The following is a 168220-nucleotide window of genomic DNA, read 5'->3' as shown; positions in this document are numbered from 1 at the left end:
AGACCATCACCTGACGCTGCTTCATCAGCGCCGCCATACGTACCGCGTTACGCGCGTACTCGACGAACATCAGGAAGGTGGAGGTGTACGGCAGGAAACCGCCGTGCAGGGCGATACCGTTGGCAATCGCGGTCATACCGAATTCACGCACGCCGTAGTGGATATAGTTACCAGCGGTATCTTCGTTGATAGCCTTAGAGCCGGACCACAGGGTCAGGTTACTTGGCGCCAGGTCAGCGGAGCCGCCGAGGAACTCAGGCAGCAGCGGGCCGAAGGCTTCAATGGCGTTCTGCGACGCTTTACGGCTGGCGATTTTCGCCGGGTTAGCCTGCAGCTTCGCGATGAATTCGTTCGCTTTCGCGTCGAAATCAGCCGGCATCTCGCCTTTCATACGGCGGGTGAATTCTGCTGCTTCCTGCGGGAAGGCTCTGGCGTAGGCGGCGAATTTCTCGTTCCACGCGGACTCTTTCGCCTGACCGGCTTCTTTCGCATCCCACTGGGCATAGATTTCAGACGGGATTTCAAACGCCGGGTGTTTCCAGCCGAGGGCTTGGCGAGTCAGCGCGATTTCCGCGTCGCCCAGCGGCGCGCCGTGGGAGTCATGGGTACCGGCTTTGTTCGGCGAACCGAAACCGATGATGGTTTTGCACATCAGCAGGGACGGTTTGTCGGTGACCGCACGCGCTTCTTCCACCGCGCGTTTAATCGAGTCAGCATCGTGACCGTCAACGCCGCGCACCACGTGCCAGCCGTAGGCTTCAAAACGCTTCGCGGTGTCATCGGTGAACCAGCCTTCGACGTGACCGTCGATGGAGATGCCGTTGTCGTCATAGAACGCCACCAGCTTGCCCAGTTTCAGGGTACCGGCCAGGGAGCATACCTCGTGAGAGATACCTTCCATCATGCAGCCGTCGCCCATGAACGCATAAGTGAAGTGGTCAACAATGTCGTGGCCCGGGCGGTTGAACTGCGCCGCCAGGGTTTTCTCCGCAATCGCCATACCCACCGCATTCGCAATGCCCTGCCCCAGCGGTCCGGTAGTGGTTTCCACGCCCGCGGTGTAGCCCACTTCCGGGTGGCCCGGGGTTCTGGAGTGCAGCTGACGGAAGTTCTTCAGCTCTTCGATTGGCAGATCGTAGCCGGTGAGGTGCAGCAGGCTGTAGATCAGCATCGAGCCGTGACCGTTGGACAGCACGAAGCGGTCGCGATCGGCCCAGGACGGGTTCTGCGGATTATGGTTCAGGAAATCACGCCACAGGACTTCGGCAATGTCAGCCATACCCATCGGGGCACCCGGGTGGCCGGATTTGGCTTTCTGTACTGCGTCCATGCTCAGCGCACGAATAGCGTTAGCAAGCTCTTTACGTGAGGACATTTTGACTCCAGATCGGATAATGAAGGCCATGCCCGCAGCGACTTGACGACAGCGCGTTTTGGGCTACGCCGGAAAAAAGTGTGAACAATGTAACCTAAGCGGCAAAGCATGTACATGGAGCATCCTTTTGCCGTTTAAGAAATCTCTGGAACACGTTGTGCTACGGCGTAATCCTCTCGCCCGCATTCTCATATAGTATTTATAATTTGCACAGGATACGGCAGGTCAGCTATCGCCGTTTTTTCGGATAAAGAACCATAAGATTGTGGATGATAAAAAAATGAAAATTCGCTCAGCTCTTCTTGCCTTTGGGATCGCAGCAACGCTTACCGGATGTCAGAACATGGACTCCAATGGTCTGCTTAGCTCCGGCGCAGAAGCTTTCCAGGCTTATTCACTCAGCGATGAGCAGGTCAAGGCCCTAAGCGACAAAGCCTGTCAGGAGATGGATGCGAAAGCGACTATCGCGCCTGCCAGCAGTGAATACAGCAAACGTCTGAGTAAAATCGCCGCCGCGCTGGGGGACAACATCAACGGCCAGCCGGTGAACTATAAAGTGTACCAGACCAAGGACGTTAACGCCTTCGCCATGGCTAACGGCTGTATCCGCGTTTACAGCGGACTGATGGATTTGATGAATGATAATGAAGTCGAAGCGGTTATCGGCCACGAAATGGGTCACGTCGCGCTGGGCCATGTGAAGAAAGGCATGCAGGTGGCATTAGGCACCAACGCGGTACGCGCGGCGGCGGCCTCCGCTGGCGGTATCGTCGGCAGCCTGTCGCAGTCGCAGCTGGGCGATCTTGGCGAGAAGCTGGTGAACTCACAGTTCTCCCAGCGTCAGGAGTCCGAGGCGGATGACTACTCGTACGATCTGCTGCGCAAACGCGGAATTAATCCTGCGGGCCTCGCGACCAGCTTCGAAAAACTGGCGAAGCTGGAAGCCGGACGCCAAAGCTCAATGTTTGATGACCACCCGGCATCGGAAGAACGCGCTCAGCATATCCGCGATCGCATGAAGGCCGACGGGATTAAGTAAGCCCCGGCGGACTCTCACTGTTTATAGTGAAGAGGAACGCCTTGCGGAGTCCCCCCTCTCCCGGTAAGGAGAGGGTTTGGGCCCTCTAGCCGGGCGTTTTCCCCGGAGGCGGCATGCGGGCTCGCCGGCAGATTAGTACAGCGTCTTTTGCGGCGGCCCGGCAAAACGCAGCGCGCCGATCTGGCCCATCTTCACTTCCACCACCGAGGGCCCCGGCATCGCCAGCGCTTCAGTCATCACCGCCTGGAAATCATCCGCCCGATCGACGCTCCACGCCTGCAGACCGATGGCCTGCGCCAGCAGCGTAAAGTCCGGCGTATGCAGCTCGTTATAATACTGGCGGCCGCCAAAGTACTTATCCTGAATACCGCGCATCACGCCGTAGCCGCCGTCATTCATAATCAGCAGCGTCACGTTAGCCTTCTCCTGTGCCAACGTCGCCAGCTCGCCGAGGTTCAGGCTCAGTCCGCCGTCGCCGACCAGCCCCACCACTTTACGCTGCGGATTAGCAATTGCGGTGCCGATCGCCATCGGCAGCCCCATACCGATAGCACCGGCCAGAGAATGAATATTCATCAGCGGACCGTGGGCGCGAAACAGGCGGCTCCCCCACAGGCTGCCGGACACGGTAATATCGCGAACCAGGATACCGTTCTCCGGCAGCGCCTGCGCGATAGCGTCATTTAATCTGGCGTAATCACCGCACTGTTCGCGCAGCCCCTGCTCCGCCATCGCCACCGCTTCTTTTATTTGGCTATCCCAGCGCGCGTCGCCCCATATTCGCCCCTGCGCTCGTTCCGCCAGCGCGTCTAAAAACGCGCGGCAGTCCGCCACCAGCGTATTGTCCATCAGATAGTTACGGCTGGCCGCCGCCGGGTCGATATCAATCTGCACCCGCGGCGCGGGCAGTTCCAGCGTCCATGAGCGCGTTTCGTTACTGCGCAGACGTGAACCAGCGACAAGTGTGAAATCACATTGTGAAATCAACGCTTCAACCGATGGGGAATTGTGAAATGCGCGCAGGCTGGCGCGGTGGCTATCCGGCAGAATACCGCGGCCATGGGTGCTGGAAATCACCGTCATCCCGGCATCGGCCAGCGTCTTCACCGCCTCGCCGCTTTCTAAAGCGCCGCCGCCGAGCCACAGCAGCGGCCGCTTCGCCTGCTTAAGCTGAACCCACAGCGCATCAACCATTGCCTCTTCAGCTTCCGCCACCGGTGGCGTTTTCAGCGGCGTGGTCAGCAGCGAAAGCGGAATTTTCACGCTTTGAATATCGATCGGAATTTCAACCGAGACCGGACCGCACGGCGGCGTCTGCGCATCCTGAATCGCTTTATGCAGGAGCGCTACCGCCTGATTGGCGTTACTGATACGGTATGCGCGCTTTGAGCTGGCTTTCAGGAAGGTCAGCTGATCGCGGGTTTCGTGAATAAACCCGGTGTCGGCATCCAGCCAGGCCTTTTCGACCTGACCGGTCAGGTGCAGCAGCGGTGTGCCGGCGTTCATTGCCTCAACCAACGCGCCGACGGCGTTGCCCGCCCCGGCGCCGGTGCTGGTCAGCGCCACGCCGAGCCCGGAAAAACGCCCGTGGGCGTCGGCCATGGTCACCGATCCCGCCTCCCCGCGCGCCGGGACGAAGCGGATTTTTTCCCGCTGGCCGACGGCATCGGCGATCGGCAGATTGTGAATAGAAATGACGCCATATATGGCTTCAACGTGATACTGCTCCAGCGTTCTGGCGATGGCGTCGCCGACGGTTATCATTTCACTCATTGCTCACCCTTCTCTCAATCACACCAGTGGTTGACGCTATTACCCGTCGCCAGATAAATACTCTTCTGCTGCATCCAGGCCTTCAGGCCCTGGATACCTTTTTCGCGGCCCAGACCGCTCTCTTTAAAACCCCCAAACGGGGACGAAATAGAGAAAACCTTGTAGGTGTTGATCCACACCGTACCGGCCTCCAGCTGTTCGCTCAGGCGCAGGGCGCGGCCGGTATCGCGCGTCCAGATCCCCGCGGCCAGCCCGAACACCGAATCATTGGCCTCGCGGATCAGCGCCGCTTCGTCGCGAAAGCGCATCGCCACCAGTACCGGCCCAAAGATCTCTTCCTGACAGACGCGAGCCCGGTTGTTGAGTCCCTCGACGATCGTCGGCAGGAAGTAGCTGCCCGCCGCCAGCGCCGGATCCGCCGGGATCTCGCCGCCGCACAGCACGCTACCGCCTTCGCGCTTCGCCAGCTCGACATACTCCAGCACGCTCTGACGATGCTTATCGTTAATCAGCGGTCCGACGTGGGTATCCGCGCTAAACGGGTGGCCCACCCGCAGCCCTCGGGTTAATTCCAGCAGGCGGGCCATTAATTGCGGATAGACTTTTTCATCAATGAACAGACGCGATCCGGCGATGCAGGCCTGGCCGCCGGAGCTGAATATGCCGTAGCAGATACCCCGCGCCGCCTGTTCGATGTCGGCATCTTCCAGCACAATAGTTGGCGATTTTCCGCCCAGCTCCAGCGACGCCGGGATCAGCTTTTCCGCCGCCACGTGCGCCAGATGCCGCCCGGTAGCGGTACCGCCGGTAAAGGAAATTTTGCGCACCTTAGGATGGCGAGCCAGCGCATCGCCAATGACCGAGCCTTTTCCGGGCAGAACGCTCAGCAGCCCGGGAGGTAATCCGGCCTGTGCAAAAATCTTCGCCAGCTCCAGCGCCATCAGCGGCGTCGCTTCCGCCGGCTTGAGGATCACCGCGTTACCGGCGGCGATGGCCGGAGCCACCTTCTGCATTTCGCTGGCGATGGGCGAGTTCCACGGCGTAATCGCCGCCACTACGCCCAGCGGTTCATAGCGGCTCAAGGTCAGCAGATCCGCCTGACGCGGCGTCGGCAGCTCGCCTTCCAGCAGTTCGCAGGCGGCGGCAAAATAGCGCGCGGTGCCCGCCGCGCTCATGACCAGGCCCCGCGCTTCCGCCAGCGGTTTACCGTTGTCGCGGCTCTGTTTACGGGTTAACTCGTCAATTTGCGCTTCAATCAGATCGGCGACGTTATGCAGGATCTTTGCCCGCTGATGCGGCAGCATGTTCCGCCACGTCGGTTCCCGCCATGCGCGATCGGCGCAGTCGATCGCCTCCTGCAGGTCGTCCAGGCTGGCCGCATATAATGAAGCGTTAAGCGATCCATCCGCCGGAAAGCGGCTGTGCATCAGGTTGCCGCCGCCGCGCCGCCACTGACCGCCGATAAAAATGTCTAACTCGTCCATCTCAGCCTCTCTGCGTTATGTCAGTTCGCAGCAGGCGCGTACCGCGCTCAGTGCCGCCAGGGTCGACGTTTTGGGATTGCTGGCGAGCGGCAGACCGCTCAGCTCCAGGTGAAACTCGCCGAACAGTCCTTCGGCGTGCAGCGTATGGGTGTTGCGTTGGGTCGTCGGATCCACCATCAGCTGCACCCGGGTGGCATCGAGACCAATACCGCCCAGCGCCACGGTCGCCGCCACGTTGGCATTCGCCGGAAACAGCCGCGCCGCTTCGCGGGCGCTGCCTTCAAAGAAAATGCGCGTTTCATGTACCGCGCTGAGATCGATAAGCTGCTCAGCGTAGCTGCCGCGCCAGCTGGCCGGACTTTTACGCGACTGATAGGTCACGCGCTCAAGGCCGCCCTCTTTCGCCGCCGCCAGGCCATCAATACCGGCTATCGCGCCCGCCAGCAGCGTGAGCTTGCCGCCCGCCTGGCGAAGGCGCTGTTCCAGTTCGCTATCCGCCAGCGCGCCGGTGGAGATCACCGCCAGATGCCAGCCGCGGGCCAGCACCGCCTCGGCGTACTGCGCTACCGCCTGCTGGCTGGCGCATTCAAGCACCAGATCCGGCGTCCGATCGCACTGCTGCGGATCGCTCAGCGGCGTAACCGCCCCGGCAAACTGCTGGCGGATCGCCGCATGATGCGGCTCGCGAGCCACGATCCAGCCCAGCGACACCTGCGGCGGTAACCGCTCAATGATCGCCTGCGCCATCGCGCCATAGCCGATTAACATCACCTTTTTCATCATCTTTCCTTACAGGTGACGGCAAAAGCCGCCGGACACATCCAGCGCCGCGCCGGTGGTAAACGAAGCCAGCGGCGAAGCGAGAAACAGCAGCGCCTGCGCCGGTTCCTGTGGTTTGCCAAGCCGCGCCATCGGGATCCCGCGCTTACGGGCGATGTCGGCGGTCCACTCTGGCCAGCTCTGGCTCTTATCGCTGCGGTCTGCAAAACGGCGCTGCCACTGCCCGGATTCGACCATGCCCAGCAGAATGGAATTGACGCGAATCCCTTTGCCAATCAGATCCTTCGACAGGGTCAGCGTCATATTAAGCAGCGCGGCGCGGGCGGCTGAGGTGGCGATCATGTGCTCTTCCGGCTGCAGCGCCAGCAGCGAGTTCACGCAGGTAATTGAAGCGATGTCCGACCGTTCAAGCTGCGGCTGGAACGCCCTGACCGGATTAATCACCCCGAACAGCTTCAGTTCGGCTTCGTGCAGCCAGGCCTCGCGCGGCGTATCGGCGAAATGGGCGACATAGCCCTGGCCAGCATTGTTTATCAGCATGTCAGCGCCGCCAAAGTGGGCCCCGACCGCATCTGCAAAGGCCTGAACCTCTTGTTCGTTCAGAACGTCGCAGCGCCAGGTAAACACGTCGCCTGCGGGATATTCGTTTAACAGCGCCGCGTGAGCGCTGGCCAGCCGGTCCGGGTTGCGGCCGCAAAAGGCGACTTTCGCCCCTTCGCCCAATAGCAGGCGCAGCGTTTCGAAGCCAATCCCTGACGAGCCGCCGGTGACCACCGCGACGCGTCCTTCAATTTGTGCATTCATCGCGCACCTCTTCCCCTATGCGTAAAAGCTGTTGGTTAAAAAACGTAGCGTTATCGAGATAGCTGGCGTGCCCGGCCTGCGGGATGGCGAGATACGGCATGCCGTAGCGTAGCGCCACCCCCTGCACCAGCTCGGGCTGGGTGATGGCATCCTGCTCGCCGCACCACACGGCGAAGCGGCCGCGATACCCGGCAAGCCAGCGGTGGATGTCGTCGTGCGCCAGCATCCAGGCGGCAGCGAGATAGCCTTCACTGCGCAGCCTGCGCATGCCTGCCGCGACCGTCGCCACATCGGCTTCGCGCGCGCCAGCGCGCAGCAGCTTCGCCGCCCGCCCCTCGGCCATCGCCTCGCCGCCCAGAGCCATTTGCTGCTGACGCCCCTGCCAGATTTTTTCCCGCTGCGCGGCCTCCGCCTGGCCGTAGCCCTGGGCGACGTCGGCCAGCACCAGATACCGCACGCGCTGGGGATATCTGGCGGCGAAAGCGGCGGCGACCAGCGCGCCCAGCGAATGGCCGAGCAGAACGGTTTTCTGCACCCCGGCGCGGTCAAGCATCCGCGCCAGCGCATCGGCGTAGGCGCCGGCATCCGCCCTCGCCGTCGCAAGCATCGGGCTTTCGCCATAACCGGGCATATCCCAGGCCAGCACGCGGTAGCCGGGAAGCGCCATCTGTTTATGCCAGGAGGCCGCGCCGGAACTGATGCCGTGCAGCAGCGTCAGCGGCGTACCGCTTCCTTGTTCACGAAAACCCGTCATCATCCCCCCTTAGCTACGCTTCACTTTCGACAGCGGATGATCTTCCGGGTAGGTCGGAATATGCGGCTTTGGCGTACCGAGCATCACGCACATCAGCGCTTCTTCCTCGCCGTGGTTGAATAGCCCGCGATAAATCCCGGCAGGAACAGAAATCAGATCGCGTTCGCGCAGAACGGTCTCGGTGTAGTTGTCGCCATCCTGAATCATCAGGGTGATCTGCCCTTTGAGCATGAAGAACACCTCTTCCACATCATCATGCAGGTGCAGCGGGCCTTCGCACCTGGACGGCAGTACCATGGTGGAGAAGGTAAAGTGTTCCGCCTGGACGGTATTGCTATCGCTGGCGACGCCGGTCGCGCCGGTGCCAATGTAGCGCATCTGCGCGCGACGATATTTCGGGTCAAAATCTGCCTGGAACTTCAGCGCATTCCAGTCGTATTTACGGCCTTCAAAGCGCGCGATACGCGACTCGACCCACTCCTCCATCGTCAGATGTTCAGGTTTGAGACTCGGTTTTGCAGTTACGGTTGAATCAGTCATCGTTTTATCCTCAGTAACGTCTTAGCAGCGGCAGTAACAGGACGCAGCCCACCGCCGCCATCACCGCCAGAAAAATCAGCCCGGAATCCATGCTGTGGGTGAAGGCGATCAGCGCGCCCATCACCGCCGGCGATAACGCCCCGGCAAAGTTTCCCAGCCCGTTGAAAATCCCGCCCGCCGTGGCGCTGACTCGCGGATGGGTTGCCTTGGCCAGCAGCGCAAAAATATTCGGTGCGCCGATCCCCCACATAAAGGTGCTAAAGCTCATCGCCGCAATCACCGGCAGCGGGGTGGTAAAATGCATCACCGCCGCCAGGCCAATGCCTGCGCCCGCCAGGGAAATAAAGCAGGCGGCGGCGCGCTTATCGACGCGGTCAGACAGCCAGGCGCCGATAATTTCGCCGAGCAGCATGGCGATAAACGGCATCGACGACAGCCAGCCGGCGTGTTCGAGATGAATGCCTTTACCCTTAATCAGGTAGCCGGGCAGCCAGCCGTTGATGCCCCACAGATAGGCGAGAAAGGCGATGTTGAAGATGCAGATCATCCAGAAGTGCGGGCTGACAAACAGCTCGCGGCGCGCGCTGCGGCGTGCCTCCTGCGACGTTTGCCCGCCGCTGGCTTTTGCCTCCAGCGTGATGCCGCGCAGCCCGATGCGCACAAAAATCAGTACCGGTACCGTCAGCATCGCCATCACAAAGAAGGTGCTCTGCCAGCCGAAGGTGTTAAGCAACCAAATCGACAGCGGGAAGCCAATCGCCGCGCCGACCGGCGTCCCGAGCAGCCAGAGCATGGTGGCGCGCGCCTGCAAATGCTGGGGAAAGGTATGGCGGACGATAGCGAACGCCAGCGGGAACAGCGGCCCTTCGGCGATACCCAGCAAAATTCGCAGCGTCACCATCAGCGTATAGTTATGGGTAAAGCCCATCACCAGCATCAAAACGCACCACACCGCCATCATTCCGGTAAGCAGGCGCAGCGGCGCAATACGGTCGCCCAGGCCGCTTAGCAGCACCGAAGAGAATCCATAGCTCAGCAGGAAAGCGCTCATCAGTATGCCCAGACGGGTGGTGTCGAAATCGATCCCCATCGCCTGCTGGAAGTAGCTATCGGAAAACAGCGCGGCGATGCTGATTTTGTCGAAGAACGCCAGCAGTACGCAGGCCAGCAGCGACAGCGGAATGGCCCAGCGAACCGCTTTTTCAGGCGTGCGGATGCCCTCGCCGCTCGCCTCAGCAGGCGCGGCGTTAGTCTCTAATGTGGTCATTTCTCCCCCTTAAGGGTGCGGGTTAGCTATCGCAATGACATCAGTGAAAAAGCCGGATCGGCGAGCGGTACAGCGGATAAATCTCGCCCCGCCGCCATCCAGCGCTTCGCCAGCTTGACGGTGCGCGCATCATTAAACGCCACCAGCTGCGTCAGCCGCCCGTTTTCGTCCAGCGAGAAGTACAGCGAATCTTCACGCGCTATCGTTCTGCTGCCCGGCTGCGGAATACCGAGGATCTGGATATTGTGCTGATATTGATCCGACCACAGCCACGGCGCGTCGTCGTAGCCTGGCGCATCGGGGTTGAGCATCGCTTTTGCCGTCGCCACCGCCTGATTCTGGGCGAAGGCCCAGGACTGGATGCACAGGCCGTAGTGATGATGCTGCGCCACATCCCCGGCAGCAAAGATGAACGGATCCGACGTTCGCCCCTGGCTATCCACAACGATCCCGCGCTCGGTTTTCAGCCCCGCGTCGCGCGCCAGTTCGAGATTAAGATCGACCCCGATCCCCACCACCACCGCATCGAAGGTTTCCCGCCGGCCGTCGCAGTGCAGCGTTGGCAGAGCGTTATCCTCTTCCAGCTCCAGCGCGCCGCAGCCGCAGCGAATATCGACACCCTGCTCGCGGTGCATCTGCGCCAGCGCCTGCGAAACTTCCGCGCTCACCGAACGCATGCACAATGCTGGCTGCTGCTCATAAAGGGTTACGGCCACGCCGCATTTGCGCGCCGAAGCGGCAATCTCAAGGCCAATCCAGCCGCCGCCGACTATCGCCAGTTTTTGACTTGCCGCCAGACGACTTTTCAGACGCTGCGCATCCTGCCAGTGACGCAGGGTATAAACCTGGGGATGCGCCGCCCACGACTCGTCCGGTAGACGCGCTCGCCCCCCGGTGGCGATTAAAAGGACGTTGTAACTCAGGCGTTCGCCGTTGCTTAAAATCACCGTTTTAGCTAGTCGGTCAATCCGCTCTGCACGCAGCGGACGGTACCAGGTCAGGTTCAGCGCCTGCTGCGCCTCGTGCGAAAACAAGCGCGGTAGCTGCGCATCGGTATCCAGCAATGCGGCTTTGGACAGCGGCGGCCGTTCATAGAAATCCCATTCCTCTTCCGCCACTACGCAAATCTCGCCCCCGAAGCCCTGGTCGCGCAGCGTTTTCGCCGCCCAGCCGCCCGCCTGGCCGCCGCCGACTATCACGATCCGCGCCGTCATACCGCCTCCGTTTTTTTCTGCTGGCGGCGGGTATCGTGGTCGATTCCGCCTTCCACCGCCCACTCGGTAAAGGAGACCAACGAGTGCTCCAGTTCGCGCGGCTGCCAGTTTTCCGTCAGATAATCATCGTTGGTGTAGTACTCGAAGGCGCCGCCGGTGGGGCTGTTGACGTACCAGAAGTAGGCCGAGGAGACCGGGTGGCGACCGGGGCCGATGAAAGTGCTCCAGGCATTTTTGTTCATCGCGATGCCGCCGCCGATCACCTCGTGAATATCGCGGACGGTGAAAGCAACATGATTCAGCCCGCGCTTACGGTTCGGCAGCTGCAGCAGGAAGAGGTTGTGATGGCCACCGCGCGCGCCGCAGCGCAGGAAGACCGCGCGGTTAATGTAGCGGTCTGACACCTGGAAGCCGAGCACCTCGCGATAGAAGCTTTCGACCGCCGCCAGCTCTTCAATGAAGAACACCACGTGGCCGACGTTGATCGGCTGCGCGTGGTCGTAAACCGGACTCGGCGTGTCGATACGACGAATATCGCCCCACTGATTAATTGGCTCGACGTTCAGCTCCACCGCCTTTTGCTGGCTGACCTGCACTCGCAGCGTCATGCCGTTCGGGTCGAGGCACTCCAGTGCGCCGTCGACCCTGCGGAAGCCAGGCTGACGTTCCAGCTTTGGACGCAGCGCTTCCAGCGCCGCCTGGTCCGCTACGCCCCAGGTCATACGGCGCAGCGTATTGCCGGTTTCAAAAGCCGGCGGCAGGTCGGCAGCCTCCAACGGGTTAAGCTCAATGCGCGCGCCGCTGAGGGTGGTGAACACGCGGCCGCTGGCGTCGCCAGCCAGGCCAAAATCGTGCATAAATTTGGCGCTATGGTTCAGGTCATCTACGCCAAATTCCAGCTTTTCAATTCCGGTAATACTCATTTTTCGTCGCCTCTTTACCGTTCAGTCGCCCGAATTTGGGCGTAAAACATGCCCGACGCACTCAAGCGCCTGCCGTTAAGTGTTTGATTTAACTTGCCTGGGACAAATATCCCAGGAAACCGGAAATTTTGTCCGCCGCCAGGCTGACGTCGTTCTGCAGCCGCTCGCGATCGCTTTGCGGGATCTCATCTGAGGGCACCAGGATACTGACGACTCCCGCCACCCGGCCGCTGCGGTCATACACCGGGTAGACAATCGACGAAATGCCGTGGCGAAAGAAAGACTCGCCAATCACATAGCCGCGGGCTTTATCCTGCTGCACCATCTGCCACAGCGCTTCGCGATCGTGCAGCTGGCCCGGGGTGTTGCCCGGCAGCCGCTCGTTGGGGAACAGCTGTTCAAACTCGCTGCGTGAAACATCGGTCAGCAGCATGCGGCCCAGCGAGGTGCAGTGCACCGGCAGCCGGGTGCCGACGCTGACCTGGTTTATCCGCGAACCGGCCGCGCTGACGCGAGCGATGTAGATGATGTCCCGGCCATCGCGGATTGCCAGATGGCTGCTGCACTGGCTGACATCACGCAACTGCTCGATAACCGGCTGACCTACCTGGGCGATATCCAGCGAGGCAATATATTCAAAGCCCAGCCGCAGCACGTTCATCCCCAGCGAAAAGGTATTGGTGCGCGCGTTGCGTTCGAGAAAGCCCATATACTCCAGCGTTTGCACCACGCGATAGGCGGTCGCTTTCGGCATATCCACCAGCCGGTGCAGCTCGGCGAAGGTCAGATCGCGATGCTGTTCGCCAAAAGCCAGCAGCAGCTGCAGGCCGCGCTCAAGCCCCGGCACCAGATACTTCACTTCCTGCTCGTTCGCCATACCGCCTCACTTATTAGTTAAAAACAAAACCGCCGTTGACCGGGATCAGCTGGCCGGTGATAAACCGCGACAGCTCGCTGAGCAGCCAGACTACGCTGCCGGTGACGTCTTCCGGCTGCTGAGCGCCGCTGAGCGCGCGACCGTTTTCATACAGCTGATGGCGTTCCGCGGGCACGTATTCCGTCGCCTCAACGCGGATCAGCCCCGGCGCGATGGCGTTTATGCGGATCCGTTTCTCCCCCAGTTCGCGGGCCATCGAGCGGGTCATCGCGATCACCGCACCTTTACTGGCCACGTAGGCCATCAGCCGCGGCGCTCCCCACAGAGCGGTATCCGAAGCGACATTGACGATCCCGGCCCCTTCACGCAGCAGCGGCACCGCCGCGCGGGTCACCAGCCAGGTGCCTTTGACGTTAACCGTCATCACCCGATCCCACAGATCCGGATCGTAATCGAGCATGTTTTTCCCGCCGACGCCGGTGGCCATCGCCGCATTATTCACTAACCCGTCGATCGCCCCCCGCTCGCCGATAGCGCTGAATACCCGGTCGATCGACTCGCTATCGGCGAGATCGATCTCATGGGATTCAATGCAGTAGCCCTTTTCCTGCAGACGATGAGCGCTTTCCGCCAGTTCGCCCCGCAGAATGTCGCACATCACTACCGCCGCTCCCTGCCCGGCACAGGCTTCGGCAAAGTGGTAGCCCAGGCCGCGCGCCGCGCCGGTGACGACGATACGTTTTCCGTTCAACAGACCGTTCATCAGGCGGCTCCCTGCTGCTCTTCCAGGGCCGCCAAGTGCTCTTTTGCCGCTTTCTGCATCATGCGGCGCAGGCGGGAAAGGCCGACGTCGTGCTGATAAAGATATTCGCGATCGCGGGCATTCGGCGCCAGGCTTTCCAGCACCACGCGATCCTGTTCGAGCACTTCCCAGTGCAGTTTTTCCAGGCGGTTGCGGTACATAAATCGCCATAGATCGCGCTGCCAGCCCTGTACGCCGCGGATGCGCCAGAAGAAGACGCGGCAGTTGTCGTTATCTTCCGGCACCACCATGCCGACAATCCAGAAGTGGCCGCCCGGCCCGAAGCGCTTTTTGTACGGAATAGAGAGGCGCATCCAGTAGGCCCCGCTGCTGCCCAGTTCGACCCAGTCGAAGTTAACGCCAACCTGCCCTTTCTTCTCAAAAATAAACCCGGTTTTCGTCGGCTGCAGCACCATGTCGGCTTTGCGATCGCCTTCCGCCATCGAGTGCGAGGAGGAGTGAAGATAGGTGCCGTGCATCGGGTCCATCACGTTTTCCAGCGCGTACTGGTAGTTGCATTTCCACGCTGCGGTACACAGGAAGTGGCTAAATTTGTCGCTATTGGCCAGCTCTTCCGGAAAGCTCAGCTCATCAGGCTGCTGGTCGGCGGTGACGCCAAACCACAGGAAAATGGCGCCATGCGCTTCCTGAACGCTGTAGCTGCGAACGCACTGCTGACCCACCAGCGGGCAGCGGTCAACCGCCGGGACGTCTTTCACTTCGCCGTTACCGGCCACTTCCACGCCGTGATACCAGCAGGCAATGCGATCGCCCAGGTTCCAGCCCATCGACAGGCGCGCGCCGCGGTGCGGGCAGCGGTCTTCCAGCGCCTGCACCTGGCCATCTTTATTGCGCCAGACCACAATCTGTTCGCCGAGGCGGGTGATTCCCACCGGCGCCGACTGCACTTCCCAGCTCGCCAGCACCGGATACCACAGGCCGCGTAATCCTTTATCAAGATAGTTCTGTACCGTTGTTGTCATCGCTGTGTCCTCAGTATCCGTTTACCTGCAGAAATGCCTGGAAGCTGCTCTCGCTCCACGGTTCCCCCTGCTGGTCGTGCATTCTGACGCCGTTCAGGCCGTTCACCAGCTCACCGAGGCTTTCTGCGCCCTGTTCAAAGAGCGTCTCGAGGGTGGCGATAAGCTGTAGCTCCCAGCTTTCCGGCACCCGGCTGCGGGTTTGCCAGATCAGATTGGTGTAGTCGCCGGGTTTGTGAATGTTGCCGTTTCCGCCTTCCGCCGGCGGCGTAAACTGACGGCTTTCCGGCAGCGCCGGGTTAAAGTCCAGGGTTTCGCTCATGCCACGTTCTCCTCGATAAAAGAAATCTGGATCTGCTTGTCGTATACCCGCACCGGGTAGCGATGCAGGTTGCGCCCGCCGGGGCCGTGCAGACACTGGCCGGTTTTGACGTCGAATACCGCTTCATGCAGCGGGCACTCCACCTTGCCATCTTCGACAAAGCCCTGGCTCAGCAGCGCATACGCATGGGGACAAACGTCTTCCAGCGCGTAATATTCGCCATCAATCAGATAGATACCGATTTCTTTACCGTCGATACTGCCGCTATAGGGGAAATCTTCCTGTACTTGCTCCGCGTCACACACGCCAATCCAGCTCATCGCATTCCTCCGGGCTTTGTTTCATATATGAAACTCTGTTTCTTATTTAATACGGTCAATATAAGAGCGATGAATCTTTCGTCAAGCAGCAATGTGACTAATTTGTTAATGAATGACTTTTTAATTAGCTAACTGTGGAATTGATCACGAAAAAAAGCAGCCAGATGAAATGATGATATTTAAAGCGCCCTTTCATTATAAAAAACGCTATCTCTTCAGAAACAAAATGCGCTATTGACTTCTTTTCATGAAGATCGTTAAAAATGAACAGGAAGGGAGCTTGCGGTGTTTCACATATGAAACAAAAAGAAAATTAAACCTTAATAAACAATGAGTTTCATAGGTGAACTATTTTAGTTAAGTGATTATTTCTGGCGTCAAAAAAAATAATAACCAAAATGTATTAAATTTAAAAAGAGGTAAATCATGGCGGCAAGATGGCAAGGTACTATCGCATTACTTTTGTTAATAATTATTTCTTACATCGATCGGATAAATATCTCGGTAATGATTCTGAACCCCGAATTTGCCGCTCACTTTCATTTAAATGAAAACAGAATGTTACAAGGCATGCTGATGACATGCTTTCTTCTTGGTTATGGTTTATCGGCTTTAATATTAACTCCCCTTATAGAAAGTAAGCTCAACTATCGCCAGGGGCTGTTAAGCAGCGTAGCGATATGGGCGCTGGTTTGCGCGGTTTCTCCGCTGCTGGGCTCCCTGCTGGGCATGTTAATCGCGCGCATCGTTCTCGGCGTTGCCGAGGGGCCGCTATTCTCGCTGAAAACCCGCTTTATCAGCGATAGCTTCGCCGCCGATGAGGTCGGTAAACCTAACGCCGTGACCGCTCTCGGCGTTTCACTCGGGCTGGCGGCTGGCTTTCCGCTGGTCACCTGGCTGATGGCGCACGTCGGCTGGATGGGATCGTTTTACGCCCTGGCGCTGCTCAACCTACTGCTCGGCGGCGGCTTAGTCTGGCGCTTTTTACCTGCTCCAGTCGTCAATGAACGCCGCGCCAGGCCCGGTATGATTACAACCTTGACCCTCGCCTGGCGCACGCCGCTGCTGGGCTGGATCCTGCTGGTGGAGATCGCCACCCTCAGCTATCTATGGGGCAGCAGCGCCTGGCTGCCGGCCTGGCTGCGCGACGAGCATCACTTCTCGCTACAGGCTACCGGCCTGCTGGCGGCGGTTCCGTTTCTGCTGAGCCTGGGTTCAAAATTTCTCGGAGGGGTACTTCTCGATAAAATGCGCCCGGAGCAGGCGCCGGTGCTGTTTATTATCGGCGGCCTGCTGACCGCCCTGTCGGTACTGGCGCTGATGCTCAGCCACCAGCAGGCGATGCTGGCGCTGTTTATGCTGGCGGCGAACGTTTTCTGGGGACTGCAGGGCGCGGCGATCCCGGCGGTCGTGCAGCATCATGCGCCGCGCGAAGCGGTAGGCAGCGCCTATGGCATTATTAATGGCATCGGTAATATCTGCGCGGCGTTTATCCCGCTGCTGATGGGAATGGTCATGAAATCGGCGGGATCGGTAAGCTCAGGATTCTCGGTACTGGTGGTATCGCAGCTGATAACGCTTTGCGCCGGAGGCATGCTGCTGCTGCGCATGCGTCGCGCAGCAGCAGTCAGCGTCTGAGGCTTATTCGCCTTTTTTCGCCGCCTGAATGTAGAGCATTTCCAGGGCCAGCGTCGCCGCCGCCAGGGCGGTGATTTCGGACTGGTCATAGGCCGGAGCGACTTCCACCACGTCCATACCGACGATGTTCAGATCCTTGAGGCCGCGCACCAGCTTGATCGCGCGATCGGAGGTCAGTCCGCCGATCACCGGTGTACCGGTGCCCGGCGCAAACGCCGGATCCAGGCAGTCGATATCAAAGGTCAGGTATACCGGCATATCGCCGACGATCTGTTTCACCTGAGCGATCACGTCGTCGACGCTGCGGTCGTTAACCTGACCCGCATCCAGCACGGTAAACCCGTTGTCCTTATCAAACTCGGTGCGAATGCCGATCTGCACTGAATGGTGCGGGTCGATCAGGCCTTCGTTCGGCGCGGTATAGAACATGGTGCCGTGGTCAAATTCGCAGCCGTTGGCGTAGGTATCGGTGTGGGCATCAAAATGCACCAGCGCCATTTTGCCGAAGTGCTTAGCATGAGCGCGCAGCAGCGGTAGCGTCACAAAGTGGTCGCCGCCGAATGAAAGCATGCGCTTACCTGCCGCCAGCAGTTTTTCCGCATGCGCCTGCAGCTTTTCACTCATTTCACGCGCATCGCCGAAAGCGTAAACCAGATCGCCGCAGTCCACGACGTTCAGCCGCTCGCGCATATCAAAGTTCCACGGGAAACGGTTATGCTCCCACGCAAGGTTAGTCGACACCTGACGGATCGCCGCCGGGCCATGACGCCCGCCCGCGCGTCCGGAGGTCGCCATATCAAACGGTACGCCGGTGATGACCCAGTCCGCATCGCTGTCGTACGGCATAAAATTCATCGGTAGACGCAGAAAGCCAAATGCGTTGGATACCAGGGAGTTATCGTATTGATGACCTAAGGTGCTCATGGGTATGACCTCTTTTACAGTCGTTGTATTGAAATACAAATATAAAAAAACCCCTCCGCGTCGTTAGGCCCGACGAGGAAGGGTTTGAATAAGTTTGCTGCTTAATTGGGCGAATTATCGCCGCAAATGCCTACGTGTTCAAGTGAGTCGGGCGAATGGCGTAATGAGCCTTCCCCTCTCTCTTCCCTCTCCGCTACGGAGAGGACGTATATCACTCGTCTTCCAGATAAGTGTAGCCGTATAAACCCGCTTCGAACTCTTCAAGGAACTGCTGCTGCAGGTCAGCGTCGAGATCGGTCTTTTTCACCTGATCGCGGAACTGCGTCAGCAGCGTGTTCGGATCCAGCTGGACGTACTGCAGCATATCCGCGACGGTGTCTCCCTCATCCGACAGCTCCACTTCGACGCTGCCGTCAGGGAAGACAAACACGTCTACGGCTTCCGTATCGCCGAACAGGTTGTGCATATTGCCAAGAATCTCCTGGTAGGCGCCTACCATGAAGAAGCCCAGCATCGGCGGATTTTCCGGATCGTATTCCGGCATCGGCATGGTGGTCGCAATGCCATCGCCATCGACGTAGTGGTCAATTGCGCCGTCGGAGTCGCAGGTGATATCCAGCAGCACCGCGCGGCGTTCCGGTACCTTGTTCAACCCTTCCAGCGGCATCACCGGGAATAGCTGATCGATACCCCATGCATCCGGCATCGACTGGAACAGAGAGAAGTTGACGTAAATCTTATCCGCCATACGCTCCTGCAGCTCATCGATTATCGGGCGATGCGCGCGGTTGCTGGGATCGAGCTGTTTCTGCACTTCATGACACATATTCAGATACAGCTGCTCGGCCCAGGCGCGTTCCTGAAGATTAAAGGTGCCGGAGGAGTAGCCGATATGAATATCGTGCAGATCCATCTGGCTATCGTGCAGCCATTCGCGCAGCGAGCGGCGGTTGCCGGTTTCCTGCATCTCCAGCCAGGTTTCCCACATGCTTTGCAGCGGACGCGCGGCATCTTCCGCGGGCGGGGTCGCCTCGGTATATTCGTTACGCTCAACGCCGATGATGTTGGATACCAGTACGGTGTGGTGCGCGGTGACCGCACGGCCGGATTCGGTAATCACCGTCGGATGCGGCAGACCGTTCTCTTCACAGGCATCGCCAATTGCCCAGATAATGTTGTTGGCGTATTCGTTCAGGCCATAGTTCACCGAGCAGTCGGACTGCGAACGGGTCCCTTCATAGTCAACGCCGAGACCGCCGCCAACGTCGAAGCACTGAATATTCACGCCCAGCTTATGCAGCTCGACGTAGAAACGCGCCGATTCACGCACGCCGGTGGCGATATCGCGAATATTGGCCATCTGCGAGCCAAGGTGGAAGTGCAGCAGCTGCAGGCTGTCGAGATGCCCTGCGGCGCGCAGAATTTCAACCAGCTGCAGAACCTGGGTCGCCGCGAGGCCGAATTTGGATTTTTCGCCGCCGGAGGACTGCCACTTGCCAGAGCCCTGCGAAGCCAGACGCGCACGCACGCCAAGACGCGGCACCACGTTCAGCCGCTCGGCTTCTTCCAGCACGATGGCGATTTCCGACATTTTCTCAATGACCAGATAGACCTTATGGCCCATCTTTTCACCCACCAGCGCCAGGCGGATATATTCACGGTCTTTATAACCGTTACAAACAATCACGCTGCGGGTCATACCGGCGTGCGCCAGTACCGCCATCAGCTCGGCCTTCGAGCCGGCTTCCAGACCCAGCGGTTCGCCGGAGTGGATCAGCGATTCAATCACGCGGCGATGCTGGTTAACCTTGATGGGATAAACCAGAAAGTAGTCACCGTTATAGCCATAAGACTCACGCGCCCGTTTAAAGGCGGCGTTAATCGAACGCAGGCGGTGCTGCAAAATCTGCGGGAAGCAGAACAGTGCAGGCAGGCGCTGCCCCTGAGCTTCACGCGCTTTCACCAGCTCGGCAAGGTCAACGCGCGCTTCCGGAACGTCAGGATCCGGGCAGACGCTGATATGGCCCAGTTCGTTAACGTCGTAGTAGTTATTACCCCACCAGGCAATATTGTAAGTACGTAGCATCTTGCTGGCTTCCTGGGAGCTCATCGCAACCTCCTGCATGGAACGTAGTACACCGTGATCGCCTGCTGACGAAGGCGAAGATAAAGACATGTCGTCAGACATAGCGAACCTCAAATTTTAGTAACAAGTGTAAAACAGTTGACTACTATCGCAATCCGAAGAAGCGATAACAACCCATAAACAGTCCGAAATCCCAGTAGATAGTGCTGGACTTGCGGCTGAGCGACCGGTTTCTTATTCATATCATCGTAAAACACGTACCCGAACGGAGTATGACAGTCCGGAGAAACCACGAGAAAACCCTTGCTATCGCAAGAGCGCCCTTGTTCAGTTTTCCTGTAGCCTGCCGGCCCTGGAATCCTGAGAAGCGCCGAGATGGGTAGAACATCGGCTGGTTTGCATGAGAGAGATGCGGATTGAGGAATAGTGACGCGCGACGGAACGACGCGACGAGTCAGGCGAAAAACGTGGGTTCATTATCTGGTATCACCTCCACACTGCCCCGGTACGGGCCAGCGACAAGCCAAAGCTATAGGTTCCGGACAGCCAACAAAAACGCCGCTGCGGGACTCTGTCAATACAGACTGCTTAACCCGGCTGGAAGTGGCGTCACGAGGTGAGTGCTCGTGCGCTGTTTTAATGAGCCGCGCGCGGCGTTTTATACCGATAAGCGGGGTAAAAAGCAAAATAAAAATATGCGCGTTGCCGGGCATTGTCAGGAAAAATTGCCACCGCCCTTTTTCTATAAATGCGACGAATATCAAAAAAGGCTGGAAATGGGGTCAAGAACTGCCCTAAAATAGCCGTCCAGAAGTTAATCCATCTATACTGATTAACACTCAGACTGCTCGTGTCACTACCTGCAAGCTTTGGTAGAGTCATCCGTCAAAGCCATTCTACACAACAGTATGAGCTACCCGAATCGTCCACAGGTGAAATAAAACATGGCAAAACACCTCTTTACGTCAGAGTCCGTATCCGAAGGGCATCCCGACAAAATTGCTGACCAAATCTCCGACGCCGTGCTGGATGCGATCCTTGAACAGGATCCAAAAGCGCGCGTAGCATGTGAAACCTACGTCAAAACCGGCATGGTTCTGGTGGGTGGCGAAATCACTACCAGCGCCTGGGTTGATATCGAAGAGATCACCCGCAATACGGTCCGTGAAATTGGCTACGTGCATTCCGATATGGGCTTTGACGCCAACTCCTGCGCGGTGCTGAGCGCTATCGGTAAACAGTCTCCGGACATCAACCAGGGCGTTGACCGCGCCGATCCGCTGGAGCAGGGCGCGGGCGACCAGGGCCTGATGTTTGGCTATGCGACTAACGAAACCGATGTGCTGATGCCTGCGCCGATCACCTACGCTCACCGTCTGGTGCAGCGTCAGGCTGAAGTACGCAAAAACGGCACCCTGCCGTGGCTGCGCCCGGACGCAAAAAGCCAGGTGACGTTCCAGTACGACGACGGCAAAGTTGTCGGTATTGATGCGGTCGTTCTCTCCACACAGCACGCCGAAAGCATCGATCAGAAATCGCTGCAGGAAGCGGTAATGGAAGAGATCATCAAACCGGTGCTGCCGACCGAGTGGCTGAACAGCGCGACCAAATTCTTTATCAACCCAACCGGCCGTTTTGTTATCGGCGGCCCGATGGGCGACTGCGGCCTGACCGGGCGTAAAATCATCGTTGATACCTACGGCGGCATGGCTCGCCACGGCGGCGGCGCGTTCTCCGGTAAAGATCCGTCTAAAGTCGACCGTTCTGCGGCCTACGCGGCGCGCTATGTGGCGAAAAACATCGTTGCCGCCGGTCTGGCCGATCGTTGCGAAATTCAGGTTTCCTACGCCATCGGCGTCGCAGAGCCGACCTCGATTATGGTTGAAACCTTCGGTACCGAAAAAGTATCGTCCGAGCAGCTGACGCTACTGGTTCGTGAGTTCTTCGACCTGCGTCCGTATGGCCTGATCCAGATGCTTGACCTGCTGCACCCGATCTACAAAGAGACGGCGGCTTACGGTCACTTTGGTCGCGAACATTTCCCTTGGGAAAAAACCGACAAAGCAGCTCAGCTGCGCGAAGCGGCCGGCCTGAAATAAGCCCCTGCTCTTCTCGCTCTTAAGGCCAGCCTCGCGCTGGCCTTTTTATTTTCAACCGTATAACCGCAGCCTCTGCATCCAGCCCTTTGCAAAGCTTCCTATGGAAGCGATTACATCCCATGTGCAACATCCTTTTCCTCGACGTGCGCGAAAAATGTAATAACCCTTGGCTTTGTTACACAATATTTCAGCAAACTCTGATTAGCGCTTTAAATTTCTTGAGCTAAACTTTATTAAAATGCTGATTTAAATAAATTAAATGTGATTACCTTTCTTTACGATAGTGTAACCGATTACACCAGCGTGATTATTATCACATTTTTTTACTACGCATTTACCTACCCTATGCCTCGACAGAATCAATAACTCAACCGGAGGGCGTTATGCCTGACAACAAAAAACAAGGGCGTTCAAACAAGACGATGACGTTCTTTGTCTGCTTCCTCGCCGCACTGGCAGGCCTGCTATTTGGCCTGGATATTGGTGTTATTGCGGGTGCCTTACCCTTTATTGCCAACGAGTTCCAGATAAGCGCTCATACGCAGGAATGGGTAGTAAGCTCCATGATGTTCGGCGCCGCGGTCGGCGCGGTCGGCAGCGGCTGGCTCTCCTTCAAACTCGGGCGTAAAAAAAGCCTGATGATTGGCGCCATCCTGTTCGTTGCCGGTTCCCTGTTCTCCGCCGCCGCCCCGAATGTGGAAGTCCTGCTCATTTCTCGCGTGCTGCTCGGCCTCGCCGTTGGCGTCGCTTCCTACACGGCTCCGCTGTATTTGTCGGAAATTGCGCCGGAAAAAATTCGCGGCAGCATGATTTCGATGTACCAGCTGATGATCACCATTGGTATTCTCGGGGCGTATCTTTCGGATACCGCTTTCAGCTACAGCGGCGCCTGGCGCTGGATGCTCGGGGTGATCATTATCCCGGCGGTGCTGCTGCTGATTGGCGTAGTTTTCCTGCCGGACAGCCCGCGCTGGTTTGCCGCTAAGCGCCGCTTTGTCGATGCCGAACGCGTTCTGCTGCGCCTGCGCGACACCAGCGCTGAAGCGAAACGCGAGCTGGATGAGATCCGCGAAAGCCTGAAGGTAAAACAGTCCGGCTGGTCGCTGTTCAAAGAAAACAGCAACTTCCGCCGCGCGGTGTTCCTCGGCGTCCTGCTGCAGGTGATGCAACAGTTCACCGGTATGAACGTCATCATGTACTACGCGCCGAAGATTTTTGAACTGGCGGGCTATGCCAACACCACCGAACAGATGTGGGGGACCGTCATCGTCGGTCTGACCAACGTTCTGGCGACCTTTATCGCCATCGGACTGGTTGACCGCTGGGGCCGTAAACCGACGCTGATCCTCGGCTTTATCGTCATGGCACTCGGCATGGGCGTGCTGGGCAGCATGATGCATATCGGCATCCACTCCGCCACGGCGCAGTACTTTGCCGTCCTGATGCTGCTGATGTTCATCGTGGGTTTTGCGATGAGCGCCGGCCCGCTGATTTGGGTGCTGTGCTCCGAAATCCAGCCGCTGAAAGGGCGTGATTTCGGTATCACCTGCTCAACGGCGACCAACTGGATTGCCAACATGATCGTCGGCGCGACCTTCCTGACGATGCTGAACTCGCTGGGCAGCGCCAACACCTTCTGGGTCTATGGCGGCCTTAACATCCTGTTCATCTTCCTGACTCTGTGGTTGATCCCGGAAACCAAAAACGTTTCGCTGGAACATATTGAACGTAATCTGATGAAAGGCCGTAAACTGCGCGAAATCGGCGCGCGCGACTAGTACGATACACGCTTCCTCCCCTCCGGGAGGAAGCTTCTTCTTGCTCTCCTCATCCCGCCGCACTATCCTCTGGCGCTATGAAAACACCCCGAATTCCCATTGCCCTTCAACAGGCCGTTATGCGCAGCCTGCGGGAAAATCTTGCCAAAGCGAACCTCAAGCTGGGACGACATTACCCTGAACCGGTGCTAGTTTATCAGCAGCGGGGAACCTCCGCCGGTACCGCCTGGCTGGAGAAAAACGAAATTCGCCTTAACCCGGTGCTGCTGCTGGAAAACCAGCAGGCTTTTATCGACGAAGTCGTGCCGCACGAGCTGGCCCATCTGCTGGTATGGAAACACTTTGGCCGCGTGGCGCCGCACGGAAAAGAGTGGAAATGGATGATGGAGAGCGTACTGGGCGTACCGGCGCTGCGTACTCATCGTTTCGAACTCGATTCTGTCCGTAAAAATACCTTCCCCTACCGCTGCCAGTGTCAGCAGCATCAGCTTACCGTTCGCCGCCACAATCGCGTGATGCGCGGTGAGGCCACCTATCGCTGCGTGCGCTGCGGCGACGTGCTGGTGGCGGAAAAGTAATCTCCGGAAATAACTGGAAATTTTCTGATCTGACTGATTGCATCAGGCAATCACATTCGTTACGTTGCGGGCTCGTTTTGACACGGAGTTAACGATGTCCCGTATTTATATTTTTGCTGCCGCGTTTCTTAGCGTGGCGGCGTGTGCCCCGCTTGCTGCGGAGGGAATCAACAGTTTTTCTCAGGCCAAAGCCGCTGGCGTCAAGGTCAACGCCGACGTCCCCGGCGATTTCTACTGCGGCTGTAAAATCAACTGGCAGGGGAAAAAGGGCGTTATCGATCTGGAATCATGCGGCTATAAAGTGCGTAAAAATGAGAACCGCGCCAGCCGGGTAGAGTGGGAACACGTGGTTCCGGCCTGGCTGTTTGGTCACCAGCTTCAATGCTGGCAGGACGGCGGGCGGAAAAACTGCGCCAAAGACCCGGTCTATCGCAAGATGGAAAGCGACATGCATAACCTGCAGCCGGCGGTTGGCGAGGTCAACGGCGATCGCGCCAACTTTATGTACAGCCAGTGGAACGGTGGCGAAGGCCAGTACGGCCAGTGCGCAATGAAGGTTGATTTTAAAGATAAAGTTGCCGAGCCGCCGGCTCGCGCCCGGGGCGCGATTGCCCGCACCTACTTCTATATGCGCGACCGCTACCAGCTTAATCTTTCCCGCCAGCAAACCCAGCTGTTTACCGCCTGGAATAAGCTGTACCCGGTAACACGCTGGGAATGCGAACGCGACGCGCGTATTGCAAAAGTTCAGGGCAACCATAATCCTTACGTCCTGCAGGCTTGCCAGGCGCAAAAGAGCTAACCTACACTAGCGGCAATTGTTAATTTGCAGCTTCACGCTTCCCTCTTTAATGAGGGAAGACAATATCTGCGCGAAGAACGGAATATCAAGCATGCGCATCCCTCGCATCCATCACCCGGAACGCATCACTACGGGTAGCCAGATAGCCCTCTCCGACGACGCGGCCAACCATGTCGGTCGCGTTTTACGGATGGGTAAAGGCCAGGCAATCGAGCTTTTTGACGGCAGCAATCAGGTCTTCGAGGCGGTCATTGTCGAGGCAGGTAAGAAACATGTGCTGGTTGAAGTACAGAGCGGCAAAATCGATAACCGCGAATCCCCTCTGCATATCCATTTAGGCCAGGTGATGTCACGCGGCGAAAAAATGGAATTCACCATCCAGAAATCGATCGAACTTGGCGTAAGCCTCATAACGCCACTGTTTTCCGAACGCTGTGGCGTTAAACTGGACGCCGAACGTTTGCACAAGAAGATTCAGCAGTGGCAGAAAATCGCCATTGCCGCCTGCGAGCAAAGCGGCCGCAACGTGGTGCCGGAGATCCGCCCGGCAATGCAGCTCGAAGCCTGGTGCGCGGAGCAGGACGAGGGCCTGAAGCTCAATTTACACCCTCGCGCCAGCGCCAGCATCAATACGCTGCCGCTGCCGGTCGAACGCGTCCGACTGCTGATCGGTCCGGAAGGCGGGCTTTCGGCAGAAGAGATAGCGATGACCGCTCGCTACCAGTTTACTGATATCCTGTTGGGACCGCGCGTTCTGCGTACAGAGACAACTGCGCTCACTGCCATTACCGCCCTGCAGGTGCGTTTTGGCGACTTAGGTTGAAGCGTTAACGGAGAAGAACAATGATTAAGCTCGGCATCGTGATGGACCCCATCGCAACCATCAACATCAAGAAAGACACCAGCTTCGCTATGTTGCTGGAAGGGCAGCGTCGCGGCTATGAACTCCACTATATGGAGATGAACGATCTGTACTTAATCAACGGTGAAGCCCGCGCCCGTACGCGCAAGCTGAGCGTCGAGCAGAACTACGACAAATGGTACGAGTTCAACGGCGAGCAGGATCTGCCTCTGGCGGACCTGGACGTCATTCTGATGCGTAAAGATCCGCCGTTTGATACCGAGTTTATCTATGCGACCTACATCCTCGAACGCGCCGAAGAGAAAGGCACGCTTATCGTCAATAAGCCGCAGAGCCTGCGCGACTGTAACGAAAAGCTGTTTACCGCCTGGTTCTCCGAGCTGACGCCGGAAACGCTGGTCACTCGCAATAAAGCTCAGCTGAAAGCCTTCTGGGAAAAGCACGGCGATGTCATCCTCAAGCCGCTGGACGGCATGGGCGGTACCTCCATTTTCCGCGTGAAAGAGGGTGACCCTAACCTCGGCGTGATTACCGAGACCCTGACCGAGCTGGGCAGCCGCTACTGCATGGCGCAGAACTATCTACCGGCCATTAAAGACGGCGATAAGCGCGTGCTGGTCGTGGACGGCGAGCCGGTTCCTTACTGCCTGGCCCGTATTCCGCAGGGTGGCGAAACTCGCGGCAACCTCGCCGCCGGCGGCCGTGGCGAAGCGCGCCCCCTGACCGAAAGCGACTGGGCTATCGCCCGCCGCGTAGGCCCGACGCTGAAGGCCAAAGGCTTAATCTTCGTCGGCCTGGATATCATCGGCGATCGCCTGACGGAAATTAACGTCACCAGCCCAACCTGCGTACGTGAAATCGAAGCCGCCTTCCCGATTTCCATCACCGGGATGCTGATGGACGCCATCGAAAAGCGCCTCAATAAATAACGCGCTCATTCAGGCTATGGGCCAACGCCTGTAGCCTGAAGCTCGCTTCAGAGATTCACTTTCAGGCTCAGACAGGCAATGGCCGTGACGCCTGCAAGATAAAGTGAATCGACACTCTCTTGCTTTACCCGCATACTGGGTGCTGCTTTTTTGAACCAGGAACAGAACCTCTGACAATGAATTTACAGCATCACTTTCTGATTGCCATGCCTGCTCTCCAGGACCCGATGTTCCGTCGCTCCGTAGTCTATATCTGCGAGTATAACGATGACGGCGCCATGGGCATCATCATCAATAAGCCGATGGAAAATCTGCAGGTTGAAGGGATCCTGGAGAAGTTAAAAATCACGCCTGAGCCGCGCAATCCCGAGATCCGCCTGGATAAACCGGTGATGGTTGGCGGCCCGCTGGCCGAGGACCGGGGTTTTATACTGCACTCGCCGCCCTCTGACTTTTCTTCCAGCATTCGTATTTCCGATAATACGGTGATCACCACCTCCCGCGACGTGCTCGAAACGCTGGGCACGGATAAACAGCCGGACAACGTGCTGGTTGCGCTGGGCTATGCCTCCTGGGAGAAAGGTCAGTTGGAGCAAGAGATACTGGATAACGCCTGGCTCACCGCACCGGCGGATCGGAACATTTTGTTCAATACGCCAATAGCCGACCGCTGGCGCGAGGCTGCGAAGCTGATCGGCATCGATATCGTCACCATGCCGGCCGCAGCGGGGCATGCCTGATGAGCGGAACGTTTTTAGGCTTTGATTTTGGTACCAAAAGCATCGGCGTCGCCGTAGGGCAGCGCATCACCGGCACTGCCCGCCCCCTGCCCGCATTGAAGGCGCAGGACGGCAAACCTGACTGGAATATTATCGAGAAGCTGCTCAAAGAGTGGCAGCCCGAAAAGGTGGTTGTCGGCCTGCCGCTGAATATGGACGGTACGGAGCAACCTCTGACCGCGCGCGCGCGCAACTTCGCGAATAAAATCCATGGCCGTTTCGGCGTGCAGATAATCCTGCACGATGAGCGTCTGAGCACGGTGGAAGCCAGAGCCGGGTTATTTGAACACGGTGGATTCCGTGCGCTCAATAAAGGCAGCATTGATTCAGCGTCCGCTGTCATTATTCTGGAAAGCTACTTCGAGCAGGGCTTCTGATCCTGAATGCTGGCGCCACATCGCAGCGACAGGCGCCATCATCCTGATTCAGTTTTTAGTGACGCAGATGCTCATTCGCCCAGCTGACCGCCTGGGTTCGGTTCTTCACGCTTAGCTTACGGAACACGTTGTACAGATGGGTACGCACCGTGTTTTCGCTGATAAACAGCGCGCGAGCAATATCCATATTGGTCGCCCCGCAGCGAAGTTCATTAAGGATTTCACATTCGCGCTCGGTCAGCGGCGAACTTTCCACAGGCGCCGATTGATGATCCGCTGCGTACATAGCCGGGTGCATTACGCTCAATTCAGCCGTCTGTTCGCCGTTAAGCACAGCTTTAACGCCCTCAATTAAGCGCAATTCATCATCGTCGTGACGGAAAACGCCATAAAGCGCTGGCCACTGTGCCATTTCGTAGAGCTCATACTTTTGTGCGCTGTTGATAATCAATAAACGGGGGTTATCTACCTGCAGGCGAATAATATCACGCCACACGCTATTCAACTTTTTATTTGAAACCGCAATATCAAATAATATTACAGAATCTTTCACAAGTCGTTGCGCGAGGGGTTTGTTAATATTTTGCAGGATCACTGTAGCAGATAACCTGTCAGCCAGCCAGGTTGCAAATGCCTTGCTTTGAATTGAGGGGTGAGTAATAAAGGTAACCTGATGAGAAAGAACTGAATCCTCAGAAAAATTAATCACTTAAAACTCTCCTTAGTTGATACCCGCCTTCATAGCGGTTAAATGAATTAACAAGAATACCATCGCCGGTGTATTTATAAATAAAAACCAAATTTACACTTTGAAACAATATTCCATGGGAATTTTCCTATCCCTGTAAACAGCATAAATCGAATACCTTGAGAGAGTCAAAAGATTATCAAACTTTTTTCCTGGTTATGGGAGGTTTATGTCAATTCGTTTTTCATAGCCTACATTATTCGGCTTAATTCCATATGGTTCTTTGTAATATAAAATAATAATACCGAACATTAATAAAACATTATCATAACAAGCCATTGGTAAGATGTCTGAATATAAAAAATGCAGCTATAAAAGACCCGCTGCCGTACGTTGCTGAAAGCTTTGCGTAAATGTTTGCATGCCAGATTGCTGCCCGGTTTGCATCACGCCGGGCAGCTGATGCGTTTTTCCCTCCCGGATCAAATTCGCCACTGCTGGGGTATTAACTAAAAGCTCGTATAGCGCAACTCTGCCGCCTGCAGCATCCGGAAACAATTTTTGTGCCAGTACCGCGCACAAACTTCCCGCCAGCTGGCTGCGAACCTGCTCTTTCTCCTGGGCGGGAAAAACATCCACCAGCCTTTCAACCGCCTGCGCCGCGCCGCGCGTATGCAGCGTCGCCATAACCAGATGTCCGGTCTCCGCTGCCGTAAGTGCCAGGCGGATAGTTTCGCTATCGCGCAGTTCCCCTAACAGAATGACGTCCGGATCCTGACGCAGCGCAGCGCGTAACGCCGCGGCAAAGGAGGGGCAGTGGCGGCCGATTTCCCGCTGCTGGATCAGGCAACGCTCGCTGTGGTGAATAAATTCGACCGGATCTTCCAGCGTCAGGATATGACCATTGAGGCGCTGATTAAGATAGCCCACCATCGCCGCCAGGGTAGTTGATTTCCCGCTGCCGGTGGCGCCCGTGACGAGGATAAGCCCGCTCTCCTCATTGAGCAGCTCGCTTAAGGCGGCTGGTACACCGAGCGCCTCCAGCTGCGGGCAGGTTTCCGCCAGCAGACGCAGCGCCAGCGACAGGCCGCGGCTGTGGGCAAATGCGCTGGCGCGAAGGCGTGGCCCGCCAGCCGGCGCTAAAGCGAAATCGACCTGCCCGCTGGCCTGCCACTGCGCGAGCTGCTCGGCGTTGAGCCAGTCATGGAGTATTTTGCTGATATCAGGGGAGGTAAAAGGCGCAGGCTCCAGCTTTCCCTGGCGACGCCAGCGCGGCGCTGAAGCATTGCACAGGTGTAGATCGGAGACGTTATGCTTTACACTAAGGGCCACTATTTCTTCCAGTTCCATAACTCATCCTCGGTATATGAACGATATTGCGCATAACCTGGCACAGGTCCGGGACAAAATCTCAGCCGCTGCCGCACGCTGCGGCCGTGCTCCAGAAGAAGTTACGCTGCTTGCAGTCAGTAAAACGAAACCTGCGAGCGCTATCGAAGAAGCGATGGCCGCAGGCCAGGTCGCGTTTGGCGAAAACTATGTTCAGGAAGGGGTGGAGAAAATCCGCTACTTTCAGGAGACCGGGGCAAGCGGGCTGCAGTGGCACTTTATTGGTCCGCTGCAGTCCAACAAAAGCCGCCTCGTGGCCGAACATTTTGACTGGTGTCATACCGTCGATCGACTCAAAATCGCCGCTCGCCTCAGTGAACAGCGCCCTGCCCACATGCCGCCGCTCAACGTGCTGATTCAAATCAACATTAGCGATGAGCAGAGCAAGTCGGGTATTCCGCCTGCAGAGCTGGACGCGCTGGCGGCAGAGATCGCTAAATTGCCGAATCTGCAGCTGCGCGGTTTAATGGCCATCCCCGCGCCTGAGTCAGAATATGTAAGGCAGTTTGCCGTCGCCCAACAAATGGCGGTAGCATTTGCGCGGCTAAAAACGCACTACCCTACCGTCGATACGTTGTCGCTGGGAATGTCGGATGATATGGAAGCCGCCATCGCGGCGGGAAGCACTATGGTGCGCATCGGAACCGCAATTTTCGGCGCGCGCGACTACAGCAAAAAATAAGGAATCTGAGGAACGCCATGAAGACGTTGACTTTCCTGCTCTCAACGGTCATTGAGCTTTATACAATGGTCGTGTTGTTACGCGTCTGGATGCAGTGGGCGCGCTGCGACTTTTATAACCCGTTTTCGCAGTTCGTGGTCAAGGCTACGCAGCCTGTCGTTGGGCCGCTGCGCCGCATTATCCCGGCGATGGGGCCGCTCGACAGCGCCTCCCTGCTGGTCGCCTTTATTCTCTGCGTCGTGAAAGCTATCGTCCTGTTTATGGTCGTCACCTTCCAGCCGATTATCTGGATCTCCGCGCTGCTGATCCTTATCAAAACCGTCGGCTCGCTGATCTTCTGGGTTCTTCTGTTAATGGCGATCATGAGCTGGGTAAGCCAGGGCCGTAGCCCGGTGGAATATGTTCTGATGCAGCTGGCAGACCCGCTGCTGCGCCCTATCCGCAGGCTGCTGCCCTCAATGGGCGGAATTGATTTCTCGCCGATGGTGCTGGTTCTGCTGCTGTACGTGATCAATATGGGTATCGCCGAACTGTTGCAGGCTACCGGTAACGTTCTGCTTCCAGGGCTGTGGATGGCGCTATGAGTGCTGTCCAGGCCTGCGCTGACGGTCTGGTCTTAAGGCTGTATATTCAGCCTAAGGCCAGCCGCGACAGCATCGTTGGTTTACATGGCGACGAACTCAAAGTCGCCATTACCGCGCCACCCGTTGACGGCCAGGCCAACGCCCATCTGGTAAAATTTCTCGCCAAACAGTTTCGCGTAGCAAAAAGCCAGGTGCTTATTGAGAAGGGCGAACTGGGCCGCCACAAACAGATAAAAATCATTCATCCGCAGCAGATCCCCGACGGGGTCGCTGCGCTGACAGAATAGACAGGATCTCTTATGCAAAAAGTTGTTCTCGCCACCGGCAATCCCGGCAAAGTGCGCGAGCTGGCCTCGCTGCTGGCAGATTTTGGCCTCGATATCGTGGCGCAAACCGAACTGGGCGTGGATTCCGCAGAGGAAACCGGCCTCACGTTTATCGAAAACGCCATTCTTAAAGCGCGCCACGCCGCGCAGATTACCGGCCTTCCGGCTATCGCCGATGACTCAGGTCTGGCCGTCGATGCGTTAGGCGGCGCGCCTGGCATCTATTCTGCCCGCTATTCCGGTGAAGATGCGACCGACCAGCGCAATCTGGAAAAACTGCTCGACGCGCTACGCGACGTGCCGGACGATAAGCGCCAGGCGCAGTTCCACTGCGTGCTGGTCTATCTGCGCCATGCGGAAGATCCCACGCCGCTGGTGTGCCACGGCAGTTGGCCAGGCATCATCGCTCGCCAGGCCGCCGGCAGCGGCGGCTTTGGTTACGATCCGATTTTCTTTGTTCCGACGGAAGGTAAAACCGCAGCGGAGCTGAGCCGTGAAGAGAAGAGCGCCATTTCCCACCGCGGACGAGCGCTGAAACTGTTACTGGAAGCCTTACGTAATGGCTAATTTGCCGCCCCTGAGCCTCTACATTCACATCCCGTGGTGCGTGCAGAAATGCCCGTACTGCGATTTCAACTCGCATGCGTTGAAGGGCGAAGTGCCGCATGATGACTATGTCCAGCATCTGCTGAACGATCTGCGCGCCGACGCCCACTATGCGCAGGGACGTGAAATCGGGACGATTTTTATTGGCGGCGGTACGCCGAGCCTGCTCTCCGGCCCGGCGATGCAAACCCTACTCGATGGCGTACGCGCGGCTCTTCCGCTGGCGGCCGGAGCCGAAATCACGATGGAAGCCAACCCCGGCACCGTGGAAGCGGATCGCTTCGTGGAGTATCAGCGCGCCGGCATTAATCGCATCTCCATCGGCGTACAGAGCTTTAGCGAGCAAAAGCTGCAGCGTCTGGGGCGCATTCATGGGCCACAGGAAGCCAAACGCGCGGCAAACCTGGCAAGCGGTCTGGGACTGCGCAGCTTTAACCTCGATTTAATGCATGGTCTGCCGGACCAGTCTCTGGAAGAGGCGCTGGACGACCTGCGCCAGGCGATTGCGCTCAATCCGCCGCATCTCTCCTGGTATCAGTTGACCATTGAACCAAATACCCTGTTTGGTTCGCGACCGCCGGTCCTGCCTGACGACGATGCGCTGTGGGATATTTATGAGCAGGGGCATAGCCTGCTTAGCGCCGCGGGCTACCGGCAATATGAAACTTCCGCCTATGCAAAACCGGGATATCAGTGCCAGCATAATCTGAACTACTGGCGCTTTGGCGACTACCTGGGCATTGGCTGCGGCGCGCACGGTAAAGTGACGTTTGCGGACGGACGCATTCTGCGGACGGCGAAAACCCGCCACCCGCGCGGTTATATGGAAGGCCGTTACCTGGAGCGCCAGCATGATGTTGAGAACGCAGATAAACCGTTTGAGTTCTTTATGAACCGTTTCCGCCTGCTCGAAGCGGCGCCACGGGATGAATTCAGCCGCTTTACCGGCCTCGACGAGCGGACGATCCGCCCGCAAATCGATGCCGCTATTGCCCAGGGCTACCTGACGGAAGATGAAGGCTGCTGGCAGATTACCGAGCACGGCAAGCTATTTTTGAACTCCCTTCTCGAATTATTCCTCAGCGAATAAACCTCTCCCTGATTATCCCGTTATATAAATAGCGGGATAATTAATTATTCGTTTTTCCCGAAATATTAATATCGTAATTCCCGAAGAATCTCAGTTCAGAATTCTTAATAAAAATTAATTCACATTCATTTATAGAAAATAAATATAACCTAACGCACAAAAATACGCATTTCATCGTCTCATTGGGAAAAAGTGTGAGTCAGACAGCTTAAAGATGTACGACAACCAGGATAATATGTCATACAGAAACAAAGAATGACTCTTTAGATATTGACCAATTAACCTAAGTGCATGGAGCCGACTCATGAAAAAACTCTCGTTTTCTCGTTCTCTGGTGTGTGTTTCTTTGCTTGCCCTGCTCTCAGCGGGCGCCAGCGCAGCTGAAAAAGTTACGTTAAAACTGGCACATAACCTTGAACGCAGCCACGTTGTTCATCAGGCGTTTGAGCAGATGGCGAAAGAGGTTAACCAACTTTCCAACGGCAATATGAAAATCCGCATTTACCCCAGTAGCCAGATGGGCAGCGCGCGTGAAACGATGGAGTTATTACAAAACGGCGCACTGGATATGACGAAAGGTTCCGCCAGCGACCTGGAGTCATTTGATAACGTCTACGCGATATATAATTTACCGTTCCTGTTCAAGGATCAGAATCACTTCAATAAAGTCGTCTTCGGTGAAGTGGGTAAAGAAATAATGGAGTCCACGAAAGATAAAGGATTCTTTGCCCTTTCCGCTTATGTTGCCGGGACCCGAAGTTTTTATGCTAAAAAACCCATTACTAAACCGGAAGATTTAAAAGGGCTGAAAATCCGCGTCCAGGCCAGTCCGACAACGTTGAAAATGATCGAATTAATGGGCGGTTCGCCAACGCCAATTTCGTTTGGTGAAGTCTATACCGCGATGCAGCAGGGCGTAGTGGACGGCGCGGAAAATAACGTACCTTCCTGGGTGCAAACGCGCCATATCGAAATCGCTAAGGTTTTCTCAGAAGATGAACATGCCTCCATCCCGGACTTCCTCGTTATCTCCAGCAAAACCTGGGACAAGCTGACGCCGGAGCAGCAGCAAATCCTGAACGAGGCGGCGAAAGCCTCAAGGGCCTATCAGCAAAAACTGTGGGACAAAATTGACGCCGACACCCGCGCGCAGGCCAAAGCCATGGGCGGCGAAATTATCAAAGTTGATAAAGCACCGTTCCGCGCCGCCGTTCAACCGCTCTTTGATGACTTCAAAAAAGATCCGAAGCAGGCGGCTCTGCTGGCCAAATTTGAAGCTGCTGCTGAATAACACTTAGCGGGCCAGCCGCTGGCCCCTTTCACCGGGAACTCAAAGATGATACTTAACCGCATAAAGCTGGCGGTGGACCGCACGATCGCCGCATTCTCCGTCGCCGTTATGATTGCGCTGGTGGTCTGCGTCGTCTGGCAGGTATTTAGCCGCTACGTGCTAAACCAGCCAAGCACCCTGACCGACGAACTGGCGCGCTTTTTAATGATTTGGGTCGGGCTGCTGGGTGCGGCATATACCGTCGGCGCCCAGCGTCATCTGGCTATCGATTTACTGGCGATGACGCTCCCTCCTCGCAGGCAGGCGCTTCTCAGCGTCATTATTAATCTGCTGATCTTTATTTTTGCTGGTTCAGTAATTGTGACCGGCGGCGTGAAGCTGATTGAGAAAACGCTATCGACGTCCCAGGTCTCAGCGGCGATGCAAATCCCCATGGGCTACGTGTATCTGATCCTGCCGCTAACCGGGATCATTATGATGTTCTACGCGTTGTGTTTTATCAGCACCGGACTGAAAAACATGAAGCACTCTGCAGCGGGGGCAAATTGATGGACAGCTATATCGCACTGATGCTATTTGGCTCTTTCTTTATTCTGGTTTTTATTGGCGTACCTATCTCCTTCTCCATTGGCATCGCTACCGTCGGTTCGATGCTGCTGATGTTCCCCTGGGATATCGCAGTGATTACCGTTTCTCAGCGCCTGGCAAACGGCCTCGATAACTTCGCGCTGCTGGCGATTCCATTCTTTATCTTTGCGGGAACCCTGATGAACAGCGGCGGGATTGCCATACGTTTAATCAATCTGGCCCAGGTGATGGTCGGACGCGTGCCGGGCTCTCTGGGCCACGTCAACGTGCTGGCCAATATGATGTTCGGCTCGATTTCAGGCTCAGCGGTCGCCGCCGCCGCCGCGGTCGGCGGCACGCTCAACCCCATACAGACGCAGAAAGGCTACGATCCGGCCTTCTCTACGGCGGTGAACGTCTCATCCTGCATCACGGGTCTGCTTATTCCGCCGTCAAACGTACTGATCGTCTTTTCCCTGACCGCAGGCGGCGTCTCGGTGGCCTCGCTGTTTATGGCCGGCTATTTGCCGGGCATCCTGATGGGCCTGGCTATTATGGTGGTCTGTGCCGTCATTGCTAAACGTCGCGGCTATCCGGTTTCCGAGCGTCCGACCTGCGCCCAGGCGGCAAAAGCGTTTTTCGATGCTCTGCCCAGCCTGCTGCTGGTCATCATTGTGATGGGCGGGATCCTTGGCGGCATTTTTACCGCGACGGAAGCCTCTGCCATCGCCGTGGTCTACACCTTTATCCTGTCGGTACTGATATATCGGGAAGTGAAGTGGCGCGATCTGCCGAAGCTGATTCTGGAATCGGTAGTCATGACCTCTATTGTGCTGCTGCTGATTGGCTTTTCCGTGGGCATGTCGTGGGCGATGACCAACGCCGACATTCCCTACATGATAAGCGACGCGCTAATGGGCGTTTCTGAAAACCCGGTGGTGATTCTGCTGCTGATAAATATCGTGCTGTTAATCGTCGGGATCTTTATGGATATGACCCCAGCGGTGCTGATTTTCACTCCAATATTCCTGCCAATCGCGCAGGACCTGGGGATGGATCCGGTGCACTTCGGTATTATGATGGTCGCCAATCTGTGTATCGGGCTGCTCACCCCACCAGTTGGCAGCGCGTTGTTCGTTGGCTGTTCTATTTCTGGCGTCAAAATTCAGCAGTTGATCAAACCGCTGCTGCCGTTCTACGCCGCCCTGCTGATCGCGCTGATGATGATTGTCTATATCCCGCAGATTTCGCTGTTTATTCCGCAGCTGCTGGGGCTGATGTAGCGTTATTGCCCTGGAAAGGAGGGGACGCATTCCTGAGGAAGAATGGGCGTTAGACCTTGAGCTAACGCTTCTGCCGGGCGACGGCTCTAGCGCCGTGCCCGGCCGACAAAAGCTTCAATAGCAAAATATTCTGTCATCCGACAAGCTCATACGCGCCAGGCGCAGCCGGGCTATTCCGAACCTGACCCGGCTACTTTAGAACCCCGTTGCGGCGCATCTTCTCCAGCCCCTCCTGCCAGTATTTTTCGTCGCGAGCCAACTCCCGGTAGCGGATCTCCAGCGCCATCAGCTGCGCGTTCAGTTCGCCTTTTTGCTTCTGCAGCGGCGCTATCTTTTTATCGCGCGCGGCCATCTCCGCTTTGATATTTTCACTCATCTCTTTATGCTGGCGATAATAGTTACGCTTCTGCTCATTCAGCACGGCATCGCGCTCGGCGCGCAGCGGCGCGGCATCGCAAACCGCTTTTTTCTGACAGGCGGCCAGTGCGGGTTCATAGAGAGTTTTGTAGTAATGATTCTCGAACTTCAGCGGATCGTTTTGCCGGTCTACTTCATACATTTTTTCCAGCATCGCCTGCTGCACGTCGCTGCGATCGAGCGGCTTGCCGTTCGCATCCGTACCCCATGAACGGTTAATCCGCTCCTCTAACGCGGCGATCTCGGTTTTCAGCGCATCCTGTTGCCCTTGCAGCGTCTTCATCGTGGCTTTGCTGGCGGCAAAGATGGCGTCAATTTTGGCAAATTGCGCCATAAATTTGTGGTCATTGACGATCAGGGTTTTACTTTCATCCCCTCCGATTTCCTTAAAGGTTCTCCCGCCCCTCTTCGCCGCCATCTGCAGCGAAAAGAATTCGGTCTGCCAGCCGGAGTCTTTGGTCCCTACCGCGGTCATCATGGCGGAGAACTTTACCGGCCGCCCCCTGGTCCAGACTCGCTCATAAAAAAAGTAATCTCCCGCGACGCCGACGCGAATATAGAGATCTTCCGCGGCGGCCATATCGCCTTCCAGCATATAGGTCGCCTGATTTCCCCTGGCGTCGAGCTGCTTCAGCGTCACGTTTTGCAAGCGCATAATCCCGCCAGTCTGTTCAGCAAACTGCTGTTTTACCACGTCGTCTGTTGGCGTGTTGGCATCCGCCAGCACGTGACAAGGGGAAGCGATCATCAGGACGGTGAGCGTTTTCCATGCATATTTCATCAGCAAATTCCTTTTATGAATACAGCAGACATCATAAGGAGTTCGCCACCGCAGGCAGGATAAATGAAATCTGATTTTGCTACCTGCGGACGCAGGTAGCGGAATAAAGCTTACTTTAAGGACCCCACCAGCGCTTTGCGGCTATCCTCAAGGGAAACCACGCGGCTGCAGACATCCTTACCAAACTGCTGGAAATCGGCTTCCTGATTTTTCCATTCATCCTGAATGGCGGTTTGCAGGCCGCCAAGGCTGCCGAGGATCCCCTGCAGCGGGTTACCGCCGCCTTTGAGAACCGCCTTCGCGCCCATCTCATTGATGCTGTCCTGCAGGATGCCGCCCATCGCCTGGTTTACCAGCTGCTGGCCGTCGGCGCGCACCTGATCGATAGCTTTATAGTGGAACGTCAGGCCATCGTTACGATGTTCAATTATGCGGCTCATTTGCGCTTTCAGCTGCGCATCAAGCTTGGTCAGGCGGCTATGCATGCTGCTGCTGGCCCCTACCTGTTCGGTAATAATTTTATCCAGCGCGGCGCGGCCTTTTTCTACCCGCGAGCGTGCGCCTTCATCAATCCACGGCAGACTGCTGCGCAGGCTGGCCTGATAGTCCTGAGCCTGTTCGCGCTGAGCGGCGCTCAGAGAATACGCTTTCCCGTTAAAGCTCAGGCTGCCGTCCGGCTTAATCACCAGATCGCCATTTTCGCCTTTCACCTGCACCTGCTGCGGGCTGAGGATGACATCGTCACGCGGCGTGACGCTACACTGGTAGTCCGCATGCGCGGACAAAGCGGTGACGGAAAGCGCCACAGCTAACAGCGTTTTGCGCATCATTTAACTCCCTTCAGACAAAACGGGCCGGCAGTTGCCGACCCTTGTCAAACTTAGTCCCACCAGATATCAAAAAGTTCGCTGGTGCGTACATCGGCCAGCCCGCGGTCTTCCAGCCATTTACGCACAATGGCCTGGTGCTCCTCGGTGCATTTACCGATTTCCTGCAGGCAGATCAGGCCTTCCCAGGAGAGATAGCCGCTGCCGTCAAAGGCCAGCTTATTAGGCTCAATCACCTCATCAATCAGATCGTTAACGGTCTGGTCGATCTGCTCTTCGCTGGTTCCTTCCGCAAAACGCCACGCGACGGAAAAACCCACTTCCTGAAATTCGTCGATATGCATTTTTTTACGCAGACGACGGCTACGATTCGTTGCCATTATTTCACCCTCTCGAACATTAAGTCCCATACGCCGTGGCCAAGACGATGGCCACGCTGTTCAAATTTGGTTACCGGGCGCGATTCCGGGCGCGGCACATAGTCGTTGCTTTCTGACCGGTTGCGATATCCTTCAAGCGAGGACATCACTTCCAGCATATGCTCGGCATAGGGCTCCCAGTCGGTCGCCATATGGAAAACGCCGCCCAGCTTCAGTTTACTTTTCACCAGTTCGGCAAAAGGCGGCTGAACGATCCGGCGCTTATTATGACGCGCTTTGTGCCACGGGTCAGGGAAAAACAGCTGCACCATGCTCAGGGAGTTATCGGGGATCATCGCGTGCAGCACTTCTACCGCATCGTGGCACATAACGCGCAGATTTTGCACGCCCTCTTCTTCAGCAGACGCCAGACAGGCGCCGACGCCAGGAGAGTGCACTTCAATGCCGAGGAAATTCTGCTGCGGCTTCTCTTTCGCCATCGCCACCAGCGAAGCGCCCATACCAAAACCAATCTCCAGCGTGATGGGCGCTTCACGGCCAAACAGCGCGGCAAAATCGAGCGGCGCATCGTTAAATTCAACGCCCATCACCGGCCAAATGGTGTCCAGCGCGTGCTGCTGACCTTTAGTCAGGCGGCCCTGACGACGGACGAAGCTGCGAATACGGCGCAGCGGACGGCCGTTTTCATCGAATTCCGGAGATATGACGTCGTTTTTCATAAAAGTTAAGTCTGCTTGTGAGAGTGTTCGGAAAACGGGCATTATCCAAAGTTACCCGGCGGATGCAAGGGTTTACAGCCTCTCGCCCTTGTGCTGCAATCTGCCACCTTATAATCGCTATCCCGGAGCCGTAGCTTTGACTTTTCTCGCCGCGCAATTTTCAGCCCAGGTACTGGACTGGTACGACAAATACGGACGTAAAACCCTGCCCTGGCAAATCGGCAAGACGCCCTACAAAGTATGGCTCTCCGAGGTGATGTTGCAACAAACGCAGGTGGCGACGGTCATCCCCTATTTTGAGCGCTTTATGGCGCGTTTCCCAACAATTACCGATCTGGCCAATGCGCCACTCGATGAAGTCCTCCATCTGTGGACCGGGCTGGGCTATTACGCCCGCGCGCGCAATCTGCATAAAGCGGCGCAGCAGGTGGCCACCCTGCACGGCGGAAACTTCCCGCAAACTTTTGATGAAGTCGCCGCGCTGCCGGGCGTGGGTCGTTCCACCGCCGGGGCGATTTTATCCCTTTCTCTCGGTCAGCATTATCCGATTCTCGACGGCAACGTGAAGCGCGTGCTCGCGCGCTGCTATGCTGTCAGCGGTTGGCCGGGGAAAAAAGAGGTTGAGAAACGCCTGTGGGATATTAGTGAGGACGTGACGCCAGCAAAAGGGGTTGAGCGTTTTAACCAGGCCATGATGGACCTCGGGGCGATGGTGTGTACCCGCTCTAAGCCCAAATGCGAGCTCTGTCCGCTGAATAACGGCTGCGTGGCCTACGCCAGTCATTCATGGGCTCAATATCCAGGCAAAAAACCGAAACAGACGATCCCGGAACGTACCGGCTATTTCCTGCTGATGCAGCACGGCGATGAGGTATTTCTCTGCCAGCGCCCGCCGGTGGGTTTATGGGGCGGATTGTTCTGCTTCCCGCAGTTTGAAGATGAAGATGCGCTGCGGCAGTGGCTGGCGCAGCGCCAGATTAAGGCCGATAATCTGACGCAATTAACCGCGTTTCGCCACACTTTCAGCCATTTCCATCTGGATATTGTGCCGATGTGGCTTACAGTGCACTCATCCGGCGCATGCATGGATGAAGGGGGCGCACTCTGGTATAACTTAGCGCAGCCGCCGTCCGTCGGTCTGGCGGCCCCCGTGGAGCGCTTGTTGCAACAGTTAAAAGCCGGAGCACCGGTTTAGCTTTCTGGCGATTAAAGAGGATTAAGAATGAGCAGAACGATTTTTTGTACTTTCCTGCAGCGTGAAGCCGATGGCCAGGATTTTCAGCTGTATCCGGGCGAACTGGGCAAACGTATCTATAACGAAATCTCTAAAGAAGCCTGGGCCCAGTGGCAGCACAAACAGACGATGCTGATCAACGAGAAAAAACTCAGCATGATGAACCCCGAGCATCGCAAACTGCTGGAGCAGGAGATGGTTCAGTTCCTGTTTGAAGGTAAAGACGTACACATCGAAGGCTATACGCCGCCAGAAAAACAGTAAGGGCCTGACGGCCCTTTACCACAACAAACACAACACGCACTCCCGGAATGATGAAAAAATACTTAGCGCTAGCGCTGATTGCGCCTTTGCTCGTTTCGTGTTCCAGCTCAACCAAAAAAGGCGCCGAGTATAACGAGGCGTGGGTGAAGGACACTAACGGCTTTGATATTCTGATGGGCCAGTTCGCCCATAACATCGAGAACATTTGGGGTTATAACGAAGTTCTGCTCGCCGGGCCGAAGGACTACGTCAAATATACCGACCAGTATCAAACCCGCAGCCACATCAACTTTGACGCCGGGACGATTACCGTCGAAACCATCGCCGGCACTGACCCGGCCGGGCGTCTGCGCCAGGCGATTATTAAAACCCTGCTGATGGGCGACGACCCTAACTCCATCGACCTCTATTCCGACGTCGATGACATTCAGATCTCAAAAGAACCGTTCCTGTATGGTCAGGTCGTGGATAACACCGGTGAGTCGATTCGCTGGGAGTGGCGCGCCTCACGCTTTGCGGACTACCTGCTGCAAACGCGTCTGAAAAGCCGCAGCAACGGTCCGCGCATGATCTACAGCATCACCATCAACCTGGTGCCGAACCATCTCGACAAACGTGCGCATAAATACATTGGCATGGTCCGTCAGGCGTCGCGCAAATATGGCGTTGATGAGTCGCTGATCCTGGCGATTATGCAAACCGAATCGTCCTTTAACCCCTATGCAGTCAGCCATGCCGACGCGCTGGGGCTGATGCAGGTGGTGCAGCACAGTGCCGGGAAGGATGTGTTCCGCTCGCAGGGGAAATCCGGCCTGCCGAGCCGCAGCTATCTGTTCGATCCGGCCAATAATATCGATACCGGGACCGCCTATCTGGCCATGCTGAACAACGTCTATCTGGCCGGTATTGCTAACCCCACCTCGCGTCGCTATGCGGTGATTACCGCCTATAACGGCGGCGCGGGCAGCGTGCTGCGGGTCTTCTCCAGCGATAAGATTCAGGCCGCGAATATCATCAATAATATGACGCCGGGCGACGTTTATCAGACCATCACCAGCCGTCACCCGTCCGCCGAATCGCGCCGTTATCTCTACAAGGTAAACACCGCGCAAAAAGGCTACCGCCGCAAGTAATCCTCTGCCAACGCCCTTGTTTCCTCAAGGGCGCCTTCCTTCTGCTATACACAATAGAGTTGCGCAACTGTTTTGCGATTTTCTGCGGCAGTTAACAAAAGTATCCACCCCATGAATGATAGAATCCAACCAAAATAACGCTACAAATGTTATTTAAAACACAAAACAATTCTATATCCGTGAGGATCAAAACATGAATCTTAAGCTGCAGCTCAAAATACTGTCGTTCCTGCAGTTCTGCCTCTGGGGAAGCTGGCTGACCACGCTCGGCTCATATATGTTCGTTACCCTGAAGTTTGACGGTGCGGCCATCGGAGCGGTTTATAGCTCGCTCGGTATCGCTGCGGTATTTATGCCGACGCTGCTTGGTATCGTTGCCGATAAATGGATCAGCGCCAAATGGGTTTACACCATTTGCCATCTGGTCGGCGCGCTGACGCTGTGGCTCGCCGCCCAGGTCACTACGCCGGGCGAGATGTTCCTCGTCATCCTGCTTAACTCGCTGGCCTATATGCCGACGCTGGGGCTGATTAACACCATTTCCTACTACCGCCTGCAGTCTGCGAACATGGATATCGTGACCGATTTCCCGCCGATTCGTATCTGGGGCACCATCGGTTTTATCCTCGCCATGTGGGGCGTCAGCTTCTCCGGCTTTGAGCTGAGCCATATGCAGCTCTATATCGGCGCGGCGCTCTCCTTGCTGCTGGTGCTCTTCACTCTGACGCTGCCGCATATTCCGGTGGCCAATCAGCAGAAAAACCAGAGCTGGACCGCCATGCTGGGCCTTGATGCCTTCGCGCTGTTTAAAAACAAACGTATGGCGATCTTCTTTATTTTCTCGATGATGCTGGGCGCCGAACTGCAAATCACCAATATGTTCGGCAACACCTTCCTGCACAGCTTTGATAAAGATCCGCTGTTCGCCAGCAGCTTTATCGTGCAGCACGCCTCGGTGATGATGTCGATTTCGCAGATCTCGGAAACCCTGTTCATTCTGACCATCCCGTTCTTCCTCAGCCGCTACGGCATCAAGAACGTGATGCTGATTAGTATCGTGGCGTGGATGCTGCGCTTCGGCCTGTTCGCTTACGGCGACCCGACTCCGTTCGGCACCGTGCTGCTGGTACTGTCGATGATCGTTTATGGCTGCGCCTTCGACTTCTTCAATATCTCGGGGTCGGTGTTTGTGGAAAAAGAGGTTCGCCCGGAAATCCGCGCCAGCGCCCAGGGAATGTTCCTGATGATGACCAACGGTTTCGGCTGCATACTTGGCGGGATGGTGAGCGGCAAAGTGGTGGAGCACTTTACCGTCGAAGGGATTACCGACTGGCAAACCGTATGGCTGATTTTCGCCGGCTATTCGCTGGTTCTGGCGTTTGCTTTCGTCGCGCTGTTTAAATACAAGCACGTTCGCGTACCAGCCGGTGCGCAGACCGTCGTACATTAAATAAACGGCTTCACCCGAGATGTACGAATAAAAAAAAGCGCCCCGGTGATATCAACGGGGCGTTTTTTTTATGCTTTCAGCACATAACCATACAGACGCTTAATGCCGTCAGAGTCCGTTTCGCTATAGACCCCCTGGAGCTCCGGCGAGAAGCCCGGCAGCATATTGACGCCCTCCTCCAGCGCCAGAAAATAGCGCAGCACCGCCCCGCCCCAGATTTCGCCAGGCACGACGCACAGCACGCCCGGTGGATACGGTAGCGCGCCCTCCGCCGCAATGCGCCCTTCCGCTTCGCTTAAGCGCACCAGTTCGACGTTACCGCGAATAAACTCGCGGTTGGCGTCCTGCGGGCTCATGACCGCCCGCGGGAAGCTCTGCTTGCGGAACATCTCTTTTTGCAGATCCTTCACCTCAAAGCTAACGTACAGGTTGTGCATCTCCTGACACAGCTCGCGGATGGTGTAGTCCCGATAGCGCACCGGGTATTTGTTAACGATGCTCGGTAGAACCTCGGCCAGCGGCGTATCCGATTCGATATGCTGCTCAAACTGGGCAAGCATCGCCACCAGCTGCGCCAGCTTCTCCTCGCTTTCGGCGGGGGTCAGCAGAAACAGAATAGAGTTCAGATCGCACTTCTCCGGCACGATGCCGTTTTCGCGCAGATAGTGGGCCAGAATGGTCGCCGGGATGCCAAAATCAGTATATTCCCCGCTCTGCGCATCGATTCCTGGCGTCGTCAGCAGCAGCTTACAGGGGTCAACGAAGTACTGTTCGCTGGCATAGCCCTCAAAGCCGTGCCAGCGCGCGCCCGGTTCAAAGCTAAAGAAGCGCCGCTCGCGGGCGATGGTTTCGGTGGGGTGATCCTGCCACGGGCGTCCCGCGACCATTGGCGGAATAAACGGCAGGATCATTTTGCAGTTAGCGATAATCGCTTTGCGCGCTTCAATACCCAGCGCCACGCATTCGGCCCACAGGCGGCGCCCGCTTTCCCCTTCATGGATTTTGGCATTCACATCGAGAGCCGCGAACAGCGGATAAAACGGGCTGGTCGAGGCATGCAGCATAAAGGCGTTATTCAACCGCTTATGCGGGCAAAAACGCGCCTGCCCTCGCAGATGGTTATCCTTTTTATGGATCTGCGAAGTTTGCGAAAAACCGGCCTGCTGTTTATGCACCGACTGAGTAACAAAAATGCCCGGGTCATCCGGCGTCAGGTCCAGCAGCAGCGGCGAACAGTCGGCCATCATCGGGATAAACTGCTCGTAGCCGACCCAGGCCGAGTCAAACAGGATGTAGTCGCACAGGCTGCCGATTTTATCGACCACCTGGCGGGCGTTGTATACCGTCCCGTCATAGGTTCCGAGCTGGATCACCGCAAGGCGGAACGGGCGCGGCATATCAGCTTTTTCCGGCGCCGTCTCGCGAATCAGATCGCGCAGGTATTTTTCATCGAAGCAGCGCTCGTCAATCCCGCCGATAAAACCGAACGGGTTGCGCGATGCTTCGAGATAGACCGGCGTCGCGCCTGCCTGAATCAGCGCCCCATGATGATTGGATTTATGGTTATTGCGATCAAACAGCACCAGATCGCCGCGGGTCAGCAGCGCGTTAGTCACCACTTTGTTCGCCGCCGAGGTACCGTTAAGGACAAAATAGGTTTTATCGGCGTTGAAGACCTTCGCCGCGAACTTCTGCGCGTGTTTGGCCGATCCTTCATGAATCAACAGATCGCCAAGCTTAACGTCGGCGTTGCACATGTCGGCGCGAAAGACGTTCTCACCAAAGAAGTCGAAGAACTGCCTCCCCGCTGGATGCTTCTTAAAGAAGGCGCCGTGCTGATGGCCGGGGCACGCGAAGGTGCTGTTATCCATCTCTACGTACTGAGTCAGCGTATCGAAGAACGGCGGCAGCAGGTTCTCTTCATAGTCGCAGGCGGCGGCTTCCAGTTCGAGCCACTCCTGCTCTTTGCCGCTAACGATGGCCGTCACGCCTTCTGGTTTTTCGTGCTCAGCTTCGCTGAACAGATAGACCGGCAGGTTAAAGCCCGTGCGTTTCAGCAACGCAAGGATGCCGCTGCGGCTGTCCGCCACGGTAATGACGACTGCCGCCACATCGGTAAAATCAGTACTGTCCAGGGCCACCACGCGACGGTGGGTGGACAGGTGGGATACCAGCTCGCGGCTGGCGGCAATGTGCATTGATTTCATGAGCGCGGATACCCGTTTCCGGAGAGTAAAAGGCTTAGGCCAGGGCATCTCTGCTCTGGCCAACGAACCGTCAGGGTCTGGCTGGATCCCAGCTCCGACCGCCAGACATCAGTAAAAGCAGACCGCGTCCGATCTTACTGTTGTCCTGCAGTGAGCCTGCGTTACGCTCACCGCATGACGGGCAGAAGTTGCAGAGTAAGGGTAGCAAGACGAGGCAGCCTGCGCATCTGTACGCAGCGGCACTGGTGATGTAGTGGCGATGTCGTCATCCCGGCGGCCTCATTCAGGGGAGGAGAAAATTCGCGCAATCATGTCACCTTTAAATGTACCGTGCAAGATGAATTACGTATGCAGCGACCCCACGGATGCGCAAGCCTTTTGGCCAGCTTCGCGCCATAATAATGCAGTCGTTAGGGATAATTAACAGGAGTCATACTTTGGTTACAGGGCCATTTATTAACGCCGGTGCGGTCCTTCTGGGCGGCGTACTTGGCGCACTCTTAAGTCAAAGATTGCCGGAACGGATTCGGACATCAATGACCTCTATTTTTGGACTGGCGTCGCTGGGCATCGGTATTCTACTGGTGATCAAATGCGCCAACCTGCCGGTGATGGTGCTTTCAACGCTGGTGGGCGCGCTGTTCGGCGAAGTATGTAATATGGAGAAAGGCATTAATACGCTGGTGAGTAAGCTTCAGCAGCTGCTTTCGCCAAAAAAGGGCCAGATAAAGAGTTCGGCGCATGAGTCGTATATTCAAAGCTACGTCGCGATTATCGTCCTGTTCTGCGCCAGCGGAACCGGGATTTTCGGCGCGATGCGCGAAGGAATGACCGGTGACGCCAGCATTTTGATCGCCAAGGCATTTCTCGACTTCTTTACCGCCACCATTTTCGCCTGCACCCTGGGGCTGGCGGTCTCGGCCATTTGCGTGCCGATGCTGGCTATCCAGCTGGCGCTGGCGGCCTGCGCATCGTTGATTATGCCGTTGACCACGCCGATGATGATGGCGGATTTCAGCGCTGTCGGCGGGATGCTGCTGGTTGCCACCGGTTTGCGCATCTGCGGAATTAAAATGTTCGCCGTGGTGAATATGCTGCCGGCCCTGGTGCTGGCGATGCCGATTTCGGTAGCCTGGACGGCGTTTTTCGCCTGAAGATGCGTGCTTTTGACGCAATGTGGTGATAGATTGTTCAGTCTGCTGCGAAACAGATAAATTTCGTTGACGAGGTGCGGCGAATCAGGTTTAATGCGCCCCGTTGCCCGGATAGCTCAGTCGGTAGAGCAGGGGATTGAAAATCCCCGTGTCCTTGGTTCGATTCCGAGTCCGGGCACCACTATTTAAAGAACCCAGCCTATGGCTGGGTTTTTGCTTTTCTGCGAGCGGACTCTCCATCGAACTCCGTTCGATTATTCGCCGCACCGCGGCTCACCCCTTCGGGGCCAGCGCGACAAGCGCGCTGTTCAACGCCTGCGGCGTTAGTCCGAGTCCGGGCACCAACCATTCAGAGAACCCAGCCTATGGCTGGGTTTTTGCTTTTCTGCGAGCGGACTTCCATCGAACTTCGTTCGATTATTCGCCGCACCGCGGCTCACCCCTTCGGGGCCAGCGCGACAAGCGCGCTGTTCAACGCCTGCGGCGTTAGTCCGAGTCCGGGCACCACTATTTAAAGAACCTGCCCACAAGGCGGTTTTTTGCTTTTGGGGAGCCAGCACTAGCTTCCCTTCAAAGTCCCCTCCCCCTCTCTGCCAGAAAAAATTCATTGCCAGGGATTTTGCCTGCCCCACGCTCTCTCGCATCAATTGCCTGAGCGTAGGTCCGCTTGTTTTGCGGGAAAAGCCTTATCACCAGCGTCGTTGAAAAAATAAGCTATTTGTCGGTTAGTAGGGAAAGATAAAAAAAAGCCGAAGAATTTTAATAAACTTATAATGTGGCGTATTTCTCAGATTGTTTATGAATGAGTAAATAAATTAATGCCTATTAAAATGCAAAAAAAGCACTACCGACAATTATTATTTCTGGCGTAAGCAGCAAAAGGAATGAAGATGCTGAGTAACGGAGCAAAAGATTATAAAGCTAAGCTATTTGAAAATCATGATGAAAATATTCATTTTCTTTTGAATACCCCACTCTCCCTTCAGCGCCAGGTCTGGGAGTCTGCAGCCATAAAGGCAACACTACCTGCGGGTGTATGCATCGAAACGGTTAACGATACAGAGATAACTGCGGAATGGATTTCATATCCCGATTCGATAAATACCAGGATTATTCTCTATTTCCACGGCGGTGGAAATTCTCAGGGATCGTGTCTGACTCACAGAAAACTCGCTGCCTGTCTCGCACAATATTCTGGTTGTCGAACTCTGGTACTGGAATATCCTCTGGCGCCAGAAAATCGATTTCCTGCGGCCTTATTAAATTGTCATCAGGCCTATTTATGGCTGCTTGCTAATGGTTATTCAGCAGAGGACATTATCCTCGCGGGAGACTCCAGCGGTGGTGGACTGGTCATGTCGCTTTTACTCCTGTTAAAACAGCATCAAGATCCTTTGCCGGACTCGTCTGTTCTGCTGTCTCCCATGTTAGATTTCACACTTTCTGGTAAGAGCATAACGCTGTGTAAGGATCTCGATCCGCTGCTTTGCATAGAAGACCTGATAATGACTGTGAAATACTACTGTTCGGACAGTGAACGAAGCGATCCTCTTGTCTCTCCCCTGTTTGGTGATTTGTCTGGACTTCCTCCCGTATTTATTCAGGTGGGAAGCGAGGAGTTATTGCGCGATGATGCATTACGCCTCTCCCGATATGCTAAAAAGGCTGGGATGCAAGTTGAGCTTGAGATATGGGACGGGCTCTGGCATGTATTTCAGTCATCGGTGGGAAAGGTACCTGAAGCGGATGAGGCGTTACAAGCCGTAGCTAAATTTATCCGAAGGAGAGAGTCATTGCCGTGAAACGTGGCTCTCAACAAAACTATGCGCCCCCATAAAATATACGCGATTTTGTGACTCTCTATTTAGAGGCATAACGAAAGTGGTCCATCTCTTTCTCTGACTGACGGCAGATACCTCTTCCTGTGCCTCTTTTCCTGCCCGATAATACCTATACACAAAATCTTTTGTCCTTGTTATTTAATAACTCGCCCACAGCCGGTAGGTTTCAAGCGTCAATAAAGATCAACCTGCTCGAGGATTTCCAGGGTTTTCGGTAGCGCGTCACGCCATGGTCTACAGTCGCCAGGCTTAATATTGGGTTTGTTTTTACCATGAAAGTCACTGCCGCAGGTCGCCAGCAGCGATTTATCCAGCGTGTAGTGATAAAGTTCGCGACATAGCTCCTCATCATGATAGCTGGAGAACACTTCCACGCCGCGTACGCCAAGTGGCAACATCTGTTCAATCACCGCCAGCGGCTTTTCCTTCACGTTAGCGCCGATATGCGCAATGACCGGAATGCCGCCGTTGTCGATTATCAGCGCCGCCATCTCCGCCATCGGCGGCAATTCCACCGTCACCTGGCAGGGTTTGCCTCGGCCAAAAAAGTCCCAAAAAAAGTTAATTAACGGCATATCGCTGCGCGCATTCCCCGCGCGGTAAGGCAGCAGCAGATCATGATTCAGGTTGCGCGCATCCTCTAAAATAAGTTCTGCCATCTCCTCTTCCTGCGGGACTCGATCGCCGGCCATGGCATACAGGCGATCTTCATCAAGCTGGAACCCCAGCGCCCGCAGTTTCTCCAGCTTTAGCGGCGTCGCGGCAGTTTCCAGACGATGGAAGTTGTGTTCGACGGCATCAAAATCCCGGCTGTCTCGACGAAAACCGTAGCCCAGCAGATGATAATTATTGCCCGCAAACGCGCAGTCGATTTCAATCCCGGTCATCACGCTTACGCTATTTGCTCTGCCATAGCGAATAGACTCCTCAACGGATCGCGCCGAGTTGTGATCGGTTATCGCCAGGGCCGCAAGATTCGCCGCTTTAGCCATGGTAAGCAGATCGCTGACCGGGAAATCGGCATCGTTGCTATATGCCGAATGCATGTGCAAGTCGATTAATTTCATGACTTCTCCTTTAAAAGTTTTAACATTACGCCGCTGATCGCCTGCTTTGCCCTGTTAAATCGCCGATGGTTAACGGATAGCTTTGTTTTTCAGGAAGCTAAAGTCCGTTAACGGCCCCTGGAACAATCAGGCACATCGCTTATGGCAACACACGTTCAATCCTCAATAGAAATAGATTCTTCGCAGAAAGAGGAATATGGTCTGAGGTTATTATAATTTCGAGAGAAGCGAAGTCGGCTATCTATCTTTTTCACTAACATATCGGTGGACTCTTCATTCAGGAGTTTGCAAACGTGCCGGGTATCAAGGCGCAGAATTCTGCATGCCTCAAGCGTTGGGCAGAAATTCATAGAGTGGAAAGTAATTTGCTTCTCAGTTCTGTTCACCACGGGCATTTCAACCTCTGCAGCGTGGAATCGCGTTATAAGTAAGCGGTGTGCGGTGTCTAATAAATGGCTATCGCCAATATTCAACCCGGCTTTATTTTGGCAGAACCATGCAGTACGCCGGGCAATGGAATCCGCGTTCAGCGCCTTAAGGTCTTCATCGGTTGCGTTGCGCAGATGATTAATTTCGCTGCGAACGTCAGCACGATAGAGAATTGCGCATTCCCGCCGCAGAATACCTTTATGAACAATGACCTCTGTGCCCGCCTTATCAAAAGCCTCGACGCACTGAAATGCAATCCGCCGCCGCCCTTGAGCAAGTGCATCCTGAATAGAAAAACCAAAAGCTATTTCGCTTATCCCGGACCAGGCGATGGCAAATGCGCACATAGGACAAGGCTCACTGGTGGATATCAGTATGCACCCGTTTAAATTTTTGCCAATTTTTTGGCTGGCAATTTTAATCGCGTTGATTTCAGCATGTGAGGTTGCGTCTCCCTCTGTTTCCTCATAGTCATGCGCCGCCGCAACCATCTCACCATCCTTGATGATAACGGCGCCAAAACCTTTATTCCCCTCACGCAAACTCTCTTCAGCTTCACCAATGGCAACACGCATCCAGAATTCTAGTTCCATAACCCCATTCATAAAACCACATCCCACAAGTGAATTTATTTATGGCACCTGGTGACAAGTGCTATACGCTGCGTAAAAAGATAAGATGATTAATACGCATGAGATTAGTAAAGCACCAATCACAACCACGATATAATGACGCAAATCAACGTTAAGATTATTCCAAGCACATTAAAAGACGATTATTATTTAATAAGGAATTTTCTAAATGTTATTTATATCTTATCAGACACCTCAAGAAAATCATACAACTCCTTGTTTACTCTAAGTTTTACCATTTAACATGAGAAAATAAGAAAATTTAAGACGAGATAAGTTTGAATTTCTGAACAATCAGATATAGTCATTTAATACGACACATCATGAGTGAAATGCTTACGGGAGTTATCATGGCTATCTTCATCATCAGCAATAACCAGTATCTTCGAGATGGCATTATCTGTGTCGGACAATATAACGCGATGGAAATCAAAAGCTGTCAGTGTGACGACCCGCAACTCGATCGTTTAAACTATGAAGATATTGTTATCCTGCATCTGAGTTTAGAAAACAAATGCAACGCCAGCAAACTTTCCTCGTTAAACCAGCGATGCAAAGTATTACTGATTCTGAGTTCGTCGCAGCATGCACTCATCTGTGATGCAGATACCGTGATAAATGCTAAAGCGCCGCCGGAAGTCATAATGAAAGCGCTCCGCTGCCTGATCAGACGGGTTAAGTGTAAACCGACCAAAAACCAGCGCTTAAGCAAAATTGAAAAAATCATTCTCAACAAAAGCCTTGAAGGTAAAGATACGCATGTTATCGCTGAATCTCTATCGCTCACCAGTAAGATCGTCAGCAATTACAGATATGTGGCCTGTCGAAAAATTGGCGCAGGGAAGCTAACTGATTTACTCATTATAAAAGACCATTTAAAGGACGATTATGCCAGATAATTGTGGATGATAAGCAAGCCTGACTCATCATCCGTACCGTTAATTAGCACAATACAGTAGCGGTCGTGACCCAATTTTTATCAGAAAGCTATGCTCATTTTGCTTTGAAATAATATAGCTTATTTTTTCATTTGGATAAACGTAAAAGTCAGGCAGGATGCTGGCCAGGAACTCATCCGACACGGAGTCAATGTTACCGTATCGGTTTATTTCTCTGGAGTGGAAATGGTGAGTTTCATGATTTTTGACCATATCATAGATGACATCTCTTCTGATATGGCCCTGCAGTTTCCCGCCATCCAGATAGCTACCGCTGACCGCAACGGTACCCTTACCTTCAGCAAGTGAATACATGAAATTTAAGGTCAAATTAGTTTGTGTATTATCCTTGAAGACCACGAGCGATGCCGTACACTCTTCCTTATGATGTATTTTATCGTTCACAAAATTATAGATCCCCCCTGCCAGAGCGCCAGAAATAAAAAAGCCAATCACAATTTTTATTCTATTCATGTACAATTCCACGAAAAGAGAGCGTAACACATCCGGCAGAAGCCTTCGCGGTGTAACTTTTCCTGCAAATAAACACTATAAAACCAGGAGTCATCTGCGACATGGAAAAATAAACAAAGGGATACTTCTTGCAGTCCAGTCCGGATTTGAAAATCAATGACTTATAACTATTAAATTTATCAATGCTGGCATGATTATCATCTATGGTATAAAAATGACATCCGCGATCGCTTTCAACTAATGTATAGCTGCTAAAAAAGGGCTTTTCATCATTAAAGTGCCAGAGGTAATGCAGAGAAAAAAAGCCCGCCAGTAAACTCAATGCCATAATCAAGAGTGTGACAGCCTTTGAGCGGGCGTTTTTCTTATCAGCCGTATGCACGGTAGCCACAGATTCAGTGGTTGCTTTTTTTCCCGCAACGCTATCCTGCACCGCGAGAGATGCATCAGCAGAACCTACTGAATCTAAAGATATTTTTTCACGTTTTTCAATGTTAACGTTGGCATTGATATGAAAACCTTTACGCGGCACCGTCACGACTAATGAGTTATCCGTTTCTCCGACATCGCGCAGTCCGCGCCTGACAATCGATATGTTTTGATACAAGGTATTTGCAGGAACCAGGATCCCCTCATCTTCCCAAACTTTTTTAAAAAAAGTCTGCTGGCTGACCAGCTCCGGTGAGGCTTCCAGTAAAAGAACAAGACAGTGGCTTGCCGGAGCCGTCAATGTGACGCTCAGCGCCGGGTTTTTCAACGAGATTAACCGCTTATTTTCAGGCCAAAATTCTATATTTTTGTTTATGATCCAATACATATGCTATTCGCGGCTGATATGTTAAAAGAGGTTAAAAGGGTAAGGAGGTGATCAGTGTAGCTGGAATTACATGCATTATAGCTAATTATATGATTGAAAAAACATATGTGACGTTTTAATTTTTAATGCTGAGTCTTTTCGGCTGTCAAACTTCACCAAAAACGTCCGCGCCCATAAACGTATTAGCCGGTTAATGGTTAAAAATTTACGAAACGTCGTGATTAAAAATGTAGGTTTAAAACGAATAAACCCTGAAACTACAATCAGTTATTGCCCAACGAAGGTGTTTTTATCAGTCCCGTCGGCGTGTTAGCGCTAATGGTCAACGCTATCCTTAGCGTCAAAAGAACATAGCGCCCGGGCGTCGATCTTTTTTATCCCCGTTAAGTCTATTGTTTTTTACTGTCGGGAGCCTGTGGTTCCCTTCTGACTGGATATAACAAATATTTATCATTCCAGCCTGCCACGCTGAGGGGAAGCGTCAGCACAGCATAAGTTAAGCACGATCCTTACCTCTTCTTTATTCATTATCGCCAACCTTATCCGGGAATTTTTCATGTAATATCTGAATTCACACCCGGTAAATATTCGTTATATCTTAGCTATGTTATGCTCTATTTTTAAAAAGGAGATGCTATGTTTTCTTATATTATGCTGGGAACCAATGACCCTCAAGCTTCCTATAAATTTTATGCGCCTTTGATGCGCGTGCTTGGCCATCCTCTCGATGGGCGTAGCGAAAAAGGCGCCGCATGGGGAACGTTCAAAGATAATCATACTACCGGATTATGCGTTGGAATGCCGTTTGATAATCTCCCCGCCACCCGAGGTAATGGCGTCATGGTTGCATTGAATGCGGTATCCGTTGAAATGATCCAGGAACTTTATAGATTAGCGATTGAGAATGGTGGCGAAGATGAAGGCCCACCGGCTTTTCGTCCGCACTACGGCGCTGATTTTTACAGTGCCTACGTTCGCGATCCTGACAAAAACAAAATTGCTTTTGTTTTTTACGACCCGGCAAAAAAAGCGATGGTTTAAAATCAGTTCATCCGAATAAAATGCCTATTCGTGTGATAGCGATTTATTTTAGCGGGTCAGCAAGCCGGGAGGTCGATGCAATGGCTTCCCGGTTGAACAGCGAAACGGCGCGCCCCTGTCAATTACAGAAGAGGCGACATCGATTAACGACAGGCAATCGCATCAAGCTGAAAGAGCATACCTGTGGCCCCGCCAGCATGGGCAAACTCGGTTTGAATTGATTTTCTGGCGGGATAATGGCCGTTGAATCGCTGACGCATGACTTTTTCCATTAATGGGATATTCCATACGTCGCGAAACAGAGCATCAATTTTTACGACTGACTCCAGCGTCAGGCCGATAGTGTTAAGCCTTTCGCTCAAATTATCGAAAGCGCCATTTATCTGTTCCTCGATGGGCTTCCCGATGTTACCAATACAGTAACTCACAAAGACCAAACCACAGGATTCGACCACTCCGGATATTGCCCAGCTTTCATTAATTTCGTGCCTTATAATCTTACTCATCATTGATCCTTTTAAATTTTATATGACTGAAAGCCAAAATCAGGTCACGATTTGTGAGTGCATGGCAAAAACGCGCGTCCCGTGACGTATCATAAAAAAGCCATAGCGTAATATCCTGGTTTCCCTGTGTCAGGGATAAACCCGTGACGTGAAGGTAAAATACAGTTTTCTCAAGGAAATCATCTCATTTAATGCTAAAAACTGTCACGTGCTGCCACATGAAATGCCCTTAAAAAACCTTAAAGGTTCTTAAATACATTTAAAGCCCCAAAATAGAACATCACAACCGATTGATTATAAATAACATTATCGATTTCATCCCTCGCTATTAAAATAATAACAACAGGTATTATGAAATATTAATAAACAGTCAAGGCAAGGCACCTTGTTAATATCTATTTAAATTAAGCGAGATTTTTAAACAAAATTACAACATAAAACCCAGGACATTAACCTGTAATAAAGCCCGCCCTCAACCGCCCCCCCTGTGGTTCGATAATAAAAAACCAGATAAATGAAGAGGTAATGTTATTAAGCATTTTGATAAGTACGCTTTGTGCCGTTTTTAGCCGGCAGCAAAAAGTCATGCTGCAACTTTTATATGCCAGGAGAGGGATTTTTCCAGGCGTAAATTATGAACGATCAAACATTCTTAATAAGACGTTTTCAGGTGCATAGAAATAACGGGATCGTTATGTTGTTACCCAAGGCCATTCATGTGATATGGCTCTGTGAAACTTTATAGCAATATGCGCCGAATGACTTCGGTTGCTTATATTAAGGATAATGATGTATGAAAAAATTATCAGCAGTTGCGTTTGCATTTGGTCTGTTATCTGTGTCTGCATCTCAGGCACTGGCTGCAGATGCCACCGTTAACTTCAGCGGAACCATTCTTCAGGAAGCCTGTAGCGTAGCTACCTCGAATAATACTGTAAACGTTCAGCTCGGCACATTCGGTATCGCGCAATTCCCGACTGTGGGAACGACGACCCTCCCGGTTCCTTTTTCCATTAACTTAACGGGTTGTCCGGCATCAGGTGGTCCGACTGCCGCGCTGGTTACCTTTTCAGGCGCAGCGGATGCGGCAGGCGACCTGGCACTGACCGGCGGTGGCGCAACCGGTGTATCGATTAATATCAAAAAGGCTGACGGCACCAATATCGATATTAACTCCGCCGATTCTGGTATTGCGTTGACATCTGCCGCTACGCAGCAGCTCAACTTTACGGCTAATTATATCAGTACCTCAGCCGCTGTCACCGCGGGCCAGGCTAACGCCGTAGCCCAGGTAAATATCTCTTATATGTAAATATGTAATATGGCGGGGGTGCCAGCGCCCCCGTTAGTGGAGTATTCATGAAAGCGTTCCTTTTTTTATCTTTATTTTTGGCTTCAGTCTCAGTTAGCACTAGCAGCGTTGCAGCTGTTTCTGTCGGGGGCACTCGTCTGGTTTTTAACGGCAATGAAAAAGAGGCTTCCATTACTGTCAGTAACTCAAACAAAGGGATTCCGGTACTTATTCAGTCCTGGGTAGACCGGGGGGAGCATGACAAATCTAAAGCTCCATTTACGATCACGCCACCATTGTTTCGCCTGGAACCAGGGCAGGATAATACCTTACGCGCTATTTACAGCGGCGAACGACTCCCGGATGATCGCGAATCTTTATTCTGGCTCAATATTAAAAGCATCCCGTCAATTAAAAAAGAGGACATGCGCGAAAACACTTTACAGCTGGCGATTAAAAAAAGGCTGAAATTTATTTACCGCCCCGCATCAATTAAGAGTATACCGGAAGAAAGCGCCAGCCTGCTTAGCTGGAAAAGAGTAGGTAATCAGATTCAGGTTACTAACCCAACGCCGTTTTATATGAACTTTGGGATGATCAAGGTAGGAGGTCAGATGTTTAAGCCTGTGCTCCCTGAACAAACCTATGTAGCGCCCAAATCAGAGCTGTTAATTACTATTCCATCCGGTGCGGCCAGCAATAGTGTTGACTGGAAAATAATTAATGACTACGGAACGAGTGGCAAAGAGTTTCACGCCACATATTAATTCTCACCGATGTTTTTGTATAACAGGTATGGAATTTTGCGACAGATAAATTTCACTGCGAAATATACATCCCTTTTGATTATCATTACGCTTCTGAATGTTCCTGATAAATCTTTTGCGGATGAGTATTTTAATCCTGCCTTGCTTGAGGTTCGGGATGGTGTTTCAGAGCGTACAACCGACCTCTCGGTCTTTGAAGTCGCCAATGGTCAGCCTGCGGGAAAATACCGGGTCGATATCTCAGTGAATAATGAGATGGTGACCGCCGAGGCCCGTGACGTGATGTTCTCGAAAACTGCTGATGGCAAGCTGGAACCCTGCGTTACCCTGGAGGAACTCACCCAGTGGGGGATTAATACCGCCCCGTTTCCAGAGCTGCAGGACAGTAACAGCGAATGCATTAAGCTGGACGCTATTCCAGACGCGTTTACTGACTTTCAGTTTAACCGACAGCGGCTAAACCTGAGCATTCCCCACGCGGCATTAAAGGCACGCAGTCAGGATGAAGTGCCCGTCGAGCTTTGGGATGAGGGGATTCCTGCCGTGTTACTCAATTACAGCATGAACAGTTATCAGAGCCAGTATAACGGTGCTGATACCTATAAAAGTACGTACCTCAACCTGCGGCCGGGAATAAACATCGGGCCGTGGCGTCTGCGCAACTACACCACCTTTGAGCATAGTAATCAGAGTGGAAGTAAATGGGACAACGTCTACAGCTATCTTCAGCGGAATATTATCTCTTTGCGAAGCCAACTGACGTTAGGTGACAGTTCCGCCCCTTCTGATGTCTTCGATAGCGTACCGTTCCGCGGTGTTCAACTAGCCTCAGATGATGACATGCTGCCTTCCAGCGTACGCAACTATGCGCCTGTAGTGCGGGGGATTGCCCGCAGTAATGCCCTTGTCACCATACGCCAGAACGGATACGTGGTTTATGAAACCAAAGTGGCGCCGGGAGCATTTGAAATAACGGATCTCGCCTCTACAGGCGGGGCAGGCGATCTTGACGTCACGATTAAAGAAGCGGATGGAAGCGAACAACATTTGATTATCCCCTATGCCTCTTTGCCTGTGCTGCAGCGCGAAGGGAAATTTCGTTATAGCGTAACGGGCGGTCAGTTTCGCGCCTATGATCCGCAAACGGAAAAAAATCTGTTTGTGCAGGGAACCGGTATTTATGGTCTCCCGCTCGGTTTTACGCTGTACGGTGGGGTGCAAAACGCAGGCAGCAAATACCAGTCTTACGCTCTGGGCGTGGGCAAGAACATCGGCGCATGGGGCGCTTTTTCAGCCGATGTCATCCACTCGGTGTCAGCGCCGACGGATACGGGCAGGCAACAGGGTCAGTCGCTACGGGTGCGCTATAGCAAAAATTTCCTGCAAACGGGAACAAACTTCACCATCGCCGGTTATCGCTATTCAACCTCCGGATTTCGCTCGCTGGAGGAGACGCTCGGCACCTACAGAAGCGATAGTAACATTCCATCATATGTTACTGACCGCCGTCGTAACCGGGCTGAGCTGTCGTTGAATCAGGATCTTGGCGCCAATTTTGGCGCGTTTAATGCCTCCTTGATCAGTGAGGATTACTGGCATAACAAACGTAACAGCCTGTCGGCGAACCTGGGGTACTACAAAAACTTCAACGCCATTGGCATCAGTTTGAACTACTCCTGGAACCGCAACACCGGCCTGTATGGCCATGCCGATCAGGATAATGTTGTCTCTTTTGAAATTAATGTGCCTCTGGATAAGTTCCTGCCCCAGACTTACGCCTCCTATGGCACAACCCGGACGAGTGGAAACGGGACCAGCCATAACCTGAGGCTCAACGGCTCGGCATTTGATGATGGCAGCCTTGACTGGGGCATCAACGCCACTCACTCCAGCCATAACGAACAACTGGTAGGAGCAAATGCCAACTGGCAGACAAGCTATGGAACGGTAAATGGTTCTTACAGCCACAGCCGTGATACCCGGCAATTGGGGTACGGCATCGCCGGCGGGCTCGTCGTTCATGAAAATGGTATCACCCTGTCACAACCCTTAGGTGAAACCATTGGCTTGGTAAAAGCACCGGATGCCGAAGGCGTCGGTATCAATAACTATAGCGGCATCACTACGGACAGCCGCGGCTATGCGGTTGTTCCTTACCTGACCCCGTACCGCCGCAATGATATTAGCCTGAATAGCAAGACCCTGCGGGACGATACCGATATCACCTATATGACCAGTAAAGTTGTCCCCACCCGCGGGGCACTCGTCAGAGCAGAGTATAAAACGGCCATTGGCCACCGCGTCCTGATGACGTTAACGCTGCCCGGCGGCAAACCAATCCCCTTTGGGGCGGTGGTATCGCTGCTTAAAACAGAGGGAAACACCTCTATTGTCGGTGACGGTGGGGAAGTATTCCTGAGCGGTTTACCGCAAAAAGGAACTCTGCTTGTGCAGTGGGGCAACGGTCAGGGGCAGGAAACAACCTGTCAGGCTGATTATATCGCCCGTAAACCCGCTGGCGCATCCGGTCTCTGGAGCGCGACGAGCGTCTGTCAATAATTCTGCGCCCTTGGTCGAAGTAAATAGCACGCCTTACGAGGAAGAATAGAATGAAGTGGTTTGTTTTTATGTTCGTTACTACCGTAACGGCACTCACCGTCACCCCCGAGGTTAAAAGCGGATCGTTTGATCCAGTAACCGGCGCTTATACTACCGATCCGATAACCGTCACGCTGACGCCAAAGACCGTTACGGCCAGCGCGTCGGTAATCCCTGACGGTGAAAAAGTTTTTTGGGCACCCGCCATCGGTAGTGGTAATTATGTTCAAGAAAATGGGCTGATTTACTGGGGATCGCATACTTATAGCATGACAAGTAACACTGTCGCCACAGCTGCCGCCGCCTCAATTAATGCCAGGGGAACCTGTACTGCAACCGCCAGCGGTGCATCTCTTACCATAAACGGCTGCTTCACCTTTAAGGTCAATTACGATATACGCATGGGCAAAGGTGCCACATGTAAATCTTTTTTCGGTTCGGGGAATGAACCATACGTTATAAGTTCGTTTGGTACTTTCGTTCAATTGAAATCTAATAATAATGGGTCACAAAGCACTCGATCCTTGACCCGTCCAGATTCAGCAAATGTCGGTGTAACAACGCTTACTTACCCACGTCAGACTTTCACGACAATGCCATCATCATCCTCCTACGATACAAATCTGCAGGCTACACTTTCTGCCGCAACGCCACCAAGTGTCTTTCTTTACTGCACTGTAACGCAAGGCGCCCTTACATCTTTGGCCAGTGGATCGACAATCAGCCATTCTTTTATACTGGTGCCTTCAGGCAAACGACCCGCCTACGCCCCGACGATCAGTTATTCACCGGCCTTACCTATCACCAATACTATCGCCGTTAATATACGCAATATTGCTGCGATAGAAATTCTCCCCAGCACGGTATTCAACACCGGAACTATCTCCGCGTGGCGCACCACCTATATGGAACAGCCGCTTACCGTAACCGGACAGGGCAATTTAACCCGCAAGTTTGGCGCATCAGAAAACTTTAACGTTATTGAATCCTGGAGCTGTGCGGCAACAGGGCAAATCGATTTTCGAATAATGCGCGACAATACCAACACCAATGTCTGTTCAGGGGCAACCTATACCCATACCGTGCAAACGCCACAGTCGTTGACGGCACAGTGGAAAGCGTTAAATCAGACCTCATCAGGCGCATGGAGCGCGGCGGCAACGGTCACCTTTACGCTGCCCTAGATTATTGGCTTAATCGTTAATGCCCGGCATCGCTTTATACTGGCGATGTCGCCGATGACAAAAGCGCGCCCCGCCTGTCGCTCAAAGAGAGTCACCCCGACACGGCGGCCTGCAATGACCGCCGCGCTGCGTTTAAGTTATAACCAAAACAACATGCTAAAACCGGTCAAAACGACGATACAGGCGATATTCAAAAACAGGCCGGCGCGCATCATCTCCTGCTGCTTGATATGGCCGGTGGCGAAAACGATAGCGTTTGGCGGCGTCGCCACGGGCAGCATAAAAGCGCATGAAGCCGCAATGGCAATCAATACCGACAGAATCACAGGCGACATGCCGAACGCTTCGGCCACTGAGGCAAATACGGGAATAAGCAAAGCGGCGCTGGCCGTATTACTGGCAAACTCGGTCAGAAACACCACGAATGTTGCAATCACCAGGATAATAATAAATATCCCCATATGAGCCACCATCCCGCTAATCTGGTTTGCCAGGAACAGACTGGTGCCCGTCTCTTTCAACACATTACTTAAGCAGATACCGCCGCCGAATAATAACAGCACGCCCCAGTCAGCCGTTTTTTCTATATCCTTCCAGTGAACCACCCGGGCGAAATTGACTAATATAATGGCGCCTAATGCCACAATGGTATCAAAGGATTTAAAACCGCCCAGCAGGTCGTTAATGGGTCCGCTGAAAATCCAGAAGAATACGGTAAGGCCAAAAATAGCCAGGGTGACAACTTTGCCTTTATCCCAATCGACCTGCTCAGTATTCGTTTCAAAGGTTCCCTTAAGTTCCGGCCTGAACACGAGGTAAAGAATCGCAATAGCGACAGGCAGTAAGACGATCATTGCCGGGAAACCGAACTTCATCCAGTCAAAGAAGGAGAGCCCCACCTCGGCGGCGGCAATCGCATTCGGTGGACTGCCGACGATCGTCGCCATCCCGCCAATGCTGGCGCTATAGGCAATCCCCAGGAGCACAAACACATAGGTCGAATGGCTGTTTTTGCCATCGACTTTACTCAGGATCCCCAATACCAGCGGCATCATCATTGCGGCCGTCGCCGTATTACTGATCCACATTGACAGCAGCGCCGTCACGCCAAACAGCATAAAGACCGCGAGGCTCATTTTGCCCCTCGCCATCGCTAATACTTTATCGGCAATGACTTTATCCAGCCCCTGCACATGCATCGCCGCCGCCAGAGCAAAGCCGCCGAGGAAAAGGAATATCGTAGAGTTAGCGAAACTGTTTAGCGCCGCCTGGGTATTAAATACTCCCAACAGCACAGCCATAACGGGAACCATTATTGCCGTAACGGTCACGTGCAGCGCTTCCGTTAACCATAATACGGCGATAAAAGCGAGCATACTCAGTCCCATGACCACCTTCGGCTCATAGGGTAGCGTGTTGTAGAGAACGATAAACAGAACAATATCGAGCAAAATGATGATGCTGTTACGATTAAAAAACCACTCGTGGGTATTGGTAGGTAAAGGACTCATGTCGTTTTTATTCATAGTAGCTTCCTTGTAACTGGTTACGACTGAATCATTACATGTATATGTCTTTCAGGTATAAATTATGTTCCTGTTCTGTTAACTGGATCGTACCAGACAATTTCCTGGCTGATTAACCTGCAGGGCAGGATATTTTTGGAAAAAGGGTTCCTGATATATATTTTTTATTGAAACGAGAAGGAGCATCTTATCAGGAATAATTCATCCATCTGAATTTGTTCCGTTGAACAATGTCCCGGTATACCGGCGCTGATATTTTCGCTGGCACCTGAAAATTGCCGCTGGAAACTATCGAATATTTTTGGCAATCCTTTTCCGAAATAGAGATAAAGCAGCGCGTAAAAACGGATAATTCGGCGAAAAACCGGGCAAAAGCGCGCTATTCTGGAAATCGACACGCCCAGGCGGCTAACAACCTTTCCCTCCGGACGGCTAAAAAGCATCTTATATTCCTTTTTGCTCTTAGCGGCAGACAAAAGTTCTTTAAAATGCCAATTTTGCAGCCCTACCATTCAAATCATCTCGATACGAATGGGCAAAATGTTATGACAGTTTTTCATTCCGTTAGCGACCTGATTGGTCATACTCCCCTGCTGCAGCTTCATAAGCTGGATACCGGCCCCTGCAGCCTGTTTCTGAAACTGGAAAATCAAAATCCCGGCGGCTCGATAAAAGACCGCGTCGCGCTATCCATGATTACGCAGGCAGAGCGCGAAGGAAAATTAAAACCCGGCGGCACGATTATCGAAGCCACCGCCGGCAATACCGGCCTCGGGCTGGCGCTGATCGCCGCGCAGAAAAATTATCGCCTGATCCTGGTGGTGCCGGACAAAATGAGCCGCGAGAAGATTTTCCACCTGCGCGCGCTGGGAGCGCAGGTACAGCTTACCCGCTCGGACGTTAACAAAGGCCATCCCGCCTACTATCAGGACTACGCCCGGCGTCTTGCCGACGAAACGCCAGGCGCCTTTTATATCGACCAGTTTAATAACGAGGCTAACCCGCTGGCGCATGCCACCACCACTGCCCCGGAAATCTTCCGGCAGCTGGAGGGCGATATCGACGCGATTGTCGTCGGCGTCGGCTCCGGCGGAACCCTCGGTGGGCTACAGGCCTGGTTTGCTGAACACTCCCCGAAAACGGAATTTATCCTCGCCGATCCGGCGGGCTCCATTCTGGCGGACCAGGTCGAAACCGGGCGCTACGGTGAAACCGGCTCCTGGCTGGTTGAAGGGATCGGCGAAGACTTTATTCCGCCGCTGGCCCATCTTGAGAGCGTCCGCAGCGCATACCGCGTCACCGATAGCGAAGCTTTCGCCACTGCCCGCCAGCTGCTGCAGGTTGAAGGCATTCTGGCAGGCTCCTCTACCGGAACGCTGCTCACCGCCGCCCTGCGCTACTGCCGGTCGCAGACATCCCCTAAACGCGTGGTGACTTTCGCCTGCGACAGCGGCAATAAATATTTATCAAAGATGTTTAACGATGACTGGATGCGCCAGCAGGGCTTTTTAAGCCGCCCTTCGCGCGGCGATCTCAGCGATTTTATCGCTCTGCGCCACGACGAAGGGGCAACCGTTACCGCCGCGCCGGACGATACCCTGGCGGCCATCCTCGCGCGTATGCGTCTCTACGACATCTCACAACTACCGGTGCTGGAAAACGGCCGCGTCGTCGGCATCGTCGACGAATGGGATCTGATTAGCCACGTCCAGGGTGACAGTCAGCGCTTTTCTCTGCCGGTCAGGGAAGCGATGACCCGTAACGTGGAGACCCTGGATAAGCACGCGCCGGAAAGCGCGCTGAAGGCCATTTTCGATCGCGGTCTGGTGGCCGTTATCGCCGACAACGATCGTTTTCTTGGCCTCATTACCCGCAGCGATGTGCTGACCACCTGGCGTAACCGACTCGAACAGTAAGGACTTCTCAATGACAAATTTGCATACTCTGAGCGTACATAGCGGCACATTTACCGATGAACACGGCGCGGTGATGCCGCCTATTTATGCCACCTCCACCTTTGCCCAGCCCGCGCCGGGCCAGCATACCGGGTACGAATATTCGCGCAGCGGCAACCCGACGCGCCACGCGCTGGAGACGGCGATTGCCGACCTGGAAAGCGGCACGCGCGGCTACGCCTTTGCTTCCGGCCTTGCGGCCATCTCAACCGTGCTGGAGCTGCTGGATAAAGACAGCCACCTGGTCGCCGTCGACGATGTTTACGGCGGCACATACCGGCTGATTGAAAACGTTCGTCGCCGCAGCGCCGGCCTGCGGGTGAGCTGGGTGAAGCCCGACGATCTGGCGGCCATCGAAGCGGCTATTCAACCCGATACGCGCATGATTTGGGTTGAAACGCCGACCAACCCGCTGCTTAAGCTGGCCGACCTTAGCGCCATCGCCGCCATTGCGCGGCGGCACAATATTATCAGCGTTACCGACAACACCTTCGCCTCGCCGGCCATCCATCGTCCGCTTGAGCTGGGCTTTGATATCGTGGTGCATTCGGCGACCAAGTACCTTAACGGCCACTCCGATGTCGTCGCCGGACTGGCGGTGGTCGGCGACAACGCTGCGCTGGCGGAAAAGCTGGGCTATCTACAAAACGCGGTTGGCGGCGTGCTCGATCCGTTCAGCAGTTTCCTGACGCTGCGCGGTATTCGTACCCTGGCGCTGCGTATGGAGCGCCACAGCAGCAATGCGCTGCTGCTTGCCGAGTGGCTGGAGCAGCAGCCGCAGGTCGAAAGGGTCTGGTTCCCGTGGCTGGCCTCGCATCCGCATCATCAGCTGGCGCGCAGGCAGATGGCGCTTCCCGGCGGGATGATTTCCGTGGTGGTCAAAGGCGACGATGGCTACGCCGAGCGGATCATACGCAAGCTGAAGCTGTTTACGCTCGCAGAGAGCCTCGGCGGCGTGGAAAGCCTGGTGAGCCAGCCGTTTAGCATGACCCACGTATCGATCCCGCTGGAGCAGCGTTTAGCCAACGGCATTACTCCCCAGCTGATTCGTCTGTCGGTAGGGATAGAAGATCCGCAGGATCTGATCGCCGACTGGCGCCACGCGCTGCGCGACTAAGCAGATTGCCCGGCGGTGCCTGACGCCTTGCCGGGCCAACAAGACCCCCATAGCGTCAGGCCGCCGCCCGGCAGAAAATTAAGCGGTCCGCCCGTTCTGGCGTTGCCCCTGCAGAAGATGCTCAACAAAGCGCGTCAGCTTCGGCAGCGGCCGCAGATCCTGCCGCCAGAGCAGGTGAACCGGCCTCGGCTGCGGGGTATACGCCTCCAGCACGCGCACCAGTTTACCGCTCTCCAGCGCATCGGCCAGCAGGACTTCCGGCTGCAACACCAGTCCGGCCCCGGCGATCGCCGCCGTTCGCAGGGCATAGCCGTCATTGCAGCGCAGGACGGCATCGCGCTTCCAGCGGACGCCCTCCTCCGCGCCAGGCAGCTTCCACTCATTGCGCGCGGTCCACACCGTATGCGACAAACAGAGGTGATCGGCCAGGTCAGCAGGCGTCGTCGGCGTACCGTAGCGGGCTAAATACCCGGGCGCGGCGCAGATCGTCATCCGGTAGGGCGCGAGATATTTTGCCACCAGATCGCTATTGCGGATCTCGCCGATGCGGATCGCCAAATCGAACCCCTCATCCACCAGATCGACCATCCGGTTAGTCAGATCCAGCTCCACGCGCACGTCGGGCCATGCCTGCAGAAACGTGGCGGTCAGCGGAGCAATGACGCAGGCGCCAAACGACGTCGGCGCGCTTACCCGCAGCGTGCCCGCGGGCGCGATCCGCAGCCTCTCCACCGCGCTCTCGGCGATTGAAACCTGCTCCAGGACGCGTTTCGCCTCGTCAAAATAGACCCGCCCGGCGTCGGTGAGGCTCTGGCGGCGGGTATTGCGCTCAAGAAGACGGGTATTAAGCTGCCGTTCGATCAGCGCGATATATTTCCCGACCATCACCGCCGACATCTCGAGCCGCGCCGCGGCGTCGGTAAAGCTGCCGCACTCCACGACCGCAATAAAGGTCTCCATCGCCCGTAGCTTATCCATATTACAAACCTCAGGTTAGTAATCATTTAACTTTCAGCCAGTTTATCCGCTATCTGTTTTATTAAAGAATAGCCTCTCATCCGAGAGAGGAACCTGCTATGAAAATCATCGTTATTGGCGCCAGCGGTACCGTTGGCCGCGCGGTTGCGCAAGAATTAAACCAGCGTCATGAAGTTATTCGCGTCGGCCGCACTCAGGGCGACTATCAGGTTGATATCACCTCACAGCAGAGCGTGCAGAGCCTGTTTGAGAAAATCGGTCAGGTAGACGCGATTGTTTCCGCCACCGGTAATCTGTTCTTTGGCCCGCTGGCGACCATGACCGATCGCGATTTCAACCAGGGCTTACAGGATAAGCTCCTGGGGCAGATTCGCCTGGCGCTGACCGGCCAGCATTATCTTAACGATGGCGGCTCGATTACGCTGATTAGCGGGATCGTGGCGCATGAGCCTATCGCTCAGGGCGTCAATGCCACCACCGTGAACGCCGGGCTGGAGGGGTTTGTTCGCGCCGCCGCTTGTGAACTGCCGCGCGGGATCCGTATTAACCTGATTAGCCCCACTGTATTAACGGAATCGGCGGCAGCCTACGACGGTTTCTTCCCCGGCTTTGCCAGCGTCCCTGCCGCCAGCGTGGCTCAGGCCTACCGTCGCAGCGTGGAAGGCGTTCAGAGCGGGCGGATCTATCGGGTCGGCTATTGACCGACACCGCAGCGGGCTGGAGTCAGGCTGCCGGCCCGCGACGGCGCTTACATCCTGTGCCTGCAGCGGTTACACTGGTTCTTCAATTTGCTTTTTTGAATCACTCATGCTGAAGAAACTCGCTTTTATTATCCCGCTTATCGCGCTTATCGCCCTGCTTATCTGGTGGTTCACGCCGCGCTACTCCGCAGAGGACGAAGCGTACTACCGCTCCGTTTTCTGCGTGATCGACCACCAGGATAGCCAGACATTTCTCCGCGATATGGAAAATATCATTGAAGGCGGCAATTCAGATTATGCGCTGCATAAAGCCCATTACGTTCCCGCGCTGGGCCAGCGGATGCTGGACACCTGGCAGCAGCTCACTCCGGAAGAGCAGAAAAGCCTCGGCCAGGATCAGCAGCGCTGCCGCCAGCTGATGAGCGAAAAACAGCGTTCACGCTAAACAGGCGCGCGGCGTAAAACGCAGCGCTGAAAGGAAAGGTAAAACAGAAATGATGTTTCACAAGGTGATGGACAGCCGCAGCCCTCATGACGACTGCGGTTGCCTTTACCAGAAAAAGTAGTTGATCTGGTAGCGACTAGCTCTTATTTTGCTTCTCAGTTTTTAAACGAGATGAAACTGATGCCTACTATTACCGCCAGTAGTATGAAAGAAGCAAAAGAGTTAATGAACTGTGGCAAATACAGAGAAATCGTTCTCAATTTCGATATTGATGCTGACGATTTCTTCACCCTCGCCACCTCACAATCAGCCACAAAAGTGACCATTACGGACAGAAACAATCGCTCATCGGTAAAAGCAGAAAAATAATAAAAACCCCTGAGGCTTCTTATGTTGTTAGCTATTGGTACCATCGCTGTCGCTTTTCTCTCCTCATTGATGCTGATCTGGCTTGACGATCGCATTGCCGACCAGGATTAAACCCCGGGCTGGCGATAAGCCGCCAGAACCCCAGCACTACGTTTCTCTCGCCCGTCGTCAGCGATGACGGGCGATGCCAAAACCGCTCACGCCATTCAACTTCAGCTCCCCTCATTGCGCTCGCCGGACAGGCAAGGATTAGCCTGAATTCAGGCCGTTAATAGAAGAAACGTGGGCGGAGAGCGCTCCGCGCCGACCAGCGGCGCGAAGCAAGGCGATTACAGCGATTTCGCCAGGCGCTCGACGGCGGTCATCAGACCGTCAGCCGATACCGTAGAGTAGGAGAGACGCAGCGTGCGGGTATCCGGGTTGTCGTTATAGAACGCTTCCCCAGGCACGTAGACCACGCCGTTTTCCAGCGTTTTCTTCATCCATTCCATGGTATCGAACGGATAGCGGAAGCGAGCCCACAGGAACATACCGCCTTTAGGACGGCTGAACTCCAGATGCTCGCCAAGCTGCGATTCCAGCGCGTCGGCCAGCGCCACGCACTTCTTGCGGTAATCTTCGCGGATCAGGGCAATCTGCTTTTCCAGACGGTTCATGCTCAGGTATTCCGCAGTGATGACCTGCGATAGCATGTTGGTGTGCAGATCCGCCGCCTGCTTGACGATCACCGTCTGCTGCGCCAGCCAGTCCGGCATCACGATCCAGCCAATACGCATCCCCGGCGCGAGGATCTTGGAGAAGGTGGAGGTATACACCACCTGATCGACACAGCCCAGTTCAACCGCGTGCTGATACAGCGGACGGCGCACTTCATCGGTGAAGCTGATTTCACCGTACGGATCGTCTTCAATGATCACGAAGTCGTGCTTTTTCGCCAGCTCAACCAGGCGACGACGGCGCGCTTCGCTGAGGGTCTTCCCGCCTGGGTTGCCAAACGTCGGCACCAGGTAAACGGCTTTCACGCGCGTGGTTTCCAGCAGATCGGCCAGCTGTTCCACCAGCATGCCGTCATCATCGGTATCCACGCTGAGAATATTGGCCTGCGCCAGCTGGAAGACCTGCAGCGCCGCCAGATAGGTCGGGCGCTCAACGACAATCGCATCGCCCGGATCGAGGAGCGTGCGGGCGACGATATCCAGCGACTGCTGCGAACCGGAAGTGATATAAACGTGGCTTGCCGGGCAGTCCACGCCGCGCGCCTGACACAGTTCGCTGACGGCCTGACGCAGCGGCGGATAACCTTCGGTCAAACCGTACTGGAACGCATCGTTAAAGCGCCCGTTCATCACCTGCTGCACCGCCAGGTTCAGGCCTTCGGTATCAAAAAGCTCCGGAGCCGGAATGCCGCCGCCCAGGGAGATCACGCCGGGCAGTTTACTGTGCTTGAGGAGTTCGCGGACGGCGGAGGGCTTAAGTTCACCCGCGCGGGCGGCGAGTCGCCGATCGTGCATACTATTTTCCTTTTCTGTCTTGTTGTTGTGATGTTTTATCTGTTTTTTACCGATAACTCCCCCGGTCGCACTATGCTCACTGGGGCTACGGGTTCGTATGTTCGGTAGCCCGGACAGATGCGCAGCATCGCCTCCGGGATATTCTTCAGCATCCTGCGGCCTTCCCCCGGGAGCGGCGCGATGCGCCTTGCCCGGGCTACAAATGCCGCAGGTGACGAGAACCGCAGCCCGGATAAGGCGCTCACCGCCGTAATCCGGGATAAAATTTAACGGCTATCGTTGTCTTTTAGCACGATTAGCGGCTCAATATCGCTCTCTTTTTTGACCACCAGAGAATCGTCTCCGCGCAGGCAGGTACCGCCATAGTTACCGCCAACCGTAAAGGTGCAAACCTGGATGTATTTGCCATCCACCTTCGGCAGGCACCACAGCTGCTGGTAAATATTTTTGCGATCGAAAAACTGGCCGCTGGTTTTATCCAGCACTTCATCCTGCGGGCCAATCAGATCGATATTGCTGCCGCAGCGGCCTGAGATTGGCTTAACCGCATAGCCGCTTTCCGCCAGCTGCTCGTTGACCACAAAATCGGTATCCAGGAGATAGCGATGATTAGGGAACAGCGACCAAAGCACTGGCAAAATCGCCTTGTTGCCGGGGATAACCGTCCACAGCGGCTCGAAGACTAACACTTCCGGGCGCAGCAGGACGTCAATCAGACGCACTTCATTATCAGGGTGCCCGGTACGGATCGGCACCGCCGCGTACTCGTCGGCGCTGACTTCGCGCACCTGCTCAATGGCGGTCTCCCATGCCCAGGTTTTCCAGACGCAGTTAACCAGGCGTCCATCGGCATCAATTAACTGCCCGGCGGCATCCCAGCGTAGCTCATCAAGGCCGTAAAGAATTTTGCTCTCGAAACCGGCCTGCGTCAGCGAACGCTGGATAAACTGCGCGTGGTAGTTCTCCTCCAGATCCTTATCCTGCATGATGTGCACGAATGGGCGCGCCCGGCTGTGCTTCCACGCTCCGGCAAGCTCATCGAGCAAGTTTTCCGCCGGGTTATGGCCGGTGCCGCAGTAGCCCTGCTTCAGCCACTGTTCGAGGATCAGCCCGCCTTCGGTATGACAGGACGCGGAGTCGGCGTTGTACTCATACACCTTGAGCCCGCGCTCATCCATACAGAAATCCATACGACCGGTAATCATATGATGGCGTCGGCGCTGCCACGAGAGGCGCAGGCGCGGCCAGAGAATTTTCGGAATATCAAACAGGGCCAGCAGGCTATCGTCCTTCATCACCTTGTCGGTAGCGTGCAGGTACATCAGATGCAGCTCGTTGGTGGCTTTGATGAGCTCCTGCTCGGCGCTTTCGGTAATAGTGAAATACTGGTAAGGGTCTTTATTGATGACGTGGCCGTTGGCTTCGACATAGGCTTTTTGCAGGGAATCTTTCTCGTTGAGCCAGTTGCCGCGAAACTGGCCTTTGTTCGGCAACCGCGCGCCTTTAATCGCCATCGCCTCACCCGGCAGCACTGGCTGCGGCAGGCTGTGTTCGGTATCGGCGGTTTGGATCATCCAGCCGAGGATTTCGGTATCGGCAAAGGTGTCTTTAATCGTGTAGAGGCCATTTTTCACTTCCAGCGTCAGCTCGCGGGTCCACTGCTGCCCCTGCGGTAGCGGCGAGTGAATCACGTTCTGTTCGGCGATCCTCACCTTGTTCCCTACCAGCTGAGTAATGACCGCCACGTGGCCCGTGTGCTTGAACTCGCCGCCTTTCTGCCAGATCAGCAGCGAGCCGGCGATCGGCGGACGACGAGAGCCGTTGGCGAACGCCTGCAGCGGCAGAATATTGTCGTTGACCACCTCGCGTAAAAAACGCAGGGAGAAAATCTCGTAGGCCATGCCGACATCGGTGAAAACAAAACCGTAGGTGAGGAACAGAAAGCGGCGCGCGAACTCCACGCACTGCCATTTATGCCCCATATACTCATTACCGATATAGCTGCGGAACGTGGCGTCATCCGGATAATCTTGCGGATTTAAGCTACTGTAATTAGATGAATAAATCGCCACGCCGCCCGGTGCGTAGCCTAATAGTGTACCAAACGGGGCGTCACTGCTTGTCGAACCTTTGCTCATTTAGCCTGACCTCAAATTAATGCAGCCCGGGCAGTTGGCGAAACAAAACTCCCTCTTCTTATCCTGCCGCAGGCACTTACCAGACAGAGGTGAAGTGATGATACCACTCATTCGATTCGCTAATCGTGCCCTTAAGGAAAATAAGCCTGCGCCCCCGGGCAAAAGTGATATCGTTATTTGAGATAAAAAAATTATCAGGAGCCGACAATGAGCACACCTTCGCATCTGACCGCCCAACCGCTGGTCTGGGGTCATGGGCCACGCACCTTTGAGGTGTTCCTTGAACCCACATGCCCCTATTCCGTTCGCGCCTTTAATAAGCTTGATGACCTGCTGGATGAAGTTGGCGCAGATAACGTGACGATCAAAATACGTTTGCAGTCTCAACCGTGGCATCTGTTTTCCGGCGTCATCGTCCGCTGTATTCTCGCCGCGTCAACTCTCCCGCACGGCCGCGAGCAGGCGCATAAGGTGCTTAAAGCCGTCGCCGACCACCGCGAAGAGTTTGAGTTTACCGACCACTGTAGCGGGCCGAATATGGACGCCACGCCGCAGCAGATTATTGAGCGTCTTGAACGCTATAGCCGCGTCTCGCTGGCCGCGGCGTTTGCCCGCCCCGAGCTACAAAACGAGATCAAATGGCATAGCAAATACGCCCGCCAGAACGGCATCCACGTGTCGCCGACCTTTATGATTAATGGCCTGGTGCAGGCGGATCTCGGCAGCGGCGACGACGTCAGCGTATGGGCCGCGCGGATTCTGGCTTAGACCGGCGCTCCGGCACGGTAACGTCACGACTTCAACACCTCACTAAAAAGGCAGATCAGCATGTCAGAGAATAACTACCAGCCACCTAAAGTGTGGGAATGGAAGCAAAACAACGGCGGCGCATTCGCCAATATCAACCGCCCGGTCTCCGGCGCAACGCACGAGCGGGAGCTGCCGGTGGGCGCGCATCCGCTTCAGCTCTATTCGCTGGGGACGCCCAACGGCCAGAAGGTGACCATCATGCTGGAAGAGCTGCTGGCGTTAGGCGTTAGCGGCGCGGAATATGACGCCTGGCTGATTCGCATCGGTGAAGGCGATCAGTTCTCCAGCGGCTTTGTCGAGGTTAATCCAAACTCAAAAATCCCGGCGCTCCGCGACCATTCCACCACTCCGCCGACCCGCGTTTTTGAATCCGGCAGCATCCTGCTCTATCTGGCGGAAAAGTTCGGTTTCTTCCTGCCAAAAGATCCGGCAGGACGCACTGAAACCCTCAACTGGCTGTTCTGGCTGCAGGGCGCGGCCCCGTTCCTCGGCGGCGGCTTTGGCCACTTCTTTAGCTATGCGCCGGTGAAAATCGAATACGCGATAGACCGCTTTACGATGGAAGCCAAACGCCAGCTTGACGTGCTGGACAAGCAGCTTGCCCGCGGTCGTTTTGTGGCGGGAGAAGAGTACACCATCGCCGATATGGCCATCTGGCCGTGGTACGGCAACGTGGTGCTGGGGAATGTCTATAATGCCGCCGAATTCCTTGATGCCGGAAGCTATAAAAACGTGCTGCGTTGGGCGCAGGATGTTGGCAATCGCCCCGCCGTACAGCGTGGACGCATGGTTAACCGTACCTCTGGCCCGCTCAATGAGCAGCTTCATGAGCGCCATGCCGCCAGCGACTTCGAAACGCAAACCGAAGATAAGCGCCAGGCGTAACGCTCTGGCCCACCGGAGGCGCCCGCCTCCGGTTTTTAGCTTTCCAGCCGATAGCCCGCCATAAAGTAGCGCATCGCGGTCGAAGAACCGCCCTCTTTGAAGAAGTCCATCACCATGTCTCTTTCCAGGCCATAGCGACGAGTGAGGATCCCCGCTTCCCAGGCGCTGAGCTGGCGGTCGCCGGTTTTTTCAAACATGCGGTGCGAGTAGCCGAGCACAAACCCGCGTTTATAGTCGGTGCAAAAATTCGCCGCATGCGCGGCGGTGTCAGCATGGGATGCCTGTAGCCCCGCCATTAAGCCTTTTCCAAAATGATTTTCCATCGCGCTCTCCCAATCGTTATATAATAAATTATATAGCGATTTTTTGAGCGAGCGGTAGCGCTATTTATGGCGTTTGCGCTAGCGTAAATACTTTTCAAACCACGCCAGCGTACGTTGCCAGGCCAGGCCAGCCGCAGCCCGATCGTAGCGCGGCGTGGAATCATTATGAAAGCCGTGATTCACGCCCTGATAGAGATAGGCCTCGTAGACTTTATTATGCGCCTTCAGCGCCTGTTCATAGGCGGGCCAGCCTTCATTAATGCCGCTATCAAGGCCGGCATAGTGCAGCAGCAGCGGCGCTTTTATTTTATCGACCTCCTTCAACGGCGGCTGGCGGCCGTAAAACGGCACCGCGCAGGCCAGCTCCGGGATCGCCACCGCCGCCGCGTTGCTGACGCCGCCGCCGTAGCAAAAACCGGTGATACCGACCTTCCCCGTCGCCTGCGGATGCTTCGCCATAAATTCGACCGCCGCAAAAAAGTCATTCATCAGCTTCACGGGATCGACTTTCTGCTGTAGCGCGCGGCCTTCATCATCATTCCCCGGATAGCCGCCGACGGAGCTCAGGCCATCCGGCGCCAGCGCGATATACCCCGCTTTCGCTACCCGCCGGGCTACGTCTTCAATATAGGGGTTCAGGCCGCGGTTCTCATGAACCACCACCACGGCGGGCGCTTTGTCGGCTATTTTCGTCGGCGTCACCAGGTAAGCCCGCACTTCGCCGTGGCCATCAGGAGAGGGATAATGAATATACTCCGGGCGGATATCCGGGTCGGTGAACGGTACCTGCTCTGCCAGGGCATAGTCGGGCTTCAGCAGATTAAACAGCGCCAGCGCGGTCATCCCGCCGACGGTATATTTCCCCGCCAGCTGGAGAAACTCGCGTTTGCTGATTTTGCCGTGGGCATAGTAGTCATAATACTCGAGCAGCTGCTGCGGGAAATCTTTGGCCGTTAATCGCGTCATCACCCTGCCTCCGTTGTTAAGCGCCCTTTAAGCAAAGCAGAAGCCCGGACATACGCCAGCGCAGAAAAGCAGAAACGGGGAGAAAAAAGCCCAGCGGCTAACGCCGCCGGGAGAGAAGGGATCAGTGTTTCACTTTGGTCAGACGATCGAGGTAGCCCATAACAAAGGCCGAGAGCACAAAGGTCAGGTGGATGATGACGTACCACATCAGCTTATTGTCCGGGACGTTTTTCGCATCCATAAACACCCGCAGCAGGTGAATAGAGGAGATCGCCACGATGGAGGCGGCAACCTTATTTTTCAGCGACGTCGCGTCCATTTTGCCCAGCCAGCTGAGTTTTTCTTTACCCTCGTTAATATCCAGCTGCGAGACAAAATTTTCATACCCGGAGAACATCACCATCACCAGCAAACCGCCCACCAGGGTCATATCCACCAGCGACAGCAGGGTCAGAATCATATCCGACTCACTGACGCTAAAAATATGCGGCAGTATGTGGAAGATCTCCTGAAAAAATTTGATGGTCAGCGCAATCAGACCGAGCGAGAGGCCAAAATAAACCGGCGCCAGCAGCCAGCGCGAGGCGTACATAGCATTTTCCAGAAAGCGTTCCATAAGATCCTGTCAGTTAACATAAACGGCCGCCATTATATCGCAACAGGGTAACGTTTATGCAACATCCAGCCGCCCGCATTATCTGCAGACGGCCAGAAACGGTTTCTTTATAGGATGACCTCAAAGTCCTGCAAAGAGCAGTAGCCCTCGCTTTGCAGGCCATCCATTGAAGCAGCCAGCAGGCCAAATTTCGCACCGACCCATTTCCCCTTCCCGGCAGCAAAACAAAGGGGAACCCCCTGCCACTCCTCCTCCTCAGCTCGCCAGGAAAATTGACACAAGCCGCCTTCGCCTACGGCAACCTGCAGCTGACACTTGCCGCGCTTAAGCTCAGCAAGAACCTGACGAGTTTCGCGCACAACGCCCGCATCGCTCATCCAACCGTGTCGCCACACGAGCCGGCAACTCCCTTGCCCAAACTCCACCAGCAAAGCGGCGTAGCGTTCGCCGTATACGATCAGGCCTCCGGCATCACCGTCCTGAGCGGCATATAACGTTACGCTTGTTTTCGCGCTAAAAGTTAGCGCCGGGAATTTCTGCAGCAACAGCTGCGGCGCCCAGTATAACGCTCTCTGTCCATCGACTTGGGATAATGGGGTGCAGCGTAATCGGAGTTCGCCTTCCGCCGGCAGCAGCCACTCAGGGCTGGGGTTAGCCTGCCACTGCCACTGTATTCCCGGTTGGCCTTGCGCAAAATAGTCGCTGGTTTGCGGCGCCAACGCCGGTGAAGGCGTTAACCCTTTCGGACGCGGCCAACGTAAAACCGGCTGTCCGACGCCGCAACTGCCAATCTGCTCACCGATACGCGGCCAGCCGTCGTCACCCCAGAACATCGGCTGGAGGTGAACCACGCGGCCATAGAGATGTAAGTCCTGGAAATGAACAAACCAGCATTCGCCCTTCTCGCCCTCCACCCAGCCGCCCTGATGTGGTCCATTTATCGATGTGTTTCCCTGGAAAAGCACGTTTTTGGCTTCCCAGGGCCCCGTCATCTGGCGCGCGCGCAGCACCGTCTGCCAGCCATTTTCTACCCCGCCCGCAGGAGCAAAGATGTAGTACCAACCGGCGCGTTGATAAACCTTTGGCCCCTCAAGGGTGGGTAAATCGCAGCAGCCGTCATAGATAATCTGCCCTTCGCCCAGTAATTCGCTGGCGTCCGGCGCCATCGCAAACAACTGCAGTTTATGCTTAATGCCGCTGCGGCTATGGGCGAAAGCATGTACCAACCAGGCCTGACCATTGTCGTCCCAGAACGGGCAGGGATCTATCCACCCTCTGGCCTGACGCAGGCAGTGCGGAGCGCTCCATTTCCCCCACGGGTCCTCGGTATGGCAGATAAAAATACCTTCATCTGGGGTGCTGAAGCAGACCCACAGCTTGCCATCGTGCCAGCGAATCGATGGCGCCCATACGCCCTTACCCGGCTGATACCGGTCATAACCCGGTAGCGGCAGTTCATCCAGAACGTGGTTGATAATAGTCCAGTTAACCAGGTCCGTTGAATGCAGGATCGGTAAAGCGGGCACATGGTTAAAACTGGAAGAGACCATAAAGAAATCATCCCTTACGCGCACGATATCCGGGTCGGAATAATCGGCGCATAAAATAGGATTCTGGTATTCAGAAGGAGTCATATTTCGCATCTCCTCAGGCCTTTTCCGGAACGGCGTTTAGCGGCAATTGCGTCTCTGAATGCGCCTGTTGCTGGCGCATGGACAGCTCTCGCTGAATTGTCTGCATCATTTTGTCATCCAGCTTATAGAAACGCGCCAGCCACCACAGAAGCAGGTAAGATAGTGATGGACCGAGCGTTAACAGCCCAACAATTCCCATTGTCGCCAGCGGAGTCTGCGCCGTTACGCCCGCCTGATAGCCAAATAGCCCAAGCGAAAAACCTACGGCGGCACCAGCAACCGCCATGCCCATTTTCAAAGCAAACAGATTACCGGAATAAGATAATCCCGTGATGCGACGACCAAACTTCCATTCGCCATAATCGGCGGCGTTGGCCATCATGTTCCATTTAAACGGCTGGTACATCTGATGGAAGAAGCCGACCAGAAAGTATAAAGGGAACACCACCGGCAGCCAGGTCGGCGGCACAAAGAACATTACGACGCCAACCAGAACCAGCAGGAGGTTGATATTTTTAAACAGCGAGACCGCGCGATAGCGCTTGGCCAGCCATCCGGCGGCGATGCTGCCGATAATCGTGCCAACGACGCTGGTGGAAACAAATGCTGATTTCATGGCTGTTCCCGCCGCGGACTCCACGCCGCCTAACATCAGGTAGGTTGCATAATAGAGCGTGGCGGCGCTGCGCATAACCCCGGCCATACTCGAGAAAAAAGTGATTATCGCCACAATACGCCACTGGTCATTCGCCAGAAGCTGACGGAGATCTTCGCGTATGCTCCCCTGCTGTTCAACCGCTGGAGCCACGCGTTCTTTAGTAGAGAAGAAGCAGAAAGCCAGCATTACAATAGCGATCGCGCCCATGATTCCCATTGTCGCCTGAAAACCAAACTGCTTATTTTCTTTACCTAAAAAATCCACCAGAAACAGGGTTGCGACAGAAACCATCAGACCGGCCAGAGAAGAGATCGTAAAACGATATGACTGGGCTGATAGGCGATCCTTCTCATCGCGCGTGATGACTCCGCCCAGCGCGCAGTAGGGAATATTGATAAAGGTGTAACACAGCATGAGTAAGGTGTAAGTCAGGTAGGCGTAAACCAGTTTACCCGATGCGCCAAATTCCGGAGTAGTGAAGGTCATTACCGCCAGCACGGCATAAGGGACGGCAAACCAGATAAGCCACGGGCGAAAATGGCCCCAGCGGGTCTTCACACGGTCTGCAACGATGCCGGTTAGCGGATCGGTAATCGCATCCAGAACCCGCGTCACCAGGAACATCACTCCGACTGCGGCAGCGGAGAGTCCGTAAATATCCGTATAAAACCATGTCAGAAACATGGTTACCGAAGAGTAGACGATACCGCAGGCTGCATCTCCCATGCCGTATCCCAGCTTCTCCGCAAATGACAGTTTATTATCGTGATTCACAATATAATCCCTCTCAGATGAAGTGGTATTCACTCTAGAGGGAGGATAAAAACTATCCTATTGTCATTTTTCGCATCGGGTTTATGTTTTCTGTTAACTGAGAAAGTTGTCACACATCTACACGATTGGTCTTACAAGTTTTTGCTTCAACTATAAGAAAGGCTGGCGCAAGGCCAGCCTGAGGAGATGCGTGGAAAGGGGAGATTACTTCGCTTTGACGGTTTCTTCGCCCACCAGACCAATCTTCAGATAACCCGCCTGATGCAGGGTATCCATAACTTTCATCATCGTCTCGTAGTCCACGGTTTTATCCGCACGGAAGAAGACCGTGGTGTCTTTCTTACCTTCGGTCAACGCATCCAGAGACGCAATCATGTTCTCGTCAGTAATGGGGTCATTGCCGAGGAACATGGTTTTATCCGCCTTCACCGAGAGATAGATCGGTTTTTCCGGACGCGGCTGCGGCTGGCTGGAGGACGCAGGCAGATTGACCTTCACGTCAACGGTCGCCAGCGGCGCCGCCACCATAAAGATGATCAGCAGCACCAGCATGACGTCGATAAACGGCGTCACGTTGATATCGTGCATTTCGCCGTTATCATCGAGGTTTTCGTTAAAATGCATCGCCATAGAGCATCAACCTACGCGTAATTTCTGGGCGGTACGTACCGGCTTAACGCCGCTGGCGCTCAGGTCCAGATCGCGGCTTTGCAGCAGCAGAACCTGGGCGGCGACATCGCCAAGGGACGCTTTGTAGCTGGCAATCATTCGGGCGAAAATGTTATAGATGACGACCGCCGGAATCGCAGCGAACAGGCCGATTGCCGTGGCCAGCAGCGCTTCCGCGATGCCCGGAGCAACAACCGCCAGGTTAGTGGTCTGGGTCTGGGCAATCCCGATAAAGCTGTTCATGATGCCCCAGACGGTACCAAACAGGCCGACGAACGGGGAAATCGCGCCGATGGTCGCCAGATAACCGTTGCCGCGTCCCATGTAACGACCTACCGCCGCGACGCGACGCTCCAGTCGGAAACCGGTACGCTCTTTAATGCCTTCGTTATCTTCAGAACCCGCAGAAAGCTCAAGCTCATTTTGCGCTTCGTTGATCAGCTGCGAGGTCAGGCTTTTCGCATCGAAACCGTTAGCGATATCGCTGGCCTGGTCGAGAGAGCGTGCTTCAGCAACCAGCTGCTGTTCGCGCTTGAGGCGGCGCTTGCTGGCCAGGATTTCTGCGCCTTTGCCGAAAAAGATAGCCCATGTAACGACCGACGCCAGAATCAGGCCGATCATCACTACCTTAACGACAATATCGGCATGATGATACATACCCCAAACGGAGAGATCCGCCTGCATCAAATTATTACCCACACTGTATCTCCAGGACGTAAATCACAAAATCTGCGCACAATAATATCAAAACGACATCGAATTGATAGTGGTTCTCATTAGTATTTACACTGTGCAGCAAATCACGTTTATTTTCCTTGCGCTTACGCAGTAAAAAAGTTGCTGACCCCGCGGTTAGTAAAATTTTTACCTGTATCCGCCGTGACCCGGTACATCAACGGGCATTCATGATAGTTTAGACGTCCAGACGTATAAAAACAGGTTATCTGAACATGGCTGATAAACATCTTGATACTGCGCTGGTTCATGCCGGGCGCAGCAAAAAATATACTCAGGGCTCGGTCAACAGCGTGATTCAGCGCGCGTCATCGCTGGTTTTCGACACCGTCGAAGCGAAAAAGCACGCCACCCGCAACCGCGCCAAAGGCGAACTGTTCTACGGTCGTCGCGGGACGCTAACCCACTTCTCCCTGCAGGAAGCGATGTGCGAACTGGAAGGCGGCGCCGGCTGCGCCCTCTTCCCCTGCGGCGCAGCGGCGGTCGCAAATACTATCCTGGCGTTCGTCGAGCAGGGCGACCATATTCTGGTGACCAATACCGCCTACGAGCCGACCCAGGATTTCTGCACTAAAATCCTCGCCAAACTCGGCGTAACCACCGGCTGGTTCGACCCGCTTATCGGCGGCGATATTGCCCGTCTGGTACAGCCGAATACCCGAGTGGTATTCCTCGAATCGCCCGGCTCCATCACCATGGAAGTTCATGATGTCCCGGCGATCGTCGCGGCGGTGCGCAGCGTCGCTCCGCAAGCTATCATTATGATCGATAACACCTGGGCGGCGGGAGTACTGTTCAAAGCGCTGGAGTTTGGTATCGATATCTCTATTCAGGCCGGAACCAAGTACCTGATCGGCCATTCCGATGCGATGGTCGGCACTGCGGTGTCCAATGAGCGCTGTTGGGCGCAGCTGCGGGAAAATGCCTACCTGATGGGGCAAATGGTGGATGCCGATACCGCCTACATGACCAGCCGCGGCCTGCGCACCCTTGCCGTCCGCCTGCGTCAGCATCATGAGAGTAGCCTGCAGATTGCCGAATGGCTGGCACAGCATCCGCAGGTAGCGCGCGTGAATCATCCCGCCCTGCCCGGCAGCAAAGGCCATGAGTACTGGAAGCGGGACTTCACCGGTAGCAGCGGTCTGTTCTCTTTCGTGCTGAACAAACGCCTGAGCGATGCCGAGCTGTCCGCCTACCTCGACCACTTCAGCTTGTTCAGCATGGCCTACTCCTGGGGCGGCTTTGAATCGCTGATTTTAGCCAATCAGCCGGAACACATTGCCGCAATCCGTCCTGATGCTGAAGTTGACTTCAGCGGCACGCTAATTCGGGTACATATCGGGTTAGAAAATGTTACCGATCTGCTGGATGATTTAGCGGCGGGCTTCGCGCGTATCGTGTAAAGTGACAGTCAGTGGCAACAATAGCGGACGTTTTTAAGAAAAGCGGCCGCTTTAGTTGCGCCCGGGATCAAGGTGCTCGGGCCTCTTCAGGAGTACACTAAATAAAAAACACGGTACCACTTAGGAAAGTCCATGGTTGTCATTCAAGAAATCGTCGCCGCTCTGTGGCAGCATGATTTTGCCGCGTTGGCAAACCCCCACGTTGTGGGCGTTGTATATCTGGTCATGTTCGCAACCCTGTTTCTGGAAAACGGTCTGCTGCCCGCCTCGTTTTTACCGGGCGATAGCCTGCTGCTGCTCGCCGGCGCGCTAATCGCCAAAGGCGTGATGGACTTTGTACCGACTGTCGCTATCTTAACCGCTGCAGCCAGCCTCGGCTGCTGGCTGAGCTATATTCAGGGGCGCTGGCTGGGTAATACCGCCACGGTTAAGCGCTGGCTTGGGCATCTGCCGCATAAATACCATCAGCGGGCAACCTGCATGTTTGACAAGCACGGCCTGCTGGCGCTGCTGGCCGGACGCTTCCTGGCGTTTGTTCGCACCCTTCTGCCAACCATGGCGGGCATTTCCGGGCTGCCGAACCGCCGCTTCCAGTTTTTCAACTGGCTGAGCGCGCTGCTGTGGGTTGGGGTAGTTACCGGTCTGGGCTATGCGTTGAGTATGATTCCCTTCGTAAAACGTCATGAAGATCAGGTCATGACCTGCCTGATGATTCTGCCTATCGCGCTGCTGATAGCCGGGCTGCTCGGTACAGTTATCGTGGTGATTAAAAAGAAATACTGCAACGCCTGATAGGGTGCCAGGGCGGCGAGGATTTGCCGCCCTGAGATCGTTATTACATCCCCTGTATTGTCCTGATGCGTGCCGCATCTTCTCCCGGCGTCATGCCGAAATAACGCTTAAACTCGCGGCTGAACTGCGATGCGCTCTCATACCCTACCCGCATCGCCGCCGCGCTGGCTTTCATGCCGTCGTGGATCATCAGCATGCGCGCTTTATGCAGGCGATAAGTCTTCAGATACTGTAGCGGGGAGGTGCTGGTAACCGATTTAAAGTTATGGTGGAACGCCGAGACGCTCATATTGGCCTCAGCCGCCAGCTGATCGACGCTGAGGTTCTCAGTGTACTGGCTTTCGATGCGCTTCAGCACGCGGCTGATCAGGCTGAAGTGGGTTTGACGGCTGACCAGCGCCAGCAGCGCTCCCCCGCACGGCCCGGTCAGCACGTGATAGAGAATTTCGCGGATGATCTGTTTGCCAAGAATGCGCGCGTCAAGCGGGCGTTCCATCACATCCAGCAGCCGCTCCGCCGCGCACAGAATCTCTTCGGACAGCACCGCAGAGTTGATTCCGCTTGACGCCATGGACGGCTGAAACTGCTCATCCTCCCCGATATCCATCAGCAGTTCTTGCAGTTGAAGAATATCGACATTCAGCCTTATTCCCGCCAGCGGTACTTCCGGGGTGGCAAAAGTTTCGCACTCAAACGGCAGCGGAACCGTCAGCAGCAGATACTCATTGGTGTCATAGCGGAAGGTACGCTCATTGATATAGCCAATTTTATGCCCGGAAAAGAGAAAAACGATCCCCGGCTGGTACATGACCGGCGTACGCGTCCCCGGCTGAGTGCCGTACAGCAGGCGGATATCCGGCAGCAGACCATTAAGCATTTCTTCTTTATCTTTCAGCTGATTAACCTTATACGTTAATAGCTGGCATATCTCAGCGCGGTTCATTTATCGTGCTTCTCCGAACGTTTTTATACCTTCGCATTGTGCGCACTTCCGGCGAATTTCTCCAGCTACAAAGAGAAATGGGCAAGACAACGGCAGGAATGTGCATTGAGGGGAACGGTCCGCGGGAACACAATGTCCGTCATCTGGCAGAGGTATTGTCTCTGCTGGCGGTTTTATCTATTTGAGGGCACCAGCCATGAACAATTTCGACCTACATACCCCAACCCGCATTCAGTTCGGCAAAGGCGCGATTGAAAATCTGCGCGATCAAATCCCGGCGGATGCACGTGTGCTTGTCACCTACGGCGGCGGTAGCGTGAAGAAAACCGGCGTGCTTGATCAGGTTCTCAGCGCGCTGAACGGCATTGACGTTCGGGAATTTGGCGGCATCGAGCCAAACCCGTCCTACGAAACGCTGATGAACGCGGTGAAAATCGCGCGTGATGAAAAGATCACTTTCCTGTTGGCGGTGGGCGGCGGCTCCGTTCTCGACGGCACTAAATTCATCGCCGCGGCGGCCCACTACGATGCCAGTATCGATCCGTGGGAAATTCTCGAAACTTACGGCAGCAAAGTGGCCAGCGCTATCCCGATGGGCTCCGTGCTGACGCTGCCTGCGACCGGTTCCGAATCTAATAAAGGCGCGGTGATCTCGCGTAAAACCACCGGCGACAAACGCGCGTTTATGTCCACCCACGTCCAGCCGGTGTTCGCTATTCTGGATCCGGTTTACACCTACACCCTGCCGCCGCGCCAGGTGGCTAACGGCGTCGTTGACGCATTCGTCCATACCGTTGAGCAGTACGTCACCTATCCGGTCGACGGTAAAATCCAGGACCGTTTCGCCGAAGGCATTCTCCTGACCCTGGTGGAAGACGGTCCGAAGGCGCTGAAAGAGCCGGAAAACTACGACGTTCGCGCCAATATTATGTGGGCCGCCACCCAGGCGCTGAACGGCCTGATCGGCGCAGGCGTACCGCAGGACTGGGCGACGCACATGCTGGGCCACGAACTGACCGCCATGCACGGGCTCGATCACGCGCAGACGCTGGCCATCGTTCTGCCGGCGCTGTGGAATGAAAAACGCGAGGCTAAACGCGCTAAACTGCTGCAGTACGCCGCTCGCGTCTGGAACATCACCGAAGGTTCTGAAGAAGAGCGTATTGATGCCGCCATCGCCGCAACGCGTGATTTCTTCGAACGCATGGGCGTCCCGACTCGCCTTTCCGCCTACGGTCTGGATGGTAGCTCCATCCCGGCGCTGCTGGCGAAACTGGAGGAGCACGGTATGACCCAACTGGGTGAAAATCAGGATATTACTCTGGACGTCAGCCGCCGTATTTACGAGGCTGCACGCTAATCAACGCCCTCTCCGACGCGTAAACTCGCGCAAAGGAGAGGAGTTTAACTACCGTTTTTAGCTATTTCGTCCAGACTTAATGCTACCCCTCAGCGGATTCTGTCCCGCTGAGTTCATTAACAGGAGGAAGGCATGACACATCCAACCGTTATAAAACTACACGACGGCAACCTGATGCCGCAGCTGGGGCTCGGCGTGTGGAAAGCAGGCAACGAGGAAGTCGTCTCCGCCATTCATAAGGCGCTGGAAGTCGGTTATCGCTCATTTGACACCGCCGCCGTATACCAGAATGAAACCGGCGTCGGCAATGCACTGAGCAGCGCAGGCGTCGCCCGCGATGAGCTGTTCGTCACCACGAAGCTGTGGAATGACGATCAAAAGCAGCCCCGTGAAGCGCTGCAGGAAAGCCTTAAAAAACTCAAACTCGACTACGTCGACTTATACCTCATTCACTGGCCGGTGCCGGCTACGAACCATTATGTTGATGCCTGGAAAAGCCTAATTGAGCTACAGCAGCAAGGGCTGGCAAAAAGCATCGGCGTCTGTAATTTCCAGGTCCACCATCTGCAAAAAATCATTGATGAAACCGGCGTCGCCCCGGTGATAAACCAGATTGAACTGCATCCTCTGCTGCAGCAGCGTCAGCTTCATGCCTGGAATGCGACGCATAAAATTCAGACCGAGTCCTGGAGCCCGCTGGCACAGGGCGGTGAAGGAGTTTTCGATCAGAAAATTATTCACCAACTGGCGGACAAATACGGCAAAACGCCGGCGCAAATCGTTATCCGCTGGCACCTCGATAGCGGCCTGGTGGTGATCCCGAAATCCGTGACGCCGTCGCGCATCGCCGAGAATTTTAACGTCTGGGACTTCCGTCTCGATAAAGATGAATTGAGTGAAATCACTAAGCTGGACAAAAACAAACGCCTCGGGCCTGACCCGGATCAGTTCGGCGGCTAATCCTTCCTGCTCCGTCGGATCCCGGCGGAGCATCGCTTTGCAGTCCGGCTAAAACCACGTACATTTATGGCTTATTGCAATCAAATGGATGCGTGCTGATGAGCTGTATTTTCTGTCAAATTGTTGAGGGGAAAGCCCCCTGCCACAAGGTGTGGGAAGATGAGCACCACCTCGCCTTTCTCTCCATTTATCCAAATACCGACGGTTTTACGGTCGTGATCCCGAAGAAGCACTATCCCAGCTATGCGTTTGATATGCCGCCGCAGGCGCTAGCCGACCTGGTGCTGGCGACGCAGAAGGTGGCAAAGCTTCTGGATAAATCCTTCGATGACGTGGGACGTACGGGGATGTTTTTTGAAGGCTATGGCGTTGACCATGTCCACAGCAAACTCAGTCCGATGCACGGCACCGGGGATATGTCCCAATGGCGGCCGATCGAGTCGCGTCAGACTAAGTTTTTTGCGCAATATGAAGGCTATCTCTCCTCCCACGATCACGAGCGGGCGGATGATGAAAAGCTGGCAGCGCTGGCGGCCAGAATCAGAGAAGCATAGCCATAGAATTTGCTTTGCCGTTTGGCAAGCGGCTGACCGGGCCCGGGATGATCAGGTCCGGTCAGCGAGGCACCACCGGGCAATACTGCAGGCTTAACGACCGGCAACCTTGCCGCGTTTTACGGGCTTCTTCGCCGTCGCCCCGCCGTTCGAACGCTGGTGCACAATCGGCGTATGCTTCGTCAGCGCCGGTCGGGTATGGCGGTTCTGGCGACGCGCCTCGCGCATTTCTTCCAGCGTCGGCGCCGGTACCAGGCAATCGCGACGGCTGCCGATCAGGTGCTTTTTACCCATTGTTTCCAGCGCCTGACGGATCAGCGGCCAGTTGGCCGGATCGTGATAGCGCAGCAGCGCCTTGTGCAGGCGGCGCTGTTTGTCGCCCTTCGGCACCACCACATCCTCACTCTTATAGCCAATCTTACCCAGCGGGTTCTTGCCGGTGTAATACATGGTGGTCGAGTTCGCCAGCGGCGACGGATAGAAGTTCTGCACCTGATCCAGGCGGAAACGATGCTGCTTCAGCCACAGCGCGAGATTCACCATATCTTCATCTCGCGTCCCCGGGTGGGCGGAAATAAAGTATGGAATCAGATACTGCTCTTTACCCGCCTGCTTCGAATAAGTATCGAACAACTGCTTAAAGCGATCGTAGCTGCCCATACCCGGCTTCATCATCTTCGACAGTGGCCCCTCTTCGGTATGTTCAGGAGCAATCTTCAGATAACCGCCGACGTGGTGGGTGGCCAGCTCTTTGATGTAGCGCGGATCTTCAACCGCAATGTCGTAACGAACGCCGGATGCGATGAGGATCTTTTTGATGCCTTTAAGATCGCGGGCGCGACGGTAAAGGTTTATCGTCGGCTCATGGTTGGTGTCCATATGCGGGCAGATATCTGGATAAACGCATGACAGGCGGCGGCAGGTCTGCTCGGCGCGCGGCGACTTGCAGCGCAGCATATACATGTTGGCCGTCGGGCCGCCAAGATCGGAAATAATACCGGTAAAGCCGGGCACCGTATCGCGAATCGCTTCGATTTCATTGATGATCGAATCTTCGGAACGGCTCTGAATGATCCGACCTTCATGCTCGGTAATCGAGCAGAACGAACAGCCGCCAAAACAGCCGCGCATGATGTTAATGGAGAAGCGAATCATCTCATAGGCCGGAATGCGGGCATCGCCGTAAGAAGGATGCGGAACGCGCTTATAGGGCAGCGCAAACACGCTATCCATCTCTTCGGTTGAGAGCGGAATGGCGGGCGGGTTAATCCAGATATAGCGCTCGCCGTGCTTCTGCATCAGCGCCCGGGCGCAGCCGGGGTTAGTTTCATGGTGCAAAATGCGCGAGGCATGCGCGTAGAGAACTTTATCGCCTTTTACTTTCTCAAACGAGGGCAGCAGAACGTAGGTCTTCTCCCACGGTTTCGGACGCGGCGGCTGGACGGTAACGCGCTTCGCTTCCTGTTTTGGCGGCGCGACGGTTTTGTTATCCGCGCACGGTAGATCTTCACCATACGGATGCGGGATCGGGTCGATTTTCCCCGGCGTGTCCAGACGCGTGGAGTCCACCCCGCTCCAGCCAGGCAGCGCTTCCTTCACCATGATGGCGGTGTTGCGTACATCGCGAATTTGCCCGATAGGCTCGCCGGCGGCCAGACGGTGCGCCACTTCCACCAGCGGACGCTCGCCGTTGCCGAACATCAGCATATCGGCCTTAGAGTCCACAAGCACCGAACGGCGCACGGTATCGGACCAGTAGTCATAGTGCGCGGTACGGCGCAGGCTGGCTTCGATGCCCCCGAGGATCACCGGGACATCTTTCCACGCCTCTTTGCAGCGCTGAGTGTAGACCAGCGTAGCGCGATCCGGGCGTTTACCGGCCACGTTACCCGCCGTGTAGGCATCGTCATGGCGCAGCTTACGGTCGGCAGTGTAGCGGTTGATCATCGAGTCCATGTTACCGGCGGTCACGCCGAAGAACAGGTTCGGTTTACCCAGACGCATAAAGTCATCTTTGTTGTTCCAGTCCGGCTGGGAAATAATCCCCACGCGGAATCCCTGGGATTCCAGCATGCGTCCGCAAATCGCCATCCCGAAGCTCGGGTGATCGACATAAGCATCGCCGGTCACCAGGATGATGTCGCAGCTATCCCAGCCAAGTTGATCCATCTCTTCTCGCGACATTGGCAGAAAAGGCGCGGGGCCAAAACAGGCGGCCCAGTACTGCGGCCAGGAGAAAAGGTCACGATCCGGTTGGATCAGGGATATTGCGCTCATATTGCTTCCGGGGAAAATGATAAAAAAATAATCAAAAGGGCGGCGATTATAAGCCGGAACGATGGGAGAAATGAAGGAGGTTTTTCCAATCCCGGCCAGCAGCAGGCCGGGACAAAATAAATTACGGCGCCGGATTCACCAGAATCTGGCCAATGGAGCCGCGGTCGGCAAGCTCCAGCGTCTGGCTTAAGTACTGGAACGGAAAGTGCGGCCAGGAGGGCTGGTTGTAATAGACCAACAGCTCAACCTGCCCGTCGATCCAGACGGTATCCTTCCAGCCGCGGTCTTCCGGGAACGGCGCAGAACCGTTCACATTACGCACCTGGAACATGACGCCTTCAATATGGAACGACTGCGGCCGGTCGGCGCGCACCGTCCAGCGCTCCCAGGTTCCCTGCTGCGCCGTAATATCAATACGCTGCGGATCCCACAGCTGGCCGTTGATTCCCGGATCGTCGCCAAGCGTAATATCGCGGCTGCGGATCGGCGCGCCGGCCAGCATTTCCGTAGGCAGCAAGCGCACAGGCAGGCTATCGGTCACCAGCGGCAGCAGGCCCGTCGGGCGCAAAGTCAGAATCAGCGTTGAAATCAGGATGCTCGACGGTTCGAAGAAACCGCGAATACGATCGACGATACTCGCCGCTTCCCCGCAGGTTATCGACACCTCATCGCCGTTGGTCATGTCGACCAGGATTTCGCGCCGTTCGCCCGGAGCCAACGACAGCTGCTTTAGCGAAACCGGCGCCGGAAGCAGCCCCTGGTCACCGGAGATGACGTGCAGCAACCGACCATCGCTCATCTGCAGCTGGTAGCGCCGGGAGTTAGACGCATTCAGCAGACGCAGGCGCACCCAGCCGCGCGACACTTCAACAAAAGGCCCCTGCACGCCGTTCACCAGCAGCGTATCGCCAACGAAGCCGCCGCTGCCGGGTTCGCTATATTCAGGCGTACCGAAGTTATCCAGGCGCTTGTCCTGAATAATCACCGGGAAATCATCCACACCGTAGTGGTTAGGGATCGGCAAATTCTTGCTAACCTCATCTTCTACCAGCCACATCCCGGCAAGACCGTTATAAACCTGTTTCGCCATATGGTTTGGCGTGTTGGCCTGATACCACAGCGTCGCCGCGCTTTGGCGGATCGGCAGCACCGGAGCCCAGTCGGCGTTGGCGGACATCATACGCGCCGCGCCGCCAATCAGCGGACCGGGAACCTGCAGACCGCGTATCGTCATCGCGACGTTTTCCGTCAGGCGGTTGCTGTAGATCAGCTTCACATCGTCGCCGTTCCAGACGCGGATGGTTGGCCCCATGTAGCGGCCGTTAATCCCCCACACCGATGCGCGGGTGCCCGGCGTAAACGACCAGTGCGCACGCTGTAGCGTCAAAAATAGCGGCTGCCCGCGGCGGGACTCAAGCAAAGGAGGAATCGGCAGCGCGGGCTGCTGACCAGCAGCCTGTGCCTTCAGCGGCGCGGCGCCTGCGCACAGCGCTACGCCTGTAGCCTTAATGAACTGACGCCGACTGAGTGACATATTAACTCCATGAGACACTGACTAATGAATAAGGGAATTCGTTTCCCGCCAGCAATACGCGCGCCGTTTGCGGCGTTTCCGGTGTTATTTCTTGCCGGCCGCTTCGCGTTCGGCAACTTCTTTATCCAGCTCGGCAATTTTCGCGGACATCAGCTCGCGACAGTGCGTCGCCAGCGCGCGTACGCCCTCTTTCCCGTACTGGCTGGTGTCGACCGGCGGCAGCATTTCGACAATCACCAGACCGTTATTCAGGCGATTGAGCTTAATTTTATTCGAAGTATTAGACACGCATACCGGAATAATGGGTACGCCCGCCGCGATAGCCGCATGAAAGGCACCGGTTTTAAAAGGCAGCAAACCGCGACCGCGGCTGCGAGTCCCTTCCGGAAACATCCAAAAAGAGATTTTGCGCTTTTTAAATGCGTTCACGACTTCTGCAATGGTGCCGTGCGCTTTTGTCCGGTTATTGCGGTCAATCAGTAGATTCCCCGTCAACCAATAGAGCTGGCCGAAAAAAGGGATCCACGCCAGGCTTTTTTTACCTACCGTAACGGTCGGCGGCTGTACGATATTCGATGCCGTCACCATATCATAGTTATTCTGGTGGTTAGCGATATAGATAGCGTTGCCGTAGCTTTCGGCATCGTCAGGCTTGCGGAGTTCAACCTTCAGACCGAAGACCGGCGACAGCTTGCCAAAAAGGTGACCGAAGGTGGCGACGTGCTTAGGATTACGCGGACTGAACAGACAATAGATACAGCCGAAGATGCACACCAGAATACAGTAAATGACAACGATAATTAGTCGAAAAATAAATAGCATAGCTACCTCTAAAACCCAAACCGCTTAGAATTATACTCGCTGTTTAGCAAATGATTGACGCCATAGCGCAATTCAGGCCGGGCACAGGTTCCCTGGGAGCACATTGTTAATCGCAATGCCTGAATAAACAACGTTTTTGCGGTAAATATTCACCTCCCCCGCCTCACCGCGAGGGAGGTGCATCTTACTCTTCGCTACCGCCCGCAGAGGCGCGACGCGGAGAATCAATCTCTATCCGATCGATTTTCTGCAATCCGCGCATCAGAGAGCCGCGGCGGCCGCGCTCGCCGGTCACTTTTTGCAGCTCTTCCGGACGGAGTTTAATTTTCCGCTTACCGACATGAATCGTCAGCGTACTTTGCGGCGGCAGGACAAACAGATGCGCCAGGCCATCCTGGCCCGCAGCCGCTTCCGCCGACGGAATATTAATAATCTTGTTGCCCTTACCTTTCGACAGCTGCGGCAAGTCACTGACCGGGAACATCAGCATGCGGCCGGCAGCGGTAATGGCCAGCAGCATGTCAGATTCGTCCTCTATTACCAGCGGCGGCATCACGTGCGCGTTATCCGGAAGGCTAATCAGCGTCTTACCGGCGCGGTTGCGCGCCACCAGATCGTTGAAAGTACAGATAAATCCGTAGCCTGCGTCGGAAGCCAGCAGCAGTTTTTGATCATCGGCTTCCATCAGCATATGTTCAACCGTCGCCCCCGGAGGCAGCGTCAGCTTACCGGTGAGCGGCTCGCCCTGACCGCGCGCGGACGGCAGGGTAATCGGGTCAATCGCGTAGCTGCGCCCGGTAGTGTCAATAAAGACCACCGGCTGATTGCTCTTCCCTTTCACGGCCGATTTAAAACTGTCGCCCGCTTTATAGTTCAGCCCCGGCGCGTCAATATCGTGACCTTTGGCGCTGCGTACCCAGCCGCTCTGCGACAGAACGATAGTCACCGGCTCAGACGGCAGCATATCGTGCTCGCTCATCGCCTTGGCTTCTTCGCGCTCGCGCAGCGGCGAACGGCGATCGTCGCCAAAGGCGTCGGCGTCGGCCTGCAGCTCTTTCTTCAGCAGGTTATTCATCTTGCGTTCAGAGGCCAGGATGGCCTGCAGGTTGTCGCGCTCTTTTTCCAGCTCGTTCTGCTCGCCGCGAATCTTCATCTCTTCCAGTTTGGCGAGATGGCGCAGTTTTAACTCCAGAATCGCTTCCGCCTGGGTCTCGCTGAGGCCGAAGCGTGACATCAGCGCCGGTTTCGGCTCATCTTCGTGACGAATGATCTCGATAACTTCATCAATATTCAGGAACGCCACCAGCAAACCTTCAAGAATATGCAGGCGCTTGAGGACCTTTTCCAGACGGTAGCTGAGACGACGGCGCACGGTATCGCGACGGAAGGTCAGCCATTCCGAGAGGATTTCCAGCAGGTTTTTAACCGCTGGACGGTTATCGAGCCCGATCATATTCAGGTTGATACGATAGCTCTTTTCCAGGTCGGTCGTCGCGAACAGGTGGTTCATCACCTGCTCCATATCGACGCGGTTAGAGCGCGGGACGATCACCAGGCGAGTCGGGTTTTCGTGATCCGACTCGTCGCGCAGATCATCCACCATCGGCAGCTTTTTGTTGCGCATCTGGGCGGCGATCTGCTCGAGCACGCGGGCGCCGGAAACCTGATGCGGCAGCGCGCTAATCACCACCGCGCCGTCTTCTTTGGCCCATACCGCGCGCATCCGCACCGAACCGCGGCCATTCTGGTAGATTTTGCGGATTTCGGCACGGGGGGTAATGATTTCCGCTTCGGTCGGGTAATCCGGCCCCTGCACGATATCCAGCAGGTCATCCAGCGAAGTTTGCGGCTTTTCAATCAGGGTAATGGCCGCCCGGGCCACTTCACGCAGGTTGTGCGGCGGAATGTCCGTCGCCATCCCAACGGCAATGCCGGTAGTACCGTTTAGCAGAATATTGGGCAGGCGCGCAGGCAGCATCTTCGGCTCCTGCAAAGTGCCGTCGAAGTTTGGTACCCAGTCAACGGTGCCTTGCCCCAGTTCGCTCAGCAGCAGTTCAGCATACTTCGACAAACGGGATTCGGTATAACGCATTGCGGCGAAGGATTTAGGATCGTCCGGCGCCCCCCAGTTTCCCTGACCGTCAACCAGCGGATAGCGGTAGGAGAAGGGCTGAGCCATCAGCACCATGGCTTCATAGCACGCGCTGTCGCCGTGGGGATGGTATTTACCCAGCACGTCACCGACGGTGCGGGCGGACTTTTTGAACTTCGCGCTGGCGTTCAGACCCAGTTCAGACATCGCATAGACGATGCGACGCTGGACCGGCTTCAGGCCATCGCCAATAAACGGCAGCGCCCTGTCCATGATGACGTACATGGAGTAGTTAAGGTAGGCGTTTTCCGTAAATTCATGCAGCGCAAGGCGCTCTGCCATATCGCTCATTAATCGTGAATCCTCAATCTGCGTACCGGCCGTTCGGACGGCAAAACTACCGGCGATAATACCCTATCTGACGCCCTGAGTCACAGGGCGTTAGGCCGGTTGAGGAATTCCGTGAGCATCCTTCAGTTATGGCTGAAGGCGATTCGCAAATTAGGGGGTGATTTTACGAATCTGCTTTACATCGATCTCCACTGAGTTCCAGTCTTTATCGACTTCGCCCTGGATCTCTACCGTATCCTGCGGGGTAACGGTCACGCCGTTCCAGCGCTTGTGATCGATATCGACGTTGACGGTGCCGGAGCTGTCCTGGAATTTATACAGATCATCGGAAATACGCTCCACGATTTTACCGCGCAGGGTCACCCAGGTATCGTCACGCAGGCTTTTCGCATTCGCAACCGTCGTTACGCTCCCGTTCGGGCCAATAAACCCGCCATTTTGCGAGGTTGTCTGGCTGGTTTGCGTGGAGCCAGGGCCGGAAAATCCGCCCTGTTCAGCAGCCAGTACCGGCATGGAAACTAAAGCGATGATGGCGGTCATTGCGGCGATTTTCTTCATGATGTGTTCTCCCTTTGTGTTTATATCGTCACTATTACACCGGGCAAAACTTAACAACTTCTTAAGCGGAAAAAATAAATTTTATTCCTGTACAGGGCGCGCCGCAACGCGCTTTACTGCTGGAATAGCCGAGGGATACAGGAGCAGGAGAATGCGCATTTTATTGGTGGAAGACGATAAACTGATCGGTGACGGCCTCAAGGCAGGGCTGACAAAAATGGGATTCAGCGTCGACTGGTTTACCCGCGGTGAGGAAGGAAAAGCCGCATTGTACAACGCCCCCTATGACGCCATTATTCTGGACCTGACCCTTCCCGGCATTGATGGGCTGGATATCCTGCGCGAATGGCGCGACAAAGGCCGCCATGAACCGGTACTGATCCTTACCGCCCGCGACGCGCTAAGCCAGCGGGTTGAAGGGCTTCGGCTCGGCGCCGATGACTATCTATGCAAACCCTTTGCGCTGATTGAAGTCGCCGCCCGTCTGGAAGCGCTGATGCGCCGCGCCCACGGCCAGAGCAGCAGCGAGCTGCGGCACGGCAGCGTGGTTCTCGACCCGGGCCGGCTCACGGCCACCCTGAACGGCGAAAGCCTGGCGCTCAAGCCAAAGGAGTTTGCTCTGCTGGAGCTGATGATGCGTAACGCCGGACGCGTGCTGCCGCGTAAGCTGATCGAAGAAAAACTCTACAGCTGGGATGACGACGTTTCCAGCAATGCGATAGAGGTGCACGTCCACCATCTACGCCGTAAACTCGGCAGCGGTTTCATTCGCACCGTTCACGGTATCGGCTACACCCTGGGGGACGCATGAAACGACTGGGCAAACTGAGCCTGCGCGTTCGCCTGACGCTCCTTTTCCTGCTGCTGACCAGCGCCGCATGGGGCATCGCCAGCTTTGTGGCCTGGCAACAAACGACCGATAAGCTGGATAAGCTCTTCGATACCCAGCAGCTGCTATTCGCCCGCCGCCTTAGCGCAATGAATTTTGACGAGCTTCACACTCTCTCTTCGCAGGTGCGAGAGAAGAAGAAGGTCAAGCACGGTCATCTCGACGACGACGCGCTGGCTTTCGCTATCTTTACCACCGATGGCAAGATGGTGCTTAACGATGGCGAGAATGGCCAGGATATCCCGTGGGGCCGCAATCGGGAGGGATTCAGCGACGGCTATCTGCGCGGCGATGACGACGAGTGGCGTTTTCTGTGGCTCACCACCCGCGACGGCCGCCATCGTATCGTTGTCGGCCAGGAGTGGGATTACCGTCGCGAGATGGCGCTGGATATCGTCACCAGCCAGCTCACGCCCTGGCTGATTGCGCTGCCGCTTATGTTTTTGCTACTCATCGTGCTGTTAAGCCGGGAACTGGCGCCGCTGAAAAAGCTGGCCAACACGCTGCGCGCTCGGGCGCCGGATTCCGCCGAAACGCTGAATAATAAAAACGTGCCCAATGAAGTTCGCCCGCTGGTCGACGCGCTAAATCAGCTGTTTATCCGCACGCATGATGCCATGATCCGCGAGCGTCGCTTTACATCCGATGCGGCCCACGAACTGCGCAGTCCGCTGGCGGCGCTGAAGGTGCAAACTGAAGTAGCCCAGCTTTCGAAGGACGATCCGCAGGGGCTGGATAAAGCGCTGGCGCAGCTTCACCAGGGTATCGATCGCGCAACCCGCCTGGTCGATCAGCTTCTGACTTTGTCGCGCCTGGATTCGCTGGCGCAGCTGGACGATATCCAGCGCGTCGCCCTGGACGACCTGCTGCAGTCGGCGGTGATGGAGATGTACCACCCCGCTCAGCAGGCCGGCGTTGAGCTGCGTCTGCATCTGAATGCGGATAACGTCGCACGCACCGGCCAGCCGCTGCTGTTAAGCCTGCTGGTGCGCAATCTTTTAGATAACGCCGTACGCTATAGCGCCGCCGGAAGCCAGGTCGATATCACGCTTGAAGCTGGTGAATTTCGCGTGCGCGATAACGGCCAGGGCATTAGCGCCGAAGCCCTGGCGCGTATCGGCGAGCGCTTTTATCGCCCGCCGGGACAGGAACAACCCGGCAGCGGTCTTGGGTTATCCATCGTCAAACGTATCGCCGCGCTGCACGGAATGACGGCCAGTTTCGGCAACGCCCGGGACGGCGGATTCGAAGCGCGCATTCGCTGGTAGCGCTATTATTGCTAAAAAAGCAAAAGACTTTGCACATTTTGCTCATTTTACCGCTCTGCCCGACGGGGTAACATGACTCACAAAATTGAAAGGTTGAGGATAAAAAATGAGCAACATTCTGATTATCAACGGTGCGAAAAAATTCGCCCACTCTAACGGCCAGCTGAACGACACCCTGACCGAGGTCGCGGATGGTTATCTGCGCGACGCCGGGCATGATGTTAAGGTCGTCCGCGCCGAGAGCGAATACGATGTTAAAGAAGAGGTGCAGAATTTTCTCTGGGCTGACGTGGTTATCTGGCAGATGCCGGGCTGGTGGATGGGTGCGCCCTGGACGGTGAAAAAGTACATCGACGACGTCTTTACCGAAGGTCACGGAGCGCTGTACGCCAGCGATGGCCGCACCCGCTCCGATGCCAGTAAGAAATATGGTTCCGGCGGCCTGATTCAGGGCAAAAAATATATGCTGTCCCTGACCTGGAATGCGCCGATGGAAGCCTTCACCGAGAAAGATCAGTTTTTCCACGGCGTCGGCGTCGACGGCGTTTACCTGCCGTTCCATAAGGCTAACCAGTTCCTTGGGATGAGCGCCCTGCCGACCTTCATCGCCAACGATGTGATCAAAATGCCCGATGTTCCGCGTTATACGGCAGAATATCGCAAGCATCTGGCGGAAATTTTTGGTTAACTGTACTGAGTTATGAAAAGACGACAAGCGCGGCTACTCTGGCGGCGGCTTGAAGTATGATGAGAATACACAGAAGGAGTTGAGTTAACCATGTTGACAGTGATTGCTGAAATTCGCACTCGTCCGGGGCAACACCATCGTCAGGCGGTGCTGGATCAGTTCGCAAAAATTACCCCGACCGTTCTCCAGGAAGAGGGCTGTCACGGCTATGCGCCGCTGGTGGATCACGCCGCTGGCGTCAGTTTTCAGACCACCTCGCCGGACTCCATTGTCATGGTCGAGCAGTGGGAAAGCGTCGCCCATCTTGAAGCGCACCTGCAGACTCCGCACATGAAAGCCTACGGTGAAGCCGTTAAAGGCGACGTGCTGGAGATGAATATCCGTATTCTGGAATCCGGTATTTAAGCGCACAAAATAAATCGGCCAGTTCCCTGGCCGATTTTTTTATTACCCGTCCAGCTCAGCCAGATCGCCCTTCTCTTGTAGCCAGTTACGCCGATCTTCAGAACGCTTCTTCGCTAACAGCATGTCCATCATGGCAGTCGTCTGCTGTTCGTCCTCATCGTTGATAATCAGCTGCACCAGACGGCGGGTATTCGGATCCAGCGTCGTCTCACGCAGCTGCATCGGGTTCATCTCGCCCAGCCCTTTAAAGCGCTGTACGTTTGGCTTACCCTTCTTCCGCTTAAGCTGTTCCAGCACGCCGGTTTTCTCTTCTTCCGTCAGCGCGTAATACACCTCTTTACCGAGGTCGATACGGTATAGCGGCGGCAGCGCCACGTAAACATGGCCGTGTTTAACCAGATTACGGAAGTGTCTGACGAACAGCGCGCACAGCAGGGTTGCAATGTGCAGACCGTCGGAGTCGGCATCCGCCAGAATACAAATCTTGCCGTAGCGCAGCTGGCTCAGGTCGTCGCTATCCGGGTCGATACCGATGGCGACAGAAATGTCATGCACTTCCTGTGAAGCCAGTACTTCATCGGAAGAGACTTCCCAGGTGTTAAGGATTTTACCTTTCAGCGGCATGATCGCCTGATATTCGCGATCGCGCGCCTGCTTGGCAGAACCGCCCGCCGAATCCCCTTCCACAAGGAACAGTTCGGTTCGGTTCAAATCCTGGGCGGTGCAGTCCGCCAGCTTGCCGGGCAGCGCCGGACCGCTGGTTAGCTTTTTGCGCACCACTTTTTTCGCCGCGCGCAGGCGACGCTGGGCGCTGGAGATCGCCATTTCCGCCAGCAGCTCTGCCGACTGGACGTTCTGGTTTAGCCACAGGCTGAAGGCATCTTTGACGACTCCGGAAACAAACGCGGCGCACTGGCGTGAAGAGAGGCGCTCTTTGGTTTGCCCGGCAAACTGCGGATCCTGCATCTTCACGGAGAGTACGTAGGCGCAGCGCTCCCAGATATCTTCCGCCGACAGCTTCACGCCGCGCGGCAGGATGTTTCGGTATTCGCAAAACTCGCGCATGGCGTCCAGTAAGCCCTGGCGCAGGCCGTTAACGTGGGTTCCGCCCTGCATGGTAGGAATCAGGTTGACGTAGCTTTCGGTCAGCAGCTCGCCGCCTTCCGGCAGCCACAGCAGCGCCCAGTCGACCGCTTCGGTATCGCCAGAGAAGGTGCCGACGAACGGTTTTTCCGGCAGCAGAGGCAGGCCGTTAACCGCTTCGCTAAGATAGTCGGTCAGGCCATCAGCGTAGCACCAGCGCTGCTCGCTGTCGTTGACCAGATCGCGGAAAACAATCTCTACGCCCGGGCAAAGAACGGCCTTGGCTTTTAACAAATGCGAAAGGCGCGAGACGGAAAAACGTGGGCTATCAAAAAAGCTTTCATCCGGCCAGAAATGAACGCTGGTCCCGGTATTGCGCTTACCGCAGGTGCCGGTCACGTGGAGATCTTCCACTTTGTCGCCGTTTTCAAAGGCGATGCTATAGACCTGACCGTCGCGGCGCACGTTCACTTCAACGCGTTTCGATAAGGCGTTGACCACTGAAATCCCGACGCCGTGCAGGCCGCCGGAGAACTGGTAGTTCTTATTGGAGAACTTCCCTCCCGCGTGCAGGCGGCAAAGAATCAGTTCAACTGCCGGCACCCCCTCTTCAGGGTGGATATCCACCGGCATTCCGCGTCCATCGTCGATAACTTCCAGCGACTGATCGGCATGGAGAATGACCTCCACGCGTTTCGCGTGACCGGCCAGAGCCTCATCCACGCTGTTATCAATAACTTCCTGACCAAGATGGTTTGGTCGTGTGGTATCCGTGTACATTCCCGGACGGCGGCGAACCGGCTCTAGCCCGGTGAGTACCTCAATGGCATCAGCGTTATATGAAGATTGCGTCATGGTGTGTATTCGTAGGTCGTTCCGAACCGCTTAGCGCAGGCCCAGAAAATCGATAATCTGAGTGAAATGATCTTCAAAGCCAACAAATGCGTGATTACCGCCCTCCTCTACCGTTTGTCGGCAGGAGGCGAAAAAATCAACGGCCTGGCGGTAATCAAGCACTTCATCGCCCGTTTGCTGTAATAACCAGATTAAATCCGGCGCTTCCAGCGGGTCAATTTGCATGACTTTGAGATCGTAAATATGGCGTGACTCTAGCACATATTGCTGCCCCGTGTATGGATTCTCATTGGGGCCCAGGAAATTGTTCAGCAGCTCGAACGGGCGCACCGCAGGGTTCACTACCACCGCGGGCAGCATAAAACACTGCGATAGCCAGGTCGCATAATATCCCCCCAGCGAGGAGCCGACAACGCCCAGCGGTTCGCCGCCGTGTTCCAGCACGAGGGCCTCCAGATATTCCGCCGCTTGCGCAGGATAAACCGGGAGCTCAGGTATCACCATAGAGATGTGGGGATAAGTCCGCGCCAGCCACTCATTCAGCGCAGTCGCTTTTGCCGACCGCGGTGAGCTGTTAAAACCATGCAGGTAGAGAAGCGTAGACATCAGTATCCTTCTGAAGCGATATCCGGGTGAAATTTCACGCCTTCAAGGCGGCAAACTTCAGTGGTCAAGGTGCCGTCAGGATGCAGTTCCAGCCAGCGCCAGCCTGGGGAGACGGTATCGAGCGTGAAGTTAGCGCAGTGCGGCTTAAACTGCACGCAGGTGGATGGCGTGGCCATCATTCGCCGCCCGTTCCAGTCAAGGTCCAGCTCCTGGTGAATATGACCGCACAGCAGATGCTTAACGCGAGGAAAAGCAGCCAGCGCGCAATCAAGCGCCCCGGCATTGCGCAGGCTATGCTGATCCAGCCAGCTACAGCCTGACGGCAGAGGATGATGGTGTAACAGCAGCAGCGTGTAACGCTCAGGAACCTCCGTCAGCTTCTGCTCAAGCCACTCCAACTGGAAATCGCTCAGCTCGCCGTGCGGCACACCGAACACCTGGCTGTCCATCAGCAATATTTGCCAGTGGTCGCCCAGCAATACGCGTTTAGCGGGGGAGATGCCTGATTCCTGCAGCGTGCTGTACATCGCCGGTTGAAAATCATGATTGCCCGGTAGCCAGACGCAGGGTGCAGCAAAACTCGCGATGCCTTCAGCAAAATGCTGATAGGCCGCGGCGGAGTGATCTTGCGCCAGATCGCCTGTGGCAACAATCAGGTCGCATTCTCGCTGAGAGGCGTGGATAGCATCCAGTACAGCCTGATAGCTTTCCCAGGTATTGATACCTAACAGCGTTTCGTGTTTTTCAGCAAACAGGTGAGTATCAGTAATTTGTAATATCCTGACTCTGGCCTCACCAGCCAAAGGTAGGTTTAACAGGCTTTCCAAATGGTGTCCTTAGGTTTCACGACGCTAACAAACCGGAATCGCCATCGCTCCATGTGCTAAACAGTATCGCAGCCAATCGGCCAGAAACTGATTAATTTGATGCTTTTCGTCGCGTTGATGCAACTTTTTATTAGGATAATCATACCGCGCTTTGAAGCGAAAGATCTGCTGGCTTGAACACACTTCAGCGACCATTGCATCGTGATAGAGCCGTACCGTCATTGACGGCAGACTCCAGTAGCTTACCGCTGGCAGAGTCTGTTCAATCGCCACTAAGGTAGTGTAGCGGGTCGATTCGACGATCGTTAATCGGTATTGCGCATTGCCCACCTGGTAACTCACCTTTTCTCCCGCTGCATCCGTTCGCGGCAACAGGCGGCGCAGCTGAGCAAAATTGGTTTCACACAGGCGCATCATTTCAGGGAAGTCAGGTGTATAACGCTTCATTTTGTCCACTCGTTTCGTAAATTGTGATAATGCAGTTGCAGCCATTGCAGCGCAATGACAGAGGCTGCGTTGTCGATTTTCCCCTCTTCTACCCACCGATAAGCCTGTTCCCGGCTTACCACATGGACACGAATATCCTCATTTTCATCGGCCAGTCCGTGAATCCCCTTTGCCGTCGTTGCATCGACTTCACCCACCATAATAGACAGCCTTTCGCTGGTGCCGCCGGGGCTGGCCAGGTAACTCAGGACCGGCTTAATACGGCCGACATTAAGCCCGGCTTCTTCTACCGCCTCACGGCGGGCGACATCTTCAGGCGACTCGCCTTCTTCAATCATGCCGGCGACCATTTCGAGCAGCCACGGGCTCTCACTGGTATCATACGCCGCAATACGGATCTGCTCGACGAGCACCACTTCATCACGCACCGGGTCAAAGGGTAGCAAGACTGCTGCGTGACCGCGCTCAAAAATTTCGCGGGTCACCTCGCCGCTCATCTCACCGTTAAACAGGCGGTGGCGGAAACGATATAAATCGAGCGAAAAAAAACCACGATAGAGCGTTTCGCGTGCAATAATTTCTACATCGTTTTTAGAGAAGGTAATCTCCTGCTGATTGACATTACTCATTTCGATATCCTGTAGAATATGAAGTTATGAATTTATAGACGGTGTGGCTACCGTTTTATGGCGCGTATGTTAGATTGGTGCAAATTACCGCCCCATGGCACATAACGCCAACTTTTTACGGTAACAGACTCTATACAATCAGCGATTATTTTTAGAATTTGAGTAGCGCTAAATGCTTCACAACAAGGAATGCAAATGAAGAAACTCTTTCCCATCCTTATCGGCCTGGGCCTGACTGGCTTCAGCGCCATGAGCCAGGCAGAAAACCTGCTGCAGGTTTATCAGCAGGCGCGTATCAGTAACCCTGATCTGCGTAAATCAGCAGCCGATCGTGATGCCGCATTCGAGAAGATCAACGAAGCGCGTAGCCCATTACTGCCGCAGCTCGGTCTGGGTGCGGACTATACCTATACCAGCGGCTTCCGTGATTATAAAGACCAGAACTCTAACGTTACCAGCGGCTCGCTACAGCTCACGCAGGTCCTGTTCGATATGTCGAAGTGGCGCGCGCTGACGCTGCAGGAAAAACAAGCCGGTATTCAGGACGTCACCTACCAGACGGACCAGCAAACGCTGATCCTCAATACCGCAACCGCCTATTTTAAAGTGCTGGCCGCGATCGATACGCTCTCCTATACCGAAGCGCAGAAACAGGCGATTTATCGTCAGTTAGATCAGACCACCCAGCGCTTTAACGTTGGCCTGGTTGCCATCACTGACGTACAAAACGCCCGCTCGCAGTACGATGCTGTGCTGGCGAACGAAGTGACCGCGCGCAACGATCTCGATAACGCCGTCGAAGAACTGCGCCAGGTGACCGGCAACTACTATCCAGAACTGGCGTCGCTCAACGTGGATGGTTTTAAAACCAACAAACCGTCAGCCGTTAACGCGCTGCTGAAAGAAGCGGAAAGCCGTAACCTGTCGCTGCTGCAGGCGCGTCTGAGCCAGGATCTGGCGCGCGAGCAGATTCGCCAGGCGCAGGATGGGCATCTGCCGACCCTGAATTTGAACGCATCCAGCGGAGTATCTAATAACCGCTACAGCGGCTCTAAGAGCATTTCACAGGACGCTGACGTAGGGCAGAACAAAATCGGCCTTAGCTTCTCCCTGCCGTTGTATCAGGGCGGAATGGTGAACTCTCAGGTTAAACAGGCGCAGTACAACTTTGTCGGCGCCAGCGAACAGCTGGAAAGCGCCCACCGTAGCGTGGTGCAGACCGTTCGTTCATCTTTTAACAACGTGAACGCGTCTATCAGCAGCATTAATGCCTACAAACAGGCCGTGGTTTCCGCGCAAAGTTCCCTGGATGCTATGGAAGCGGGTTATTCGGTAGGTACGCGTACCATCGTCGATGTCCTGGACGCGACCACTACGCTGTATAACGCAAAACAGCAACTGTCCAACGCGCGTTATAACTACCTGATTAACGAGCTGAACATCAAATCCGCACTCGGTACGCTGAACGAGCAGGATCTGGTTGCGCTGAACAATACGCTGGGCAAGTCTATTCCGACTTCACCGGATAGCGTCGCGCCGGAAAATCCTCAGCAGGATGCCAGCGCCGACGGCTACAGCAACACCGCCGCGGCAAAACCAGCATCAGCACGCAGCACCAGCGGCAGCAACCCGTTCCGCCAGTAGTCCGCTTGCGTCGTCCGCGCTTCGCTTACCCACACGGGTAAGCGAAGCGTTAAACGTAAGGCAACGTAAAGATCTCCCGCTTTCCGCCCCTATTCGCTTCATTTTCCACCACTCATCCTCTATCCTGAGCGTTAACAAAACGCATACCACTGGGTCCAGGAAGACAATCATGAAACGGACAAAAAATATTAATCACGCCTCCTTTCGCAAAAGCTGGAGCGCGCGCCATTTAACTCCCGTTGCGCTTGCCGTTACGGCCGTGTTTATGCTCGCCGGTTGTGAACAAAGCGATGAAACGGTTTCTCTTTATCAAAACGCCGATGACTGCTCTGCCGCCAACCCGAGCAAAGCCGCAGAGTGCACCACTGCCTACAATAACGCGCTTAAAGAAGCGGAACGTACAGCCCCTAAATACGCCTCCCGCGAAGACTGCGTCGCCGAGTTCGGTGAAGGTCAGTGCCAGCAGGCGCCGGCTCAGGCCGGTATGGCTCCGGAAAACCAGGCTCAGGCGCAAAGCAGCGGCAGCTTCTGGATGCCGCTGATGGCTGGCTACATGATGGGCCGGATGATGGGCGGCGGAATGGGCGCTCAGCAGCCGCTGTTCAGCTCAAAAAACCCGGCCAGCCCGGCCTATGGTAAATATACCGACGCTGGCGGTAAGAGCTACGGCGCAGCGCAGCCGGGCCGTACCATGAACGTGCCGAAAACCGCAATGGCGCCAAAACCGGCCACCACCAGCACCGTGACGCGCGGCGGATTTGGCGACTCGGTCGCCAAGCAGTCAACAATGCAGCGCAGCTCGGCGAGCTCCTCTTCATCACGCTCGATGGGCGGCTAAGCGACATGGAAAGAATCAGCATTACCGAGCGCCCGGACTGGCGTGAAAAAGCGACAGAATATGGTTTTAACTTTCACACCATGTACGGCGAGCCGTACTGGAGCGAAGAAGCTTATTACAAACTGACGCTGGCGCAGGTTGAGAAGCTCGAAGACGTCACGGCAGAACTGCACCAGATGTGTCTGCAGGCGGTTGAAAAAGTCATCGCCAGCGATGATTTAATGACCAAATTCCGCATCCCCAAACATACCTGGGGATTCGTGCGTCAGTCGTGGAAAACCCATCAGCCCTCGCTGTATTCGCGTCTCGATCTGGCGTGGGACGGCGTCGGTGAGCCGAAACTGCTGGAGAACAATGCCGATACGCCGACCTCGCTGTACGAAGCGGCATTCTTCCAGTGGATCTGGATGGAAGATCAGCTGAACGCCGGTCAGCTGCCTGCGGGCAGCGATCAGTTTAACAGCCTGCAGGAGAAGCTGATCGATCGCTTCAGCGAGCTTCGCGAGCAGTTCGGCTTCCAGTTGCTCCACATGGCCTGCTGCCGCGATACCGTTGAAGACCGTGGCACCGTGCAGTATTTACAGGACTGCGCCGCAGAAGCGGGCGTGGCTACTGAGTTTCTCTACATCGAAGATATTGGACTGGGTGAAAAAGGCCAGTTTACCGACCTGCAGGATCAGGTGATTGGTAATCTGTTCAAGCTCTATCCGTGGGAATACATGCTGCGCGAGGTGTTCTCCACTAAGCTGGAAGATGCAGGCGTGCGCTGGCTGGAGCCGGCCTGGAAGAGCATCATCTCCAACAAAGCGCTGCTGCCGCTGCTGTGGGAGATGTTCCCCAACCATCCGAACCTGCTGGCCGCTTATTTCAGCGAAGATGCGCACCCGGAAATGGACAAGTACGTTATCAAGCCCATTTTCTCCCGCGAAGGCGCTAACATTTCTATTGTTGAAAACGGCAAAGTGCTGGAGGCGGTAGAAGGTCCGTACGGTGAAGAAGGCACCATCGTGCAGGAGTTCTATCCGTTGCCGAAGTTTGGCGACAGCTACACGCTCATCGGCAGCTGGCTGATTAACGACCAGCCGGCGGGTATTGGCATTCGCGAAGACCGGGCGATGATCACCCAGGATCTGTCGCGTTTTTATCCGCACATTTTCGTTGAGTAACCTCTAACCCCGGCAGTATCGCGTACGGCCGGGGTTTATCTGTTCTCAAGCGCCAATCACCACTGACAGCATGCTCAGGGATCCCATTTCCATTCCTTCTACCGGGATCGTAATCGGCTCCTCGCCGTCCCAGGCCCCCAGTACGTACAGCAGCGGCAGGAAGTGATCGGCCGTTGGGTTAGATAACGATCCGCCTTCATGCGTCAGGTAATTCACCAGCGGATGTTCCGCCACGGGGCCTTTCCATGCCAGGTTCGCCTTCACGTAGTTATTAAACGACTCCGCCCAGGGATAGGCCGTATTCTCGCCGTGCCAGCGTGCGGTGCGCAGGTTATGCACCACGTTGCCGCTTGCCACCAGCATAATGCCTTCATCGCGCAGCTGAGCCAGCTTACGCCCCATTTCGAAATGCCATGCGGCGGGTTTCGTGCTATCAATACTTAGCTGCACCATCGGAATATCGGCGTCGGGATACATTTTAATCAACACGCCCCATGAACCATGGTCAAAGCCCCAGGCTTCTTTATCCAGCGTCACCGGCACCGGCGCCAGCAGCTCAACCAGGCGCTGAGCCAGTTCAGGTGAACCCGGAGCCGGATAATGCATATCGTATAGCGCCTGTGGAAAACCGCCAAAATCATGAATCGTTTTCGGCGCTTCCATCGCCGTCACTCCCGTACCGCGAGTGAACCAGTGAGCGGAGATAACCACGATGGCTTTCGGCCGCGGTAAAGTCTCGCCCAGATGCCGCCAGGCGCGAGTATAGATGTTATCTTCCAGCACGTTCATCGGGCTGCCATGGCCTAAAAATAGCGCGGGCATGCGGATACGGGACATAGTGATATCCTTGATTGAGAGAGAGTTGATGTATTTACATTACGCGCTTTTGATTCAGGATAAACTCAGATAAGCATGATGATGATCGTCAGAAAATTTGAATGTAAGGGGCGGTAAAGAGTGAATCCGTGCACTCGCGATCGTCTATGAATAGCGATATTCTCAATAAGAATCATTTTCATAAGGAGGTGAATGTTGTCCTCACCCATCATTTTGACTCTGCTGGCAGGGAGCGCCACCTTTATTGGGGCAATATTCGGCGTGCTCGGCCAGAAACCCTCGAACCGCTTATTGGGTTTCTCTCTGGGTTTCGCCGCCGGGATCATGCTACTCATTTCCTTAATGGAGATGCTGCCCGCTGCGCTGGCGACTGAAGGCATGTCGCCGCTGCTCGGCTACGGCATGTTTATCATCGGCCTTCTGGGCTACTTTGCGCTTGACCGCATGCTGCCTCACGCCCATGCGCAAGATCTGATGAACCCCGGCATCTCCCGCCCGCGAAATCTGCGACGTACGGCGATATTGCTGACGTTAGGCATTAGCCTACATAACTTTCCTGAAGGTATTGCCACTTTTGTGACGGCCAGCAATAACCTTGAGCTGGGCATGGGGGTCGCGTTAGCCGTCGCGCTGCATAACATCCCGGAAGGGCTGGCAGTAGCAGGGCCGGTCTATGCCGCCACGGGTTCCAGGAGTAAAGCGGTATTCTGGGCAGGGCTTTCCGGGATGGCGGAAATCTTCGGCGGCGTGCTGGCCTGGCTGGTACTGGGCAGCGTGATCTCTCCGGTGATGATGGGCGCGGTCATGGCCGCGGTTGCCGGTATTATGATTGCGCTATCGGTTGATGAGCTCATGCCGCTGGCGAAAGAACTCGATCCGCAAAGCAACCCGAGCTATGGCGTGTTGTGCGGAATGTCGGTAATGGGATTAAGCCTGGTGGTTTTGCAAACGGTAGGGATTGGCTAAACAAAAGCTAAAAACAATAAAGCCCACCATAAGGCGGGCTTTATTCAGCAACCAGCGGCAATTAGCTGGCTTTACGCTCGTGTTCGCGACGGTAAGCCACTAAATCTTCAATGGTGACTACTTCCATATTGTGCTGTTTAGCAAACTCAATGCACTGCGGCGCACGCGCCATAGAGCCGTCGTCGTTAGTCAGTTCGCACAGTACGCCCGCCGGTTTGAGGCCAGCCAGGGTGACCAGATCGATTGTAGCTTCGGTGTGGCCGCCGCGGGTCAGAACGCCGCCCGGCTGAGCGCGCAGCGGGAAAACGTGGCCAGGACGGTTCAGGTCTGACGGCTTCGCGCCATCGGCAATTGCCGCACGTACGGTCGTTACGCGGTCAGCGGCGGAAACGCCGGTAGTCACGCCTTCAGCAGCTTCGATGGTGACGGTAAAACCGGTACCGTAGGCGCTGGTGTTGTTCTCTACCATCATTGGCAGGTCGAGCTGTTTACGACGATCTTCCGTCAGGCACAGGCAGACAATGCCGCTACCGTGGCGAATGGTCAACGCCATCTGCTCAACGGTCATGGTTTCTGCGGCGAAAATCATATCGCCTTCGTTTTCACGGTCTTCATCGTCAAGTACCATCACACCGCGGCCTTCGCGCAGTGCATCTAAAGCACGTTCCACACGTTCAAAAGCGGTACCAAAAGAGGAAAGTAGCGTCTGATTCATGGTAAATAAACCTCATTAATTGTATGGTTACCAGAATCAGGGCAGTCTTAGGAGCGCCGGTTTAGCGGCAAAAGTCAACGCAAGCGGGCGAAAACCCGACTGAGCCGTTACTCTCTCCCATCCGGACTCTAACCGTCGGCCCCGGAATTACACCGGATCTGCTGACCTTTCTGCATTTACAGAAAGCGCTCGCGGGCTTTCAACGCTATGGTTGATTTACCGCCGGTGGGGAATTTCGCCCCGCCCTGAGAATAAGCGAAGTAACTATAACGCTATTGACTATCGTCGGCAATGCATAAGCTTCAAACATTTATGGTTTATAGGTACCGCCGATCGCACTACAATGAGCGAATAACCGACCAGAGCAGGAAACCACCATGATTGACCCGAAAAAAATTGAACAAATCGCCCGCCAGGTTCATGAATCGATGCCGAAGGGGCTCCGCGATCTGGGGGAAGACGTGGAGAAAAAAATTCGTCAGGTGCTCCAGTCGCAGTTAACTCGCCTGGACCTGGTAAGCCGCGAAGAGTTCGACGTGCAGACGCAGGTGCTGCTGCGCACGCGTGAAAAGCTGGCGCTTCTGGAGCAACGTCTGAGCGAGCTGGAAAATCGTCCTCTAAACGCGCCGGCGACGCCGGACGCCGAAGAGAAGCTCTAAAAATAAGCAACGGGCCGTCAGGCCCGTTGTCGTATCGGTTGAGGGTAAGTAGATTAGTGCTCCAGCTCCGCTTCAGGGGTCATGGCTTTATTCGCCTGCTGGCAGTAAAGTTCATAGCGTTGACAAAACCATTCACGATGCTCTTCATCCATATTGCCGACAATGGCCTGAAGATCGACGGGCTGACCTTGTGCGTTCATTCTGGCGAAACTCTGGGCCAGAAAATCAAAATTCTTCATTAAATACATGTCTTTATTCTTCATACGCATACTCCTTCAGCCGTTGGTGTTCTGATTGGTCATATGCTTTTTACTGACTTCAGTATTTATCCTTACCTTAACTTTTTTTGTACGAAAAATGCGCCTGAAATGGCTATTTATTGAGCCAAATCATTTATGCCGTCATTAAATAGAAAGAGGCCCACGATTAGACGATCGCGGGCCTCTGTTGTACGAATTTGCAGCGTTATCGCTGGTTACGCTTATTTTCGCTTACCAGATCCGGATTAGCAGCCGCTCCAGTGAAGAGAGAAAACATTACTGATTGTTATCTTTCTGGATCTTCCTGATGATATTGGTCGTTGAGCAGCCATCTTCGAAGTTGAGCACCAGCACCTCGCCGCCGTTTGCCCACACCTCTTCGCTGCCGGCAATCTGCTCCGGCTTATAGTCCCCACCTTTCACCAGCAGATCCGGCAGAATTCCGGCAATCAGCCGCTGCGGAGTATCTTCTTCAAAAGAAACCACCCAGTCGACGGCCTCCAGCGCGCCCAGCACGATCATTCGCTGATCCAGCGGGTTGACCGGACGAGACTCGCCTTTCAGACGCCGGGTTGAAGCATCGCTGTTCACCGCGACAATCAGCCTGTCACCCAGTTTGCGAGCGTTCGCCAGGTAGGAAACGTGGCCCGCGTGTAAAATATCGAACACGCCGTTGGTCATCACAACTTTCTCGCCGCGCTTGCGCGCCGCGGCTACCGCCAGCTTGAGTTCTTCTTCGCTCATCACGCCAAAACCGGTCTCGGAGCGCCCGCGTACCGCGTTCTCCAGTTCGATAGGCGAAACGGTAGAGGTACCGAGTTTACCCACCACGACGCCAGCCGCCGCGTTGGCAAAGTAGCAAGCTTCTTCCAGAGTATTGCCGGAAGCCAGCGTCGCCGCCAGCACGCCGATGACCGTGTCGCCCGCGCCGGTAACGTCATAGACTTCCTGGGCCTGCGTGGGCATATGCAGCGGCGGTCGCCCCGGCTGCAGCAGCGTCATCCCCTGCTCGGAACGGGTCACCAGCAGCGCAGAGAGGTCGAAATCGGCGATGATTTTCATGCCGCGTTCAACGATCTCTTCTTCATCCTTACATTTACCCGCTACCGCCTCAAATTCTGAGAGGTTAGGCGTCAGCAGGGTAGCGCCGCGATAGCGTTCAAAATCCGTGCCTTTCGGATCGATAAGCACCGGAACGCCCGCATCGCGCGCCAGCTTGATCATGGTCTGGACGCTGGTCAGCGCGCCTTTGGCGTAATCAGAGAGCACCAGGGCGCCAATAGAGCCCAGCGCCTGCTGAATACGTTCGTGCATCGGCTGCGGATCGACGCCGGAGAACCCTTCTTCAAAATCGAGACGAATCAGCTGCTGGTTGCGCGACAGCACGCGCAGTTTGGTAATCGTCGGATGCGTCGGGACGGATACGAAGTCGCACTTCACGTTGACGTCAGCCAGCGCCTTACTTAACGCACGGGCGGCATCGTCAATCCCGGTCAGACCAACGAGGCGGGAGGTCGCGCCGAGCGACGCAATGTTCATCGCCACGTTTGCCGCGCCGCCAGGACGTTCTTCGATATTTTCCACCTTCACCACCGGTACCGGCGCTTCCGGCGAAATACGGCTGGTGGGACCATACCAGTAGCGGTCCAGCATCACATCGCCAACCACCAACACTCCTGCACGTTCAAACTCTGGCAGCGTTACTTTCATTACTCTCTCCTGCGAGACGCAAACTTTGCGCGCGATAATAGCACACCCGGTTTTTTAGTTAAGCCATCAACCACTTCTGCCAGCTGGCGCTGACCTGTTCACGCTCCTGGCTAAACGCATCTGGCGCCACGTGCCCCGGCTGTTCCTGCAGCGCCAGGTGATGTAGCGCATCGCGCAGCGTAGTGTAAGCGTGAGTTAACGCCCTCGCCTCTGCCTCGTCCATAATGTCGTTCTGCGCCAGCAGTTCCAGGATACGAACGTTATCGGACCAGCGCGTGAGCTTCGGTTTATCACTGGCATAGCGTAGGACCAGATACTGAGTAATAAATTCAATATCGGTGATCCCACCGGCATCGGCTTTAATATCAAAGCGATCGTGATGCTTATTCCCCAGGTGAGCGCGCATTTTTTCGCGCATTTCCCGCACTTCGGTCTGCAGTTTTTCGCCTTCTCGCGGGGTAGTAAGAATATCCCGACGAATGGCGTCAAAGCGCGCCTGTAGCTCAGGATCGCCATACACTACGCGGGCGCGAACCAGCGCCTGGTGTTCCCATGTCCATGCCTCATTCTGCTGATAATCAGCAAAGGAATCGGCGGTAGTGACCAGCATCCCCGCTGCGCCAGAGGGGCGTAAGCGAGCATCCACTTCGTACAGAATGCCTGACGAGGTGCGGGTACTGAAAAGATGCATGATGCGCTGCGCCAGGCGCAGATAAAACTGACGGCCGTCGATTTCGCGTTCGCCGTCGGTCATCACCTCCATCGGGCAATCGTGGAGGAACACCAAATCGAGATCGGAACTGTAGCCCAGCTCCCAGCCCCCCAGCTTGCCGTAGCCGACCACCGCAAAACCGCGCCCCTGGCGATCGTGCAGGTGCGTCGGCTGCCCGTAACGGGCCACCATCTGCAGCCATGCCTGCTGGACGACTGCGTCAATCATCGCCTCCGCCAGCCATGTTAAGTGATCGCTCACTTTCATCACTGGCAGCGTTCCGGCGATATCGGCCGCAGCGATGTGCAGCAGCTGCGCCTGCTTAAACTGGCGTAGCGCCTCCAGCTGCTGCTCTTCATCATCTTCCGGTACGCGCAGCAGATACTGGCGCAGTTCATCGCGATAGGCATCGGTGGCCGTTGGCTGATAAAGCGTATTCGGGTCCAGCAGTTCGTCCAGCAGCAGCGGATGGCGGGCCAGCTGACTGGCGACCATCGGCGACGCCGCGCACAGGCTAATCAGGTGCTTTAACGCGCCGGGGAATTCGCTCAGCAGCTCCAGGTAAGTGGTGCGGGTGACAATTCCGGTGAGCAGCGGCGTAATACGCGCCAGCGGTACCGGAGCATCGGCGCGCGAACAAATTTCGCTAAGCAGATGCGGCATGAGCTGGTCAAGCACCTGACGACCGCGCGGACCAATCGTGCGCCGGTCCAGCTCTTTGCGAAAATCGGCGATCAGCGCCAGCACGCTGCGGCGATCGCTGTCTACAAGATGCGCCAGCGCCGGGCTGGTATCATCTTCCTGCAGCGCGTCCTGCCACAGCTCGCGCCAGTACTCTTCAAGCTGCTCATCCGGCGACTGCGTTTCATCGTCGCCGATCAGTTCATTAAACACGCGCCGCACGTTAGCCATCTGTTCCGCCAGCCGCGCGCTGAGTGTCTCCCAGTCGGCAACGCCCATCCCCCAGGCCAGCCGGGCGCGATTAAGTTCATCCTGCGGCAAGGTTTGCGTCTGCTCGTCGTTGATGCTTTGCAGCAGGTTTTCCAGGCGACGCAAAAACAGATAGGCTTCGCGCAGCCTCTGCGCATCCCCTTCCGGCAGCAGATGTAGCTCTTCGATGGCGGCCAGCGTCGGCAGCAGCGCCCGCTGCTGCAGCATTGGCTCACGGCCGCCGCGAATCAGCTGGAAGACCTGGACGATAAACTCCACTTCTCGGATGCCGCCCGCGCCGAGCTTGATATTGTCTTTTAATCCCCGGCGGCGCACTTCCCGGGCAATCATGCCCTTCATGTTGCGCAAAGACTGAATCACGCTGAAATCGATATAGCGGCGGAAGACAAACGGCCGCAGCATGGCGCGCAGCTCGTTGGCATAGACGCCATCGTTATCGCCCATAATTCGCGCTTTCACCATCGCGTAGCGCTCCCAATCGCGTCCCTGCTCCTGGTAATAATCTTCCAGCGCGGCAAAGCTCAACACCAGCGGACCGCTATCGCCAAACGGGCGCAGGCGCATATCCACGCGGTAGACAAAGCCATCCTGGGTGGGCTGATCCAGTACCTTAATCAGGCGCTGCCCGAGGCGGGTAAAAAACTGGGCGTTATCCAGTTCGCGACGACCGCCGCGCGTGGCGCCATGTTCCGGCCAGGCGAAAATCAGATCGATGTCGGAGGAGAAGTTCAGCTCGCCGCCGCCGAGCTTGCCCATCCCGAGGATGAGTAGCGGCTGCGGCGAACCTTCAGCATTACATGGAGTGCCCCATTCGCGACAGCAGGCAGCGTATAGCCAGTCGCGCGCGGCGACGATTAAGGTCTCCGCCAGCGCGCTTAGCTGCTGCAGGCTGCTCTCTTCGCTGACCAGCGATAGCGCCTGGGCCCAGGCGATACGCACCATAATCCGACGGCGAAACTGGCGCAGCTCGCGCATCAGCACGGCTTCATCATTGACCTCGGCCAGGCGCACCTGCAGCCATTCGGCGTAGTGATGCCACTCCTGCGCCTCGGGGGGCGCACTTTCAAGCTCCGCCAGCCACTGCGGCTGCGCGATCAGACTCTGTTCGACGAAATCGCTGAATGCCATAACTGATTGCGCCCGATCGCTCAACGTCGATACGGGAAAATCCGCTGGCAGCCGGCCAGCGACCGTCTGCCAGTGCTGCTGTAATTGCGAAGAAAGCGGCATCTTAGGGGCTCCCTGGCCTGAAATTATCGTTTTCCACTATGCAGCCAGAACGGCTCTGCAGCCAGCGCCTGGCGACGAAAATATTCGATAACGCTGCTGTCATTATGCGCAATCGCCCGGCGGGTTTCTTGCCAGTTTTCCAGCCACGGCGCGGCAGCACCGGCATAGGCGCCGGATAACAGCTGAACGGTGTCAATTTCGCGGGTCAGACGCGGAAGCTGATCGGCATAACCGTCAGCGGACGGCTGACGAAAAGCGTTTTTCAGCTCCGCCGCCGCCCTGGAGAGCTGAATATCCGCAAAGCGTTTAAACGATCCGGCAATTTTCTGCTCTCCGGCTGCGTTCAGGAAAGGACGCCAGCCGCGGTTAACCAGCAGATCGGTGAGCGCCAGCTTCGCTCTGACGGTCGCCACGCTGAAAAGCGCCGCCTGGGTCGTTTCGGCTTCCGCCAGCGCCGCCTCGGCTTCGCTCAGACGCTCACGCAGCAGCGTGGTGGCTTTGCGCGGGACAATACCGCCAAACAGTACCAACGCGTGCCTCACGCGGGCGATAGCGTGCAAAATCTCCGCTTTCGCTTTCGCATTGCCGCGATTGAGGACTTCATCATGATATAGCCAGTGCGCCAGCGCGCTTTCCAGCGCCGCCTCCAGCCCCTGTTCGACGCTGGCTTTCGGCGCGACGCGAAGGATCGTTAACGCGGTCAGCGGGCGTTCTTCGTTGCCCTGCGCCAGATGATAACCACGCGCCGCTTTGCTCAGGCTTCCCTGACGCAGTACGCCGGTATCCAGCAGACGGCGGGCAAGGGTCAGAATATCCTGTGTATTACCGGACAGAAGCTCCAGCTCCAGCTCGCAAATGGGTTCCTGATGCTCGCCGGCTTTGACTTCGCCGCGATCGAGTGCGATTTCAATTTCGCTGTCGCCTTCTTTGACCACCCATCGCTCACGCTCAAAATCGGTGCTGAAAAGCGGCTGTACGTTCTCAGCAAGCTCCGCCGGCAGTTCACCCTGCGGCCAGACTTCAGCCGGAAGCTTTTCCAGCGCCAGCTCAGGGCTTTCCAGCGGAATGTTATATTCCGGACGCTGATGCAGCCCGCCGACGACGCGCCCGGCGATTTTCAGCGTCATCTCATAGCGCCCCTGGTCGCCGCGAACGCGCAGCCCCATGTCGTGGCGGCGCAGCCAGTTATCCGCCGTTTCATAGTAAATATTCAGTAATTGACCCGCGGGCGTGTGCTTTGCCTCCAGCGTATTGAGGTGCTGACGCAGCGCGTCAACGCCATTCTGATCAACGATAAACTTTAATTCGATTTCTTGAGCCATGACTGAATTCTTCCGCTTATATGCTGTGCCGGGAAATTGCGGCGAACTAACAACGATATTTCTTGTCAGTAAATAGTATTTTGCGGCGAATCGCCATGCAATGCGCATTTTGCCGGGCCACCTGATGGATGATTCCGATTGTGGCGGAAAACTTTGCGTCGCTTCGGCGATGCCACTACTATCGTTCAACTTTTTATGACCAAACGATGACCTGATGCCAAAATTACGCCTTATTACATTGACTTTGCTGGCGCTGAGCGCCGCCACGGCGGTTCACGCGGAAGAAAAACGTTACGTTTCAGATGAACTGAATACCTGGGTGCGCAGCGGTCCGGGCGATAACTATCGCCTTGTGGGCACCATCAACGCCGGCGAAGAAGTCGCAGTGCTGCAAACTAACGACAGCACTAACTATGCTCAGGTGCGCGACAGCAGCGGCCGTACCGCCTGGATCCCCTTGAAAGAGCTGAGCAACGAGCCCAGCCTACGCACTCGCGTGCCGGATCTGGAAAACCAGGTAAAAACCCTGACCGATAAACTGAATAACATTGATACCACCTGGAACCAGCGCACGGCGGACATGCAGAAGAAAGTCGCCGGTAGCGATGCCGTCATCAACGGCCTGAAAGAAGAGAATCAAAAGCTGAAAAATGAGCTGGTTGTCGCGCAGAAGAAGGTGAACGCCGCAAATCTGCAGCTTGATGACAAACAGCGCACCATTATCATGCAGTGGTTTATGTACGGCGGCGGCGTGCTGGGCGTCGGCCTGATTCTGGGACTGGTGTTGCCGCACCTGGTACCGAGCCGCAAGCGCAAAGACCGTTGGATGAACTAATTCGTCTTCTCTGCCAGACTTACGTATCATCGTAAGAAAATGAAGACGGGAGAGTAAGGCGTGAAGGTTTATCTGGTCGGTGGTGCAGTACGAGATGCGTTATTAAGGCTACCGGTTAAAGACAAAGATTGGGTCGTGGTTGGCGCCACGCCTCAGCAACTCCTCGACGCGGGCTACCAGCAGGTAGGCCGTGATTTTCCCGTGTTCCTTCATCCGCAAAGCCGTGAAGAGTATGCCCTGGCGCGCACCGAGCGCAAGTCCGGTTCCGGTTACACCGGTTTTACCTGCTATGCCGCCGCTGACGTTACCCTTGAGCAAGACCTGCTGCGCCGCGATCTGACGATCAATGCGCTGGCCCAGGACGCCGACGGTCAGATTATCGATCCCTACGGCGGCCAGTCTGATTTACGCCAGCGCCTGCTGCGCCACGTCTCGCCCGCCTTTAGCGAGGATCCGCTACGCGTTCTGCGCGTGGCGCGTTTTGCCGCCCGCTACGCGCATCTGGGGTTTCGTATCGCCGATGAAACCATGGCGCTGATGCGCGCAATGGCCGATGCCGGTGAGCTTGCGCATCTCACGCCGGAGCGGGTATGGAAAGAGACGGAAAGCGCCCTTACCACCCGCAACCCACAGGTCTTCTTCCAGACCTTACGCGACTGCCGCGCGCTCAAGGTGCTGTTCCCGGAAGTCGACGCCCTTTACGGCGTACCGGCTCCGGCTAAATGGCACCCGGAAATCGACACCGGCCTGCACACCCTGATGACCGTCACCATGGCGGCGATGCTGTCACCCGAAATCGACGTACGTTTCGCTACCCTGTGCCACGACCTCGGGAAAGGACTGACGCCAAAAGAGCTCTGGCCGCGTCATCATGGTCACGGCCCGGCTGGCGTAAAGCTGGTCGAACAGCTCTGCGCCCGTCTGCGGGTACCCAACGAGCTGCGCGATCTGGCAAAGCTGGTCGCCGAGTTTCACGATCTGATTCACACCCTGCCCATGCTGCAGCCAAAAACGCTGGTCAAGCTGTTCGATAATATTGATGCCTGGCGCAAGCCGCAGCGGGTCAGGCAAATCGCCTTGACCAGTGAAGCCGACGTGCGCGGGCGCACCGGTTTTGAGGCCTGCGATTACCCTCAGGGTCGCCTGCTGCTGGAAGCCTGGGACGTTGCCCGAGCGGTCTCAACAAAAGAGGTCGTTGCGGAAGGGTTTCAGGGAATTGAGATTCGTGAAGAGCTGACGCGTCGGCGGATTCAGGCCGTCGCCCGCTGGAAAGAAAAGCGTTGCCCCCAGCCGCAGGACTGAGGGCTGGCGCTTAGAAGAAGACCACGTACACCGCTGCCGCGACGATAAAGCGATAGATGGCGAACGGGATAAACGAAATACGTTTAATCAGCTGCAGGAAGGTTTTAATCGCAATCAGCGCGACGATAAACGCCGTGATAAAACCGACGGCAAACATCGGAATATCGCTGGCGTTGAGGAAACCAATACTTTTGTACATATCCAGTACGGTCGCGCCCATCATCATCGGCACCGCCAGCAGGAATGAGAACTCAGAGGCCGCATAGCGGCTTACGCCCATCAGCATCCCGCCGGAAATTGTCGCCCCGGAACGCGAGAAGCCCGGCCACAGCGCCAGACACTGGAAACAGCCGATCACGAACGCCTGACGATAGGTCATATCATCAATGCCCACCGCGCGGGGCTGTTTTGGCTTCAGCACTTCCGCTGCGATCAGCAGCACGCCGCCGACAATCAGCGCGTACATCACGTTTATCGGGTTAAACAGAGACTTGATGGTATCGTGGAAAATCAGCCCCAGCACTACCGCCGGGATCATCCCCAAGAGAATATGGATAAGCGACAGGCGACCGCTGCCCTGGCCTTCATGCTCGGGCTTTTTGCCGAAATGAATACCGATAAGGCCGAACAGACGACGCCAGAACATCACAACAACGGCAAGAATGGAACCAAGCTGAATCACTACTTCAAACGTATTTGCGGTATCGCCTTCAAAACCCAGCAGATGACCGACAATAATCATATGACCAGTACTGGAAACAGGTAAAAACTCGGTCAAACCTTCAACCACACCCAATATTGCCGCCACCAGCAGCGAGTGTATATCGCTCATCCAATTAAACCCTTTAAAAAGTAATATGAAAAAAACCAGAAACGAATAACCAGGCTATCAGGCTTCAATATTGGCCACGGACAGCGCGCAGAAACGGGAGCGTACAGGTTGTACGCGCGGCTTTCGGGCGCTTCCCGGGGACAAAACGGCAAATAAAATAGCCTGATGGTCGGATTCTATGACCGGTATAAACACAATTTGTTTAACGAGTATGACCTGAAAAGTTTTGTTTCAGATTAAGGCCACGTTCAATCACGACGCCAACGTTGGCCGCCCGGGCTACCGCGCCAGGCTTGCTGACTTTAATACGCACCCATGGAGATTGAAACTTTTCAAGCAGCAGGTCAGCAATTTCTTCCGCCACGCGCTCGACCAGCGCAAAGCGCCCGCCTTCAACGTGGTTGATGACCGCCTCGCTGATATCAGCATAGCTGAGACAATCGCTGACATCATCGCTGGCCGCCGCTTTGCGGTTATCCCACGCCATTTCGATATCGAACACCAGCTTCTGTTCAATGGTTTGTTCCCAGTCATAAACACCAATAGTGGTGATTACCGAAAGTTGCTCTATAAATACAATATCCATCACGACCTGCCTGCTTTTTGGCTAAACCGGATACCACTTCCGGCCAATTATGCGTATTATCCACAGATGCAAAGACATCCCCTAAATAATTTGCGTTGCAGGAAGAGAGCGACGCGGCAAGGCCCCAGGAGCATAGCATCGCTATGGGTCTCTGCGAGCCAATGCGCGGATAACGCGCAGCGCACCGGGGATAAAACGACACTTTCAAAATGGAACAGCTGATGAGTGCAATCGCGCCTGGACTGGTTATCCTCGCCTACCTCTGCGGCTCAATCTCCAGCGCCATTCTCGTTTGCCGCCTCGCTGGCCTTCCCGACCCTCGCGACAGCGGCTCCGGCAATCCAGGGGCGACTAACGTCCTGCGAATTGGCGGCAAGGGCGCAGCCGTAGCGGTGCTTATTTTTGACGTACTGAAAGGCATGCTGCCGGTCTGGGGAGCGTGGGCGCTAGGCCTGACGCCGTTCTGGCTCGGTCTGGTGGCCATTGCCGCCTGCGTAGGCCATATCTGGCCGGTATTTTTTAACTTTCGCGGCGGTAAAGGCGTGGCGACCGCTTTCGGAGCCATCGCCCCTATCGGCTGGGATCTCACCGGCGTGATGGCCGGAACCTGGCTGCTTACGATTCTGCTCAGCGGCTACTCCTCGCTGGGGGCGATCGTCAGCGCGCTGATCGCGCCGTTCTATGTCTGGTGGTTCAAACCGCAGTATACTTTCCCGGTTTCGATGCTCTCATGCCTGATTCTGCTGCGCCATCACGACAACATTCAGCGTCTGTGGCGGCGTCAGGAAACCCGCATCTGGACCCGGTTCAAAAAGAAGAAAAAAACGCCGGAGCAGAAATAACCTTTGCTTCGACGCAACTTCGCGGCAAGGCGGTGAGTGAGTCCCGATGAGCTTACTCCAGTCAGTGATTCGGGCGAACGACAAATCTGCCGGGAGCAGATTTGAACGTCGCTTGCGACGGCCCGCCAGGGCGAGGCCCATGGATGGGCCGAGTAGCCCGTAGCCAACGCGGCTGCGGCTCGAAGTATGACGGGCATAAGCTTTTCATATGACCGGGATGATCCCCCCCCGATCAATACTCTTCGCTGCTGTTTTATCTTGATTTTGCAGGGGCGCGACATTGCACGGCACGGTGTTACCACAGAATAAAAAAGGCTGGCAGGCCACGCTGGACCTCCGCTTTCAGCTTCTTGGCGGGAAAACAACGCTCGCCTCCCGTCGTCATGTCGGTCCACTCACCGTTCAGCGTCCGTTTTATCCCGAAGAAGAGACCTGCCACCTCTATCTGCTTCATCCGCCCGGCGGTATCGTCGGCGGCGATGAACTCACCATCAGCGCCACGATTGAGTCCGATTGCCATACGCTGATCACCATGCCCGGCGCCAGCAAGTTTTATCGCAGCAGCGGCGCGCAGGCGCGGCTTCTGCAAACCCTGACGCTGGGCGATAACGCAACGCTCGAGTGGTTGCCGCAGGATGCCATTTTCTTTCCCGGCGCTCACGCCGCTTTGCATACTGCGTTTCACCTCTCCTCCTCCAGCACGCTGCTGGCCTGGGACCTGCTATGTCTTGGCCGTCCGGTCATCGGCGAAACCTTTAGCCACGGCGCGCTCGCCAACCGGCTGGAGGTGTGGGTCGACGGCTCTCCGCTGCTGATTGAGCGCCTGAACCTGGCCGATGGAGAGCTGGCCTGTATCGCGCAGCAGCCATGGGTGGGAACAATGCTGTTCTACCCGGCGAACGAGACGCTGCTGGAAGGCGTACGCGAAAAACTTACGCCGCTGGCAAACTATGCCGGCGCGACGCTCACCGACGGCCTGCTGACGGTACGCTTTTTAAGTGACGATAATCTGCGTTGTCAGCGGGCGATGCGCGATATCTGGCAGTTTATGCGCCCGCACCTGACCGGCAAATCTCCGGTACTCCCCCGAATCTGGCTGACTTAAGAGAACGCTATGGAACTGACACCCAGAGAAAAAGACAAACTGTTGCTGTTTACCGCTGCGCTGGTGGCGGAGCGTCGCCTGGCCCGCGGCCTGAAGCTCAACTATCCCGAATCCGTGGCCCTGATTAGCGCCTTTATTATGGAGGGCGCGCGCGACGGCAGAAGCGTCGCAGAGCTAATGGAAGAAGGGCGCCACGTCCTGAGCCGCGAGCAGGTCATGGAAGGCGTACCGGAAATGATCCCCGATATCCAGGTCGAAGCCACCTTTCCGGACGGCTCGAAGTTGGTTACCGTCCATAACCCGATAATCTGAGGTAGCGCGATGATCCCAGGAGAATATCAGGTTAAACCGGGCCAGATAGCGCTTAACGTCGGCCGGGCTACCTGCTGCATTATCGTTGAAAATCACGGTGACCGGCCGATTCAGGTCGGCTCCCATTATCACTTCGCCGAGGTCAACCCGGCGCTGAAGTTCGATCGCCAGCAGGCAACGGGCTACCGTCTCAATATCGCGGCCGGAACCGCAGTGCGCTTCGAGCCGGGCCAAAAGCGCGAGGTGGAGCTGGTAGCGCTGGCCGGAGCCCGCGTCGTGCACGGTTTTCGCGGCGAAATAATGGGTGAGCTGGAGGCAAATGATGAGTGAGATTTCACGTCAGGCCTATGCCGACATGTTCGGCCCCACCACCGGCGATAAAGTTCGCCTGGCGGACACCGAGCTGTGGATCGAGGTTGAAGATGATTTGACCACCTACGGCGAAGAGGTCAAATTCGGCGGCGGTAAAGTGATCCGCGACGGTATGGGACAGGGGCAGATGCTTTCCGCCGGGTGCGCGGATCTGGTGCTGACCAATGCCCTGATCGTCGATTACTGGGGGATCGTTAAAGCCGATATCGGCGTCAAAGATGGAAGGATCTTCGCCATCGGCAAAGCCGGCAACCCGGATATTCAACCCAACGTCACGATCCCGATCGGCGCGGCCACGGAAATTATTGCCGCAGAAGGCAAGATCGTCACCGCCGGCGGCGTCGATACGCATATTCACTGGATCTGCCCGCAGCAGGCGGAAGAAGCGCTGGTCTCCGGCGTCACCACCATGATCGGCGGCGGGACCGGCCCGGCGGCGGGTACCCACGCCACGACCTGCACCCCGGGTCCGTGGTACATCTCGCGGATGCTGCAGGCTGCGGACAGCCTGCCGGTCAATGTCGGCCTGCTGGGTAAAGGCAATGGCTCGAATCCGGATGCGCTGCGTGAGCAGGTCGCGGCCGGGGTTATCGGCCTGAAAATTCACGAAGACTGGGGCGCGACGCCAGCGGCAATCAACTGCGCGCTGACCGTAGCCGACGAAATGGACGTTCAGGTTGCGCTGCACAGCGATACCCTTAACGAGTCGGGATTCGTTGAGGATACCCTGGCGGCCATCGGCGGGCGTACTATCCATACTTTCCATACCGAAGGCGCGGGCGGCGGCCATGCGCCAGATATTATTACCGCCTGCGCACACCCCAATATTCTGCCCTCGTCGACTAATCCGACGCTGCCCTACACCGTCAACACCATTGACGAGCATCTGGACATGCTGATGGTTTGCCATCATCTCGACCCGGATATCGCCGAGGACGTGGCGTTTGCCGAATCGCGCATTCGGCGGGAAACCATCGCCGCGGAAGACGTCCTGCACGACCTGGGCGCCTTCTCCCTTACCTCGTCCGATTCGCAGGCCATGGGTCGCGTCGGCGAAGTGGTGTTACGTACCTGGCAGGTGGCGCACCGGATGAAAGTTCAGCGCGGCCCGCTGGCGGAAGAGAGCGGCGATAACGATAACTTCCGCGTGAAGCGCTATATCGCCAAATACACCATTAATCCGGCGTTAACCCACGGTATCGCCCATGAAGTCGGTTCGATTGAAGTGGGGAAACTGGCGGATCTGGTGCTGTGGTCCCCGGCATTCTTCGGCGTAAAACCGGCGACGATCGTCAAAGGCGGCATGATCGCCATGGCGCCGATGGGCGACATCAACGCATCTATCCCGACGCCGCAGCCGGTGCACTATCGCCCGATGTTCGGCGCGCTGGGCAGCGCTCGTCACCGCTGCCGTTTGACCTTCCTGTCGCAGGCGGCGGCGGAAAACGGCGTCGCTGAACGGCTGAACCTGCACAGCGCGACGGCGGTGGTTAAAGGCTGCCGCACGGTACAAAAAGCCGATATGCACCACAACGGCCTGTTGCCCAATATTACCGTGGATTCACAAACCTACGAGGTGCGCATCGACGGCGAACTGATAACCAGCGAACCGGCGGACGTGTTACCCATGGCGCAACGTTATTTCCTGTTTTAAGGAGCGCAAATGCTTTATTTGACCCAGCGGGTAGAGACCCCGGCGCAGGCCACGGCCAGCGTTACCCTGCCGATTGACGTGCGGGTAAAAAGCCGTATTAAAGTCACCCTCAACGATGGCCGTCAGGCGGGCCTGCTGCTGCCGCGCGGTCTGCTGCTGCGCGGCGGCGATATTCTCAGTAACGAAAACGGCAGCGAATTCATTGAAGTGATTGCCGCCGATGAAGCCGTTTCGGTCGTGCGCTGCGAGGATCCTTTTATGCTGGCGAAAGCCTGCTATCACCTCGGCAATCGCCATGTCCCGCTGCAGATTATGCCCGGCGAGCTGCGCTACCATCACGACCACGTCCTGGACGATATGCTGCGCCAGTTTGGCCTGGCCGTGGATTTCGCGCATCTGCCGTTTGAACCGGAAGCCGGCGCCTACGCCAGCGAGTCGCACGGCCATCATCATCATCACAATCACGAGCACAGCCACTAAATGCCGACGCCGGAAAAACGTCTGCGGCTGATGCAGCTTGCCAGCAGCAGCCTCCCGGTTGGCGGCTACAGCTGGTCCCAGGGGCTGGAGTGGGCGGTGGAAGCGGGCTGGGTAGCGGATACCGCCGCCTTTGAGCGCTGGCAGCTGCGGCAGATGGAGCAGAGCTTTTTTACCGTCGACCTGCCGCTGTTTGCCCGGCTCTACCGGGCCTGCGAAGCGGGCGATCTGGACTGTGCCCGGCGCTGGACCGCTTATCTGCTCGCCTGCCGGGAAACCCGCGAGCTGCGCGATGAAGAGCGCAACCGCGGCGCAGCCTTCACCCGGCTGCTGGCCGACTGGCAGCCGGACTGCCCGCCCGAGTGGCGCAAGCTGTGTCAGCAAAGCCAGTTAACCGGTATGGCGTGGCTTGGCGTACGCTGGCAAATAGCCATTCCTGATCTGGCCCTGAGCCTTGGCTATAGCTGGATTGAAAGCGCGGTGATGGCGGGCGTCAAGCTGGTGCCCTTCGGCCAGCAGGCGGCCCAGCAGTTGATTCTGCGCCTGTGCGACCGCTATGCGGCGGACATGGACAGCGCCCTTGCGGCCCCGGATTGCGCAATCGGTTCGGCGACGCCGCTTGCGGCTATCGCTTCCGCGCGACACGAAACCCAGTATTCCCGACTATTCCGTTCTTAGGAGAAGATATGAACATGATTAAGCAACCGCTGCGCGTCGGCGTCGGCGGCCCGGTCGGCTCCGGAAAAACCGCGCTGCTGGAAGCCCTCTGCAAAGCCATGCGCGACACCTGGCAGCTGGCGGTGGTGACCAACGATATCTACACCAAAGAAGATCAGCGCATTCTCACCGAAGCCGGCGCCCTGGAGCCAGAGCGAATTGTCGGCGTCGAAACCGGCGGCTGCCCGCATACCGCCATTCGCGAAGACGCATCGATGAACCTGGCCGCAGTGGAAGCGCTAAGCGAGAAATTCGGCAATCTCGATCTGATCTTTGTAGAAAGCGGCGGCGATAACTTGAGCGCGACCTTCAGCCCGGAGCTGGCGGATCTCACCATCTACGTCATCGACGTGGCGGAAGGGGAAAAGATCCCGCGCAAAGGCGGGCCGGGGATCACCAAATCCGACTTCCTGGTGATCAACAAAACCGATCTTGCACCGTACGTGGGCGCGTCTCTTGAAGTGATGGAGCGCGATACCCTGCGCATGCGCGGCGAACGTCCGTGGAGCTTCACCAACCTGAAAAGCGGCGACGGCCTGCAAAATATCATCGCCTTTATCGAAGACAAAGGCATTCTTGGCAAATAACCTCTGCACCATCCCGACGCAAAGATGTCGGGATGGTGCATACCCTGCCCTCTCTTTAGCCATCCCCTTCATGAAGCCCTGACAGCGCCTGCCCTGCGATGTGGCATAAGGTTTGCTAATTCCAGTCATGCCCAACCATTAAGGAATGACTATGTCATCACTGGATATAAAAACTGATTTACCTGCGCAAACCAGTGCCTCCGGCTCCAAAGAAACGCTGGAAGACTATACGCTTCGCTATGCCCCGCTGAGCTTTCGCCGCTGGGGACCAGGGGTTGTCGCGGTGACGGCATTAGGCGGTATCGCCTACCTGGCCGACTTTTCTATCGGCGCCAGCATCGGCATGGCCTGGGGCACCACCAATGCGATTTACGCGATCCTGCTAGCGGCACTGGTTATTTTTCTTACCGGTATTCCGCTGGCGATTACCGCCGCGCGCTATAACATCGACCTCGACTTAATCACCCGCAGCGCCGGTTTCGGCTACTTTGGCTCGGTGATCACCAGCATTATCTTTGCCGGATTTACCTTTATCTTTTTCGCCCTCGAAGGCTCGATTATGGCGCAGGGGCTGCTGGTGGGCTTAGGGATCCCGCTGTGGATGGGCTACCTCATCGCCACCCTGATGGTATTGCCGCTGGTGGTCTACGGCATGAAGGCGCTGACTCGCCTTCAGGTCTGGACGACGCCGCTGTGGCTGGTCCTGATGGTGGTTCCGGTGGCCTGGCTTATCGCCAAAGACCCGGATCTGGTGGATGGGTTTATGAACTTCGCCGGTAAAAACCACGCAACAACGGTAGATTTAACCGCCATTATGCTCGGCGCGGGGGTATGCCTGTCGCTGATCATGCAGATTGGCGAGCAGATCGACTACCTGCGCTTTATGCCGCCGAAGACCGCAGAAAACAGCAAAAGCTGGTGGCTGGCGGTGTTCTCCGCCGGTCCGGGCTGGGTCGTGTTAGGTGCGATTAAACAGATTATCGGCGCTTTTCTCGGATTCTATCTGCTGACCCGCTTCCCGGCGGTGCACAACACCGAACCGGTACAGCAGTTCGTCAGCGTCTTCGATAACCTGGTTCCCGGCTGGCTGGCGCTCACCCTCGCGGTGGTGCTGGTGGTTATCTCGCAGATAAAAATAAACGTCACTAACGCCTATTCCGGCTCGCTGGCGTGGACCAGCGCCTGGACGCGCACCACCAAACGTTATCCGGGGCGAATTATTTTCGTCATCGTCAACCTGACGATTGCTCTCGCCCTGATGGAGGGCGACATGTTTAGCGCTCTGGCATGGATCCTCGGCTTCTACTCTAACTTTGCCATCGCCTGGGTGGTGGTGGTCGCCACCGATATCACCGTCAATAAAGGGGTGCTGAAGCTGGCGCCGGCGCAGCCGGAGTACCGCCGCGGGATGATCTACAACGTCAACCCGGTAGGCGTAGTCTCTTTTGCCCTCGCGGCAGGCCTTTCGATTAGCGCCTTCTTCGGCCTGTTAGGCGACACCCTGGCGCCGTTCTCGCCGCTGATCGCGCTGGCGGTAGCGTTCGTGATGACGCCGGTCATGGGAATCGCCACCCGCGGGCGCTATTACATTAAACAGCGCGATGACGGTATCGCCGAGCCGCGCTACGATGCGCAGGGTAATGCGTCGATCACCGTTTACCGCTGCCTGAGCTGCCGGGAAGAGTACGAACGTCCTGACGTGATGCATTCGCATAAACATCAGGGGGCGATTTGCTCGCTGTGTAAGAGTATGGAATAAGTCGAGAAGGCAGGCCGACAGGACGTCGGCCTGTAAAACAGCAGAAATTATGCCGCCGGAAGTTCAGCCAGCGGCCAGCGCGGACGAACGGTGACGCCCAGCTCCGCTTTTGCCCCGGAACGCAGACGAACCATACCCGCATAGGCAATCATCGCACCGTTATCGGTACAGAATTCAGGACGGGCATAGAAGACTTCCCCGCCGCGCTTTTTCATCATTTCCGCCAGCTTCGCGCGCAGCGTACGGTTAGCGCTGACGCCGCCAGCCATCACCAGCCGTTTAAAGCCGGTTTGCTCCAGCGCCCGGCGGCACTTGATCATCAGCGTATCCACGACCGCGTCTTCGAAAGCGCGGGCGATATCGGCGCGCGTCTGGTCGTCATCGCCGTTGCTGCGAATGGTGTTCGCGGCAAAGGTCTTGAGGCCAGAAAAGCTAAAATCCAGCCCGGGACGGTCGGTCATCGGGCGCGGAAAGACAAAACGCCCTTCGGTGCCCTGGGAGGCCATCTTCGACAGCATCGGGCCGCCAGGGTAATCCAGGCCGAGCAGTTTAGCCGTCTTATCGAAGGCTTCCCCTGCCGCGTCGTCAATCGACTCGCCTAACAGCTCATACTGGCCAATACCGGTGACGCTAATCAGCTGGGTATGGCCGCCGGAAACCAGTAGCGCGACAAACGGATACTGCGGCGGATTATCTTCCAGCATCGGCGCCAACAGATGCCCTTCCATATGGTGCACCGGGATCGCCGGCACGTTCCAGGCGAAGGCCAGCGAGCGGCCTACCGTCGCGCCGACCAGCAGCGCGCCAACCAGGCCTGGGCCCGCCGTATACGCAACGGCATCAATATCTTTTGCCGTCATCCCGGCCTCTTTGAGCGCCGCCTGAATCAGAGGGACGGTTTTACGCACGTGGTCGCGCGAGGCGAGTTCAGGCACCACGCCGCCGTAGTCAGCATGCAATTTCACCTGACTATACAGCTGGTTGGCTAACAGACCTTTTTCGTCGTCATAAATGGCGATGCCGGTTTCATCGCAGGATGTTTCAATTCCCAGTACACGCATGGCTAGTTTTACCTCGTTTCAATACCGCGCAGTGTAGGACCAATGCGGGTTGATGTAAAACTTTCCTCACCCCTGGCGCTCACTTCGTGTATACTCCCTGTCCTTATAAAAGTCCCTTTCAAAAATCGCGTCGGTGCTTTACAAAGCAGCAGCAATTGCAGTAAAATTCCGCACCATTTTGAAATAAGCTGGCGTTGATGCCAGCGGCAAACCGAATTTATCAAAGGTGAGAGTTACATGCCGGTAATTAAAGTACGTGAAAACGAGCCGTTCGACGTAGCGCTGCGTCGCTTCAAACGTTCATGCGAAAAAGCAGGTGTTCTGGCGGAAGTTCGTCGTCGTGAGTTCTATGAAAAACCGACTACCGAACGTAAACGCGCTAAAGCTTCCGCAGTGAAACGTCACGCGAAGAAACTGGCTCGCGAAAACGCACGCCGCACTCGTCTGTACTAATCTGTTGGGAGCCAGGCTCTCAATTCAGACCGAGTTGTAGTTGTAAGGCCGTGCTTCCGAAAGGAATGCGCGGCTTATTTTCGTTTATGCATTAGCATATACACCCAATCATTCAAGATGCATCAAGGCGGCAAGGGAGTAAGTCCCCGGAGCTTACTGAAGTAAGCGACAGGGGTGAACGAGCGAAGCCAACGCAGAGGCAGTTTGAAGAGGAAGTGTATACAACGGGGCATATGGCTGGACGAATTCCACGAGTATTTATCAATGACCTGCTGGCGCGCACCGATATCGTCGATCTGATCGACGCGCGGGTGAAGCTGAAAAAGCAGGGCAAGAATTATCACGCGTGCTGTCCGTTCCATAACGAAAAAACCCCCTCTTTCACCGTCAACGGTGAAAAACAGTTTTACCACTGCTTTGGCTGCGGTGCGCACGGCAACGCTATCGACTTCCTGATGAACTACGACAAGCTCGAGTTCGTGGAAACCGTCGAAGAGCTGGCTGCTATGCATAATCTTGAAGTGCCGTATGAAGCCGGAACGGGCCTGAGTCAGATAGAGCGCCATCAGCGGCAAAATCTCTATCAGCTAATGGAAGGGTTAAATGACTTTTATCAGCAATCCTTCACCCAACCTAATGCCGAACCTGCGCGCCAGTACCTGGAGCAACGCGGCCTGAGTGCCGAAGTTGTCCAGCAGTTTGCTATTGGTTTTGCGCCGCCAGGCTGGGATAACGCATTAAAACGTTTCGGCGGTAATGTCGACAACAGGAAACTGCTGCTCGATGCCGGAATGCTGGTCAATAATGACCAGGGAAGAACTTACGACCGTTTCCGCAATCGCGTGATGTTTCCGATTCGCGACAAACGAGGCCGGGTGATTGGATTTGGTGGTCGCGTACTGGGTAACGATACGCCGAAATACCTCAACTCCCCGGAGACCGATATTTTCCATAAGGGCCGCCAGCTTTACGGCCTTTATGAAGCGCAGCAGCACCAGGCAGAACCACCGCGGTTGCTGGTTGTCGAAGGGTATATGGATGTCGTCGCTCTGGCGCAGTACGGTATTAACTATGCCGTTGCATCGCTGGGTACATCGACCACGGCCGACCACATGCATATATTATTCCGTGCGACGAACAACGTAATTTGCTGTTACGACGGCGACCGCGCCGGTCGAGATGCCGCATGGCGTGCGCTGGAAACGGCAATGCCGTACATGACCGATGGTCGTCAGCTACGCTTTATGTTCCTGCCCGATGGTGAAGATCCGGATACGCTGGTACGTAAAGAGGGTAAAGAGGCTTTTGAAGCACGGATGGAGCAGGCTCAGCCGCTCTCCATGTTTTTATTTAACAGTCTCTTACCGCAGGTCGATCTGAGTTCGCCGGATGGCAGTACGCAGCTGGCCGCACTAGCGCTGCCGCTCATTAGCCAGGTGCCTGGCGATGCGCATCGTATTCAGCTGCGCCAGATGCTGGGCCTGAAGCTGGGCATTTTTGATGATACCCAGCTTGATCGTTTAATGCCGAAACAGGCAGAAAGTGGCGTCGTACGCCCGGCTCAGCAGATAAAACAGACGCCTATGCGTATACTTATAGGACTGCTGGTGCAGAATCCCAATCTGGCGCCGCTGGTGCCCCCTTTGCAGGGGCTGGCGCAGAGCAAATTACCGGGACTCAGCCTCTTCTCCGAGCTGGTGAACCTCTGTGTTGCGCAGCCGGGCCTGACCACGGGGCAGCTATTAGAGAACTATCGCGGGACTAGTGAATACTCAACACTTGAAAAACTCTCAGCCTGGAACGATATAAGGGATGAGAATGTTGAAAAAATGTTCACCGACACGCTAAACCGAATTTTTGATGCAATGCTTGAACAGCGGCAAGAAGAGTTGATAGCTCGCGACCGCACTCACGGTTTAAGCAGTGAAGAACGCCGGGAGTTCTGGGAAATCAGACAAGCCCTGGAAAAAAAATGAATTTAACGGCTTAAGTGCCGAATATCGTTCGGGAAGACCCCGACAGCCGCGCGAGGCGCAGCGGCAAAAATATAAGTACGCCCTCGCTTTAAATGTTGGCAGTTCATCTGCTTACACCAATCAAACGAATTAAGTGTGGATACCGTCTTATGGAGCAAAACCCGCAGTCACAGCTGAAGCTTCTTGTCCAACGTGGTAAGGAGCAAGGCTATCTGACCTATGCCGAGGTCAATGACCATCTGCCGGAAGATATCGTCGACTCCGATCAGATCGAAGACATCATCCAAATGATCAACGACATGGGCATTCAGGTGATGGAAGAAGCACCGGATGCCGATGATCTTTTGCTTGCTGAAACTAACAACAATACTGACGAAGATGCGGAAGAAGCTGCGGCGCAGGTTCTCTCCAGCGTTGAGTCTGAAATCGGACGCACTACCGACCCGGTGCGCATGTACATGCGTGAAATGGGTACCGTCGAACTGCTGACGCGCGAAGGCGAAATCGACATCGCTAAACGTATCGAAGACGGTATTAACCAGGTGCAGTGCTCGGTTGCTGAATACCCGGAAGCCATCACCTATCTGCTGGAGCAGTACGATCGCGTTGAGGCGGAAGAGGCGCGTCTGTCCGATCTGATCACCGGTTTTGTTGACCCGAACGCCGAAGAAGACATGGCGCCAACGGCGACGCACGTCGGTTCTGAACTCTCTCAGGAAGAGATGGATGACGACGAAGACGAAGATGAAGAAGAAGACGACGACAGCAGCGATGATGACAACAGCATCGATCCTGAGCTGGCGCGCGAGAAATTCGCCGAGCTGCGCACGCAGTACGAACTGACCCGCGATACCATCAAAGCGAAAGGTCGTAGCCACGCCGCAGCGCAGGAAGAGATTCTCAAGCTGTCTGAAGTGTTCAAACAGTTCCGCCTGGTGCCGAAGCAGTTCGATTACCTGGTTAACAGCATGCGCATCATGATGGATCGCGTTCGTACTCAAGAACGTATCATCATGAAGCTGTGCGTTGAGCAGTGCAAAATGCCGAAGAAAAACTTCATCACTCTGTTTACCGGCAACGAAACCAGCGAAACCTGGTTCAATGCGGCCATCGCGATGAATAAGCCGTGGTCAGAAAAGCTGCTTGACGTGAAAGAAGACGTTCAGCGCGGCCTGATGAAACTGCAGCAGATTGAACAAGAGACCGGCCTGACCATTGAGCAGGTAAAAGATATCAACCGTCGCATGTCCATCGGTGAAGCGAAAGCGCGCCGCGCGAAGAAAGAGATGGTTGAAGCGAACCTGCGTCTGGTTATCTCGATCGCCAAGAAATACACCAACCGCGGTCTGCAGTTCCTCGATCTGATCCAGGAAGGTAACATCGGTCTGATGAAAGCGGTAGATAAGTTTGAATACCGTCGCGGCTACAAGTTCTCCACCTACGCAACCTGGTGGATCCGTCAGGCGATCACCCGCTCTATCGCAGACCAGGCGCGCACCATCCGTATTCCGGTGCATATGATTGAGACTATCAACAAGCTCAACCGTATTTCCCGCCAGATGCTGCAGGAGATGGGCCGCGAACCGACACCGGAAGAGCTGGCCGAGCGTATGCTGATGCCGGAAGATAAAATCCGTAAGGTGCTGAAAATCGCCAAAGAGCCGATCTCCATGGAAACGCCGATTGGCGACGATGAAGATTCGCATCTGGGAGATTTCATCGAGGATAACACCCTCGAGCTGCCGCTGGACTCTGCCACCACTGAGAGCCTGCGCGCCGCCACCCATGACGTTCTGGCTGGCCTGACCGCCCGTGAAGCAAAAGTCCTGCGTATGCGCTTTGGTATTGACATGAATACCGATCACACGCTGGAAGAAGTGGGTAAACAGTTCGACGTAACCCGCGAACGTATCCGTCAGATCGAAGCGAAGGCGCTGCGTAAATTGCGCCATCCGAGCCGTTCTGAAGTGCTGCGTAGCTTCCTCGACGATTAATCATCGCCGCTTAGCGCAAAAAAGCCAGTCAACTGACTGGCTTTTTTTATGGCTAATCGCAAATCATTCTTTTAATAAATATTAATACCTGCATCCAGAAATTATCAATATATATCCGGGTCATATTCTTATTATTTAATACCATAAAGCCAAACAACTGGACTCATAGTTTTATATTTGTACTATTAGTTCATAAATCGCACTTAATGGACAACGCGAATCTAAATAATAGGGATATTCAATGAATAGCAAACGAAAGATTCAGCTGGCTGATTTTAATAGAACGGTTATTCTGGCCACCGCTAATACGTTATTTCTTAACCATGGTATAGAAGGAACGACCATGGATGAGATTGCGCACGAAGCCGGATTCAGTAAAACCACGCTTTATACCTACTTTGACAGTAAACAGGATATTGTCGATCACCTTATTCTCGATGGAATGGAGCGCTTTCACCAGGAGGTGGTTAAAATAGTCAGCCGGCAGGCCCCCTTCCGCGAGTTTTATCATGAGCTTTGCCAGTCGTTGGTTGCTATCCACGACTCCGGCATCGTCTATTTCCCCGGCATTACCGGGAAAATAGGTTGCTCAGAAAAAGAGATGAAAAATAATAAAGTACTGACTAATATCTATATGCTCGGCGAGGAGATTAATCATATTATCGCCGGAGAAATTTCCCGCGCGGCAGCAAACAAAGAGCTTCAGTTAAATGCTCCAATGGCAGACGTCATGATGCTGTTCTGGCTCTGCCTGACCGGGCTGATAGAGAAATCAGCAAGTAAAGAAGCCTATATTTTGCGGCATCTTGAGAAGGACCGAAAATCCTTTCTTAACTTCGCTTTTGACGCTTTATTATTAATGATAGAAAAAGGCGCGAGTCGATGATAAAGAAAATATTTCTGTCCTTACTAATAGGTATGATAGTGGTTTGCGCCTGTGCCTATCATAAAGCGAAGCCCCTGCGCCTGACCAAAGATCTTTCACTACCATTTGCGCTGCCAACCGAACAGCGCCATATAGTGTATTACGCCTCGCTGGCGCCAAATGCGCATAATACTCAGCCCTGGCAGATTCGCTATAACCCGGACGCACGGCGATTCACCCTGGCGTTCGACCGCAGTAAAGCCCTCCCGCATATCGACCCGGCGGGGCGAGAAGCCAGTATTTCTCTGGGCGCGTTCCTGGAGAACTTCCGCCAGGCAGCCGCCGCATTTGGCATGCGGGCGGAAATAGACATTTTACCGGCGATGGCGCGCAATGGTGATGTTGCCCGCATGACGTTAAGCCCCCTCCACCGCGCCTCTTCTCTCAAACAGCCCGCCGTGCTGAAGTTAATTGAGCGCCGGCACACCGACAAACGTCCGTTTCAGGATATTGCCCTTGCGCCCCGCGATCTCGCTGCCCTGCTCAAACAGCACCAGCCGTATTTAAATTATTATCCACGCGGCAGCGCCGGGTTTAATAAGCTTGAGAGTTTTGCCATCCAGGCAGCAAAGGCTCAGGCGCTCGATGCGGCCAAAAGAGCGGAGTTCGCTCACTGGCTGCGCTTTTCCAACGAAGAGGCCCGCCGGTTGAAAGACGGCCTGCCCGCAGAACAGTTAGGCATCACCGGGATAAAAAAACTGCTCTATTACTCATTTTTCGATCGGCAAAAAGCCCAGGGAGAATCCTTCGCCGCGGAAAGCATCAGTAAAACGGCCAGCAGCGTAGCGCAAAGCGCCGGATTTTTTATCATCGGCGGAGAAGAAACCTTTCCGCTGATGTTGCGCAGCGGCATGAATCTGCAGGCCTTCTGGCTGGATGCCGTCCGCTACGGCATCTCTGTTCAGCCGGTGAGCCAGATGCTGGAGGATAAAGCGTTCCGTAAACAGCTGGCGGAAACCTTAGGCTTAAGCCAGCCGCCGCAAATGATCCTTCGCGCAGGCTACGTTGACGACTATGGCGAAAATAATAGAATTCGCCGTCCTATCGGCGAATTTACCCGCCTGGAACCGCCCGGGGCGAATTAAAGCCCTCGCGTTGCCAGCGCCTCGTCAAGCTCCCGGTAGGCCTCCACCAGCTTATCCAGCGTCGCCCGGTTGAGCCCGCTGGGATTTGGCAACACCCATACTTCCGTCGCGCCTATGGTCACCTGCTGTTTGCCCCATTTTACGCCGCGTACCTGAAACGCTTTCTCGAAAGCCTGTTTACCGAGGATCGCCAGCGCGCGCGGCTGATACTCTTCCATTTTCCTCACCAGCTCTCTTCCGCCATCGCGGAGCTCCAGCAGCGCGACCTCGCTGGCCTGTACCGTCGGGCGCTCGACTAGCATGGTAATCCCGCAGCGGGTATCCAGCAGCTGCAGCTCCTCTTCGGGTTTCAGAAGACGGTCGGTAAACCCGGCCTGATGAATCACCTTCCAGAAGCGATTTCCCGGATGGGCGAAATGAAAACCGGTATGGGCGGAAGACTTCCCCGGATTGATACCGCAAAAGACCACCCGCAGGTCCGGCGCCAGAATATCGTTGATCATGTTTTCCCCAGCTCAATACCTAAAAGGTAATTATAAAGGATTGAAAATGCGTTGTTTATAAAAACAGCAGGCGTGCGTTTTAGGCTGGATTGCGGGCAACAGTTACTTTATAATCCTTCGCCACGGCCCCTTAGCTCAGTGGTTAGAGCAGGCGACTCATAATCGCTTGGTCGCTGGTTCAAGTCCAGCAGGGGCCACCAGATACAGCAAGGGCTGGCGAGAAATCGTCAGCCCTTTTTGCGTTTTGCGGCTCCTGTATAGCGCCACGTCTTATGGTGAATATGGCGACAGGCGGCTTACGCCAGCGCCTGCAGCTGTTCGCGCATATAAGCAGTAAAGTATTCTGGGTTTTTGATAATAATGCGGTTGCCAGAGGCAATTTTGTCCGCCCATCCGGCTACTTTTTGCGTGAACCCGGCACTCCACCCCTCCTTCTCACCACGGGCCGTGACCTGCGCAGCGCTGGCCGGTACGCCTAGTTCATGCAAATACTTCAGGATCCCCTTAGCGGTACTTTCATCCATAGTATTCGGCACCGGTAACGATGTGTTCATACCACCAATAAAATCCAGGGCTTTATCGATTGCTGTTGGCATGCTCTTATCCTTAAAATTAACCACGTAATGAACATGTTTATAATATGGACCCAACTCCGTCGGGATATCAAAGAGATCGTTGCCTTTCTTTGATTCAGGCCCCAGCTAAACGCTTGCGTGGCGCTTTTCTGCTCGACTAATGCGGCGTTTTGCTCCCCTCCACGCCGCGCGCTCGCATCACGGTGCGATGCCCGCTGAGTAAAGAGGCAGAAAAACTTCACCCTGCGCGACGGCTTATCGATAAACTCGCCTTCTTCTCGCCGTTAATCAGCAAAAAGAGATGTAAAGCCGTAAGTTAAGCAAATTAATTTCGTTCCAGTCTGGCACAGATTAAAAAAAAGAAGTTCCATGATGAAACATGCAAAAGAAGATTAATAACAAACTGTGATACAGCTAAACGATCGTTATCAAAAAACAGCCTGCGGTAATAAAAAACTCAATTAGATAGTATTTTTCTCGCTATTGACTTAATAACCTGCGGCGAGAGAATAAGCCCGCAAACAGCAGTTGAAATATGTGCCTGCGATAATTATCGCGTTCCAGCCCTGGATATTAACAGGAGAGATTATGGATAAGATCAAACACATCGCCACTATCACGCTGGCGGCTGCAAAAGAAATGGCTACTGCCGTTGAGGCGAAAGCCCTTGAAATGAACGTGCCGGTGGTCTTTGCCGTTGTTGACCGCGGCGGAAATATGCTCCTGATGCAGCGTATGGATGAGGCATTTATAACCAGCTGCGATATTGCGCTCAATAAAGCCTATACGGCATGCGGCCTGCAAAAAGGCACTCATCAAATTACAGCGTTAGTCCAACCGGGCGCACCGCTATATGGATTACAACTCACCAACCAGCAGCGAATCATTCCTTTTGGCGGCGGCCTGCCAGTTATTTTTAACGAGGAAGTCATCGGCGCCGTTGGCGTGAGCGGCGGTACCGTCGAACAGGACATGTTATTAGCCGAAACGGCTCTGAAGGGTTTCTCTAAATAATAAATCCAACCAGGAAGATATATTATGAGCTATCGTATGTTTGATTATCTGGTGCCAAACGTGAACTTTTTTGGTCCCAATGCTGTTTCTGTCGTCGGCGAACGCTGTAAGCTGCTGGGCGGTAAAAAAGCGCTGCTGGTCACCGATAAAGGTCTGCGGGCCATCAAAGACGGCGCGGTGGATAAAACTCTCGGCTATCTGCAGGAAGCCGGTATTGAGGTGGTGGTTTTTGATGGCGTCGAGCCAAATCCAAAAGACACCAACGTGCGCGATGGCCTGGCGGTCTTTCGTCAAGAACAGTGCGATATTATCGTCACCGTCGGCGGCGGTAGCCCTCATGACTGCGGTAAAGGGATTGGTATCGCGGCTACCCACGAAGGGGATCTTTACCGCTATGCCGGCATAGAAACCCTGACTAACCCACTGCCGCCGATCGTCGCGGTGAATACCACCGCCGGTACCGCCAGCGAAGTGACCCGCCACTGCGTACTGACCAACACCCAAACAAAAGTGAAGTTCGTTATCGTCAGCTGGCGTAACCTGCCCTCGGTCTCCATCAATGACCCGCTGCTCATGCTTGGCAAACCGGCCCCGCTGACCGCCGCAACCGGCATGGATGCGTTAACCCACGCCGTGGAGGCCTATATTTCCAAAGATGCCAACCCGGTCACCGATGCCGCCGCGATCCAGGCCATCCGCCTGATCGCCCGGAACTTGCGCCAGGCCGTCGCGCTGGGCAGCAACCTGCAAGCCCGCGAAAACATGGCCTACGCTTCCCTGCTGGCGGGAATGGCTTTCAATAACGCCAACCTCGGTTACGTTCACGCCATGGCCCATCAGCTTGGCGGCCTGTACGATATGCCGCACGGCGTGGCGAACGCGGTTCTGTTGCCGCACGTTGCGCGCTACAACCTGATCGCCAATCCGGAAAAGTTTGCCGACATCGCCGAATTTATGGGAGAAAACATCCACGGACTTTCAACCATGGACGCCGCCGAGTCGGCCATTTGCGCCATCGCCCGCCTCTCTTCCGATATCGGCATTCCGCAGCATCTGAGCGAGCTGGGAGTTAAAGAGGCTGACTTCCCCTATATGGCGGAGATGGCCTTGAAAGACGGCAACGCCTTCTCAAATCCGCGCAAGGGTAACGAGAAAGAGATTGTCGCTATCTTCCGCCAGGCTTTCTGATAGAGCGATCGCTAACGCCGCGAACAAGTACCATCGCGGCGTCAGGCTGGGTGCCCGGTTACTCCTGATTTTTATGCTTAAACTGGCCGGCATCGATATCGTACTGTTTCATTTTTCGCCACAGCGTGGTGCGGCCAATATTCAGCAGCTGCGCCATCTCTTGTACCCGCCCGCTGGTCACGCGGGCGGCATGGATGATGGCCTCTTTTTCAATGGCGCTGAAGGTCAGGCTGGCGGGCAGCAGCGAGGAACCCGCGTCGGCGCCTGGCCGCTCGGCAAAGAGATATTCCGGCAGATTACTCAAACGGATATGGCCGTTCTCGCTGCTAATGGCGATATTTTCAATCACGCTGTTCAGCTCAAAATCATTACCCGGCCAGGAGTAGGCCACCAGCTGCGCCAGCGCATCGTCATCCATCTTCAACCGCGAGGAAAAACGCTTCTCCAGACTCTTAAGACGATTTTGGACCAGCGAAGGAATACTGTTACGCCGCGCCCGCAGCGGCGGAATAACGATTTCAAAAGAGTGCAGCGCGTAGTAAAGCTGGCGACTAAATCGGTTTTGTTCCACCAGGTTGGCAAGATCGACGGTAGTGGTGGCGATGACTTTAACGTCCACCGGGATCAAACGCCGGGCATCCAGACGGGTTAATACCCCCTGCTTGATCACCTGCAACAGCGCGGACTGCAGCTCCGGCGCCAGATATTCGATTTTTTCCAGAAACAGCGTCCCGCCGTTGGCCAGCTCGAGACGGCTAAGACGCCCGTTTTCCTCGTCCGTCGGCGCGCTGCCCATAAAATCCTGCCCAAGGACGCTGTCGGCATACAGCTGGCAGTTAACCGCGATATACGGTCCGCCACCCCGCTCGCTCTCATTGTGAATCGCCTGGCTGAGCAGCTCTTTACCCACCCCTTCCTCACCGCACAGCAGCACTGGAAAAGCGCCGCGCGCCGCCTGACGGCCAAAGTGAATTAACCGCCGGGTTTCAGGATCGTCAGCCGACATCTGCTCAAAGGTATGGCTCACTTTGCCAAGCTGGCTGGTCATCAGCTGACGCATCTGCTCGACCGGATGCAGCAGCAAGATGAAACTGTTGCCCTGCTCTTCGACGATCGGCTTGAGCGTGATGACGGCATCAACGAACTGATGCTGGCTCTCGAAGGTGACTTCCACATGGTTCAGCCCGCGCGCGTGCTTGATCGCCCGGCGCAACAGAGCCGGCAGCGTCACCAGTTCATTGATGTTTTTCCCCTGGCTGGCCTGGGCATCAAGGTGTAGCAACGTCGCGGCCTGCACGTTCAGAAACTGCAAAATACCCTGCTCATTCCACGCCATCACCCCGTCATCCATGCTCTCCAGCAGACCGTACATCTGGTTAAGGTGGCGATTCGACTCGGCCAGCAGGCTATCGGTGAGCAGCGAGTTGCCCACTTCCCTGGCGATAGCCAGGGTCAGGGAGAGGTCCGGCGAAGCCTGTTCTTCCATCAGGCAGCACAAAGAAATGGAACCGAACAGGCGCCCATGGTTATCAAACACCGGCGTAGAGCTAAACGACCATCCGTGCAGCGCATGTTTAAAATGCTGCTCGCCCGTCGTTTTGACCGGCTGCCCGAGCATGGAGGCCAGCGAGAGCGCGCAGCTGCCGATGATGCTTTCCGCGCAGTAGCTACCGTCACGAAACCCCAGCGCCGCCAGCTGGTCAAGGGTCTGCGGATCGCCGCAGCGGCTGAGAATACAGGCGGACTCATCAAGGATAAACAATGCGCAGGGGCGGTTATCCATATACTCCCAGGCATCTTCCAGCGCCGCCTGGCCAATCGTTAGCAGCGCGGTCTTACGCCGACAAATTGATTCGAAGGTCAGCCCCTGCGCCTGATGCGGCGTCTGCCAGGTTTCCCGCTGCATAAACTTACTGCAACGATGCCACGACTGGGTTATCACCAGGGGAAAGCTCTGAGTCTGCGCAGTCATATCCATTTCCGCTGTTACTTAAACGACAACCCCTCCGGCGGTAACCGCCAGAGGGGGATAAAACGCCCCTTCTCATTAACGAGGCGGGACAGGACGACGCTAAATTAACGCGCCAGCCACTGCTGTCCAAGCAGGTCGGCGGTCAGAATTGCCGCATGCACGCTCTGCGCGCTGACCGGGAACGGCATGTTATGGATGGTTTCGCCTTCCGCACAGGTCGCTTTTGCTACCGCCTGAATTTTCTCGTCGATGCCCTCTTTAACGCCCATTTGCGCCAGCGTGACCGGCAGGCCGACGGTATGGCAGAAGTTCAGCACCGTTTCGATCTCTTCCATCGGGCTATTTTGCAGCACCAGCTGCGCCAGGGTACCAAACGCGACTTTCTCGCCATGGTACAGGTGGTGGCACTCTTCGAGGATGGTGAAACCATTGTGAATGGCGTGCGCGGCGGCCAAGCCGCTGCTTTCAAAGCCGATTCCGCTAAGGTAGGTATTCGCTTCAACGATGCGTTCCAGCGCATCGGTCACCACTCCGGCCTGAGCGGCGAGGCGGGCCTTTTCGCCTTCCGCCAGCAGCGTATCATAGCACAGGCGCGCCAGGCTCAGCGCCGCCGCCGTCGACTGGCCGCCGGCCATGCTGGTGGCTCTGGCGTCATAGCAGGCCCTGGCTTCAAACCAGGTTGAAAGCGCATCGCCCATCCCGGCCACCAGCAGGCGTACCGGGGCTTTAGCGATAATCGTCGTATCCATCACCACCATGTCCGGATTTTTCGGGTAAATAAGATACTCTTCAAATTCACCGGCTTCGGTATAAATAACCGACAACGCGCTGGTTGGCGCATCGGTGGAGGCAATCGTCGGGATCACCACCACCGGCAGCTTCTGGTAATAGCCTATCGCTTTCGCCGTATCGAGCGTCTTGCCGCCGCCGATGCCCACCACGCCGCGGCAGCCGTGCTGCTTCAGAATGGCGATCAGGCGATTGATCTCAACGTGGCTGCACTCGCCGTTGAAGCGCTCCGCATGGCAGCTGATATTGTGGCTATGCAAACCGTTCAACACTTTCTCACCCGCCAGCTTCATCACGAAGTCATCGGCAATCACGAAAAAGCTGTCCGCCAGGTTTTTAGCGTATTCGCCAAACAGCGTGGATGCATCCGGTCCCTGGAGATATTTGGCTGGAGATTGAATAACTTTTAGCATTCCGTTCACCCTCAAATAAGTGCATGTTTTGACACGATGTGCCCCGGTATTTCCCCGTCCGGCCTGGTATTAAAAGCGGGAACAAAAGCGCTACCTGAGCGATGTCATCACTGTAGGGCGAGCCGCGGGCAAAAAAATGTTTCCCCTTTTTGTCCCGATATGAAACAGGGTGCACATTTTATCGTTTCATATTGAAACATGAATTCATATGAAACGACGGGATTGCGATCTCGATCCGCTCGTTGAGCGCAAAACAAGCGGAAAAAGTGGATGAAGTACGGCGTTTTTCGCCGCTACTGGCGCCTGGAGAGGTAAAATTTTTTCTCCCCCCGCGTCTGGCAAGTATGTGAAGTGAGATGAAATAGTCGCCCTGGCTCGCATTTTTCGATTTCTCCCGGCAAAAGCGTTTCATAACGGAACAAAATTCACCGTGCGCGTTTCGTAATGAAACTCATTTTATGGCGATTTTTTTTCCCGTTAACTCAGCCAGAATCAATACATCGCCCGATATCGCATATCGACAGGCGATACCCCTACACGATGACCGCTTCCGTCAGCAGAGAGGCCGCATCGAAACTCCGATGGAGAATAAACAATGAAAAAACTGATTAACCGTGTCGAAGATGTCCTGAGTGAACAACTGGCGGGCCTGGCAAAAGCGCACCCTGAACTAACGCTGCATCATGATCCGGTCTACGTCACCCGCGCCGATGCACCGGTGGCCGGGAAAGTAGCGCTGCTTTCCGGCGGCGGCAGCGGTCATGAGCCGATGCACTGCGGATATATTGGCCTGGGCATGCTTTCCGGGGCCTGTCCGGGGGAAATTTTCACCTCCCCAACGCCGGATAAAATGTTTGAGTGCGCCATGAACATCGACGGCGGCGAAGGCGTGCTGCTGATTATTAAAAACTACACTGGCGATATTCTTAACTTTGAAACCGCCACCGAGCTGCTACACGAAAGCGGCATCAAGGTCACCACCGTGGTAGTCGATGACGATGTGGCGGTAAAAGACAGCCTCTATACCGCCGGACGGCGCGGCGTGGCCAATACCGTGCTGATTGAAAAACTGGTGGGCGCGGCCGCCGAGCGCGGCGACTCGCTGGCAGCATGCGCTGAACTGGGGCGCAAGCTTAACAACCTCGGCCACTCTATCGGCATCGCGCTGGGCGCCTGCACCGTTCCGGCCGCCGGCCAGCCCTCATTCGAACTGCAGGACGATGAGATGGAGTTCGGCGTCGGCATTCACGGCGAACCGGGCATCGACCGCCGCCGCTTCACCTCCCTCGATCGCACCGTTGACGAAATGTTCGATACTCTGCTGGAAAACGGCGCCTATAGCCGCACGCTGCGCCACTGGGACAACGTGAAGGGCGCGTGGCAGGAGATAACGCAGACCAAGCAGGCGCTGCAAAAAGGCGATCGGGTTATCGCGCTGGTCAACAACCTCGGCGCCACGCCGCTGTCCGAACTCTACGGCGTCTATAACCGTCTGACGCAGCGCTGCGAGGAAACCGGCATCGCGATCGAGCGCAATCTTATCGGCAGCTACTGTACCTCTCTGGATATGGTCGGTTTTTCCATCACCCTGTTAAAAGCCGATGACGAGACGCTGGCATTATGGGACGCCCCGGTTCACACCCCGGCGCTGAACTGGGGAAAATAAGGAGCACGACATGTCATTAAGCAGAACGCAAATCGTAGACTGGCTCTATCGCTGCGGCGATATCTTCACCAAAGAGAGCGATTTTTTGACCGGTCTGGACCGGGAGATCGGCGATGCCGACCACGGCCTGAATATGCATCGTGGGTTTAGCAAGGTGGTGGAAAAGCTGCCTTCGATTGCCGATAAAGACATTGGTTTCATTCTTAAAAATACCGGCATGACGCTGCTGTCCAACGTCGGTGGGGCCAGCGGCCCGCTGTTCGGCACCTTCTTTATCCGCGCCGCTCAGGTGACCCAGGCCCATCAGAGTCTGACCCTGGACGAGCTTTATCAAGCCATCCGCGAAGGCGCGGAAGGCGTGGTGAATCGCGGCAAAGCCGAGCCGGGCGATAAAACCATGTGCGACGTCTGGCTGCCGGTAGTGGAATCGCTGCGCCAGTCCAGCGAACAGCACCTGTCGATCCAAAGCGCTCTTGATGCTGCCTGCGAACAGGCGCAAGCCGCCGTCCAGGCCACCATCGCCATGCAGGCTCGCAAAGGGCGGGCCAGCTACCTGGGCGAACGCAGCATCGGGCACCAGGATCCGGGCGCGACCTCGGTAATGTTGATGGTTCAGATGCTGGCCGCAGCGGCCAAAGAGTAAGGAAAACGCGATGGTAAACCTGGTGATTGTTTCGCATAGCGCTCGTCTGGGCGAAGGTGTCGGAGAACTGGCCCGGCAGATGTTAATGAACGATGGCTGTAAGCTGGCGATCGCCGCCGGAATTGACGATCCCACCAGCCCGATCGGCACCGATCCCATTAAGGTTATGGAAGCCATCGAGTCCGTAGCCGACGCCGATCATATCCTGGTGATGATGGATATTGGCAGCGCCCTGCTGAGCGCCGAAACCGCGCTGGATCTCCTCGATCCGGCTATTGCGGCGAAGGTTCGCCTGTGCGCGGCGCCGCTGGTGGAAGGAACGCTGGCGGCGACGGTGAGCGCCGCCGCCGGGGCCTGCATCGACAAGGTCATCGAAGATGCCATGAACGCGCTGGAGGCAAAACGCGTACAGCTGGGATTGCCATCGCAACCGCAACACGCGGCGTTGACCGCCGCGCCGATCGACGACCGCGATGCGCGCTCGGTTTCCGTGGTGATTCAAAACCACAACGGCCTGCATGTTCGCCCGGCGTCAAAGCTGGTCGCCGCGCTGGCGGGATTCAACGCCGACCTGGTGCTGGAGAAAGGAGGTAAGTGCGTCACGCCCGACAGCCTCAACCAAATCGCCCTGCTTCAGGTGCGCCGTAACGATACCTTAAGACTGCTTGCTCGCGGGCCGGATGCCGATGCCGCGCTGGCAGCGTTCCAGGCGCTGGCGGCGGAGAATTTCGGCGAGCAAACCGAGGCGGCGTCTGCGACTCAGCCCGCCTGCGCCAATCGCGTACAGGGTAAGGTCGTACTCTATTCCCAGCCGCAGGAGAAGGTCTCACGGGAAAAAGGCGTCGCCATCGGTCAGCAGCAGCTGCGGCTAAAACGGGCCATCGATCGGACGCTGGAAGAGCTTAGCGCGCTGACGACCCTGGCGGAGGCGAAGTTTTCCGCCGACATCGCGGCCATCTTCTCCGGGCATCATACCCTGCTCGATGACCCTGATTTATACGCCGCCGCCTGCGATAGGGTGCGCGACGAGCAATGCAGCGCGGAGTGGGCGTGGCATCAGGTGCTGAACGATTTAAGCCAACAATATCGTCATCTCGACGATCCTTACCTACAGGCGCGCTATATTGATATTGAAGATATTTTGCACCGCACGCTGCGTCACCTTAACGGGAGCAACGAAGTACTACCGCAGTTTGACGGCCCCTCGATCCTCGTGGCCGACGATATTTTTCCTTCTACCGTCCTGCAGCTCGATGCGGATCGGGTGAAGGGGATCTGTCTGCAGGCCGGCAGTGAACTCTCTCACGGCGCCATTATCGCCCGTCAGGCGGGTATCGCGATGCTTTGCCAGCAGAGCGATGTCCTGACCACGCTACAAAAGGGGGAGACCGTCATCCTTGATATTCCCGGCAAGCGCGTGATTCGCGCCTAGCCTGCTCTAACCTTCTCGCCCCGGAGGCTGTCCCCTCCGGGAACTCGCTTAACTTTCAGGATCCGTTATGTCTCAATTCTTTTTTAATCAGCGCGCCAACCTCGTCAATGAAGTGATTGAAGGAACCATTATCGCCAGCCCGTGGAATAACCTGGCGCAGCTGGAAAGCGATCCCGCCATTCGCGTGGTGGTGCGTCGCGATCTCGACAAAAACAACGTGGCGGTGATCTCCGGCGGCGGTTCCGGTCACGAACCGGCCCACGCGGGCTTTGTCGGTAAAGGCATGCTGACCGCCGCCGTCTGCGGCGATCTTTTTGCCTCGCCGAGCGTCGATGCGGTGCTGACCGCCATCCAGGCCGTGACCGGCGATGCCGGTTGCCTGCTGATCGTCAAGAACTACACCGGCGATCGTCTGAACTTCGGCCTCGCCGCGGAGAAAGCGCGCCGCATGGGCTATAACGTCGAAATGCTGATCGTTGGCGATGATATTTCGCTGCCGGATAACAAACACCCGCGCGGTATTGCCGGGACGATTCTGGTGCATAAAGTGGCCGGCTACTTCGCCGAACGCGGCCACAATCTGGCGACCGTGCTGCGCGAGGCGCAGTATGCCGCCAGACACACCTTCAGCCTCGGTCTGGCCCTTTCCAGCTGTCACCTGCCGCAGGATGCGGAAACGACTCCGCGCCATCATCCGGATCAGGCCGAACTGGGGATGGGGATCCACGGCGAACCGGGCGCTTCGGTTATCGCCACGCAGAACAGTGCGGAAATCGTTACGCTGATGGTAGAGAAGCTCAGCGCCGCCCTGCCGGAAACCGGCCGCCTGGCGGTGATGATCAATAATCTCGGCGGCGTATCGATTGCCGAAATGGCAATTTTGACCCGCGAGCTGGCCAATACCCCGCTGCATCAGCGAATTGACTGGCTGATAGGCCCGGCGTCGCTGGTCACCGCGCTGGATATGAAAGGCTTTTCCCTCACCGCCATCGTGCTGGAAGAGAGCATTGAGAAAGCGCTGCTCTCCGCGGTCGAAACCGCCGGCTGGCAGACGCCAGTGCAGCCGCGCGCAATCAGCGTGATGCCCTCGTCGCTGCGCAGTACGCGGGTGGAGTTTACGCCCTCGGAGAATAGCGAGGTTGCAGGCTACGTAGAGCGGGTGACCGGTACGCTATCCGATCTGGAAGCGGACCTCAATGCGCTGGATGCGAAGGTTGGCGACGGCGATACTGGCTCCACCTTTGCCGCTGGCGCACGCGATATCGCCGACTTACTTCAGCGCCGTCAGCTGCCGCTGGCTAACCTCGCCACGCTGTTCGCCCTGATTGGCGAGCGTCTGACGGTTGTGATGGGCGGTTCCAGCGGCGTGCTGATGTCGATTTTCTTTACCGCCGCCGGGCAGAAGCTGGAACAGGGGGCAAGCGTCGCCGAAGCGCTAAACGCCGGTCTGGCACAGATGAAGTTTTACGGCGGTGCCGACGAAGGCGACCGAACCATGATTGACGCCCTGCAACCGGCGCTGGCGGCGCTGCTGGCCGAACCGGAAAATCTGCAGGCCGCTTTCGCGGCGGCGCAGGCGGGCGCGGATCGTACGCTTCACGCCAGCAAAGCAGGTGCAGGACGCGCATCGTACCTGAACAGCGATAGTCTGCGCGGCAATATGGACCCCGGAGCCCACGCGGTGGCCATGGTGTTTAAAGCGCTGGCGCAGAAATAGTCTCTCTGGCACCGCCCCTGCTCCCGGGGGCGGCGCTTAACGCGCCTTGCCCGGGCTACAGGTTCACCGCCGTCTGCGGGCCGGTCGCCCCATGGTTCACCGCCGTCTGCAGGTCTGGTAGCCCGGGTCAGGCGCCAGCCGCAACCCGGGTTTTCTCCCGCTCTTACTTGCTGTGCCAGTAGGCCTGCGAACGCACCAGCTGCGGGTCAATCTCCGGACCTTCAAAACGCGCCAGCAGTGATTTCACCACCGCGCCTTCCCCGGTCACCCAGATAAAATAATCTTCGGTTGGAACCACAACCTGCGCCAGACGCTCGGCCACGGCAGAGGAGTGATGTCCCACCACCCACTCGATATGAAAACCATCGAGATCGTCCAGGTAATCTTGATAAGACTCATCGCCAATGGTGACGATCGCCGTGACCTGCGGGCGCGTCGGAAGCTGCCGCAATCCCAGCAGACGGCGGCGCAGCGCGGGCATACCTGACTCATCAGTCACATACAGCTGCCAGGCGTAATCTTCCGGCACCACCAGCGAACCGCGCGGGCCGCCGATGACCAGCTTATCGCCCGGCTTCGCCGCCAGCGCCCAGCTGCTGGCTATACCGCCATCGTGAATAAAGAAGTCGTACGCCAGCTCATGACGGTCGGCGTCGTAAAGCGGCGTATAATCGCGGGTCGCCGGACGTACGCCTTCGCCCCAGTTAATGCCTTCATCCGTCACCTCCGGCGGCGTAAACGCAGCACCCGCAGTGGGGAAAAAAAGCTTGGTATGGTCGTCGAAACCCTGGGAGACAAAGCCTTCCAGCGCCTCTCCGCCCAGCACGATACGCTGGAATGCGCTGCCGATACGCTCGACGCGCAATACGGTTAACTCACGGAAACGCAGCTCATTACGCACGCGCTGCGGGTATTTAGGATGCCTGCTCGTTGTCATCTTTCATCGCCTTGGTGAACGGAATAGATATATCTAAAAATATTGCAAATGATAATGATTGCCATTAAAAAAGAATGCAAGCACTTTTTGATATAGCCATAGTAAAACGCCACAAAAGTCAAAAAATAGAATTAAATCTCTAATTATCAACCATATAAAAAATAAATCTGCCACAAGGTTGCGAATTGAGTTTTTTTAGATATAAATTAGATATATCAAAAAACTCAAAGGAAAAAATTATGAGAGATCATCACGAAGAAGGCCGTGGGCCACGCGGACGCCACGGCGAACATGGTGAACACGGTCGCAGAGGCGGCGGACGCCGGCAGCGCTTCTTTGGCCATGGCGAGCTGCGCCTGGTCATTCTGGACATCCTCACCCGTAATGCCAGCCACGGTTACGAACTGATTAAAGAGATCGAAACCATGACCCAGGGCAACTACAGTCCCAGCCCCGGCGTCATCTACCCGACGCTCGATTTACTCCAGGATCAGGGATTAATCAGCGTGGCTGACGAAAACGGTCGCAAAAAAATCGCCATCACCGCCGAAGGCAGCCAGCTGCACGCGGAAAACCAGCAGCCGCTGGAGCAGATTCAGGCCAGACTGCAGGCGCGAATGGTGGGTTGTGAGCTACGTAAAAACCCGCAGATGAAGCGCGCGCTGGAGAATTTTAAGGCGGTACTGGATTTAAAAGTTAACCAGCAGGAAATAACCGAAGCGCAGCTAAAGCAGATTGTCGGCGTGATTGACCGCGCGGCGATGGAGATCTCCCAGCTCGACTAATCCTTTGCCTCATTATCGGGCAGCCTGCACCGCCGCGAAGCACGCGGCGGTAACCCTTCAGCGCATCGTTTTACGCCTTCAGGAGTAAAACATGCCAATAATTTCACGATAAGATTAAATTTTGCTCAATTGCGATTTCACGTTGCGTTTATCCCGATTTTCCGGGCCCGCGCCGAAGTGGCGTAATCCCTGCAATACTTAATTCAGTATCATGTGATACGCCCCGCCCAGGAGCATATTTTGAACAGGTTACCTTCAAGCGCATCGGCTCTGGCCTGCAGCGCACACGCACTGAATCTTATTGAGAAGCGAACGCTCGATCATGAAGAGATGAAATCACTTAACCAGGAGGTCAGGGAATACTTTAAAGAGCATGTGAATCCGGGGTTTTTAGCGTATCGAAAATCGGTCACTGCTGGCGGGGATTACGGAGCCGTAGAGTGGCAAGCGGGAGGATTAAATACGCTTGTCGACACTCAGGGACAGGAGTTTATTGACTGCCTGGGTGGGTTTGGGATTTTTAATGTAGGGCACCGTAATCCAGTTGTCGTTTCCGCCGTCGAAAATCAGCTCGCTAAACAACCCCTTCATAGTCAGGAACTGCTGGACCCGCTGCGGGCCATGCTGGCTAAAACCCTGGCGGCCTTAACGCCGGGCAAACTGAAATACAGCTTCTTTAGCAACAGCGGTACCGAGTCGGTCGAAGCGGCGTTAAAGCTGGCGAAGGCCTACCAGTCTCCGCGCGGCAAGTTTACCTTCGTCGCCACCAGCGGCGCGTTTCACGGTAAGTCGCTGGGCGCGCTTTCAGCCACTGCGAAATCCACTTTCCGTAAGCCCTTTATGCCCCTGCTGCCGGGATTCCGTCATGTACCTTTTGGCGATATCAATGCGATGCGCACGCTGCTGAGCGAGTGCCAAAAGACCGGCGATGACGTCGCGGCGGTGATCCTTGAGCCTATTCAGGGCGAAGGCGGGGTGATTCTGCCGCCGCCGGGCTATCTGCCCGCGGTACGCAAGCTGTGCGACGAGTTTGGCGCGCTGCTGATCCTCGATGAAGTCCAAACCGGCATGGGGCGCACCGGCAAGATGTTCGCCTGCGAGCACGAAAACGTTCAGCCGGATATTCTGTGCCTTGCCAAAGCGCTGGGTGGCGGCGTCATGCCCATTGGCGCCACGGTCGCCACCGAAGAGGTGTTCTCGGTACTGTTCAATAACCCGTTCCTGCATACCACCACGTTTGGCGGCAACCCGCTGGCCTGCGCGGCGGCGCTGGCGACCATTAACGTACTGCTGACGCAAAACCTGCCCGCGCAGGCGGAGCAGAAAGGCGATATGCTGCTGGACGGCTTCCGTCAGCTGGCCCGCGAATATCCGGATCTGGTGAATGACGTGCGCGGCAAAGGTATGCTGATGGCGATTGAGTTTATTGATAACGAAATCGGCTATGACTTTGCCAGCGAAATGTTTCGCCAGCGCGTGCTGGTGGCCGGAACGCTCAACAACGCAAGAACGATTCGCGTTGAGCCGCCGCTGACGCTGACCCCTGAGCAGTGTGAACAGGTGCTAAAAGCGGCCCGCCTGGCGCTGGCGGCGCTGCGGGTTTCGGTGGAAGAGGCGTAATGGCTTGCCCTCTCCCGCTCCGGGAGAGGGCGTTTGCTATACGACGCGCACGCCCGCAGGCATCGCTCTTTCCGGCGTAAGCAGTACGCTTTCGCCGCCATCGTCGGTTTCGGCGCATAACAGCATGCACTCCGACGTTTCACCGCGCATTTTGGCTTTCGCCAGATTGCACAGGACCACGACCGTTTTTCCCAGCAACTCTTCTTCTCGGTAATAGGGCACCAGGCTGGTCACCGTCTGCAAGGTGCGCTCGCCAACGTCAATCCGCGCGATATAGAGCTTATCGGCATTCTCATGTCGTTTTACAGCTACAATTTTTCCCGTACGCATTTCCAGTCTGGCAAAATCATCATAAAGCACCGTTTCCATCTTGCCCCCTCAGGTAAAAATTTAGTAAAAGATAACAAAAGTCGGCGAGGTTTCCGCATAATAGTGTAAGGAATGTTAGATCCATCACTTTTTAGTTCGCTATAAACTTCCCGATGCGGATGAATAATACGGGGGAAATTTACTGAAAAGAGATGCAGCGGCCTGCGCTTGCTTTACAATGGTTTGCGTCGATGGGGCAACGTCAGATAAGGAAAACAATGGCCACACTAAAAGATATCGCGACCGAAGCAGGCGTTTCACTGGCGACGGTTTCCCGGGTATTAAACGACGACCCCACTCTGAACGTGAAAGAAGAGACAAAGCACCGCATTCTTGAGGTAGCGGAAAAGCTGGAATATAAAAGCACCAGCTCGCGTAAGACTCAGGTTCATACCGTCGGCCACCATCATATTCTGGCTATCTACAGCTACCAGCAGGATCTGGAAATCAACGATCCTTACTATCTGGCGATCCGCCACGGTATCGAAACACAGTGCGAAAAGCTCGGTATCGAGCTGACCAACTGCTACTTTAACAACGCGCTACCCGAGCTGAAAAAAGTGACCGGCGTTCTGATTGTCGGCCAGCCTTCACGGGCGATTCGCGATGCAGCCACGGCGTTAACCGACAACGTCTGCTTTATTGATTTCCATGAGCCAGGCAGCAGCTACGACGCCGTCGATATCGATCTGGTGCGTATCGCCAAAGAAGTTATCGACTTTTTTATTGCCCAGGGCGCGCGGCGCATCGGCTTTATTGGTGGCCAGGATGAGCCGGGTAAAGCCGACATTCGCGAAGTGGCCTTCGTCGAATATGGCCGCCTGAAGGGGGTGGTTTCGGAAGAAGATATCTGGCGCGGCGGGTTTTCCAGCTCCTCCGGCTATGAGCTGGCAAAAACGATGCTGGCCAGGGCGGATTTCCCCACCGCGCTGTTCGTCGCGTCAGACTCTATCGCCATCGGCGTGCTGCGGGCTATTCATGAACGCGGCCTCGCGATCCCGGAAGATATCTCGCTCATTAGCGTTAACGATATCCCCACCGCGCGTTTTACTTTTCCGCCGCTCTCCACGGTGCGCATTCATTCAGAAATGATGGGCAGCCAGGGCGTTAATCTGCTGGTTGAAAAAGCCCGCGATGGCCGTGCGCTGCCGCTAAACGTCTTTGTCCCCAGCGTGCTGAAGCTGCGCGGCACCACCCGCTAATCCCCCGTTCTGACGCTAAATCCTCTGCGCCTGTCTCCCGGGGGCGGCGCTTATCGCGCCTTGCCCGGGCTACGGGTTCACCGCCGTCTGCCAAACAGTAGCCCGGACAGGCGCAGCGCGCCGCCTCCGGGATTTTCCTCCATCCCCCATCCTCTGCACCTTTTCCCCATCCTGACCGCTGGCGGCCAACCCGCTCATTTTGTGATCGAGTTAAAGTAAATCACTCCTGGTGGTTTAATTTAGTAAAACTTTTACTAAAATACTTTCTATCCGTTTAGTCCGTTCAGGGAGGCGATATGAATCGCTGGGAAAATCTTCAACTCACTCATGAAAACCGGCTGCCTCCGCGCGCCTATTTCTTCTCTTACGATTCGCAGGCCCAGGCGCGAACCTTCGCCCGTGAAACCAGCAGCCGCTTTTTGTCCCTTAGCGGACAGTGGAAATTCTGCTTCTTTAACAACCCGCTGCGGGTGCCGGAAGCGTTCACCTCGCAATACATGAGCGACTGGGGGCCGATTACCGTACCGGGAATGTGGCAGATGGAAGGACACGGCCAGCTACAGTATACCGACGAAGGCTTTCCCTTCCCGATTGACGTTCCCTACGTGCCGACCGACAACCCTACCGGCGCCTATCAGCGCATCTTTACCCTCAGCGAGGGCTGGCAGGACCAGCAGACTCTGATTAAATTTGATGGCGTTGAGACCTATTTTGAAATTTACGTTAACGGTCAGTACATCGGTTTCAGCAAAGGCAGCCGCCTGACGGCGGAGTTTGATATTAGTCACGCGGTAAAAACCGGCGACAACCTGCTTTGCGTGCGCGTCATGCAGTGGGCGGACTCCACCTATATAGAAGATCAGGATATGTGGTGGTCGGCGGGTATCTTCCGTGACGTGTATCTGGTGGGCAAAAACCCGCTTCACGTCCAGGACTTCACTCTGCGCACCGATTTTAACGATGACTACGTCGACGCCACCCTCTCCTGCCAGCTGGTGCTGGAAAATCTCGCCGCGCAGCCGGGCGCAGCCACACTGGAATACGCGCTGTTCGACGGCGAAAAGGCGCTGTATGAAGGCGTAACGCCGCGCCTGAGCATCAGCCAGCAGCTGAACGTCAACTTTGCGATCGACGTGAAGGCGCCGCAGCAGTGGTCGGCGGAAAATCCTTATCTCTATCACCTGGTGATGACGCTGAAAAACGCCGCCGGAGAGATTATCGAAGTTATCCCGCAGCGCGTCGGTTTTCGCGATATCAAAGTGCGCAACGGCCTGTTCTACATCAATAACCGCTACGTGATGCTGCACGGCGTTAACCGCCACGACAACGACCATCTGAAGGGGCGTGCCGTAGGGATGGACCGCGTTGAGAAAGATCTGCTGCTGATGAAGCAGCACAATATCAACTCGGTACGCACCGCCCACTACCCCAATGACCCGCGTTTCTATGAGATGTGCGACATTTACGGTCTGTTCGTGATGGCGGAAACCGATGTCGAATCCCACGGCTTCGCCAACGTCGGCAATCTGAGCGCCATCACCGATGATCCGGCATGGGAGCATATATACGTCGAACGAATCGTGCGCCACATTCACGCGCAGAAAAACCATCCGTCGATCATTATCTGGTCGCTGGGTAACGAGTCCGGCTACGGCTGCAACATTCGGGCGATGTATCACGCCGCTAAAGCGATCGACGATACCCGTCTGGTGCATTACGAAGAGGATCGCGACGCGGAGGTGGTGGATATCATCTCCACCATGTATACCCGCGTGCCGCTGATGAATGAATTCGGGGAATATCCGCATGCCAAGCCGCGAATTATCTGCGAATACGCCCATGCCATGGGCAACGGTCCCGGCGGGCTGAGCGAATACCAGAACGTGTTCTATCAACACGACAGTATTCAGGGCCACTACGTCTGGGAGTGGTGCGATCACGGGATTCAGGCCACCGATGACAGCGGCGCGGTTTGGTACAAATTCGGCGGCGACTACGGGGACTATCCTAATAACTACAACTTCTGTCTTGACGGTCTGATTTTCTCCGACCAGACGCCTGGGCCCGGCCTCAGAGAGTACAAACAGGTTATCGCCCCGGTAAAAGTTCAGGCGACCGACATCGCCCGCGGCGAACTGCGCATCGATAATAAGCTCTGGTTCTCGACGTTGGATGACTACACCCTGCGCGTGGAAGTTCGCGCCGAAGGGGCTACGCTTGCCAGCCAGCAGCTTAAGGTGCGCGATCTTGCGCCAAACAGCGGCCGCGATATCACCATTGACCTGCCGGAGCTGGACGATCGCGAAACCTTCCTCAACATCCTGGTGACCAAAGACTCGCGCACGCCGTATAGCGAGGCCAACCATCCGATCGCCGTTTACCAGTTCCAGCTAAAAGAACAGACGGCAACGAAATCGCCGCTGATGAATGCCAGCGCAACCCCGCTACAGATAGTTGATGAACGACTGAGCTACAGCATCACCGGGCATAACTTCCGCGTAGTCTTCTCTAAAGTCAGCGGCAAACTGAGCGAATGGCAGGTGAACGGCGTAGACCAGGTGACCCGTGAGCCGAAGATTAACTTCTTCAAGCCGATGATTGATAACCACAAGCAGGAATATGAGGGGCTGTGGCAGCCCAGTCACCTGCAAATTATGCAGGAGCATCTGCGTGAATTCAGCGCCGAACAGCGTGGAGACACGGTGATTATCACCACCCGTAGCATTATCGCGCCGCCGGTTTTCGATTTTGGCATGCGTTGTACCTATCGCTGGCAGATTACCCCGCAGGGCCATATTAACGTTGAGCTTGCGGGGGAACGTTATGGCGACTATCCGCATATCGTGCCGTGCATCGGTTTTATGCTGGGCATTAACGGTCAGTTTGAACAGGTGAATTACTACGGTCGCGGTCCCGGTGAAAACTACGCCGACAGCCAGCAGAGCAACATCATTGATGTCTGGCGCACCACCGTGGACGACATGTTCGTGAACTACCCGTTCCCGCAGAACAACGGCAACCGCCAGCACGTCCGCTGGGCCGCGTTTACCGACCGTCACGGCAGCGGCCTGATGGTGGTCCCGCGCGATCCGCTCAACATCAGCGCCTGGCACTATACGGCGGAGAATCTGCACGCCGCGCAGCACTGTAACGAACTGCGTCGCAGCGATGACATCACCCTGAATATCGACGCCCAACTGCTCGGCCTGGGCTCTAACTCCTGGGGGAGCGAGGTGCTGGATAGCTGGCGGGTGTGGCTCAAACCGTTCAACTATGGCTTTACGCTGCTGCCGCTGGAAGGCGGGAGCGCTTCCTCGCAGACGCTGGCGAATCATAGCTTTGGCGCCGGTTTCTTTTCCTCCGATTCATACAGCGAGGCTGAAAAATGAGAATTCTCGATAATTTAGAACAATTTAAGCAAATTTATCACAGTGGACGTAAATGGCAGCGCTGCGTAGAAGCTATCAATAATGTCGATAATATCCGGCCTGGAGTTGCCCATTCGATAGGCGATTCGCTCTCCTATCGCGTGGCAAGCGACAGCACCACGGATGCGCTGTTCGTTGGCAACCGCCGCTATTTCGAGGTGCATTACTACCTCCAGGGTCAGCAAAAAATTGAGTTTGCCGCTAAAGAGCAGCTGCAGACCGTCGCCTGCTATCGCGATGAAACTGACCGTGAATATTTGAAAGGCATTGGTGAAACCGTGCAGGTCCATGAAGGACAAATGGTGATTTGCGATACCCACGAAGCTTATCGCTTTATCTGCGACTCGCCGGTCAAAAAGGTGGTGCTCAGAGTGACTATCGAAGACGGCTACTTCCTGAATAAGTAAGCCCGCGTTACGCAAGATGAGGCCAGCGGATCGACTCGTTGGCCTTCCCGGTCCCAGCCCTCAATGCGGGCCAGATCATTTTCCGGAGGACTTATGTCCGAATCAGTTCGTGCCAAAATAGGGAAGTTCGCCCTACTGTCGATGGCGTTTGCCGCCGTATTTAACGTACGAAATATCGTTAATAATAACATCGAGTTAGGGCTCAGTTCCGCCCCTATCTTTCTGTTTGCCACGGTGGTCTATTTTATTCCGTTTGTCTTTATCATCGCCGAATTCGTGTCAGCGAATAAAAATTCCGAATCAGGTATGTACGCCTGGCTGAAGCAGCCTTTAGGTACCCGCGCGGCCTATCTCGGCTCGTTCCTGTACTGGTTTGTGAACCTGTTCTTTTTCCTGTCGCTGCTGCCGAACGTGGTGGCCTACGCCTCGTACGCCATTATGGGTTACGCCATTCCCTTCTCGCCGATGGTCACTTCGCTGATCTCTATCGTTCTGTTCGCCATGGCCACCCACATTTCCACCAAAGGCGCGACCTGGCTGGGGAAAATCTCCGAATGCGTGGCTTATGGCGTCTTCGCGCTCTTTGCGATTTACGTGGTCGGTGCTATTACCGCGCTGGGCGCGGGCCATGTCCCCGCGCAGCCGATTACGCTGCACGCCATGGCGCCTACCATCAACTGGGCGACGCTGGGGATTATGTGCTGGATCTTCCAGGCGGCTGGCGGGGCTGAAACCGTTGCCGCATATCTGAACGATACTAAAGGCGGGCAGAAATCGTTTATTAAAGTCATCATCACCGCCGGGATCCTGATTGGCGGCATGTATGCGCTGGGTTCTCTGCTGGTCAACGTCTTTGTGGCACGGGAAGACCTGACCTATGCAGCCGGTATGGTGGAAATTTTCACCGGTCTCGGCGCTTATTTCCATATTTCCGAAGCGCTGATGGGCCGCTTCGTCGGCATCATTCTGTTTATCGCCATTTTCGGCAGCATGATGATGTGGACCGCCGCACCGGTAAAAATTCACTTCTCGGAAATTCCTGCCGGCATCTATGGCAAAAAAACCACCGAGCTGAACGTCCACGGCGTGCCGGTGCGCGCCGCCTGGTGGCAATTTGCCTTCGTCTTTCTGATGCTCATCGTGAATGGTTTCGGCTCCGCCAGCGTTCAGCAAATGATGAACACCGCCATCAACCTGACCGCCGGGACCGCAATGCTACCGCCGCTGTTTATCATGGCCGCCTACTTTGTTTTCCGCTGGAAACATGACGACACGCCGCGCGACTTCCGCATGGGTTCAAGAAAAGTTGGGATGGCCGTGGTGTCGATGCTTATCGTTATTTTCCTGGTCAGCATGACCGCCTCCGCTTTCCCGCCAGGAGTCGACCTGGTGAACGCCTTCTTCATTAACGTCTTTATGACCGCAGTCTTCTCCGGACTCGCATGGTGGTGGATAACCCGCTTTGAGAAAAAACAGCGCAAGAACCAACAACCAGGCCTGAAATCAGCGGCAAATACGGTGAAATAAGCCACCGTTGCTCCCGCCAGCGGTATATCCCCTGGCGGGATTTTTTTACCCGCAAGCCATGATCTGTCGCCCAACCATTTTCGTGATCGAGTTAAAGCAATTCATTTTTACCGCTTTTATTTACTAAATATTTTACTAAAATTAACCACAATACTTAACTGCCTCTACCCTACAAACAACACAATCCCCTTCGGCCATTCTCTGAAGGACAATGTGTGGAGATGTGTTATGTCTGATATCAAACGTAATACCATCGGCAAATTTGGCCTGCTGTCGCTAACCTTCGCCGCCGTCTTCAGTTTTAATAACGTGATCAATAACAATATTGAGCTGGGACTGGCGTCGGCGCCGATGTTCTTCCTTGCAACCCTGCTCTACTTTGTTCCTTTCTGTCTGATCATCGCGGAATTCGTTTCGCTGAATAAAAACTCCGAAGCGGGCGTTTATGCCTGGGTGAAAAGCTCGCTAGGGGGGCGCTGGGCCTTTATTACCGCCTATACCTACTGGTTCGTGAATCTGTTCTTTTTTACCTCGCTGCTGCCGAGGGTAATCGCTTATGCCTCCTACGCTTTCCTCGGCTACGAGTACATTCTGACTCCGGTCGCCACCACGATGTTGAGCATGGCGCTGTTCGCCCTGTCGACCTGGGTTTCCACCAACGGCGCAAAAATGCTGGGTCCAATCACCTCGGTCACTTCATCGTTAATGCTGCTGCTGACGCTCTCCTACATTCTGCTTTCCGGCGGCGCGCTGGTGGGCGGTATTCAACCAGCGGATCTGATTACCGTGGATGCAATGATCCCGAACTTTAACTGGGCGTTCCTCGGCATCACCACCTGGATCTTTATGGCGGCCGGCGGGGCCGAGTCCGTCGCGGTGTACGTCAATGACGTGAAAGGCGGATCGAAATCATTTGTTAAGGTCATTATCCTCGCCGGGATCGTGATTGGCGTGCTGTACTCCATTTCCTCGGTACTGATAAACGTGTTTATCAGCAGTAAAGAGCTGAAATTTACCGGCGGATCGGTACAGGTCTTCCACGGCATGGCGGTATGGTTTGGCCTGCCCGAAATCGTGGTCAACCGTTTTGTCGGCCTGGTCTCCTTTACCGCCATGTTTGGTTCGTTATTAATGTGGACCGCGACGCCGGTCAAAATCTTTTTCTCCGAAATCCCGCCCGGAATATTTGGTAAAAAAACCGTTGAGCTCAATCAAAACGGCGTACCGGCGCGCGCGGCGTGGATCCAGTTCCTGATTGTGATTCCGCTAATGATAATTCCGATGATGGGCTCAAGTACCGTGCAGGATTTAATGAATACCATCATCAATATGACCGCCGCCGCCTCGATGCTGCCGCCGCTGTTTATCATGCTGGCGTACCTTAATCTGCGCCGCAAGCTCGATCATCTGCCGCGCGATTTTAAAATGGGTTCACGCACCACCGGTATTACGGTGGTCTCCATGCTGATTGTTATTTTCGCTATCGGCTTCGTCGCCTCAACCTTTCCCACCGGCGGCAATATTCTGACGATTATTTTCTATAACGTCGGCGGAATCGTTATCTTCCTCGGATTTGCATGGTGGAAATACAGCAAATACGTGAAAGGTTTAACTCGGGAAGAAAAAAGAATTGAAGCAGCGCCAGCCTCTGACGCGTCTTAATCTATTTTTCTTAAATAAAAAACCACAATACCTCTAAATAAAATGATGAAAAAGAACAGGCCTATTTACTGGGCGCTTGCCGCCCTGGCTTTTTGCACACCGGCTATTGCCGTCGATGTGGCGCATCCGGCGGAACATGATGACATGAAAACGCCAGAACTTAATGCCACCTCATACCGTTTTTACGGTGAATTGGGGGTTGGCGGATATATGGATCTAGAAGGTGAGGACAAGCATAAATATAGTGATGGCACCTATATTGAAGGCGGACTGGAAATAAAGCACGGCAACTGGTTTGGTTTAATTTATGGCGAAGGCTGGACGGTTCAGGCCGATCGTCAGGGAAATGCCTGGGTAGCGGACCATGGCTGGGGCGGATTTGAAGGTGGAATAAACCGCTTCTACGGCGGATATAAAACCGAGAGCAGCACCGAGATTATGCTCAGCCTGCGCCAGGATTCATCGCTCGACGATCTGCAGTGGTGGGGCGATTTCACGCCCGACCTCGGCTACGTGATCCCCAATACGCGCGATATCATGTACGCGCTCAAGGTGCAGAACCTGGCGGGAGATTTTCGCTACAGCGTGACCGCGACCCCCTCCGGGCACCACGATGAAGGCAAAGCGTGGCTCCATTTCGGCAAATACGACCGCTACGACGATAAATATACCTACCCGGCGATGGTCAACGGCTACATCCAGTACGATCTCGCGAACGAGGTGACCTGGATGAATGGGCTTGAGGTGACGGATGGGACCGGCCAGCTATTTTTGACCGGTATTCTCACCCCCAACCTTGCCGCCCGCGCCTGGCATCATACCGGGCGCGCCAGGGGAAAAGACGTGCCGGGAACGGAGACCGGCTTTATGGCCAGCGCTATGTATGAAGCGCTCAAGGGCGTGTATCTCTCTACCGCCTATAGCTACGCCAAACACCGCCCGGATCGCGCCGCCGAGGAAACCACCTCGTTTATGCAGTTCGGCATCTGGTACGAATACGGCGGCGGACGTTTTGCCACCGCTGCGGACAGCCGCTTCTACATGAAAAATGCCTCCGGCAACCCGAGCGATCAGGTTTTCCTGATGCAATATTTCTATTGGTAAAAAGGGATATCAATACCGTGAAGATTACCACTACTCTTACGCCGCTGGCCTGCGCCCTACTGCTAAGCTTTTCCGCCCACGCGCTGACCGCGGATGACTTTAAAAATGTTATCAACCGCAGCGGCGCGCCGCAGGCGATGCAGGATTTTGATAACGATGACCACCAGCGCTTCAACCCGTTTTTCGATTTGGGCGCATGGCATGGGCATCTGCTGCCTGATGGTCCGGCCACCATGGGCGGATTTCCCGGACCCGCGCTGCTCACTGAGGAGTACATCAACTTTATGGCGACCAATTTCGATCGCCTGACGGTATACCAGAACGGCAAAAAAGTCGCCTTCACCCTGCAGGCCTGGAGCCTGCCCGGCGCGCTGGTGCAAAAGCTCTCCGCTGCCGGGGTACAGATCGAGATGACCCTACGCTTTGCCAGCGCGCACACCTCTTTACTGGAGACTAAAATCACCAGTAGCAGCCCGCTTAAGCTGGTCTGGGACGGCGAGTTGCTGGAGAAACTCTCCGCCAAAGAGGGGAAACCGCAGTCAACGCAAACCATCGACCAGGCTTTCCCGGACTATCAGCGCCGCCTGAGCGCGACCCACGACGGCCTGACCGTCAGCTTCGGCAAAGTCCGCTCCGCATCGGATTTAATGACCTCCGGCGAATCGCAGTATCAGATCCATCGCTCCCTGCCGACGGTCACCCAAATCGACGGCCATCGATTCACCAGCAGCGCGCAAATCAACGGCTCGACCACGCTCTATACCACCTACTCGCACCTGCTGAACGCCGAGCAGGTTCGGCTCGAGAAAGCGCAAATCCGCGATATTCTTGCGCGACCGGTACACTATCTGCGCGCTTCCGAGGCGCGCTGGAACGGCTATCTGCAAAAGGGGCTGACCAATCCTGATGCTACGGCGCAGCAAACCCGGGTGGCGGTAAAAGCGATCGAAACCCTTAACGGTAACTGGCGCGCGCCGGGCGGCGCCGTTAAGCACAACACCGTCACGCCATCGGTAACCGGGCGCTGGTTCTCAGGCAACCAGACCTGGCCGTGGGATACCTGGAAGCAAGCCTACGCCATGGCCCACTTCAACCCGGAGATCGCGAAAGAGAACATCCGTGCCGTCTTCTCCTGGCAGATTGCCGCCGACGATAAAGTGCGGCCGCAGGATGCCGGGTTCATTCCGGATCTGATCGCCTGGAACCTGAGCCCGGAACGCGGCGGCGACGGCAGCAACTGGAACGAGCGAAATACCAAACCGAGCCTGGCGGCCTGGTCGGTGATGGAAGTCTATAACGTTACGAAAGATAAAGCCTGGCTGGCGGAGATGTATCCGAAGCTAGTGGCCTACCATGACTGGTGGCTGCGCAACCGCGACCACAACGGCAACGGCGTGCCGGAGTACGGCGCGACCCGCGATAAAGCGCACAACACCGCCGATGGCGCGATGCTGTTTACCGTGAAAAAGGGCGATAAAGAACGGACGCTTTCCGGCCTGAAAACCTACGAGCAGGTGACGGCGAAAGGCGATTACGACAGCCTGGAGATCCCGGCGCAGGTGGCCGCCTCCTGGGAGTCGGGGCGCGACGACGCGGCGGTTTTCGGCTTTATCGATAAAGATCAGTTGGATAAGTACATCGCTGGCGGCGGCAAGCGTAGCGACTGGACTGTGAAATTTGCTGAAAACCGGGATAAAAGCGGCAATCTGCTCGGCTATTCGCTGCTGCAGGAGTCGGTCGATCAGGCCAGCTACATGTACAGCGACAACCACTATCTGGCGGAGATGGCGGCCCTTCTCGGCAAGCCGGAGGAGGCAAAACGCTACCGGGCGCTGGCGAAAAAGCTCGCCGACTATATCAACACCTGCATGTTCGACCCGCAGAGCAAATTCTATTACGACATTCGCATTGAAGCGCAGCCGCTGGCAAACGGCTGCGCCGGTAGGCCGATCGTCGAGCGCGGCAAAGGCCCGGAGGGCTGGTCGCCGCTGTTCAACGGCGCGGCCACTCAGGCGCATGCCGATGACGTCATTTCGGTGATGCTGGACGCCAAAGAGTTCAACACGTTCGTACCGCTGGGTACCGCCGCATTAACGAATCCGGCGTTTGGCGCGGATATTTACTGGCGCGGCCGCGTGTGGGTGGACCAGTTCTGGTTCGGCCTGAAGGGGATGGAGCGCTACGGCCACCGCGAAGAGGCGCTGCAGCTGGCGGACGCCTTCTTCAGGCACGCCCGGGGGCTCACCTCCGATGGCCCGATTCAGGAGAACTACAATCCGCTCACCGGCGCTCAGCAGGGCGCGCCGAACTTCTCCTGGAGCGCGGCGCATCTGTACATGCTGTATAACGAGTTTTTCCGTAAACCATAGGCTAGTGCCCTTACCCTAACCCTCTCCCACAGGGAGAGGGAACGGTCCGGCTCCCGATTTAACAGACGGCTCCTCTTTTCCCCCTCTTTCCGTGGGAGAGGACTCGTCTTACACCTCCGGCAGCAGGCCGATAAAGCTGCGTTTCTGCCGCGGCTGCGACATCAGCGCCTCCAGCTTCTCTACGCAGGCCAGATAGTGCGGGGTTTTCTTGTGCGCCAACACCGCTTCATCATCTTTATAGGCTTCATAAATAAAAAAGCGCGTCTTCACCTCCGGGTCCTGCAGGACATCAAAGCGAAGATTGCCCGGCTCCTGCAGCGCCCCTTCGTGGTTGGCGCGGAATACCTCAAGAAACTCGTCGACCCGTTCCGGTTTGATATTGATTTCTACCAGCGTTACGTTCATTGCAGCTCTCCCTGTTTTTCCTCCTGCCAGAACTGATACGCCTCGCGGGCGCTCAGGTTCTCATGTACCACTTTTTTCACCGCCTTCAGCATCGCGCGCGGCGCGCTGGACTGGAAGATATTCCGTCCCATATCGACGCCGGATGCGCCCTGGTCAATCGCCCGCCAGCACATCTCGAGCGCCTCCTGCTCCGGCAGCTTTTTGCCCCCGGCGATGACGATCGGCACCGGGCAGCTGGCGGTCACTTTCTCAAAGCCTTCCTCAACAAAGTAGGTTTTTACAAACTGCGCCCCCATTTCAGCGGCAATGCGGCTGGCCAGCGAGAAGTAGCGGGCGTCGCGGGCCATCTCTTTACCCACCCCGGTTACCGCCAGCACCGGCATACCGTAGCGGTTGCCGGCGTCCACCAGCTTGATGATGTTGTTGATGGACTGATGCTCATGTTCGCTGCCGATATAGACCTGCGCCGCCACCGCGCAGACGTTCAGGCGCAGCGCATCTTCCATCGCCACCGCCACGCACTCGTTGGAAAGTTCGCTGAGGATCGAGTTGCCGCCGGAAGCGCGCAGCACCACCGGTTTGTTGGTCGCGGCCGGCACCTGACTGCGCAGTACGCCGCGGGTGCACATCAGCACGTCGGTCTCCTCGAACAGCGGCGCGATAGAGAGATCGATACGCTCCAGACCGGTAGTCGGCCCCTGAAAATAGCCGTGATCGAAAGCCAGCATCACCGTGCGATTGCTCTGCGGATTAAAGATACGCGCCAGCCGCGACTGCATCCCCCACTCCAGCGACCCACAGCCCTTCAGCGTATAGAGCGTGTTCTGCTGCGGACGGTCTAAGCCGAAGTTTTTTCCCTCTTTGATATCGTCTAAATCAGCCATCTCATCCTCCATCAGAAATCGTAGTTATTGATATTCTCTTTGGTGAACACCACCCGCTCCGGCAGCAGCACGATGCCGTTGCCTTTCGCTTCATACTGATAACCCTGCACGCTGTTGGGCTCGACTTTCAGGGTGCCGAGATCTTTCACATCAACGCTGTCGCCGACGTTAAGATCGCCCTTTTTCAGCAGACGATCGGCGACGTTAACCGCGATCTTGCCTTGCTGTACCACGTCCCACAGGCCGAAGGCTTTTACCGTGCCGCGCTCTACATAGGGGCGCATCACGTTCGGGGTACTGAAGCCGACAATCGCCACGCCCTGGCGCTTAAGGTTCTCTGCCGCCTGGGCGGCGGCCGGAAGCGCGTTGGCGTCCGGGGCGATAATGGCGTCGAGATCCGGGTACGCTTTTAAGATCCCCTCGGCAGTTTGCAGCGATTTGGTGGCGTCGTTATAGCCAAACTGCGTGGTCACCACTTCCCACTGCGGATGCGCTTTTTCAATTTTGGCTTTCGCCTCTTTTACCCACTGGTTCTGATCGGTCACCGTTGGGCTGGAGTAGAAAAACGCCACCTTGGCGGTGGGTTTCGTCACCTGTTTTTCCGCCATCTCCACCAGCAGGCCGCCAAGCTGCTGCGGCGTCCCCTGGTTGATATAGATGCTGCGGCACTCTGGTTTGGTATCGGAGTCCCAGGTCAGAACCTTGACCCCGCGCTGCATCGCCCGCTTCAGCGCCGGGCACAGGCCGTCCGGTGATACGGCGGAGACGATAATCGCGTTGTAGCCCTGGTTGACGAAGTTGTTGATCAGCTGCACCTGGCCGGAGACACTCGGTTCGGTCGGGCCGTCATAGGTGACGTCCACGCCGAGCGCTTTGCCCGCCTCTTTCGCGCCGTTACCGCCGCTGGTAAAGAAGCCGACGCCGACCAGCTTAGGAATAAAGGCGATGCGGTCCGCCGCCTGAGCGGTTGCCACGCTTAACGCCAGCGCCAGGGCGCTCGTTTGCAGGATTCGTTTGGTTTTCATCGTATGTTTATGCTCCGATTGTCTTATGCGCGAGAAAGACGCCGCCAGGTCATCCGCACCCACTCACGGTGCAGACTCAGCGAACGCCCCATCACCACCACAACCAACAGCGCCCCTGACAGCGCGCTCGACACCTGGTTGGGGATGCCGACCATTTGCAAACCTTGTTGTAAATAGCCCACCAGCAGCGCGGCAAGCGCCGTGCCGACGATCGAGCCGGAACCGCCGTAGATATTGGCCCCGCCGAGCACCGCGGCGGTCAGCGCCGGCATCAGCAGGTCGCGGCCTAAGTCCGAGCGCGCCGAGCCGAAATAGGAGACCATCACCAGCGCCGCCACCGCCGACGCCACGCCCACCAGGCCATACAGCGCGTAGGGCATCCCGTTAACGGAAAGCGCGGCGTAGCGCGCGGCGCGCGGGTTCTGCCCGAGCAGAAAAAGGTGCCGCCCAAAGCGCCCGCGGTGGGCCAGCAGCCAGAAAAAAAAGGTGATAACGGCGAACAGCACCAGCGGTATCGGCAGGCCGAACAGGGTCAGATTGGCGAAGGCGGTAAAGCTATCCGGGAATCCGCCGATGCCTTCGTAGCCGGTCGCCCCGGCCATGCCCGAAAGCAGCAGCGCGCCGCCGCCGTAGAGGTACAGGGTGCCAAGGGTAATCACCAGCGGGCTAATGCCGGTGTAGTGAATCAGCGCCGCGTTCAGCAGCCCGCACAGCAGGCCGAGCAGCAGCGTCAGGGGGATCGCGAGGCTCATCGGCCAGCCCGCCTGCATCATCACCCCCAGCGCGATGGCGCACAGGCCGATGGTGGAACCGAGCGAAATATCAATCCCGCCGCTGATGATCACCAGCGTCAGCGGCAGCGCCACGATGCCGATGCAGATAAAGTCGCTGGTGCTGAACAGCAGCATATTGAGATCGAGCATGCGCGGATTCAGGGTGCCAAACAGCAGGATCTCCACCACCAGTAATCCCAGCAGCGCGCTTTCCCAGTTGAGCTTCATTTACGCCACCTCTTTATTTTTACGTTCAGGAAACGGGGCCACGCGCTTGCCCCCTTTATTGCCGGGCTGAAAGCGACTGTATTTCAGCGCCCGCTGATGGCGGGTCAGCGCCTGACGCAGCCGCCCGTCGAGCACCAGTACGCCGAGCAGCACCAGGCCGGCAATGAAGTCGTTCCACCACGCCGGGAGACGAAACAGCACCAGCACGGTATCGATTTGGGTGAGGAAGAAGGCGCCGAGAAAAGCGCCGAGCAGCGTGCCGGTACCGCCCAGCAGCGAGATCCCGCCGAGCACGCAGGCGGCGATGGCTTTCATCTCCAGGCCGCTGCCGGTCTGATTGGGCACAAATCCAATCTGCGCGGCGAACACAATCCCGGCGCAGGCCGCCAGCATGCCGTTAAGGGTGAATGCCAGCATCCGCGTGCGGTTCACCGCCACCCCAAGCTGGCGGGCAGCGGCAAGGTTATCGCCGACGGCGTAAAAATCACGGCCAAAGGCAGTACGCGATAGTATCCCGCCGCCCGCCAGCAGTAGCGCCAGCACCAGCCAGCCCAGCGGAGAAATGCCGATGAATGCCGGTTCCGACAGCGCTTTCAGGCTGTTCGGCAAACCTTCAATCCACTTACCGCCGGTCCACAGCAGCATCACCCCGCGATAAAGGCCGAGGGTGCCGAGAGTGGCGACAATCGCCGGGATGCGCAGCCCCACCACCAGCAGGCCGTTAAAGGCGCCAGCCAGCGCGCCGATCGCCAGCGCAAAGGCGATGGCGGTCATCAGCCCATACCCGCTATTTAGCGCCACGCCTGTCGCGATAGCGCTCAGGCCAACGGTGGAGCCCACCGAAACGTCAATATTGCGGGTGAGCATCACCAGCGTCGCCCCCAGCGCCAGCAGGCAAAGGATTTGCGAGCTGGCGAAAATCATGCCCAGGGTTTGTAAGCTGAAATAAGCCGGGTTGAGCGCCACCAGCCCGGCAAACAGCACCACGATGGCGAGGAAGGCGCTCAGTTCGCGATTCTTTAATAACGTTTTCATGCCTGCCCTCCGAAGGCCAGGGTCATCATCCGGTCAACGCTGACCGCCTGCTGCGCCAGCTCGCCGCTCTGCCTGCCCTGATGCATTACAACCACCCGATCGGCCAGGCCAACGAACTCGTCGAGATCGCTGGAGATCATCAATACCGCCACGTTCTGCGCGGCGACGCTTTTCAGCAGCTGATAGATGTCGGCTCGGGCGGAAACGTCCACGCCGCGGGTCGGTTCATCGACGATCAGCAGCAGCGGGTTAGCCTCCAGGCAGCGCGCCAACAGTACCTTCTGCTGGTTACCGCCGGAGAGCGTGCGCACCGGGCGATCGCCATCGGCCATTTTGATCCCCAGCGCCCGGTGATAGCGCTCCACCACCGCCGCTTCGCGCCGGTTCTGCTGCCACAGCGACGGCTGGTTAAACATCACCGTGTTCCAGCGCACCGGCGCATCGAGAAACAGACCGGAAACCTGTCTGTCCTCCGGCAGATAGACCAGCCCGCTGGCCAGCCTGGCGCGCGTGCTGTCGCGGCTGATATCGCGGTTTTCCAGCCACACCCGCCCTGCGCGAGCCGGCCGCAGACCATAGAGCGTTTCAGCAAATTCGGTACGCCCGGATCCGACCAGCCCGGCGAGGCCGACGATCTCCCCGGCGCGGATCTCCAGATTGAGATCGATAAAGCCCTCTCCGGTCAGATCTTCGACCCGCAGCACCGGAAAATCCTGCGCCTGAGTGCGACGATTGCCCGGCAGCGCCAGCCACAACTTTTGCGTGTCGCTCAGGGCTCGATCGCGACTGACCGGCGTCATTGCGCCAATCAGCTGGTTGTCGCCGTAGTGCGCGGTTTCCCCGCTCAGCACCACCGCGCCATCGCGCATCACCGAAACGTGGCTGGCGACCTGGCGGATCTCCGGCAGCTTGTGCGAGATAAACACGATCCCGACACCGAGCGCCTGCAAAGAGCGGATCTGGCGAAACAGGCGATCGGTTTCTCCCGGCGTCAATGAGGCGGTGGGCTCATCGAGGATCAGGATCTGCGCGTCGCGCATCAGCCCGCGCAGGATCTCCACCATTTGCTGATCGGCCACTTCCAGCGTGCTGGCCGCCGCCTCAAGGTTAAGCTGGCAATTAAGCTGCTGAAGCTTTTCCTGCAGATGGTTCTCGTTATCCGCCCGCTTCGGCAGACGAAAAAGAATATTTTCCCGCACCGTCAGATTGGGGAATAACATCGGTTCCTGCGGCACCAGATACACGCCCTGCTGATGGGCCTGGGCGGGAGTAAGGCGCGCAAATGTACGTTCGCCGAGGATGAGCTCACCGCTGTCAGGGGTCTCTACCCCGGCAATAATCTTCATCAGCGTCGATTTTCCGGCGCCGTTGCCGCCCATCAGCGCGTGCACCTGGCCGGAAAGCAGCGTGAAATCAATATGCTTCAGCACGGTCACGCCGGAGAACTGTTTGCAGATTTGGCGAGCTTCAAGCAGTGGCTTCATCATCGCGCCTCGTTTTGAACAAAAGATTTTTTGAATTAATAATGTTCAAAAGCGTAGACGGTGAACTATATTTACAACCGTGCAACGATCACAGTTTTATGCTTTCGATCGTTTGAATAAAACCAGCGAACAACGAAAGATCGGTTTTGCCAGTCGGCTCACATTTTCCGACCACGCAATAACGAACATATGATCTAAATTTTTATAAGAGTTCACTTTATGAGCGAAAAACGCATTACGGAAGAGAGCCGCTACGCCGGGCTGGCGTTAGCCGAGGAAGAGCTGGTGGCGCGGGTGGCGTGGTGTTACTACCACGACGGCCTGACGCAGAACGACATCGGCGAGCGTTTAGGGCTGCCGCGGTTAAAAATCTCCCGCCTGCTGGAAAAAGGTCGCCAGTCGGGAGTGATCCGCGTACAGATTAATTCGCGCTATGAGGGCTGTCTGGCGCTGGAAACCGAACTCCAGCAGCGCTTTGGCCTGAAAATCGCCCGCGTGCTGCCGGCGCTCAATACCCCGCCGATGAACACCCGCCTGGGGATTGGCGCGGCGCAATCGTTAATGGGCGTGCTGGAGCCAGGACAACTGCTGGCGGTGGGCTTTGGCGAAGCCACCATGAGCTGCCTGCAGCATCTGAGCGGGTTTATCGGTTCCCAACAGGTTCGGCTGGTGACGCTTTCCGGCGGCGTAGGTCCGTATATGACCGGCATTGGCCAGCTGGATGCCGCCTGTAGCGTCAGCATGATCCCCGCGCCGCTGAGGGTGTCATCGGCGGATGTAGCGGAGATCCTGCGCCGGGAATCGAGCGTACGCGATGTGATCCTGGCCGCCACGGCGGCGGATGCGGCAGTGGTAGGTATCGGCGCCATTGACCAGCGCCGGGACGCCACCATCCTGCGCTCCGGCTACATCAGCGAAGGCGAGCAGCTGATGTACGCCCGCAAAGGCGCGGTCGGCGACATTTTAGGTTATTTCCTGCAGGCCGACGGTAAACCGGTTGAAGGGCTGGAGATCCATCGGGAACTGCTCGGCGTCACCCTTGATGAACTGGCCCAGCTGCCGACCATCGTGGGCGTCGCCGGGGGCACAGAAAAAGCGCAGGCGATTTACGCGGCCCTTATCGGCAAGCGGATTAATGGCCTGGTAACGGAAGAGACAACAGCACGCGCGGTGCTGACGCTGGCCTCATAAATGGCCCTGCGCCGCGCAACATGAGCGAGGCGCATGTCATGAGTTACCTGTTAGCGTTAGATGCCGGGACCGGCAGCGTTCGGGCGGTCGTATTCGATCTCCAGGGCCGTCAGATTGCGGTCGGTCAGGCCGAATGGAAGCACCTGAGCGTGGACAATGTCCCCGGCTCGATGGAGTTCGATCTCAGCGTCAACTGGCAGCTGGCCTGTCAGTGTATCCGCCAGGCGCTGGCCGCCGCCCATCTCTCTGCGGCGGATATTCAGTCCGTGGCCTGCTGCTCGATGCGTGAAGGCATCGTGCTTTACGACCGCAACGGCGAGGCCATCTGGGCCTGCGCCAACGTTGACGCTCGCGCCAGCCGCGAGGTGGCGGAGCTCAAAGAGATCCACGACGACCGTTTTGAATCCGAAGTGTACAGCGTGTCGGGGCAGACCCTGGCGCTGAGCGCCATGCCGCGCCTGCTTTGGCTGGCCCACCATCGCCCGGATATCTACCGCAAAGCGGCGACCATCACCATGATCAGCGACTGGCTGGCGGCGAAGCTCTCCGGCGAGCTGGCGGTCGACCCTTCTAACGCCGGAACCACCGGCATGCTCGACCTGTTCAGCCGCGACTGGCGCCCGGCGCTGCTGGATATGGCCGGACTGCGGGCCGATATTCTCTCGCCGGTCAAGGAGACCGGCAGCGTACTGGGGGCGGTGACCGACGCAGCGGCGGCGCAAAGCGGGCTGCGCGCAGGCACGCCGGTGGTGATGGGCGGCGGCGACGTCCAGCTCGGCTGCCTGGGTCTCGGCGTGGTGCGCGCCGGGCAGACGGCGGTGCTCGGCGGCACTTTCTGGCAGCAGGTGGTTAACCTGCCGGAAGTCCGTACTGACCCGGAGATGAATATTCGCGTTAACCCGCACGTCATACCCGGCATGGCGCAGGCGGAGTCCATCAGCTTTTTTACCGGCCTGACCATGCGCTGGTTCCGTGATGCTTTCTGCGCAGAAGAGAAGCTCATTGCCGAGCGGCTTGGCGTTGACGCCTACAGCCTGCTCGAAGAGATGGCCAGCCGCGTACCGGCGGGTTCC

At 55.8% G+C, this 168220-nt stretch carries 159 protein-coding genes, 2 tRNA genes, 2 pseudogenes and 1 riboswitch (1 of these 164 running past the window's edge); of the genes and pseudogenes, 87 read left to right on the top strand and 76 right to left on the bottom strand.

Annotated elements, in window-relative coordinates:
* A partial coding sequence (gene tkt, locus ABLV75_RS02075; RefSeq protein ID WP_348854879.1) for a transketolase occupies positions 1 to 1375 on the bottom strand: 1375 nt, incomplete at its 3' end.
* 280 nt (positions 1376 to 1655) lie between these two features.
* Between tkt and ABLV75_RS02070 the strand changes: the two genes are divergently transcribed.
* Positions 1656 to 2414, top strand: a complete 759-nt coding sequence (locus ABLV75_RS02070; RefSeq protein ID WP_004105643.1) for a M48 family metallopeptidase — start codon at positions 1656 to 1658, stop codon at positions 2412 to 2414.
* A 132-nt stretch (positions 2415 to 2546) separates the two neighbouring features.
* Here ABLV75_RS02070 and ABLV75_RS02065 read toward each other — a convergent pair whose 3' ends face one another.
* The 14 genes from ABLV75_RS02065 to ABLV75_RS02000 all read right to left on the bottom strand — a co-directional run bounded on the left by ABLV75_RS02065 (position 2547) and on the right by ABLV75_RS02000 (position 15254).
* Positions 2547 to 4187, bottom strand: a complete 1641-nt coding sequence (locus tag ABLV75_RS02065) for a thiamine pyrophosphate-binding protein (RefSeq protein WP_004105645.1) — start codon at positions 4185 to 4187, stop codon at positions 2547 to 2549.
* Positions 4188 to 4201: 14 nt separating this feature from the next.
* Complete coding sequence (locus ABLV75_RS02060; RefSeq protein WP_004105652.1) at positions 4202 to 5671, bottom strand: aldehyde dehydrogenase; 1470 nt, start codon at positions 5669 to 5671, stop codon at positions 4202 to 4204.
* A gap of 15 nt (positions 5672 to 5686) precedes the next feature.
* Complete coding sequence (locus ABLV75_RS02055) at positions 5687 to 6451, bottom strand: aspartate dehydrogenase (protein WP_004105654.1); 765 nt, start codon at positions 6449 to 6451, stop codon at positions 5687 to 5689.
* 9 nt (positions 6452 to 6460) lie between these two features.
* Complete coding sequence (locus tag ABLV75_RS02050; RefSeq protein ID WP_004105656.1) at positions 6461 to 7255, bottom strand: SDR family oxidoreductase; 795 nt, start codon at positions 7253 to 7255, stop codon at positions 6461 to 6463.
* Positions 7239 to 8009, bottom strand: a complete 771-nt coding sequence (locus ABLV75_RS02045) for an alpha/beta hydrolase (RefSeq protein ID WP_004105657.1) — start codon at positions 8007 to 8009, stop codon at positions 7239 to 7241. The genes ABLV75_RS02050 and ABLV75_RS02045 overlap by 17 nt, the downstream gene beginning before the upstream one ends.
* Before the next feature lie 9 nt (positions 8010 to 8018).
* The gene (locus ABLV75_RS02040; protein WP_004105665.1) at positions 8019 to 8549 is read right to left on the bottom strand and encodes a cupin domain-containing protein; all 531 of its coding nucleotides are present in this window, start codon (positions 8547 to 8549) and stop codon (positions 8019 to 8021) included.
* A gap of 10 nt (positions 8550 to 8559) precedes the next feature.
* Complete coding sequence (locus tag ABLV75_RS02035; RefSeq protein WP_004105667.1) at positions 8560 to 9816, bottom strand: MFS transporter; 1257 nt, start codon at positions 9814 to 9816, stop codon at positions 8560 to 8562.
* A gap of 26 nt (positions 9817 to 9842) precedes the next feature.
* Positions 9843 to 11030, bottom strand: coding sequence for an FAD-dependent oxidoreductase (locus tag ABLV75_RS02030; protein WP_004105669.1), 1188 nt, complete (start codon positions 11028 to 11030; stop codon positions 9843 to 9845).
* Entirely contained in the window at positions 11027 to 11953 is a 927-nt protein-coding gene (locus ABLV75_RS02025; RefSeq protein WP_004105671.1) for a VOC family protein, read from the bottom strand. The genes ABLV75_RS02030 and ABLV75_RS02025 overlap by 4 nt, the downstream gene beginning before the upstream one ends.
* A gap of 88 nt (positions 11954 to 12041) precedes the next feature.
* The gene (locus tag ABLV75_RS02020; protein ID WP_004105673.1) at positions 12042 to 12830 is read right to left on the bottom strand and encodes an IclR family transcriptional regulator; all 789 of its coding nucleotides are present in this window, start codon (positions 12828 to 12830) and stop codon (positions 12042 to 12044) included.
* A gap of 13 nt (positions 12831 to 12843) precedes the next feature.
* Positions 12844 to 13593 (bottom strand): SDR family oxidoreductase, encoded by a 750-nt coding sequence (locus tag ABLV75_RS02015; RefSeq protein WP_004105681.1) that lies wholly within the window; start codon positions 13591 to 13593, stop codon positions 12844 to 12846.
* Positions 13593 to 14615, bottom strand: a complete 1023-nt coding sequence (locus ABLV75_RS02010; protein ID WP_004105683.1) for an aromatic ring-hydroxylating dioxygenase subunit alpha — start codon at positions 14613 to 14615, stop codon at positions 13593 to 13595. Before ABLV75_RS02010 ends, ABLV75_RS02015 begins: the two co-directional genes overlap by 1 nt.
* Positions 14616 to 14625: 10 nt before the next feature.
* Entirely contained in the window at positions 14626 to 14934 is a 309-nt protein-coding gene (locus tag ABLV75_RS02005) for a recombinase-like helix-turn-helix domain-containing protein (RefSeq protein WP_004105685.1), read from the bottom strand.
* Positions 14931 to 15254 carry a non-heme iron oxygenase ferredoxin subunit gene (locus ABLV75_RS02000; protein WP_004105687.1) on the bottom strand — a complete coding sequence of 108 codons (324 nt, stop codon included), beginning with the start codon at positions 15252 to 15254 and terminating at the stop codon, positions 14931 to 14933. The genes ABLV75_RS02005 and ABLV75_RS02000 overlap by 4 nt, the downstream gene beginning before the upstream one ends.
* A 426-nt stretch (positions 15255 to 15680) precedes the next feature.
* On the opposite strand from ABLV75_RS02000, the gene ABLV75_RS01995 reads away from it, so the two are divergent.
* Positions 15681 to 16892, top strand: coding sequence for an MFS transporter (locus ABLV75_RS01995; protein WP_004105688.1), 1212 nt, complete (start codon positions 15681 to 15683; stop codon positions 16890 to 16892).
* A 3-nt stretch (positions 16893 to 16895) separates the two neighbouring features.
* Here ABLV75_RS01995 and speB read toward each other — a convergent pair whose 3' ends face one another.
* From speB to yqgB, 3 genes are all read right to left on the bottom strand, one after another.
* Positions 16896 to 17816, bottom strand: a complete 921-nt coding sequence (gene speB, locus ABLV75_RS01990; protein WP_004105690.1) for an agmatinase — start codon at positions 17814 to 17816, stop codon at positions 16896 to 16898.
* Between the two features lie 211 nt (positions 17817 to 18027).
* Positions 18028 to 20004 carry a biosynthetic arginine decarboxylase gene (speA, locus tag ABLV75_RS01985; protein WP_004105692.1) on the bottom strand — a complete coding sequence of 659 codons (1977 nt, stop codon included), beginning with the start codon at positions 20002 to 20004 and terminating at the stop codon, positions 18028 to 18030.
* An 8-nt stretch (positions 20005 to 20012) separates the two neighbouring features.
* Positions 20013 to 20144 (bottom strand): acid stress response protein YqgB, encoded by a 132-nt coding sequence (yqgB, locus tag ABLV75_RS01980; protein ID WP_127472328.1) that lies wholly within the window; start codon positions 20142 to 20144, stop codon positions 20013 to 20015.
* Positions 20145 to 20846: 702 nt separating this feature from the next.
* Here yqgB and metK point away from each other — a divergent pair.
* From metK to ruvX, 8 genes are all read left to right on the top strand, one after another.
* A complete protein-coding gene (gene metK, locus ABLV75_RS01975) occupies positions 20847 to 22001 on the top strand; it encodes a methionine adenosyltransferase (protein ID WP_004105695.1) in 1155 nt (384 codons plus the stop codon).
* A 383-nt stretch (positions 22002 to 22384) separates the two neighbouring features.
* Positions 22385 to 23779 (top strand): sugar porter family MFS transporter, encoded by a 1395-nt coding sequence (locus ABLV75_RS01970; protein WP_004105696.1) that lies wholly within the window; start codon positions 22385 to 22387, stop codon positions 23777 to 23779.
* A 77-nt stretch (positions 23780 to 23856) separates the two neighbouring features.
* A complete protein-coding gene (locus ABLV75_RS01965) occupies positions 23857 to 24357 on the top strand; it encodes a SprT family zinc-dependent metalloprotease (RefSeq protein ID WP_024274713.1) in 501 nt (166 codons plus the stop codon).
* A gap of 94 nt (positions 24358 to 24451) precedes the next feature.
* The gene (gene endA, locus ABLV75_RS01960) at positions 24452 to 25159 is read left to right on the top strand and encodes a deoxyribonuclease I (RefSeq protein ID WP_004105700.1); all 708 of its coding nucleotides are present in this window, start codon (positions 24452 to 24454) and stop codon (positions 25157 to 25159) included.
* Between the two features lie 91 nt (positions 25160 to 25250).
* A complete protein-coding gene (gene rsmE / locus ABLV75_RS01955) occupies positions 25251 to 25982 on the top strand; it encodes a 16S rRNA (uracil(1498)-N(3))-methyltransferase (protein WP_004105702.1) in 732 nt (243 codons plus the stop codon).
* A gap of 20 nt (positions 25983 to 26002) precedes the next feature.
* Positions 26003 to 26950 carry a glutathione synthase gene (gene gshB, locus ABLV75_RS01950; protein ID WP_004105704.1) on the top strand — a complete coding sequence of 316 codons (948 nt, stop codon included), beginning with the start codon at positions 26003 to 26005 and terminating at the stop codon, positions 26948 to 26950.
* 176 nt (positions 26951 to 27126) lie between these two features.
* Complete coding sequence (locus tag ABLV75_RS01945) at positions 27127 to 27690, top strand: YqgE/AlgH family protein (RefSeq protein WP_004105705.1); 564 nt, start codon at positions 27127 to 27129, stop codon at positions 27688 to 27690.
* Positions 27690 to 28106 carry a Holliday junction resolvase RuvX gene (gene ruvX, locus ABLV75_RS01940; RefSeq protein WP_004105707.1) on the top strand — a complete coding sequence of 139 codons (417 nt, stop codon included), beginning with the start codon at positions 27690 to 27692 and terminating at the stop codon, positions 28104 to 28106. Before ABLV75_RS01945 ends, ruvX begins: the two co-directional genes overlap by 1 nt.
* Before the next feature lie 55 nt (positions 28107 to 28161).
* On the opposite strand, the gene ABLV75_RS01935 is transcribed toward ruvX, so the two are convergent.
* Both ABLV75_RS01935 and ABLV75_RS01930 read right to left on the bottom strand, forming a co-directional pair.
* Entirely contained in the window at positions 28162 to 28815 is a 654-nt protein-coding gene (locus tag ABLV75_RS01935; protein WP_004105708.1) for a LuxR C-terminal-related transcriptional regulator, read from the bottom strand.
* 348 nt (positions 28816 to 29163) lie between these two features.
* Entirely contained in the window at positions 29164 to 30144 is a 981-nt protein-coding gene (locus ABLV75_RS01930; protein ID WP_004105710.1) for a type IV pilus twitching motility protein PilT, read from the bottom strand.
* 16 nt (positions 30145 to 30160) lie between these two features.
* Between ABLV75_RS01930 and ABLV75_RS01925 the strand changes: the two genes are divergently transcribed.
* The 8 genes from ABLV75_RS01925 to ABLV75_RS01890 all read left to right on the top strand — a co-directional run bounded on the left by ABLV75_RS01925 (position 30161) and on the right by ABLV75_RS01890 (position 36612).
* On the top strand, positions 30161 to 30865 hold the full coding sequence (locus ABLV75_RS01925; RefSeq protein WP_004105712.1) for a YggS family pyridoxal phosphate-dependent enzyme: 705 nt from the start codon (positions 30161 to 30163) through the stop codon (positions 30863 to 30865).
* Between the two features lie 17 nt (positions 30866 to 30882).
* Positions 30883 to 31449 carry a YggT family protein gene (locus tag ABLV75_RS01920; RefSeq protein ID WP_004105714.1) on the top strand — a complete coding sequence of 189 codons (567 nt, stop codon included), beginning with the start codon at positions 30883 to 30885 and terminating at the stop codon, positions 31447 to 31449.
* Positions 31446 to 31736 carry a DUF167 family protein YggU gene (gene yggU, locus ABLV75_RS01915; protein WP_004105716.1) on the top strand — a complete coding sequence of 97 codons (291 nt, stop codon included), beginning with the start codon at positions 31446 to 31448 and terminating at the stop codon, positions 31734 to 31736. Before ABLV75_RS01920 ends, yggU begins: the two co-directional genes overlap by 4 nt.
* Positions 31737 to 31748: 12 nt before the next feature.
* Complete coding sequence (locus ABLV75_RS01910) at positions 31749 to 32342, top strand: XTP/dITP diphosphatase (RefSeq protein WP_004105717.1); 594 nt, start codon at positions 31749 to 31751, stop codon at positions 32340 to 32342.
* A complete protein-coding gene (gene hemW / locus ABLV75_RS01905; protein ID WP_004105720.1) occupies positions 32335 to 33471 on the top strand; it encodes a radical SAM family heme chaperone HemW in 1137 nt (378 codons plus the stop codon). The genes ABLV75_RS01910 and hemW overlap by 8 nt, the downstream gene beginning before the upstream one ends.
* A 304-nt stretch (positions 33472 to 33775) precedes the next feature.
* Complete coding sequence (locus ABLV75_RS01900; RefSeq protein WP_004105722.1) at positions 33776 to 34762, top strand: TRAP transporter substrate-binding protein; 987 nt, start codon at positions 33776 to 33778, stop codon at positions 34760 to 34762.
* Between the two features lie 45 nt (positions 34763 to 34807).
* On the top strand, positions 34808 to 35311 hold the full coding sequence (locus ABLV75_RS01895) for a TRAP transporter small permease (protein WP_004105723.1): 504 nt from the start codon (positions 34808 to 34810) through the stop codon (positions 35309 to 35311).
* Positions 35311 to 36612: a TRAP transporter large permease subunit gene (locus ABLV75_RS01890; protein ID WP_004105725.1), complete on the top strand. Its 1302-nt coding sequence runs from the start codon at positions 35311 to 35313 to the stop codon at positions 36610 to 36612. Before ABLV75_RS01895 ends, ABLV75_RS01890 begins: the two co-directional genes overlap by 1 nt.
* Before the next feature lie 190 nt (positions 36613 to 36802).
* On the opposite strand, the gene ABLV75_RS01885 is transcribed toward ABLV75_RS01890, so the two are convergent.
* The 4 genes from ABLV75_RS01885 to trmB form a co-directional block, all read right to left on the bottom strand.
* Complete coding sequence (locus tag ABLV75_RS01885; protein WP_004105727.1) at positions 36803 to 37810, bottom strand: DUF1202 family protein; 1008 nt, start codon at positions 37808 to 37810, stop codon at positions 36803 to 36805.
* Positions 37811 to 37920: 110 nt separating this feature from the next.
* Positions 37921 to 38640, bottom strand: coding sequence for a DUF2884 domain-containing protein (locus ABLV75_RS01880; protein ID WP_032704756.1), 720 nt, complete (start codon positions 38638 to 38640; stop codon positions 37921 to 37923).
* 50 nt (positions 38641 to 38690) lie between these two features.
* Complete coding sequence (locus ABLV75_RS01875; protein ID WP_004105731.1) at positions 38691 to 39017, bottom strand: YggL family protein; 327 nt, start codon at positions 39015 to 39017, stop codon at positions 38691 to 38693.
* Entirely contained in the window at positions 39017 to 39736 is a 720-nt protein-coding gene (trmB, locus tag ABLV75_RS01870) for a tRNA (guanosine(46)-N7)-methyltransferase TrmB (protein ID WP_004115399.1), read from the bottom strand. The genes ABLV75_RS01875 and trmB overlap by 1 nt, the downstream gene beginning before the upstream one ends.
* Positions 39737 to 39872: 136 nt before the next feature.
* Here trmB and mutY point away from each other — a divergent pair, with 136 nt between their 5' ends.
* The 4 genes from mutY (at position 39873) to ABLV75_RS01850 (ending at position 43817) form a co-directional block, all read left to right on the top strand.
* A complete protein-coding gene (gene mutY / locus ABLV75_RS01865) occupies positions 39873 to 40931 on the top strand; it encodes an A/G-specific adenine glycosylase (RefSeq protein WP_004105734.1) in 1059 nt (352 codons plus the stop codon).
* Positions 40932 to 40958: 27 nt separating this feature from the next.
* Positions 40959 to 41234, top strand: coding sequence for an oxidative damage protection protein (locus ABLV75_RS01860; protein WP_004105744.1), 276 nt, complete (start codon positions 40959 to 40961; stop codon positions 41232 to 41234).
* A 47-nt stretch (positions 41235 to 41281) separates the two neighbouring features.
* Entirely contained in the window at positions 41282 to 42367 is a 1086-nt protein-coding gene (gene mltC / locus ABLV75_RS01855; RefSeq protein WP_004105745.1) for a membrane-bound lytic murein transglycosylase MltC, read from the top strand.
* A 193-nt stretch (positions 42368 to 42560) separates the two neighbouring features.
* Positions 42561 to 43817, top strand: a complete 1257-nt coding sequence (locus ABLV75_RS01850; RefSeq protein ID WP_004105746.1) for a nucleoside permease — start codon at positions 42561 to 42563, stop codon at positions 43815 to 43817.
* Positions 43818 to 43885: 68 nt separating this feature from the next.
* Here ABLV75_RS01850 and ABLV75_RS01845 read toward each other — a convergent pair whose 3' ends face one another.
* Positions 43886 to 46024, bottom strand: a complete 2139-nt coding sequence (locus ABLV75_RS01845; protein WP_032704758.1) for an ornithine decarboxylase — start codon at positions 46022 to 46024, stop codon at positions 43886 to 43888.
* A 437-nt stretch (positions 46025 to 46461) separates the two neighbouring features.
* On the opposite strand from ABLV75_RS01845, the gene ABLV75_RS01840 reads away from it, so the two are divergent.
* The 3 genes from ABLV75_RS01840 to ABLV75_RS01830 all read left to right on the top strand — a co-directional run bounded on the left by ABLV75_RS01840 (position 46462) and on the right by ABLV75_RS01830 (position 48980).
* Positions 46462 to 47178, top strand: a complete 717-nt coding sequence (locus tag ABLV75_RS01840) for a DUF554 domain-containing protein (RefSeq protein WP_004105748.1) — start codon at positions 46462 to 46464, stop codon at positions 47176 to 47178.
* A gap of 105 nt (positions 47179 to 47283) precedes the next feature.
* Positions 47284 to 47359: transfer RNA gene (locus ABLV75_RS01835), tRNA-Phe, on the top strand.
* Positions 47360 to 48068: 709 nt separating this feature from the next.
* A complete protein-coding gene (locus ABLV75_RS01830; RefSeq protein ID WP_004105750.1) occupies positions 48069 to 48980 on the top strand; it encodes an alpha/beta hydrolase in 912 nt (303 codons plus the stop codon).
* Positions 48981 to 49192: 212 nt separating this feature from the next.
* On the opposite strand, the gene ABLV75_RS01825 is transcribed toward ABLV75_RS01830, so the two are convergent.
* Complete coding sequence (locus ABLV75_RS01825) at positions 49193 to 50086, bottom strand: PHP domain-containing protein (RefSeq protein ID WP_004105755.1); 894 nt, start codon at positions 50084 to 50086, stop codon at positions 49193 to 49195.
* A gap of 155 nt (positions 50087 to 50241) precedes the next feature.
* Complete coding sequence (locus ABLV75_RS01820; RefSeq protein ID WP_224238655.1) at positions 50242 to 51108, bottom strand: nucleoside deaminase; 867 nt, start codon at positions 51106 to 51108, stop codon at positions 50242 to 50244.
* 389 nt (positions 51109 to 51497) lie between these two features.
* Between ABLV75_RS01820 and ABLV75_RS01815 the strand changes: the two genes are divergently transcribed.
* On the top strand, positions 51498 to 52046 hold the full coding sequence (locus ABLV75_RS01815) for a LuxR C-terminal-related transcriptional regulator (RefSeq protein WP_004105759.1): 549 nt from the start codon (positions 51498 to 51500) through the stop codon (positions 52044 to 52046).
* A gap of 39 nt (positions 52047 to 52085) precedes the next feature.
* Here the strand turns inward: ABLV75_RS01815 and ABLV75_RS01810 are convergent, their stop codons facing one another.
* Both ABLV75_RS01810 and ABLV75_RS01805 read right to left on the bottom strand, forming a co-directional pair.
* Complete coding sequence (locus ABLV75_RS01810) at positions 52086 to 52559, bottom strand: hypothetical protein (RefSeq protein WP_004105761.1); 474 nt, start codon at positions 52557 to 52559, stop codon at positions 52086 to 52088.
* Complete coding sequence (locus tag ABLV75_RS01805) at positions 52552 to 53376, bottom strand: transcriptional regulator (protein WP_004105763.1); 825 nt, start codon at positions 53374 to 53376, stop codon at positions 52552 to 52554. The genes ABLV75_RS01810 and ABLV75_RS01805 overlap by 8 nt, the downstream gene beginning before the upstream one ends.
* Before the next feature lie 636 nt (positions 53377 to 54012).
* Between ABLV75_RS01805 and ABLV75_RS01800 the strand changes: the two genes are divergently transcribed.
* Positions 54013 to 54417 (top strand): VOC family protein, encoded by a 405-nt coding sequence (locus ABLV75_RS01800; RefSeq protein ID WP_004105765.1) that lies wholly within the window; start codon positions 54013 to 54015, stop codon positions 54415 to 54417.
* 143 nt (positions 54418 to 54560) lie between these two features.
* Here the strand turns inward: ABLV75_RS01800 and ABLV75_RS01795 are convergent, their stop codons facing one another.
* A complete protein-coding gene (locus ABLV75_RS01795; RefSeq protein WP_224226463.1) occupies positions 54561 to 54926 on the bottom strand; it encodes a RidA family protein in 366 nt (121 codons plus the stop codon).
* 790 nt (positions 54927 to 55716) lie between these two features.
* On the opposite strand from ABLV75_RS01795, the gene ABLV75_RS01790 reads away from it, so the two are divergent.
* The 4 genes from ABLV75_RS01790 to ABLV75_RS01775 are packed head-to-tail and all read left to right on the top strand — an operon-like array spanning position 55717 to position 60763.
* Positions 55717 to 56235 (top strand): fimbrial protein, encoded by a 519-nt coding sequence (locus ABLV75_RS01790; RefSeq protein ID WP_004105769.1) that lies wholly within the window; start codon positions 55717 to 55719, stop codon positions 56233 to 56235.
* Positions 56236 to 56282: 47 nt separating this feature from the next.
* Complete coding sequence (locus tag ABLV75_RS01785) at positions 56283 to 56981, top strand: molecular chaperone (RefSeq protein ID WP_004105771.1); 699 nt, start codon at positions 56283 to 56285, stop codon at positions 56979 to 56981.
* 36 nt (positions 56982 to 57017) lie between these two features.
* On the top strand, positions 57018 to 59540 hold the full coding sequence (locus ABLV75_RS01780) for a fimbria/pilus outer membrane usher protein (protein WP_004105773.1): 2523 nt from the start codon (positions 57018 to 57020) through the stop codon (positions 59538 to 59540).
* A 50-nt stretch (positions 59541 to 59590) separates the two neighbouring features.
* Complete coding sequence (locus ABLV75_RS01775; protein ID WP_004105775.1) at positions 59591 to 60763, top strand: hypothetical protein; 1173 nt, start codon at positions 59591 to 59593, stop codon at positions 60761 to 60763.
* Between the two features lie 137 nt (positions 60764 to 60900).
* On the opposite strand, the gene ABLV75_RS01770 is transcribed toward ABLV75_RS01775, so the two are convergent.
* Together ABLV75_RS01770 and ABLV75_RS01765 are read right to left on the bottom strand one after the other, a co-directional pair.
* Entirely contained in the window at positions 60901 to 62289 is a 1389-nt protein-coding gene (locus ABLV75_RS01770) for a DASS family sodium-coupled anion symporter (protein WP_004105776.1), read from the bottom strand.
* A gap of 164 nt (positions 62290 to 62453) precedes the next feature.
* Positions 62454 to 62801: a hypothetical protein gene (locus ABLV75_RS01765; protein ID WP_224238653.1), complete on the bottom strand. Its 348-nt coding sequence runs from the start codon at positions 62799 to 62801 to the stop codon at positions 62454 to 62456.
* A gap of 33 nt (positions 62802 to 62834) precedes the next feature.
* Here ABLV75_RS01765 and ABLV75_RS01760 point away from each other — a divergent pair, with 33 nt between their 5' ends.
* Together ABLV75_RS01760 and ABLV75_RS01755 are read left to right on the top strand one after the other, a co-directional pair.
* On the top strand, positions 62835 to 64205 hold the full coding sequence (locus tag ABLV75_RS01760; RefSeq protein WP_004105779.1) for a cystathionine beta-synthase: 1371 nt from the start codon (positions 62835 to 62837) through the stop codon (positions 64203 to 64205).
* A 10-nt stretch (positions 64206 to 64215) separates the two neighbouring features.
* Positions 64216 to 65361, top strand: coding sequence for a PLP-dependent aspartate aminotransferase family protein (locus tag ABLV75_RS01755; protein ID WP_348854878.1), 1146 nt, complete (start codon positions 64216 to 64218; stop codon positions 65359 to 65361).
* A 78-nt stretch (positions 65362 to 65439) separates the two neighbouring features.
* On the opposite strand, the gene ABLV75_RS01750 is transcribed toward ABLV75_RS01755, so the two are convergent.
* Positions 65440 to 66339 carry a LysR family transcriptional regulator gene (locus ABLV75_RS01750; protein WP_004105783.1) on the bottom strand — a complete coding sequence of 300 codons (900 nt, stop codon included), beginning with the start codon at positions 66337 to 66339 and terminating at the stop codon, positions 65440 to 65442.
* 98 nt (positions 66340 to 66437) lie between these two features.
* On the opposite strand from ABLV75_RS01750, the gene ABLV75_RS01745 reads away from it, so the two are divergent.
* The 3 genes from ABLV75_RS01745 (at position 66438) to ABLV75_RS01735 (ending at position 67854) form a co-directional block, all read left to right on the top strand.
* Positions 66438 to 67040, top strand: a complete 603-nt coding sequence (locus tag ABLV75_RS01745) for a short chain dehydrogenase (RefSeq protein ID WP_004105785.1) — start codon at positions 66438 to 66440, stop codon at positions 67038 to 67040.
* Positions 67041 to 67146: 106 nt separating this feature from the next.
* The gene (locus tag ABLV75_RS01740) at positions 67147 to 67485 is read left to right on the top strand and encodes a hypothetical protein (protein ID WP_004105787.1); all 339 of its coding nucleotides are present in this window, start codon (positions 67147 to 67149) and stop codon (positions 67483 to 67485) included.
* Between the two features lie 180 nt (positions 67486 to 67665).
* Positions 67666 to 67854 carry a hypothetical protein gene (locus tag ABLV75_RS01735; RefSeq protein WP_004105789.1) on the top strand — a complete coding sequence of 63 codons (189 nt, stop codon included), beginning with the start codon at positions 67666 to 67668 and terminating at the stop codon, positions 67852 to 67854.
* Positions 67855 to 68183: 329 nt separating this feature from the next.
* Here the strand turns inward: ABLV75_RS01735 and ABLV75_RS01730 are convergent, their stop codons facing one another.
* From ABLV75_RS01730 to ABLV75_RS01720, 3 genes are all read right to left on the bottom strand, one after another.
* Positions 68184 to 69365 (bottom strand): PLP-dependent aminotransferase family protein, encoded by a 1182-nt coding sequence (locus ABLV75_RS01730; RefSeq protein WP_004105794.1) that lies wholly within the window; start codon positions 69363 to 69365, stop codon positions 68184 to 68186.
* A gap of 266 nt (positions 69366 to 69631) precedes the next feature.
* Positions 69632 to 71503, bottom strand: a complete 1872-nt coding sequence (gss, locus tag ABLV75_RS01725) for a bifunctional glutathionylspermidine amidase/synthase (RefSeq protein WP_004105796.1) — start codon at positions 71501 to 71503, stop codon at positions 69632 to 69634.
* A gap of 76 nt (positions 71504 to 71579) precedes the next feature.
* Positions 71580 to 71711 carry a hypothetical protein gene (locus tag ABLV75_RS01720; RefSeq protein ID WP_306344562.1) on the bottom strand — a complete coding sequence of 44 codons (132 nt, stop codon included), beginning with the start codon at positions 71709 to 71711 and terminating at the stop codon, positions 71580 to 71582.
* Between ABLV75_RS01720 and ABLV75_RS01715 the strand changes: the two genes are divergently transcribed.
* Positions 71711 to 72271, top strand: coding sequence for a thioredoxin domain-containing protein (locus tag ABLV75_RS01715; protein ID WP_004105797.1), 561 nt, complete (start codon positions 71711 to 71713; stop codon positions 72269 to 72271). The two genes, ABLV75_RS01720 and ABLV75_RS01715, sit on opposite strands and share 1 nt — an antisense overlap.
* 60 nt (positions 72272 to 72331) lie before the next feature.
* The gene (gene yghU / locus ABLV75_RS01710) at positions 72332 to 73198 is read left to right on the top strand and encodes a glutathione-dependent disulfide-bond oxidoreductase (protein WP_004105799.1); all 867 of its coding nucleotides are present in this window, start codon (positions 72332 to 72334) and stop codon (positions 73196 to 73198) included.
* 35 nt (positions 73199 to 73233) lie between these two features.
* Here the strand turns inward: yghU and ABLV75_RS01705 are convergent, their stop codons facing one another.
* The 7 genes from ABLV75_RS01705 to exbB form a co-directional block, all read right to left on the bottom strand.
* On the bottom strand, positions 73234 to 73521 hold the full coding sequence (locus tag ABLV75_RS01705; RefSeq protein ID WP_004105801.1) for a DUF2623 family protein: 288 nt from the start codon (positions 73519 to 73521) through the stop codon (positions 73234 to 73236).
* Between the two features lie 78 nt (positions 73522 to 73599).
* On the bottom strand, positions 73600 to 74487 hold the full coding sequence (gene yghX / locus ABLV75_RS01700; RefSeq protein ID WP_004105802.1) for a YghX family hydrolase: 888 nt from the start codon (positions 74485 to 74487) through the stop codon (positions 73600 to 73602).
* Between the two features lie 121 nt (positions 74488 to 74608).
* On the bottom strand, positions 74609 to 75103 hold the full coding sequence (locus ABLV75_RS01695; protein WP_004105804.1) for a TIGR00645 family protein: 495 nt from the start codon (positions 75101 to 75103) through the stop codon (positions 74609 to 74611).
* Between the two features lie 107 nt (positions 75104 to 75210).
* Entirely contained in the window at positions 75211 to 76737 is a 1527-nt protein-coding gene (locus ABLV75_RS01690) for a glycoside hydrolase 43 family protein (protein ID WP_004115611.1), read from the bottom strand.
* 13 nt (positions 76738 to 76750) lie between these two features.
* Positions 76751 to 78169 carry an MFS transporter gene (locus tag ABLV75_RS01685; RefSeq protein WP_004105808.1) on the bottom strand — a complete coding sequence of 473 codons (1419 nt, stop codon included), beginning with the start codon at positions 78167 to 78169 and terminating at the stop codon, positions 76751 to 76753.
* Between the two features lie 204 nt (positions 78170 to 78373).
* Entirely contained in the window at positions 78374 to 78799 is a 426-nt protein-coding gene (exbD, locus tag ABLV75_RS01680; protein ID WP_004105810.1) for a TonB system transport protein ExbD, read from the bottom strand.
* A 6-nt stretch (positions 78800 to 78805) separates the two neighbouring features.
* Positions 78806 to 79537, bottom strand: coding sequence for a tol-pal system-associated acyl-CoA thioesterase (gene exbB, locus ABLV75_RS01675; protein WP_004105812.1), 732 nt, complete (start codon positions 79535 to 79537; stop codon positions 78806 to 78808).
* A 251-nt stretch (positions 79538 to 79788) separates the two neighbouring features.
* Between exbB and metC the strand changes: the two genes are divergently transcribed.
* Together metC and yghB are read left to right on the top strand one after the other, a co-directional pair.
* Entirely contained in the window at positions 79789 to 80976 is a 1188-nt protein-coding gene (metC, locus tag ABLV75_RS01670) for a cystathionine beta-lyase (protein ID WP_004105814.1), read from the top strand.
* A 132-nt stretch (positions 80977 to 81108) separates the two neighbouring features.
* Entirely contained in the window at positions 81109 to 81768 is a 660-nt protein-coding gene (gene yghB / locus ABLV75_RS01665) for a DedA family general envelope maintenance protein YghB (protein WP_004105816.1), read from the top strand.
* A 43-nt stretch (positions 81769 to 81811) separates the two neighbouring features.
* Here the strand turns inward: yghB and ABLV75_RS01660 are convergent, their stop codons facing one another.
* Positions 81812 to 82711 carry an AraC family transcriptional regulator gene (locus tag ABLV75_RS01660; protein WP_004105819.1) on the bottom strand — a complete coding sequence of 300 codons (900 nt, stop codon included), beginning with the start codon at positions 82709 to 82711 and terminating at the stop codon, positions 81812 to 81814.
* 196 nt (positions 82712 to 82907) lie between these two features.
* Between ABLV75_RS01660 and yqhD the strand changes: the two genes are divergently transcribed.
* From yqhD to ABLV75_RS01645, 3 genes are all read left to right on the top strand, one after another.
* Positions 82908 to 84071, top strand: coding sequence for an alcohol dehydrogenase (yqhD, locus tag ABLV75_RS01655; RefSeq protein ID WP_004105822.1), 1164 nt, complete (start codon positions 82908 to 82910; stop codon positions 84069 to 84071).
* Positions 84072 to 84203: 132 nt separating this feature from the next.
* The gene (gene dkgA, locus ABLV75_RS01650; protein WP_004105823.1) at positions 84204 to 85031 is read left to right on the top strand and encodes a 2,5-didehydrogluconate reductase DkgA; all 828 of its coding nucleotides are present in this window, start codon (positions 84204 to 84206) and stop codon (positions 85029 to 85031) included.
* Positions 85032 to 85129: 98 nt separating this feature from the next.
* On the top strand, positions 85130 to 85585 hold the full coding sequence (locus ABLV75_RS01645) for an HIT family protein (RefSeq protein WP_004105825.1): 456 nt from the start codon (positions 85130 to 85132) through the stop codon (positions 85583 to 85585).
* Between the two features lie 93 nt (positions 85586 to 85678).
* Here ABLV75_RS01645 and ABLV75_RS01640 read toward each other — a convergent pair whose 3' ends face one another.
* From ABLV75_RS01640 to ABLV75_RS01620, 5 genes are all read right to left on the bottom strand, one after another.
* Positions 85679 to 87952 (bottom strand): YgiQ family radical SAM protein, encoded by a 2274-nt coding sequence (locus ABLV75_RS01640; RefSeq protein WP_185948559.1) that lies wholly within the window; start codon positions 87950 to 87952, stop codon positions 85679 to 85681.
* Between the two features lie 31 nt (positions 87953 to 87983).
* Complete coding sequence (gene ftsP / locus ABLV75_RS01635) at positions 87984 to 89396, bottom strand: cell division protein FtsP (RefSeq protein WP_004105829.1); 1413 nt, start codon at positions 89394 to 89396, stop codon at positions 87984 to 87986.
* Between the two features lie 84 nt (positions 89397 to 89480).
* Positions 89481 to 90218 carry a 1-acylglycerol-3-phosphate O-acyltransferase gene (gene plsC, locus ABLV75_RS01630; RefSeq protein ID WP_004105831.1) on the bottom strand — a complete coding sequence of 246 codons (738 nt, stop codon included), beginning with the start codon at positions 90216 to 90218 and terminating at the stop codon, positions 89481 to 89483.
* Between the two features lie 184 nt (positions 90219 to 90402).
* The gene (gene parC, locus ABLV75_RS01625) at positions 90403 to 92661 is read right to left on the bottom strand and encodes a DNA topoisomerase IV subunit A (RefSeq protein WP_004105833.1); all 2259 of its coding nucleotides are present in this window, start codon (positions 92659 to 92661) and stop codon (positions 90403 to 90405) included.
* Positions 92662 to 92811: 150 nt separating this feature from the next.
* Positions 92812 to 93219 (bottom strand): YgiW/YdeI family stress tolerance OB fold protein, encoded by a 408-nt coding sequence (locus tag ABLV75_RS01620; RefSeq protein WP_004105835.1) that lies wholly within the window; start codon positions 93217 to 93219, stop codon positions 92812 to 92814.
* Positions 93220 to 93370: 151 nt separating this feature from the next.
* Between ABLV75_RS01620 and qseB the strand changes: the two genes are divergently transcribed.
* The 4 genes from qseB to ABLV75_RS01600 all read left to right on the top strand — a co-directional run bounded on the left by qseB (position 93371) and on the right by ABLV75_RS01600 (position 96469).
* Positions 93371 to 94030, top strand: coding sequence for a quorum sensing response regulator transcription factor QseB (gene qseB, locus ABLV75_RS01615; RefSeq protein ID WP_004105839.1), 660 nt, complete (start codon positions 93371 to 93373; stop codon positions 94028 to 94030).
* Positions 94027 to 95376 (top strand): quorum sensing histidine kinase QseC, encoded by a 1350-nt coding sequence (qseC, locus tag ABLV75_RS01610; protein WP_004105844.1) that lies wholly within the window; start codon positions 94027 to 94029, stop codon positions 95374 to 95376. Before qseB ends, qseC begins: the two co-directional genes overlap by 4 nt.
* Positions 95377 to 95482: 106 nt before the next feature.
* The gene (locus tag ABLV75_RS01605) at positions 95483 to 96064 is read left to right on the top strand and encodes an NAD(P)H-dependent oxidoreductase (protein WP_004105846.1); all 582 of its coding nucleotides are present in this window, start codon (positions 95483 to 95485) and stop codon (positions 96062 to 96064) included.
* Positions 96065 to 96154: 90 nt separating this feature from the next.
* A complete protein-coding gene (locus ABLV75_RS01600; RefSeq protein ID WP_004105848.1) occupies positions 96155 to 96469 on the top strand; it encodes a putative quinol monooxygenase in 315 nt (104 codons plus the stop codon).
* A 42-nt stretch (positions 96470 to 96511) separates the two neighbouring features.
* Here ABLV75_RS01600 and parE read toward each other — a convergent pair whose 3' ends face one another.
* The 5 genes from parE to nudF are packed head-to-tail and all read right to left on the bottom strand — an operon-like array spanning position 96512 to position 100916.
* Complete coding sequence (parE, locus tag ABLV75_RS01595; protein ID WP_004105850.1) at positions 96512 to 98407, bottom strand: DNA topoisomerase IV subunit B; 1896 nt, start codon at positions 98405 to 98407, stop codon at positions 96512 to 96514.
* 30 nt (positions 98408 to 98437) lie between these two features.
* The gene (gene yqiA / locus ABLV75_RS01590; protein ID WP_004105852.1) at positions 98438 to 99013 is read right to left on the bottom strand and encodes an esterase YqiA; all 576 of its coding nucleotides are present in this window, start codon (positions 99011 to 99013) and stop codon (positions 98438 to 98440) included.
* The gene (cpdA, locus tag ABLV75_RS01585) at positions 99013 to 99840 is read right to left on the bottom strand and encodes a 3',5'-cyclic-AMP phosphodiesterase (protein ID WP_004105854.1); all 828 of its coding nucleotides are present in this window, start codon (positions 99838 to 99840) and stop codon (positions 99013 to 99015) included. Before cpdA ends, yqiA begins: the two co-directional genes overlap by 1 nt.
* A 24-nt stretch (positions 99841 to 99864) precedes the next feature.
* Complete coding sequence (locus ABLV75_RS01580; protein ID WP_004105856.1) at positions 99865 to 100287, bottom strand: DUF1249 family protein; 423 nt, start codon at positions 100285 to 100287, stop codon at positions 99865 to 99867.
* A complete protein-coding gene (gene nudF, locus ABLV75_RS01575) occupies positions 100284 to 100916 on the bottom strand; it encodes an ADP-ribose diphosphatase (protein ID WP_004105859.1) in 633 nt (210 codons plus the stop codon). The genes ABLV75_RS01580 and nudF overlap by 4 nt, the downstream gene beginning before the upstream one ends.
* 195 nt (positions 100917 to 101111) lie before the next feature.
* On the opposite strand from nudF, the gene tolC reads away from it, so the two are divergent.
* From tolC to ABLV75_RS01560, 3 genes are all read left to right on the top strand, one after another.
* On the top strand, positions 101112 to 102560 hold the full coding sequence (gene tolC, locus ABLV75_RS01570) for an outer membrane channel protein TolC (RefSeq protein ID WP_004105860.1): 1449 nt from the start codon (positions 101112 to 101114) through the stop codon (positions 102558 to 102560).
* A gap of 169 nt (positions 102561 to 102729) precedes the next feature.
* Positions 102730 to 103398, top strand: a complete 669-nt coding sequence (locus ABLV75_RS01565) for a DUF1190 family protein (protein ID WP_004105863.1) — start codon at positions 102730 to 102732, stop codon at positions 103396 to 103398.
* Between the two features lie 5 nt (positions 103399 to 103403).
* Entirely contained in the window at positions 103404 to 104564 is a 1161-nt protein-coding gene (locus tag ABLV75_RS01560; protein WP_004105865.1) for a glutathionylspermidine synthase family protein, read from the top strand.
* Positions 104565 to 104609: 45 nt separating this feature from the next.
* Here the strand turns inward: ABLV75_RS01560 and ygiD are convergent, their stop codons facing one another.
* Positions 104610 to 105401 carry a 4,5-DOPA dioxygenase extradiol gene (gene ygiD / locus ABLV75_RS01555; RefSeq protein ID WP_004105868.1) on the bottom strand — a complete coding sequence of 264 codons (792 nt, stop codon included), beginning with the start codon at positions 105399 to 105401 and terminating at the stop codon, positions 104610 to 104612.
* Positions 105402 to 105596: 195 nt separating this feature from the next.
* On the opposite strand from ygiD, the gene zupT reads away from it, so the two are divergent.
* A complete protein-coding gene (gene zupT, locus ABLV75_RS01550) occupies positions 105597 to 106367 on the top strand; it encodes a zinc transporter ZupT (protein ID WP_024274733.1) in 771 nt (256 codons plus the stop codon).
* Between the two features lie 61 nt (positions 106368 to 106428).
* On the opposite strand, the gene ribB is transcribed toward zupT, so the two are convergent.
* Complete coding sequence (gene ribB / locus ABLV75_RS01545; protein WP_004105870.1) at positions 106429 to 107082, bottom strand: 3,4-dihydroxy-2-butanone-4-phosphate synthase; 654 nt, start codon at positions 107080 to 107082, stop codon at positions 106429 to 106431.
* Positions 107083 to 107187: 105 nt separating this feature from the next.
* Positions 107188 to 107339: riboswitch (FMN riboswitch) on the bottom strand.
* A 120-nt stretch (positions 107340 to 107459) separates the two neighbouring features.
* On the opposite strand from ribB, the gene ubiK reads away from it, so the two are divergent.
* Positions 107460 to 107741, top strand: a complete 282-nt coding sequence (ubiK, locus tag ABLV75_RS01540) for a ubiquinone biosynthesis accessory factor UbiK (RefSeq protein WP_017145410.1) — start codon at positions 107460 to 107462, stop codon at positions 107739 to 107741.
* 53 nt (positions 107742 to 107794) lie between these two features.
* On the opposite strand, the gene glgS is transcribed toward ubiK, so the two are convergent.
* On the bottom strand, positions 107795 to 108004 hold the full coding sequence (gene glgS, locus ABLV75_RS01535; RefSeq protein ID WP_004115630.1) for a cell surface composition regulator GlgS: 210 nt from the start codon (positions 108002 to 108004) through the stop codon (positions 107795 to 107797).
* Here glgS and ABLV75_RS01530 point away from each other — a divergent pair.
* Positions 107996 to 108124 carry a hypothetical protein gene (locus ABLV75_RS01530; RefSeq protein WP_306462301.1) on the top strand — a complete coding sequence of 43 codons (129 nt, stop codon included), beginning with the start codon at positions 107996 to 107998 and terminating at the stop codon, positions 108122 to 108124. The genes glgS and ABLV75_RS01530 overlap by 9 nt on opposite strands.
* Before the next feature lie 153 nt (positions 108125 to 108277).
* Here the strand turns inward: ABLV75_RS01530 and hldE are convergent, their stop codons facing one another.
* The 3 genes from hldE to ABLV75_RS01515 are packed head-to-tail and all read right to left on the bottom strand — an operon-like array spanning position 108278 to position 113926.
* The gene (hldE, locus tag ABLV75_RS01525; protein ID WP_004115631.1) at positions 108278 to 109711 is read right to left on the bottom strand and encodes a bifunctional D-glycero-beta-D-manno-heptose-7-phosphate kinase/D-glycero-beta-D-manno-heptose 1-phosphate adenylyltransferase HldE; all 1434 of its coding nucleotides are present in this window, start codon (positions 109709 to 109711) and stop codon (positions 108278 to 108280) included.
* A gap of 58 nt (positions 109712 to 109769) precedes the next feature.
* Positions 109770 to 112604 (bottom strand): bifunctional [glutamate--ammonia ligase]-adenylyl-L-tyrosine phosphorylase/[glutamate--ammonia-ligase] adenylyltransferase, encoded by a 2835-nt coding sequence (glnE, locus tag ABLV75_RS01520; protein WP_348854877.1) that lies wholly within the window; start codon positions 112602 to 112604, stop codon positions 109770 to 109772.
* Positions 112605 to 112627: 23 nt separating this feature from the next.
* Positions 112628 to 113926 carry an inorganic triphosphatase gene (locus tag ABLV75_RS01515; RefSeq protein ID WP_134883727.1) on the bottom strand — a complete coding sequence of 433 codons (1299 nt, stop codon included), beginning with the start codon at positions 113924 to 113926 and terminating at the stop codon, positions 112628 to 112630.
* 214 nt (positions 113927 to 114140) lie between these two features.
* On the opposite strand from ABLV75_RS01515, the gene ABLV75_RS01510 reads away from it, so the two are divergent.
* Both ABLV75_RS01510 and ABLV75_RS01505 read left to right on the top strand, forming a co-directional pair.
* On the top strand, positions 114141 to 114761 hold the full coding sequence (locus tag ABLV75_RS01510) for a TIGR04211 family SH3 domain-containing protein (protein ID WP_004105876.1): 621 nt from the start codon (positions 114141 to 114143) through the stop codon (positions 114759 to 114761).
* A 60-nt stretch (positions 114762 to 114821) separates the two neighbouring features.
* On the top strand, positions 114822 to 116063 hold the full coding sequence (locus tag ABLV75_RS01505; protein ID WP_004105877.1) for a multifunctional CCA addition/repair protein: 1242 nt from the start codon (positions 114822 to 114824) through the stop codon (positions 116061 to 116063).
* Between the two features lie 10 nt (positions 116064 to 116073).
* Here ABLV75_RS01505 and bacA read toward each other — a convergent pair whose 3' ends face one another.
* The gene (gene bacA, locus ABLV75_RS01500; RefSeq protein ID WP_004105879.1) at positions 116074 to 116895 is read right to left on the bottom strand and encodes an undecaprenyl-diphosphate phosphatase; all 822 of its coding nucleotides are present in this window, start codon (positions 116893 to 116895) and stop codon (positions 116074 to 116076) included.
* Between the two features lie 202 nt (positions 116896 to 117097).
* Positions 117098 to 117481, bottom strand: coding sequence for a bifunctional dihydroneopterin aldolase/7,8-dihydroneopterin epimerase (gene folB, locus ABLV75_RS01495; RefSeq protein WP_004105881.1), 384 nt, complete (start codon positions 117479 to 117481; stop codon positions 117098 to 117100).
* A gap of 221 nt (positions 117482 to 117702) precedes the next feature.
* On the opposite strand from folB, the gene plsY reads away from it, so the two are divergent.
* Positions 117703 to 118323 carry a glycerol-3-phosphate 1-O-acyltransferase PlsY gene (plsY, locus tag ABLV75_RS01490; protein WP_004105883.1) on the top strand — a complete coding sequence of 207 codons (621 nt, stop codon included), beginning with the start codon at positions 117703 to 117705 and terminating at the stop codon, positions 118321 to 118323.
* 207 nt (positions 118324 to 118530) lie between these two features.
* On the opposite strand, the pseudogene ABLV75_RS01485 reads toward plsY, so the two are convergent.
* Positions 118531 to 118614 (bottom strand): annotated as a pseudogene (locus ABLV75_RS01485) (short-chain dehydrogenase); the annotation flags it as partial.
* Here ABLV75_RS01485 and ABLV75_RS01480 point away from each other — a divergent pair.
* The 8 genes from ABLV75_RS01480 to ABLV75_RS01445 all read left to right on the top strand — a co-directional run bounded on the left by ABLV75_RS01480 (position 118604) and on the right by ABLV75_RS01445 (position 125306).
* Positions 118604 to 119428, top strand: a complete 825-nt coding sequence (locus ABLV75_RS01480; RefSeq protein WP_004115638.1) for an urease accessory protein UreD — start codon at positions 118604 to 118606, stop codon at positions 119426 to 119428. The pseudogene ABLV75_RS01485 and the gene ABLV75_RS01480 sit on opposite strands and share 11 nt — an antisense overlap.
* A 9-nt stretch (positions 119429 to 119437) precedes the next feature.
* Positions 119438 to 119740 (top strand): urease subunit gamma, encoded by a 303-nt coding sequence (locus tag ABLV75_RS01475; protein ID WP_004105887.1) that lies wholly within the window; start codon positions 119438 to 119440, stop codon positions 119738 to 119740.
* Positions 119741 to 119749: 9 nt separating this feature from the next.
* Positions 119750 to 120070, top strand: coding sequence for an urease subunit beta (locus ABLV75_RS01470; protein ID WP_004105889.1), 321 nt, complete (start codon positions 119750 to 119752; stop codon positions 120068 to 120070).
* Positions 120063 to 121766 (top strand): urease subunit alpha, encoded by a 1704-nt coding sequence (gene ureC, locus ABLV75_RS01465; RefSeq protein ID WP_016808009.1) that lies wholly within the window; start codon positions 120063 to 120065, stop codon positions 121764 to 121766. The genes ABLV75_RS01470 and ureC overlap by 8 nt, the downstream gene beginning before the upstream one ends.
* A 9-nt stretch (positions 121767 to 121775) precedes the next feature.
* Positions 121776 to 122246 carry an urease accessory protein UreE gene (gene ureE / locus ABLV75_RS01460; protein ID WP_004105893.1) on the top strand — a complete coding sequence of 157 codons (471 nt, stop codon included), beginning with the start codon at positions 121776 to 121778 and terminating at the stop codon, positions 122244 to 122246.
* Entirely contained in the window at positions 122247 to 122921 is a 675-nt protein-coding gene (locus ABLV75_RS01455; protein ID WP_064356506.1) for an urease accessory protein UreF, read from the top strand. It abuts the gene before it with no gap.
* Between the two features lie 8 nt (positions 122922 to 122929).
* Positions 122930 to 123547 carry an urease accessory protein UreG gene (gene ureG / locus ABLV75_RS01450; RefSeq protein ID WP_064356505.1) on the top strand — a complete coding sequence of 206 codons (618 nt, stop codon included), beginning with the start codon at positions 122930 to 122932 and terminating at the stop codon, positions 123545 to 123547.
* Positions 123548 to 123698: 151 nt separating this feature from the next.
* Positions 123699 to 125306, top strand: coding sequence for a cytosine permease (locus ABLV75_RS01445; protein WP_210614316.1), 1608 nt, complete (start codon positions 123699 to 123701; stop codon positions 125304 to 125306).
* Between the two features lie 47 nt (positions 125307 to 125353).
* Here ABLV75_RS01445 and tsaD read toward each other — a convergent pair whose 3' ends face one another.
* Complete coding sequence (tsaD, locus tag ABLV75_RS01440; protein ID WP_004105903.1) at positions 125354 to 126367, bottom strand: tRNA (adenosine(37)-N6)-threonylcarbamoyltransferase complex transferase subunit TsaD; 1014 nt, start codon at positions 126365 to 126367, stop codon at positions 125354 to 125356.
* A gap of 237 nt (positions 126368 to 126604) precedes the next feature.
* Here tsaD and rpsU point away from each other — a divergent pair, with 237 nt between their 5' ends.
* The 5 genes from rpsU (at position 126605) to ABLV75_RS01415 (ending at position 132800) form a co-directional block, all read left to right on the top strand.
* A complete protein-coding gene (gene rpsU, locus ABLV75_RS01435; protein ID WP_001144069.1) occupies positions 126605 to 126820 on the top strand; it encodes a 30S ribosomal protein S21 in 216 nt (71 codons plus the stop codon).
* Between the two features lie 233 nt (positions 126821 to 127053).
* Entirely contained in the window at positions 127054 to 128796 is a 1743-nt protein-coding gene (dnaG, locus tag ABLV75_RS01430) for a DNA primase (RefSeq protein WP_004115647.1), read from the top strand.
* A gap of 149 nt (positions 128797 to 128945) precedes the next feature.
* Positions 128946 to 130790, top strand: coding sequence for an RNA polymerase sigma factor RpoD (rpoD, locus tag ABLV75_RS01425; RefSeq protein WP_004105908.1), 1845 nt, complete (start codon positions 128946 to 128948; stop codon positions 130788 to 130790).
* 241 nt (positions 130791 to 131031) lie between these two features.
* The gene (locus ABLV75_RS01420; RefSeq protein WP_064356504.1) at positions 131032 to 131676 is read left to right on the top strand and encodes a TetR/AcrR family transcriptional regulator; all 645 of its coding nucleotides are present in this window, start codon (positions 131032 to 131034) and stop codon (positions 131674 to 131676) included.
* Positions 131673 to 132800, top strand: a complete 1128-nt coding sequence (locus ABLV75_RS01415) for a hypothetical protein (RefSeq protein ID WP_032745322.1) — start codon at positions 131673 to 131675, stop codon at positions 132798 to 132800. The genes ABLV75_RS01420 and ABLV75_RS01415 overlap by 4 nt, the downstream gene beginning before the upstream one ends.
* Here ABLV75_RS01415 and mug read toward each other — a convergent pair.
* On the bottom strand, positions 132797 to 133303 hold the full coding sequence (gene mug / locus ABLV75_RS01410; protein WP_004105914.1) for a G/U mismatch-specific DNA glycosylase: 507 nt from the start codon (positions 133301 to 133303) through the stop codon (positions 132797 to 132799). The two genes, ABLV75_RS01415 and mug, sit on opposite strands and share 4 nt — an antisense overlap.
* A gap of 124 nt (positions 133304 to 133427) precedes the next feature.
* Here mug and ABLV75_RS01405 point away from each other — a divergent pair.
* Positions 133428 to 133503: transfer RNA gene (locus ABLV75_RS01405), tRNA-Ile, on the top strand.
* 96 nt (positions 133504 to 133599) lie between these two features.
* On the opposite strand, the gene ABLV75_RS01400 is transcribed toward ABLV75_RS01405, so the two are convergent.
* Positions 133600 to 133923: a DUF1889 family protein gene (locus ABLV75_RS01400; protein WP_071530277.1), complete on the bottom strand. Its 324-nt coding sequence runs from the start codon at positions 133921 to 133923 to the stop codon at positions 133600 to 133602.
* A gap of 543 nt (positions 133924 to 134466) precedes the next feature.
* Here ABLV75_RS01400 and ABLV75_RS01395 point away from each other — a divergent pair.
* Together ABLV75_RS01395 and dhaT are read left to right on the top strand one after the other, a co-directional pair.
* Positions 134467 to 134892, top strand: coding sequence for a heme-binding protein (locus ABLV75_RS01395; protein ID WP_004105919.1), 426 nt, complete (start codon positions 134467 to 134469; stop codon positions 134890 to 134892).
* Between the two features lie 24 nt (positions 134893 to 134916).
* Positions 134917 to 136080 carry a 1,3-propanediol dehydrogenase gene (gene dhaT, locus ABLV75_RS01390; protein ID WP_053064437.1) on the top strand — a complete coding sequence of 388 codons (1164 nt, stop codon included), beginning with the start codon at positions 134917 to 134919 and terminating at the stop codon, positions 136078 to 136080.
* Between the two features lie 58 nt (positions 136081 to 136138).
* Here the strand turns inward: dhaT and dhaR are convergent, their stop codons facing one another.
* Positions 136139 to 138058, bottom strand: coding sequence for a dihydroxyacetone kinase operon transcriptional regulator DhaR (gene dhaR / locus ABLV75_RS01385; protein WP_172956580.1), 1920 nt, complete (start codon positions 138056 to 138058; stop codon positions 136139 to 136141).
* Positions 138059 to 138156: 98 nt separating this feature from the next.
* Complete coding sequence (locus ABLV75_RS01380) at positions 138157 to 139254, bottom strand: glycerol dehydrogenase (RefSeq protein WP_004115678.1); 1098 nt, start codon at positions 139252 to 139254, stop codon at positions 138157 to 138159.
* A gap of 595 nt (positions 139255 to 139849) precedes the next feature.
* Between ABLV75_RS01380 and dhaK the strand changes: the two genes are divergently transcribed.
* The 4 genes from dhaK to ABLV75_RS01360 all read left to right on the top strand — a co-directional run bounded on the left by dhaK (position 139850) and on the right by ABLV75_RS01360 (position 144712).
* Positions 139850 to 140920 (top strand): dihydroxyacetone kinase subunit DhaK, encoded by a 1071-nt coding sequence (dhaK, locus tag ABLV75_RS01375; RefSeq protein WP_017145397.1) that lies wholly within the window; start codon positions 139850 to 139852, stop codon positions 140918 to 140920.
* A 10-nt stretch (positions 140921 to 140930) separates the two neighbouring features.
* Positions 140931 to 141563 carry a dihydroxyacetone kinase subunit DhaL gene (gene dhaL, locus ABLV75_RS01370; protein ID WP_004115682.1) on the top strand — a complete coding sequence of 211 codons (633 nt, stop codon included), beginning with the start codon at positions 140931 to 140933 and terminating at the stop codon, positions 141561 to 141563.
* Between the two features lie 10 nt (positions 141564 to 141573).
* Positions 141574 to 142995: a dihydroxyacetone kinase phosphoryl donor subunit DhaM gene (gene dhaM, locus ABLV75_RS01365; protein ID WP_017145396.1), complete on the top strand. Its 1422-nt coding sequence runs from the start codon at positions 141574 to 141576 to the stop codon at positions 142993 to 142995.
* Between the two features lie 67 nt (positions 142996 to 143062).
* The gene (locus ABLV75_RS01360; RefSeq protein ID WP_123830004.1) at positions 143063 to 144712 is read left to right on the top strand and encodes a glycerone kinase; all 1650 of its coding nucleotides are present in this window, start codon (positions 143063 to 143065) and stop codon (positions 144710 to 144712) included.
* Between the two features lie 163 nt (positions 144713 to 144875).
* On the opposite strand, the gene ABLV75_RS01355 is transcribed toward ABLV75_RS01360, so the two are convergent.
* Positions 144876 to 145649, bottom strand: coding sequence for a siderophore-interacting protein (locus tag ABLV75_RS01355; protein ID WP_348854876.1), 774 nt, complete (start codon positions 145647 to 145649; stop codon positions 144876 to 144878).
* A 239-nt stretch (positions 145650 to 145888) separates the two neighbouring features.
* Here ABLV75_RS01355 and ABLV75_RS01350 point away from each other — a divergent pair, with 239 nt between their 5' ends.
* Positions 145889 to 146434: a PadR family transcriptional regulator gene (locus ABLV75_RS01350; protein ID WP_004105928.1), complete on the top strand. Its 546-nt coding sequence runs from the start codon at positions 145889 to 145891 to the stop codon at positions 146432 to 146434.
* A gap of 240 nt (positions 146435 to 146674) precedes the next feature.
* Complete coding sequence (gene ygjG / locus ABLV75_RS01345) at positions 146675 to 148054, top strand: putrescine aminotransferase (RefSeq protein ID WP_049591526.1); 1380 nt, start codon at positions 146675 to 146677, stop codon at positions 148052 to 148054.
* Positions 148055 to 148090: 36 nt separating this feature from the next.
* Here ygjG and ABLV75_RS01340 read toward each other — a convergent pair whose 3' ends face one another.
* Positions 148091 to 148423 carry a tRNA-binding protein gene (locus tag ABLV75_RS01340; RefSeq protein ID WP_004105930.1) on the bottom strand — a complete coding sequence of 111 codons (333 nt, stop codon included), beginning with the start codon at positions 148421 to 148423 and terminating at the stop codon, positions 148091 to 148093.
* 218 nt (positions 148424 to 148641) lie between these two features.
* Here ABLV75_RS01340 and ebgR point away from each other — a divergent pair, with 218 nt between their 5' ends.
* From ebgR to ygjK, 7 genes are all read left to right on the top strand, one after another.
* Entirely contained in the window at positions 148642 to 149625 is a 984-nt protein-coding gene (gene ebgR / locus ABLV75_RS01335) for a transcriptional regulator EbgR (RefSeq protein ID WP_004105931.1), read from the top strand.
* 296 nt (positions 149626 to 149921) lie between these two features.
* Positions 149922 to 153014: a beta-galactosidase subunit alpha gene (gene ebgA, locus ABLV75_RS01330; RefSeq protein WP_163530718.1), complete on the top strand. Its 3093-nt coding sequence runs from the start codon at positions 149922 to 149924 to the stop codon at positions 153012 to 153014.
* Positions 153011 to 153460, top strand: coding sequence for a beta-galactosidase subunit beta (locus ABLV75_RS01325; RefSeq protein WP_004105933.1), 450 nt, complete (start codon positions 153011 to 153013; stop codon positions 153458 to 153460). The genes ebgA and ABLV75_RS01325 overlap by 4 nt, the downstream gene beginning before the upstream one ends.
* Positions 153461 to 153553: 93 nt before the next feature.
* Positions 153554 to 154987: an amino acid permease gene (locus ABLV75_RS01320; RefSeq protein WP_265777028.1), complete on the top strand. Its 1434-nt coding sequence runs from the start codon at positions 153554 to 153556 to the stop codon at positions 154985 to 154987.
* Positions 154988 to 155215: 228 nt separating this feature from the next.
* Positions 155216 to 156649: an amino acid permease gene (locus tag ABLV75_RS01315; protein WP_348854875.1), complete on the top strand. Its 1434-nt coding sequence runs from the start codon at positions 155216 to 155218 to the stop codon at positions 156647 to 156649.
* A gap of 45 nt (positions 156650 to 156694) precedes the next feature.
* Entirely contained in the window at positions 156695 to 157753 is a 1059-nt protein-coding gene (ygjJ, locus tag ABLV75_RS01310) for a protein YgjJ (RefSeq protein ID WP_265782871.1), read from the top strand.
* 17 nt (positions 157754 to 157770) lie between these two features.
* Positions 157771 to 160122 (top strand): alpha-glucosidase, encoded by a 2352-nt coding sequence (gene ygjK / locus ABLV75_RS01305; RefSeq protein WP_163524785.1) that lies wholly within the window; start codon positions 157771 to 157773, stop codon positions 160120 to 160122.
* Positions 160123 to 160230: 108 nt separating this feature from the next.
* Here ygjK and lsrG read toward each other — a convergent pair whose 3' ends face one another.
* The 6 genes and pseudogenes from lsrG to lsrA all read right to left on the bottom strand — a co-directional run bounded on the left by lsrG (position 160231) and on the right by lsrA (position 165956).
* Complete coding sequence (gene lsrG, locus ABLV75_RS01300) at positions 160231 to 160527, bottom strand: (4S)-4-hydroxy-5-phosphonooxypentane-2,3-dione isomerase (RefSeq protein ID WP_004105938.1); 297 nt, start codon at positions 160525 to 160527, stop codon at positions 160231 to 160233.
* Positions 160524 to 161411 (bottom strand): 3-hydroxy-5-phosphonooxypentane-2,4-dione thiolase, encoded by an 888-nt coding sequence (gene lsrF / locus ABLV75_RS01295; RefSeq protein WP_004105939.1) that lies wholly within the window; start codon positions 161409 to 161411, stop codon positions 160524 to 160526. Before lsrF ends, lsrG begins: the two co-directional genes overlap by 4 nt.
* An 11-nt stretch (positions 161412 to 161422) precedes the next feature.
* Positions 161423 to 162436, bottom strand: a complete 1014-nt coding sequence (lsrB, locus tag ABLV75_RS01290; RefSeq protein ID WP_004105940.1) for an autoinducer 2 ABC transporter substrate-binding protein LsrB — start codon at positions 162434 to 162436, stop codon at positions 161423 to 161425.
* 7 nt (positions 162437 to 162443) lie between these two features.
* A pseudogene (gene lsrD, locus ABLV75_RS01285) lies at positions 162444 to 163437 on the bottom strand (autoinducer 2 ABC transporter permease LsrD).
* Positions 163438 to 164472 (bottom strand): autoinducer 2 ABC transporter permease LsrC, encoded by a 1035-nt coding sequence (gene lsrC / locus ABLV75_RS01280; RefSeq protein ID WP_017145390.1) that lies wholly within the window; start codon positions 164470 to 164472, stop codon positions 163438 to 163440.
* Positions 164469 to 165956, bottom strand: a complete 1488-nt coding sequence (gene lsrA / locus ABLV75_RS01275) for an autoinducer 2 ABC transporter ATP-binding protein LsrA (RefSeq protein ID WP_024274748.1) — start codon at positions 165954 to 165956, stop codon at positions 164469 to 164471. The genes lsrC and lsrA overlap by 4 nt, the downstream gene beginning before the upstream one ends.
* 219 nt (positions 165957 to 166175) lie before the next feature.
* Here lsrA and lsrR point away from each other — a divergent pair, with 219 nt between their 5' ends.
* Positions 166176 to 167147 (top strand): transcriptional regulator LsrR, encoded by a 972-nt coding sequence (gene lsrR / locus ABLV75_RS01270; protein WP_004105944.1) that lies wholly within the window; start codon positions 166176 to 166178, stop codon positions 167145 to 167147.
* A gap of 38 nt (positions 167148 to 167185) precedes the next feature.
* Positions 167186 to 168220 carry the 5' portion of an autoinducer-2 kinase gene (gene lsrK, locus ABLV75_RS01265; protein WP_004105945.1) on the top strand. It continues 558 nt past the right edge of the window, so the window shows 1035 of its 1593 coding nt (coding positions 1-1035); the start codon lies at positions 167186 to 167188; its stop codon lies beyond the right edge, outside the window.

Source organism: Klebsiella sp. CN_Kp066 (genome assembly GCF_040065135.1).
GTDB classification, from domain to species: Bacteria; Pseudomonadota; Gammaproteobacteria; order Enterobacterales; family Enterobacteriaceae; genus Klebsiella; species Klebsiella oxytoca.
This window is presented reverse-complemented; position numbering and strand designations above follow the sequence as displayed.

Coding starts and splice junctions, on each gene's coding strand:
- ABLV75_RS02070 (WP_004105643.1), top strand. CDS start 1,656: ATGAAAATTCGCTCAGCTCTTCTTGCCTTTGGGATCGCAGCAACGCTT.
- ABLV75_RS02065 (WP_004105645.1), bottom strand. CDS start 4,187: ATGAGTGAAATGATAACCGTCGGCGACGCCATCGCCAGAACGCTGGAG.
- ABLV75_RS02060 (WP_004105652.1), bottom strand. CDS start 5,671: ATGGACGAGTTAGACATTTTTATCGGCGGTCAGTGGCGGCGCGGCGGC.
- ABLV75_RS02055 (WP_004105654.1), bottom strand. CDS start 6,451: ATGAAAAAGGTGATGTTAATCGGCTATGGCGCGATGGCGCAGGCGATC.
- ABLV75_RS02050 (WP_004105656.1), bottom strand. CDS start 7,255: ATGAATGCACAAATTGAAGGACGCGTCGCGGTGGTCACCGGCGGCTCG.
- ABLV75_RS02045 (WP_004105657.1), bottom strand. CDS start 8,009: ATGACGGGTTTTCGTGAACAAGGAAGCGGTACGCCGCTGACGCTGCTG.
- ABLV75_RS02040 (WP_004105665.1), bottom strand. CDS start 8,549: ATGACTGATTCAACCGTAACTGCAAAACCGAGTCTCAAACCTGAACAT.
- ABLV75_RS02035 (WP_004105667.1), bottom strand. CDS start 9,816: ATGACCACATTAGAGACTAACGCCGCGCCTGCTGAGGCGAGCGGCGAG.
- ABLV75_RS02030 (WP_004105669.1), bottom strand. CDS start 11,030: ATGACGGCGCGGATCGTGATAGTCGGCGGCGGCCAGGCGGGCGGCTGG.
- ABLV75_RS02025 (WP_004105671.1), bottom strand. CDS start 11,953: ATGAGTATTACCGGAATTGAAAAGCTGGAATTTGGCGTAGATGACCTG.
- ABLV75_RS02020 (WP_004105673.1), bottom strand. CDS start 12,830: ATGGCGAACGAGCAGGAAGTGAAGTATCTGGTGCCGGGGCTTGAGCGC.
- ABLV75_RS02015 (WP_004105681.1), bottom strand. CDS start 13,593: ATGAACGGTCTGTTGAACGGAAAACGTATCGTCGTCACCGGCGCGGCG.
- ABLV75_RS02010 (WP_004105683.1), bottom strand. CDS start 14,615: ATGACAACAACGGTACAGAACTATCTTGATAAAGGATTACGCGGCCTG.
- ABLV75_RS02005 (WP_004105685.1), bottom strand. CDS start 14,934: ATGAGCGAAACCCTGGACTTTAACCCGGCGCTGCCGGAAAGCCGTCAG.
- ABLV75_RS02000 (WP_004105687.1), bottom strand. CDS start 15,254: ATGAGCTGGATTGGCGTGTGTGACGCGGAGCAAGTACAGGAAGATTTC.
- ABLV75_RS01995 (WP_004105688.1), top strand. CDS start 15,681: ATGGCGGCAAGATGGCAAGGTACTATCGCATTACTTTTGTTAATAATT.
- speB (WP_004105690.1), bottom strand. CDS start 17,816: ATGAGCACCTTAGGTCATCAATACGATAACTCCCTGGTATCCAACGCA.
- speA (WP_004105692.1), bottom strand. CDS start 20,004: ATGTCTGACGACATGTCTTTATCTTCGCCTTCGTCAGCAGGCGATCAC.
- yqgB (WP_127472328.1), bottom strand. CDS start 20,144: ATGAATAAGAAACCGGTCGCTCAGCCGCAAGTCCAGCACTATCTACTG.
- metK (WP_004105695.1), top strand. CDS start 20,847: ATGGCAAAACACCTCTTTACGTCAGAGTCCGTATCCGAAGGGCATCCC.
- ABLV75_RS01970 (WP_004105696.1), top strand. CDS start 22,385: ATGCCTGACAACAAAAAACAAGGGCGTTCAAACAAGACGATGACGTTC.
- ABLV75_RS01965 (WP_024274713.1), top strand. CDS start 23,857: ATGAAAACACCCCGAATTCCCATTGCCCTTCAACAGGCCGTTATGCGC.
- endA (WP_004105700.1), top strand. CDS start 24,452: ATGTCCCGTATTTATATTTTTGCTGCCGCGTTTCTTAGCGTGGCGGCG.
- rsmE (WP_004105702.1), top strand. CDS start 25,251: ATGCGCATCCCTCGCATCCATCACCCGGAACGCATCACTACGGGTAGC.
- gshB (WP_004105704.1), top strand. CDS start 26,003: ATGATTAAGCTCGGCATCGTGATGGACCCCATCGCAACCATCAACATC.
- ABLV75_RS01945 (WP_004105705.1), top strand. CDS start 27,127: ATGAATTTACAGCATCACTTTCTGATTGCCATGCCTGCTCTCCAGGAC.
- ruvX (WP_004105707.1), top strand. CDS start 27,690: ATGAGCGGAACGTTTTTAGGCTTTGATTTTGGTACCAAAAGCATCGGC.
- ABLV75_RS01930 (WP_004105710.1), bottom strand. CDS start 30,144: ATGGAACTGGAAGAAATAGTGGCCCTTAGTGTAAAGCATAACGTCTCC.
- ABLV75_RS01925 (WP_004105712.1), top strand. CDS start 30,161: ATGAACGATATTGCGCATAACCTGGCACAGGTCCGGGACAAAATCTCA.
- ABLV75_RS01920 (WP_004105714.1), top strand. CDS start 30,883: ATGAAGACGTTGACTTTCCTGCTCTCAACGGTCATTGAGCTTTATACA.
- yggU (WP_004105716.1), top strand. CDS start 31,446: ATGAGTGCTGTCCAGGCCTGCGCTGACGGTCTGGTCTTAAGGCTGTAT.
- ABLV75_RS01910 (WP_004105717.1), top strand. CDS start 31,749: ATGCAAAAAGTTGTTCTCGCCACCGGCAATCCCGGCAAAGTGCGCGAG.
- hemW (WP_004105720.1), top strand. CDS start 32,335: ATGGCTAATTTGCCGCCCCTGAGCCTCTACATTCACATCCCGTGGTGC.
- ABLV75_RS01900 (WP_004105722.1), top strand. CDS start 33,776: ATGAAAAAACTCTCGTTTTCTCGTTCTCTGGTGTGTGTTTCTTTGCTT.
- ABLV75_RS01895 (WP_004105723.1), top strand. CDS start 34,808: ATGATACTTAACCGCATAAAGCTGGCGGTGGACCGCACGATCGCCGCA.
- ABLV75_RS01890 (WP_004105725.1), top strand. CDS start 35,311: ATGGACAGCTATATCGCACTGATGCTATTTGGCTCTTTCTTTATTCTG.
- ABLV75_RS01885 (WP_004105727.1), bottom strand. CDS start 37,810: ATGAAATATGCATGGAAAACGCTCACCGTCCTGATGATCGCTTCCCCT.
- ABLV75_RS01880 (WP_032704756.1), bottom strand. CDS start 38,640: ATGATGCGCAAAACGCTGTTAGCTGTGGCGCTTTCCGTCACCGCTTTG.
- ABLV75_RS01875 (WP_004105731.1), bottom strand. CDS start 39,017: ATGGCAACGAATCGTAGCCGTCGTCTGCGTAAAAAAATGCATATCGAC.
- trmB (WP_004115399.1), bottom strand. CDS start 39,736: ATGAAAAACGACGTCATATCTCCGGAATTCGATGAAAACGGCCGTCCG.
- ABLV75_RS01860 (WP_004105744.1), top strand. CDS start 40,959: ATGAGCAGAACGATTTTTTGTACTTTCCTGCAGCGTGAAGCCGATGGC.
- mltC (WP_004105745.1), top strand. CDS start 41,282: ATGATGAAAAAATACTTAGCGCTAGCGCTGATTGCGCCTTTGCTCGTT.
- ABLV75_RS01850 (WP_004105746.1), top strand. CDS start 42,561: ATGAATCTTAAGCTGCAGCTCAAAATACTGTCGTTCCTGCAGTTCTGC.
- ABLV75_RS01845 (WP_032704758.1), bottom strand. CDS start 46,024: ATGAAATCAATGCACATTGCCGCCAGCCGCGAGCTGGTATCCCACCTG.
- ABLV75_RS01830 (WP_004105750.1), top strand. CDS start 48,069: ATGCTGAGTAACGGAGCAAAAGATTATAAAGCTAAGCTATTTGAAAAT.
- ABLV75_RS01825 (WP_004105755.1), bottom strand. CDS start 50,086: ATGAAATTAATCGACTTGCACATGCATTCGGCATATAGCAACGATGCC.
- ABLV75_RS01820 (WP_224238655.1), bottom strand. CDS start 51,108: ATGGAACTAGAATTCTGGATGCGTGTTGCCATTGGTGAAGCTGAAGAG.
- ABLV75_RS01815 (WP_004105759.1), top strand. CDS start 51,498: ATGGCTATCTTCATCATCAGCAATAACCAGTATCTTCGAGATGGCATT.
- ABLV75_RS01810 (WP_004105761.1), bottom strand. CDS start 52,559: ATGAATAGAATAAAAATTGTGATTGGCTTTTTTATTTCTGGCGCTCTG.
- ABLV75_RS01805 (WP_004105763.1), bottom strand. CDS start 53,376: ATGTATTGGATCATAAACAAAAATATAGAATTTTGGCCTGAAAATAAG.
- ABLV75_RS01800 (WP_004105765.1), top strand. CDS start 54,013: ATGTTTTCTTATATTATGCTGGGAACCAATGACCCTCAAGCTTCCTAT.
- ABLV75_RS01795 (WP_224226463.1), bottom strand. CDS start 54,926: ATGATGAGTAAGATTATAAGGCACGAAATTAATGAAAGCTGGGCAATA.
- ABLV75_RS01790 (WP_004105769.1), top strand. CDS start 55,717: ATGAAAAAATTATCAGCAGTTGCGTTTGCATTTGGTCTGTTATCTGTG.
- ABLV75_RS01785 (WP_004105771.1), top strand. CDS start 56,283: ATGAAAGCGTTCCTTTTTTTATCTTTATTTTTGGCTTCAGTCTCAGTT.
- ABLV75_RS01775 (WP_004105775.1), top strand. CDS start 59,591: ATGAAGTGGTTTGTTTTTATGTTCGTTACTACCGTAACGGCACTCACC.
- ABLV75_RS01770 (WP_004105776.1), bottom strand. CDS start 62,289: ATGAATAAAAACGACATGAGTCCTTTACCTACCAATACCCACGAGTGG.
- ABLV75_RS01765 (WP_224238653.1), bottom strand. CDS start 62,801: ATGGTAGGGCTGCAAAATTGGCATTTTAAAGAACTTTTGTCTGCCGCT.
- ABLV75_RS01760 (WP_004105779.1), top strand. CDS start 62,835: ATGACAGTTTTTCATTCCGTTAGCGACCTGATTGGTCATACTCCCCTG.
- ABLV75_RS01755 (WP_348854878.1), top strand. CDS start 64,216: ATGACAAATTTGCATACTCTGAGCGTACATAGCGGCACATTTACCGAT.
- ABLV75_RS01750 (WP_004105783.1), bottom strand. CDS start 66,339: ATGGATAAGCTACGGGCGATGGAGACCTTTATTGCGGTCGTGGAGTGC.
- ABLV75_RS01745 (WP_004105785.1), top strand. CDS start 66,438: ATGAAAATCATCGTTATTGGCGCCAGCGGTACCGTTGGCCGCGCGGTT.
- ABLV75_RS01740 (WP_004105787.1), top strand. CDS start 67,147: ATGCTGAAGAAACTCGCTTTTATTATCCCGCTTATCGCGCTTATCGCC.
- ABLV75_RS01735 (WP_004105789.1), top strand. CDS start 67,666: ATGCCTACTATTACCGCCAGTAGTATGAAAGAAGCAAAAGAGTTAATG.
- ABLV75_RS01730 (WP_004105794.1), bottom strand. CDS start 69,365: ATGCACGATCGGCGACTCGCCGCCCGCGCGGGTGAACTTAAGCCCTCC.
- gss (WP_004105796.1), bottom strand. CDS start 71,503: ATGAGCAAAGGTTCGACAAGCAGTGACGCCCCGTTTGGTACACTATTA.
- ABLV75_RS01715 (WP_004105797.1), top strand. CDS start 71,711: ATGAGCACACCTTCGCATCTGACCGCCCAACCGCTGGTCTGGGGTCAT.
- yghU (WP_004105799.1), top strand. CDS start 72,332: ATGTCAGAGAATAACTACCAGCCACCTAAAGTGTGGGAATGGAAGCAA.
- ABLV75_RS01705 (WP_004105801.1), bottom strand. CDS start 73,521: ATGGAAAATCATTTTGGAAAAGGCTTAATGGCGGGGCTACAGGCATCC.
- yghX (WP_004105802.1), bottom strand. CDS start 74,487: ATGACGCGATTAACGGCCAAAGATTTCCCGCAGCAGCTGCTCGAGTAT.
- ABLV75_RS01695 (WP_004105804.1), bottom strand. CDS start 75,103: ATGGAACGCTTTCTGGAAAATGCTATGTACGCCTCGCGCTGGCTGCTG.
- ABLV75_RS01690 (WP_004115611.1), bottom strand. CDS start 76,737: ATGACTCCTTCTGAATACCAGAATCCTATTTTATGCGCCGATTATTCC.
- exbD (WP_004105810.1), bottom strand. CDS start 78,799: ATGGCGATGCATTTTAACGAAAACCTCGATGATAACGGCGAAATGCAC.
- metC (WP_004105814.1), top strand. CDS start 79,789: ATGGCTGATAAACATCTTGATACTGCGCTGGTTCATGCCGGGCGCAGC.
- yghB (WP_004105816.1), top strand. CDS start 81,109: ATGGTTGTCATTCAAGAAATCGTCGCCGCTCTGTGGCAGCATGATTTT.
- ABLV75_RS01660 (WP_004105819.1), bottom strand. CDS start 82,711: ATGAACCGCGCTGAGATATGCCAGCTATTAACGTATAAGGTTAATCAG.
- yqhD (WP_004105822.1), top strand. CDS start 82,908: ATGAACAATTTCGACCTACATACCCCAACCCGCATTCAGTTCGGCAAA.
- dkgA (WP_004105823.1), top strand. CDS start 84,204: ATGACACATCCAACCGTTATAAAACTACACGACGGCAACCTGATGCCG.
- ABLV75_RS01645 (WP_004105825.1), top strand. CDS start 85,130: ATGAGCTGTATTTTCTGTCAAATTGTTGAGGGGAAAGCCCCCTGCCAC.
- ftsP (WP_004105829.1), bottom strand. CDS start 89,396: ATGTCACTCAGTCGGCGTCAGTTCATTAAGGCTACAGGCGTAGCGCTG.
- plsC (WP_004105831.1), bottom strand. CDS start 90,218: ATGCTATTTATTTTTCGACTAATTATCGTTGTCATTTACTGTATTCTG.
- parC (WP_004105833.1), bottom strand. CDS start 92,661: ATGAGCGATATGGCAGAGCGCCTTGCGCTGCATGAATTTACGGAAAAC.
- ABLV75_RS01620 (WP_004105835.1), bottom strand. CDS start 93,219: ATGAAGAAAATCGCCGCAATGACCGCCATCATCGCTTTAGTTTCCATG.
- qseB (WP_004105839.1), top strand. CDS start 93,371: ATGCGCATTTTATTGGTGGAAGACGATAAACTGATCGGTGACGGCCTC.
- qseC (WP_004105844.1), top strand. CDS start 94,027: ATGAAACGACTGGGCAAACTGAGCCTGCGCGTTCGCCTGACGCTCCTT.
- ABLV75_RS01605 (WP_004105846.1), top strand. CDS start 95,483: ATGAGCAACATTCTGATTATCAACGGTGCGAAAAAATTCGCCCACTCT.
- ABLV75_RS01600 (WP_004105848.1), top strand. CDS start 96,155: ATGTTGACAGTGATTGCTGAAATTCGCACTCGTCCGGGGCAACACCAT.
- parE (WP_004105850.1), bottom strand. CDS start 98,407: ATGACGCAATCTTCATATAACGCTGATGCCATTGAGGTACTCACCGGG.
- yqiA (WP_004105852.1), bottom strand. CDS start 99,013: ATGTCTACGCTTCTCTACCTGCATGGTTTTAACAGCTCACCGCGGTCG.
- ABLV75_RS01580 (WP_004105856.1), bottom strand. CDS start 100,287: ATGAAGCGTTATACACCTGACTTCCCTGAAATGATGCGCCTGTGTGAA.
- nudF (WP_004105859.1), bottom strand. CDS start 100,916: ATGAGTAATGTCAATCAGCAGGAGATTACCTTCTCTAAAAACGATGTA.
- tolC (WP_004105860.1), top strand. CDS start 101,112: ATGAAGAAACTCTTTCCCATCCTTATCGGCCTGGGCCTGACTGGCTTC.
- ABLV75_RS01565 (WP_004105863.1), top strand. CDS start 102,730: ATGAAACGGACAAAAAATATTAATCACGCCTCCTTTCGCAAAAGCTGG.
- ABLV75_RS01560 (WP_004105865.1), top strand. CDS start 103,404: ATGGAAAGAATCAGCATTACCGAGCGCCCGGACTGGCGTGAAAAAGCG.
- ygiD (WP_004105868.1), bottom strand. CDS start 105,401: ATGTCCCGTATCCGCATGCCCGCGCTATTTTTAGGCCATGGCAGCCCG.
- ribB (WP_004105870.1), bottom strand. CDS start 107,082: ATGAATCAGACGCTACTTTCCTCTTTTGGTACCGCTTTTGAACGTGTG.
- ubiK (WP_017145410.1), top strand. CDS start 107,460: ATGATTGACCCGAAAAAAATTGAACAAATCGCCCGCCAGGTTCATGAA.
- glgS (WP_004115630.1), bottom strand. CDS start 108,004: ATGAAGAATAAAGACATGTATTTAATGAAGAATTTTGATTTTCTGGCC.
- hldE (WP_004115631.1), bottom strand. CDS start 109,711: ATGAAAGTAACGCTGCCAGAGTTTGAACGTGCAGGAGTGTTGGTGGTT.
- glnE (WP_348854877.1), bottom strand. CDS start 112,604: ATGCCGCTTTCTTCGCAATTACAGCAGCACTGGCAGACGGTCGCTGGC.
- ABLV75_RS01515 (WP_134883727.1), bottom strand. CDS start 113,926: ATGGCTCAAGAAATCGAATTAAAGTTTATCGTTGATCAGAATGGCGTT.
- ABLV75_RS01510 (WP_004105876.1), top strand. CDS start 114,141: ATGCCAAAATTACGCCTTATTACATTGACTTTGCTGGCGCTGAGCGCC.
- bacA (WP_004105879.1), bottom strand. CDS start 116,895: ATGAGCGATATACACTCGCTGCTGGTGGCGGCAATATTGGGTGTGGTT.
- folB (WP_004105881.1), bottom strand. CDS start 117,481: ATGGATATTGTATTTATAGAGCAACTTTCGGTAATCACCACTATTGGT.
- plsY (WP_004105883.1), top strand. CDS start 117,703: ATGAGTGCAATCGCGCCTGGACTGGTTATCCTCGCCTACCTCTGCGGC.
- ABLV75_RS01475 (WP_004105887.1), top strand. CDS start 119,438: ATGGAACTGACACCCAGAGAAAAAGACAAACTGTTGCTGTTTACCGCT.
- ABLV75_RS01470 (WP_004105889.1), top strand. CDS start 119,750: ATGATCCCAGGAGAATATCAGGTTAAACCGGGCCAGATAGCGCTTAAC.
- ureC (WP_016808009.1), top strand. CDS start 120,063: ATGAGTGAGATTTCACGTCAGGCCTATGCCGACATGTTCGGCCCCACC.
- ureE (WP_004105893.1), top strand. CDS start 121,776: ATGCTTTATTTGACCCAGCGGGTAGAGACCCCGGCGCAGGCCACGGCC.
- ABLV75_RS01455 (WP_064356506.1), top strand. CDS start 122,247: ATGCCGACGCCGGAAAAACGTCTGCGGCTGATGCAGCTTGCCAGCAGC.
- ureG (WP_064356505.1), top strand. CDS start 122,930: ATGAACATGATTAAGCAACCGCTGCGCGTCGGCGTCGGCGGCCCGGTC.
- ABLV75_RS01445 (WP_210614316.1), top strand. CDS start 123,699: ATGTCATCACTGGATATAAAAACTGATTTACCTGCGCAAACCAGTGCC.
- tsaD (WP_004105903.1), bottom strand. CDS start 126,367: ATGCGTGTACTGGGAATTGAAACATCCTGCGATGAAACCGGCATCGCC.
- rpsU (WP_001144069.1), top strand. CDS start 126,605: ATGCCGGTAATTAAAGTACGTGAAAACGAGCCGTTCGACGTAGCGCTG.
- dnaG (WP_004115647.1), top strand. CDS start 127,054: ATGGCTGGACGAATTCCACGAGTATTTATCAATGACCTGCTGGCGCGC.
- rpoD (WP_004105908.1), top strand. CDS start 128,946: ATGGAGCAAAACCCGCAGTCACAGCTGAAGCTTCTTGTCCAACGTGGT.
- ABLV75_RS01420 (WP_064356504.1), top strand. CDS start 131,032: ATGAATAGCAAACGAAAGATTCAGCTGGCTGATTTTAATAGAACGGTT.
- ABLV75_RS01415 (WP_032745322.1), top strand. CDS start 131,673: ATGATAAAGAAAATATTTCTGTCCTTACTAATAGGTATGATAGTGGTT.
- mug (WP_004105914.1), bottom strand. CDS start 133,303: ATGATCAACGATATTCTGGCGCCGGACCTGCGGGTGGTCTTTTGCGGT.
- ABLV75_RS01395 (WP_004105919.1), top strand. CDS start 134,467: ATGGATAAGATCAAACACATCGCCACTATCACGCTGGCGGCTGCAAAA.
- dhaT (WP_053064437.1), top strand. CDS start 134,917: ATGAGCTATCGTATGTTTGATTATCTGGTGCCAAACGTGAACTTTTTT.
- dhaR (WP_172956580.1), bottom strand. CDS start 138,058: ATGGATATGACTGCGCAGACTCAGAGCTTTCCCCTGGTGATAACCCAG.
- ABLV75_RS01380 (WP_004115678.1), bottom strand. CDS start 139,254: ATGCTAAAAGTTATTCAATCTCCAGCCAAATATCTCCAGGGACCGGAT.
- dhaK (WP_017145397.1), top strand. CDS start 139,850: ATGAAAAAACTGATTAACCGTGTCGAAGATGTCCTGAGTGAACAACTG.
- dhaL (WP_004115682.1), top strand. CDS start 140,931: ATGTCATTAAGCAGAACGCAAATCGTAGACTGGCTCTATCGCTGCGGC.
- dhaM (WP_017145396.1), top strand. CDS start 141,574: ATGGTAAACCTGGTGATTGTTTCGCATAGCGCTCGTCTGGGCGAAGGT.
- ABLV75_RS01360 (WP_123830004.1), top strand. CDS start 143,063: ATGTCTCAATTCTTTTTTAATCAGCGCGCCAACCTCGTCAATGAAGTG.
- ABLV75_RS01355 (WP_348854876.1), bottom strand. CDS start 145,649: ATGACAACGAGCAGGCATCCTAAATACCCGCAGCGCGTGCGTAATGAG.
- ABLV75_RS01350 (WP_004105928.1), top strand. CDS start 145,889: ATGAGAGATCATCACGAAGAAGGCCGTGGGCCACGCGGACGCCACGGC.
- ABLV75_RS01340 (WP_004105930.1), bottom strand. CDS start 148,423: ATGGAAACGGTGCTTTATGATGATTTTGCCAGACTGGAAATGCGTACG.
- ebgR (WP_004105931.1), top strand. CDS start 148,642: ATGGCCACACTAAAAGATATCGCGACCGAAGCAGGCGTTTCACTGGCG.
- ebgA (WP_163530718.1), top strand. CDS start 149,922: ATGAATCGCTGGGAAAATCTTCAACTCACTCATGAAAACCGGCTGCCT.
- ABLV75_RS01325 (WP_004105933.1), top strand. CDS start 153,011: ATGAGAATTCTCGATAATTTAGAACAATTTAAGCAAATTTATCACAGT.
- ABLV75_RS01320 (WP_265777028.1), top strand. CDS start 153,554: ATGTCCGAATCAGTTCGTGCCAAAATAGGGAAGTTCGCCCTACTGTCG.
- ABLV75_RS01315 (WP_348854875.1), top strand. CDS start 155,216: ATGTCTGATATCAAACGTAATACCATCGGCAAATTTGGCCTGCTGTCG.
- ygjJ (WP_265782871.1), top strand. CDS start 156,695: ATGAAAAAGAACAGGCCTATTTACTGGGCGCTTGCCGCCCTGGCTTTT.
- lsrG (WP_004105938.1), bottom strand. CDS start 160,527: ATGAACGTAACGCTGGTAGAAATCAATATCAAACCGGAACGGGTCGAC.
- lsrF (WP_004105939.1), bottom strand. CDS start 161,411: ATGGCTGATTTAGACGATATCAAAGAGGGAAAAAACTTCGGCTTAGAC.
- lsrB (WP_004105940.1), bottom strand. CDS start 162,436: ATGAAAACCAAACGAATCCTGCAAACGAGCGCCCTGGCGCTGGCGTTA.
- lsrC (WP_017145390.1), bottom strand. CDS start 164,472: ATGAAAACGTTATTAAAGAATCGCGAACTGAGCGCCTTCCTCGCCATC.
- lsrA (WP_024274748.1), bottom strand. CDS start 165,956: ATGAAGCCACTGCTTGAAGCTCGCCAAATCTGCAAACAGTTCTCCGGC.
- lsrR (WP_004105944.1), top strand. CDS start 166,176: ATGAGCGAAAAACGCATTACGGAAGAGAGCCGCTACGCCGGGCTGGCG.